Origin of the sequence: Pseudomonas sp. PB103, from assembly GCF_009764635.1 — a bacterium.
Taxonomy (GTDB): domain Bacteria; phylum Pseudomonadota; class Gammaproteobacteria; order Pseudomonadales; family Pseudomonadaceae; genus Aquipseudomonas.
The window spans coordinates 1-168,177 of record NZ_RWIL01000049.1 but is presented as its reverse complement, the minus strand read 5'-3'; the positions used below and the strand labels follow the sequence as shown (position 1 = coordinate 168,177).

General features: G+C 56.7%; 152 protein-coding genes and 2 pseudogenes. 55 read left to right on the top strand and 99 right to left on the bottom strand.

The genetic code is table 11. The features are described from left to right. Nucleotides 1–71: 71 nt before the first annotated feature. The gene (pdxY, locus tag EJA70_RS09570) at nt 72–944 is read right to left on the bottom strand and encodes a pyridoxal kinase PdxY (RefSeq protein ID WP_008078854.1); all 873 of its coding nucleotides are present in this window, start codon (nt 942–944) and stop codon (nt 72–74) included. Nucleotides 945–1,061: 117 nt separating this feature from the next. Between pdxY and EJA70_RS09565 the strand changes: the two genes are divergently transcribed. Beyond that, complete coding sequence (locus tag EJA70_RS09565) at nt 1,062–1,475, top strand: DUF3301 domain-containing protein (RefSeq protein ID WP_122593228.1); 414 nt, start codon at nt 1,062–1,064, stop codon at nt 1,473–1,475. A 78-nt stretch (nt 1,476–1,553) separates the two neighbouring features. Here EJA70_RS09565 and EJA70_RS09560 read toward each other — a convergent pair whose 3' ends face one another. Continuing rightward, nucleotides 1,554–2,519, bottom strand: coding sequence for a GTP-binding protein (locus EJA70_RS09560; protein WP_158830573.1), 966 nt, complete (start codon nt 2,517–2,519; stop codon nt 1,554–1,556). Between the two features lie 29 nt (nt 2,520–2,548). On the opposite strand from EJA70_RS09560, the gene EJA70_RS09555 reads away from it, so the two are divergent. Further along, nucleotides 2,549–2,905, top strand: a complete 357-nt coding sequence (locus tag EJA70_RS09555; protein WP_158830572.1) for an NADH:ubiquinone oxidoreductase — start codon at nt 2,549–2,551, stop codon at nt 2,903–2,905. On the opposite strand, the gene EJA70_RS09550 is transcribed toward EJA70_RS09555, so the two are convergent. Together EJA70_RS09550 and zigA are read right to left on the bottom strand one after the other, a co-directional pair. After that, on the bottom strand, nt 2,902–3,546 hold the full coding sequence (locus tag EJA70_RS09550; protein ID WP_158830571.1) for a DUF1826 domain-containing protein: 645 nt from the start codon (nt 3,544–3,546) through the stop codon (nt 2,902–2,904). The genes EJA70_RS09555 and EJA70_RS09550 overlap by 4 nt on opposite strands. Further along, entirely contained in the window at nt 3,546–4,751 is a 1,206-nt protein-coding gene (gene zigA, locus EJA70_RS09545; RefSeq protein ID WP_158830570.1) for a zinc metallochaperone GTPase ZigA, read from the bottom strand. Before zigA ends, EJA70_RS09550 begins: the two co-directional genes overlap by 1 nt. 221 nt (nt 4,752–4,972) lie before the next feature. Here zigA and EJA70_RS09540 point away from each other — a divergent pair, with 221 nt between their 5' ends. Next, on the top strand, nt 4,973–5,350 hold the full coding sequence (locus EJA70_RS09540) for a glutamine synthetase (protein ID WP_158830569.1): 378 nt from the start codon (nt 4,973–4,975) through the stop codon (nt 5,348–5,350). Here the strand turns inward: EJA70_RS09540 and EJA70_RS09535 are convergent. Next, nucleotides 5,347–6,549 carry an N-acetylmuramoyl-L-alanine amidase gene (locus EJA70_RS09535; RefSeq protein ID WP_158830568.1) on the bottom strand — a complete coding sequence of 401 codons (1,203 nt, stop codon included), beginning with the start codon at nt 6,547–6,549 and terminating at the stop codon, nt 5,347–5,349. The two genes, EJA70_RS09540 and EJA70_RS09535, sit on opposite strands and share 4 nt — an antisense overlap. Nucleotides 6,550–6,633: 84 nt before the next feature. On the opposite strand from EJA70_RS09535, the gene folE2 reads away from it, so the two are divergent. The 6 genes from folE2 to EJA70_RS09505 are packed head-to-tail and all read left to right on the top strand — an operon-like array spanning nt 6,634 to nt 11,840. Beyond that, the gene (folE2, locus tag EJA70_RS09530; RefSeq protein WP_045122973.1) at nt 6,634–7,530 is read left to right on the top strand and encodes a GTP cyclohydrolase FolE2; all 897 of its coding nucleotides are present in this window, start codon (nt 6,634–6,636) and stop codon (nt 7,528–7,530) included. Continuing rightward, nucleotides 7,527–8,195: a metal ABC transporter ATP-binding protein gene (locus EJA70_RS09525; protein WP_158830567.1), complete on the top strand. Its 669-nt coding sequence runs from the start codon at nt 7,527–7,529 to the stop codon at nt 8,193–8,195. The genes folE2 and EJA70_RS09525 overlap by 4 nt, the downstream gene beginning before the upstream one ends. After that, a complete protein-coding gene (locus EJA70_RS09520; RefSeq protein WP_158830566.1) occupies nt 8,195–9,061 on the top strand; it encodes a metal ABC transporter permease in 867 nt (288 codons plus the stop codon). Before EJA70_RS09525 ends, EJA70_RS09520 begins: the two co-directional genes overlap by 1 nt. Nucleotides 9,062–9,072: 11 nt before the next feature. Next, complete coding sequence (locus tag EJA70_RS09515) at nt 9,073–9,948, top strand: metal ABC transporter substrate-binding protein (protein WP_008078873.1); 876 nt, start codon at nt 9,073–9,075, stop codon at nt 9,946–9,948. After that, nucleotides 9,945–10,505, top strand: a complete 561-nt coding sequence (locus EJA70_RS09510; RefSeq protein ID WP_008078874.1) for a carbonate dehydratase — start codon at nt 9,945–9,947, stop codon at nt 10,503–10,505. The genes EJA70_RS09515 and EJA70_RS09510 overlap by 4 nt, the downstream gene beginning before the upstream one ends. A 3-nt stretch (nt 10,506–10,508) precedes the next feature. Next, complete coding sequence (locus tag EJA70_RS09505; protein WP_158830565.1) at nt 10,509–11,840, top strand: dihydroorotase; 1,332 nt, start codon at nt 10,509–10,511, stop codon at nt 11,838–11,840. Between the two features lie 113 nt (nt 11,841–11,953). Here EJA70_RS09505 and EJA70_RS09500 read toward each other — a convergent pair whose 3' ends face one another. Next, complete coding sequence (locus EJA70_RS09500; protein WP_008078876.1) at nt 11,954–12,472, bottom strand: DUF3617 domain-containing protein; 519 nt, start codon at nt 12,470–12,472, stop codon at nt 11,954–11,956. Between the two features lie 131 nt (nt 12,473–12,603). On the opposite strand from EJA70_RS09500, the gene cls reads away from it, so the two are divergent. Next, complete coding sequence (gene cls, locus EJA70_RS09495; RefSeq protein ID WP_008078877.1) at nt 12,604–14,043, top strand: cardiolipin synthase; 1,440 nt, start codon at nt 12,604–12,606, stop codon at nt 14,041–14,043. Nucleotides 14,044–14,072: 29 nt separating this feature from the next. Here cls and cfaB read toward each other — a convergent pair whose 3' ends face one another. From cfaB to hflK (EJA70_RS09455), 8 genes are all read right to left on the bottom strand, one after another. Beyond that, nucleotides 14,073–15,260: a C17 cyclopropane fatty acid synthase CfaB gene (gene cfaB / locus EJA70_RS09490; RefSeq protein ID WP_158830564.1), complete on the bottom strand. Its 1,188-nt coding sequence runs from the start codon at nt 15,258–15,260 to the stop codon at nt 14,073–14,075. Nucleotides 15,261–15,345: 85 nt separating this feature from the next. After that, nucleotides 15,346–16,131 (bottom strand): DNA-binding domain-containing protein, encoded by a 786-nt coding sequence (locus EJA70_RS09485; protein ID WP_158830563.1) that lies wholly within the window; start codon nt 16,129–16,131, stop codon nt 15,346–15,348. Then, complete coding sequence (locus tag EJA70_RS09480) at nt 16,122–16,967, bottom strand: DUF692 domain-containing protein (RefSeq protein ID WP_158830562.1); 846 nt, start codon at nt 16,965–16,967, stop codon at nt 16,122–16,124. Before EJA70_RS09480 ends, EJA70_RS09485 begins: the two co-directional genes overlap by 10 nt. A gap of 64 nt (nt 16,968–17,031) precedes the next feature. Continuing rightward, nucleotides 17,032–17,283 carry a hypothetical protein gene (locus EJA70_RS09475; protein WP_158830561.1) on the bottom strand — a complete coding sequence of 84 codons (252 nt, stop codon included), beginning with the start codon at nt 17,281–17,283 and terminating at the stop codon, nt 17,032–17,034. 110 nt (nt 17,284–17,393) lie between these two features. Continuing rightward, nucleotides 17,394–19,301, bottom strand: coding sequence for a heavy metal translocating P-type ATPase (locus EJA70_RS09470; protein ID WP_158830560.1), 1,908 nt, complete (start codon nt 19,299–19,301; stop codon nt 17,394–17,396). After that, complete coding sequence (hflK, locus tag EJA70_RS09465) at nt 19,298–20,347, bottom strand: protease modulator HflK (protein WP_158830559.1); 1,050 nt, start codon at nt 20,345–20,347, stop codon at nt 19,298–19,300. The genes EJA70_RS09470 and hflK (EJA70_RS09465) overlap by 4 nt, the downstream gene beginning before the upstream one ends. Next, the gene (gene hflC / locus EJA70_RS09460) at nt 20,344–21,384 is read right to left on the bottom strand and encodes a protease modulator HflC (RefSeq protein ID WP_158830558.1); all 1,041 of its coding nucleotides are present in this window, start codon (nt 21,382–21,384) and stop codon (nt 20,344–20,346) included. Before hflC ends, hflK (EJA70_RS09465) begins: the two co-directional genes overlap by 4 nt. Further along, complete coding sequence (hflK, locus tag EJA70_RS09455) at nt 21,381–23,342, bottom strand: protease modulator HflK (RefSeq protein WP_158830557.1); 1,962 nt, start codon at nt 23,340–23,342, stop codon at nt 21,381–21,383. The genes hflC and hflK (EJA70_RS09455) overlap by 4 nt, the downstream gene beginning before the upstream one ends. Nucleotides 23,343–23,553: 211 nt before the next feature. On the opposite strand from hflK (EJA70_RS09455), the gene lpdA reads away from it, so the two are divergent. After that, nucleotides 23,554–24,954: a dihydrolipoyl dehydrogenase gene (gene lpdA, locus EJA70_RS09450; protein ID WP_158830556.1), complete on the top strand. Its 1,401-nt coding sequence runs from the start codon at nt 23,554–23,556 to the stop codon at nt 24,952–24,954. 85 nt (nt 24,955–25,039) lie between these two features. Here the strand turns inward: lpdA and EJA70_RS09445 are convergent, their stop codons facing one another. After that, complete coding sequence (locus EJA70_RS09445) at nt 25,040–25,513, bottom strand: Lrp/AsnC family transcriptional regulator (protein ID WP_053125245.1); 474 nt, start codon at nt 25,511–25,513, stop codon at nt 25,040–25,042. A gap of 144 nt (nt 25,514–25,657) precedes the next feature. On the opposite strand from EJA70_RS09445, the gene EJA70_RS09440 reads away from it, so the two are divergent. Next, on the top strand, nt 25,658–26,287 hold the full coding sequence (locus EJA70_RS09440) for a LysE family translocator (protein ID WP_008078892.1): 630 nt from the start codon (nt 25,658–25,660) through the stop codon (nt 26,285–26,287). On the opposite strand, the gene EJA70_RS09435 is transcribed toward EJA70_RS09440, so the two are convergent. From EJA70_RS09435 to EJA70_RS09405, 7 genes are all read right to left on the bottom strand, one after another. Then, nucleotides 26,284–28,422 (bottom strand): hypothetical protein, encoded by a 2,139-nt coding sequence (locus tag EJA70_RS09435; RefSeq protein WP_158830555.1) that lies wholly within the window; start codon nt 28,420–28,422, stop codon nt 26,284–26,286. The two genes, EJA70_RS09440 and EJA70_RS09435, sit on opposite strands and share 4 nt — an antisense overlap. Beyond that, nucleotides 28,409–29,596, bottom strand: a complete 1,188-nt coding sequence (locus EJA70_RS09430; protein WP_158830554.1) for a DUF3142 domain-containing protein — start codon at nt 29,594–29,596, stop codon at nt 28,409–28,411. The genes EJA70_RS09435 and EJA70_RS09430 overlap by 14 nt, the downstream gene beginning before the upstream one ends. A 159-nt stretch (nt 29,597–29,755) precedes the next feature. Then, nucleotides 29,756–30,583: a class I SAM-dependent methyltransferase gene (locus EJA70_RS09425; protein WP_158830553.1), complete on the bottom strand. Its 828-nt coding sequence runs from the start codon at nt 30,581–30,583 to the stop codon at nt 29,756–29,758. Continuing rightward, a complete protein-coding gene (locus EJA70_RS09420; protein ID WP_158830552.1) occupies nt 30,577–31,731 on the bottom strand; it encodes an acyltransferase in 1,155 nt (384 codons plus the stop codon). Before EJA70_RS09420 ends, EJA70_RS09425 begins: the two co-directional genes overlap by 7 nt. After that, nucleotides 31,728–32,609, bottom strand: coding sequence for a bifunctional 2-polyprenyl-6-hydroxyphenol methylase/3-demethylubiquinol 3-O-methyltransferase UbiG (locus EJA70_RS09415; RefSeq protein ID WP_158830551.1), 882 nt, complete (start codon nt 32,607–32,609; stop codon nt 31,728–31,730). Before EJA70_RS09415 ends, EJA70_RS09420 begins: the two co-directional genes overlap by 4 nt. Next, a complete protein-coding gene (locus tag EJA70_RS09410; protein ID WP_158830550.1) occupies nt 32,606–33,910 on the bottom strand; it encodes a glycosyltransferase in 1,305 nt (434 codons plus the stop codon). The genes EJA70_RS09415 and EJA70_RS09410 overlap by 4 nt, the downstream gene beginning before the upstream one ends. Further along, entirely contained in the window at nt 33,904–35,526 is a 1,623-nt protein-coding gene (locus EJA70_RS09405; protein WP_158830549.1) for a glycosyltransferase, read from the bottom strand. Before EJA70_RS09405 ends, EJA70_RS09410 begins: the two co-directional genes overlap by 7 nt. Nucleotides 35,527–35,953: 427 nt before the next feature. On the opposite strand from EJA70_RS09405, the gene EJA70_RS09400 reads away from it, so the two are divergent. The 8 genes from EJA70_RS09400 to EJA70_RS09365 are packed head-to-tail and all read left to right on the top strand — an operon-like array spanning nt 35,954 to nt 44,963. Continuing rightward, entirely contained in the window at nt 35,954–36,868 is a 915-nt protein-coding gene (locus tag EJA70_RS09400) for a GDP-mannose 4,6-dehydratase (RefSeq protein ID WP_158830548.1), read from the top strand. Beyond that, nucleotides 36,865–37,836, top strand: coding sequence for a GDP-mannose 4,6-dehydratase (gene gmd, locus EJA70_RS09395; protein ID WP_008078910.1), 972 nt, complete (start codon nt 36,865–36,867; stop codon nt 37,834–37,836). Before EJA70_RS09400 ends, gmd begins: the two co-directional genes overlap by 4 nt. 3 nt (nt 37,837–37,839) lie before the next feature. Continuing rightward, on the top strand, nt 37,840–39,282 hold the full coding sequence (locus EJA70_RS09390; RefSeq protein ID WP_158830547.1) for a mannose-1-phosphate guanylyltransferase/mannose-6-phosphate isomerase: 1,443 nt from the start codon (nt 37,840–37,842) through the stop codon (nt 39,280–39,282). Next, nucleotides 39,283–40,080, top strand: a complete 798-nt coding sequence (locus tag EJA70_RS09385; protein WP_158830546.1) for an ABC transporter permease — start codon at nt 39,283–39,285, stop codon at nt 40,078–40,080. Then, on the top strand, nt 40,080–41,345 hold the full coding sequence (locus tag EJA70_RS09380) for an ABC transporter ATP-binding protein (RefSeq protein ID WP_158830545.1): 1,266 nt from the start codon (nt 40,080–40,082) through the stop codon (nt 41,343–41,345). The genes EJA70_RS09385 and EJA70_RS09380 overlap by 1 nt, the downstream gene beginning before the upstream one ends. Next, nucleotides 41,342–42,718 carry a glycosyltransferase family 1 protein gene (locus EJA70_RS09375; RefSeq protein WP_158830544.1) on the top strand — a complete coding sequence of 459 codons (1,377 nt, stop codon included), beginning with the start codon at nt 41,342–41,344 and terminating at the stop codon, nt 42,716–42,718. Before EJA70_RS09380 ends, EJA70_RS09375 begins: the two co-directional genes overlap by 4 nt. Continuing rightward, entirely contained in the window at nt 42,702–43,832 is a 1,131-nt protein-coding gene (locus tag EJA70_RS09370; RefSeq protein WP_158830543.1) for a glycosyltransferase family 1 protein, read from the top strand. The genes EJA70_RS09375 and EJA70_RS09370 overlap by 17 nt, the downstream gene beginning before the upstream one ends. Continuing rightward, on the top strand, nt 43,833–44,963 hold the full coding sequence (locus EJA70_RS09365; protein WP_158830542.1) for a glycosyltransferase family 4 protein: 1,131 nt from the start codon (nt 43,833–43,835) through the stop codon (nt 44,961–44,963). 114 nt (nt 44,964–45,077) lie between these two features. On the opposite strand, the gene EJA70_RS09360 is transcribed toward EJA70_RS09365, so the two are convergent. The 6 genes and pseudogenes from EJA70_RS09360 to EJA70_RS09335 form a co-directional block, all read right to left on the bottom strand. Continuing rightward, nucleotides 45,078–47,108 (bottom strand): pyridoxamine 5'-phosphate oxidase family protein, encoded by a 2,031-nt coding sequence (locus EJA70_RS09360; RefSeq protein WP_158830541.1) that lies wholly within the window; start codon nt 47,106–47,108, stop codon nt 45,078–45,080. 45 nt (nt 47,109–47,153) lie between these two features. Further along, nucleotides 47,154–47,780 carry a glutathione S-transferase family protein gene (locus EJA70_RS09355; protein WP_158830540.1) on the bottom strand — a complete coding sequence of 209 codons (627 nt, stop codon included), beginning with the start codon at nt 47,778–47,780 and terminating at the stop codon, nt 47,154–47,156. Between the two features lie 105 nt (nt 47,781–47,885). Next, nucleotides 47,886–48,812, bottom strand: a complete 927-nt coding sequence (locus EJA70_RS09350; protein WP_158830575.1) for a LysR family transcriptional regulator — start codon at nt 48,810–48,812, stop codon at nt 47,886–47,888. 303 nt (nt 48,813–49,115) lie between these two features. Further along, a complete protein-coding gene (locus tag EJA70_RS09345; protein WP_140396033.1) occupies nt 49,116–49,508 on the bottom strand; it encodes a hypothetical protein in 393 nt (130 codons plus the stop codon). Nucleotides 49,509–49,615: 107 nt separating this feature from the next. Next, nucleotides 49,616–50,175, bottom strand: a pseudogene (locus EJA70_RS09340) (arsinothricin resistance N-acetyltransferase ArsN1 family B). Nucleotides 50,176–50,316: 141 nt separating this feature from the next. Beyond that, on the bottom strand, nt 50,317–50,490 hold the full coding sequence (locus EJA70_RS09335) for a hypothetical protein (protein WP_230679402.1): 174 nt from the start codon (nt 50,488–50,490) through the stop codon (nt 50,317–50,319). A 327-nt stretch (nt 50,491–50,817) separates the two neighbouring features. Here EJA70_RS09335 and EJA70_RS09330 point away from each other — a divergent pair, with 327 nt between their 5' ends. After that, entirely contained in the window at nt 50,818–52,143 is a 1,326-nt protein-coding gene (locus EJA70_RS09330) for an OprD family porin (protein WP_042561899.1), read from the top strand. A gap of 373 nt (nt 52,144–52,516) precedes the next feature. Here EJA70_RS09330 and EJA70_RS09325 read toward each other — a convergent pair whose 3' ends face one another. The 5 genes from EJA70_RS09325 to EJA70_RS09305 form a co-directional block, all read right to left on the bottom strand. Next, complete coding sequence (locus EJA70_RS09325; RefSeq protein WP_042561900.1) at nt 52,517–52,849, bottom strand: DUF2790 domain-containing protein; 333 nt, start codon at nt 52,847–52,849, stop codon at nt 52,517–52,519. A 151-nt stretch (nt 52,850–53,000) separates the two neighbouring features. Next, complete coding sequence (locus EJA70_RS09320) at nt 53,001–53,198, bottom strand: co-regulatory protein PtrA N-terminal domain-containing protein (RefSeq protein WP_042561901.1); 198 nt, start codon at nt 53,196–53,198, stop codon at nt 53,001–53,003. 142 nt (nt 53,199–53,340) lie between these two features. Continuing rightward, nucleotides 53,341–56,508 (bottom strand): CusA/CzcA family heavy metal efflux RND transporter, encoded by a 3,168-nt coding sequence (locus EJA70_RS09315; RefSeq protein WP_158830539.1) that lies wholly within the window; start codon nt 56,506–56,508, stop codon nt 53,341–53,343. Between the two features lie 26 nt (nt 56,509–56,534). Then, nucleotides 56,535–57,758: an efflux RND transporter periplasmic adaptor subunit gene (locus EJA70_RS09310; RefSeq protein WP_042561903.1), complete on the bottom strand. Its 1,224-nt coding sequence runs from the start codon at nt 57,756–57,758 to the stop codon at nt 56,535–56,537. An 88-nt stretch (nt 57,759–57,846) separates the two neighbouring features. After that, a complete protein-coding gene (locus EJA70_RS09305) occupies nt 57,847–59,133 on the bottom strand; it encodes a TolC family protein (RefSeq protein ID WP_140396034.1) in 1,287 nt (428 codons plus the stop codon). 352 nt (nt 59,134–59,485) lie between these two features. Here EJA70_RS09305 and EJA70_RS09300 point away from each other — a divergent pair, with 352 nt between their 5' ends. Together EJA70_RS09300 and EJA70_RS09295 are read left to right on the top strand one after the other, a co-directional pair. Further along, nucleotides 59,486–60,160, top strand: a complete 675-nt coding sequence (locus EJA70_RS09300; protein ID WP_080896080.1) for a heavy metal response regulator transcription factor — start codon at nt 59,486–59,488, stop codon at nt 60,158–60,160. Further along, nucleotides 60,157–61,596 (top strand): heavy metal sensor histidine kinase, encoded by a 1,440-nt coding sequence (locus tag EJA70_RS09295; protein WP_042561904.1) that lies wholly within the window; start codon nt 60,157–60,159, stop codon nt 61,594–61,596. The genes EJA70_RS09300 and EJA70_RS09295 overlap by 4 nt, the downstream gene beginning before the upstream one ends. Nucleotides 61,597–62,192: 596 nt before the next feature. On the opposite strand, the gene EJA70_RS09290 is transcribed toward EJA70_RS09295, so the two are convergent. Next, complete coding sequence (locus tag EJA70_RS09290; protein ID WP_047297377.1) at nt 62,193–62,870, bottom strand: heavy metal response regulator transcription factor; 678 nt, start codon at nt 62,868–62,870, stop codon at nt 62,193–62,195. Between the two features lie 1,152 nt (nt 62,871–64,022). On the opposite strand from EJA70_RS09290, the gene EJA70_RS09285 reads away from it, so the two are divergent. Continuing rightward, on the top strand, nt 64,023–65,708 hold the full coding sequence (locus EJA70_RS09285; protein WP_158830538.1) for a phosphoethanolamine transferase: 1,686 nt from the start codon (nt 64,023–64,025) through the stop codon (nt 65,706–65,708). A gap of 239 nt (nt 65,709–65,947) precedes the next feature. Here the strand turns inward: EJA70_RS09285 and EJA70_RS09280 are convergent, their stop codons facing one another. From EJA70_RS09280 to EJA70_RS09265, 4 genes are all read right to left on the bottom strand, one after another. Continuing rightward, nucleotides 65,948–66,463, bottom strand: coding sequence for an ATP-dependent zinc protease (locus EJA70_RS09280; protein WP_158830537.1), 516 nt, complete (start codon nt 66,461–66,463; stop codon nt 65,948–65,950). 61 nt (nt 66,464–66,524) lie between these two features. Then, nucleotides 66,525–67,439 carry a cation diffusion facilitator family transporter gene (locus EJA70_RS09275; RefSeq protein WP_042561907.1) on the bottom strand — a complete coding sequence of 305 codons (915 nt, stop codon included), beginning with the start codon at nt 67,437–67,439 and terminating at the stop codon, nt 66,525–66,527. Nucleotides 67,440–67,575: 136 nt separating this feature from the next. After that, on the bottom strand, nt 67,576–67,953 hold the full coding sequence (locus EJA70_RS09270) for a zf-TFIIB domain-containing protein (protein ID WP_208101337.1): 378 nt from the start codon (nt 67,951–67,953) through the stop codon (nt 67,576–67,578). A 177-nt stretch (nt 67,954–68,130) separates the two neighbouring features. Beyond that, on the bottom strand, nt 68,131–70,224 hold the full coding sequence (locus EJA70_RS09265; protein ID WP_158830574.1) for a heavy metal translocating P-type ATPase: 2,094 nt from the start codon (nt 70,222–70,224) through the stop codon (nt 68,131–68,133). On the opposite strand from EJA70_RS09265, the gene EJA70_RS31075 reads away from it, so the two are divergent. After that, nucleotides 70,166–70,690 carry a hypothetical protein gene (locus EJA70_RS31075; RefSeq protein ID WP_162184570.1) on the top strand — a complete coding sequence of 175 codons (525 nt, stop codon included), beginning with the start codon at nt 70,166–70,168 and terminating at the stop codon, nt 70,688–70,690. The genes EJA70_RS09265 and EJA70_RS31075 overlap by 59 nt on opposite strands. Before the next feature lie 81 nt (nt 70,691–70,771). On the opposite strand, the gene EJA70_RS09260 is transcribed toward EJA70_RS31075, so the two are convergent. Both EJA70_RS09260 and EJA70_RS09255 read right to left on the bottom strand, forming a co-directional pair. Next, nucleotides 70,772–71,416: a thioredoxin domain-containing protein gene (locus tag EJA70_RS09260; protein ID WP_042561909.1), complete on the bottom strand. Its 645-nt coding sequence runs from the start codon at nt 71,414–71,416 to the stop codon at nt 70,772–70,774. Next, a complete protein-coding gene (locus EJA70_RS09255; protein ID WP_042561910.1) occupies nt 71,413–71,853 on the bottom strand; it encodes a disulfide bond formation protein B in 441 nt (146 codons plus the stop codon). The genes EJA70_RS09260 and EJA70_RS09255 overlap by 4 nt, the downstream gene beginning before the upstream one ends. A 95-nt stretch (nt 71,854–71,948) precedes the next feature. Here EJA70_RS09255 and EJA70_RS09250 point away from each other — a divergent pair, with 95 nt between their 5' ends. Continuing rightward, nucleotides 71,949–72,356 (top strand): helix-turn-helix domain-containing protein, encoded by a 408-nt coding sequence (locus EJA70_RS09250; protein ID WP_042562261.1) that lies wholly within the window; start codon nt 71,949–71,951, stop codon nt 72,354–72,356. A gap of 288 nt (nt 72,357–72,644) precedes the next feature. Here EJA70_RS09250 and EJA70_RS09245 read toward each other — a convergent pair whose 3' ends face one another. Then, the gene (locus EJA70_RS09245; protein ID WP_080963325.1) at nt 72,645–73,277 is read right to left on the bottom strand and encodes an antitoxin Xre/MbcA/ParS toxin-binding domain-containing protein; all 633 of its coding nucleotides are present in this window, start codon (nt 73,275–73,277) and stop codon (nt 72,645–72,647) included. Between the two features lie 227 nt (nt 73,278–73,504). Between EJA70_RS09245 and EJA70_RS09240 the strand changes: the two genes are divergently transcribed. Next, a complete protein-coding gene (locus EJA70_RS09240) occupies nt 73,505–74,053 on the top strand; it encodes a 3'-5' exonuclease (protein WP_158830536.1) in 549 nt (182 codons plus the stop codon). Between the two features lie 28 nt (nt 74,054–74,081). Here the strand turns inward: EJA70_RS09240 and EJA70_RS09235 are convergent, their stop codons facing one another. The 12 genes from EJA70_RS09235 to EJA70_RS09180 all read right to left on the bottom strand — a co-directional run bounded on the left by EJA70_RS09235 (nt 74,082) and on the right by EJA70_RS09180 (nt 89,252). Continuing rightward, a complete protein-coding gene (locus EJA70_RS09235; protein ID WP_034115605.1) occupies nt 74,082–74,564 on the bottom strand; it encodes a Mov34/MPN/PAD-1 family protein in 483 nt (160 codons plus the stop codon). Beyond that, complete coding sequence (locus EJA70_RS09230) at nt 74,561–76,345, bottom strand: ThiF family adenylyltransferase (protein WP_086794037.1); 1,785 nt, start codon at nt 76,343–76,345, stop codon at nt 74,561–74,563. Before EJA70_RS09230 ends, EJA70_RS09235 begins: the two co-directional genes overlap by 4 nt. Further along, nucleotides 76,329–77,579, bottom strand: a complete 1,251-nt coding sequence (locus EJA70_RS09225) for a nucleotidyltransferase (RefSeq protein WP_158830535.1) — start codon at nt 77,577–77,579, stop codon at nt 76,329–76,331. Before EJA70_RS09225 ends, EJA70_RS09230 begins: the two co-directional genes overlap by 17 nt. Further along, the gene (locus EJA70_RS09220; protein ID WP_060480363.1) at nt 77,580–78,746 is read right to left on the bottom strand and encodes an SAVED domain-containing protein; all 1,167 of its coding nucleotides are present in this window, start codon (nt 78,744–78,746) and stop codon (nt 77,580–77,582) included. 352 nt (nt 78,747–79,098) lie between these two features. Next, complete coding sequence (locus tag EJA70_RS09215) at nt 79,099–82,242, bottom strand: efflux RND transporter permease subunit (RefSeq protein WP_034115513.1); 3,144 nt, start codon at nt 82,240–82,242, stop codon at nt 79,099–79,101. Then, nucleotides 82,239–83,723 carry an efflux RND transporter periplasmic adaptor subunit gene (locus tag EJA70_RS09210; RefSeq protein ID WP_034115514.1) on the bottom strand — a complete coding sequence of 495 codons (1,485 nt, stop codon included), beginning with the start codon at nt 83,721–83,723 and terminating at the stop codon, nt 82,239–82,241. The genes EJA70_RS09215 and EJA70_RS09210 overlap by 4 nt, the downstream gene beginning before the upstream one ends. Next, complete coding sequence (locus tag EJA70_RS09205) at nt 83,720–84,976, bottom strand: TolC family protein (RefSeq protein ID WP_034115515.1); 1,257 nt, start codon at nt 84,974–84,976, stop codon at nt 83,720–83,722. Before EJA70_RS09205 ends, EJA70_RS09210 begins: the two co-directional genes overlap by 4 nt. A gap of 100 nt (nt 84,977–85,076) precedes the next feature. Next, a complete protein-coding gene (locus EJA70_RS31070; RefSeq protein ID WP_074759366.1) occupies nt 85,077–85,418 on the bottom strand; it encodes a hypothetical protein in 342 nt (113 codons plus the stop codon). A gap of 73 nt (nt 85,419–85,491) precedes the next feature. Then, nucleotides 85,492–86,430: a copper homeostasis membrane protein CopD gene (copD, locus tag EJA70_RS09195; protein WP_158830534.1), complete on the bottom strand. Its 939-nt coding sequence runs from the start codon at nt 86,428–86,430 to the stop codon at nt 85,492–85,494. 3 nt (nt 86,431–86,433) lie between these two features. After that, nucleotides 86,434–86,817, bottom strand: coding sequence for a copper homeostasis periplasmic binding protein CopC (gene copC, locus EJA70_RS09190; protein WP_074759363.1), 384 nt, complete (start codon nt 86,815–86,817; stop codon nt 86,434–86,436). A gap of 360 nt (nt 86,818–87,177) precedes the next feature. Next, nucleotides 87,178–88,566: a heavy metal sensor histidine kinase gene (locus tag EJA70_RS09185; protein ID WP_070411942.1), complete on the bottom strand. Its 1,389-nt coding sequence runs from the start codon at nt 88,564–88,566 to the stop codon at nt 87,178–87,180. After that, nucleotides 88,566–89,252: a heavy metal response regulator transcription factor gene (locus tag EJA70_RS09180; RefSeq protein ID WP_019816984.1), complete on the bottom strand. Its 687-nt coding sequence runs from the start codon at nt 89,250–89,252 to the stop codon at nt 88,566–88,568. The genes EJA70_RS09185 and EJA70_RS09180 overlap by 1 nt, the downstream gene beginning before the upstream one ends. A 204-nt stretch (nt 89,253–89,456) precedes the next feature. Here EJA70_RS09180 and EJA70_RS09175 point away from each other — a divergent pair, with 204 nt between their 5' ends. The 3 genes from EJA70_RS09175 (at nt 89,457) to EJA70_RS09165 (ending at nt 93,040) form a co-directional block, all read left to right on the top strand. Then, nucleotides 89,457–89,810: a co-regulatory protein PtrA N-terminal domain-containing protein gene (locus EJA70_RS09175; RefSeq protein WP_024616841.1), complete on the top strand. Its 354-nt coding sequence runs from the start codon at nt 89,457–89,459 to the stop codon at nt 89,808–89,810. Nucleotides 89,811–89,967: 157 nt separating this feature from the next. Then, the gene (locus EJA70_RS09170) at nt 89,968–90,501 is read left to right on the top strand and encodes a plastocyanin/azurin family copper-binding protein (RefSeq protein WP_019816982.1); all 534 of its coding nucleotides are present in this window, start codon (nt 89,968–89,970) and stop codon (nt 90,499–90,501) included. Between the two features lie 181 nt (nt 90,502–90,682). Beyond that, nucleotides 90,683–93,040, top strand: coding sequence for a heavy metal translocating P-type ATPase (locus EJA70_RS09165; protein ID WP_158830533.1), 2,358 nt, complete (start codon nt 90,683–90,685; stop codon nt 93,038–93,040). 20 nt (nt 93,041–93,060) lie between these two features. Here EJA70_RS09165 and EJA70_RS09160 read toward each other — a convergent pair whose 3' ends face one another. From EJA70_RS09160 to EJA70_RS09145, 4 genes are read right to left on the bottom strand one after another with little or no spacing between them, the layout of a single operon-like run. Beyond that, a complete protein-coding gene (locus EJA70_RS09160; RefSeq protein ID WP_019816980.1) occupies nt 93,061–93,261 on the bottom strand; it encodes a DUF1289 domain-containing protein in 201 nt (66 codons plus the stop codon). A gap of 2 nt (nt 93,262–93,263) precedes the next feature. Then, on the bottom strand, nt 93,264–93,635 hold the full coding sequence (locus EJA70_RS09155; protein ID WP_045061253.1) for a hypothetical protein: 372 nt from the start codon (nt 93,633–93,635) through the stop codon (nt 93,264–93,266). Nucleotides 93,636–93,674: 39 nt separating this feature from the next. Then, nucleotides 93,675–94,607, bottom strand: coding sequence for a CDF family Co(II)/Ni(II) efflux transporter DmeF (dmeF, locus tag EJA70_RS09150; RefSeq protein ID WP_158830532.1), 933 nt, complete (start codon nt 94,605–94,607; stop codon nt 93,675–93,677). Nucleotides 94,608–94,627: 20 nt separating this feature from the next. After that, nucleotides 94,628–94,903: a metal/formaldehyde-sensitive transcriptional repressor gene (locus tag EJA70_RS09145; RefSeq protein ID WP_019816892.1), complete on the bottom strand. Its 276-nt coding sequence runs from the start codon at nt 94,901–94,903 to the stop codon at nt 94,628–94,630. Between the two features lie 361 nt (nt 94,904–95,264). Between EJA70_RS09145 and EJA70_RS09140 the strand changes: the two genes are divergently transcribed. Further along, on the top strand, nt 95,265–95,465 hold the full coding sequence (locus EJA70_RS09140; RefSeq protein ID WP_019816893.1) for a heavy-metal-associated domain-containing protein: 201 nt from the start codon (nt 95,265–95,267) through the stop codon (nt 95,463–95,465). 110 nt (nt 95,466–95,575) lie between these two features. On the opposite strand, the gene flgB is transcribed toward EJA70_RS09140, so the two are convergent. Then, nucleotides 95,576–95,989 carry a flagellar basal body rod protein FlgB gene (gene flgB, locus EJA70_RS09135; RefSeq protein ID WP_019816894.1) on the bottom strand — a complete coding sequence of 138 codons (414 nt, stop codon included), beginning with the start codon at nt 95,987–95,989 and terminating at the stop codon, nt 95,576–95,578. Between the two features lie 383 nt (nt 95,990–96,372). Here flgB and EJA70_RS09130 point away from each other — a divergent pair, with 383 nt between their 5' ends. The 6 genes and pseudogenes from EJA70_RS09130 to EJA70_RS09105 all read left to right on the top strand — a co-directional run bounded on the left by EJA70_RS09130 (nt 96,373) and on the right by EJA70_RS09105 (nt 101,210). Then, entirely contained in the window at nt 96,373–96,579 is a 207-nt protein-coding gene (locus tag EJA70_RS09130) for a co-regulatory protein PtrA N-terminal domain-containing protein (RefSeq protein WP_019816895.1), read from the top strand. Between the two features lie 177 nt (nt 96,580–96,756). Further along, entirely contained in the window at nt 96,757–98,733 is a 1,977-nt protein-coding gene (locus tag EJA70_RS09125; RefSeq protein WP_158830531.1) for a copper resistance system multicopper oxidase, read from the top strand. Between the two features lie 12 nt (nt 98,734–98,745). Further along, entirely contained in the window at nt 98,746–98,994 is a 249-nt protein-coding gene (locus EJA70_RS09120) for a hypothetical protein (protein WP_131670796.1), read from the top strand. After that, nucleotides 98,966–99,940, top strand: a complete 975-nt coding sequence (locus EJA70_RS09115) for a copper resistance protein B (protein ID WP_019816897.1) — start codon at nt 98,966–98,968, stop codon at nt 99,938–99,940. Before EJA70_RS09120 ends, EJA70_RS09115 begins: the two co-directional genes overlap by 29 nt. Before the next feature lie 9 nt (nt 99,941–99,949). Next, nucleotides 99,950–100,753, top strand: a pseudogene (locus EJA70_RS09110) (cytochrome c). Next, entirely contained in the window at nt 100,743–101,210 is a 468-nt protein-coding gene (locus EJA70_RS09105; protein ID WP_032872163.1) for a DUF411 domain-containing protein, read from the top strand. Before EJA70_RS09110 ends, EJA70_RS09105 begins: the two are co-directional and overlap by 11 nt. A gap of 305 nt (nt 101,211–101,515) precedes the next feature. Here EJA70_RS09105 and EJA70_RS09100 read toward each other — a convergent pair whose 3' ends face one another. The 22 genes from EJA70_RS09100 to mnmG form a co-directional block, all read right to left on the bottom strand. Continuing rightward, a complete protein-coding gene (locus EJA70_RS09100; RefSeq protein ID WP_032872197.1) occupies nt 101,516–101,848 on the bottom strand; it encodes a DUF2790 domain-containing protein in 333 nt (110 codons plus the stop codon). 187 nt (nt 101,849–102,035) lie between these two features. After that, the gene (locus tag EJA70_RS09095; protein WP_243753519.1) at nt 102,036–103,667 is read right to left on the bottom strand and encodes a TniQ family protein; all 1,632 of its coding nucleotides are present in this window, start codon (nt 103,665–103,667) and stop codon (nt 102,036–102,038) included. Nucleotides 103,668–104,048: 381 nt separating this feature from the next. Then, the gene (locus tag EJA70_RS09090) at nt 104,049–105,716 is read right to left on the bottom strand and encodes a TnsD family Tn7-like transposition protein (protein WP_158830529.1); all 1,668 of its coding nucleotides are present in this window, start codon (nt 105,714–105,716) and stop codon (nt 104,049–104,051) included. A 17-nt stretch (nt 105,717–105,733) separates the two neighbouring features. After that, nucleotides 105,734–107,194 carry an ATP-binding protein gene (locus EJA70_RS09085; RefSeq protein WP_019816907.1) on the bottom strand — a complete coding sequence of 487 codons (1,461 nt, stop codon included), beginning with the start codon at nt 107,192–107,194 and terminating at the stop codon, nt 105,734–105,736. Then, a complete protein-coding gene (locus EJA70_RS09080) occupies nt 107,191–109,359 on the bottom strand; it encodes a Mu transposase C-terminal domain-containing protein (RefSeq protein WP_158830528.1) in 2,169 nt (722 codons plus the stop codon). Before EJA70_RS09080 ends, EJA70_RS09085 begins: the two co-directional genes overlap by 4 nt. Beyond that, nucleotides 109,356–110,210: a TnsA endonuclease N-terminal domain-containing protein gene (locus EJA70_RS09075; protein WP_024014928.1), complete on the bottom strand. Its 855-nt coding sequence runs from the start codon at nt 110,208–110,210 to the stop codon at nt 109,356–109,358. Before EJA70_RS09075 ends, EJA70_RS09080 begins: the two co-directional genes overlap by 4 nt. A 282-nt stretch (nt 110,211–110,492) precedes the next feature. Next, nucleotides 110,493–112,325: a glutamine--fructose-6-phosphate transaminase (isomerizing) gene (gene glmS, locus EJA70_RS09070; RefSeq protein ID WP_158830527.1), complete on the bottom strand. Its 1,833-nt coding sequence runs from the start codon at nt 112,323–112,325 to the stop codon at nt 110,493–110,495. 2 nt (nt 112,326–112,327) lie between these two features. Beyond that, complete coding sequence (locus tag EJA70_RS09065) at nt 112,328–113,104, bottom strand: DeoR/GlpR family DNA-binding transcription regulator (RefSeq protein WP_008084428.1); 777 nt, start codon at nt 113,102–113,104, stop codon at nt 112,328–112,330. A 160-nt stretch (nt 113,105–113,264) separates the two neighbouring features. Next, nucleotides 113,265–114,632, bottom strand: a complete 1,368-nt coding sequence (gene glmU / locus EJA70_RS09060; protein WP_158830526.1) for a bifunctional UDP-N-acetylglucosamine diphosphorylase/glucosamine-1-phosphate N-acetyltransferase GlmU — start codon at nt 114,630–114,632, stop codon at nt 113,265–113,267. Nucleotides 114,633–114,749: 117 nt separating this feature from the next. After that, nucleotides 114,750–115,175, bottom strand: coding sequence for a F0F1 ATP synthase subunit epsilon (locus tag EJA70_RS09055; protein WP_008084424.1), 426 nt, complete (start codon nt 115,173–115,175; stop codon nt 114,750–114,752). Between the two features lie 45 nt (nt 115,176–115,220). Continuing rightward, entirely contained in the window at nt 115,221–116,600 is a 1,380-nt protein-coding gene (gene atpD / locus EJA70_RS09050) for a F0F1 ATP synthase subunit beta (protein WP_008084423.1), read from the bottom strand. Between the two features lie 27 nt (nt 116,601–116,627). Continuing rightward, complete coding sequence (gene atpG, locus EJA70_RS09045) at nt 116,628–117,488, bottom strand: F0F1 ATP synthase subunit gamma (protein WP_008084419.1); 861 nt, start codon at nt 117,486–117,488, stop codon at nt 116,628–116,630. 50 nt (nt 117,489–117,538) lie between these two features. After that, the gene (gene atpA, locus EJA70_RS09040; protein ID WP_158830525.1) at nt 117,539–119,083 is read right to left on the bottom strand and encodes a F0F1 ATP synthase subunit alpha; all 1,545 of its coding nucleotides are present in this window, start codon (nt 119,081–119,083) and stop codon (nt 117,539–117,541) included. A 21-nt stretch (nt 119,084–119,104) separates the two neighbouring features. Further along, nucleotides 119,105–119,641, bottom strand: a complete 537-nt coding sequence (locus EJA70_RS09035; RefSeq protein ID WP_007911956.1) for a F0F1 ATP synthase subunit delta — start codon at nt 119,639–119,641, stop codon at nt 119,105–119,107. 12 nt (nt 119,642–119,653) lie between these two features. Beyond that, on the bottom strand, nt 119,654–120,124 hold the full coding sequence (locus EJA70_RS09030) for a F0F1 ATP synthase subunit B (RefSeq protein WP_008084415.1): 471 nt from the start codon (nt 120,122–120,124) through the stop codon (nt 119,654–119,656). Between the two features lie 59 nt (nt 120,125–120,183). After that, nucleotides 120,184–120,441: a F0F1 ATP synthase subunit C gene (gene atpE / locus EJA70_RS09025; RefSeq protein WP_003097235.1), complete on the bottom strand. Its 258-nt coding sequence runs from the start codon at nt 120,439–120,441 to the stop codon at nt 120,184–120,186. A gap of 133 nt (nt 120,442–120,574) precedes the next feature. Then, nucleotides 120,575–121,444, bottom strand: a complete 870-nt coding sequence (atpB, locus tag EJA70_RS09020) for a F0F1 ATP synthase subunit A (RefSeq protein WP_008084413.1) — start codon at nt 121,442–121,444, stop codon at nt 120,575–120,577. A 16-nt stretch (nt 121,445–121,460) separates the two neighbouring features. Continuing rightward, nucleotides 121,461–121,868, bottom strand: coding sequence for a F0F1 ATP synthase subunit I (locus EJA70_RS09015; RefSeq protein WP_008084411.1), 408 nt, complete (start codon nt 121,866–121,868; stop codon nt 121,461–121,463). 148 nt (nt 121,869–122,016) lie between these two features. Then, nucleotides 122,017–122,889 carry a ParB/RepB/Spo0J family partition protein gene (locus EJA70_RS09010; protein ID WP_158830524.1) on the bottom strand — a complete coding sequence of 291 codons (873 nt, stop codon included), beginning with the start codon at nt 122,887–122,889 and terminating at the stop codon, nt 122,017–122,019. Nucleotides 122,890–122,898: 9 nt separating this feature from the next. Then, nucleotides 122,899–123,696 (bottom strand): ParA family protein, encoded by a 798-nt coding sequence (locus EJA70_RS09005; RefSeq protein ID WP_008084406.1) that lies wholly within the window; start codon nt 123,694–123,696, stop codon nt 122,899–122,901. An 18-nt stretch (nt 123,697–123,714) separates the two neighbouring features. Beyond that, nucleotides 123,715–124,359, bottom strand: coding sequence for a 16S rRNA (guanine(527)-N(7))-methyltransferase RsmG (gene rsmG / locus EJA70_RS09000; RefSeq protein WP_158830523.1), 645 nt, complete (start codon nt 124,357–124,359; stop codon nt 123,715–123,717). Continuing rightward, nucleotides 124,356–126,254, bottom strand: coding sequence for a tRNA uridine-5-carboxymethylaminomethyl(34) synthesis enzyme MnmG (gene mnmG, locus EJA70_RS08995; RefSeq protein WP_008084400.1), 1,899 nt, complete (start codon nt 126,252–126,254; stop codon nt 124,356–124,358). The genes rsmG and mnmG overlap by 4 nt, the downstream gene beginning before the upstream one ends. Before the next feature lie 571 nt (nt 126,255–126,825). On the opposite strand from mnmG, the gene EJA70_RS08990 reads away from it, so the two are divergent. The 3 genes from EJA70_RS08990 (at nt 126,826) to EJA70_RS08980 (ending at nt 130,834) form a co-directional block, all read left to right on the top strand. After that, nucleotides 126,826–127,332, top strand: a complete 507-nt coding sequence (locus EJA70_RS08990) for a sigma-70 family RNA polymerase sigma factor (RefSeq protein WP_158830522.1) — start codon at nt 126,826–126,828, stop codon at nt 127,330–127,332. Further along, nucleotides 127,332–128,279, top strand: a complete 948-nt coding sequence (locus EJA70_RS08985; protein WP_158830521.1) for a FecR domain-containing protein — start codon at nt 127,332–127,334, stop codon at nt 128,277–128,279. The genes EJA70_RS08990 and EJA70_RS08985 overlap by 1 nt, the downstream gene beginning before the upstream one ends. Nucleotides 128,280–128,398: 119 nt before the next feature. Next, the gene (locus EJA70_RS08980) at nt 128,399–130,834 is read left to right on the top strand and encodes a TonB-dependent siderophore receptor (protein ID WP_158830520.1); all 2,436 of its coding nucleotides are present in this window, start codon (nt 128,399–128,401) and stop codon (nt 130,832–130,834) included. A 43-nt stretch (nt 130,835–130,877) separates the two neighbouring features. Here EJA70_RS08980 and mnmE read toward each other — a convergent pair whose 3' ends face one another. From mnmE to rpmH, 5 genes are all read right to left on the bottom strand, one after another. Continuing rightward, a complete protein-coding gene (gene mnmE / locus EJA70_RS08975) occupies nt 130,878–132,248 on the bottom strand; it encodes a tRNA uridine-5-carboxymethylaminomethyl(34) synthesis GTPase MnmE (RefSeq protein WP_008084392.1) in 1,371 nt (456 codons plus the stop codon). A gap of 79 nt (nt 132,249–132,327) precedes the next feature. Further along, entirely contained in the window at nt 132,328–134,007 is a 1,680-nt protein-coding gene (gene yidC / locus EJA70_RS08970) for a membrane protein insertase YidC (RefSeq protein ID WP_008084390.1), read from the bottom strand. A 2-nt stretch (nt 134,008–134,009) separates the two neighbouring features. Next, nucleotides 134,010–134,255: a membrane protein insertion efficiency factor YidD gene (gene yidD / locus EJA70_RS08965; RefSeq protein ID WP_010465488.1), complete on the bottom strand. Its 246-nt coding sequence runs from the start codon at nt 134,253–134,255 to the stop codon at nt 134,010–134,012. Next, nucleotides 134,248–134,649, bottom strand: a complete 402-nt coding sequence (rnpA, locus tag EJA70_RS08960) for a ribonuclease P protein component (RefSeq protein ID WP_016984072.1) — start codon at nt 134,647–134,649, stop codon at nt 134,248–134,250. The genes yidD and rnpA overlap by 8 nt, the downstream gene beginning before the upstream one ends. A gap of 16 nt (nt 134,650–134,665) precedes the next feature. Further along, entirely contained in the window at nt 134,666–134,800 is a 135-nt protein-coding gene (rpmH, locus tag EJA70_RS08955; RefSeq protein WP_003213577.1) for a 50S ribosomal protein L34, read from the bottom strand. Nucleotides 134,801–135,367: 567 nt separating this feature from the next. On the opposite strand from rpmH, the gene dnaA reads away from it, so the two are divergent. The 5 genes from dnaA (at nt 135,368) to dinD (ending at nt 142,619) form a co-directional block, all read left to right on the top strand. Continuing rightward, nucleotides 135,368–136,894, top strand: a complete 1,527-nt coding sequence (gene dnaA / locus EJA70_RS08950) for a chromosomal replication initiator protein DnaA (RefSeq protein WP_008084386.1) — start codon at nt 135,368–135,370, stop codon at nt 136,892–136,894. 39 nt (nt 136,895–136,933) lie between these two features. Next, on the top strand, nt 136,934–138,037 hold the full coding sequence (gene dnaN, locus EJA70_RS08945) for a DNA polymerase III subunit beta (RefSeq protein ID WP_008084384.1): 1,104 nt from the start codon (nt 136,934–136,936) through the stop codon (nt 138,035–138,037). A gap of 14 nt (nt 138,038–138,051) precedes the next feature. Continuing rightward, entirely contained in the window at nt 138,052–139,155 is a 1,104-nt protein-coding gene (gene recF / locus EJA70_RS08940; protein ID WP_007911886.1) for a DNA replication/repair protein RecF, read from the top strand. Nucleotides 139,156–139,160: 5 nt separating this feature from the next. Next, on the top strand, nt 139,161–141,578 hold the full coding sequence (gene gyrB, locus EJA70_RS08935; RefSeq protein WP_008084382.1) for a DNA topoisomerase (ATP-hydrolyzing) subunit B: 2,418 nt from the start codon (nt 139,161–139,163) through the stop codon (nt 141,576–141,578). 204 nt (nt 141,579–141,782) lie between these two features. Beyond that, the gene (gene dinD / locus EJA70_RS08930; RefSeq protein ID WP_158830519.1) at nt 141,783–142,619 is read left to right on the top strand and encodes a DNA damage-inducible protein D; all 837 of its coding nucleotides are present in this window, start codon (nt 141,783–141,785) and stop codon (nt 142,617–142,619) included. Between the two features lie 14 nt (nt 142,620–142,633). On the opposite strand, the gene EJA70_RS08925 is transcribed toward dinD, so the two are convergent. Beyond that, entirely contained in the window at nt 142,634–143,353 is a 720-nt protein-coding gene (locus tag EJA70_RS08925; RefSeq protein ID WP_158830518.1) for a response regulator transcription factor, read from the bottom strand. Between the two features lie 168 nt (nt 143,354–143,521). On the opposite strand from EJA70_RS08925, the gene EJA70_RS08920 reads away from it, so the two are divergent. After that, on the top strand, nt 143,522–145,054 hold the full coding sequence (locus EJA70_RS08920) for a HAMP domain-containing sensor histidine kinase (RefSeq protein WP_158830517.1): 1,533 nt from the start codon (nt 143,522–143,524) through the stop codon (nt 145,052–145,054). A gap of 168 nt (nt 145,055–145,222) precedes the next feature. On the opposite strand, the gene EJA70_RS08915 is transcribed toward EJA70_RS08920, so the two are convergent. The 4 genes from EJA70_RS08915 to glyQ form a co-directional block, all read right to left on the bottom strand. After that, nucleotides 145,223–146,002, bottom strand: a complete 780-nt coding sequence (locus EJA70_RS08915; RefSeq protein WP_008084363.1) for a 1-acyl-sn-glycerol-3-phosphate acyltransferase — start codon at nt 146,000–146,002, stop codon at nt 145,223–145,225. 83 nt (nt 146,003–146,085) lie between these two features. Beyond that, nucleotides 146,086–146,625 carry a D-glycero-beta-D-manno-heptose 1,7-bisphosphate 7-phosphatase gene (gene gmhB / locus EJA70_RS08910; RefSeq protein WP_174245032.1) on the bottom strand — a complete coding sequence of 180 codons (540 nt, stop codon included), beginning with the start codon at nt 146,623–146,625 and terminating at the stop codon, nt 146,086–146,088. 4 nt (nt 146,626–146,629) lie between these two features. After that, nucleotides 146,630–148,684 carry a glycine--tRNA ligase subunit beta gene (gene glyS / locus EJA70_RS08905; protein ID WP_158830516.1) on the bottom strand — a complete coding sequence of 685 codons (2,055 nt, stop codon included), beginning with the start codon at nt 148,682–148,684 and terminating at the stop codon, nt 146,630–146,632. After that, the gene (gene glyQ / locus EJA70_RS08900; RefSeq protein WP_025112261.1) at nt 148,681–149,634 is read right to left on the bottom strand and encodes a glycine--tRNA ligase subunit alpha; all 954 of its coding nucleotides are present in this window, start codon (nt 149,632–149,634) and stop codon (nt 148,681–148,683) included. Before glyQ ends, glyS begins: the two co-directional genes overlap by 4 nt. Before the next feature lie 81 nt (nt 149,635–149,715). Here glyQ and EJA70_RS08895 point away from each other — a divergent pair, with 81 nt between their 5' ends. The 3 genes from EJA70_RS08895 (at nt 149,716) to EJA70_RS08885 (ending at nt 151,563) form a co-directional block, all read left to right on the top strand. Next, on the top strand, nt 149,716–150,273 hold the full coding sequence (locus tag EJA70_RS08895; protein ID WP_158830515.1) for a DNA-3-methyladenine glycosylase I: 558 nt from the start codon (nt 149,716–149,718) through the stop codon (nt 150,271–150,273). A gap of 40 nt (nt 150,274–150,313) precedes the next feature. Continuing rightward, complete coding sequence (locus EJA70_RS08890) at nt 150,314–151,201, top strand: lysophospholipid acyltransferase (protein ID WP_150603666.1); 888 nt, start codon at nt 150,314–150,316, stop codon at nt 151,199–151,201. 122 nt (nt 151,202–151,323) lie between these two features. Next, entirely contained in the window at nt 151,324–151,563 is a 240-nt protein-coding gene (locus EJA70_RS08885) for a PilZ domain-containing protein (protein ID WP_158830514.1), read from the top strand. Nucleotides 151,564–151,567: 4 nt separating this feature from the next. Here the strand turns inward: EJA70_RS08885 and EJA70_RS08880 are convergent, their stop codons facing one another. The 5 genes from EJA70_RS08880 to def form a co-directional block, all read right to left on the bottom strand. Continuing rightward, entirely contained in the window at nt 151,568–151,882 is a 315-nt protein-coding gene (locus EJA70_RS08880) for a tetratricopeptide repeat protein (RefSeq protein ID WP_158830513.1), read from the bottom strand. Between the two features lie 168 nt (nt 151,883–152,050). Further along, complete coding sequence (gene trkA, locus EJA70_RS08875) at nt 152,051–153,427, bottom strand: Trk system potassium transporter TrkA (RefSeq protein WP_158830512.1); 1,377 nt, start codon at nt 153,425–153,427, stop codon at nt 152,051–152,053. A gap of 22 nt (nt 153,428–153,449) precedes the next feature. Beyond that, nucleotides 153,450–154,760 (bottom strand): 16S rRNA (cytosine(967)-C(5))-methyltransferase RsmB, encoded by a 1,311-nt coding sequence (rsmB, locus tag EJA70_RS08870; protein ID WP_158830511.1) that lies wholly within the window; start codon nt 154,758–154,760, stop codon nt 153,450–153,452. Continuing rightward, nucleotides 154,757–155,716 (bottom strand): methionyl-tRNA formyltransferase, encoded by a 960-nt coding sequence (gene fmt / locus EJA70_RS08865; RefSeq protein ID WP_158830510.1) that lies wholly within the window; start codon nt 155,714–155,716, stop codon nt 154,757–154,759. Before fmt ends, rsmB begins: the two co-directional genes overlap by 4 nt. Nucleotides 155,717–155,773: 57 nt before the next feature. Beyond that, nucleotides 155,774–156,280: a peptide deformylase gene (gene def, locus EJA70_RS08860; protein ID WP_008084349.1), complete on the bottom strand. Its 507-nt coding sequence runs from the start codon at nt 156,278–156,280 to the stop codon at nt 155,774–155,776. Nucleotides 156,281–156,438: 158 nt separating this feature from the next. On the opposite strand from def, the gene EJA70_RS08855 reads away from it, so the two are divergent. The 3 genes from EJA70_RS08855 (at nt 156,439) to EJA70_RS08845 (ending at nt 159,259) form a co-directional block, all read left to right on the top strand. After that, a complete protein-coding gene (locus EJA70_RS08855) occupies nt 156,439–157,464 on the top strand; it encodes a LysM peptidoglycan-binding domain-containing protein (RefSeq protein ID WP_158830509.1) in 1,026 nt (341 codons plus the stop codon). A gap of 84 nt (nt 157,465–157,548) precedes the next feature. Beyond that, the gene (gene dprA, locus EJA70_RS08850) at nt 157,549–158,646 is read left to right on the top strand and encodes a DNA-processing protein DprA (protein ID WP_158830508.1); all 1,098 of its coding nucleotides are present in this window, start codon (nt 157,549–157,551) and stop codon (nt 158,644–158,646) included. A 55-nt stretch (nt 158,647–158,701) separates the two neighbouring features. Beyond that, nucleotides 158,702–159,259 (top strand): L-threonylcarbamoyladenylate synthase, encoded by a 558-nt coding sequence (locus tag EJA70_RS08845; RefSeq protein WP_158830507.1) that lies wholly within the window; start codon nt 158,702–158,704, stop codon nt 159,257–159,259. Nucleotides 159,260–159,371: 112 nt separating this feature from the next. Here EJA70_RS08845 and EJA70_RS08840 read toward each other — a convergent pair whose 3' ends face one another. Then, nucleotides 159,372–160,349: an NADPH:quinone reductase gene (locus EJA70_RS08840; RefSeq protein WP_158830506.1), complete on the bottom strand. Its 978-nt coding sequence runs from the start codon at nt 160,347–160,349 to the stop codon at nt 159,372–159,374. Between the two features lie 149 nt (nt 160,350–160,498). On the opposite strand from EJA70_RS08840, the gene hemF reads away from it, so the two are divergent. After that, entirely contained in the window at nt 160,499–161,413 is a 915-nt protein-coding gene (gene hemF / locus EJA70_RS08835; RefSeq protein ID WP_158830505.1) for an oxygen-dependent coproporphyrinogen oxidase, read from the top strand. Between the two features lie 9 nt (nt 161,414–161,422). Next, nucleotides 161,423–162,244 (top strand): shikimate dehydrogenase, encoded by an 822-nt coding sequence (gene aroE / locus EJA70_RS08830; RefSeq protein ID WP_158830504.1) that lies wholly within the window; start codon nt 161,423–161,425, stop codon nt 162,242–162,244. 91 nt (nt 162,245–162,335) lie between these two features. On the opposite strand, the gene EJA70_RS08825 is transcribed toward aroE, so the two are convergent. From EJA70_RS08825 to betC, 3 genes are all read right to left on the bottom strand, one after another. Then, nucleotides 162,336–163,904 (bottom strand): SulP family inorganic anion transporter, encoded by a 1,569-nt coding sequence (locus EJA70_RS08825; RefSeq protein ID WP_158830503.1) that lies wholly within the window; start codon nt 163,902–163,904, stop codon nt 162,336–162,338. A 252-nt stretch (nt 163,905–164,156) separates the two neighbouring features. Further along, nucleotides 164,157–165,077, bottom strand: a complete 921-nt coding sequence (gene choX, locus EJA70_RS08820) for a choline ABC transporter substrate-binding protein (RefSeq protein WP_158830502.1) — start codon at nt 165,075–165,077, stop codon at nt 164,157–164,159. Nucleotides 165,078–165,093: 16 nt separating this feature from the next. After that, nucleotides 165,094–166,608, bottom strand: a complete 1,515-nt coding sequence (gene betC, locus EJA70_RS08815; RefSeq protein ID WP_158830501.1) for a choline-sulfatase — start codon at nt 166,606–166,608, stop codon at nt 165,094–165,096. A gap of 114 nt (nt 166,609–166,722) precedes the next feature. Between betC and EJA70_RS08810 the strand changes: the two genes are divergently transcribed. Continuing rightward, a complete protein-coding gene (locus EJA70_RS08810; protein WP_158830500.1) occupies nt 166,723–167,673 on the top strand; it encodes a LysR family transcriptional regulator in 951 nt (316 codons plus the stop codon). Nucleotides 167,674–168,177: the final 504 nt, after the last annotated feature.

Below are 168,177 nucleotides of genomic sequence, written 5' to 3'. Positions count from 1 at the left end.
AGCTCCTACAGGGGAATGCAAAACCCTGTAGGAGCTGCCGAAGGCTGCGATCTTTTTGAACGATTACACGATTACAGACTGATCGCCGTCGCCTCAAACTTCACCCGCGGATGCGCAATCCGATCCTGCGCCCGGATCAGTTGCAGCTCATAACTGGCACACGCCTGAGTTTCCAGCAGCACCTCATGCACTGCAGCCGCGGTGAATTCGAACGCCGCCACCAGGCTGTCACCCAGCAGCACCCGCGCCAGAAACAGGCCAGACGTCAGATCGCCCACGCCCACCGGCTGACGCGGAAACGCCAGCAGCGGACGGCGCAGATGCCAGCTGCCTTCAGCCGTCACCAACAACATCTCGAAGCCATCGGCCGGTTTGCCCGGATAATCCAGATGCTTGACCAGCACGGCTTTCGGCCCACGCGCCAGCAACGCGCGCGCCATCGCCAGGCAATCGAACAGCGACTGCGGTTTGCGCCCGGAGAAGCTGTCCAGCTCCAACTGGTTCGGGCACATGATGTCGGCCACGGCCGCCGCCTCTTCCAGCAGGAAGTCGCTGACCTCGGTCGGCACGCTGCAACCCTTCTCCGGATGGCCCATCACTGGATCACATAGATAGAGGGCTTTCGGATTGACCGCTTTGATGCGCTCGACGCCGCTGAGAATCGCCCGGCCCTGCGCCGCACTGCCAAGATAACCGGACAGCACTGCATCGCAGTTGCCCAGCTCGCCAATCGCCGCGATGCCTTCGACCAATTCAGGAATCTGCTGCGGCGCCAGCACTTCGCCGGCCCACTGGCCGTACTGGGTGTGGTTGGAAAACTGCACCGTGTTGAGCGGCCAGACATTCACCCCGACCCGCTGCATCGGAAAAACCGCAGCGCTGTTGCCGGCGTGGCCGAACACGACGTGGGACTGAATGGCGAGCAGATGAGGCGTACGTTTCATTCGGGTCATTCCGTAAAACGATTGAAATTCAAGCCGCGCAGTATGCGACGAAACACAGCCTGTACGACAGACCGGCGACGCAGTTAAGCTGACGCTATCTTTTGGAGTTTGATGTTGATGCTGACCCTCGAAAACATCTTTGTGCTGATGCTGTTCGCCGCTGCCGGCGCCTGGCTATGGCACAACCACGGCTTGCGCGAGCGGGCGCTGGAGCGGGTCAAGCAGCATTGCCTGAACGTGCGCGTCGAGTTGCTCGACGGCAACGTTGCCCTGAAGAAGATCGGTTTCATCAAGGACGCCAACGGTCGCCGACGACTGGCGCGGGTGTACAACTTCGAGTTCACCGTGACCGGTGAAACCCGGCATAACGGCACGATTACCCAGTTTGGTGCGCACAGTGCGCAGATCGAACTGGCGCCCTACCCGGCACCGTTCGACGATACGCCGCCGGTGGTTGAAGTGCAGAGGCCGCGTGCGGAAGTTATCGAGTTGAGTCAGTGGCGGCAGGAACATACCAAGTGGAAACCCTAAAAATCGCAGCCTTCGGCAGCTCCTACAGGGTGTACATAAATGCCATGTAGGAGCTGCCGAAGGCTGCGATCTTTTGATCTAACCCTCCCGACACCCCGACAAACCCCGCTGCAACGCATCAATATCCTCCGCCTCACCGAAGATCAGCTCCATCCGCGAATCCCTCCGCCACTCGCTGACCTGCCAATTCAACTCGGCATTATCCAAAGCATTCGCAGAAACCCAGCCCTCCGCGCTGTGGATAACCAGTTTCGCCCGCTGCCAATTGAGGCTGGCCAGCCAGTCAGCAATGCGCTGCTTGTCGAATATCTGCCGCGGATGCCAACGCCAACCAATGCTCCAGCCACCCTCCTGCGCCTGACTCAAGCAAATCGGCGAAGTCGGATCAGTCCAGACGGCCGGCATCTGCCCTAATCCCTTGGGTACGACCAAGTTATCCACGCCGCTCACCGCTTTTGCGGCAAGGCCCGGCAATTCGCTCAAGGGGAGTCGCGCCTGTTGCGTCCAGATCAACGGAACTGGCGGCAACAGGCTGGCGATTTTTGCCCGGGCCGTGTCGCCCAGGTTTTCAGCCTTGTTCAACAGTAACAGGCCTGCGCTTTCCAAGGCTTCCTGTTGCGCTGCCGGCAACGCTTTCCCCGCCTCAAGCGCCTGAGCATCCAGCACCAAAACACAAGGCTGCACCGCCAGCACACCCAGCCATGGCGCCTCATTTAACTGTTTGAGCAACTGCGCCGGGTGCCCCAGCCCGGACGGTTCGATAAACAATCGATCGGGCTTGGCCTTGCGCAACAAACGCCCAAGGCCGATCTGAAACGGCGCGCCATTGACGCAACACAGGCAGCCCCCGGCCACTTCGCCCAGTGCGATACCATCGGCGTCGCTGGTCAGCAGTGCGGCGTCGAGGCCGATCTGGCCGAACTCGTTGATCAACACCGCCCAGCGCTCGCCTGCTGGACGCTGCGTCATGAGCTGACGAATCAGGCTGGTTTTGCCGGCGCCCAAAGGGCCAGCAATGACATGAGTAGGAATGTTCTGCAACATGGCCGGGAGCTTTCTTGGGAGATGCAAAGATGCGTTGGATGGGATGGTCGTTGCTGTTGGCGCTGCTGTCGAGCGAAGCGTGGGCGCAGGCCTGCGTGGTGCACAGCCAAAGCGAGCGGCTGGACGTCAAAGTCTGCCAGCAGAATCGAAACATTCCGCAGAAACTGTTTAACGACGGCTTCTGCCAGCCAACGCTGGCCGGGCAGAAAGTCGAGGTGCAGTACGTCGATCAGTGCCCGACCGGTGCGTTTGGCGTGTGCAGCAACGCGCAAGTCGCCAATATGCCTTATCGCCAGGACATCCACTATTACGGCGTGGCCACGGATGCGGCGTATTTGCAGCCGTATTGCGAAGGCCAGAGCCAAGGATCGTGGCTCAAGCCTTAACCGAGCCAGTCTAGCGTCAGTATTAATCGGCGCTCGCCAGCAGCCGGTTGCGGCGAACGATGGATGAGACCGAAGCCTTCATTGCCGTGCCATTTCTCGCCTTTCAATAGCGCGACGTCTCCGCTGCTCAGTTGCTGAATGTTCGCGTGGGGTTCGGCGTTGGCCTGCCCCATTTGCTGACGATCCATCGCACCTTCCTTAAGCCATTGGCTACCGACGCCGGCATAAGTGGTGATCAACCGAACAGGCACGTGATCGACGTGGAAACGCGGGCACATGGCTTTATCGAGTACCCGCAAGCGCAGGCCGATGCGCTTGGCTCCCAGCAAGCAGGCGAAGGCGCTGACCAGCCATTTCAGATCGGCGACAAAGCCTTCGTAGCCTTCCATATCACGGAAGCCTGAGGCCAACCCGGTCAGGTCAGGCTCGGCGTCCTCGTTCGCCAGCTCCAGGCACAGTGATTCCGCCAACGGTTCGTTGAGCGACAACAGTAACTGTGCGAATTCGCTGATGTGCAACGGCAATTGCCGCTGCCACACGGCGAGGTTGCTGTCGTCCTGGAGGATCTTCGTCAACGTTTCAGGTGTCGGCCCTTGGTGCTGATGGCGCGTACGGTTTTGCATGAGTTTGAGGGCGAGCATCAGGCGGCCTCTTCATGCCAAGGGCCGAACGGATCCGCCAGCAATCGCCAGCCTTCTACACCAAGGGCCATTTCTTCATCGGTGAGCAGGCAGTCATCCAGTTCGTCGGAAAGTTGTAGGAAATCGATGTTCTGACCGATGAACACCAGTTCCTGACGGCAATCTCCAACGCTCGGTATCCAGTTTTCCATGATCGCGGCGGTGCTTTCCTGATCCTGTGGCCATTGGTTTTTCGGTACGAATCGCCACCAGCGCCCGGCGAAACCGTGACGCATCAAACCGCCGGCTTGCGACCAACTACCGGCGTCTGTGGGTTTGCTCGCCAGCCAGAAGAATCCTTTGGAGCGCAGCAATTTTCCGTTCAGCCACGGACGATCGATGAAGTTGAAGAAGCGCTCAGGGTGAAAGGGTCTGCGCGCGCGATAGGCTGTGGAAGCGATGCCGTATTCATCGGTTTCCGGCACGTGCTCACCGCGTAATTCCTGAAGCCAGCCCGGTGCTCGCGCGGCTCTGTCGAAATCGAAGCGACCGGTGTTGAGGATCTTCTCCAACGGCACTTCGCCCATGACCATCGGAATGATTTCGGCTTGGGCGTTGAGGCGTTTGAGGATGGCGATCAACTCTTCACGCTCGGGCTGGCTGATCAGGTCGATCTTGCTGATCAACAGCACGTCGGCGAACTCGATTTGTTCGATCAACAGGTCGGTGATCGAGCGCTCGTCCTCCTCGCCAAGCATCTCGCCACGGGAGGCGAGGCTTTCGGCCGCCTGGTAGTCCGGCAGGAAATTCACACCGTCGACTACAGTCACCATGGTGTCGAGACGGGCGATGTCGGAGAGGCTTTGCCCGTGTTCATCGCGGAAGGTGAAAGTTTCTGCGACCGGTAGTGGCTCGGAGATGCCGGTGGATTCGATCAGCAAATAATCGAAGCGATCTTCCCGGGCGAGTTTGCTGACTTCTTCGAGCAAGTCTTCGCGTAACGTACAGCAGATACAGCCGTTACTCATCTCGACTATTTTTTCTTCTGCACGGTTTAAGCTGACATCACGCTGGACTTCGCTGCCATCAATGTTGATCTCGCTCATATCATTGACGATGACTGCGACGCGAAGGCCCTTTCGATTACGTAGTACGTAATTCAAAAGTGTACTTTTTCCAGCGCCCAAAAATCCTGAAAGTACGGTGACGGGCAATTCGGCTGACATTGGATAATCCTCATAGGAAGGCAGCCGATTGACGCTTTTACTAGCGCTTGGCGTTTTGAGGCTTCATACGACGGTTTCGTTGAAGCTAAACGCTTGAAATCGGCCTGCTCAGGCTCAGTTATTATTTATGTTATAGTATAACAACGTGAATAAACCAGCCCTGCTCTTGTCCTGAGCGATAAACAGCAGGAAGCTGAGCCCATCCCAACTCGGAATTCGTGATGAAAACTGCGCTGAAATGCTCGTTGTTGAGCCTTGGATTGCTGATTGCTGGCAATGCGTCGGCGCAGTTGCCGACGCTGGCCAGCTGCACGCGTAGCGCTAACTTGCTGGCGTGCATCGATGCCGAGGGCAACGCGTACAGCGTCAACACTGTTGGCAATACGCTCTACCTGCGTGGATTTGAAAAGATTGGGCAGCGGTATTGGGCGCAAACCAACAGCCGCTTTGGCCAACTGACGTTCTTCACCGGCGTCGCCTCTGACGGTGAAGCCTGGGTTGGTTACACCCGCCGAGTCGGCTGGACGACCATCAATCGCTTCTCCAGCTCGGGCGGCAGCCGCGCGAAATTTACCTGCAGCCGAATCGTCGGCTGCTAGACCTGCGCTTTCTGCTGCTCCTGTCGCCAAGAGAGATAGCTGTCGATCGGTGGGTTTTTCTCAAAGTAACGCTGCAATCCCTCAAACAAACCATTCGCCACGGCCTGTTGATGCCGCGCCGTGACCAATCGCTGACTGTCGCGAACATTGGAAATGAAGCCGGTTTCTACCAGGATTGAAGGCACATCTGGTGACTTCAAAACGGCAAATCCGGCCTGTTCCACGCGCTTCTGATGCAGGGTGGTGATGCCGGCCAGACTGCCCAGCACGGTGTTTCCCAGCTGCAGACTGGCGGCGATAGTCGCATTCATCGACATGTCGAGAATCACCCCAGCGAGCATTGGATCTTTGTCTTTCAGATTGAGCAGACTGGTAGCGCCAAGTAGATCCGCTCCGTTCTCCCGCTGCGCCATAAAGCGCGCCGTCGCCGATGTCGCGCCACCTGCAGACAGGCAATACACCGACGCTCCAGACGCTGTCAGCCGTGGCGCCGCATCGGCATGCACCGAGATAAACATGTCGGCCTTGTGCTGACGGGCGATCTCCACGCGCTTACGCAAAGGCACGAAAAAGTCGTCATTGCGCACCAGTTTCACGTCGAAGCCTTTCTCTTTTTTCAGACGCTTGGCGAGTAGTTGAGCAATGGAAAGCACCACGTCTTTTTCCCGCTCACCCTTGGCACCGACCGCGCCGGGATCCTTTCCGCCATGCCCTGGATCGACGACTACGATGATGTCGCGCTTGGGGTGAGCACCGAGCTTGGGTGTTTCACGTGGAACCATTGCTGCTACTGGCGTGGTTTTCGCACTGAATAAATCCAGAACCAGGCGATGACTTTGGCCGTCTTGAGGCGCCAAAAGGAAGCTGTTCAGCAGCACTGGATGACTCAAATCAAGAACAATCCGCGTATCGCCCTGACCAAAGGGTCCGGATCGAATCGAGCGGATCACCGTGCCATTTAGTGCCAACTGACTGAGATCACCGCTCAGATCGGCTCCGGACACATCGATGATCAGCCGCTCAGGAGTACTGAGGGTGAAGGTTTTGTAGCGCACCGGCCCACTTAAATCGAAAACCAATCGCAGCTTTTCATCAGAACGCCACAGCCGCGCGTTGCGAATTTGCGCGGCCGAAACACTGAACGGAAGGGCGAAGGCAGCGCTCGCCAGAATCAAATTGAGCAGATGGCGTCTGTGCATATGAAAACCTGTTCATGAAAAAGGCATCGTGGATTGTATTGTTATAATGTAACATCCAATTCATTCATCACGATGGCTCCGAACATGAATTCGCTGACACTTCCGGATATCGCCGCGCAGTCCGCTCGCCAAGCTTTGCCCCTCGAATGGGTGGGCATGCACGGCATCGCGTTACCTGTTTTATTGGAAGGCCAACGCTTAAGTGCGAAGGCTGATGCTGGGGTAAGCCTGGATGATGGCGAAGCGCGGGGCATTCATATGTCGCGGCTTTATCTGGCCTTGGAATCGCTCGAACAACAGAGCCTTTCCCCCGCTCTGCTGCACCTGGTACTCAAACGTTTTCTGGCTAGCCACGAAGGTTTATCCAACAGTGCCTACCTGAATATCCACACCGATCTACTGTTGAAAAGACCTGCGTTGATCAGTCCCTTGGCCGGTTGGAAATCCTATCCAGCGACCATTTCAGCCAGTCTGAAAAACAAGATGTTCCACGTGGAACTCAAAATTGAAGTGCCCTACTCTTCGACTTGCCCGTGTTCAGCAGCCTTGGCTCGACAGTTAATCCAGCAACAATTCGTCGACGACTTCGCCAATAAAGCCCTTCAGCACGCAGGCGTTCTAGCCTGGCTCGGCTCAACCCAAGGCATCGTCGCCACGCCTCACAGCCAACGCAGCACCGCACAACTGCATCTACACCTCGACGAGTTCATCGATGAATTACCGCTGAGCGTGATCATCAACGACGCCGAAGCCGCCCTAGGCACCGCCGTACAAACCGCCGTAAAACGCGCCGACGAGCAAGCCTTCGCCCTCGCCAACGGGCAGAACCTGATGTTCTGCGAAGACGCCGCTCGCCGCTTGAATCTCGCGCTTCGCCGCACGCCGGGCGTCAACCAGTTCCACCTGCGAGTGATCCACGCCGAAAGCCTGCACGCCCATGACGCCGTCGCCGAAAGCCACTGGCAGCGTGAACAAGCATGATCCGCTGCCAATCCCTGAGCTGGGGCGCTCCCGGTCAACCGCTGACCACGCCCCTGAATCTAGAACTGGAAAGCGGCAGCCTCACGGCCATCATCGGCGCAAACGGCTGCGGCAAAAGCAGCCTCTTGAAAGTCATCGCCGGGCTGCAAAAACCCTTGGGAGGCAAAGTCAGCCTGAGTGTTCCACGTCAAAGCGGCGTGTCATTCCTCCCCCAGCAACAACACCTCGACCGCCAGTTCCCCATCAGCCTCGAAGAACTGATCGCCGCCGGATTCTGGGGACGTCGACTCTCAACCCAATTGCGCGCACAACGCCTGAAGGACGCACTGGAGAACTGGCACCTCAGCGGACTGGAAAACCGCCCGCTCATGGCCCTCTCCGGCGGCGAATTACAACGCGCCCTGCTCGCCAGATTGAGCCTGACCGACGCCCCGGTTCTGCTCCTCGACGAACCCCACGCCGCCCTCGACGAACTTGGCCAGCAGTTGCTCTGGCAGCACATCCACGCTTGGCACAACGAGGGCCGAACAGTGGTGGTCGTTTGCCACGACCTCGCCGCCGTGCGCCAACACATCCCGCAGACCTTGCTGATCAAAAACCGCGAATGCGTGTACGGCGCCAGCGTCGCACTGATCCAGCAAACCCCTCACACGCAGGTGGCCTGATGCTCGCCGTCGCCCACTTATGGCAACCGTTCAACGAGTTCGTGTTCATGCGCCGCGCCCTGCTCGGCGGCCTGGTCTTGGCGTGCAGTACGGCACCACTCGGTGTGTTTTTGATCCTGCGACGGATGAGCCTGATCGGTGACGCCGTCGCCCACGGCATCCTCCCCGGCGCCGCACTGGGATTCTGGTTCGCCGGTCTGAGCCTGCCCGCCCTCACACTTGGCGGCCTCGGCGCCGGTCTGAGCATGGCCGGTCTCGCCGCATGGATCACGCGCCGAACAGGTCTGCGCGAAGACGCCAGCCTTGCTGCGATCTACCCCATTTCTCTCGCCAGCGGCGTGCTGATTCTCGGCATCGCCGGCAAACGCCTCGACCTGCTTCATCTGCTGTTCGGCTCAGCATTGGCCGTCGACGGCCCAACCCTGACCGGCATGTTGTGGGTCTCGGGATTCAGCCTGATCGCCATGGCGCTGATCTACAAACCGCTGCTGCTCGACACCCTCGACCCACTGTTTCTGAGAACCGTCAGCCGCCTCGGCCCACTCGCGCACGGCGTGTTCCTGACGCTGGTGGTGCTCAATCTGGTGATCGGTTTCCAGGCCATCGGCGCGCTGATGGTGGTCGGGCTGATGATGCTCCCCGCCGCTGCTTCGCGATTCTGGAGCCGCCGCTTACCGATGCTGATTGGCATCTCTGCCGTCATCGGTTGCCTCTCGGTGTGGTTCGGTTTGCTCCTGTCGTTCTACTACTCGCTGCCGAGCGGCCCGGCCATTGTGCTGGTCGCAGGCGTCGGTTATCTGCTGTCCGTGGTGTTCGGGCCGGTTCACGGTCTCCTGCGCCGCCCGCCTTTGCTCACATCCCAATGAGGTGTTTCCCGATGCGCGTTCTACTCGTGTTGTTCAGCCTGATGCTGTCGATGTCATTGTCGGCGGCGGAAAAATTACCGGTGGTCACCAGCTTCAGCATCCTCGCCGACATGGTGCATCAGGTCGGCGGTGAGCATATCCAGATCACCAACATGGTCGGCCCGGACGCCGACGCGCACACCTACGAGCCGACACCGGACGATGCCAAAGCGTTGCTCGGCGCCAAACTGATCATCAAGAACGGGCTCGGTTTCGAGCCGTGGCTGGATCGACTGGTCACCAGCACCGAAACCAAAGCCACGCTCATCAGTGCCAGTCATGGCGTAATTCCGCGCTCGCTGGATGAGGACGGCGAAACCGTTCCCGACCCGCACGCCTGGCACAATCTGGCGAACGCCGAGTTGTACATCGCCAACATCACCAAGGCGCTGACCGCTGCCGACCCGGCGAACAAAGCCGACTACGAACGTAACAGCAAAGCCTATCTGAAGCAGATCTACGCCCTGCTCGCCGAAGCCAAAAGCAAACTCGGTTCACTGCCACCGGGCAATCGCAAGATCGTCACCAGCCACGATGCCTTCGGATATCTCGGGCAGGCCTATGGCATCGACTTTATGGCGCCACAGGGTTTGTCGACGGAGCGTGAACCCTCGGCCGCTGAAGTCGCCGCGCTGATCACCCAGATTCGTCAGGCCAAGGTCAAAGCGGTGTTCATGGAAAACATCAAGGATGCACGCCTGCTCAAGCAGATCGCTGACGAAAGCGGCGCGCACATCGGCGGCACCTTGTACTCCGACGCCCTCGCCGCGAGTGGTCCAGCCAGCACCTTCACCGGCCTGTTCGAATACAACCTCAACACCCTTTACGACGCGCTGAGCCGACCATGATCCGCAAGAATCCTTCAGGTGATTTGCCACAAATTGCCGAGTCGGCTTACGTCGATAAAACCGCGATCATCTGCGGCAAAGTGGTGATCGGTGAGAACGTCTTCGTCGGCCCCTACGCGGTGATCCGCGCCGACGAAGTGGACGCCTCAGGCGAGATGGAGCCGATCACCATCGGCGCCAATTCGAACATTCAGGACGGCGTAGTGATCCACTCGAAATCCGGCGCGGCGGTGACCATCGGCGAGTTCAGCTCCATCGCGCACCGCTCGATCGTGCACGGCCCGTGCGTGGTCGGCGACCGCGTGTTCATCGGTTTCAACAGCGTGTTGTTCAACTGCATGGTCGGCAACGGCTGCGTGGTGCGGCACAACTCGGTGGTCGATGGTCGCGATTTGCCTGATGCGTTTTACGTGCCCTCCACTACCCGCATCGGCCCGAACACCGACCTTTCGTTGTTCCCGCCGGTGAGCGTCAGCGCCTCGGAGTTTTCCGAAGACGTGGCGCGCACCAACGTCGATCTGGTGCGCGGCTACAAAGCCTTGCAGAACGAGTTCTGAACTATGAGCAGCGTGCTGATTCGCAACGCCAGACTGGTCAACGAAGGGCGCGAGTTTGACGGCGATCTGTTGGTCAGCAACGGGCGCATCGTCAAAATTGCGCGAAGCATTGAAGGCGAAAACGCCACGGTAGAAATCGACGCCAACGGCCAATCGTTACTGCCGGGGATGATCGATGATCAGGTGCATTTCCGTGAACCGGGTGCGCCGGCCAAGGGCAGCATTCACACCGAGTCGCGTGCGGCCGTGGCCGGTGGCATCACCAGTTTCATGGACATGCCCAACACCAACCCGGCCACCCTCACCCTCGAAGCACTGGCGGATAAAAAGCGCCGGGCGGCGATCAACTCGGTGGCCAACTACGGCTTTCACTTCGGCGTGAGTCGGGACAACCTCGATACAGTGGCCGCGCTCAATCCTTGTGAAGTGGCCGGCGTAAAAGTCTTTATGGGTGCGTCGACCGGCAACATGCTGGTGGATGATCCGCAGATTCTTGAGCGACTGTTTGCCGAGGTGCCGACCATTCTGTTGGCCCACTGCGAACACACGCCGAGCATTGATGCCAACGCAGCCAACCTGCGTGAGGTGTTCGGCGAACGAATCCCACCCGCTGCTCACCCGCTCATCCGCAACGCCGAGTCGTGTTATCGATCCTCTTCACTGGCGGTTGAGTTGGCCAAACGTCACGGTACAAGGCTGCACGTTCTGCACCTGACCACGGCGCGCGAACTGGCGTTGTTCGAGGACAAACCACTGGCGCAGAAACGCATCACAGCTGAAGTCTGTCTGCATCATTTGTTGTTCGATGATCGCGACTACCCAAGCCTCGGTAACCTGATCAAATGCAACCCGGCGATCAAGACTCAGAACGATCGCGATGCCTTGCTTGAGGCTTTGAACAGCAATCGACTGGACGTTATTGGCAGCGATCATGCGCCGCATACCTGGAAAGAAAAGCAGCGGCCTTACGCACAGGCGCCGGCCGGATTGCCGCTGGTGCAACACGCATTGCCCGCGCTGATGGAATTGGTGGCGGATGGGGTTTTGCCGATCACGACCTTGGTGGCGAAGACCAGCCATCGTGTTGCGGATCTGTTTGCGATTCCGGATCGTGGCTATTTGCGTGAGGGGTATTGGGCGGATCTGGTGCTGGTTGAAGCGCAGAGGCTGGAGGTGGATCGGCAACCGATTCTGTCGCAGTGCGGCTGGACGCCGTTCGCCGGGCGCAGCTTTCGGCATCAGGTGAGCACGACAATTGTCTCAGGGCAGATTGCCTGGCGGGAAGGTCGGGTGAATGAGGGATGTCGCGGGCTGGCGCTACGATTTATGCGCTGATTCAAAAACCCTGTAGGAGCTGACGAGTGCAACGAGGCTGCGATCTTTTGATCTTGTTTTTGACAATCAAGATCAAAAGATCGCAGCGTGCCGCAGCTCCTACAGGGATCGCATTAAGCTCTTGGTTTTACAGCGCCGCAATCCTGGCCGAGCCAGACTGCGCGCGTCTCAAGGCTGCCCTTCTGGTTGATCCCGATCGCATTGAACGTGCCGTTGGCCACCGTGGTGAACTCGCGGTCACTGAGGAACGTTGCCACGCCGGTACCCTGCGCTTTCGGGCAGCTGAAGCGGAATTTCCACTGGTTGCCGGTGCGATCAGTAATCTGTTGCTTGCAGCCCGATTGCGGGTCGGCCAATGGAATATCGTTGGTCGCCACTTGCTCTGGCGTCAGGCAGGCACGGATACCTTTGCCGCCGATATTGATGCCGTTTTTCTCCAGCGCCGCGCGCTGTTGCGGGGTCATCTGCCCTTGCAGTTGACCGAGGATCGATTGCACATCCATCGGCTGGTCATCGACCTTGACGTTGCTCGATGTCATTTCCCACAGCCCCGGCTGCAGCATCTGCGCCTGCGCAACCAGCGGCAATGCCAAACCCAGGCCCAGCGCCAAACCCAGCAGACGAACGTTCATCGAAAAACTCCTGATCAGTAGTGGCCGTTAGACGTCGGCCGGTTGCTTCGGTTCATGCGCCAATTAAATAGCGACATTCACGACAGAACATGGTCTGTTAAGCATTGAATCTTCCGGAGCAAGGCTGCCCCATGGATTATTTTGGACCGCACATTTTCGGTTATCTGATTGCCCTGATACACACCCTCGGCTTGATCGCCGCCGTTCATGCGGTGCTCACCGTGCGCACGGCTCAAGGCTCGATCGCCTGGGCATTGTCGCTGATCTTCATTCCCTACCTCACGCTAATTCCGTACCTGGTGTTCGGTCGCAGCACCTTCGATGGCTACATCAAGGCGCGGCGCCAGGCCAACGAACAAATGCGTCAGGCGATCTCCGAACTGAACTGGCGCCCATGGGTGGAGGAAGCCCTCACCGCGCGCGCCTCCAGTGCCTACGCCTCGTTACGCGCAATGCCCAAACTGGGGCGTATGCCGTGCCTGGCCAACAACGAAGTGCAGTTGTTGGTGAACGGCACCGCCACGTTCGATGCGATTTTTCAGGCGATCGATCAGGCGAAAGAAGCCGTGCTGATCCAGTTTTTCATCATCCACGACGATCGACTTGGCCAACGCCTGCGCGATTTGCTGCTGAAGAAAGCCGCCGCAGGCGTCTCGATTCACTTGCTCTACGACGGCATCGGCAGCCACGCCCTGCCCCACAGTTATGTACAGACACTGCGCGACGGCGGCGTCGAGGTGAAAGCCTTCGCCACCCGCAGCGGTTGGCTCAACCGCTTCCAGGTCAATTTCCGTAATCACCGCAAAATCGTCGTGGTCGATGGCGTGGTGGGATTTGTCGGCGGGCATAACGTCGGCGACGAATACTTGGGCGAGAAGCCACCGCTGGCACCGTGGCGCGATACTCACGTCAAAGTCCGTGGCCCGGTGGTGGCGTGCATGCAGGAGTCGTTCGCCGAAGACTGGTTCTGGGCCGCACGTACCCTGCCGCCGCTGATCCTGCCTGATGAATACCCTGACGACGGCGTGCTCTGCCAACTGCTTGCCAGCGGCCCGGCAGACGCCTACGAAACCTGCTCGCTGTTCTTCGTCGAGGCGATCCATGCGGCGACCGAACGGGTGTGGATCACCAGTCCGTATTTCATCCCCGATGAAGCGGTGTTCGCCGCGCTGAGACTGGCGGTACTGCGCGGCGTCGATGTGCGGTTGCTGCTGCCATCGCGCCCCGATCACCGCATCGTCTACGCCGCCTCCAGCCTTTATGCCTTTGAAGCGGTGCGCGCAGGCGTGCGCGTGTTCCGCTATGAGCCCGGGTTCCTGCATCAGAAAGTGGTGTTGATCGACAGCGAAATCAGCGCCATTGGCAGCGCCAATCTGGACAACCGCTCGTTCCGCCTGAACTTCGAAGTGATGCTGCTGACGGTCGACAGCGACTTCGCTGCCAGCGTGGAACAGATGCTCAATCAGGATTTCGAGCAGTCCTACGAAATCGCCAAAGAAGAAAGCCGGGAGATCCACCGCCTGCAACAACTCGGCATGCGGATCGCCCGGCTGATTTCACCGATTCTCTGAAAGCCCTCTCCCGCACGGAGAGGAACCCGCTATGGGTTATAGATGTCGTCCCGCGTCCATGGCAGTTCATGGCTGCCATCCGCGTGAGCCTTCACCGCGAGGATCTGGTGCAGATTGATCCAGCCGCGCGCAAACGCGTAGGCGCAACCAGCCAGATACAAACGCCAGATGCGCAGGGCCTGATCCGGCACCAGTTTGCCAGCAGCTTCGAGGTTGTCCTCCAGCCGTTCGCTCCAGTGATCCAGTGTGCGTGCGTAGTGCAGGCGCAGGCTTTCGACGTCGACAATCTCCAGCCCCGCTTCGCTGATCTCCGCCGAAATCATCGACAGGTGCGGTAACTCACCGTTGGGGAACACGTACTTCTCGATGAAATCCCCGGCACCGCGACCCACCGGACGGCCATCGGTGTGCTTGGCGGTGATGCCGTGGTTCATCACCAGACCGCCCTCCTTCACCGCGCCGAACAGGGTTTTGCAGTACTCGGCCAGATTGGCGTGGCCGACGTGCTCGAACATGCCGACGCTGACCACCTTATCGAAACGGCCATCTTGCGGCAGGTCGCGATAGTCGAGCAGTTGCAGTTCGATCTGGTCTTCCAGGCTCTCGGCTATTACTCGCTCGCGCGCCAGTTCCAGTTGTTCCTTGCTCAAGGTGATGCCGAAGACTTTCGCGCCGAATTCGCGTGCGGCAAAACGTGCCAGACCACCCCAACCGCAACCGACATCCAGCAGGTATTCGCCCGGCTGCAAACGCAGCTTGCGGCATAAATGACGGAATTTGGCTTGTTGCGCCTGCTCGAGGGTCTCGCTGCCCGTTTCGAAATACGCGCAGGAATACGCCATGTCGCTGTCCAGCCAGAGCTGGTAGAAGGCGTTGGACAGGTCGTAGTGGTAGGAAATGGCTTTGGCGTCGGTTTCCTTGTCGTGCAAGGCCCGCACCGGCTGATTGTCGTCATCGTCACCGAGCAACGCGTTACTCAATTCGTCGCAGACCCGGATGACTTCGCTGATCGAGCCCTCCAGTTCAAGCTTGCCTTCGACGAAGGCCGCTCCCAGCGCATCAAGGCTTGGGTGGGTGAACTGGCTGACCATCTGCGGGTCCTTGACCACGATGGTGACGCTGGGCGTCGGCCCCAGATTGAACTCATGGCCGTCCCAGAGTCGCAAGCGAAGCGGAAGCTGCAGATTCTGTAAGGCCGGTGGAAGTTGCGCGAGCATGGAAAATCCCCCTTGTTTCAGACCGTCAGATCTGAGGGTAGACCATCCTGAAAAAATAGCAGGCTATCGATTTAATTAGCCAAAACTATCGTTGCAGACGCTCCAGCAGGCCATCCTGCACCCACTGTTTCAACCACGTAACAGCTTGCAGCGAAGCGCCCACACCATAGATGACTGCCAACGCTTCGCACAGTTCGGAGAAATTCCAGCCCTGGTTGAACAATCCATTCAACGCATCCGCTTCAGCGCTGTCCAGACTGCGGTAGCTGCACACCAACTCGTGACGCCAGATCACGCACACTTGCGGTGCTTCGAGCGCAATACTGGACGGGAAATCCGCCTCATCCTTTACCGAGCGCCAGATCGCGACGCTGTTGAATTCGCACGGCAGCCATTGCAGCGAAGGCGTCGGTTTGAAGTGCAAGGTCGGCCACTCTTCCGGCGCCAGTGTCGCCATCGCATTGATCGTCAGAGGCGCGCCGGCCGGAGAATCGAACGCCAGGGTGAACGACCATTCCAGTGCGGCCAGTTCCGCCAGCGGCGCACTTTGCTCGGGCACCAGATGCTCGCGGATAAACGCTTCAAAACCTTTACCCAGCCAACGCAGACTGTAATGCGCCGACGGATATTGGCGGATGTACGCGGTGGCGAGCAGGTCGAACTCTTCATCGCCCATCCAATAATAAATGGCCGGAAAATCGTGGGTCAGGACTTCCAGCAAACGCGCTGCGTAAGCGTTGTGATAAATCGCCAGACCAGTACCGACGTCGAGCGTCGGTCCACCGATCAGGCTGTCGGCCAAGGCGTGATCCGCCGGCGCGGCACCCAGCAAATACGTTTCGAACGCCAATTGCCATTCCTTCAAGCGCATTGCCGTCTCCCGGCCAGAACCGTATCACCCAACTCGCGGGCCTTGTGCAACTCGGCGAGCAGCTCTTCAAACGGCGGAAAATGATCGTCGCGTTCCAGTAACGTCGCCACCGGCCCGATGTGTTCCAGCGTGCGTTGATACAGCGCCCAAACCGGATCGCTCACCGGTTGGTCATGGGTGTCGATGACGTAATCACCGTAATCGTTGTGTCCGGCCAGATGCAGTTGACGAACTTTTTCTGCCGGCAAACCTTGAATGAACGCCCAAGGATCAAAGCCGTGATTACGTGAGCTGACGTAGACATTATTAACGTCGAGCAATAACTCGCAGCCGCTCTCCCGGCTGAGGGCCGCGAGAAACTCCCATTCGGCAAACTCATCCGACGCGGCGCGCACGTAGCTGGAGACGTTTTCCAACACCAGTGGCCGCTGCAACACATCCTGAACCTGCGCCACACGGCCGGCGATGTATTCAAGGCTTTCTGCGGTATAGGGCAGCGGCAACAAGTCGTGCAACTGATGGGCGTTGCCACGGCTCCAGCACAGGTGATCGGAGATCCATGCAGGCTCGATCCGGTCGGCAAGTTGCTTGAGTTGTTTCAGATAGTCCGGATCGAGGGCATGCGGCCCGCCGATGGACAGGGACACACCATGCATCACCAGCGGATAGCGCTCGGCAATGGCGTCGAGGTAATACAGGGCCTTGCCGCCCTGCACCATAAAGTTTTCCGAGACCACTTCGAACCAGTCCACGGCTGGCGACTGTTCGAGGATCTGCTGGTAGTAAGCGCTACGCAAACCCAGGCCATAGCCCAGGAAAGGAACAGAGAGGGACATGGGCGGGCTCCTGATAAAAGCGGCCGCAGTGGCGTTAACCACTACGGCGGGACTTGCCGGTCAGTTATTCGCCGACCTTGCCACCGGCTTTTTCGCAAGCCGCTTGAGTCATGGCCTTGAAGCCCATGCCTTTGCAGGTGCCCAGACCTTTGCAGGCGTGATCTTTGGTCTTGCAGTCGTTCTGGCCTTTGCAGGCATTCACGCCATAACAGTGAACGTTGGCATCGGCAGCCATCGCGTTGGTGGCAACACCGGCGAACATCGTGGCGGCGGCCAAAGCAAGGGCGGCACCGGCAGCAGCAGTCTTGATAGTCATTTTTCTTATCCTCGGTCATCGTCAGGGGTGTCGGCTGGAAGGTTGTTCAGTCCCGACATAGCACTAGAGAGAGCAGCCCCGACGGCGTTACACCGGGTCGAAAAATATTTTCAGAGGTCTTCCTTGAGCTTGAGCAGCGGTTCCTGAAAGCGCAGCAATCGCCCGGCATTGCCCAGCACCAGGAGCGTGCTGAGATTGTGCAGCAACGCGGCAATCATCGCTCCGGCAGCACCGAGCCAGCCAAATGCCGCAAACACGACGATGGCCAGCGTCCAGCCCAGACCGATGATGACGTTGACCTGCAACGTCCTCCGGCACTGTCGACTGAGCCGAACGCAGGTTCCGAGCCGGCGCAGGTCACTGCCGATCAAGACGATATCCGCAGAGGCCAACGCGATATCAGCACCGCCGGCGCCCATCGCCACACCAACCACACCGGCCTTGAGTGCCAGCGAATCGTTGATGCCGTCACCGACCACCATCGGCCGGAAACCGTTGTCGATTTCCTTGAGCACGCGATTGAGTTTGTCCTCTGGCAACGCTTGAGCTTCGACCTCTTGCAACCCGACATCCTTGGCCAAAGACAAGGCGACACTCTGCCGATCACCGGTCAGCAACAGTTGCCGACCCAAGCCCAATTCGCGCAATTCGCTGAGGGCAAAACGCGCCTCCGGTTTGACGCTGTCAGCCAGCAACAACCACGCGAGGAATTCACCGTTCAAGGACAACCCGGCAATCGGGCCGTCGTGTTCGGGCACGGTCGTAGTGCTGATGCCTAGTTGCGCGAACAGTTCCGGTCGGCCCAGTGCCGCTTCACCCTGCGCAGTCATGGCAACCACACCAAGACCTTGGCGTTCGTGAATATCACACAGAGCCACCGACTGTTCCTGGCTGACCAACCCCGCCAACGCTCGACTCACCGGATGACTGCTCGCCGCTCCGAGACTGGCAGCCAGTGCGGTTACGGTGGATGTGTCTGCTTGAGAACTGTCGATCGATTGCAAACGCAACGTGCCGTAAGTCAGCGTGCCGGTCTTGTCGACGACCAGCGACGTGAGGTCAGCCAGCTCTTCAAGGAACGCCGAACTGCGGATCAGAATCCCGTGCCGCGCCGCCACGGCCACACCGGCAATCGCCGTCGCCGGTGCAGACAACACCAACGCACACGGACATGCCGCCACCAACACCGCGAGCATGGCTTGCGCATCGTTGGTGACAAACCAGGTCACCGCCGCCAGCAGCAACACCAACACCATGTAGCTGCCGGCGTAACGCTCGAGCAAACGAGTGATCGGTGGTTTCGAGCGCTCGGCGTTTTGCATCAGTGCGATGACTTTGCCCAGGGTCGACTCATCGCCGGTGCGGGTAACTTCAATACGCAGCAGTCCATCAAGGTTGATCGCACCGCCGAACACCGTCATGCCGACGCCCGCCTCCACTGGCACTGACTCACCGGTAATCGAAGCGGTGTCGAGGCTGGCCTGACCCGACAACACCCGGCCGTCCGCCGGTACTCGGTCACCCGCGCGCACCTCGACGCAATCGCCGGACTTCAGTGTGCCGTTGTCCACTTCGATGATCGAACCATCAGCCTGAACCTTGCGTGCGTGGCTGCGGGTCAGTTGGCCGAGCGCATGAATCGCTTCCTGCGAACCGATGACGCTGCGCTCCTCCAGCACGTGGCCGAAGATCATGATGATCGGCAGCAACGCCGCCGTGAGCAGATCGCCCGTCGCCCACGCGCCGAGCATGGCCAAGGCAATCAGTTGATCGGTGATGCCGTGCAGACTCGGATATCGCAGGCTGTACCACGCCGAGCGCATTACCGGCACGGCGACTAATAAAGAAGCAAAACCCAGCAGCAATTGGCTGACACCGGTTTGCTCCGGCACCAGCCAACGCCAGATCAAACCCAGTCCAAGCAGTCCCAACGCGAGCATGGCGAGGGTCAGTTGCCGGGCGGCGCGGCGTTGTTCGGCCGAGGACAACAGGCTCGGTGCGGTGGTCGTCGCAGTCATTTACTGGCTCCCTGAATGATCAGGCGGGAATCGTCTTTCGGATCGACCGTGGTCACCGATCCGGCCTGGCCGAGAATCTTCGGCATGCGTTCGCGGTACAGGCGCAAGAGCATTTGCGGGTCGGTGCTGCTGGCCAGACTCGACACCGTGGCGGTGTCGGCCGAGGCTTTGGCCAAGCGCTCTCCGGCTTGCGCGTGAGCCACCTGCAGTGTGCGGTCGGCTTGCTCGTTGGCGGTCTGGGTGAGTTTCTCGGCGTCGGTGCGCGCATTGGCTACGGCCTTATCGGCTTGCTGACTGGCGGTCAGCACGGCGTTGAACGCGCTGACTGCCGGATCGGGCAGACTCGATTGCACATCGACCCGCGCCACTTCGATGCCGATGCCCTGCCCGCTCGCCTTCAACTCGGCGAGGCGTTTATTGATGCCTTGCACCAGATCGCCGCGCAGCCGTTCACGGCGTTCGGCCGCTTGATTGTCGGCGCCGATCAATTCCGGGCGAGCGACCAGAATGGTGTCGAGATCCCTCGCGGCAGTCAGCGCCACGGCGCTGCGGGTGACCAATCGATCCAGTGCCGGCAGCACATGATCGGCCTGCAAGACGAAGTCGTAAGGGTCAGTGACTTTGTAAAACACCCGCACATCCAGTTGCACCACGCCAGCGTCACCGGTCAATAAATAACCAGACCCAGCCAGCGCATCGCTCAGCGGAGTGGCAAAGGACGCGACGCGATCAGCCTTCAACGCCTCATCGCTGCGCAACAGGTTTTCCACTCGGCGTTCGATGACTCGATCCGCTGCGGGCAACAAAATCACCTGTTCGAAGGGCTGTGGCCAAGCCAATAACAGACCGGCGTTTTGTACGCGATCCAGTGCACCAAAGTGCAAAACCACCGCGCGGTTCTGCGGATCGATCTGCCGCACATTGGAAAATACCCACGCCAATGCGGCCAACACGGTTACCGCGTACAGGGCGAAAAATGCCAAACGCCCGGCCTGAATCCACGGACTGTTCAGCGAATGTGTTCCACGTGGAACTTCTTCAATCATGGCTGCGATCCGGATTTGCTATCGAGTGTCGGCGGGCCATCGACCAGCACGCGGAATGGCGCGGCGTCGGTGCGCAGAATCAGTTTGGTATCCGGCGTGACAATGCTGCCGAGGGTATCCAGAGAACGCAGCAAGTTGTACAGCTGCGGCGAACTGGCGTAGGCACGGCCGTAAATCTGCGCGGCTTCGACGCGAGATTGTGCTTCGATTTCTGCGGCTTTCACCGTAGCGTCAGCCTGGACAATTCGCGCATCGCGTTCGGCAGCGGAACGGATTTGCGCCGCTTCGCGTTTGCCGATCGCCGTACGTTCGGTGGCAATGGTTTCACGCTCGGCGCGCATGCGATCGACCGTGGCAGTCAGCGTCACCGACGGCAAGGTCAAACGCTCGATGCCGACTTGCACGACACGCACGCCATAAGTCGCGAGTAATTGCTGATCGATCTGCTGACGCAACTGCGCTTCGAATTCAGCGATGTGCACTTGGCTGGCATCGGTGTTCACCAGATTCGCCAGGTCGAAACTGCTCGCGGTGGTTTCCAGCGCCGAGCCAACGAAGGTACGAATCTGCCGCGCCGCTTCTTCCGGCTGGTTCTGTACTGCGCGCATGAAGCGCTGCACATTGTCCGGGTCGCCCTGCACCTGCCACGCTACGTAGGCTTGCACAATGATGCGCAAACCGTCGCGGGTACCGACATCCTGCAAGCCGCTGGAGGTAGTACGCAGACGCAAATCCACCGGAATCGCCGCTTCGAATGGCGCCGGCCAGCGCCAACTCAACCCCGTATCAAGCAATACCCGCGACGGATTACCGAATCGCGTGATGACCGTGGCTTCACCGGAGCGTACTTGCACCAGGCTCGCCGCGGCAATGGCGAACGCTACCAGCAACGCCGCCCAGCCCATGCGCCGCCACGGGAAAGGCCCCGCCTCTTCCGGCGCACCGTGGTGGTGATGCCCATGATGATGGTGATGTCCGCCGTGGCCGTGATCGTGGCCGCTGTGATCATGCGGTTCGTGAGTGTGCGACTGGCTCAATGGGCGACTCCTGGTTGAGCGTTGGTACGCGCGGGCGTCGGGTCAGCCGGCAGCGTGAAGGTCCGCAGGTCGATGGTCGGCGCATTGCTGCTGCCGCCGAGGCGATGATCGAGTACCAGCAATTGGGCTTTGCTCAGACCTTGGCTGAGCTGCGCGAGATATTGCTCCAGCACAAAGGCCTGGCCGGCACTGGCGTAGGCTTTTTGTTCGGCGCTGAATTTCAGATCCGCCGCCTGCGCCGTGGCACTGGTTTCGCGGGCGTTGGCGCTGGCCTGATCGCGAGCGAGGCTGGCCTGCAATTGCGCCTGATTACTCGCTTCGGCCGCTGCGCCACGCTCGCGGGAGATCAACGCCTGCGCACCGATCTGCGCCGCTTGCACCGCGTGATAAGCATTGGCGGCACCGGCCGGCGGGTGAATGGCTTCGACCACCGTGGCGAGAATCTCGACACCACTGTTGAGTTGTTGCAGGTCGCTTTGCACCGCGCGACCAATCTCTTCGCCCAGCCCTACCCGATCTTCGCCGAGCAAACCGTCGAGCGTGCGCGAGGCAAAGTCGTGCACCAGAATCCGGCTGGCGGTGCTACGGATCAGTGTGGGTACATCAGCGCTGTTGTAAGTCGCGGCCAGCGCCGCCTGATCAGTAAGGCCGATGCGATAGACGAAACGTACGTCCATGTTGACGATTTGAAAGCTCTGCTGGTCGCCACGGCTGCTGGCGATGACTTGCGACTTGTCGTTGACGTGACTGGCGTCCCACAAACGGTTGGCCGTCATCGGTGCCGGGCCTTCAGCGGGATCGGCTTGCAGTGGCGCCGGGTTTTCGCCGACGCTGGTTGCCAACTCATGCACCACGCCGTTTTCGACGATCAACACGCGACCCAGCGGCCACGGCAAACCGGTGTGCAAACCGGGGCCGAACACCTGCACCGGTTTGCCGAAGCGTTCATAAATGCCCCGACCTTGCAGGGGGATTTCATGGATGCCGGTGAGCAACCAGCCCACCGCAGCGACCAGTGCCAGGACCGGCAAAAACGCTCGGCGCATGTAACTGAATGCCCAGATTTGACGCAAATCGATGCCAAAGCGGTTGTGCAATTCATGCTGCAACGCGAGCAACGGTTGCGGCGGCCAACGCAGCATGTCGGCGACGAAACTGCGCGCCAATAGCGTCGGTTCCAGCTGTTCGCGGCGTGGGCTGAAGACCGAGAGTACGGCGCGCAATAGCAGCTCGATCGCGACCAATCCCGGCAAGATGCCGATGAGTACCGCCACTCGAACTGGCCAAACCGCGTTCTCGCCAGCGAACAATAAGCACAGCGCGCCGAGCACCAGGCTGATGATCGCCACGCGCGCCAATTGCGCCAGTGCTCCTGCTTCTGGCCATTGCGCTGGATTTTCCTGAGCGAGTTGTCGCTCCAGCACCAGCAAGCCGAACGCCAGCAGCAACGCCAACGCCGCACCGACGGAGGCGGACACTTCAACGGCAGCGGCGGGCAACGTCAGGTTCCACACCTGTTCGATGCTCATCGCCACCAGCAACGCCCAACCGCCCAACCACAGCGTCGCTGCACCGATCTGGCCAAGCACATGCAAACCGCGCTGACTGAGGCGATCCAGCAGGCGCTCGTACCAACCTTCTGGCGCAATCGCTTCATCGTCGGCAGTCGGCGTCAGCACAACAGGATTGATCACCCGCGCGCGCCATTGCGTCACCCACCACGCCGATTGCAGCCCGGCGACCAGCACCAGTAATGCCGCGCTCTGATTGACCAGCAGCGGCAGCCACAATGATTGCGGTGCAAACAACCCTACGAAAAACGCCGACACCCAGCCCGCCCCGGCCAATCCGCCAAGGCCCAACGCCCAACGCCGCAGTCGTCTGCCCTGCGTGGCCGCCTGCTGAAAACGCGGCAGTCCGGTCACTTGCGTGCCATCCACCTCCAGATCAACTTGCATATCACCCCAAAATCATTGGCTCGCGGTTCATATCGTTACGATATAACGAAAAGCGTGAAATATTCGTACACAATTACCTTTATTCAAAGACGCCCAACCTGTCGCTTGCCTGAAGCCTTGACCGAAATGTCGGCAAACGCACATATTACGTTCGTAATTTTTACCGACAGCTACTTTTAGCGATCCGCATCCATTCATCAGGAGCAAGCGCATGAGCAACTATGACGTAGTGATTCTGGGCGGCGGCCCCGGCGGTTATAACGCGGCGATCCGCGCCGGGCAGTTGGGCCTCAAGGCTGCTTGCGTCGAAGGTCGGGCGACCCTCGGCGGTACGTGCCTGAACGTTGGTTGCATGCCGTCCAAAGCCCTGTTGCATGCCTCGGAGTTGTACGACGCGGCCATGGGTGCGGAATTCGCCAACCTCGGCATCGAAGTCAAACCGACGCTGAACCTCGCGCAAATGATGAAACAGAAAGACGAGAGCGTGACCGGCCTGACCAAAGGCATCGAGTTTCTCTTTCGCAAGAACAAGGTCGACTGGATCAAGGGCTGGGGCCACATCGATGGGCCGGGCAAGGTCACCGTGACTGACGATCAGGGCAACAAGGTCGAGCTGAGCGCCAAGGACATCATCATCGCCACCGGCTCCGAGCCCACTCCCCTGCCCGGCGTCGAGATCGACAACCAACGCATTCTGGATTCAACCGGCGCGCTGTCGCTGAGCGAAGTGCCCAAGCATCTGGTGGTCATCGGTGCCGGCGTGATCGGTCTGGAATTGGGTTCGGTGTGGCGGCGACTCGGCGCGCAGGTGACCGTGGTCGAATACCTCGACCGCATCTGTCCCGGTGTTGATGGCGAGGCCGGCAAAACCCTGCAACGCTCGCTGAGCAAACAGGGCATCGCCTTCAAGTTGAGTTCGAAAGTCACCAGCGCCACGTCTTCTGCCAGCGGTGTGCAACTGAGCGTCGAGCCTGCGGCGGGTGGCACGGCTGAACTGCTCGAAGCCGATTACGTGCTGGTGGCGATTGGGCGCCGTCCGTACACCCAAGGCCTCGGTCTGGAAAACGTCGGCCTGAGCACCGACAAGCGCGGCATGCTCGCCAATAAACAGCATCGCACCGAAGCTGCTGGCGTTTGGGTGATCGGCGACGTGACGTCCGGGCCGATGCTCGCGCACAAGGCTGAAGATGAAGCGATGGCCTGCGTCGAGCAGATCCACGGCAAGGCCGGCGAGGTCAATTACGCCTTGATCCCTAACGTCATCTACACCAGACCGGAGCTGGCCAGCGTCGGCAAGACCGAAGAGCAGCTCAAGGCCGAAGGCCGCGCCTACAAGGTCGGTAAGTTTCCGTTCACCGCCAACAGCCGGGCGAAGATCAACCACGAGACCGAGGGGTTCGCCAAAGTCCTCGCCGATGAGCGCACGGATGAAGTGCTCGGGGTGCATCTTGTGGGGCCGAGCGTGAGTGAGATGATTGGCGAGTTTTGTGTGGCGATGGAGTTCAGTGCCTCGGCTGAGGACATTGCATTGACGTGCCATCCGCACCCGACGCGGTCGGAGGCGTTGCGCCAGGCGGCGATGAATGTCGAGGGGATGGCGACGCAGATGTAGAAGATCAAAAGATCGCAGCCTTCGGCAGCTCCTACAGGGGTACGCATTTCATGTAGGAGCTGCCGAAGGCTGCGATCTTTGCTTGTCAGGCAGGCAGATGCCCAAGCGGCAACGCCCCCGGCGTTTTCACCGTGTGAATCGCGAAGTTGCTGCGAATGTCACTCACCCCCGGCAGTTTCAGCAGGCAACCACTGAGAAAGCGGTCGTACGCGCGCAAATCCGGCACCACCACCTGCAACAGAAAATCCGATTCCCCCGAGACCAGAAATGCCGAGATCACTTCCGGCAACGCCGTCACCGCCGCGTAAAACGCCTCGGCCTGTTCGTCGTTGTGGCGCTCGACCTTGACCCCGACAAACACCGTCAGCCCCAACCCCACTTCGTCGCGATCAAGATTGGCCTGATAGCCGCGGATCACCCCGGCCTCCTCCAGCATCCGCACCCGGCGCAGACACGGCGATGCCGACAGACCGATTTCATCGGCCAGCTCAACGTTGCTGAGGCGTCCGTCACGTTGCAGGGCCGCGAGAATCTTGCGGTCGAAAGCGTCGAGTTTCATGTTTGGCAGATCCACAGAGTTTCAGCGCTGAAAACCAGCAGGTTATGCCAAAACAAGGTGATTTTGAAGCTGACTACGCAAGCACCTGCCCCGCCCTCCAGCCCTAGACTGACGTCACCGAATCGACAACGAAAGGACGCTGACGTGGCAAATCTCTGGCTGTTTTTCCTCGCCTTGGCGGTGGTCTATCTGTTGCCCGGCCCGGACATGATCCTGCTTCTGCAAACCGGCGCACGGCAGGGTCGCGGCGCGGCGCTGGCCACGGCGATCGGTTTGGCAATCGCTCGGGGCTGCCATGTCGCATTGGCCGCGCTGGGGCTGGCGGCGCTGTTCAAGGCGGCACCGTGGACGTTTGATGTGGTGCGGCTGGCGGGCGCGGCGTATCTGCTGTGGATCGGCGTTCAATGCCTGCGCAGCTCGTTGGTGCCAGACCTGGCCACCGGCGCCCTCACCGCGACACCCGGACAATGGCGCGAGGCGATTCGCCGGGGGTTGCTGACCAACCTGCTCAACCCCAAGGCGCTGCTGTTCTGCTCGGTGCTGCTGCCGCAGTTCATCGTCAATGACGGCGCGCAGGTCCTCAACCAGTTCGCCGTGCTCGGCCTGCTGCTGGTTGGCGTTGGCCTGCTGTTCGACAGCGCCTACGCCCTGACCGGCGCTGCACTGGGCCGTTGGCTGCAACACAGTCCAACGGCGCAACGCGTTCAACAATGGCTGTTTGGCAGCCTGTTGATCGGCTTTGCGCTGCGGCTGACTTTCGTCCAGCAGGCTTAGCCCTTGCCGGCCTTGCGCCGGCGACGCATGAACAGCGCCAGCGCGACACCGATGAGCAACACAGCGGCGCCGATCTGCACCGGCCATTTGTACGGTCGCAGCGTCGCGCGCACGGCATCGGTCACTTGGGTGACGTAGCGTTTGTCGGCGTTAGCGAAGTCCGGGCTCGGGCACTGTCGGCCGAAATCCTCCGCCCACTGCACGTACGGGCCTTCCTTGACGTAACGCTGATACAGGGCTTTCTGCTCTTCCACGCTGCTGTTGAAGCTGACGGCTTTGCACAGCACCGCAGCAAACGCCTGGCTGGTGTGCGGCAGGTTATCGGCAGCACGATTGGCCAACTTGGTCGCAACGAAACGGTAGTGGAAACGATGCTGCGTCAGGGCTTCACTGGCTTTCTGCCGTTGCACTTCGTCTTCGCTGACCAGCGGCCCGGCGACCAGCTCCTTGTTGCCGAGCTGGTAGAAGCCGCCAAACGACACGTAGTCCGGCGCCATCTCATAACCGAGAATTTCGAAGCCTGACTCACGCGCAACCACAGCGGCATTGAACAGTGCGGTGGCACGTTTCGTCGGCCACCAGCTGCTTTCTGCCGCCAGACGCTGCTCACCGTAATACCTGGCTTCTTCCTGCATCGTGCTGTTGGCGAAATAGTCGACGGCTTCGGCGTAATGGCCTTCACGCAACAAGCGCCGGGCCAGCAGATAGCGCAAGTTTTCGGCTATGTGCAGTTGCTCGGCGTCGGCTCGCCCATCGTCAATCGGCGCTGCCGGGGCCGGGACGTTCTCATCGACGTACTGCTTGAGCTCTTCGACCGTTAGCACCCGCTCGGCGACGGCGGCGGCATCGAACCAATAGTTGTTGTTGCTGCGATACAACTGCACAAAGGCTTGCAGGTATTCGCCGCGTTGCAACGCCAGAATCGCGCTTTCGCCCTCGACCCGGCATTTCGGTTGCACGGTTTCAAACGCCCAGTCTGCCGTGAGCTGGTAACCCCACGATTCACTTTGCGGAAACGCCTGCGCAGCTTTGGCGTAAGCGGCGGCAGCGGCATTTTTATCGCCATCGCGCACCGCCAGTTTGGCCCGCAACCACCAGGCCAGCCCGCCATCGCCGGCATTCTCGAGGAAGGCCCTGGCGCTGGCGTAATCACCCTGTTGATAATTCATCGCCGCCAGCCGATCGGCGTTTTCCAGCGTGCCGCGCGTGCTCTGCTGCAGCAGCGTAATGAGTTTTTTCTCGTTCGGCGGCTGCTCGCCAAACGACCAGCCCATTCGGCTGACCAACGATGCGGTGACCAGTTGTTGCACCGGCTTACGCTCCAGCAGCTTCGCCAGCTCAGCCTCGGGCAACTCGGCCAGCTCATTCGTCAGTTGCTTCAACGACGTGTACCCCACGGCCGAACCGTGCAGGTTTTGCGCCTCATACAGTTCAATGGCGCCGCTCCAGTCGCCGGCAGTGCGCAATACCCGCGCCTCTTCGCCAAGGCTGGCCACGCCCAGCTCCAGCGGATCACTGAAACCATCGATGCTCATTTGCCGCGCCTGGCGAAACGCTGCGCGCGATTGCTCCAAGGCTGCGACGGCGTCGTCGGCTTCACTGCTCATGGCAAACCAGGTACGCCCCAGGGAATAGGCCGCCCAGGTGCTGCGCAACGGCCGCTGATCAGCCGGCAGCGCCAACAGCTTGTTGAAATACTCGACCGCCAGCGCATGTTCGCCCGTGGCAAACGCCACCGCGCCCGCCACGTACAGACGAATTTCAGGCGGCAGACTGGCGCCCTGCTCTGCAACCTGACGCGCATCGGTCAGGCCACGCAGTTGCGCGACCAGCGCGGCCTGCTCGTTGCTCAATCCGAGCTGTTCGGCGTTGTCGCGGGCCTGGGTTGGCGCACTGTCGTCACCGTACATATCGTCGGGATCGTGGGTCGCTGCGGTGACATTCTTAAGCCCGGTGATCGTTTGGCCGAGGCGGCTGATCTCGAACTTGAAGTTGCCCGCCGGCAGATTGGCCAGGGTCTGTCCGCGATCGTCGAGCAGACGATTGGGAAAATCCGGGCCACAGGCCAGCGCGGAACCCAGCGGCAGGCTGAGGCTCAGGCAGAGCAGATGGCGGGGCCAGTTACGGGTCAACATGCGAACCTCCTTGATCAATAGTCGCGCAACGCGCCCAACCGATGGCGCGCTGCCCGCCCGCCGGCAATCGGCCGTCGCGCAGGCGGGTGAAGGTAAGCAGATCGGCGCTCTGTTGCAATGCATATCCGGCGAGCGCATCGGCGCCTTCACAGCCTCGCGCCTTGAGCGTTATCCGCGCCGGCCAGGCGCTGTCGAGATTGCCGCGGTTGTCGAGGCTGATGTCGTAGAGGCCGTGGTGCTCGCTGAACGTCAGGCCGAGCTGACTGACCAGTTGATCACCACGCGCGACCGCGCGCAGGGTGGTCAGGCTCCAGGCGCGGCGATCGTTGGCCAGCGGCAAGCGAAACCAGATCAGCCCGGCCAGATGCGCCGGCGGGTCTTCACGCAAAACCTTGCCGAGTTGGCTCAATGCCAACGGATCGGCGAGCAGTTCGCGACGTTCACCGGCTCGCTCAAGCTGCACTTCGCTTTCCACCAGCGGCGCGCCGCCGTCATCCGGCAACAGCGCCACGCCATAGGCCGGCAGCGCCAGATAAAACGGCTTGTCGCTGACGCGCGCCCAGGCCTTGCTCCACTTCAGCGCCTGCTCAGGATCAAACAGACCGTGGCGTGGATCGCTGACGGCGTGCACTTGCAGCACGCTGCTGTCGACGGTGTGCAGAAGGGTTGGCAGTTGCGCGCTGGACAGCCACGCCGGCAACGCGGTGATGCTCAGTGGCAGCGAACTCGGCAATGCCGCCCGCAGATGCTGAAGAAACTCGCTGTAGGCCGGCAATCGCGCATTACCGGCGTCGTGGTCGATCTCGACGCCGCTCGGCGTCAGGCCTTGCGCCTGCCAATCGGCGAGCACCTGAAGAATCTGCGCAGTGACTTGATCCTGATCCAGCGCCTTGAGCTGCCCGTCGAGGCGGACCACCGCGATCACGGGGCGCCCATCGGCTTTCAACAACGACGAATCAACCCGCGCGCGGCGCCAGCCCGCATTGGGAAAGGCTTGCAGCGCCAGCACGCGCAGCGTCGAGAAGTCACTGTGACTGTCACGCAGCGCCGTTTCATGGGCGGGCGTCCACTGGCGTTGCCAGACATACAGTTGCTGATCCAGCACCGGTGCATCGTGCTGCTCGCAGCCTGCAAGCAACAACACCGTGATCAGCATCGAAAAACCGAACCGCATCAAATCGCCAATCCCTGCCGACAAAAGACCGCAGGTTACACAAAAATCCTCTGCGACTTGTAGGAGCTGTCGAGTGAAACGAGGCTGCGATCTTTTGATCTTCAAAATCAAAAGATCGCAGCCTCGTTTCACTCTACAACTCCTACAGGCACTCGGAACTCAGGGCTTGCGCGCGATGATCACCTGACTTTTCGCCACCACCGCGTCCAGCGCCTGCTTGATCTGCGCGCCACGCGGCGAATCGAGCACCGCTTGCCAGGTCTCGGCCCAGTGATTGAGCAGCGGATGATCCGGGTTGCTGAAATCGACCTTGGCTTCCCAGAACAACAGCATCCACAACGACCAGTAAAAACCGTACTGGCTGTGGCTGATGATCTCCAGCCCGGCCTCGCTGACCATCGCCTTGAACTGCTCTTCGCTGATGACGCGAATGTGGTTGGGCTTCTGGAAATACTCGGGCGCGGCGATGTCTTTCTGCAGGTCTTCGGAGCTTGGGTGCGGCACGCTCAACAGGTACAACGCGCCCGGTTTGCCGACACGCACCAGCTCCGCGAGAAACTGCGCGGGATCGTCGACGTGTTCGAGCACTTCCGTGGACACCACGCGCGTGGCCGTAGCGTCGGCAATCGGCAACGGATTGCAGTCGGTGACGTGGCATTCGATGTCACGCGCCGGGGTATCGCCCAGGCGCAGGCGGGTCGCCTCGACCTTGGCCCCGTCGATATCGGCAATGATGATCTTCGCCCCGCGCATGCCGCAGAAATGCACGTTACCGCCATCGCCGCAGCCGACGTCGAGCAAGGTGTCATCGGCCGACACCACAAAGCCTTTGAACAACTCGTTGGTCTCCTGGTTGAACCAGCCGCTGAGCTTGGCATCGTAGAGGCCGAGCATGTACGGATCGACCTTGCCGGCGACCGGGGCAACGGGTTCTGCCGGCGCCGGCACGGGCGTCGCCGCCGTGAGTTTCTTCAACAGTCTCAGCATGAGGTGGCTCCAGGGGATGGGACGGCGGTTGGGGTGGTGCCGAGGCGCTTGACCAACGCAGCACCGCGATTGCGCAGGGGCATTTCGATCAGGCGGTAATTAAGCTCGCTGAGCAGCACGATCAGGCCGCCGGCCATCACCAGCGTGAGGATCGGGTGCCCGGCCGGGCTCGGCAGGCCGGCGCTCTGCAAGCGGAAAATCACTTCACGCACGGTGAGATAAGCGGGAATGTGGATCAGATAAATGCCATAGGAACGACTGCCCACCCACGCCAACAAACGCTGGACCACGCCGGCCGGCATCAGGTAATCACGGTTGTAGGAAGCAATCCATACCAGCACGGCGCACAGCACGGCGATCGAGCCGATGCGGTAATTGGTGAAGGTAAAGCGGTCGGTGGCCATGAAGCTCAACAGCGCGCCGATTCCGATCAGCGCCGCGATGCCGGCCCACGGCCGACGCAGAAAGGTCGGCTGCCAGCGCTGATAACTCGGCTGCGCGCTCCACATCGCCAACAGCACACCGAGTGCCAGCGCATCGGTGCGCACGACCATCAGCAACGGCGTGCGCAAGGTGTAGATCTGCACCGCGACCAGCGCCAGCAACACCCACACCAAGTGCTTGCGGCACAGCACGATCAGCAGCGGGAACAACAGATAGAACTGCTCCTCCAGCGCCAGGCTCCAGTAGACAAAACTGCTGCCGTACTCGTAATGAAAGAAGCTGTCGGCAAAGCGGAAGTTGGCGTATTGCAGGACCCCGGCCAACGTCGCCTGCCAGTTCGCGGCCAATGTTCCGAACGCTCCGGAGCGATTGAAAAACACGCACGCCAGCAGAATCAGCGCCAGCCATAACCAGGCCGACGGCAATAAGCGAAACACCCGGCGCAGCCAGAAATTGCGCGTCTGCGCCCAGTATTCCTGGCGGCTGGTGCAACCTTGCAGCGCTGGAATCAGGCTGCGCGCGATGACGAAACCGGAGATCGCGAAAAACAGATCGACGCCCCACCACGGCTGCGCCCAGGCATGGATTTTTTCCAGCAGAGGCACCGGATCGGTGAACAGGCTGCCCTGCAGGTGATGAAACAACACACCGAGTACCGCGATGGCGCGCAGGACTTCGATGTCCATGATTCGTCTGCCGTTCATGGCGTGTCTCCGGTGGCCAGCGGTTTGCGGGCGATGATCACTTGGCTCTTGGGCATGAAGCGGTCGAGCGTCTGCTTGATGGCCAGGCCCTCGGGTTGCGTGAGCAAGTCTTGCCAGGTGCGCGCCCAACTCTCCATCAAGGGTGGATACGGCGCCTGAATGCGGTCGCGCACCGCGCCGCCCGGATCACGCCCGGCCGCACGCTCACTGGCCCAGAAAAAAATCATGCCCATCACCCAGAAAAACCCGCTGGCCTGACGGTGCTCGATCACCAGCCCGGCGTCTTCGACCAACGCGGCGAAGCGCTCGGGGGTGAAGATCTGCACATGGTTGGGGGCCTGGTAATAACTGTCGGGGGCGATGCCTTTCTGCAAATGCTCGCCCATGGGCGCCGGCACGCTGAGCAGGTACTGCGCACCGGGGCGGCCCATGCGCACCAGTTCAGCCATGAACGGTTCAGGCTCGGCGATGTGCTCGAGCACTTCCATGCACACCACTTTGCTGGCGCAACCGGCGGCCAGTGGCAACGGCAGACTGTTGCTGACCAGCCCGAGATTCGCCTGCTGGCTTTGCGCCTCGACTTGCCGGGCGAGCTCGCGCACCTTGTCGTATTCGCTGTCGGTGAAGATCACCGAGGCGCCCTGACGCACGGCGAACAACGTCGCCACACCCTCACCGCAACCGACGTCGAGCAGGGTGTCGTCAGCCGTAATGGCGAAGCCCTTGAGCAATTCACCGGTGGCATTCAAGAACCAGCCGTCGAGCACCGCATCGTGCAGGCCGACCATGCGCGGCGACCCCGTCGCGGGCGGCTCCGGGGCCGGCAGAGGCGTCGGCAGAGGGGGCGCAAACCACCGGGCGAGCAAACGACGAATCATGCGGTCGACGCTTGCACAGGTAGCGTCTTGGCTGGCTCAAGGTGCGCTTCGAAAAACGCCCGCAGACGCTGCTCGGTGCTGGCCTGGCTGCAAAACCGTTCGAGGTTATGCACGGCACGCGCGGACATGGCGGCATAGCGCTCGACATCGTTTTTCGCCACCGCATAACTGGCGCGATACGCCGCACACAAGGAATCCCAGTCGGTCATGTAACGCAGAGTGCGGTAGGCCGCTCGTGGGTCATGGGGCCAGGCCGTGAGTTCTTCGGTGAAGTCGACAATGAATGCACAGTCGCTGTCGATGTAGTCGGCCATCGCCGTGTTCAGTGGGGCAATCGCCGGTTTGCCGCACGACATGAATTCCATCAGCGGCAGGCACTGCCCTTCACCGTAGGAACTGTTGACCACGTAACTCGTGGCCTCCACCAGGCGTTCGTAATCGAGGTCGGCCAGATAGCCGTGGATGAGCACGATCCGGCACTGATACGCCTGGTTTTTGTAGAGGTGATGGAGCATGTCTTTCAGCGCATTGGCGATGTCATGGTGCGTCAGCTTCAGCACCAGCGTCGCGTCCGCCGTATCGCGGAACGTGGTGCAGAACGCGCTGATCATGTCCTGCCAGTTCTTGCGCCCGTCATAGGGATTGAACACCGAGGTGTAGACCACGCCGTCGAGTTGCAACGTGCAATCCTGCGGCGGACCACTGAACGAGAGTGGCACGCCCTCGCGCAATTCGGCTGGGCCGTAGGCGCGCAGGTCGGTCGTGCGACTGTCGATCAACAGGCCGCGCAGGTTCAGCTGCACGGCCTCGACCACCGGGGATTTGCTCAGGTGTTCACCGCGTGCGGCGAAGCGATCCCACACCGGGGCCGGGATGGCGCAGATCGGATAATCCTCGCCCATCACCGCACGCACAGCGTTGACGGTGAACGTCGAATGAGTGATCGCCCTGCCGCTGGCCGCCAGCACCACGCGCCAATCGTGGCGCGGTTCACCTTGCCAGCTTTCGGTCGGGATGGTGCTGAACTCCCAGGCGAACACCGGGATGGTCGGACAGGCGTAATGCGTCGATGTGCGATGAGGCGGCGAGAACGACAGGTAGACACACGCCTCGCCCCGGCTCTGACAGTCGAAATACAGACGATCAACCAACTCGTCCGGGTGACTGACTTCTATCACCTGACCGATGCGCTCCAGTACCGGGCGAAATTCCTTGAGCACAAAGTAATAGCTGTACTCGGGCCGCCCGAGGTTTTGCTGGATATTGCTCTTGTTGGTTTCCGAATGAATGATGATCAGCATGCGGCGGTCCCCGCTTCGGCTGCCTGTGGCGCTGCGGTACGCATCGGCGTCAACCCGAGAAATTGCGCCAGGCGCTGCTGCACCGGGGCAAAGCTGCAGTAATCGTGCATGCGTTGCTCAGCGGCGGCGGCCATGGCCAGATAGGCCTGCGGATGGTTCTTGGCCATCGCGTAGCTGTCCTGATAAGCGGCTTTCAACGATCCCCAGTCGGGGCGATGGCGCAGGGTGCGATAGAGAATACGCACGTCTTCCGGCCAGATCGTCGGCTCGCGGCTCGACTTGACGATGAAGCCGACGTGTTCGTCGATGTAATCGCCCATCGCCGTGTGATTCGGCGCAATCACCGGCCGTGCGCACGACATGAATTCCATCAACGGCAGGCACAAGCCTTCGCAGCGCGAGGCGTTGACGTAGAAACTCGCCGCGCCATACAACCGGGCGAATTCTTCGTCTTCCAGATAGCCGTGCATGACCACCACACGACAGGCAAACGGTGAGAGTTGCGAGAGCAGCGTGATCAGGTGAACGTAGTAGCTCGACAGGTCGTTCTGGGTGATTTTCAGCACCAGCGTTGCGTCTTCGACATCGCGCATGGCCCAGCAGAACGCGGTGATCAGGTGATGCCAGTTCTTGCGCCCGTCCTCGGGATTGAACACGCTGACGTAGACCACGCCACTGACGTCGATCTGCACCTGTTCCTGGGTATCGGGCAGCGCGGCTTGCGGGTGTTCGGCCTGTTCAAGGGCCTCCGTGACGCTGGTCGCCAGCGGCAAGGAGGCAGCAGAGGAGGCACGCCGTGCGGCGAATTTCTCGCGCAGCGCGGCGGGCAGCAGGTCGCTGACCGCTTCGCGGTACCACAACAGCGCATGGTGTTTTAGCAAAAACAGCGGCCCATGCTCGGACGGGCTCGTGAGGGCGCGATAGCCTTCACGCAGATAATGTTTGGTGATGAATGCCCGGCGTCGCAGGGTCAACGCCGGCGCTGTCGCGGGTTCGGCAACCGGTTCAGCCAGCCCGCGCACTTCCAGCTCCTGTTCACTGTGAATCGGCGCGATCAGGCCATCAGCAGACAACCCCAATGCCCGGCTGTCGATGATGCAGCCCTTGATCTGCAACGTCGCCCCCGCGCTCGAAGCGGCGGCCGGGTACTGCTGACGTACACCGGCAAAGCCCTCCCACAACGGTGTCGGCAGGACCAGCACAGGGAAGTCTTCACCCATCGTGCGGCGAATCGCTGCGGCCGTGTGGCTGGACAACGTGATGACCCGACCATGACGCGCCAGGGTCTGGCTCCAGTCTTGGCGCGGATCATCGTCGTGGCACTCGGACGGGATCGAATCGTACTCCCACGCAATCACGCACACCGTCGGGCATTGCAGGTCGGTCGGGGTCTTGTGCGGCGGTGAGAACGACAGAAAGAGACAGTCCTGACCGGCCTCCTGCAACTGCCGATACAGCGGATCGACTTCAGCCGCCGACGCCACCACGTGAACTCGCCCAAGGCTTTCCAGCACTGGGCGATAGGCCTTGAGTACGAAGTAGTAACTGTATTCGGGACGCCCGAGACTCTGGCTGATGGAGCGGTCGTTGACGTCCGAGTAAAGAATGAAATTCATGGCATCCCACGATGAAACCACCATCCCGGCAGTCTCATGCTATGACGGCCAAGCGTCGGATCGAGTCGGTATTACCGGCAATCGTCCTTCGTCATGGAGTACGTCTTCGTTCTTGTTTTAGTGGTCGGTTTCACTCCGGCTCGCAACCCTTCCGGCGAACTTTGAAGGATGGCGGCGAAGGGCATTCTAAACACATCCATCAAGGATCCGTGAACCGCCCGGCGAGAATAAATTTGGCTACGCTGACGAGAACTGACCAGTCACGGTTTGGCCTGTTGAAATTGCCGAGCAATTGGCACAGATTGTTAACAAACAACTACAACAACTGACTTCGCCCGTCTTTTAGCCGGTTTTTCTTTCGGTCTGTAAGACCTTCCCCCAAAGCCTGTGGGAAAGTGGCGCAAGTTCAAGACCAAGGGGTCGCTGTTTGAAAAAGCGTCTGTTCGTCACGGGTCTCAGTGGATTCGTGGGACAACATATTCAGTCGCGTCTGGCGTTGGCGGATTCGTCGTGGGAGCTGCTGCCTGCCGCGGCGCCCTACGACCTCACCGATCCGCACAGTCTCGCCGACCTGTGGCCGCAACTGCCGGATGCCGTCATTCATCTGGCCGGCCAGACCTTCGTCCCAGAAGCCTTTCGCGATCCGGCGCGCACCCTCGAAATCAACCTGCTCGGTACCCTCAACCTGTTGCAAGCCCTCAAGGCGCGCGGCTTTGCCGGCACATTCCTGTATGTGAGCTCCGGTGACGTCTATGGCCAGGTCGGCGAAAACCACCTGCCGATCACCGAGCAACAACCGCCCTGCCCGCGCAACCCCTACGCCGTGAGCAAACTCTCGGCGGAATTCCTCAGCCTGCAATGGGGCCTGAGCGAAGCCTGGCCGGTACTGGTTGCACGGCCGTTCAATCACATCGGCAGCGGCCAAAACCCAAGCTTTGTGATTGCCAGTGCCGCCCGCCAGATCAATCGCATCAAACAAGGCCTGCAGGCACCGCAGCTGGAAGTCGGCGATATCGACGTGACACGGGATTTTCTCGATGTCGGCGATGTGATCTCGGCCTACTTCGCGCTGCTGGAAAAAGGCACACCGGGGCAGGTCTACAACATCTGCTCGGGCCGTGAACAGAGCATCCGCAGCCTGATCGAGCAGCTCGGTGATCTGGCCGAGGTCGAGCTGCAACTGGTTCAGGACCCGGCGCGCATGCGGCGCGCCGATCAGCGTCGCGTTTGCGGCAGCCATGCCAGGCTGACCCAGACCACAGGATGGACGCCTGAAATCACTACACAACAATCCCTGCGGGCGATCCTGTCCGACTGGGAGACGCGAGTAAGCCAAGAATGACAAAAAGTGCACTGATCACAGGGATCACCGGCCAGGACGGCGCGTATCTGGCCAAGCTGTTGCTCGACAAGGGCTACAAGGTTCACGGCCTCGTCGCTCGGCGCAGCAGCGATTCGCGCTGGCGCCTGCGCGAGCTGGGCGTCGAAGCCGACATTGTCTATCTGGACGGTGACATGGCCGATGCCTGCTCGGTACAGCGTGCGGTCATTCAATCGGCGCCGGACGAAATTTATAACCTCGCCGCGCAGAGCTTTGTCGCCGCCTCGTGGAATCAGCCGGTGACCACCGGCATCGTCGATGGCCTGGGCGTCACGCACGTGCTCGAAGCGATCCGCCAGTTCAGCCCGCACACCCGCTTTTATCAGGCCTCGACCAGTGAAATGTTCGGCCTGATCCAGGCCGAGCAGCAGGACGAGAACACGCCGTTCTACCCGCGCAGCCCTTACGGCGTGGCCAAGCTGTACGGCCACTGGATCACCGTCAACTACCGTGAAAGTTTCAACCTGCACGCCAGCAGCGGCATCCTCTTCAACCATGAATCGCCACTGCGCGGCATCGAGTTCGTCACCCGCAAAGTCACCGACGCCGCCGCTCGCATCAAGCAAGGCAAACAGCAGGAGCTGGCGCTGGGCAACATCGACGCGAAACGCGACTGGGGTTTTGCCGGCGATTACGTCGAAGCCATGTGGCTGATGCTGCAACAGGACAAGCCTGACGATTTCGTGGTCGCCACCGGCGTCACCACCACGGTGCGCGAAATGTGCCGCATCGCCTTCGATCACGTCGGCCTCAACTACCGCGATTACGTGAAGATCGACCCGGCATTCTTCCGCCCGGCCGAAGTTGAAGTGCTGCTCGGCAATCCGGCCAAGGCTCAGCGCGTGCTGGGCTGGAAGCCGAAAACCGACCTGGATACCTTGATCCGCATGATGATGGATGCGGACATGAAACGCGTCGCCAAGGAGTAGGCCATGCTGATCCCCGTGATTCTGTCCGGCGGTGCCGGCACCCGTTTGTGGCCGGTGTCCCGTGAGGGCCATCCCAAGCCGTTCATGACCCTGCCCGACGGCCAGTCGCTGCTCGGCAAGACCTACCAGCGTGCCGCCGCATTGCTGGACGGCTGGGGCGACATTGTCACGGTGACCAACCGCGAGTACTACTTCCAGAGCAAGGATCACTATTGCGCCGCGCACGTGTCGCGCCATCGCGGGCATTTTCTGCTGGAGCCGACCGGGCGCAACACCGCCCCGGCGATTGCCGCAGCCGCCTTGGCACTACAAGCGTTGCATGGCGACGACGCGATCATGGTGGTGATGCCGGCCGACCATTTGATCGTCAATCAGGACGCGCTGAAAACCGCCGTCGAGCACGCGGTCAATCTGGCGAAGGACGGTTACCTGGTGACCTTCGGCGTCATACCAACAGCACCGGAAACCGGCTTCGGCTACATCGAGACCGGTGCACCGCTGGACGCCAGGGGCGCCGCCAAAGTGCAGCGTTTCGTCGAGAAACCCGACCTGCAAACCGCTACGCATTATCTGGAAAGCGGCAACTTCCTGTGGAACTCGGGGATGTTCTGCTTCACCACCGCGGCGGTCATTGCCGAATTGCAATTGCACGCGCCTGAGTTGCTGGAGCAGACCCGCGCCTGCATGGCCGCCAGCGCGCCGATCGAAACCGTTGGCTGCCTGCAACAGGAACTGTCGCCGGCACTGTTCGCTGAAATCACTGACATTTCCATCGACTACGCGCTGATGGAGCGCTCGGAAAAAGTCGTCGTGGTGCCGGCCGGTTTCGACTGGAGCGACATCGGTTCATGGGGCGCCGTCGCCGCCCTGGTGCCGGCCGATGCCGACAACAACCGCGCCAGTGGCGAAGCGATCTTCATCGACAGCCACAACAACTTCGTGCAGAGCGAAGGGCGGCTGGTGGCCGCCGTCGGTGTCGACAACCTGATCGTCATCGATACCGCCGACGCGGTGCTGGTGGCCCATGCCGACCGTGCGCAGGATGTACGGCGCGTGGCCAAGCAACTCAAGGACACATCCCACGAAGCCTATCGCCTGCACCGCACGGTCAGCCGTCCGTGGGGGACGTACACCGTGCTTGAGGAAGGCCCGCGCTTCAAGATCAAGCGCATCGTGGTCAAGCCTGGTGGCAAGCTCTCCCTACAGATGCACCATCACCGCAACGAACACTGGGTGGTGGTCGAAGGCATGGCCAAGGTCACCAACAACGGTTCCGGCACCCACCTGGTGGCGAAGAATGAATCGACGTTCATTGCCGCCGGTCATCGCCATCGCCTGGAAAACCCCGGCGTGATCGATCTGGTAATCATCGAAGTGCAAAGCGGCGAATACCTGGGAGAGGACGACATCGTTCGCTTCGAAGACCAATACGGCAGGACGGATTGAATGCTGCTTTCCCTGTACCGCTCGCTACGCAGCTACCGTGGATTCATCCTCGGCAGCGTCAAGCGAGAGTTTCAAGCACGCTATCGCAACTCGTTGTTCGGGGCCCTGTGGACGGTACTCAATCCACTGTCGATGATCATCGTGTACACGGTGATCTTTTCCCAGATCATGCGCGCCCGCCTGCCGGGTGTGGACGATGGCCTGGCCTACAGCGTCTATCTCTGCGCCGGCCTGCTGACCTGGGGCCTGTTCGCTGAAATCACCACGCGCAGCCAGAGCATGTTTCTGGAAAACGCCAACCTGCTGAAGAAAATCAGCTTCCCGCGCATCTGCCTGCCGGTCATTGCACTGCTCAATGCCGGCATCAACTTCGCGATCATCCTGGGCCTGTTCTTCGGGTTCCTGCTAATCAGCGGGCGCTTGCCCGGCATGGCCTTGCTGGCGCTGATACCGTTGCTGATCCTGCAGGTGATCTTTGCGGCCGGGCTGGGCATGTTGCTGGGTATTCTCAATGTGTTTTTTCGCGATGTCGGGCAGATGTTCGGCATCTGCCTGCAATTCTGGTTCTGGCTGACACCGATCGTTTACCCGCTGTCGATCCTGCCCCCGGGGATCCAGCACTTGATCGGGCTCAACCCGATGACGGCCCTGATGACCAGCTACCAGAATGTCTTCCTCTACAACCAATGGCCGGTCTGGTCCTCACTGACCCCGCTGCTGGTCATCGGCCTGCTGCTCTGCGCCATGGCGCTGCGGCTGTTTCGCCAGCGTGTCGGTGAAATGGTGGACGAACTCTGATGGGACATATTCGCGTCAGCGGCCTGGCCAAGGCCTACAAACAATACCCGAACCGCTGGAGCCGTCTGCTCGAATGGCTGGTGCCGTTTTCCCGCAGGCGCCATCACCTGCATTGGGTCCTGCAGGACATCGATTTCGAGATCAAACCTGGTGAGTCGGTCGGCATCGTTGGCGTCAACGGCGCGGGCAAAAGCACCCTGCTGAAGATGATCACCGGCACCACGCAACCGACCTGTGGACAGATTGAACTGGAAGGCCGCGTGGCGGCGCTGCTGGAACTGGGCATGGGTTTCCATCCGGATTTTACCGGTCGGCAGAACGCTTTCATGGCCGGCCAGTTGCTCGGCATGCAGGTTGAAGAAATCGAAGCGTTGATGCCGCAGATCGAGGGTTTTGCCGAAATCGGCGACGCCATCGATCATCCCGTACGCACCTACTCCAGCGGCATGCAGATGCGCCTGGCCTTCAGCGTCGCCACTGCGCGACGCCCGGATATTCTCATCGTCGACGAAGCCCTGTCGGTGGGCGACGCCTACTTTCAGCACAAAAGCTTCGAACGCATCCGCAGCTTCCGCAAGGCCGGCACCACGTTGCTGATCGTGTCCCATGACCGCTCCGCCATTCAGTCGATCTGCGATACCGCGATCCTCCTCGAAAACGGTCGCCTGGCCATGCGCGGCAAGCCTGAAGAAGTGATGGATTACTACAACGCCATGCTCGCCCAGCGCGAAGGCCAGATCGTCCGTCAGGAGATGCTCGCCAACGGCCAGGTACGGACCATTTCCGGTACCGGCGAAGCAGGGATAGTCAACGTGCGCCTGCTCGACGCGCAGGGCCGCAGCCTTGAAGTGGCCGAAGTCGGTCAACCGGTGGTGCTGGAAGTACAGACGGAAATTCGTCAGGACATCGAACGGTTGATTCTCGGTTTCATGATCAAGGATCGCCTCGGCCAGGCGATTTATGGCATCAACACCCATCGCCTCGACAAAGCCGTGACCGACCTGAGCGCCGGCGAGCGCGTGACCTTCCGCTTCGCCTTCGACATGCGCCTGGGCAAGGGCAGTTATTCAGTGGCATTGAGCCTGTCGCGCCTGGACTCGCACCTGGACCGCAATTTCGAATGGCGCGACTACGGCCTGGTGTTCCATGTGATCAACAATCGCCAGGAAGACTTCGTCGGCTGTTCGTGGCTGGAGGCACAAACCGAAATCACCCGCACCAGCGAAACACTTCTGCAAACGCCTGCCACGGAGACCTTGCGATGACGCGATTGTTGGTGGAGTGCACGTACGTTTTCGAACACCCCTCCGCCAACTCGGGCATTCAGCGCGTGGTGCGCAACGTCATCCAGCAACTGCCGGCAGCCGACGAAACCGTTGAATGCATCCCGGTGGTGATGATCGATGGCGGTTTGTATGAAGTTAAAAGCCTGGCGCCGCTGAAATCGTTGAAGCTCGACCTGATCGGCCTGCGGGTAAAACTGGAGCAATGGGCCAACGCCTTCTGGTTGCGCCACCGTGCCGTCGAGCGCCGTCGCCCGTTCAGCCAGTCGCACTTTGCCCGGCGGGTTTTGTACGTCGGCTGCCGGCTCACCGCGTTTGCCTGTTTCAGCTTACCGATGCGCCTGCTGGGACGCGCCCTCAAGGGCAAACACATCCCCGAACGTTGCGTGCCGCTGGCGCATCGCCCCGGCGATCAACTGGTGCTGCTCGACTCGTCGTGGCACGCCAACTTCTTCCCCCTCGCCGAGCAGCTCAAGCGCGAAGGGGTTGGCATCATTTCGGTGATTTACGACCTGATCCCGCTGACCCATCCGCAGTTTTGCGACGCCGGGCTGGTCAAGGTCTTCAATGACTGGTTCGACTGGATTGCGCGCACCGCCGATGGCTACGTGGCGATCTCGACCACGATCCGCGATCAGGTCCGCCAGGAGATGCAACGCCGGATCGGCTCACAGCAGGTGGCGCAGCGCTGGTTCGATTATTTCCATCTCGGCTCCGAGCTGGACTTGAGCGACGCCGATGCCGCTGTCGACCGCGGCTTGCTGCAACTGTTCGAAACGCCGGAGCCGGTGTTCCTCATGGTCAGCACCATCGAACCGCGGAAAAACCATGCCTACCTGCTGGATGCATTCGATCGCGCCTGGGCTGACGGCTCCCGCGCAAGGTTGTGCATCGTCGGCAAAATCGGCTGGAAGTGCGAGGCGCTGATCGAGCGCATCCGCCAACACCGCGAATTGAATCGACGCCTGTTCATGTTCAATTCACTCTCGGACAAAAGCCTCGAACACGCCTACGAGCACGCCACGGTGCTGGTGTTCCCGTCGCACGTCGAAGGGTTCGGCCTGCCGCTGGTGGAAGCCATGCAACGCGGATTGCCGGCGATGGGCAGCGACATTCCGGTGTTTCGTGAAATCGGCGGCGACTACATGGCTTATTTCGACCTTGCTGACCCACAGAGCCTGACGGATCTGGTGATCGGCATGGACCGCAACCCGACATTCCCGGCACTGCTGAGCCTGGAACACTGGCGCTGGCTGAGCTGGCGCGAAGCGAGCGCGCAATTGGTCGAGCGCATCGAGCGCAACCTGAACACGGCGCAGCCTGCCATCGAGAGTCAGCATGCGCATTGCTCTTAACGCCCGCATTCTCCAGGCGCCGCGCACCGGCATCGGCCATTACGTGGCCGAACTGGTCAGCGCCTTGCGCCATCAACCCGATATCGAGGTGACGTTGTTCCACGGCTGGGGCTGGAGTTCGGCACTGCCGGAAGCGGCCATGCCCGGTTACTCACGCCTGACGCCACTGCTGCGGCAAATTCCCGGGGCTTATCAGGCGCGCCGCTGGCTGGAGCAGAAACGCTTCGATCAGGGCCGCGCGCAGGGCATCGACCTCTACCACGAACCGAGCCTGTGGCCGCTGGCCTTCGACGGCCCGACCGTGATCACCCTGCACGACCTGACCCACCTGCATTTCCCCGAGACCCAGCCACCGGCACGGCTCAAGGAAATCGAGCGGCGGCTGGCCTTGGGGGTGCAACAGGCGCAAGTGATCCTGACCGACTCGCAGGCGATTGCCGACGAGGCGCAAGCCTATTTCGGCCTGCCCAGTGAACGTTTCGTGGTGGCGCCCCTGGGCGTCGCCGAGCGTTTTCACCCGCGTGAGCCGAGCGCCATCGACGCGGTCCTCAAGGCGCATGCGGTGGCGGCGCGGGAGTATTTTCTGTGCGTCGGCACGCTGGAGCCGCGCAAGAACCTTGGCCTCGCCCTGCGCGCCCATGCCCTGTTGCCGGAGCCCGTGCGTCAGCGTTATCCGTTGCTGATCGTCGGCATGGCCGGCTGGGAGCGTGATCAGTTCAGCGAACCTTTGCGCCAGGCACTGGCCAGCGGGCATGTGTGCCTGCTTGGTTATCTGCCCGATGAACAGGTGGCGCAGCTGCTGGCCGGGGCCCGTGCGCTGATTTTTCCATCGTTGTATGAGGGTTTTGGTCTGCCGGTACTGGAGGCCATGGCCAGCGGCACACCGGTGGTGCTCACACAGTCTTCGGCCATGCCGGAAGTCGCGGGCGCCGCGGGCAACTATATTGAAGCTGACGATGCAGAAGGCCTGCGTGATGCGCTGAGCCGACTGATCGATGATCAAGCGCATTGGCAGGCATGCCAAGAAGCCGGGTTGCAGCAGTCACGGCTTTTTTCCTGGGAGCGTTGTGCACGGGCCACGGCCGGTGCCTACCACCAGGCCATGGGAGGTTGAATGCGAGTTCTTCATTTTTTCAAAACGTACCTGCCGGATTCGGTCGGCGGCATCGAACAAGTGATCTTCCAACTCTGCGAAAGCGGCGCCCAGCACGGCATCGATGGCCAGGTGCTGACGCTCAGTGCCGACCCGACACCGCCGGTGGTGCAACTCGGCCAACACGAAGTGCACCGCGCCAGACTCGACATTCAATTCGCCTCCACCGGGTTTTCCTGGAGCGTGTTCAAACAGTTTCGCGAACTGGCGGCCGAGGCCGACGTGGTCAACTACCACTTCCCGTGGCCGTTCATGGACCTGGTGCATTTCGCCAGCGCCCTGAACAAACCGAGCGTGGTCACTTACCACTCGGACATCATCCGTCAGAAGCACCTGCTCAAACTCTACCGGCCGCTGATGAACCGCTTTCTCGCCAGCGCCGACCGTATCGTTGCCGCTTCGCCGAACTACCTGCACACCAGCGATGTGTTGCAGCAGTTCCAGGACAAGACCCGGGTGATCCCCTACGGCTTGAACAAGGCCGGTTATCCACAGCCAGACGCGCAGCGCATGAATCGCTGGCGCCAGCAGCTTGGGGATAAGTTTTTCCTGTTCGTCGGGGTGATGCGTTATTACAAAGGCCTGCACATCCTGCTCGATGCATTGAAAGAGGTCGATTACCCGGTGGTCATCGTCGGTGCCGGGCCGCTGGAGCTGGAACTGCATGCGCAGGCGCAGGCGTTGGGCCTGCGCAACATTCACTTCCTCGGGCGCCTGGGGGATGAAGACAAGGTCGCGCTGCTGCAACTGAGCTACGCCATCGTCTTCCCTTCGCACCTGCGTTCGGAAGCGTTCGGGATTTCCTTGCTCGAAGGGGCGATGTACGGCAAACCGATGATTTCCAGCGAGATCGGCACCGGCACCAGCTACATCAATATCCACAACGAGACCGGTTTGGTCGTGCCACCGAGTAATCCACAGGCGTTTCGCGAGGCGATGCGTACCTTGTGGGACGATCCGCTGCGCGCAGCGGCGATGGGCGTGAAAGCAGAAGCCCGTTATCGGCAGTTGTTCACAGCGGATGACATGGGCCGCAAATGGACGGAGCTGTATCAGGAACTGCTGGAAGAAAAATCCCTGTCCTACGCCTGATTCGAAACCGGATCGCCCTGTAGGAGCTGCCGCAGGCTGCGATCTTTTGATCTTGTTTTCAGGACATCAAGATCAAAAGATCGCAGCCTGCGGCAGCTCCTACAGGGGGGCGGTTTATAGGTCCAAGACCAGCGGGTGGGGGCTCTGTGCCGGGACGGCGCAGCAGATCAGCACGTGGCCGGCTTCAGGGATGTCCGCCGGGGGCTGTGGATAATTCACCGCGCCGCTGACCAGCCGGGTTTTGCAGGTGCCACATGACCCGCCACGGCAACTGAACTCCGGACGCAATCCGCGGCTTTCCGCCAACTCCAGCAGACTGCCGCCATCGGGCTGCCAGCGCGCCTCTTTTGCCGAGCGCTCGAACACCACCGGCACCGAAGTAGTCGCGGCGGGCGGTTGTTCGATGACGATCGCGTCCGGGTCGGCCTGACGTTTCAGTGTCGACGGGCCAAAGGTTTCCGCGTGAATTTGCGCATCGCGCACATCCAGTTCGCGCAGGATGTCGTACAGCCCCTGGGTGAAACCACCGGGGCCGCAGAGCACAAAGTCGAGCTGATCAAAATCCTCGGCCTCCAGCAGGTTCCTCAGCACCCTGCCGTCAATTCGGCCCGGCAGATCAAAATCCTCGCCCTCCTGCAGATCGGCTTCCGGTTGGCTGAGCAAACGCAGGACGCGGACTGAGTCGCCTGACGTTTCGAGCAAACGGTCCAGCTCCTTGCGAAACGGCTGATCCGCCAGGCTGCGCGAACTCTGCAGCAATAACGTCGGACGAATACCGCGCGTGCGTAAGCCTTGGTACACCACCTCGCGCAGCATCGACAGCAACGGCGTGATTCCTACACCGGCGGCCAGCAGCACCAGCGGTCGGTGCTCCAGCGGCGCCACGGTGAAATGCCCTTGCGGCGCCCGCGCTTCCAGCACATCGCCGACGCGGATCTGCTCATGCAGGTGTGATGAAATCAGGCCTTCACGCTTGACGCTGATCCGGTAGAAACCGTCCGATGGCGCGCTCGAAAGGCTGTAAGTGCGAATATGCACCTCGCCATCAATCGTGAAACGCAGCGGCAGATGCTGGCCAGCGAGAAACACCGGCAAACCGGCGCCATCGGCGGGCTCCAGGTAGATGGAGCGGATGCTGCGACTTTCTGCCTCGATCTTCGCCACGCGCAGCGGCCGCCATTGGTTGCCCAGTGCCTGCGCCTGCAAACGCGCCGCCGCCTCGGTCCAGTTGCCAGTCAACAGACTGGTCGGCGACATGCCGTCGAAGCGCCAGCGCAGCGCCAATGCTGCCGGGCGCCGCACCAGTGTTTCCACCTCGAACGTCCACAAGCGCTCAGCGCCCTGAAACGCTTCGATCTGCGGGTCGTCGAGCAGGATCTCGGTGCGCCCGCTGAGTTGCAGCAAATCGCCTGTGGAAAAGTCGATGAACAGCAAGCCAGCCTTGGGGTTGAGCAGCAGATTGCCGAGGGTGTTGAAGTGCAGGTTGCCGGCGAAGTCAGGGATGGTCAGACGATTGCCGTCCACGCGTACGAAACCGGCCTGGCCGCCCCGGTGGGAAACATCCACCGCACGCTGGCCATCGACATCGACATAACTGGCGACGAAAAACGTATCGGCTCCCGCGATCAGCGCGGTGGCCGCGTCATCCAGCGCGTTGAGATGTTCAGCCGGGCGAGTCTGCGGATCCGTCAGCGGCACGCGCTGGAACTGACGCAGCTGGATGTATTGCGGGCAATTGCCGAAAGCTTGATCCACGCTCACGGCGAAACCCTGAGCGTTCAGATTGCCGACATGGCCGTTGAGACGATTGCGCCGGCGGGTGTGCAATTCGATGCCGAGCAGACCGATCGGCTCACCGTTGCGCAGTTGCGCCGGATCATCAGCCGCGACCTGACTGGCGAAATACAGGTGCTCGGGATCCGGCGAATGCGCGAACCCCGGTGCACCTTCGAGCACACTGGCCCACGGCCGACCCTGCGCATCGACGGCGCCGAACAGCAGGAAGGGCAATTGCTGATAGAACTCGCGGTGCTGGTCCGGCATCCAGGTGCGAATCACCTTACGCCCGAAGGCTTCCATGCGTTCGGCAACGCCGACATGGGCTTGTAACTGTTGCTCGCCAGCGTGCCACGGTGAACGTTCCATCACGACCTCTCCCCTGCGCCGACGGCACAGTGTGGATAGCGAAAATCAGGGGGTGGTTTGCAGACCGGCGACGGTGCGCGGCATGCCGACAAAACCCGGCAAGGCTTCGATCCGTGCCAGCCAGGCGCGAACATTGGCGTACTCATCCAGCGACACATTGCCTTCCGGCGCATGGGCGATATAACTGTAGGCGGAAACGTCGGCAATGCTCGGTTCGTCGCCGGCCAGAAACGCAGTCTTGCCCAACTCGACGTCCATCACCTTGAGCAGGTTGTGCGCACGGCTGATCGCCTCTTCAGCATTCAGTTGTGCGCCAAACACCGTGACCAAGCGCGCAGCTGCGGGGCCGAACGCAATCGGCCCGGCGGCAGCGGATAACCAGCGCTGCACCCGCGCCGCGCCGACCGGGTCAGCAGGCAGCCAGCGACCGTGACCGTATTTTTGCGCCAGATACACCAGAATCGCGTTGGAATCGGCCAGCACCACGCCGCCGTCATCAATCGCCGGCACCTGGCCAAAGCTGTTGATCGCCAGATACGCCGGCTGTTTGTGCTCACCTTTCGCCAGGTCGACGAAGATCAGCTCGGTGGGCAATTGCAGCAGGGACAGCATCAACTCGACGCGATGAGCGTGGCCAGAGCGTGGGAAGTTGTAGAGTTTGATCGCTTGCATGGTCGACTCCGCTGAACAGGGGCGCCACTGCGAGGGTGAGAGCGCCGATGCAGGCCATCATCCCCTTACTGCGAAAAGAACAGAATCACCAGCAACCGCAATCGATTATTTCATCTCGTGCAACAACGCAGCATTTTGCAGCGCCGGGTGTTCACGCAATGCCTTGGCGGCGAAATCGACAAAACTGCGGATCCGCGCCGGCGCCTTGCGCCCGCCCTGATACACCACATGGATCGGCAGTGGCGGCAGTTCGAACTCAGCAAGGACGATTTCCAGTTCGCCGGCCGCCACCTTGCTCGCCACTTGATAGGACAACACGCGGGTCATGCCCAGACCCATGCTGGCGGCGGTAATCGCAGCCTGATTGGCGGTGACGATCAGGCGCGGCTCGGGACGCACGCTGAGCGCCTCTCCTGCATCGAGAAACGGCCAACTGCGTTGCTGACCAATCGCAGAAGTCGCGACCACTGGCACACCTGCCAGCGCATGAGGATGAACCGGTCGACCGTGCTGTGCGAAATAAGCCGGCGAACCGCAAATAACCCTTCGAACCTCGCCCACCCGAATCGCATGCTGACTGCTGTCCGGCAGGTCACCGATGCGCACCGCGACATCAATGCCCTCCTCAACCATGTTGACGATCCGATCAACCAGTACGGCGTTAATCGTGACATCCGGATACTGCGCGAGATAACTCGCCATCACCGGAGTGACAAACAAATCACCGAACAACACTGGCGCCGTCACCGTCAATTGCCCGCGCGGCTGAGCATGGCTACCCGCCGCAGAATCCTCGGCCTCCTGCACCTCGGCAAGAATCCGCCGGCAATCCTCCAGATAACGCTGCCCCGCTTCGCTCAAATGCACACTGCGCGTGGTCCGAATCAACAACTGCGTACCGATGCGCAACTCCAGCGCTGCCACCGCACGGGTGACGCTGGCCGCCGATAACCCCAACCGGCGCGCCGCTGCCGAGAAACCCTGCTCTTGGGCAACGGTGGTGAAAATGTGCATTTCCTGGAAGCGATCCATAGGGTCGACGCTCACCTCACAATCAAAAGATCGCAGCCTGCGGCAGCTCCTACAGGTGAAATACGATTCCCATGTAGGAGCTGCCGCAGGCTGCGATCTTTGGCGGTGGGTACCAACAACATAGTTTGACACAACCCATCGCGTAAATCGGGGTCTGTAGGATGATTCGCGATAAAGACAACAGCAACATAGATTGACACAGATGGGCTGCGCTTCAAATACAGGGCCGGGCTGCTCCCAACATAGTGTGACACCAACAACTGAAGTAAGCGGTCAGGAGGGGAGCAGCATAATCTGCGGTCTTCAGCACAAGCTCAGTGCGATGTCTAAATCTGTGCGCAACCTACGGCCGGCTCCCATAAGCACATAAACCGTATTTTTCGTCTCAAACAAGCAGTTGTGAGTGAAGGAAACCCCCAACGTTGATCTGACCCAATCACCAGGCGCAAAACGACCTTTTCTATCTTGGATAACCGTCAATGCGTAAACCAAGGCAGGGATAAGCCCTCTATCGGTGATGGCTATTCGTTGACGTGTTGTAACTTCGAGATCCAAGATTACCCAATCAGCAACAAGGCAATATGCACGGGAAGGAAAATGCAGACCTGCGAATGTCACTGCATCTAAATCGGGGAGTGGGCACCCGTTTATGTTTTCGCCTGCGGAAAGCAGCGAGGTAAACGCCGCCAAATTCATTCATCCCTCCAGCCGGTCGGTAAACTGACTCGAACGTGAATCATCCATAAGCATAGCTCTCAGCGAACAGCCTGGTACCGATGGCGACGAATAGTAGCCAGGTCGCCTCACACCTGGTTTCTCAACTCTCCCTTTATCTCACTGAACGGGATGATTTCTATTGGCGGCGTCACAGCACAAAGCGGTTTACGCCAATAATCCACGCTATGCCATTGGCCGTGCTTGAACCCAACCTCTGGGTAGGTGCCGATGTGGGTGAACCCGAGTGCTTCATGGATACCTATACTTCCTGCGTTGGGTAAGGCAATGCCGGCATAGGCTGCATGAATCCCCTGTTTCTCTAGAACTGGTAGAAGCTGCTGATAAAGCGCACGACCAACCCCTTTTCGGTGCACAGCCGGATCAACATACACGGTGACATCCGCCGACCATCGATAGGCTTCTCTCGCTCGATGCTCGCTTGCGTAAGCGTATCCAACGACGTTGCCCTCCACCTCGGCTACCAGATAGGGATGCGGCGGTAGTGTTGCGGTTATTCTTGATGCCATCTCATCAACAGTCGGTGGTATCAGCTCGAACGAGATGACTGAGTTCAAACCATTGGAGCATAGATAGTCTGGATGGCAGGGGCATCAGATGGTGTAGCAACCCTCACTTTGTAATTCATGTCTTTCCTTACTGCCCCTTTAAAAAATCGCGTTTGAAAGGCTGAACCACCTTAAGGCCTAGCCCTTCAGGATGTCGCGATAGGAACGTGAACTACGCCTTGAGCGGGCTTACCGCATCCACGAACCGTAGAGAGCACCGTTCAGTGAATTGTGAGCTTTTGCTCATGGGGACTAGGCTGCGGGATATCCACGACAACGTCTTTAGCACCGAGAACCTTCGCCAGGAACAGCGCCGTTAACCCACCGAAAAACTGCGCGATGATGAACAGCGCTACGTCTGACATCCGTATCCCCGAGAATGTATTGGTGAACACGCGAGCAATCGTCACCGCCGGATTCGCACTTAAAAACCAGTCGGACCCTACGCATGCGCTTCAAGTTTAAATCATGCCGCCCGTCAGGAGACACATGCGAAGATTCGTTGTAAATAGGAGCCACTCATCGGTGGGTATGTGCCGCAGAAATATTTTTTTGAAAAAAAAATACAGACATTACAGAATTGTAATTCTTCAATCATCTCCCTGTTATCTTCAAATTGCAACGATACAAGTCGGCGACGATACGAAAGCGCAACGCGCTTTCCGTAAACAATAATTCCAGCCGAAGAACTTACTAGTTCTGCCAAACCTAAGGAGTGATTAATGGATAACAATACAAAATTCTCAATGGCCGCTTTAGCGTTGGTTGTCAGTTCTGGGCCTTCCATGGCATTCGCAGAGGAAAAGACTGGGGGATTTATCGAAGATAGTAGTCTTTCCGTGCTAAATCGAAATTTCTACTTCAATCGTGACCATCGTAACGGGCAATCAAGCCCCACAGGCAATGGTTATTCAGAGACTTGGTCGCACGCGATCATCAGTAAATTTGAATCCGGTTTTACTCAAGGCACTGTCGGTGTGGGCGTCGATGCTTTCGCGATGATTGGGTTGAAGCTTGATACGGGTGACGGTCGAAATGGTGGTCGTAGTTCGTTCGATGTACTGCCTGTCAATGGCGATGGTGAGGCTCGAGATGAGTACACAAAAGTCGGTGGGGCAGCAAAGGTTCGCGCTTTTGACACAGTAGTGAAAGTTGGTGATGTTTTTCCAGCGAACCCCGTCGTGGCTTCTGGCGACTCAAGACTACTACCCGAAAGTTTCCGCGGTGTAACCGCGACCAATACCAGCATTGAAGGACTGACTGTTCAAGGTGGTCGCCTGCACGCCATGAGCCAACCAGTCTCCAGCAATATGCGCGACAACTTCGCGACATTCTATGCAGGGCCTGTTAATTCACCTTGGGTAGGCTATTTCGGCGGCGACTACAACGTTAACAAAAATATCATCGTTAGTCTCTATTCCAGTCGCCTCAAAGACGCTTGGAATCAATACTATGCGGGCACGGGATTGAATTACTCACTGTCTGATCAGCTTTCTGTATTCGGTGGCGTGAATTACTACAAGGCCGTTGATGAAGGAAAGAAACTGCTGGGAGAATTCGACAACAATATTTGGAGCGCTAAAGTTGGCGTGAAGTATGGTGCGCACTCACTTGCACTTTCTCACCAGCGAAATAATGGTAATGACGACTTCGACTATCTGCGTCAGTCGGACTCTATCTTTCTCGACAACTCGATCCAATACAGCGATTTTAACTCGCCAAAAGAACGTTCGTGGATGGTTCGCTACGACCTCGACATGAGCTCGTACGGCGTACCAGGCCTGTCGTTTATGACACGTTATGGTCGCGGCACCGACGCTGACTATTCCAACGCTAACGCAACATACATGAGGCGCGATGCAGACGGGAACCCGTTGACAGATCAGAAACGTTGGGAGCGCGACATTGAGGTGAAGTACGTCGTTCAGACAGGTTCCTTGAAAGATATGTCTTTCCGCTTGCGGCAAGCGAATACTCGCGCAACCGCTTTTGAATCGGATCTGGATGAGGTCCGTGTGATTGTTGAGTACCCACTCGCCATTCTGTAATACCTAAACGGGAAAATTCTCGGTTCTTCTAAATTGTCCCATTTTTGATTGAAAATTTCAAAATTGTAATTTTTCAATCATCTCCACGTTAACTAGGATTGCTTATAGTGAGTGGGAGTTATTAGGAATCTAGCTAGCGCATCTGGTTAGATCTCTACAGACAAGTAGCAAGCCTGTGAAAATCTGGAAACTCATTGTTGTTCAGTTAAAGCTACAATTTCACCTTTAGAAGCTCCTTCGGAAAAGGGTGAATTTTTAAGACGTCCCTCGGGACGTCTTTTTTATACCTGTTCGAAGCGAATCTAAAAAACGCCCGATTCCTATTTTTCATATCAGTCGAGCGTTATAGATTGTTCAGATAGTAGGATAGCTACTAGCCACCACGTTTGCGACACTCTCCAGCCACAGTGTACCTAATCGTATTTAGCTGCCCATTTGAATCTTCATAAGTCATGGCGGCTGGCACCACCGCGCAGACTTTTGCAGGCCGCACCACACTGATCACTTTCACAACATCCATCTTCATTCCGTACTCGTATTGTTTCGCTACAGGTGCGCTTTTCCCTTGGCTAATAGCATACTGCTCCATAGCTTTAGCATTAGCCGCCATCATTTTCTCAAAGGTTTTGTCTCCTCCCCCTTCAGCAGAGACAAGAGAGGATAACGCCAGAGTTCCAGCGAGAGTAATAATGCTCATGAATTTCATATTGAGTACCTCATATATTAACAGTTACCAGAATATCAACTAGAACATTGCGTAGGTGTGGCGCCAGGATTACCGATGTCCAATCTGCCATCCAAAAAAAACCGCAACCGGAAACCGGAAGCGGTTTTTTTTATTCAGCGTACTGCTACATTTACATTTCATCAGTCTCATCTTTAGCATCACTTGACACTACTGGCTCGATTTTTCCTTCTTTAGCCACGTACTTCTCCATTGCTAGATCATTTGCGACCATCATTTTCTCAAAGGTTCTGTCTCCGCCACCTTCGGCTAAAGCAACTGAAGAAAGGACTAAAGCACTCGCAAGAGCAAAAATTTGAGCAATTTTCATACTGACACCTCATCTAGTTGACACTCTTAGGGTATCAATTCGAACCTATCAACACGGTGGCGCCTAGATTACAGATTCGTTATGTTGCGCACATAAAAAAGCCCCCCATCGAATCTCGATAGGAGGCTTTGAGAAAACTAAATTATATGGATGCTATTTTGTCGTCTTTGGTTTCTTCCTCGTCTCGGCGGTGCACCCATTGATAAAGAGCAGGCAGTATCAGCAGAGTCAACACAGTTGAGGATAGGATTCCCCCGATTACTACGGTAGCTAGAGGTCTTTGAACCTCTGCCCCCGTTCCGGTTGCCAGTGCCATCGGAATAAACCCAAGAGAGGCCACGAGAGCTGTCATCAACACCGGACGTAAACGTGTGAGAGCCCCTTCATTAATTGCGGAACTTAAAGAATGTCCTTCCTCGCGTAGATTACGTATGAAAGCGATCATCACCAGACCGTTTAGCACCGCCACTCCCGACAACGCGATGAAACCAACACCTGCCGAGATCGATAGCGGGATGTCTCTCAGCCATAAAGCCATGACACCCCCTGTCAATGCGAACGGAATACCAGTAAACACCAGTAGGCCATCCTTGAGGTTGTTGAACATCATGAACAAGAGTGCGAACACCAGAAGCAGGGCAACCGGCACTACAATCTGTAGTCGCTTGGCAGCGGATTGGAGCTGCTCGAACTGCCCTCCCCAAGTGGTCCAGTAACCGGATGGGATTTGCACTTCCTTATCAATGGCGCTACTGGCCTCCTGTACAAAAGAGCCGATATCACGCCCACGCACGTTGGCGCTGACGATCACCAGACGCTTGCCGTTTTCTCGGCTGACCTGGTTAGGTCCCAACACTAGATCGAGGGTCGCCACCTCTGAAAGAGCTATGAATCCGATCTGGTCAGCATTGGTGTTGAGCAACGCCGGTACCGGGATTAGCAATGTGGACAATCCCTCGAGATCCTTACGCATCGCGTCGGATAAACGCACCACCATGTCAAATCGGCGGTCTCCCTCATACATCGTACCGGCTTGTCGACCGCCAACTGCCACCGCAATGGTGTCTTGCACGTCGCCTACGTTGAGTCCGTAACGGGCGGCTTTGTCGCGGTCGATGTTGATGGTCAGTACCGGCAGTCCCGACGTTTGCTCAACTTTGACCTCGGAGGCACCATTGATCTTCTGCATTGATGCGGCGATTTTTGCAGCGGTGCCGTTGAGCACCGCCATGTCATCACCGAATACCTTGACCGCCACATCACTACGTACGCCTGAAATCAACTCGTTGAAACGCAGTTGAATAGGCTGAGAAAGCTCATAGTTGCTTCCGGGCATCGCAGCTGCAGCTTTTTGAATATCGTCTATCAATGCCTCCCTTGATTTATTCGGATCAGGCCATTGACTCTTCGGCTTGAGCATCACATAGCTGTCAGAAATGTTTGGAGGCATTGGATCGGAGGCAATTTCGGCAGTACCTGTACGACCAAACATCCGTTTGACCTCCGGTACTTTTGCCAATACCAGGGTTTCCAGGCGTTGCTGCATCTCTACCGATTGCGTCAGGCTGGTACCTGGGACACGCAATGCTTGCAACGCGAAATCGCCTTCGCTGAGACTCGGCACAAACTCACTACCCATCCGACTTGCGACCACACCGCATATTGTGATCACGCCTAATGCCATGGCGAATGCCAACGATCGATGGCCCATGACCCAGTCCAAAGCTGGAGCATACATCCGGCGGGCGCCACGCATGATGACGTTTTCTTCTTCCTTGACCTTGCCGGTCACGAACATCGCAATCGCAGCAGGGACAAAAGTTACTGACAACAACATCGCCCCCAGTAAGGCGATCACTACGGTGAAGGCCATCGGGTGGAACATTTTTCCTTCGACGCCAGTAAGCGCAAAAATCGGTAGGTACACGACCATAATGATCAACTGACCGAAAATTAATGGTCGGCGTGCTTCCTTGGCAGCAGCGAATACTTCGTGAAAACGTTCAGAGCGAGTGAGGATGCGCCCGTGGTGTTGCTGCGCATGGGCCAAACGCCTGATGGCGTTTTCAACAATTACCACCGCACCGTCGACGATGATGCCAAAGTCCAAAGCCCCAAGGCTCATCAGGTTGGCGCTAACTTTATTGGTAAACATGCCGGTGAATGTGAACAACATAGCGAGCGGGATAACCATGGCAGTGATCAGCGCTGCACGTATATTTCCCAAGAACAGGAATAGAATCGCAATCACTAGGATTGCACCTTCGATCAGGTTCTTTTTTACCGTGGCAATCGCCTTGTCCACAAGATTGGTACGGTCATAGACAGTGACTGCTACAACCCCTTTTGGCAGTGAACGGTTGATTTGCTCAAGCTTGTTGGCAACGGCCTGCGCCACGGTGCGGCTGTTCTCGCCGATTAGCATGAACACTGTGCCGAGCACCACTTCACGACCGTTTTCGGTCGCTGCTCCCGTGCGCAATTCACGGCCGATATCCACGGTTGCAACATTCTTCACACGTATTGGCGTACCGTCGACATTGGCCATGACGATATTGGCGATATCGTCGGTGGTTGCTACTTGACCAGGTGCACGAATCAGTAACTGTTCGCCGCTGTGCTCGATGTAACCGGCACCGACGTTAGCGTTGTTGCGCTCCAGCGCTGTAACAAGGTCAGTCAGCGTGAGCTTGTAAGCGGCCAAGCGTTTTGGATCGGGCGCAATCTGATACTCCTTGGCAAACCCGCCAATGGTATTGATTTCGGCGACCCCAGGAACATTGCGCAGTTGAGGCTTGATGATCCAGTCTTGAATCACCCTCAGGTCGGTCGGCGTATAGGGACTGCCGTCCTCCTTGACAGCCCCCTCTTCAGCCTCGACCGTCCACAGGAAAATCTCACCAAGACCGGTTGAGATCGGTCCCATGACAGCTTCCACACCTTCTGGCAGTTGCTCTTTGGCCACCTGTAATCGTTCGTTGACCAATTGCCGAGCGAAGAAGAGGTCCGTGCCCTCTTTGAAAATAACAGTAACTTGCGACAAACCCGAGCGTGACAGCGAACGAGTTTGTTCTAGAGCCGGTAAACCAGCCATTGCTGTTTCGATGGGGAACGTGATGCGTTGTTCGGTTTCCAGTGGTGAAAAACCTGCTGCCCCCGTGTTGATTTGCACCTGGACGTTGGTGATATCGGGAACCGCGTCGATCGGCAGCTTCTGATAGCTTGCTATACCGAGGCCGGCCATGAGGAAAACCGCGAGCAGTACGATAATGCGCTGCTCGATGGCAAATTGGATCAGGCGTTCGAACATGAGAACCTTCTCGTGGAAATGGCGGATCAGTGGGCGTGTTCAGCCGAGGCTTTACCCAATTCTGATTTCAAAATGAAACTACCGGCGGCGGCGATTTGAGCTCCGGGCTCCAGGCCTTCCTTGATCTCGACCAGACCCGCCGAACGACCACCTGTCTCCACTGGCTGAGCTCTAAACCCGTCCTCCGTTCGAACGAAAACAGTTTGCTTGTCCTCGACCGTCTGAAGAGCCGCCTCAGGTACAGCGACCTTTGTCTGCCGAGTACCGGTGTCAACCTGCACGGTCACAAATAGCCCCGGACGCCATGCACCTTGTGGATTTTCCAATGTCACGCGGACCGTGGCTGTACGGGTTTGCTCGCCCAACAAACTGCCGACATAGGCCACGGTTCCAGTGACTTCAGCATTCAACTCCGGCGCACTGACCTTGACCGATTTGCCTACGAGTACCTTGTTCAAATCCTTTGGTGAGACTCCAAAGGTCACCCACACACGCGACAAGTCGGAGAGCGTAAAGGCATTGGTGGTTTCGCTGACAACTTCACCGAGGGCCAAATGTTTCTCGACTACAACCCCGTCAAACGGCGCACGCAATTCATATCGATTACCCCCGCTGGCGACCGAGCTACCACTCAGTACGCTAATTTTTTGCCGAGCATTGCTGAGAGCAATTTCAGCTTCTTGCAAAGCCTGGCGGGCTTGCAGGAAGTCCTGTTCTGCAGAGATTTTGTCCTGCCATAACTGTCGCTCTCGCTCGTAGGTAGTACGCGCCAACTCAAGACGACGTTGCGCAGCGGCTTGTTCACTGCGCTGATCAGAAATTTGTTGGCTAGCGATTACGGCCAGCAACTGACCTTTTTTCACTGGTTGACCAAGATTGGCATGAACCGACTCAACGACACCAGGTACGCGGGGCACCACGTGCGCAGTGCGGTCTTCATCAAAACGGATTTCTCCAGGAAAGGGCAATGAAAGGCTGATGCTCTGCGCTTTCGCTTCAACCAGTTGGATGCCGGCAGAGCTGATCTGCTCTTCGCTCAGAGTCAAATGACCCTCTTCAGCTTCGCCTTCTGCGTGTTCGCCCTCGGCCGGTTTTCCGTCAGCAGTTTCATCGCCGTGATCGTCATAGCCTTTGCCCTCCTGAGTCTGAGCTTCAGCTGAAGGCACCGATGGGCTTGTCATCCAAAACGAACCGATGCCTATACCTATTGCCAAGGTTAGTGCCGAGACGAGGATTAGTTTTTTATCCATGGAGACTCCCTGCGCAACCCAGTCGGCATTCACGGATTAACGTGGTATTGCGATACTGAGCAGCGGTAAAAAAAGCGTTATATGAAATTCACGGGGTACGAGTGAGAATGGCAACATCACCGAAAATTCGCTCGATACGCACCCAGGCGTCTGTCGCCTCGGCGATGGCTTGGATGTATTGCGTGCGAGCGCTAATCAATGTGCGCTGAGCATCGAGCACGTCGAGAAAGTTAAACTTACCCATTTCGAAACCTCGGGTAGCGGTATCGACGGCACTTTGCGCTGCAGGCAGGATGGTTTGATTGAACGACGCCACTTCAGTGTTAGCAGTCAGCCACTGATCTAAGGTGGTTTGGATCTCTGTGCGCAGTCGTAACTCACTGGCATTCCGAAGGTCGCGAGATTGATCGGCACGGCGGGCTGCGGCCAGTACGTTGCCTTGGTTACGGTTAAACAACGGGATGGGCATAGATAGCCCTACGACATTCACCCGCTCGCGCTCACGCTCGTCGTATTGACTCCCGATACTCACGGTCAGGTCCGGAATTCGACGAGCCTTCTCAAGACCAAGAGAGGCTTCCCGCTGATCTATTTGCAGTTTTGCTAATCGTAGCTCTGCAGTTTCACCAATTCGGCTAAACAGCAGCGACGAATCGGGCACGGTTGGCATCGACCGATTTGGATCACCCACGGACACAAATGCAGGCAAAGGCGCCCCCATGACCTGAGCGAGTCTCTGGTAGGCACTGGCCTCATCCCGCTCAGCCCGCCTCAACTCTAGGCGCACTTCTGATAGCTGAACCTCTGCGCGCGTACCTTCAACGGGTGAGGATTTGCCACTCTTGATGCGACCTTGCGCTGCACGCAAACCGCGCTCGGCGAGCTCAAGTGATTGACGTGACAGCAGCAGTCTTTGCTGAGCCGTTGAGGAACTATAAAAAGCCTGAATGACATCGGCACGCAGAACGTTACGCTTGCGCTCCAACTCAATCCCCGCTGCGTCCTGAGCTCTATTGGCCACTTCAATCCTAGCTCCACGCTTACCGCCAAGCTCTATCGGCTGGCTGATCATTACCGTCGTGGTGCGCGAGTTTCGCCGAGTATCTTCAGCCTCCCAGGAAACCTCAGGGTTTGGAATCAATCCAGCCTGCTGTCGCTCTCCCTGAGCAATACCTGTCTCCCATTGAGCGGCCGCTAGGTCTGGGTTGTTGGAAAATGCAGTTTCAAGCGCTTGATCCATTGTGAGCATTTGAGCGTTTGCGGCTAACAAAGGAGCATTCAAAAGAGCAAGGATCGAAATAAGACCTGCTTGTAGCATGGTTTTATGCGTGATTGGGTGAGCAATAAACTTTCTAAACCGAAGTAATTCCATCATTCCCCAAAACCTTTATACAAAAAGAATTTCCCATGAGGCAAATATAATTCCGCACACCTATCAACAAGGTGACTGAAGAATTACAAATACGTTATCTAACGAATAAGCCTCACTTAATGCATTAGGATTAGGGCAATAAGTGCTCGCACCAAGCGACATCCCTAGACAAAAACGGGAGGCGGCTCTTGTACTACAAGGTGACGAGGGTCGCACGAAACCTTGTTAGTTTTAAACTCTATGATCCCAGAAAATTAAAAATGCAACCAGAATCCAACATTTAAACAGATGGTTAACTTTAAACAGATTCAACGAAAAGAGCCATTACGAACCACTTTAAGAAGGGTTAATTCCTATGCGTATTCTTGTGATAGAGGACGAGCCAAAGACTGCTGAATACTTACATCAGGGTCTAACTGAAAGTGGCTATATTGTAGATTGCGCATCGACAGGAGCTGATGGACTCCATCTGGCACGGCAGCAAGCTTATGATCTGGTATTACTTGACGTAAATCTTCCTGAAATGCACGGATGGGACGTTCTTGAAAATATTCGGCGGTCTAGCAGTACTAGGGTAATGATGCTTACTGCAAGAGGACGCTTAGAAGATAAAATTAGAGGATTGGATCTGGGGGCTGATGACTATCTTGTCAAGCCATTTGAATTTCCAGAGTTGCTGGCAAGAGTACGCACTCTAATGCGTCGTAGCGAACACATACCAATTCAAGAAGTGTTAAAAGTTGCTGATCTTGAACTTGATCAAGGAAGGCATCGCGCATTTCGCGGAAAACAACGCATAGATTTGACGACGAAAGAATTCGCACTGCTCCATCTATTAATGCGTCAATCTGGAGAGGTGTTATCTCGTACTCAGATCATTTCATTGGTTTGGGACATGAATTTTGATTGCGACACCAATGTTGTCGAAGTTTCGATACGTAGGCTCAGAGCTAAAATAGATGACCCATTTGAAACTAAATTAATCCATACGCTCCGCGGCGTAGGTTATGTACTGGAGGAGAGAAAATGAAGCAAGTCAGCCTGTCAATGCGATTGGGTTTGACAGTAAGTATAATGGGAGCAGTACTAGTAGTTTCTTTAGCGATTCTGGCCTATTTAGCGCTTACCCACGAGCTTGATTTGCGTGCAAAAAACAGCTTAGAAAAGAAAATGAATCAAATTGAGCACAGTTTACTGATGGATATCAGTACTAGCAACATGAGCCTAAAGCCACACGCACTATTAGATCAAGTGCTAGGGCATGACAATCTTAATCTCACTATTTTTGATGATGAAAATCTGAGTGTCCCTGTCCTGAGTTTTGGAGCAGATATAACCGTAGTTTCTAGGAGCAAAATCGGAGCAACCGATAGCACTAAGATTTCTTACTACTCCTCGGCACAGGAAAGCGAAAATCACATCCTCACAGCAGCGAAACTCATGAGGCTAAAAGATGGTGAATTCGTATCAGTCTTGCTGACTATGGACCGCTCGAATGATGAATCACTGTTAAGCTCTTATTTGAGTTCAACCATCGTAGCGGTTCCGCTGTTGTTGATCCTTATTGGTATCAGTGCTTGGGCGATAGTGCAACGCGGATTGTCCCCACTCCGGGAATTCTGTGAAGTTGCGGGAATGGTATCAACCCAAGATCTCAGTCACCGACTCTCCGTTGTCAATATGCCCCAAGAGATCAGTGAGCTAGCTCATGGCATAAATTTCATGCTTCACCGACTTGATAGCGGAGTCCAACAACTCACTCAGTTTTCAGATGATTTGGCGCATGAGTTGCGGTCACCGATTACGAACCTTATGGGGAAAGCACAGGTAACTCTTTCTCGTGATCGCTCAGTAAAGGAGTATAAGTCTGTACTAGAGTCTTGCACCGAAGAGTTGGGGCGAGTCACTAGAATTATATCTGATATGCTTTTTTTAGCCCAAGTAAGTCACCCAGCCGCACTTGTACCATTCGAAAACATTTTGCTGGAAGACGAAGCTTTAAAAGTAATTGATCTTTTTTCTCTTTCGGCTGAAGAAAAGTGCGTCGGCATAACCGTCAGTGGTCAGGGCAAAGTTTCAGGCGATCGACTCATGATTCAGCGCGCCATTTCGAATCTTTTATCAAACGCCATTCGTCACTGCCCGATAGAAGAGTCGGTTGTTATTTCCATTGAAACGCGAACCGAAGAAGTCTCCCTTTCAATAAGCAATCCCGGAGTGGGAATTGAACGCCATCACTTGCTTAATATCTTCGATCGTTTCTATCGAGTGGATAATAGTCGCTCACGAGCTGAAGGTGGCACTGGATTAGGATTGGCTATTGTCCGATCTATCATGAGCCTCCATCATGGAACAGCAGATGTCTTTAGTATACCAGGGCATCCGACAACCTTCAGAATTACATTCCCGAAGAACATTTCAACTAGTAACTTAAACTCTCAAAGACCAGGGGAGGTTTTTAGTTAGGATTTAATTTAATCAAAAGCAATATAAAACAGCTTGGCTGCACGAGTCAGATCACTAGGTAATATATGAGTGGGGATCGATGCTTAAAAATCCAAAGACAACATTACTCTTTTTGCTCAGCCAGAGATGAAACCGATGACTCACCAATGGATAGTGAAGATTTAATAGCCCTGTGCAAAATATAACCTTCGTCAAGATACATTACTAGTGCCCAAGAGCAATCCAACGTGAACATCTATTGGTACCGATCTTTGTGACACCCACCTATTACGCAGGTTGATCATGCCTTCATGGATAATCACTCGAGAGTGTGTGGTCTTGCAGATATAGCGTCGCAACCCCCTACTTCGGAATTAAGCTAAATTCAGCATGTTTATTCTAAACTGCAAATCGTATAGACTTTCGTGCAATCTAGATTTTAACGTTATCTTAAGCGCTTGGTGCAAAATTAAATCCCTACTGCAGAACCATTCCGCCTCCTGAGACAATTTTAGAGATTACATAACTGCCTTTCTATAATCAATATTTTCAGCGCGTTTAATTTAGTGCAATCCAATTATTTCGCACAATATCAAAATAAGAATGGCTAAACGGGGTTAATGGGCACGCGACTCAAGGACATATCCAGCACCTCGCAATGTATGGATAAGCTTGTCGTCAAAAGGATCATCAATTTTAGCTCGAAGCCTCCTCATTGCTACTTGAACAACGTTCGTGTCGCAATCACTACTCAGACCCCAGACAGAAGACTTAATCTGCGTGCGCGATAGCGTCGTGCCTGATTGACACATCAAAAAGTGTAGCAAGGCGAACTCCTTGTTAGTCAGGTCAATTCGCTGGTTAGCGCGAAAGGTCCTGTGCCTACCCAGATCGAGCTCCAAATCGCCAACGCGAAGCACATTTAGCGATGCCGACGACCCAGTTCGACGCATTAAAGTACGGACTCTAGCTAACAACTCAGGAAACTCAATTGGTTTGACCATGTAATCGTCAGCGCCTAGATCAAAACCCAAGACTTTATCCTCAACACTACCTTTCTCGGTAAGCATCATGATCGGGGTAATAATTACCTCGCGAATACTTACAAGTAGATCCCAGTCGTCACTTTGCGGGGGGTTTACGTCTAGTACTACAAGGTCATAAGCCTGTTGGGAGACTAAGTTTATGCCATCGATTCCGTTTTGTATGCAATCAACGATAAAGCCGCTTTCAGTCAGACCCTGGCGCAAATAATGAGCGGTTTTCGGATCGTCTTCTATTATCAAGATACGCATTTATTATAAAGTCTCGATACTAATTGAAAATACCACCACACTCATTTAGGCAACTTTACTCACCGGTTCACTTTAGCATCTCAACTGGATGAGTTAAGCCATTACAGAATATCGCGCATTTTTTCAGTTTCTGTTAAATGAGTGAATTGAGACACACGACCATACGGCAAATAGATTTTAGACTACTTGATGACGATAGATGGTCTTATTACAAATTTGTAATTCTTCAGTCACCCTCGCGATAACTCTTATGCAGTACATTGAGCATGCAATATATCTAAACACTCTAGACGCTGCAGATGTCCCTACTGTTAAACGATGAAAACGGCGCGCCTTGGGGGCGAAAATTTTGTGATGCCATCTCGCATTAGAAAAATGTTGTGGTCGGCTGATTCCCTGCCTCGGGAATCATTGATGACGACCGCGCATGAGCCAGCCAATGTAAGACGAGGAACAGTCACCAACCCGTATTATCAAATGAGCCAAGACTCGCAGACGCCGAGCGGGAAATACAGAATAGCGCAGCCAGGCTTTAACAGAGTTTGAACCCCGATGCCGTACTAAAAACGGCTGCCAAAGCTTTCAACGAATATTTGAAATCAACTGCAAGGCGTCGCCTGACTCCGAGGAGTGTGCGTTATGCGAGTACGGCGATGTTTCGCGCAATGAGGATTATCGGCATTCGAAAGTGGTGAACTTGGTAAGCGCATCAAGACCGCTTTGGTCTCTCATCCGCAACTAGAATTCCTTTTTAGACAACTAGTCGCGCCTATCAGAATAGTGATCTAAACAACGTCATCACCTATGCCTTCGATACTAAGACAGATGCGCAACGTCAGCAAGAAAACCATACCCCCGCGACCCAACCACCATCATTTCGCTCCAAAAAAAATTGTTTTTTAAGTCAAGTCGAGCGGATCTATCAGTACAACACTTACTTGGGGGGCATCTCATGAAAAAAATCCTCATCGGTTTTGGCGTTTTGGCGGTTTGGCTAATCGTGGAGCTTCAACCAACCGAGGAAAGCGTTGAGGGTCACTGGTGCATCCATGAATTACATCGCTCTGTTGCTGATTTTTTCTTCCCTAAAACGTAGCGGCAGTCCAGTGACAGTTTGCGCGCACGATCATGTCGAGATATTCCGAGATACCCATGAATAAAAAAATACCAATTCTGAGTACGAAAATTATACTCAGTAGCAATCAATTAATTATTGCAGTTTCAACTTGGCTTCTGTTGTTCAGTAACTGGCCATTTTGGCGAGTTGTTTGGAAAAGCGTGGGAGGCCTACAAGACGGAAGCATCTTATTTGTGCTTAGCCTGCCTTGGTTCGTGTTGATGTGGCTGTACGTGTTACTCAGCGCGATGGCTTGGGGACGCTTCATAAAGCCTGTGCTAGCCATTGTTCTGTTGGTTGCGGCAGCAGCGAGTTACTTTATGAATAGCTACGGCATTGTAATTGACTACAGCATGCTAACGAATGTTATTCAAACAGACATCTCTGAGACCACGGACCTGCTGAACTGGGAGTTACTGCGATGGATGCTGGGTTTTGGTGTTCTACCGGTGCTGCTTATCACCCGAGTCCGTTTGATACAACGATCGCGCACCCGCGCGCTTGCTCATCGATTGATGGGGCTGGCGGTAGCACTTACCTGTTTGGCAATCATCGTATTTACGCTTTACCAATCTTATGCATCGCTCGTACGTAACCATCGCGAACTCAGATTGATGTTAGTTCCTTCGAATGTGGTTTCGGCAATCCATGGGTATATGCGTCGCCAGCTAGCACAGCCCACAGAACTAAAAATCATTGGTGCTGATGCCCGCCAAGGAGAAACTACTGCGAGTGTAAAAAAATCACGCCTGACGTTGTTAATTGTGGGTGAAACCGCTAGGTCCGCGAACTTCTCGCTTAATGGCTACACACGCGATACCAATCCGGAATTGACTCGGCGTGGTGTCTTAAGTTTTGCCAATGTCAGTTCATGTGGAACAGCTACGGCAATCTCCTTACCTTGCATGTTCTTGGATGCGGGTAAACAAGGCTATAAAGACGGTATGGCGTTACGGAGAGAAGGCTTATTAGACGTGTTGCAGCGGGCCGGAGTATCGGTACTTTGGAGAGATAACAATTCGGGTTGTAAAGGTATTTGTGACCGAGTAAAAAATGAGAAATTGAACAATCAGAAAACATCAGGATTATGCAGAGCAGGCGAGTGTTACGACGAAGTCTTATTGCAAGACCTGCAAGCTTACTTGGATCAACAACAGGGTGATTCAGTCGTGGTTCTCCACATGAAAGGTAGTCACGGCCCATCCTACTACAAGCGCTACCCACGCGAATTCGAGCGATTTGGTCCCGTTTGTGATAATAACCAACTAGAGCGATGTACGCGCGAGAGCATAGTCAGTGCCTATGATAACAGTATCGTCTATACAGACTATGTACTTGGACAAACGATTGACTTGCTAAAGCGCAACGCTGAGCGCTTTGATACGGCTATGCTTTACGTCTCTGATCACGGTGAGTCTCTCGGCGAGAACGGGATATACTTGCACGGACTGCCTTATGCTATGGCGCCCAAAGAGCAGACTAGCATTCCCATGGTTCTCTGGATCTCCAAAAACATGCAATCTCGTCAAAAACTAGACGTTCAATGCTTGAGGGAACAGCGAGGCGCATCACTATCCCATGACAACTTATTCCATTCGATATTAGGATTGATGAATATCCAAACTTCGGCATATCGACCTGAGCTTGATCTGTTTAGCGCATGTCAATCCAAAGCCTTGGCCTCATTAAAACTTACTTCAATGACTGGCCAGCAGCAGTAATAGCAGCCAACTAGTGGCAAGAATGAAGTCTAAAGATCATCATTAAAATTAACGCACACTCCACTCAGAGCCATTCATATTAGAATGGTAAGTTTTCAAGCATCTAAAAAAACTGCGACCGACTGTCCGTCTTTTTATTTGACGATTCAGTCGGCCTTTGCAACACTCAATACGAGTATGCCTTCCAGGTGCTTTGCAAATAAAGTAACTCTAAAACTATAATATAAATATATTTAAAATTAACTGCAGTGGGGTTCCTCGGTGAATTTGCGCGAAACATCGACCGCTCCCAAAGCTTCCAATGTTCGGCGTCCTATCAGTACGGGATAGTTCATCTCGCCTCGATCTTTCAGAGAAAATTCCTCTTTATAAATTTTATCTCCTATGCACATCGTCATCATGACGACTGGACGATGTTCAGCGCCGCCGGCACCTCTAACTTTTACATTTCGTTCAATCCGTCGTTCGAAGAGTGCGCTACTCACCTTCTTAGTTTTGGTGTCTTTGACTTTAACGTTAAACCGAATCCATTCTTCTCCATCTTTTTGGAATCTTTTTAAGTCCTTCGCATCCATGGATGACGTAAGAGCCCCAGTATCCAACTTTATTTTCACGGCGATATTTTCTGGTAAAAGTATCCCTTCTTCAATCCACCCGAATACCTTTTCTGGTCTAGCCGGGCTCGACAAAACCGGCTCTACTGTTAGAGACAAAAGCATTATCAGCAGAGCATAATTTAAAATAATTTTTTTCATTTTAACTAGCCCTCTGGGGTGGATCCCCGAAATAACAACTTGTCTTAAAAATGGAACTCAATTAGTGGACCTTGCCTTCATAATCGTCAACTAATTGGCTATGGAAATCTGCTTTTTCCATTTGTACAGTAGTATGACTGATCTGAAACTCTTCACTCATAAGCGACGTGACTTCAGTTAAAATATCTTGTTCACTGCGGGAGGTATAGTCAGCGACCAGGTGAACGCTCATTACACTCTTACCACTGGTTAAAGCCCATATATGCAAATCGTGCACATTTTTTACTCCTACGATTCCGTATATTTTCGCCTCCACCTTTTGAATATCGATGCCCTCTGGAACGCCCTGCAGTAATATATTCATGCTTTCCTTGAGCAGTGACCAAGTCCTAGGCAGCACCCAGAATCCGATACCTGCTGCAACAAGTGAATCAACCCAACTCCAACCGGTGAAGCGGATTACAAGCGCTGCAATGATGACGCCAATAGACCCCACCATATCGCTCCAAACCTCTAAATAAGCGCCCTTCACATTGAGACTTTCCCCACTAGCGGCACTCAACAGACGCATTGAAATGAGGTTAACTATCAGTCCCATCACTGCAATTACTAACATGCCCGTCGACTGAATTTCTGCGGGGGCGTTAAGTCGAAGATACGCTTCATAGACAATGTATATAGCGACTAAAAACAACAAGACAGCATTGAATGTGGCTGCAAGTATTTCGAATCGTGCATACCCGAACGTGCGCTTCCTGTCAGCAGAGCGTTTGGCAATATGAATAGCCAGCAAGGATATTGCCAAAGCCACAACGTCTGTCAGCATATGCGCAGCATCCGACAGTAAGGCTAGGCTGCCCGTGACAAAGGCTCCGATGACCTCAGCAATCATAAAACTTGTCGTCAGGGCGAGTGCGATCCATAACATCTTTTCATGACCCGCACGTACTTGACCGTGACTGTGCCCTGAACTCATGATTTTTCCCCAAATGTAGCCTAATGAAGATCCAACGAGTGGACTGTAGAATATAAAGACCTACTAGCACCCAAACCGTTCCATATCATCAAACCAATCATTCAAAGGTGGATACTGGTTTGATGTAGTATTCAGATCATAAGCGAGAAATCGCCATCTTAATCAAATAGTTCCTGCAAAAACGATTTTTTGCGACTCGGTTGTCCCTGATGCCCACTTTGACTTTGATGGCCACCTTCTTTCCATCCACCGCTGTGGCTCCCTCGATCTCCATGACCATGCTTATTCCCGTACTGGTTGTAACCAGGTTGTTCTGCTGGCGTCGAACTTTGGACAGGTGATGTGAGGTTCTGTGGAAGCAATCTAACGGTCTCTTGTCGCTGACTACGCTCAATAATCTTGTCGAGTTCACCTCGGTCAAGCCAGACACCGCGGCATTGCGGCAATAGTCAATTTCTATGCTCTGGCGCTCAGTCATTACTAAAGCTATATCTTTGCAGATAGGACATTGCATATTTAATTCCTTATGTGAGTAATCAATTTTGACAATGTAGCTTTCGAATCAATACCGCAATAGTTGTGGTCCATTGAATACCACAAGCGGGCTCGTCCCCATATCGGCGAAAAGAGCCATCCACAAAGTTGCTTGGCCGGGCGAAGACGCTTTTATCTTTCATCCTCACCTCGCGATCTACTTCTTTAGCAATCGAAGTCCATTGAGCACGACAAGTATGCTCACTCCAACGTCTGCAAAAACAGCCATCCACATGGTGGCCAAACCCATGAGGATGAACACAAGGAAAATGGCCTTAATACCTAAGGCGAACAAAATGTTTTGCTTAAGAATCACAGCTGTCTCGCGTGACAGGCGGACGAAGGCCGGAATCTTGCGCAGATCATCATCCATTAAAGCAACGTCAGCCGTTTCAATAGCGGTTCCCGTGCCAGCCGCGGCCATGGCGAATCCGATCTGAGACTTGGCCAATGCAGGTGCATCGTTTATCCCATCACCGACCATCCCCACCACGTGCTTACGGCCCTTCAATTGATCAATTACTGAAAGCTTGTCGCTGGGCAACAAGTTTCCCCGCGCCTCATCTATCCCAACTCGTTTGGCAATCGCATCAGCCGTGTACGAATTGTCGCCTGTAAGCATCATGGTCTTGATACCCAATGCATGCAGCTCCTTGATCGCTGTCTGGCTTGAGTCCTTTACGGTATCGGCTACAGCAAACAACGCAAAAACCTGACTGGCGCTGGTCAAGGCTACGACTGTTTTGCCTTGGCGCTCCAGGCTAGTCAGAGATTCGTCCAACTGCGAAGTACCGAGCCCCAACTCCTGGATCAGTCGGTGATTGCCCAGGTAGAAGAGCTGGCCTTCAATCATCCCCTTTACCCCGCGACCGGGAAGGGCCTCAAAACTCTCCACTTGCAGGAACGTTGATGCGTCCGAGCCTTCGTACTTGGCAATTGCCTGTGATACGGGGTGATCCGAGCGTGCACTGAGGCTGGCGGCAACAATCTGAGGATGTACCTCTGAGTCTTCGGCTACCGGAATGTAGTCTGTCTGAACCGGTTTCCCATGGGTAATGGTGCCGGTTTTATCGAGCGCGACGAAACTCAGCTTGGCGCCTATTTCCAGGTAGATGCCGCCTTTAACCAAAATGCCTTTGCGAGCCGCTGCCGCCAGACCACTGACGATGGACACCGGAGTGGAAATGACCAGCGCACAAGGGCAAGCAACCACCAGAAGCACCAGTGCACGATAGATCCAGTCAGTCCACAATCCGCCCATAAACAGTGGTGGGAATACCGCAATCGCGACGGCGAAAAAGAACACCCCTGGCGTATAAATTTTGGCAAACTTATCAACGAACCGCTGGGTTGGAGCTCGCGAACTTTGGGCTTCTTCAACCGCGTGAATGATTCGAGCAAGGGTCGTATTGTTGGCCTCAGCTGTCACTCGATACTCGAAGGAGCCGGATTCGTTAATGGAGCCGGCATAGACAGGATCATCGACATCTTTTTCGATGGGCAAGCTCTCGCCCGTGATGGGCGCTTGGTTAACAGTAGAGTTACCAGAAGAGACTTTACCATCCAGGCCAATTCGTTCGCCGGGGCGGACACGAACCAAGGCCCCAATCTCGACCGTTTTTACATCGACTTCCAGCCAACTACCGTTGGGTTGGCGCACGGTAGCTCGTTCAGGGGTCAAGTCCATCAGCCCCTTGATCGCATTGCGCGCACGATCCAGCGATTTCGCTTCGACCATTTCCGCAACGGTGAAGAGAAACATGACCATCGCGGCTTCTGGCCACTGTCCGATCAACACCGCTCCGGTAACCGCGATGCTCATCAGCGCGTTGATGTTCAGGTTGAGGTGTTTGATCGAGATCAAACCCTTCTTGTAGGTCGTAGGCCCGCAGAGCACGATGGCGAACAAGGCTATGACCGCTATCACCCATTCAGGCGCGGAGTTAGTGAAGTGCAGGACTTCAGCACCCACGGCAGCGACACCGGAAAGCGCTAATGGCCACCATGTGCTCTTAGGTGATTCCGCCTGGGGAAGGACTTCTGGCGTATCTGCGCTGGTTGCATTGCCATTAGCCGTCAAAGGTTCGGCGTGCATGCCCAGCGATAGCACTGCTGCCTCGATACCCAAGGTGTCGGGTAGCTCGTGCCAGACAGCCATCGTGCGGTTCATCATGTTGAACTCGAGCTTTTGAATGCCGCTCATCTTCGCGAGCTTGTCCTCGATCATGGTCTGCTCGGAAGGACAGCACATCTGCCCAATCCTGAAACTGCTGAAACGAGTCGCTTCGTCGGTATTGGTGGGAGACACGTTTTCGATGCCGACTTTGGGACTACCCGCAGCAGATGGTGGGCAGCAAGCATCGATAAAAAGGTCATTATCAACCGTAGCAGCAGGCTGGCTCGGCTCGGCAAGGCTGTACAGGGCAGATGGCGGTGCTACGACAGCGCAGTTCGATTTACTGATATCGGAGCCGGGGGAGCAGCAACCCGCGCCCTTTACTGAAGAAGGCGCTGAGCTGACGTCCAAAGTTTTCGCGGAGCAGCAACTACTGTTGGACTGTGCTGTAGTTGTATTACACATAGTCGCGGCAGGTGCACAGCAGCCGGTCGGTGCTGCCGGGTCAAATACCTCAACGGCGGCGTCACTTTTCGGTGTTTGTTCATCACCGCAACAGCTTTTCATAAAGGCACTCTCCACAATTTATTGTGAAGAGTGAACACCCTATAGCCACTATAAGGTCAAGCGGATTGTCGAGCCCGGTGAGCTTTTTTCATTCCGCATTCCGCACGCGCCCTTATTAACGAGCTTGGTTGATTTCGCTCCAAATCAGATCGTAGAGCTGTTGAGCGCCGAAGTTAGTCAGGGGTTTACCGTTAACGAAAAATGTCGGTGTTCCCTTCACACCTACAGTTTTGGCATCAGCGGCATCTCTTTCTATCGTGGCGGTGATCTCCGGCGACATCATGTCCTCACGAGCCTTAGCCACGTCCAAGCCCGCTTGGGCCGCTACGTCCCAAGCTGCTGATGCTTTCGCATCGTCATGCCACTGCGGTTGAGCAGCGAGGACAGCTTCAAGTACCGGCACAAAAACACCCTGCTTACGTGAAGCCTCGAGCAGACGTATGGCTTCTTCAGACCCTACGTGAAGCTTCACATAGCGCAGCACTAAGCGAACATCGCCTGGGTGTTGTGACATCATCTTTTTGACGATAGGGTAGAAGGCACGGCAGCTTTCACAAGATGGATCGAAGAATTCTACGATTGTCACCGGGGCGTCGGCAGGGCCGAAGCTTGGTGAGTTAAACCGCACTAGCGCGCTGGTTTGCGGTACAGGTGCTGTAGCCTGGGGCACAGTGGCAGCACGATTGTAGAAAAATGCTGCGACGGCAAAGCCTACGATGGCTAGCACGCTGATGGAGAGGACGACGGCGCGTCTGCTCATACGGTAAATCTCCGACGGATAAGAACGAGAAAAATGATCAGCAGGCTGAACACGCCCAGCGATAAAAGTGGCAGCGGAACACCACTGAGGATGGTCATGTCGGCACCGGAGCAGGAAGGGCCGGCCCCGCAAGGTTTGATGCTTTCAGGAATCAGTCCGAAATAAAGCAGGTTGTGATACAGAGCGATGAGCCAACCCATGACTGCTAATGGCAGTGCATAGCGCCAAACACCGGTGTCCGATAAACAGCAGGCGACGCCCAATACCAGGACGAGTGGAAACATGAAGGCTCGTTGAAACCAACAGAGCACACAGGGCAGTTGCCCCATGACTTCACCAACGAATAGCACGGCGATTGTTGATACCAGAGCAAGCAACCAGGCACAGAGCAACAGCGCCCAAGCTCCGGATTGATGTTGTTTTAAGGGGGCTTCCATAGGATTCAGTCCACTTTTCTATTGAGCGCACGCAGATTTGCTTATCGCCTAAGGCGCGTAGAATGAAGATTCTAGCAACTATAAGGTCAAGCGAAATGAGTTCGACCAAATACACAGTCGGTGATCTGGCGAAGGCGACTGATACCAAAGCGGTGACCATCCGCTATTACGAGCAGGTCGGCCTCCTGCCTTCTGCAGGGCGTTCAGCATCAGGCTATCGCTTCTACACCGACGAGGAGCGCGACCGTCTATTGTTCATCCGACGTAGCCGCACACTGGGCTTCAGCCTTGACGATGTTCGAGAGTTGCTGGGCTTTGCGGATAACCGCGACGCTTCCTGCGCCAGGGTGGACGCAAAAATCGAGGGGCAGTTAGAGCAGGTTCGAATGCGCATCCGAGACCTGCAAGGCTTGGAGGTGGAGTTGGAGCGTTTGATTGCTTGTTGCGAGGGCGGCGTGATCGAGCAGTGCCGTATTATCGAGTCGATGTCCAATCCCCGTTAAGGATGCTAACCGGCCACCCCACAATTTTGGCGGGAGTCCTGTTGAATGAACTGATCATTTATATCGACTATGTGGTGGTTTCGACTCCGTCTTGGCGGTATCAAGAGTCGCAGGTGCAATGACGTAACGCACGCCGTTGAGGGATGAACCAACGCTTGGGCTTTGATGCCTATACCGGCTAGAGCGTTTGCGTTGATCATAGTGATTGACTCTCAGATTCAGTGATAGTCATAGAAGTGGGCATGCTGCTGCCCGTTATTTCCGTCCACACTGTTAACTGTGGCAGGATTAAAATGACATGCCTTCAGACACCTGAATCAGCATTTCTTCAACTAGATGTGTGCCGTGAGACGTAGTGACCATTGCCAGTGGGCTTTTTCCCAAAAAACGGGCTTTGGGTTTGGAAAGCCATTGTTTGGCCTTCCCTTCGTCCCCGAACATGATCTCGGCCATGGCGGTAATGTGTGCGAACCGGAACAGGCGATCGCTCTCATCCGACGTTAAAAGCTGATCGCTTGCCAATTTTGTTTTGAGCGTTTTGGGGTGAATGATTATGTCGCGTTCTTGCGGATTTACGGTGCCATCAGCACAAAGCGATGAAATCAGGCCGGCCGAAAAGCCAGCTACTATCATGTCGTGAATGTCTTGATCCGAAGCGTTGGAAGGGATATGGAGATACGCAGCCAACCGCTTGCGGTAAGCATGATAGGCATCCTCACGCAGGACTCCAGCAAACATCGGCCGTACTGATATTGCACTGTTCATGGGCGTCAGCACTAATGTGCCATTCGCTATCGTTAGCTCTAAATGATCACCAACACCTAACCCCATTTGGTCAAGCAACTCTGGAGGTAGGTCAATGATGATGTCGCCAGTACCGTCCTCAGTATTCTGGCACTTGACTATCCAATGCTCGCTCATGATTGTCCGGCCCTCATCCGCGACTAGAGAATGACACACATCATTATGCTCGGGCGCAGAGCTGACCAAAGGAACGTGCACTCCTCCAGTAGACATGCACTGCCGCTGCTCGAACGCCGGATAGCGAGTGCAACAGCAAAAAATGGGGCAATGGCTTTGCCGCCTTTCCACCGTCACATGGTTACGAGCTTGAGCGTGATCTGGCAACTACACGAAAAGGATATGACATGAACCCTGATGAGCTTTATGTTTCCGTCGACGTCGAGACTTCTGGACCTATACCAGGCGAATACAGCCTGCTTTCCATTGGAGCTTGCCTTGTAGATCAACCTGCCACGTCCATCTATCTTGAACTACGACCTGACAGTCCAAAACACGACCCAGAAGCACTGGCAGTATCGGGGCTGAGTCTGGAGAAGCTGGAGCGCGAAGGACTCACTCCGCAACAGGCGATGCTGACATTTGGTGAATGGCTGAAATCGTCCTGCCAAACGGGGCAAAAGGTCATTTTCGTAGGACTCAATGCGCCGTTTGACTGGTCATTCGTCAATTACTACTTCCACAAATACCTGGAAACCAACCCCTTTGGTTTTACCGCCATCGACATGAAGGCCTACTTTATGGGCGCTTTAGGTTGCAGCTGGCAGGAAACAAAATCATCCAAGATGACCGCTGCGCTGAAGCCACTCAGCGAGCCGAACCATAACGCATTGGATGATGCCCGCTTTCAGGCAGAGCTCTTCGCCCTGATGCTAGCGGGTAAAGATAAACGCTGACCTGCCTTCCACCTCACGGACTTAAAGCTCATCTGACCCAGGCTGCCTCAACATATCGGCCGTCCCTGAACGACCACGCCTTGATACCTTCAGGTTTTTCGGACTTGCCGACAATAACGGCTATCGGGTGCGGCAAATCCTGCGTGTAACGTGCAGCAAATTTGGAGAAACTTCCGATATCTGCCGGAGAGATCACCGGAACGGATTGGGGGTGTGTATGCCAGTAGCCCACCAGACGTAACCCTTGTTCGTTGGCAGCCCTGATCTCCTGACGGCACCGCTCCGCATCCAACTCTAGCCAAGACCAACCTGACCGATCGGCGCGATGAGGCACCGTGGCCAAGGCCAACAGCAGACCTTTCGGATCAACCGGATTGACGAATAACTGTCCCCCTCGCTCCACGCCAAAAAGGCCCTGCCGATGACTATCGAAGATGTTCGCGACAGCTTGGGACACCAATAGCTCGGTATTCACCTCCGGCCATCGCCAGCGCCATGCGATATCCGTCATACCATTTCATCCTTATGTTCCGGCCATCCGCGCTCGAGTAGGAGTTGCTGCGCCCCCTCTGGAAGTTTGGGCCCATGGTATTGGCCTCCTAGGCTCGGCACATCTTCAGGCCTGTAGATACTGCTGACCCAAGATGCAGTGGTGATGTTGCAGGTCAATGCACGTAAAGCCGTGTGCGACACCATAGAGGCGATATTGGTCATCCCCAGCGATCCGCCTGGAATAAAGCTCTCCCCACAAGCGGGCAGTGGAACCACACCTCCTCCCGGCCACTCGGTAAACTTATGAAGAAAATCGCCGATGTCCGTGAATAAATGACGGCCATCAAAGGTACCGGCTGGTGCGAATAGCGCGTGGCCTACCTGGGTATACGGTTCGCTCCAGGCTTGTAAAAGTCCCCAAGAAACGCCGCTGGATTTGGCTCGCCATACAGTGACCTCCGACTGCCAGTCCGCTGTCGTAATCACCACAAGATCTGCGTTATCGAACACTTCTGGTTTGCTGCTCATAACTACTTCGGCGAAAGTCGAATAAGCGGTGCATTCTGTAGTCGGAAGATCTAACAGAATCTTGTCCCTCAACGCTGAGGCTTTCAGCCTCCCTAGGCTATCCGCTCCCAGAACGTGCCTACCCAGATTGGCTGACACCAGAGTGTCAGGGTCGATGAGGGTAAGGTGGCCGACACCGGAGCGTGCCAGTTGTATTGCCACCGCACTGCCTAACGAGCCAACGCCAACACAAACGACCCGAGCATTTTCAAGGTGCTTTGCAGTGCCGCTTATATCGCGGGACAGAATGGACGCACGATCAAGCACGTCTAGGGCAGTTGCGCGGACAAGTGCCGGAGGATGTGCATTTGCGATGGCTGGCCGGCGGCGCGCTGTGCGCAAGCCAAACTTTGCCCCCCGCTCTTGCTGTACGCCAAGCGAGCGCACATTGAGGCAATAAGTTGGAGCATCCGTCCCCCCAGGAAGCTCCAGGACAATCCATCGACTCGCCAACGTTCCATGCAGCTCAAACCATGCCAGCAATTGCTCGGCATCGTCTGGTTGAAGGTGTGGCGTGAGCCACAGCAATAAATCTTCTGGATCCGGGGTGCGGATATCCGGATAAGTCTGAAGCTTAACGTAAAAACCAGGAGTTTCGGCCGCGCGAATGACAGCGGAGCGCCCGACAACCCGTCGGTAATGCCCTTTGAGTGCAGCTATGTTCGATGCTAGCCAAACCGTTTCCTGACCGGATGGCACAGCCCGGCGCGGATCGCTGAGAGCAAACAACTGCGAGGCAGCCTGAGGTCGATCCAAAAGTAAAAGGTTCTGGTACGACTGTCCGTGCTGAAAAGACCAGTAGGTAGTGATCTCATTCTGAAATTCGATATCGCGCGCTGCCTGACTTGATCCCATCTTGGACAACGAAACGATCTGGGCCAAGCGAGCAAGGCTGTCCTCTACCACGACCTCCGGGGAGCCCATAATGGGGCGTTCCTGAAAGCCATGAAGGCAAAGCCCCGACTTAGTGGCATGCGGCCAAACCAGCCATGGAGAAGGTTCGACGTTCAGCCGCAAGAGCCCACGGGGAAAGTTGGAGGGGAAACCAATACGCAGTCGCCGCTCCTGCCCCGTGTAATCGATGGGCAAGGGGAAGTGAAAGCACGCCGCTTCGTCAGCCCGCATGGGTGCGGGCTGGAGCAATGCATCAGCTGCATCCTGACCTAGGGTATCTCGCAGTGCGGCGATTCCGCGCTGCAATGGCGTCTTAAGAGGATCAGCCAAGGCGTCCAACTGGCTTTACGCTCGACTGAGAGGTTCCGCCACCGCTGGCCCCTCCGAAGAGCGAACCCATCGAAGCAGAGTTTCGAGTAGTGCCATCCGGTCGGCCAGGCATCGTCCAATTCGCAGGGATTTCATTGTTTACTGTTGTGATGAACGCCGGCGCAATACCGAAGTTCTTTTTCACTGCCTCGGCAAAAGAATCATTGGATTCAAAACTTTCCAAACCTAATGACACAGAAGCACTGGCGTCCGCATGCCATTTGGAAAATGCTTGACGATAGCCTTGCCCCTCACCCGGTCGATTCCACTTCTCTGCAAAGTTTTCGCCGTTATCGGCAGGGTTGCAGACAAAGCAATCGCTACCTCTATACGCAATGTGCTGCGGTATTCTGCGAACGATTTCCAAAATTGCATCGAGCGGTGCCAATGGCTTTGACTGGGACTCTTTCACGACATCCAGGTATGCGTGAGTGGCCAGGGTCGTAATGACCGCAGAAATTGGGCGAGTATCAGCGCTTTTTGTCTTGATAGCCCATTCATCGCGATGCCGCTTCAGCAGCTTTATGGTCGCGCGCAGGGGATCTTGATCGATGTAATCCTGATAGTGCGGCAAAGGATCTTGTGTCGCGGCATCAAGCATTCTCTGGCTTTTGGCAATCACCAAGCTTTCCAGAAAGATTTCCTGGGCGGAAGCGACCTGCAACCAATTCGAGTAAGGAATAGGGCTGCTTGCTTTCCACCCTGTGACCCGATCCGGAACCTCCAGCTTACCCTCGCCGTTTGCTTCGCCATTTCCGTTGATCGCGCGTGCAGGTGTGACGTCGATGTGGAAGCCTGGATTTTCGTCGGCATAAACGATGCGGATGCCCCGACGTAATTGTTTAACTTCTTCCTGAACGCGGGAGCCTTCCCTAAAACGCTGCTCAATCGCCTCTAGAACTTCCTTCGCACTAGCGCCTTGAGCGTGAGGGAGCCAGATAATCGCGTCCGCATCAATGGTGTCCAGATCCGCAGGCGCGCCGGGGATTGGCTTGATGGTCGTTTTCAGCCGCATCGAGCCTTGAACGAAGATATGGGCCTCAGCGAGCAGCGGGTTGTCGGAAGCCGAGAGGATTTTTTCCAGTTGGGAGTAGCGGTCATTTATTTTTTCGTACTGCGCTTCCGACAGCGAGATTTCCCGCGCGGCGCGAAGCAGAAAATATTCCCAACTGCTGCGCTTGGTCTGTTCGTTGCTCAATAGCATTTACCTAGCCTCCTGGGCCACCGAGCCCAATTGCAGTGTTTGCGTAAACCGATCCTGGTTTTCTTTGTCCCGATCGAAGATCAGGTACGTATGTTGATGCTGCGTTGTGAGCAACGCGCCAAACTCGATGGCCAATGCCGCAGGAATAGCGGCGAAGACGTGGATAGGGTCAGGAGTCAGAGCTTCAAGCTGACTCAGTCGTATTTGAAGTGCGTCGCGAAAGGCATGAATCACTCGACGGTTCTGTACCATCGCATAGCTTGGTTCTGGGATCGACAGCTCTGCAATACGTGCACCCGGCAGAGCGTCGGTCACGTCGCGAACTGGGACTTGCGCAGAAATGGAGAGCACCAGCGCCAGTGGCCCGTCGCCTTCGGGGGGAGGTGTAAACAAAAAAACGGGCGGCTCAGCGGACTGATCGGGCCAGCGCAAACGATGTTCGCGGTGAAAGGAGAAGATCAAGCGCTTGGAACGGTCGCCGATACTCTGGCCCAGCATCATCAAAGCCGGGATGTCGGCCAAGCCGACTACTGCCAGCGCGGGCGAGTCGCCGTAGGTACCGCCGCGACGCTTGAGTTGCTGTTCCAGCTCATACTGGATGCTGTCTTTGACGTTCAGCCAATAGGTAGTGTCGCGGCCGCGTGGTCCTGGCGCAGGGAAAGTGATTTTGATGCCTTGATCGAAGGCGGTTAATCCCTCGGCGGACATCGCAGTCAACAGATCGCGAACGGGAATATCGTTGATTGTCTGAAAATGCTGACTTTGGACGATGAGAGGAATGGCTCTACCACCATCGGGGGTCGTTGCGGCGAGTCGGATGCGTTCCAGGTACGCTTGGTGTAAACCACTCAAATCATTTTCAGGATACCCATCTGCGTCACGATCAATTTTGTCATGACAACCTGGGCACAGGAGCATCAGATTAGCGGTATCGTTTGTGTGCGCCTCAGCATCATGATCCGCGCGTCCCCGAGGGCCTTTGGGACTGGCGGGCAGAATATGCGCCACTTCGCCCCATCTCATTGGCTTGCCGGCACGATAGTCGAACGTCAGATCCGTACCGCACAGTTCACAATGACCAGCGGTCTGTGTCCATACGATCCGCTTCGTCTCATCATTTGTGTTGAAGCGCCCGCTTGCGGGCTTAGCGTCTTCTTGTTCTGCCATTCCGACCTACCCCCGAGAAACATCCATGATTGAAAACGATGATGGCAAGATAAGATCATATTAAGGTCATTTGCCTCAATTTCAAGAGAGATATGAGGGTGACGAATGCTGAGTCGGCTTTGAGCCAGAATGCTCTTGGCCCATCGAAACGCAGTGGTGGCAGCGTTCGTTTTCTGGCAAGTGCTGGTGGGTTAATGGCACTGACCACAGCGTATGTATCGAAATTAGCGAGTTTATGCAAAAGACATAAACTCGCTAATTTCAATACACATCGCGCACAGGCCTGATGAAAACGAGCTGTGCAGCTCAAACGAGGCTGCAAGAGCAGCCCCTTTTGTGCATTTTCTCCGCGTCAGTCCCTGCCAAGCTCAGCGGATAGGTTTCGACGGCGCATGAGCTGATAGGCAGCCGGAATCACAAACAGCGACAGCAAAGGCGCCGTGACCATACCGCCAATCATCGGGGCGGCAATGCGGCTCATTACCTCGCTGCCGGTACCGCTTCCCAAAAGTATAGGTAACAAACCAGCGATAATCACCGCCACGGTCATGGCCTTGGGGCGAACGCGCTGCACAGCGCCTTCACGAATCGCGGCCATTAACCCGCGTTCTGTGTTGTCACCGAGGTCTTGACGCTCGGCCCAGGCATTTTTCAGGTAGAGCAGCATGATCACGCCAAATTCGGCAGAAACGCCGGCCAAGGCGATAAAGCCAACCCCGGTGGCAACCGACAGGTTGAATCCCAACAGATAAAGAAACCATGCACCGCCCGTGAGGGCAAATGGCAGCGTGGCCATAATCAGCAGGGCCTCGTCGAAGCGGGCAAATGTCAGGTAAAGCAGGACGAAGATGATCAGCAGCGTGGCAGGGACCACCAGTTTTAGTCGTGCGTTGGCCCTCTCAAGAAATTCGAACTGACCTGAGTAGCTCAGGCTCATGCCGGGCTGCAACTTGACCTGCTCGCTGACGAGCCGGCGCAAATCGGCGACTACGGAGGCAATATCCCGGCCGCGCACGTCGATGTACACCCAGCCTGAAGGCCGTGCGTTTTCACTTTTGAGCATCGGCGGCCCGTCGTTGACCTTGATCTTCGCCACTGTGCCAAGGGTGATCTGGCTGCCTAGCGGGGTGTAGATTGGCAACTGCTCCAAAGCGCCAAGCGAATCCCGCCATTCCCGAGGGTAACGGACGTTGATTGGGAAGCGTGCAAGCCCTTCAATGGTCTCGCCGACATTTTCACCGCCGATAGCGCCGGACACGATCGACTGCACATCGGCGATATTCAGTCCATATCGGGCGGCGGCTTTTCGGTCGATATCCACGTCGATGTAACGTCCACCGGTCAATCGCTCGGCCAGCGCCGAACTGACACCGGGTACGCTCTTGGCCACTCGCTCGACCGCCTGAGTCGCGGAATCAATCTCCGTCAGATTGGTGCCGGCAATCTTTACACCAATGGGGCTTTTGATCCCCGTAGCCAGCATATCGATTCGGTTGCGAATCGGTGGTATCCAGATATTGGTCAACCCAGGAACTCGCACGACTCGGTCCAGCTCTTCCACCAGTTTTTCCTGAGTCATGCCTGGGCGCCATTGCTCCTGTGGCTTGAACTGGATAGTGGTTTCGAACATCTCCAGCGGCGCCGGGTCGGTGGCAGTTTCGGCACGTCCCGCTTTACCGAAGACATGTTCGACCTCCGGCACGGTTTTGATGAGGCGGTCGGTCTGTTGCAGCAGTTGGGCCGCTTTCTGTGCGGACAATCCAGGCAGAGCCGAAGGCATATAGAGCAGGTCGCCTTCATTCAAAGGCGGAAGAAACTCGCCACCTAAGCGCGACATTGGCCAAAGCGCACTAAAAAACACCAACGCTGCCACCAGCAGCGTGATCCTCGGTCGCCGCAGCACTGCATCCAGAGCCGGCTGGTAGATCCGAATGAGCCAGCGGTTCAGCGGATTGTTTTTTTCACTAGGAATCCGTCCTCGAATCCAATAGCCCATCAATACCGGCACCAAGGTCACTGACAATCCTGCTGCGGCGGCCATGGCGTAGGTTTTTGTGAAAGCCAGCGGGCCGAACAACCGCCCCTCTTGCGCTTGCAGGGTGAACACCGGAATGAACGAAAGGGTGATGATCAACAAACAGAAGAATAGAGCTGGTCCAACTTCAGCCGCTGCTTCGGTCATTACATGCCAATGACGCTCACCCTTCAGTTCCTCACCAGGATTGGCGACGTGCCAGGCCTCAATCTTCTTGTGTGCGTTTTCGATCATTACCACAGCAGCATCGACCATGGCGCCGATGGCGATGGCTATCCCGCCCAAGGACATGATGTTCGCGTTAATCCCTTGGTAGCGCATGACAATAAAGGCCATCAGCACACCGACCGGCAGGGAAATGATCGCCACCAGGGACGAGCGCAGGTGCCAAAGAAAGATCCCGCAAACCAATGCGACAACGATGAACTCTTCGATGAGCTTGTGGCTGAGATTTTCCACAGCACGGTCGATCAGCTTGCTGCGATCGTAGGTGGTGACGATTTCCACCCCGGCCGGCAGGCTGCTTTTCAGTTCGTCGAGTTTGGTTTTGACCGCCGCAATGGTCTCGCGAGCATTCTTACCGCTGCGCAAAATCACCACGCCGCCAACCGTCTCGCCTTCGCCGTCGAGTTCGGTGATGCCACGGCGCATCTCCGGCCCCAACTGGATCGTGGCGACATCGCCCAAGTTCACCGGCACACCGCCCGATCCCAGCTTGAGTGGGATCGCCCGAAAATCATTGAGCGTTTTCAAGTAGCCGGAAGCCCGCACAATGAACTCGGTCTCTGCCATCTCCAGCACTGCACCACCAGTTTCCTGGTTAGCCTTGCCGATCGCTTCGCTCACCTCGGCCTGCGTAATACGAAGGCTGGCCAATTTGAGCGGATCTAGCTGTACCTGGTACTGCTTGACCATGCCGCCCACAGTGGCCACTTCCGCCACATTGGGCAGGGTCTTGAGTTCAAACTTGAGAAACCAGTCCTGAAGGGCGCGTAGCTGTGCCAGATCATGCCCGCCACTGCGATCCACCAGCGCGTACTGGAAGATCCATCCTACGCCTGTCGCATCTGGCCCCAACGCCGGCTTGGCGCTGGCCGGCAAGCGGCTTTGTACTTGGCTCAAATACTCCAACACCCGCGAGCGAGCCCAGTACAAGTCAGTGCCGTCTTCGAAAAGCACATAGACAAAGCTGTCACCGAAAAAGGAATAACCACGCACCGTCTTGGCACCTGGTACTGAGAGCATGGTGGTGGCCAACGGATAGGTGACCTGGTTCTCGACAATCTGGGGTGCTTGTCCCGGATAAGGGGTGCGGATGATCACCTGCACATCGGACAAGTCTGGTAGCGCATCAATGGGCGTGCTCTGCACCGACCAAAGGCCCCAGGCCGTGATAAACAGCGTCGCCAGTAGCACCAGGAATCGGTTGGTTACTGACCAACGAATAAGGGCAGCAATCATGGCTGGCCCCCTGATTTGTCCAGACGCTCAACACGCAATCCGTCGTCGGTCTGATTCACGCCTATCCGGACCTTGTCGCCCGTTTTAAGGCCCTGCATCAGAGCGGGATTGGCGAGCGGGAACGTCATCGTCATGCCAGGCATGCCCAGCGTCTTGAAAGGGCCGTGAGCGAGAGTGACTTCCTTATCGTTGATCTCAACGATTTGCCCATCCGCTTCATGCAAACCCGCGGCAGCTGCACTGGTGGGTGAAGGTTCCTCTGATTTGGCCACGATGCCCTTAAGACTGGCCTCCGAGTCGAGCAGGAACTGGCCAGAGCTAACCACTTTCTGGCCCTCTTCCAACCCTTTCAATATGGCCGTCTTGCCATCGCCTTCCTGCCCAAGTTGCACCTCCACGGGACGATAGCGACCGGCGCCTTCAGCGAGCATCACTAGGGCACGTCGACCGGTGCGAATGACCGCCTCGCTCGGCACCCACAGCACACTTTGCTCCGTTGAGCGATTGAGGCTCACTCGTGCAGTCATACCCGGCCTTAGACGGCCTTCTGGGTTAGGTAATTCGACGCGCACGCGAAGGGTGCGACTATCGGGATTGGTTTCTGGAAGAATCGCGCTTACCACGCCATTGAGCACGACGCCTGGGAACGCGGGCAAACGCGCCTCAGCCACTTGCCCCAGCTGAATCGACCCCGATTCAGTCTCCGGGACCGCCAGAGCCAGCCAGACGTTACTCAAACCATTCACGCGTGCCAGTGTTTCGCCGGCAGCAACTGTCATACCTTCGCGCACATCGAGTTCTTGCAACACCCCACTGATGGGGCTGGTGAGGGTCAGGTTTGGTTGGACTTTGCCACTGCGCTCTACTTGAGCAATCGATGCCGCCGGCATCCCGGTGAGCCGCAAACGCTGGCGAGCCGCTGCCAGCAAGCCCGCATCGCCACTACGCTTGAGTGCGAGAAACTCCTCCTGAGCCGCAGACCACTCCGGGACAAGAATATCCGCCAAAGCGGCGTTGGCTTTAATCACATCGCCAGGAGCGCGGGCATACACACGCTCGACGAAACCCGCCGTACGGGCCTGGATGACGGCAACGTCGCGCTCGTTGAAGGTCAATACACCCACAACATCCAGACTCGAATCAAACACACCTCGACTGACAGTAGCCAGTCGCACGCCAAGATTCTGGGTCAGGCTTGGATCAATGCGAACAGTGGCGCTGTCCCCCTTGCTATCCGCGTACTGAGGGACCATCTCCATGTCCATGAAGGGCGACTTACCCGGCTTATCGAATTTCTGTTGTGGGTACATGGGGTCGTACCAATACAGAACCTTGCGATCGACTGATGGCTTCGGCTTCTGCTCCGATGCTGCATCCGGTACTGCGCTCACCCTCGGTTGGGCCAACCAGTAACCACCGGCGACTCCCAAAGCAATTGAGATGCTGACAACAAAAACCCCTTTCCATGTTCGAGAGATCATTGAGCGGACTCCCCATAGGCGAAATACAGGCGAGCGCTGGTGAGAGCACGCTGCTCTTCAACATCAATCTGCTTGAGTCGGGCTTCGATAAGCTCGCGCCGAGCGGCCACGACGGAGTTCAAATCGCCCTTGCCGGCGCGATAGCTAGCCATAGTGAGCTCGACCTTTTCTTTAGCCAAAGGGAGCAGACTGCTCTGGGATCGATGGACGGCGCGATTCAGGCGCTCATAGTCGGCCACCTGATCTTCTAGTTGCTGGGTGTGCTCGCGTGAAAGGACTTCACGCTCAGCCTCAAGCTGGTTGAGTTCCGCGTGCTTGGCTGCAATTTTGGGGTTTTGTCGTGAGTCAGGAAACAGCGGTAGATCCCATGAAAATTGCACGCTGACCATGTCGCCGAACTCTCGGCCGCGATTCTGATAGTCGACTTCCCAGCTCCAATCCGACTGTTTTTCCGCTTCGGCTTCACGGACCTTGGCTTGCGCTTCGCGGGTCATTGGTTCAAACGCTGCCAATTCTGGGTGATGTTGCAGCTTATGAGAGTAACCAGATGCGTCGACAGGCCATTCAGGCAAGCTACCCACAGGTTTGTCGTTGGCGGCCGGTCCAATCCAGCGCTTCAGGGCCGCTCGGGCCTGCGCTCTCTGGCGAATCAGATCGTCCTGCTGCTCTTCCAGTTGTGCCGCTTCCTGTTTGGGCGTTACTGCATCAGCAGGTTGAGCGCCGCCGCCGGCAATTTGTGCCCGGACGGTATCGGCCAGCAGACGGTTTTCTTTGTAGAAGTCCTGAAACAGCGTGTCTTTGCGCTCAACCGAGTAGCTGTTGATCCAGGCCAACGCCGTGGCCTGACGAACCTTTAGACGTTCGACCCGGCGCTCAGCGGCTGCGCGGTCAATGGCCGCATCAGCGACCTCGACTCGGGCTTTGCGCTTGGCGCTGTTGGGCATCTCCTGACTGACTCCGACCATTCGCATAGTCATGAAGTCCTGGTCGATGCTCCAACGATCCGGGCCCCCAATGGGGTAGTTCTGTACGCCTAGCAGCAACTTGGGATCGGGTAGTTCACCAGCGGGGATGGCCGCACTACTGGCAGCCTGAATTTTCGCGTCTTGTGCAGTCAGCGACGGCGCATTGTTTTCAGCCAGCTGCAAAGCTTCATCGAGTGTCAATGCAGCAGCGAGACTCGGCAAGGCCAGTACGCTTGCCGCCAAGATGGTCACGAGGGGCCACCCTGTGCAATAGCACTTGGATTTCATGGTCACGATTCCTGTGATGATCCACCGCGCGCCTCATGAGACATGCGCGCAGATATGCCATCCCGCATGACGCGGAATGAGGCTCAGTGTGGTACAGGAATCAAATGCGGGGAGGTCGCCATACCCCTGATGGGGTTTGCACAGGATGGGAATCTATGGAGATGGACGCTTCGAGGGGGCTAGATAGGGTCACCGGAGGCTTGACGATGGAGACTTGCAGCATGCCGCCGGTCTTGCACTCCTGGCCCGGCTTACAGGGTTTTCCGTGCTCGGTGGGACTTTTCATGTCATGGCAGCAGTCTTGGCCCATGCCGTCCATCATTGCCATGCCCATGGTTTGCATGGGGCACGGCTCTGTCGGCGCCTGAACACCCGCCATCCCGCTGAGGGGAAGCGCAAGGCTAATCAGTAAAATCAGGCAAAGCCGTAGATAGCGTGTCATGTGCTGAAGTGTAGCCAGTAGAAATGGTGCTAACAATCACGTTCCAGGCTTCTTGGTTAGGTGCCAGACACCTCTATTCCGCGCTCATTTCCATTTCAGGACTTAGCGTGCCTAACCATGCGACAAGACAGATGATGAGGATTGCCATCAGGAATTCGAATTTCATGCTGCGGCGCAAGGCATTGACCGCTACAGAGTATTGACCATTGCGAACTGAGCGCTCCAATAGCGGGCTTAAGTGAAAGCGGTTCAGCGTGGCTAAAACGATCATTCCAGCAAAGAGCAGGATCTTCAAAAACAGCAACTGACCATAGGTACTCAGCATGACCTCATCAAGGTTGGGACCGACGATGAAAAGGTAATTTACTACTCCCGTTACGCTTATGATCGCAACGACCACACCGCCGGCCGACTCAAAGCCAGTCAGCACGCGGGCAAGAATTCGTGCTTCCTCTTCACCCTTCAGTGATTTCAACCGCAGCAGTAGGGCGAAGGCCGCTAGAGCACCCAACCAGCCACCCGCCGCTAATAAATGGAAAATATCGCTGAGAAAATGCCAGTAGCGGCGGCTGCCTTCGTCCATGGCACCATGCCCTGTCCAGGCTAGCGTGGCCAACGCGATTGCTCCACAGACGGTGACGATCCAGAGGCTGGGTGTCGGAAATCGTTTATTCAACGCGACGCCCAGAATTGCCCCCACCAAGGCGGCTATCCGAACCATCCAGGTCAACCCAACATCGGTGCCCATGATGACCATTTCAAAAATGTGATGATGTAGCTCCATAAGCTCCGATACACCGCTCATTGCTTTTGCAAGCAACAACATCGCAGCAAGGGACAGAGCTACACCTGCAACAGAGGTACCGTAAAGAAGCGACTCAAAGTTCAAGACCGTGCCCGATACCCTTTCCTTTCCCTTGAGGCTGTACAAGCCAAATATGGCCAGTCCAAATAACAACATCAGGTCAAAATAGAGAGTAAAGCGAACCACGATATTTAATGAGTCGCTCATGGATCATTTCACTTTGAATGAAAAGTTGCCGGTGATCGGGTGAGTATCCGAGGACACTGCACGCCATTCAACTTTGTAGGTGCCGGTGGTCAGCGGTGCAGCCGGCGTAATCACCATAGTTTTCGGATCACCACCAGCAGCGACGGCGGCCTTTACACCCATTGGTGAGTTAGGCATGCCAGGCATGTCGGTCATGATCAGCTTTGCACCGGAGAACTGAGTGGTGAGATTCTCAGAAAAATGCAGTTCGATTTTCGACGGAGCCGCCGCATCCGAGCCTTCTGCCGGAGTGGAAGCAAGAAGTTTTGGATGTGCCTGGGCCACTGCACTCAGAAGCAAACCAGCAGTGATTGCAACCGCCACGGACGTAGTTTTAAGGAATGACATGCAAGACTCCTCACAGCAAGCGCTGTTGATTCGAGGTTTTTTGGGAGGAACTAGTTTTTAATTTCGTTAAAAACCACTGTTGATTAACTCGGAGCCCCCGTCCTCTTCGCCAAGTTGAACAGGAGAAACTCGCTAGCCCTAACGTCACAGTGCGAGAACACGATGCCACACGATCACAAACTGTTCGATTACATTTCAGTCAGCTTGATACGATGTTTGGCATCTAATCGTTGAGCGTAGCAAGGCCTGGAGAAGAGACGGCGTACCGCAGGACCGGGGAGTTCAATCACTCCGCAAATTCGCAGAGGCGTAGCTAACCGCAGAACGCCAAGACGCCGTTGATCACAAATGTTTCCTCGCTCAGCTAACCGTGGAATCGACGGCCGGAAACTCAAGATGAAAAGCCGTTTTCCCGTCGCCTGACGTACACCAGATCTTGCCATTGTGCGCTTCGACAATTGATCGGGTAATCGACAGACCTAGCCCTGCGTTGCTCGGACTTCCTTCTCGCCGCGCTGGGTCCACGCGATAAAAACGATCAAACAGCTTTTCAAGATGTTCGGGGGCAATGGGCTCACCATGGTTTTCCACGACAACCGTTACCGACGCGTCCTTGTGCTGAATATCGACACTGATTGACGTCCCTTCATAGGTGTAGCGCAGCGCATTTGAGAGTAGATTGGAAATCGCTCGGTGGAGCATAAGGACATCACCTCGCACGCTCCCCCGTCCTGAAACCTTAAGCTCGATCCCTCGTTCATCAGCCAACAGGCGGTAGTACTCAAGCAATTTTTCCACGACAGCCACCAGGTCTATTGGCTTGTTCTCGTGCGTAATTAGACCATTGTCAGATTTCGCCAGAAAAAGCATGTCATCAATCATCCGGCTCATGCGCTTCAAGTCATCAAGATTGGAGTACAAATTGTCTTCGTAGTCCTCGATGTTTCTTTTTCTCGAAAGCACCACTTCAGTGTGGGTCATCAAGTTGCTCACGGGGGTCCGTAGTTCGTGGGCAATGTCTGCCGAAAAGTTGGATAACCGGACAAATGCATCGTCGAGCCTGGATAACATGGCGTTGAACGACAACACCATCTGTTGAAGCTCTTTCGGAACGGGTGCCAGGGGAATACGCTCCTTGAGTGATTTTGCTGACATGGAGGCAGCTACCCGTGTGACCTGGCGGATAGGCCGCATGCCACTGCTAGCTACCATCCAGCCGAGTGCAGCACTGACCAATGCGCTGATCACCAACCCTATCCAAAACCATCGTTCGAGCGTCTCGAAAAAGGACATATGCTGAGTAACGTCAAAAATCAACATGACAGTTAATGGCCTTTCTTGTCCCGTCACTACGGATTGGGCAGTCACACCACGGAACATCTGCTCTTGCTCCCGCCATTCCCAGACGGTTGTGTTTGTGGTTGTGCGAAACGCCTTCGGAACGTCGACCGGGCCGGGATCCGCAAACAGCACCTTGCCGTCGCCATCGATGATAAGCGCAGTCAAATCACGGTGTGCGCCCAGCAGCGCTTCTAACTCCGGTTTAGCCTCGCTGAATTGATCGATGTTGCTCAGCCCGGACAAGATCCGCTGAGTCGAGTGGAGTTTTTCGTACAATGCCTGCTGATCCAGCATCTTAAAATGATGCCGGCTGAGGTTATTGAAACTGAGTCCGGCGACCGTGAGCACAGCCGTTACCGCGAGCATAAACATCAGACTCATACGAGTCGTCAGGGACATCCGGTTCATCACGACTCCGAATCTGGTGCATCGAGCATGTAACCCATTCCCCTTGAGGTATGAATCAACTTGACCTCAAAATCGTCGTCTATCTTGGCCCTGAGCCGTCTCACTGCAACCTCGATAACGTTGGTATCGCTGTCGAAGTTCATATCCCAAACCTGGGAGGCGATAAGAGACTTTGGCAGCACCTCCCCTCGACGACGCAGCAGAAGCTCAAGCAACGCAAACTCTTTGGCCGTAAGGTCTATGCGTTTGCCTCCTCGGATGGCTCGACGCTTGAGCAGGTCCACTTCAAGGTCAGCCAGTTTCATAAAGGTTTGCGAAGGTGCGCTGCTACCGCGACGCAGCAACGTTCTGACTCGAGCAAGCAATTCAGAAAACGCGAAGGGTTTGATCAGATAGTCATCCGCACCGAGTTCAAGTCCCTTCACTCGGTCTTCAACGCGGTCTCTGGCGGTGAGAAAAAGCACCGGGACGTCTTTCCCGGAAGCGCGAACCTTCTGCAGGACTTCCCAGCCATCCAAACCCGGCATCATGACGTCGAGAATCAGCAGATCATAGGCTTCGCTCAAAGCGTGCTGAAGCGCCTCTTTTCCATTCGTGAAACGGTCGACATTGAACCCGGCCTCGTTGAGCCCTTGCTGCAAATAGATACCTATTTTTGGTTCGTCTTCAGCGACAAGAAGTCTCATGAGGTCGTTCTCAGATAATGGTTAAGCGGAGTCTGCAACGAAAACTGGCAGCCAACCAGCAACTGACAGAAAAGTAATCTTGGCTTCAGGTAGATGTCAGCGAGTGCTGGCTAGGGTTCAGACATGAGTACTTTATTGGTGCTCGACCGACCTCTGAGCGATGAATCGTATGGAAGTCGGATTCCCTCATGAGGAGCTACCCCTATGAACCGCCTGAAAATGCTGTTTTTTGTAAGCTCGATACTGGTCTCGGCTTCTGTGTGGGCTGAAAGCGGCGGAGATCGAGTCATTGAGCGTATGGAAGGTTTGCGCGACAAGGCCGAAGCCACGTTGATGAAAGCTGAACAAGCCCCTGAAGGAGAGCGTCACGTCCACATGGCAGAACACATGAAGATGCTTGGGGACATCATGAGCCAGCTCCACAACGATCACCCAGATGCCTCAATGTCACCCCAAGAGCATCTAGCCTGGATGGAGAAGCACGACAAAATCGTTGATGACGTTTTGCGCCAGATGCAGCGCGAGCACAAATTGATGCTTTCAGAAAACCATCAATAAACGCCCCCTGGATAAGTTCTTGTCAGCATCTTGTTGCGGCGTCAATTGGACGCCGTATCTATTTAGAAAACTGACAAAGAAGTAATGCCCAAGTCAGTTAGCTGGCAGCTGAGCATCATTAGCATAGCCAATGTTCCCACGTATTCCTGAGGTCACCATGAAAACTACGCTCGCTACTCCGTTCATCGCAGCAATGACCCTGTTTTTCGCTGCCACGGCTATGGCTAATGCAGGGCATGGACAAGACGACATAGGCCAGCCTGGTGTGGCCTCTGACGTTACCCGCACGGTTGAGGTCGAGATGGGCGACATTTTTTTCAAGCCTAAAAGCATCGACGTAAAACCTGGTGAAACAATCCGCTTTGTCCTTCGCAACGAGGGTTCGCTGCTGCATGAGTTCAACATCGGCAAAGCCGCTGCTCATGCAGCACACCAGAAAGAAATGGCAAGCATGTTCAAGAACGGAACACTAAGCCCTACCGGTACCGGGAAGATGAGCGGCATGAGCCACGGCATGGGCGGAATGAAGATGGTCGCAATGGAGCATGACGACCCTAACAGTGTCCTGATTGAGCCTGGCTCAACCCAAGAGCTGATCTGGACCTTCAACGACAGTGCAGGGCTTCAGTTTGCCTGCAACGTGCCGGGGCATTACCAATCGGGAATGGTCGGCGAGTTTGATCTGAAATAAACCGGAGTCGGCTATTTCTGCCGGCCCGACGCAAGAGTTGGCTACGCTAAGTCGCAAGTAACATAGCAACGCTTACTCAGCCGGGGTCCGTGCGGAAACATCACCGCACCACTGTGGAGCCGCAAATAATCGTTGTACTGAATATGCTCATTTCTAGTAGCACCTTACAAGGGGAATAGACATGCCTACCACCTCTGGCCATCACGACCATAATCACACCCATGCTGCTTCCCAGGATGATGCTGATCTACATGACCCGGTGTGTGGAATGGCAGTCACTTCGTCGAGTAAATTTGCTGAGACTTACCAGGGACAGACGTATCGGTTCTGTAGCCTGAAATGCCAGGAGAAGTTTCGAGCGGACCCTGAGCGCTACAGTGGCCACGTGGTGCGCGACGAGTCAGGCAGCACAACGCCGGAGTCTGCGGTACAAACGGGCGCTGAATTTACGTGCCCGATGCATCCTGAAATACGGCAGACCGGACCCGGTAACTGTCCTAAATGTGGCATGGCACTAGAGCCTGTCATGCCGGCGCTTGATGAAGAAGAAAATCCTGAACTCCGGGATTTCAATCGCCGCTTCTGGTGGTCGCTGCCCTTAACCGTGGTCGTAACCGTGCTCGCGATGGCGGGTCACTCGTTACAACTTCTTCATGGTTCAGCTCAAAACTGGATCGAGTTCGCTCTGGCGACACCCGTGACCTTATGGGCAGGATGGCCTTTTTTTGTAAGGGGACTGGCCTCGGTTAAAAATCGCAGTCCCAACATGTGGACTCTGATTGGGTTGGGCACCGCCGCAGCTTATCTGTACAGCGTCATAGCAACGCTCTTCCCCCAAAGTTTTCCCTCCAATTTCATGCAAGATGGACGTATCGGCGTTTACTTCGAAGCGGCAGCGGTCATCATCTCGCTCACGTTGCTTGGCCAGATCCTTGAGCTCAAAGCCCGATCACAAACTTCCGCCGCCATTAAGTCTCTTCTCGGCCTTTCGCCCAAAACTGCACGCCGGATCAATGCCGATGGCCAGGAGGAAGACATTCCTCTCACACATGTGCACCTGGGAGACCACTTACGGGTCAGACCGGGTGAAAAGGTGCCAGTTGATGGTTCGGTACTTGAGGGTGAAAGTGCGGTGGATGAGTCGATGCTCACTGGCGAGCCAGTCCCGGTAATGAAGAAAGCTGGAGATAGCCTGATCGGCGCCACGCTGAATACGCATGGGAGCCTGGTGATGGAGGCCCAGAAGGTCGGTGCCGAAACCATGCTGTCCCAGATCGTACAGATGGTCGCGAGAGCTCAGCGTTCCAAGGCGCCGATGCAACGAATGGCCGACTCGATTGCCGGCTACTTCGTGATGGGTGTTATCGCGATTGCGATAATGACATTTATCGGTTGGGGGCTTTTCGGCCCTGAGCCCAGTTGGGTGTTTGGTCTAATCAACGCTGTCGCCGTGCTGATCATCGCTTGTCCCTGTGCGTTGGGACTTGCTACGCCTATGTCGATCATGGTGTCGACAGGTAAAGCAGCCAGCATGGGTGTTTTGTTCAGAGATGCCAGTGCAATTGAAAGCCTTTGCAGAATCGACACGCTGATTGTCGACAAGACAGGCACCCTGACAGAGGGACGGCCCGTGTTTCACAGCGTGGAGGCCACTCCCACCTTCAATCCCGACGACGTCCTTCACCTGGCTGCCAGCCTTGATCAGGGCAGTGAGCATCCTTTAGCACATGCGATCGTCGATCACGCCCGAGCCGAGAACATAAAGCTCACCAAGCCCGAATCCTTTGAGTCGGATTCGGGTATCGGCGTCAGTGGCGTTGTCGATGGCAAGAAGCTCCAGCTGGGGAACACAGCGTTGATGGAAGCCGCAGGCGTGAGCACCAACTCCCTACAAGAGCGCGCTGAGGTGTTGCGACTTGACGGCATCAGTATTATCTACCTCGCCGTCGACGGCGCATTGGCAGGTTTGTTGGCCGTATCAGATCCGATCAAGCCAACCTCAAAAGAGGCCGTCACCAAGCTTAAGGCTCACAACGTGAAAATCATCATGGCTACTGGGGACGGGCTTACTACCGCTCGGGCTGTCGCCAGGGAGATGGGGATTGAAGAGGTCCACGGTGAAGTCAAACCCCAAGACAAGGAACGTCTGGTGGCAGACCTACAGCAACACGGGCGAAAAGTGGCCATGGCAGGTGACGGTATCAACGATGCTCCGGCCCTGGCGCGAGCAGATGTGGGGATAGCCATGGGAACGGGGACTGACGTGGCGATGAATAGCGCGCAACTCACGCTGGTCAAAGGTGACCTGATGGGGATCTTACGAGCACGAGCTCTTTCGGTCGCCACAGTTAAAAACATGCGCCAGAATTTGGGCTTTGCTTTTCTCTACAACTCAATGGGTATACCTCTTGCCGCTGGTTTGCTCTATCCATTGACGGGGCACCTCCTGTCGCCAATGATCGCTGCCATAGCCATGAGCGTCAGTTCCGCGTCGGTAGTTTTCAATGCATTGAGGCTGAGGAATACCCGAGTTGACTGACCTTCAAAATTGCAGCGGTTTTAACTCGGGGGGAATGGCGATCCATGTGCTTTCTTCAATCCCTTTAAGCGCGCATTCGCCCTTTGCACAGCGGCCATTTTTTCGGGCCGCTTCATGCGCTTCCACTTTCTGATGTCTTCCTTATTCCGCCCGCAGCTCACACACAGATCACCACTGAGTTGGCAAACCGAGATACAAGGATTCTCGATTTCTTTTGCCATGGTCAGTCCCCCTTAGCTTTATGTAGTTGAGCCACGCGACGTTTCCAGTCGCCTATGTGCGTGCGTTGGCACTCTTGCTCCGAGTCAAAGCGGACATTGCGGTCTGAAACAGGCAGGTCAAGATTGGCCTCTTTCAAGGCGATCGCCGTCAACTCAAAGATGCGGGCCTTCGCGTCAATCTCGGCCCGCTTCCTGTCAGCCAGGGTTTCGAACACCCAGATGACCTTCAGGGTTTCAGCCAACGCACTTAGGTCAGCGGTGTGAGTGAGCCAAATAAACCCCTTTATCTCGTCCTTTGCTGTTTCGCACGCGTCGGTGAGCGTGACGATCAACTGGCGCTCGATCCGAGCCAGTTCACGTTTACCGGGCGGCATCGGTGTGTCCTATAGAGGTTGTGCTGGACAGGCGCTGAGTCATGTCTGCCGGAACTCGACGGTCAGGTGGCTGACTTCGTGAACTGTTTTGAGACGCTCACGAATGCTCTCGGCGTTCACAGTGGCTTCACCTAGAACGCTGACGATCGCCGCGCACGCTTGAGGTCCCACCCTCCAAACGTGCAAGTCTGTAATGGTAGCGCCACCAGGTTTCTCAACGAGTTCGCGGATTTCCTCGGCAACGTGCGCGTCGGTCTGATCGAGCAACACGCCCGCAGTTACCCCCATCAAGGTCCAGGCCCAACGCGCGATAACGATAGCGCCGACGATACCCATGACCGGGTCGAGCCACACCCAACCCAGATATCGACCGGCAAGCAAGGCAGCGATGGCCAGAATCGACGTCAGCGCGTCTGCAACGACGTGGACATAGGCGGACCTCAAGTTGTTGTCGTTTCCGTTGTAGGCATGAGGGTGATCGTGGTCGTGCCCATGTCCATGTCCATGCCCATGCCCATGCCCATGACCCAGCAGCAGGGCACTGACAATGTTGACGAGCAAACCGACAACGGCGATGAGGGTCGCGGTGCCAAACTGAACCGGTGTTGGCTGCAACAAACGCATGAACGATTCAACGCCAATGCCCAACGAAATCATGCCAAGAATCAGCGCCGAGGCGAACCCGCCCAAGTCTCCAACCTTTCCTGTACCGAAACTGTAGCGCTGGCTGGTAGCGTGGCGTTTTGCGTATCCGTAAGCGGCCGCCGCGATGCCCAATGCGCCGGCATGGGTTGCCATGTGGAAGCCATCGGCCAGTAACGCCATCGAACCCGTGATATAGCCGGCGGTGATCTCCCCGATCATCATTACCACCGTGAGTGCTACAACCCAAAGCGTACGCTTGGCATTCTCATCGTGCGCTGAGCCTAGAAACACGTGGTCGTGTGTGTAATCGATGTCGGTCCTGCTCATACGTGTTTACCTGGATGCATTCACTTGGAGTACCGGCGGATAGCTTCAAGAAGCTCTTCGACGCCCTTGTTACGCTCTTCTTCGCTGAGCGCGGGGTTCGCGACATGTGCTCGTGCGTGATCCTCGATGATCTCCTCCATCAGCCCGTTGATGGCACCCCGAGTGGCCGCAACAAGATGTAGTGTCTTGGCGCAGTCGAAGTCCGATTCCAATGCTCGTTCAACAGCTTGAATTTGCCCGGCAATACGTTTTACACGTTTAAGAAGATCGTCTTTGTGTGATGCGATATGACCCACGCTATACCCCCCCTACCTATATAGGGTCGCATGATAGGCCTCCCCCCTATACCTATGCAAGGTTCGCGGGAGGACAGATCAAAGCCGTTGACGAAACGAGAGGCATACAAAATCGTTGGATCAAGCGAGAGAGCCGCAATGTTGCCGTTAGCCGACCTTTACCGACGAGAACAATAGGGCGCACTCCTGGAAACCGTTCAAATGGTAGCGAGCTAATTAGCAGCCGAGTGGTCAAGTCCCGTAAAACTTCTCGAAATCTGCGCTCACGGCTTTGATTAGATAATCGTTGACCTTGCCATGGTGTCAACGTCGATGCTGTCGCTGCGGGGAAAAGACACCGCTCAGCACGAGGGTAATTCACATGGTCGTCTTAGATGTATCAGGCATTGGTTGCGGCAGCTGCGTCGGCAAAATCACCAGAGCGATCCAGGCACTGGACGACAACGCTACGGTCTCCGTCGATCGATCAACCGGTAAGGTGAGTGTTGAAAGTAGCGAAAACGCTGAACAGCTCCGTAAAGCTGTGGAGGCTGTTGGTTTTCCTTCCAAGATCAGCCATTGAATGGAGACGCCTGCTCCTGAGTAGAGCGTCGTCTGATGGTGAATACCTTTGAATCCGAAAGTACCTGAGCCGCTGTATCGGCCAAAGTTGGCTCGCATGCGCCTATGCTGCTAGTCACCGCGCAGAGCTTTGAGCAAACCCTTGAATGCTCCATTTAGCCGAGTAAAAGCGGCATCGAAACGTATCGCGTTTTCCGTGTATTTCGCGACCTCGACCTGCTGATCGACAGTATTTTGGTCCAAGGCAGGCTGAGCCGGCGTGCTGTAAAGCAAGTCGCGCCCGTATATAGCCACCGCCGATTCTTTCTTAAGAAAATGCTTTGCGTTTGTTGTTTTCAAAGAAAACGCAGTGGTAGCAGGTTCTTTGGTTTGGCTGGCGAGCACAGTAGAAAAATCCAAGTCTTGGGCTTTGAAGTTCGGAGTGTCAGCGTTCGCGATATTGTTACTTAAGATCTCAGCTCTTTGGCCACGATAAACTAACGCTCTTTCTGCGGAGCCTAATGCTTTCTCAAAATTAATACTCACAATTAATCACCCTCGGTGGCATTACTATCTTCTTTGATCATTGAACACCCAGCTGTTGCAGCAGAGCATTCAAGTCTCCTATTAATTTTAATGCAGAGACCTAGAACATCGCCTCCGTGAGAATTAATGGAACCCAAAGCAATGATTACACTTCAATCTTATATTCAATAAAAGTCGCGCAATGCGAAAAGATGGAGACCATACGTATTAAATAGCGTGTACTTCAAGAAAAATATTCCAAACTGACACAACTGTAATATTGGCCTAAGCTTCCTGACAGGGGGTGTCTCTTATAGTCCAACTGAGTCTTTTGCTCACCCCCAAAGAGTCCAATCCATGATGTGATTCAGAGGGGATATTTTCACACATCTGAGGTAGCCCATATGAACACCATCAAAACCTTGTTCGTCGTCGCAGCGCTGACTGTTTCCACTCTGGCCATGGCTGAAGGCGGTGGTGACCGGACTTTCGCACGTATGGAAGTGGCCAGGACGAATTCGATGGAATCGTACCAGGTAGCTCAAACGCAGAGCGCTCAACCGCCTGTCGCTGAAAGCAAAGCCAAAGCGATGGACCATAAAAACTGCTGAACGATCAGGCACGCGGCCAAGCTGACAGAAATGTAATCACGAAGGTGGTTTAGATGTGGCAATTTCTGAGCTCGCTTGCAATGAAAAATTCGTCTTTTTTTCGGTACGCGAAGCTCATCTTGCCAACTCACGGGTTGATTTGAACGGCTCCCTTTTGACTGATTGGAAATAAACGGCATGCATTCCAAAACCTCTAGACGGACATTCGTTAAAGGCCTGGCCGCCGGCGGCATCCTTGGCGGCCTTGGTCTGTGGCGCACTCCTGTATGGGCAGTGACCAGTCCCGGCCTGCCGAGCGTCCTCACCGGCAACGAATTTGATCTGTTTATTGGTGAAACGCCGGTAAACATCACTGGCTCGCCGCGCACAGCCATGACCATCAATGGCTCGTTGCCGGGGCCTTTGCTGCGTTGGCGCGAAGGGGAGACGGTCACTCTGCGCGTGAAGAACCGTCTGGATCAAGACACCTCCATCCACTGGCACGGCATTATTTTGCCTGCCAACATGGATGGCGTACCGGGTTTGAGCTTCCACGGCATCGCGCCCGACGGCATGTACGAATACAAGTTCAAGGTGCATCAAAACGGCACGTACTGGTACCACAGCCATTCTGGGTTGCAAGAGCAGGCAGGTGTTTACGGGCCAATAGTCATCGATTCGAAAGAGCCTGAGCCGTTTCAATACAATCGCGACTATGTGGTGATGCTGACTGACTGGACCGATGAGGATCCTGGGCGCGTCATGGCCAAACTCAAGAAACAATCGGACTACTACAACCACCACAAACGTACCGTGGGCGACTTCATCGACGACGTCAGCAAGCAAGGTTGGTCTGCTGCCGTCGCCGACCGGAAAATGTGGGCCGAAATGAAAATGAACCCAACTGATCTGGCAGACGTCAGCGGGGATACCTACACCTACCTCATGAATGGCCAAGCGCCGAACGGCAACTGGACCGGTATTTTTAAGCCTGGCGAGAAGCTACGCCTGCGCTTTATCAATGGCTCAGCGATGAGCTATTTCGATGTTCGCATTCCTGGTTTGAAAATGACCGTGGTGGCGGCCGACGGCCAATATGTCCAACCAGTCAGTGTCGATGAATTCCGAATCGCCGTGGCAGAAACCTATGATGTGATTGTTGAGCCTGCCACCGAGGAGGCTTACACAATCTTTGCCCAGTCCATGGATAGAACCGGCTATGCGCGGGGGACCTTGGCAGTTCGTGAAGGACTGAAAACACCGGTACCGGCGATCGATCCGCGTCCGCTGTTGACCATGGATGACATGGGCATGGGCGGTATGGCTGGCATGGACCATGGCAGCATGGCTGGCATGGGCGGCGGCGATATGAAACAGGGTGACATGTCAGGTATGGCTGGCATGGATCACAGCAAGATGCAGGGAATGGACCAAGGTGACATGACCGGGATGACCGGCATGGGCAGCGGTGACATGACCAACATGGCCGGCATGGACCATAGCAAGATGGCAGGGATGGACAAAGGTGACATGTCCAACATGGCCGGCATGGACCACAGCAAGATGGCGGGGATGGACAAAGGCGACATGTCCGACATGGCCGGCATGGACCACAGCCAGATGGCAGGGATGGGCGGTATGGGAGGCGAGATGCAATCTCACCCAGCGTCCGAAACCAACAACCCGTTGGTTGACATGCAGGCCATGAACCCAACGCCAAAACTGAACGATCCAGGTATCGGTTTGCGGAACAACGGTCGACGGGTGCTCACTTACTCAGATCTGAAGAGCACTTTCCAGGACCCTGATGGCCGAGAGCCCAATCGCACCATTGAGCTGCATCTGACCGGTCACATGGAAAAGTTTTCCTGGTCCTTCAACGGCATCAAATTTTCTGATGCTGAGCCCCTTCGTCTCAAGTACGGGGAGCGTCTTCGCATCACCTTGGTAAACGACACCATGATGACGCACCCCATCCACCTTCATGGAATGTGGAGCGACCTTGAAGATGAAAACGGCAAGTTCATGGTACGTAAGCACACAATCGACATGCCACCGGGTACCAAGCGCAGCTATCGAGTAACCGCCGATGCTTTAGGTCGCTGGGCCTATCACTGCCACCTGCTTTTCCATATGGAAATGGGCATGTTCCGTGAAGTACGGGTTGATGAGTAAAGGAGACGATCTGTGAGCACACACCTAAATCGTAAATCGCTGATCGGTTGCCTCTTTGCTTTTGGCCTGATGGGTGGATTCTCCTGCGTAGCATTGGCAGTCGAAGAACGTGGTGATCCTTCACCTGCTACTTCTGCGGATGCGCCGAACAAGACTGCGACCACGTCAAACGAGGCAACGCCGAATCACGCGACGATACCTCATACCAAGATGCGCCATGAGTCGATGGATCATGACCATGAAAACAAGAAGGCGGATTGAGATCATGACCAAGAATTTTTTACGCCCAACGTTGATGGTATTGGCAGTTTCTACGAGTCCTGTCTTCTTTGCCGTGGCTCACGCCGCTGAAGAGATGGATCACTCGAAGATGAACCATGGCTCCATGGGAGCGATGGACCATAGCAACATGGGGGCTATGGACCACAGCAAGATGAAAATGGACGACGGTCAAATGACCGGCATGGAAAGTATGGATGAAGGGACGACGACAACCAGTCGAACCCCTGTCCCCGTACTTACCGATGCTGACCGTGCAGCCGCCTTTCCAGATGTCGCTGGTCATGGTGTCCACGACAAAACAATCAACTCTTTCATGCTGCTGGATAAGTTTGAATACCAGGATGCTGACAACGGTAGTGCGTTGGCTTGGGATGCGAAAGGATGGATCGGCGGTGACATTGATCGACTGTGGTTGCGCTCGGAAGGCGAACGTACCAATGGCGTGACGGAAAGTGCTGAATTATCCGCGCTCTGGGGGCACTCCATCGGACCGTGGTGGGACGTCGTCACCGGTGTACGACAGGATTTCAAACCAGGGTCTCCTCAAACCTGGGCCGCACTCGGCATTCAGGGCATGGCCCTCTACAACTTCGAGGCCGAAGCGACTGCCTACATCGGTGAGAACGGTCAATCGGCTGCTCGACTGGAAGGCGATTACGACATTCTGCTGACGAATCGATTGATCTTGCAGCCGACGGCCGAGGTCAATTTTTATGGGAAGAATGACCCTCAGCGCGGCATCGGGTCCGGATTAGCCAACACCGAAGTGGGGCTCCGATTGCGTTATGAGATTGTCCGCCAATTTGCCCCTTATATCGGGGTGAGTTGGAGCCGTTCCTATGGCAATACGGCAGACTTTGCACGTGAGGAAGGTGAAGATGCCAGCGAGGCACGCTTTGTCGCCGGTATCCGGATGTGGTTCTGAGAACCGGGCATGAAGATTACACTGAAGGCACTGATAGCTGCTGGTCTGGCCACCGTAGCAGCGGCTGCCGGCGTGGTATATTTCGGCGTGATCAATGTCGGGGCGGATGATCCCCACTCTGCCCCTGTCTACGCGCTACTTTCTATTGCTCGGGATCGCTCGATCGAAGTGCGCTCGCGCGACATTCAGGTCCCCGACCTGAGCCAAGAAGCCCTCATCCGTGAAGGTGCTGGCAACTACAACTCGATGTGTGTCGGTTGCCATTTGGCTCCGGGCCTTACAGGCACCGAACTGAGTAACAGCCTTTACCCCGCACCTCCGAACCTTTCAAAACTGGGCGTCGATGGGCACCCAGCCGCAGCTTTTTGGATCATCAAGCACGGCATCAAATCCACCGGCATGCCCGCGTGGGGCAAAAGCATGGCCGATCCGTACATATAGGGGATGGTCGCATTTCTCCAGCAGCTTCCGTCACTTGATACAGAGCAATACAAAGCCCTGATCACGAGTAGCGGTGGCCATCAACACGGTGGTGGCGAAAGCGTGATGCACAACCATGAGGGTCAACATGGAACGACCCAGGGGCAAAGTGGCGCAGGTGCTGCCAACCAAAGGGCGGAAGTCCGCGCTAATGATGACGAGAAAAACACGGCACATGCCCATGGCCCCTCCGCAGCGCCGTCTGCAAAGGAGCCTGCGGACCACGCCGATCATAAGGGTAGGGAAGCTTCAGATGACGCGGCCCCGACTCCAACCGTACAGCCCAAATCACATACACATACTGATGGGAAGGAACATACCCATGCGAAATAATTCTCTTCGTCGCAGACGGGCACTTCGTCTCGCTGCTCTCGTGGCTCTGTTCATCAGTTCAGCCAGTCACGCAGCAGAGCCATTGACGATCGATGTACATCGCGACGCTAATTGCGGATGCTGCAAGAAATGGGTCCAGCACCTTGAAGCCAGCGGCTTTACCGTCGTTGATCACGTGGAAACCAACATGAGCGCGATCAAGCGCGGTCTCGGGATTTCTCCTGAGCTCTCGTCCTGTCACACAGCAACCATCAACGGAAAGTTTGTTGAAGGTCACGTGCCCGCCGAGCAAATCATTGCGATGAGCAAACGTGATGACCTGCTCGGGATTGCCGTTCCAGGCATGCCGGCCGGCTCCCCAGGAATGGAAGTGGACGGGAAACATGACGCGTATAACGTAATCGGCTTGTCAAAGGCAGGCACAGACCACGTCGTTGCTGAATACCCCGAAAACTGATCTTCTAATCTCACTCCTGCATGGTGAAGGTCATGGCCGTGCAGAGGACATAGCTCATTTCGAACGTAAAAAAGGCGCCACTAGGGCGCCTAAACCACCTCCCAAACCAAAGGAAAAACAAGGAGGCGGGATGTATCAGGTGGTCGAGCAATTGTTTACTGTACGTTAGAAACACTTCAACTGACGGACATGATTTCATAAAATGGATAACTTCAGCCTTTCCTGAAAATTACTTCTACGTCAGCGAGCAGTAAGCTAGTTTCGGACAAAGGAGAATTATGCAGTTCTTAAATAATTTTCATTGTCTAGCTTCCATGGGGGCAGTTGTCGGCCATGACCTTATATTCCACGGTGTTAAGCTTGCCCGTAGAGTCTTCATAGGTCATGCGCGAAGGAGCAACCCCACAGGTTTTATTGGCTTGCGTGACACTGACGACCTTGTGGATATCGAGGTTCATACCATATTCATAATGAACAACTTCAGGAGGAGTCTTGCCGTTCCTTGAGGCATATTGCTCCATTGCTTGTTGGTTCTCTTGCATCATTCGACCATACACGCGGTCACCGCCACCTTCAGCCATGGCTAATGAAGATAAGGTCAAAATCGAAGCGGCGCAAAACGCTTTCACTGCTGTCATTGCTTTCATGATTTTCTCCTAAAGCTCAATTTACTGAGTTAAAGAGTAACAAGTGAAAGCTTTCAGAAAGCTGCCGCGAAGGTTACTAATGTGAAAGGTGGACGCTACCCCGCATTTACGCTTTCAAGCCAGATGGGATTTTTGTTAACACCAAAGGTTGGCAGACGCTGACGGAACAAAGATGCCCTCAAAAGCTTATTTGAACCGGTGGTCCCTCCCAATTCCTCGATACGCCGGTAGACCTGAGCAGGGCCTCCGCGTCGACCCCGGTTCTTGCCAGGCTTTCCAGATCCCACTCGAAGAAACTGCAAAAAACCAGGAAAACCTTGCTTGATACCGCTGAGGTCAATCTTACCGTCGAGTAATTCACGGGGAGCTTCATCCTGATGAGTTCAGAGACAGTCCACACCAAAGTTCTTAGACGAAAATGCCATACTGACTCCTGATGAATCTTGATCTGTTGATAAGTAAGAGGGAACCTCTGCTTGCGTAGATCCAGCTCATGAGGTAACGAACCTGGGAGCAGCGATTGCAAATTCCGAATGTTCACTCTCTTCGGATCTTTCGTAACTTTATACAGCTCATCTACGCCCGCTTCGATAAGGGCTGCATAGGCGTCGTCTCTTGAGTCGACGGACTTTTCGACCTTAACTGTAGCTTTTTTAGGGGCATGGAGTTTTGCCATTAACCATGCGTTATCATTTTCTAGAATCCATTGCGTAGGTTTGTACGCCTTCTTCCAGAGGTACTCGATATTGGCATCGGTACGTAGCGCTAAAAGCAACTCGATTTTTTGGCGATATCTAGTTTTTTGACTAAGACGCGATTCTTCGACTTTGGGCGCTCGCGGAGAAACAGCGGCACTCAGCAGAATAGACTCATTCTTCAGAGCCTCTTCAAAGCCATCTGCACTGGAAAACAAATGAAGAGCAATGATCAAATGCCGCGCGAGCGGCATATTTAGCTGACCTTTATCTGATTTGAGCCGGATCCATTGCTCATGCTTTCCGGTGTTGTAGGCTGGATCAATCTGCGCCAAAAGCTCATCGCCGTAAGCGCTTTGGATGCTGTCGAATAGTTTTGCGATACCCGCATTTTTTCCGAAAATGAATCCGCGTTTCTTGCATTGGCGGACGTAGCACGAACTTAATACCGTACTGCCTATCGGAGGGATATTGCGTTGCAGGATATCGTGTGCGAACAGAGCGACTTTCTGTTCCATCTTTGACCCCTTGTGTATTGCTGCGCTGTTTAACGGGCTCCAGCCGCATGCGCATGGCTCAGTCAGATTGGGAAGCAGCTTCAATTTACGGTAGAACGGGCGAGAGCACTCGGGGCAGGCATGGATCAATGCGTCGCCATGACGCCAACAGACGGCAACACCGGGTATCTGGTGAGATCGATGCCAGTAGGCAGAACCCCGCTCAATCAAATCTTCCTGAACGCAGGTAGGACAAAGCTTAGCCTTGCCATGGGTGGACTCTTCTCTGCGGGGCACCCGTACCACCCCGTCATAACCCAGCGGTCCTTCGTTGTTCTCCGGCCCCTGCTTAACCCCAAGAAACGGCCGGTAAGCAGGAAAAGTAGTATTGCTACTGATCAGCTCTGCGAGATTGCTCTCCGATTGCCCCGGCAGCCTGTGTGCGAGCCTCTCGATCTGCTTGGGTACGATGCCACCAATGCAAAAGGGTTTCGATGCGAACAAATCGCGGTAGGTTTCTGTCGCGGTTCTATTGCCTGACAGATAGTGATAGCGGGTGACACGAGAGTGCAGCATTTCATCCGGCATCGACACGGGAAAAAATAATAGATCAGACATCATTTACCAATTAAAGGTAGGGGTCGAAGAGAACGTGCATCCGGGGGCAGTATATATGCAACCCGTAAAATTCTGTATCCGGTCTGGATTTGGAAATGACACAGCCGCTCAACTTTGAATCGTAGTAAATTCATCTAAACCCCGCCGCGCCCGTACTCCTTGAAATACAGAACACGTATCGATAACCCGTGTAGGTCAGCCAATGGCGATTGCAAAACTATTTCGGGTGATCGCGGGTTAGTACGTTTTAGATGATGATTGTGATGATCCAGCGTATGCCGACGCTATTCTGGTGGGTGCAAATTTTCATTAACAGAAAAACAATGTGTTCACGGTGAATTGATTTAGAACTTTTTTAGATGGAGAGAATGCCCGGCTGGATTACAGCAGGGGCCGAATGCTCGCGACTCTGTAGAGCGAAGAACGTGATATAGGCATGCCCTCCGAGAACAATTGGCGTCTAGCCCATTGCAGACGCCTATCGTGAAAGCCTTCGATTGGTTCACATACTTTTTCGAGCATTGCTGCACAGAGAGGAAGCTTGCAGAGCTGCTTTTCGAAGCGAGAAAGAACATGAAGCTCCCGACCAATCCTGGTACGCGAAATGCGGACAGGCTTACCCGCAAGAGCATAAAGCGTGTCGGCACACTGACGGACTTCGCCGGACAGTCTCGCATCGAGGGCAGCGAACATTTCGGCGCTATTCAGACGGGGCGTACGATGGGGGCTTGGGTTTGCAGTTGACTCCGAAAGCCACTGTCTGTCGTGACGATACAGCCACGCATACCCCCTGCATGCATGTGCTTTGTACAATCGATAATCAGCCTCGAAAGCCGCGCGTCTTGCGCATAGCTCAATGTGAAATCGCGCCTCCCTCCAAGCATCTTGCCCGCCGGGTACATTTCGGATGTGACGATAGACATACGCTGATGAAACGCCTAGAACGACAGCGATCTTTTTGGCATCAGCTCCTTCAAGAGCATGTTCCCACACAGCGGCTGACGAACAGTCCAGGCCTTCACCTGGCATCACCTGAGAAAGGCGCGCGTGAAGCCGAATGTGAGCTTTCGGATCACATGCCACCGCCTGTTTCACAGGGCATTGACCATGCAGCAAGCTCACCATTTCAACGCCCAGAGCACCGGCCAATAAGATGTATTTGAGCGGATGGTGAGAGGTTATAGGCGTACGAAGCAGCTTCGTGACCCATGAGGCGGGTGTACCTGCACGAACATCTCCGAGTATAGAAAATTCCCATTCTCGCGGGAGTGTGGCAAAAAAATCGGCCATGTGCTGCGCCAGCATGTGCAGGTGCAAGCGATGGTTATCAGAAGCAAGGTTGAGCTGCGTTGCCCTTTGTAAAAGCGTGTAGCGCACCGCCTCCGCCGACAAAGCAGTGACTTCAGACTCGAGGACCTGAAGTGAGCGCAACGCTATTTCGTGAAGCGGTGGCATGCACCGCAACGGGGTGTCGAGATGTACCGTGTGTGCTTGCACATTCTCATCACTCGGCAGATTAAGTTGTCGAGAGCTGCGGCTTAACCAGCGAGGATCAAGGATCCTGAGTGACGTACCGTGATGCGGACATACCAGCACGCCTGGAAGCATGTGGACCCTGTGCCAGTAAGCAACTCCCCGTTGAGCCTGATCTTGGGCAATACATTCTGGGCATAACCGCACTCGGGAGGCGAATCCAATACGGCTCGCGTTGACGCCCAGCTTTAACATCAAGCCTTTCCCATCAGCGGTCATCAGTGTCCGAGCGTGTTCAACCTGGCTCATCCTCAAAAACGGCGCATAGTAGGGTAATAATGTGTGGCGCATGAGGACCTCGGCTACCGATAGCTCAGTACCGCTGGGTAGCGCATCGACAAAATCCCCTAAATGACTCGGGAATGCCACATTTTGCGAAAAAGCTGCCGCCGATTTCAGTCCGGCAAATGCTGCTTGGCAATTACGAACACCGCAAAGACGGGCATAACGAGAAATCACGCTGTGCAGCGTCTCGTCGGGAAACGCGGCGGGGAAGAAATGGAGTTTAAGTTGCACTTCACCCCCCCTCCGACTCACGCTTTGTGATACATCGGTGAGAACTCAAACAGGTCCTCGTTGAGCCAGCCCGCAGCGCGCAGAGCGTCGAGGGGAGCGTCATGTTCGCTAAGCGCTTTAGCCTCTGAGTTTTCCACAGCAGTAGCAATCGGCGATGGGTGATCTTTCGCAAAAATGGTCGGAGATGGGTCTACCGGCTTCTCACGGGATACAACGCTTCGAAGCAAGGTGAGGCGATCCTCTCGTGCCAATCCATCGAAAACCATCATTTCGCTCAGCTGATCCTCAATCGGCAGCAAATCGTCAAACTGTCGCATCCGCTTCGGATCACGGCTACGCAGAGCTGAAAGGGCTGGCTTTAGAATCTGCATTTTTGAGTTGCTTACCTTCACCAGGATCTCGGCAGTCAAACACTCCGAGCCACTCTGGACCGCATAACGCTGACTCAATACCAGCAGCTTGACCAGGAAATCCGTGACGCCTTGAGTGTGCTCATACAGCGTGTCAAAAATCTCGTCGGTCAGCTCAGCCGTCTGTTTGCACCACTGATAGCTCCAGAGATTTTCGACCAACAACCGCCACTCCTCATCATCCTTTTCGAATCGTTTGAATTCGAGCGTACCAGCACCACAAACTCGGCGGGCAGTCCGCATGGCTTCTGAGAACAGGCTAATCGTCGAGTTCGTGCCACTGAAAACCACCGGGATACCGATGTTGTTTACCAAGTGCAGGAAAAAATTCAGCATGCTCTCCTTACCACCGGTTTTCGCCAGGTGGAGGTTTTGCAGCTCGTCGATCAACAAGGCGCCGATGAAAAACGTGCTGGCCACCTGCTCCATCTGTTGCAGCGCATCATTGATGTTTCGATGCCGGTAGCGCTTGTGGTAGTCCTTGTCTCCTAGAGCGTCTCCAACCGCATAAAAAAACTGCTGGCAAAATCCAGCCAGCGATCCATCCCGAGGGCAGTCAAGCTTCAGCCATGTGATTTGGGTATGAACAAACTGCTTTCCCTCATAGCGCTCATGACGGATTGTCTGTGGATAAAGGCTCAAGATGGCGTGGAGTGCCGTTGACTTGCCAATGCCGCTCAGGCCGACGACCGTAAACGTTTCTGCAGTGGACTTGAACGCATCGTGGTAACGCTGAGCTCCCGATAAAGAATGCAAATGCCGGACGGTAGCGGGCGACATCGGGTTACGCCCGACATACCCTCGACGGATGAGCAGTGAGAACAGGGCCTCCAGTTCCAGATGTAGCAAGAACGGCTGTACGACGGTTCTCAGCCTGTCGATACAGTGAATTCGAGTGGCTCCTTCGAGCGTCAGCTCTTTCGGATCCACCGGCTGAGGAAAGTTCGAAATCAGTTCAACAGCCGCCGCCTCCGACAATATCGGAGGCAAAGCTTCGATAAGCGGGTTACCCGCATACTCACTAATGTCCTGTCTGACGTAATTGGCGAACGTCTGTGCACCTTTCATTTTGCCTGTCCTGGCCGAATTCTTTTGAGCAAATCGATAACCTGCGCAGTCCGCTCGCCGGCATATGAATCATGCGCTTTCGGTGTCAATTCAGATTGAAGTGAAGCTGGCTCCGCCCTAACGCCTTCAGGAACAACCGCATTTTCACGCTCACGGAGACGTTCTTCTGCGCGGTTCTCGCGGATGTTTCCAGTGGCCTCTGCCTTGGTGGGCGGAGCAGGTTCCAGTTTTCGTTCTGCGAGTGCATGACTGATGATCTGGTGGACCTGATCGCTAAGCTGCACACGGCTTTCCAGCTCGGCTCGCCGGCGAGTAGGCGGTTTTTGGCGATAGGCTTCGAGCAGATCAAAAATCTCGTCCGAGCGGTAATTCGCGTAACCGGCATCCGATCGTCGAAGATCACAACGGATAAACTGCTTGGCCTCTCCCTGAATCCAAATGTGTGCCGCCGAGTTCGGATCGAACCAACACTCTATTGACCAAACGCCCCCTTTGCGAGCCTTGGCAAACCAATCTTTCTCTATGGCCATATCACACACGTAGTGCATGCCGCGAAACATAACCCCACCCTTTTGAACGGTCGCGCGCTCGCGAGGCAAGAGATGGAGGTAAACCAGCTCGTCAGGACGTTTGTTGGATTCGATCAGGTCGTTGTCGCAGGCCCAATTCCATATCCCGTTGGGTGTAGGTTCAACGCCGTCATTCATCATCGCCTGCGTCAGTCGTTCAGGCTGTCGATGGTGCCCGTTATAGTGGAGTACGCACTTGATGAGGATTTGGGTGAACTCTTTGAGATTCAGCGTGGCATCGAGCCGGTAATCTCGCTCGCCTCGCTCTTTGTCTCGCGCTGCTACCCCGCCAGGTAGCCATCTGATACCCGTCAAATCATTCAAAATGCCAAACCGACTTTCCACCATAGGCTTCCAATCCGGCCGATAAGGCGGAGCAGTGCCCATCTCAATTCCCAATCCTGACGATAGCCCCTCTGCTGCGAGTGACAGCATCTCTCCTCGGTCGGCGTAAATCTGGTGGGGCAGGTGGTGACAATTCCAATCATCTGCATTGATTTCGACGCCGTTCTGAGCGCAGAACTCGACTTTGGAGGTAAACGCGTTGAACAGCGCTTGCCTGGCCCCATTCCAACTAGGGCCCTCCAATCCTACATAGAGACCAGCAATCATTCCGGAGAAGCTATCCACAACGATATAAACTACGGGCCGGCCAATGAGCATCCGCCTGGAGTAGCTGTTGACCAAATAAATATCGGCAATAGTCGCGTCGATCTCGAACTGATGACAGGGTCCACGCAGCCAATCGCGAACGGTACCTGAAAGCGGACGGCAGTCCTTTAACCATCTCCTCAATCCTTTACGGCCACGCTCGGTTGCAATCTCGTCGAAAAAAATCTGTCCCCAATATTGGAACTGCCTCAAGCTGGGGAGTTCTGAACCAGGCAACAAACGAAGCTCTTCTTCACTGTTTTTAGAGATGTCTCGAACAGAGTAGAATCGTCTCAACATTTCGTCATATGCGCTCGAAATAGATGATTTCTTATCTCTTACATAAAGAGCATATCCAACACGGATGCATCGTTTATCAACTGCACTGAGCATCTTGGAAGGCGAAGTAAGAACGCCTTGAAATTTAGGCTTTCGCCCTGGTGGCCTGCTCGGATCATATTTTCTATCGGCAACCCCTACTGCCGTATAATTGTTAAGCAATGAGTTGCGAACTTGACCATAAAACCAATAGCGGTAAAGAAGTCGATAGATCGTTTTCCGCTGGATTCCGAGCTCTGACGCCCGTTTGCTAACAAGTCGGCCTAACTCACCTCGTACAAATATTTGTCCTGGGTATTCAGGATCTAGCAGAGGGGCGATGACGGCCCACTTTTCGTCCCGGCCTTGCTTGGCTCTCTCATCCAACTGTTCCTCAAGCACAAGCATGAACTCGGGCGTGGCAATGGCTGCTGGTTTGGTGTGACCAGACGCTAACGATCGACGAAGCTCCTCCAGACCCACAGCGTATGGCTGCCGGGGTGGGTCAGATAGATCCATCACAACTGCTAAGTCATGCGTTTCATCTTGGTAAAGGAGCCTGGCTATCGTAGCGATGACCGACAGATCGGTTACAGGCTCGAAAACGTCATTAACGAGAACAGTCATGACATTTTCTCCTTCAACGATACTTGGACAGGGCTCGGTGAAACTTCGAAGCCAGGAACTAGACCAGTAAGGTGGAGAGGAGTGTTAACCAAATCGATTTTCAGTATCTTGTTCCAAACCAGATGAAAGAAAATTGCTTGAGCGTCTATATAGGAAATGGACAGAAGTGATGCTATTTTTCTTAGACAGGTGGCCAAGGTCCACGAATATTCCCGGCTGTTTACAAGGCACTCGATAAAATTCGAATGCAACGGCGCTTTCATTAAATCACGAGAGAGCTTCGAGTACCTCCTGATTAGTCCAAGATTTTTAATCAAATCTCGTGTAAAAAACTCGTCTGTTACGATTTTCCAATCAACACCTTGGCTTTCCCAAAAACGCTTTTCAATTTCAAGTTTTTCAAGCGTTCTTTTACTTCCGTTGCCAATTAAATCTGAACGATACTTCACCGTCCTAGCTACCGATTTGAAGTTTCCGCTCGGGTCCTTAACAGTTAACAGGAAGTCTGTTGTCATCACATAAGGCAGTGTTGTTCTAGGGTATCTTGGATAGCGTACATCGATCGCCGACGCTATCGCTTGCGCACGCTCTGTGGGTAGTAAAGGGTATTGCTCCCGGATATCCACGACGTCTTCAGAAAATTCACACACAAGGAAGTAGGAACGCTCGAGATCTGACAGGAGGTGATGAATCCTCTCGATCTTCACACCTTGAATCTTGTGCGAACGACCTATCGACGGGACATCTTGTACCCGCAGCCAAGGCACGTAGCTTGCCCCGGCGCCTTCGCCAAATCCATTTGCAATGTGCCGTTCAATGTCCTGCTGTGATGCAAATTTACGACCTCGCAACCCACGCCTCCTCAGTCGATGCGGACCGCTTCACCTCGCGTCGAGAAAAAGTCGTAGAAGGACACGACCGCCAAAGCGGCCGCATTCAAAACATTTTCCAGACTACACCCGCTGAAAGTTGAAGCGATGAATCCAGACCAAAGGGAAAGCCTGGAAAGGAAAACCCCCGTAGATACGGGGGTTTGAGCCTTGTGTCAATCTATGTTCATGCGTGTCAAACTTTATTGTTTTGTGTCAATCTTTATTGTTGAAAACCAGGCGGTTAACTCAGCTGTGGATAACTTACTCCACGGTCACCGACTTCGCCAAATTACGCGGCTGATCCACATCCGTGCCTTTCAGCACCGCAACGTAGTACGACAGCAACTGCAGCGGAATCGTGTAGAGGATCGGCGAAAGGATGTCGTGGATGTGCGGCATTTGCACCACGTGAGTACCTTCACCATTGGTCATCCCGGCTTTTTCGTCGGCGAACACGATCAGTTCGCCGCCACGGGCGCGGACTTCCTGCAGGTTGGATTTGAGCTTTTCCAGCAGTTCGTTGTTTGGCGCGACGGTGACCACTGGCATGTCGTTATCCACCAGCGCCAGCGGGCCGTGTTTCAGCTCGCCGGCCGGATAGGCTTCGGCGTGGATGTAGGAGATTTCCTTGAGCTTCAAGGCACCTTCCATCGCGACCGGGAATTGCGCACCACGGCCGAGGAACAGGGTGTGGTTTTTCTCGGCGAACAGTTCGGCGATTTTTTCCACGGTGCTGTCCATCGCCAGCGCTTCGCCGAGGCGGGTTGGCAGGCGACGCAATTCTTCGACCAGTGTGGCTTCAACGCCTTTGTCCAAGGTGCCGCGCACCTGGCCCAGCGACAGAGTCAGCAGCAGCAGGCCGACCAGTTGCGTGGTGAAGGCTTTGGTCGAAGCGACGCCGATTTCGCGACCGGCCTGGGTCAGCAGGGTCAGGTCGGATTCGCGCACCAGCGAACTGATGCCGACGTTGCAGATCGCCAGGCTGGCGAGGAAACCCAACTCCTTGGCGTTGCGTAGCGCGGCCAGGGTGTCGGCGGTTTCGCCGGATTGCGAGATGGTCACGAACAGGGTGTCCGGCTGCACCACGACTTTGCGGTAGCGGAATTCGCTGGCAACTTCGACCTGGCACGGAATGCCGGCCAGTTCTTCCAGCCAGTAACGGGCGACCATACCAGCGTGATAGCTGGTGCCACAGGCAACGATCTGCACGTTGCGCACTTTGGCGAACAGCTCGGCCGCTTGTGGGCCGAACGCCTGAACCAGCACCTGATCATTGCTCAGGCGACCTTCGAGGGTGCGCTGGACAACGGCCGGTTGCTCGTGGATTTCTTTGAGCATGTAGTGGCGGAATTCACCTTTGTCGGCGGCTTCGGCACCGTCGGTGTATTGCACGGTCTGGCGCTCGACCGCATTGCCGTCGACGTCCCAGATCTGCACGTTATCGCGGCGAATTTCGGCGATATCACCTTCTTCCAGGTACATGAAGCGGTCGGTAACCTGACGCAGCGCCAGTTGGTCGGAAGCGAGGAAGTTTTCGCCCAGACCCAGGCCGATCACCAGCGGGCTGCCACTGCGCGCAGCAACCAGACGATCCGGTTGCTTGGCGTTGATCACGGCCAGACCATAAGCACCGTGCAATTCCTTGACGGTCGCTTTGAGTGCGACGGTCAGGTCTGGCTGATCCTTGAGTTTGTGGTTGAGCAGATGGGCGATGACTTCGGTGTCAGTGTCCGAGGTGAACACGTAACCCAGCGCTTTCAGTTGTTCGCGCAGGGCTTCGTGGTTCTCGATGATGCCGTTGTGCACCACGGCGATGTCGCCGGAGAAATGCGGGTGGGCGTTGCGTTCGCACGGTGCGCCGTGGGTGGCCCAGCGGGTGTGGGCGATACCCAGACGACCCACCAGTGGATGCTCGGCCAGTGCCGCTTCGAGTTCACTGACCTTGCCCGGACGGCGCATGCGCTCGAGAGTTTCCTCGCTGGTGTAGACCGCTACACCCGCGCTGTCATAGCCGCGGTACTCGAGGCGCTTGAGGCCTTCGAGCAGGATGGCGGTGATGTTACGTTCAGCCACTGCGCCGACAATTCCACACATGCTTATTTCTCCTGACTGACAGCCGCGCAAATCAAGTTGATACCGCGGGCCTGTATCTGATCGCGTGCCTCTTGGGGCAGGCGATCATCGGTAATTAGGGTATGGACGCTGCTCCATGGCAGTTCCAGATTGGGAATCTTGCGGCCGATCTTGTCGGCCTCGACCATGACGATGACTTCCCGCGCCACGTCAGCCATGACCCGGCTCAAACCGAGCAGCTCATTGAAGGTCGTGGTGCCACGCACCAGATCGATGCCATCGGCACCGATGAACAACTGGTCGAAGTCGTAAGAGCGTAGTACTTGCTCGGCGACCTGACCCTGAAAGGACTCCGAATGCGGGTCCCAGGTGCCACCGGTCATCAACAGCACCGGCTCGTGTTCGAGTTCGCTCAGGGCGTTGGCAACATGCAGAGAATTGGTCATCACCACCAGACCCGGCTGTTGACCGAGTTCTGGGATCATCGCAGCGGTAGTGCTGCCGCTGTCGATGATGATGCGCGCGTGCTCGCGAATGCGTTTCACCGCTGCGCGGGCAATCGCCTGCTTATATTTGGAAATGCTTTGCGCGGTTTCCGCGACCAATTCCTGCGGCATGGTGATCGCCCCGCCGTAACGGCGCAGCAGCAGACCATGACTCTCCAAGGCAGCCAGATCCTTGCGGATCGTAACTTCAGAGGTTTCGAAGCGCTTGGCCAACTCATCCACACTGACTTCACCCTGCTCATTGAGCAAGGCAAGGATGTTATGGCGGCGCTGGGGCGTATTGCGTTTCGACATGACGACCTAAGTTTCGATTCGAAAGATAACGGAAGCAATCAAAACCTATCAGCCACAAATCGTCAACCCGCCAGACAAAAAAAAACGCAGCCATCGACAGGTCCCATGTAGGAGCTGCCGAAGGCTGCGATCTTTGGATCTTTAAAGCGCTGTGGATAACTCAGCCCTTCTTGATCTTCTCCGGCCGTTTCCAGCCATCAATGTTCTTCTGCCGCGCACGCCCTACCGCCAATTGCGCGTTATCCACATTCTGCGTAATCGTCGACCCAGCCGCCGTGGTAGCACCGTCAGAGATATCCACAGGTGCAACCAACGAGTTGTTGGAGCCAATGAACACGTCCGCGCCCAACACGGTTTTCCACTTGTTGGCGCCGTCGTAGTTGCAGGTGATGGTGCCGGCGCCAACGTTGGTGCGCGCACCGATTTCCGCGTCGCCCAGATAGGTCAGGTGACCGGCCTTGGCGCCCTCGCCCATGTGCGCGTTCTTCAATTCAACGAAGTTACCCACATGCGCACGCGCTTCCAGTACGGTGCCCGGGCGCAGACGCGCGAACGGACCGGCATCGCTGCCTTCGCCGAGGATGGCACCTTCGATATGACTGTTGGCCTTGATCACCACGCCTTTACGCAGGGTGCTGTCCTTGATCACACAGTTCGGACCGATCACCACGTCATCTTCGATGACAACATTGCCTTCGAGAATCACGTTGATATCGATCAGCACGTCGCGACCCACGGTCACTTCGCCACGCACATCAAAGCGCGCCGGATCACGCAGGGTCACGCCTTGCGCCATCAAACGGCGACCGGCGCGCAACTGATAATGACGCTCCAGCTCGGAGAGTTGCTTGCGATCATTGGCGCCCTGCACTTCCATCGCATCGTGCGGTTGCTCGGTGGCCACCAGCAGACCATCGTTGACCGCCATTTCGATCACGTCGGTCAGGTAGTACTCGCCCTGAGCGTTGTTGTTCGACAGGCGGCTCATCCAGTCGGCCAGACGATTGGCCGGGACGGCGAGAATGCCGGTGTTGCCCTCGGTGATCGCGCGTTGCGCTTCGCTGGCATCTTTGTGCTCAACGATTGCCGTGACTTTGCCATCGGCATCACGAACGATGCGGCCATAGCCGGTCGGGTCATCCAGCTCAACGGTGAGCAAGCCCATTTGCCCGGGCACGACTTGCTTGAGCAGACGTTGCAGGGTTTCGACTTCGATCAGCGGTACGTCACCGTAAAGGATCAGCACAGTGTCGGCAGTAATGAACGGCACAGCCTGGGCGGTGGCGTGGCCGGTGCCCAGTTGCTTGTCCTGCAGGACAAAATTCAGATCGTCGGCCGCCAGGCGTTCACGCACCACGTCGGCGCCATGGCCGATGACCACATGAATGCGCTGTGGATCAAGTTGACGGGCGCTGTGGATAACATGGCCCAACATGGAGTTGCCGGCAATCGGGTGCAACACCTTCGGCAGGGCCGAACGCATACGAGTGCCTTGACCGGCCGCGAGGATAACGATTTCAAGAGACATGACTGGCTACCAATCCTGGGTGGTCAGCAACTGCGACCGGGTTGTAAAAATCGGAAAAGAAAAAAGGGTAGCCGAGGCTACCCTTTTTTATCAATCGCACAACAAGCGGCTGACGGATTAACCGCCAAACTTCTTGCGGATCTGCTGGACGGTGCGCAGCTGAGCTGCAGCCTCGGCCAGACGTGCTGATGCAGCGCTATAGTCGAAATCCGCGCCTTTTTCGTGCAAGGCATTCTCGGCAGCCTTGAGAGCTGCTTGAGCCTGAGCTTCATCCAGATCGGCGGCACGTTGCACGGTATCGGCAAGCACCTTGACCATGTTCGGCTGAACCTCGAGGAAACCACCGGAGATGTAAAACACCTCGGGTTCCCCGCCTTGCTTGATCAGGCGGATAGGACCTGGCTTCAGATTAGTGATCAGCGGCGCGTGACCCAGAGCGATACCAAGATCACCCAGTGCACCGTGCGCAATCACCATCTCGACCAGGCCGGAAAAGATTTCCCCTTCCGCGCTGACGATATCGCAATGGACTGTCATAGCCATCTGATTGCCTCAACCTAAATTAGCGCCCGTTGCCGGGCGCCGGGATTACAGTTTCTTGGCTTTCTCGATCGCTTCTTCGATGCCGCCAACCATGTAGAACGCTTGTTCTGGCAGGTGGTCGTAGTCACCGTTGAGGATGCCTTTGAAGCCAGCAATGGTGTCTTTCAGGGAAACGTATTTACCCGAAGCACCGGTGAAGACTTCAGCCACGAAGAACGGCTGCGACAAGAAGCGCTGGATCTTACGAGCACGGTTTACCAACTGCTTGTCGGCTTCCGACAGCTCGTCCATACCCAGGATCGCGATGATGTCCTTCAGCTCTTTGTAACGTTGCAGAACGTACTGAACGCCGCGAGCGGTGTCGTAGTGGTCCTGGCCGATTACGTTCGGGTCCAGCTGGCGCGAAGTCGAATCCAGTGGATCTACTGCTGGGTAGATACCCAGGGAAGCGATGTCACGGGACAGAACGACGGTGGCGTCCAAGTGGGCGAAGGTGGTCGCTGGCGACGGGTCGGTCAAGTCATCCGCAGGTACGTATACCGCTTGGATCGAAGTGATCGAACCTTCCTTGGTCGAAGTGATACGTTCTTGCAGAACGCCCATCTCTTCAGCCAGGGTCGGCTGGTAACCTACTGCCGAAGGCATACGGCCCAGCAGTGCGGATACTTCAGTACCGGCCAGGGTGTAACGATAGATGTTGTCGACGAACAGCAGAACGTCGTTACCTTCGTCACGGAACTTCTCGGCCATGGTCAGGCCGGTCAGTGCTACGCGCAGACGGTTACCCGGCGGCTCGTTCATCTGACCGTAAACCAGTGCCACTTTGTCCAGAACGTTGGAGTCCTTCATCTCGTGGTAGAAGTCGTTACCCTCACGAGTACGCTCACCCACACCGGCGAACACGGAATAACCGCTGTGCTCGATGGCGATGTTACGGATCAGTTCCATCATGTTTACGGTTTTGCCTACACCGGCACCACCGAACAGACCGACTTTACCGCCTTTGGCAAACGGGCAAACCAGGTCGATAACCTTGATGCCGGTTTCCAGCAGGTCGTTGCCGCCTGCCTGTTCAGCGAACGAAGGCGCTGGACGGTGAATGCCCCAACGCTCTTCGGTGTCGATCGGGCCAGCTTCGTCGATCGGGTTACCGAGGACGTCCATGATCCGGCCCAGGGTCGCTTTACCGACCGGTACGGAGATGGCTGCGCCAGAATCGGTAACTTCCAGACCGCGCTTCAAGCCCTCGGTGGAACCCATCGCAATGGTACGAACCACGCCGTCGCCCAGCTGTTGCTGAACTTCCAGAGTGGTGCCGGCATCGCTTATTACTTTCAAAGCGTTGTAGATGCTCGGTACGCTGTCGCGTGGAAATTCCACGTCGATAACGGCGCCGATGATTTGAACGATACGTCCGCTACTCATAGCTGGATCCTCTGAATATTTGAACCGTTAAACCGCGGCAGCGCCGCCGACGATTTCCGAGATCTCTTGGGTGATCGCAGCCTGACGCGCCTTGTTGTAGATCAGCTGCAAATCGCTGATCAAATCACCGGCGTTGTCGGTAGCGTTCTTCATCGCGATCATCCGCGCAGCTTGTTCAGCCGCGTTGTTCTCGACCACCGCCTGGTAGACCTGCGACTCAACGTAGCGGACCATCAAGCCGTCAAGCAGCTCTTTGGCATCCGGTTCGTAGAGATAGTCCCAGTGGTGCTTGAGATCCTGATCCGGGGTGGCCACCAGTGGAATCAACTGCTCCACGGTAGGCTGTTGCGTCATGGTGTTGATGAACTTGTTGGACACCACGGACAGGCGATCAATACGGCCGTCCAGGTAGGCATCCAGCATCACCTTGACGCTGCCGATCAGATCATTGATCGACGGCTCTTCACCCAGGTGGCTGATAGCTGCAACGACGTTACCGCCGAAGTTACGGAAAAAGGCCGCACCCTTGCTACCAACGACACACAGATCAATCTCGACGCCGTTTTCGCGGTTTACCGCCATGTCCTTGACCAGGGCCTTGAACAGGTTGGTGTTCAAGCCGCCGCACAGACCACGGTCACTGCTCACGACGACATAACCGACACGCTTGATGGCGCGATCGATCATGAACGGGTGGCGGTATTCCGGGTTGGCGTTGGCCAGATGCCCAATAACCTGGCGGATACGCTCCGCATAAGGACGGCTAGCAGCCATGCGCATTTGTGCCTTGCGCATTTTGCTGACCGCCACTTTTTCCATGGCGCTGGTAATCTTTTGCGTGCTTTTGATGCTCGCAATCTTACTGCGAATCTCTTTTGCGCCTGCCATGTAACACCTATCAGGTTAGCAAGCGGGAGCCTCGCGGCTCCCGCTGCGGCTTACCAGGTTTGGGTGGCCTTGAACTTCTCGATACCGGCTTTCATGCCAGCGTCGATTTCGTCATTGAAGTCACCTTTAACGTTGATCTTGGCCATCAAATCGGCGTGATCGCGGTTGAAGAAAGCGATCAGCGCTTGTTCGAAGCTGCCGATCTTGGCGATTTCAACGTCAGTCAGGAACCCACGCTCAGCGGCATACAGCGACAGCGCCATGTCAGCGATCGACATTGGTGCGTATTGCTTCTGCTTCATCAGCTCGGTAACGCGCTGACCATGCTCAAGTTGCTTACGGGTCGCTTCGTCCAGGTCAGAAGCGAACTGGGCGAATGCCGCCAGTTCACGGTACTGAGCCAGAGCGGTACGGATACCACCGGAGAGCTTCTTGATGATCTTGGTCTGAGCGGCACCACCCACACGGGATACCGAAACACCGGCGTTCACTGCAGGGCGGATGCCCGAGTTGAACATGGCCGATTCCAGGAAGATCTGACCGTCGGTGATCGAAATCACGTTGGTCGGAACGAACGCGGAAACGTCGCCAGCCTGGGTTTCGATGATCGGCAGTGCGGTCAGCGAACCGGTTTTGCCGGTCACTGCGCCGTTGGTGAACTTCTCTACGTATTCTTCCGAAACGCGGGATGCGCGCTCCAGCAGACGGGAGTGGAGATAGAACACGTCGCCTGGGTAAGCTTCACGGCCTGGTGGACGGCGCAGCAGCAGGGAAATCTGGCGGTAAGCCACTGCTTGCTTGGACAGATCGTCATAAACGATCAGCGCGTCTTCACCGCGGTCGCGGAAGAATTCACCCATGGTGCAACCGGAGTACGGTGCCAGGAATTGCAGCGCAGGAGATTCCGAAGCACTGGCAGCCACGATGATCGTGTTGGCCAGGGCGCCGTTTTCTTCCAGCTTGCGAACCACGTTGGCGATGGTCGATTGTTTCTGACCGATTGCTACGTAGACGCAGAAAATGCCGCTGTCTTTCTGGTTGATGATCGCGTCGATCGCCAGAGCGGTTTTACCGATCTGACGGTCACCGATGATCAGCTCACGCTGGCCACGGCCGACAGGGATCATGGCATCGACAGCCTTGTAGCCAGTCTGTACAGGCTGGTCTACCGACTTACGCCAGATCACGCCCGGTGCAACTTTCTCGACCGCGTCGGTCTCGGTGTTGCCCAGTGGACCTTTGCCGTCAACAGGGTTACCCAGTGCGTCGACTACGCGACCCAGCAGTTCCTTACCAACAGGAACTTCGAGGATGCGGCCGGTGCACTTGGCGCTCATGCCTTCAGCCAGAGACTGGTAAGCGCCCAATACAACGGCACCTACGGAGTCTTGCTCCAGGTTGAGGGCCATACCGTAGACGCCGCCCGGAAACTCGATCATCTCGCCGTACATTACGTCGGCCAGACCGTGAATCCGCACGATGCCGTCAGATACGCTGACGACAGTGCCTTCGTTACGGGCTTGGGAGGTCACATCGAGCTTGTCGATGCGGCCCTTGATAATTTCACTTATTTCGGAAGGATTGAGTTGCTGCATTGCTCTGCTGCCCCTTCAAACTCAAGATTTCAATGCTTCGGCAAGTTTCGCGATTTTGCCGCGAATCGAGCCATCGATAACCAGGTCGCCGGCGCGGATAACGACACCACCTATTAGGGCAGCATCCTCCGCAACTTGCAGGCGCACTTCCCGGTTGAGTCGTGCACTGAGAACCTTGGCGAGTTTGTCTTGCTGTTCTTGGTTCAATGCGAAAGCACTGGTCACTTCAACGTCTACCGACTTCTCTTGTTCGGCCTTGTACAGGTCGAAAAGAGCGGCAATCTCCGGCAGAAGCGGGAGACGGTCGTTTTCGGCAACGACGTTGATGAAGTTCTGTGCCTTGGCATCAAACTTGTCGCCGCACACGTCAATAAACGTGGCGGCCTTTTCTGCGCTCGTCAGTCGCGGGGCCTTGAGCACGCGCTGCATGGTGTCATCTTGTGACACCGCTGCAGCCAGGCCGAGCATGGCTGACCAATTGGCCAGTTGCTGGTGGGCCTGAGCGTGCTCGAAGGCCGCCTTAGCGTAAGGTCGGGCCAACGTGGTCAGTTCTGCCATGATCGCCCTCGCTTAGATTTCAGCAGCCAGTTGGTTAACCAGCTCTGCGTGCGCGTTTTGATCGATTGTGGCACCCAGGATCTTCTCGGCGCCGCCGACAGCCAGCATACCCACTTGGGCGCGCAGCTTGTCTTTGACACTGTTCAGTTCCTGTTCGATCTCGGCTTGAGCCTGAACCTTCACACGGTCAGCGTCGACACGGGCCTTTTCAACGGCCTCTTCGACAATCTGGTTACCGCGTTTCTTGGCTTGCTCGATGATTTCAGCTGCCTGAGCTTTCGCTTCGCGCAGTTGCTGACCCGCTTTTTCTTGGGCCAACTCCAGGTCGCGAGCTGCTCGGCTGGCAGCGTCCAGACCATCAGCGATCTTCTTTTGACGTTCGTGCAGGGCAGTGATGACCGGAGGCCATACATACTTCATGCAGAACAGTACAAAAATCAGGAACGCAACGGACTGGCCAATCAGGGTCGCATTAATGTTCACGCCAACACCTCGCAGTTACGTTGTCCATCACATCAAATTACTCGGAAGAATCCGGGTAATTAGCCAGCGATCTGACCAACGAACGGGTTCGCAAAGGTGAAGAACAGAGCGATACCAACACCGATCATGGTTACGGCGTCGAGCAGACCGGCAACGATGAACATTTTAACTTGCAGCATTGGAACCATTTCTGGCTGACGCGCTGCGCCTTCCAGGAACTTGCCGCCCAGCAGGCCGAAACCAATTGCGGTACCCAGTGCGCCCAGGCCGATCAACAGTGCAACAGCGATAGCGGTTAGACCAACTACAGTTTCCATCTTTCCTCCCGACTTTTACGTCGTATGGTTTAGGTTTTTTAGATTAAAGCGGTAAAACAAATCGTTTCAGGTGCCCTGTGAAGAGCCCCTTCCCGTTTGACCGGGAAGGACATCAGACTAGTCGAGACTGGTCTTAATGGTTTTCTTCGTGCGCCATCGACAGGTAGACGATGGTCAGCATCATGAAGATGAACGCCTGCAGGGTGATGATCAGGATGTGGAACACAGCCCAAGCCCACTGCAGAACAACGCCCAGGCCGCTCAGCCAGAGCAGACCGCTGCCGAACATCACAGCGATCAGAATGAACACCAGCTCACCGGCATACATGTTGCCGAACAGACGCAGAGCCAGAGAGATCGGTTTAGCGATCAGGGTCACGAATTCCAGCAGGAAGTTCACCGGGATCAGCAGGGCCTGAACAAAGATGTTCTTGCTGCCGAACGGGTGCAGGGTCAGTTCGCCGATGAAGCCGCCGATGCCCTTGACCTTGATGCTGTAGAAAATGATCAGTGCGAAAACCGACAACGCCATGCCCAGGGTCGCGTTCGGGTCGGTAGTCGACACGGCGCGGAACGGGATGTGGTGATCACCGGTGATCAGGATGGCCAGTTGAGGAATCCAGTCGACCGGGATCAGGTCGACGGCGTTCATCAGGAACACCCAGACGAAGATGGTCAGTGCCAGCGGTGCAATCACCGGGCTACGGCCATGGAAGCTGTCTTTCACGCTGCCATCGACGAATTCGACCAATACTTCAACGAAGTTCTGCAAAGCACCCGGTTGACCCGAAGTCGCTTTCTTTGCCGCCATGCGGAAAAGAAAAACGAAGATCAGACCCAACGCAACCGACCAGCCGAGAGTATCGACGTGGAAAGCCCAGAAGCCCATTTCTTTGGCTTCTGCTGCGGTGTGGGCAAAGCCCCAGCCGCCGTTAGGTAGCTGACCGAAGGTCAGGTTCTGCAAGTGGTGCTGGATATAGCCCGAAGCGGTTGTTTCTGCCATGGTTGCCTCAAACGCCCTAAGGTCTCGAAAGTCTTGTTCTCATCAGCAGGGGAGCGAACCAGCTGACCGACTGAGTCAGCACGAACACGCCGAATACAGCTATCGGCGCCAGTGGCTTCACACCTGCAAACACCAGCGCAAAAAGCACTGCTGTCAAAATCAGTTTGCCTGCCTCGCCGGCATAAAAAGACCGGACGATGGACTGGGCTGCTCGGGCGCCGGAAAACCGAAATGCCTTGTGAGCAAAATAAACATTGGGCAGCAAGGCTATCAGGCCTCCGCAAAGTCCCGAGTATCCGGCAACGACTCCGTGCCATTGCCAGAGCGCCAAAGCGGCAATCAGCAAAATGACAAATTGAGCCATTAACACCGGAAAAACTGCCAGGCGATGGAACGGCAGGCGGTTTGGCTTGCGGGTTTCCATCACTATTGCTCTCCAATGGTCGGCTGCCAGAATTCAATAACTTGGCATAATTTGTGCCGACAAAATGCGCGCAGAGTATAGGGGCGGTTCTGCCCCTATTCAACTGTCAGGTAGTGATTTCCGACTGCGCGCTACATGAGGAAATGTTTCAGCGGATGTGTGCGAGCACACCTTGAAGCTCATCGAGCGAGTTATAACCGATCACCAACTGACCCTTTCCCTTCTTGCCGTGGCGAATCTGCACCGCAGAGCCTAGGCGCTCGGCCAGACGCTGTTCGAGACGGGCGATATCCGGGTCGGGTTTGCTGGCTTCCACAGGCTCCGGTTTGCCACTCAACCACTGGCGAACCAGTGCTTCAGTTTGGCGCACGGTAAGACCGCGTGCGACAACATGTCGCGCCCCTTCGACCTGCTGATTGTCCGGCAGACCGAGCAATGCACGGGCATGACCCATTTCCAGGTCGCCGTGGGACAGCATGGTCTTGATGACTTCCGGCAGCGCAATCAGACGCAACAGGTTGGCCACTGTGACGCGGGACTTGCCCACAGCCTCGGCGACCTGTTGCTGCGTGAGCTGGAATTCCTGCTGCAAACGCTGCAGGGCCACTGCTTCTTCGATCGGGTTGAGGTCTTCGCGCTGGATGTTCTCGATCAGCGCAATGGCGATCGCGGTTTCATCCGGTACATCACGGACCATCGCCGGGATGGTTTCCTGGCCGGCCTGCTGGCTCGCGCGCCAGCGGCGTTCACCGGCGATGATTTCAAAGCGGCCACCGCCAATCGGGCGAACCACGATCGGCTGCATCACGCCTTGTGCCTTGATCGACAGCGCCAGCTCTTCCAGCGCCTGCGGATCCATGTCGCGACGCGGCTGGTACTTGCCACGCTGCAGCAGATCCAGCGGCAGGTGCTGCAGCTCACGGGTATCAGCCTGCGCGGCTTGTTCTTCCAGCGCGCTGACGGTCGGACCACTCAGCAGTGCATCCAGTCCACGTCCGAGACCTCGTTTCTTGACGGCCATGGGGATTCCTTAAGTTGCCTGAGCGGCGGCGATGCGTGAATTTTTGCGCTGACGACGAACCATCTCGCCGGCCAGGGCCAGGTAAGCCAGGGCGCCGCGCGATTGCTTGTCATAGGCCAGCGCCGGCATGCCGTAGCTTGGCGCTTCGGCCAGACGGATGTTGCGCGGGATCACCGTATCGTAAAGCTGATCGCCGAAGTGTTCCTTGAGCTGCGCCGAAACGTCGTTCATCAGGCTCAGGCGCGGGTCGTACATGGTGCGCAGCAAACCTTCGACTTTCAGGTTCGGATTGAGCAATTCGGCGATGCGCTTGATGTTATCCACAAGGTCGCTCAGACCTTCTAGCGCAAAGTACTCGCACTGCATGGGGATAATTACCCCGTCAGCAGCGACCAGTGCGTTCAGCGTCAGCATCGACAGCGACGGTGGGCAGTCGATCAAAATGTAATCGTAGTTTTCACGGATCGGCGCCAGCGCACTGCGCAGACGGCTTTCCTTCATCTGCATTTCCAGCAGCACCACTTCAGCCGCGGTCAGATCGCGGTTGGCCGGCAGCAGTTGATAACCGCCATGCTCGGAATAGTGCATGGCCTGGGCCAGATCGCATTCGCCGATCAGCAGGTCGTAGACCGAGTTTTCCAGGCCGTGTTTATCCACACCGCTACCCATGGTGGCGTTGCCCTGTGGATCGAGATCGATCAACAGCACCCGGCGCTTGGTCGCGACCAGGGATGCTGCGAGGTTGATGCAGGTGGTGGTCTTGCCCACACCACCCTTTTGGTTCGCTATCGCGAATACCTTAGCCATTCTTGCTTGTGTTCCCAATCATGCCGTGCGGCGCAGTATCAGCAGATGGCGTTGGCCTTGGCAACCGGGTACGGCCAGGGCGTGTTCGCTATCGAGTTTGAAGTCTGCCGGCAATGCTACCAGCTCATCGGCCGGATGAACGCCCTTCATTGCCAGCCAGCGTGTATCGGCATCGCCGAGATGGCGAGTCCAGTTGGTGAAGTTCTCCATGCTGCTGAACGCCCGGGAAATGATCCCGTTGAACGGCTCTGCAGGCTGGAAAGCTTCGACACGACTGTGGATAACTTGCAGGTTATCCAGTTTGAGTTCGAGTTTGACCTGAGTCAGGAAGCGGGTTTTCTTGCCATTGCTGTCCAGACAGGTCACTTGCGAGTCCGGATACAGGATCGCCAACGGGATCCCCGGCATGCCGCCGCCGCTGCCGACGTCGAGCCAACGACCGTTTTCGATGAACGACATCACGCTCAGACTATCGAGCAAGTGGCGCGAAACCATTTCGTCCGGATCGCGCACCGCGGTCAGGTTGTAGGCCTGGTTCCATTTGATCAACAGGGCCAAATAACCCAGCAGCAACTCGTGCTGGGTTTCAGTGAGGTTGACACCGAGCTCGCGGGCTCCTGTGGATAACTCTTCGGCGTGTTGCGAAGTGACCTTAGAACTCAAGCGCTTTGCTCCAACTGACGGCCCGCGCCGCGTTTTTTCAAATGAATCATCAACAGCGAAATCGCTGCCGGGGTCACGCCCGGGATCCGCGAAGCCTGGCCCAGCGTCTCTGGTCGAGTCGCGCCGAGCTTGCTCTGGATCTCCTTGGAGAGACCGGAAATATTGGTGTAATCGATATCCACAGGCAATTTCGTGTCTTCACTGGCGCGCAGACGGGCGATTTCGTCCTGTTGACGGTCGATGTAACCGGCGTATTTGGTCTTGATTTCAACCTGCTCGGCGACCTGTGGATCTTCGGCGCCGTTGCCGGTCACTTCGACCAGACCAGCGTAGTCGATTTCCGGACGACTCAAGAGGTTGAGCAAGTTGTATTCGTGGGTCAGCGGCGTGCCGAATTTCTCGGCAATCGCATCGCCCTGCTGCGTGTTCGGGCGAACCCAGGTGCTTTTCAGGCGCTGCTCTTCGAGTTCGATGCTTTCGCGCTTCTTGCAGAAGGCCGCCCAACGCGCGTCATCGACCAAACCGAGCTCGCGACCTTTTTCGGTCAAACGCAGGTCGGCGTTGTCCTCGCGCAGGATCAGGCGGTATTCGGCACGGGAAGTGAACATGCGATACGGCTCTTGGGTACCGAGGGTAATCAGGTCGTCGACCAATACACCGATGTACGCTTCATCGCGACGCGGGCACCAGGCTTCTTTGCCCTTGGCGCGCAGTGCGGCGTTGGCGCCAGCGAGCAAACCTTGGGCGCCGGCTTCTTCGTAGCCGGTGGTGCCGTTGATTTGCCCGGCGAAGAACAGACCGCCGATGACTTTGGTTTCGAGGCTGTACTTCAGGTCGCGCGGATCGAAGTAGTCGTACTCGATCGCATAACCCGGACGCACGATGTGCGCGTTTTCCATGCCACGAATCGATTGCACGATCTGCAATTGCACGTCGAACGGCAGGCTTGTGGATATCCCGTTCGGATATAGCTCATGGGTGGTCAAACCTTCCGGTTCGATAAACACCTGATGGCTTTCCTTGTCGGCAAAGCGGTGGATCTTGTCTTCGATCGACGGGCAATAGCGCGGGCCGATGCCTTCGATTTCACCGGCAGCGGAATACATCGGCGAACGATCGAGGTTCGCGGCAATGATTTCGTGGGTGCGGGCGTTGGTGTGGGTAATCCAGCAGCTGACTTGGCGTGGATGCTGTTCTTTGTTGCCCATGAACGACATCACCGGGATCGGCGTATCGCCCGGTTGCTCGGTCATCACCGAGAAATCCACAGACTTGCCATCGATACGCGGCGGTGTGCCGGTTTTCAGGCGACCGACACGCAGTGGCATTTCACGCAGACGGTGAGCCAGGGCAATTGACGGCGGATCACCGGCGCGACCGCCGGAAAAATTCTGCAACCCGATGTGGATAAGTCCGCCAAGGAACGTACCGGTGGTCAACACCACGGAATCGGCGAAGAAACGCAGACCCATTTGCGTGACAACACCACGGACTTGTTCCTGCTCAACGATCAGGTCATCAGCGGCTTGTTGAAATATCCACAGGTTCGGCTGGTTTTCCAGAATTTCGCGGACAGCGGCTTTGTACAGAATGCGGTCGGCCTGAGCGCGAGTTGCACGTACGGCCGGGCCTTTACGGCTGTTCAACACGCGGAACTGGATGCCGCCCAGATCTGTTGCCGTGGCCATCGCGCCGCCGAGGGCATCGATTTCCTTGACCAGATGGCTTTTGCCAATGCCACCGATGGCCGGGTTGCAACTCATGGCACCGAGGGTTTCCACGTTATGCGTCAGCAACAGGGTTTTTGCCCCCATACGTGCTGAGGCCAGTGCTGCCTCGGTACCGGCATGACCGCCGCCGATGACGATCACTTCAAAACGGGAAGGGAAATCCACCACGCACCTCGTGCCTGCTTAAGTAGGTAATTCAGGAATAGTTTGAGATCAGGTTTTTGAACCTGGTCGACAAGTATAGGGACTTCGCCCTTCCTAAAGAACCCTCTGCACAAAATTTAACCAGCTGTGGAGAACTCAAGGTTAAAAGAATAAAAAAGAAAGAAATTTATAAAACCTTTGTTTTTATGTTTATTTCTACTGAGCCTACTTTCTGTGGATAGATCGCTACAGGCCTTTGTTTTCATTATGTACAGAGATTCAAAACCCTGTGTTCATGTGTCAATGAGGGCCTTGGATAACCGGTTTAAGCCTGTGGATGAAAGGGGTGGTTATCCACAGAGGGGTTTATATCCAGTTTTGAAGCCCTGTTATCAACTGCCCTTAGTGGCAGTTATTCACAGGGCTTAATCCACAGAAAATTGATAAAACGGCGTTTTCAAGGCGCAAAAAAAATCGCCAACGAGTGTTTGCTGGCGACAAAGAAGCCGATGGAGGGAAGTGCGAGGGCTATTGTGAGAGAACGTAACAGAGGCTAATAATAGGCATTATCATTAACTCGCCCACTCTTCCTATGTCCCTACCCGCCCACACTGCTGCGATCGAGCAAATCTACGAGCAACACCATTCGTGGCTACATGGCTGGCTCAAGGGCAAATTGCATGACGCCTGCGATGCGGCGGATGTGGCGCATGACACGTTCGTGCGGATTCTGGCGGCACGTAATGCCGCACAGATTCGCGAGCCACGTGATTATCTGGCGACCATTGCACGCGGTCTGGTGATTGACCGCTATAGAAGACAGGCTATCGAAGCCGCCTATTTGCAGACCCTCGCGGCTCGACCGGAAGCCACCGCCATCAGCGAGGAAGACAAGGCGCTGATCATCGAAACCCTGGTCGCTGTGGATAAAGCCTTGACCGAGCTTGGCGCCAGAAGCCAAAAAATCTTTATGCTCTCGCAGATCGATGGCCTGACTTATCAACAGATCGCTCTGCAATTGAAGGTTTCGCTGACCACGGTGAAGAAGCACATGATCCGCGCGCTGACGGAATGTGCCCTGATCATGGCGCAACGTTGATGGCCATCGCCCCCCATCGACAGATCTTCGAAGCAGCCGCCAGTTGGTACGTACAGTTTCAGGCAGATCCACCAACGCTCGCCGAACAGAAGGCCTGGCAGCTGTGGATAGATAGCGACCCGGCGCATCTGGCGGCGTGGAACCAGATGGAACAACTGCAGCGCCACCTCGGTACGTTGCCGCCGGATTTGAAACGTCGCGCGCTGAATACCGGACAGCAACGACGCCAGGTGCTGAAATTGTTGCTGCTGGCAGCGGGGACGGGGTTTGTAGGCTGGAATGTTCAGCAACACACTTCCTTGGGAAATGTCTGGGCCGACTATAAAACCGGCGTTGGCCAGCGTCGCAATATCACATTGGCGGATGGCAGCCACATTCAACTCAACACCGACACTGCGATTGATGTGTCTTTCGACCCGGCGCAGCGGCTGATTCGCCTGCGCTCCGGCGAGATCCTCATTCAAACCGGAAAGCTGGGTGATCAACGGCCCTTTTTTGTCGAAACCCGTGATGGCCGGATTCAAGCGCTGGGCACTCGTTTCTCCGTTCACCAGCTATCGAGTTCTACCCGAGTTGGAGTGTTGGTAGACCGGGTCAGTGTTCAGCCTGGTGATACTTCAACGACCGCAAAAATCTTGCAGGCAGGCGAAGGCGCTGATTTTGATCGTCAGCACATAGGACTCATTCATCCCTTCAAATCCTCCGAAGTGGCGTGGATCAACGGTCAATTGATCGTCCTCGATGCACGCTTGGGCGATGTGATTGAAGAATTGAGCCGTTATCGCAGCGGGGTTTTGCATTGCGACGCGCGTGCCCGGGAGCTGCGGGTTTCCGGGACATTCCGCCTCAATTCAACCGACGCTGTCCTGGCCAATCTTCAGGCGTCACTGCCGATCAACGTGCGCTATTTCACCCGTTACTGGGTATCGATCAGCCACAACGCTTGATCGAAATGTCACCTGGGCAAAATAAATCGACAACAGGGTTATCTTTTTTTGCCCTGACCCGGCCCTACAGGTAATCGCGATAAACGCGGCTTTTTGCCACCTTCAGGGCTTATCCACACATGCGTCTTCCCACGTTTCGTCAGCGTTTTTCCTACCACTGCATTGCTTACAGCCTACTGATGACCAGCGCCGCGTCCTGCCTGGTGATAAGCCATAACGCCGTCGCTGCGTCGGTAGCCCAGCGTTACGCCATCGCCGCCGGCCCGCTGGATAATGCGCTGAGCCAGTTCGCCTCCGTCGCCAATGTAATTCTGTCGTTCTCGCCGCAACAGACCAGCCGTTTGCGCAGTGTCGGGTTGAACGGCAACTTCACCGTCGACCAAGGTTTTGCCCAACTGCTGCAAGGCTCAGGTTTGCAAGCCGTACCGCAGGCGCCGGGCAGTTACATTCTGCAGGCGCTGCCGAACGGTGATTCGCTGGAGCTGGCTCCGACCAACATCAATGGTCAGTTGGCCAACCCGATGAATCTGGATTACGCCGCCGACGTCGGTTACAAGGCGCAGAACAGTCGAATCGGTACGAAAACCAGTACGCCTTTGTCGGAAACGCCGCGCTCGGTGTCAGTCGTCACCGCCCAACGCATGAAGGATCAGAAATCTCAGACGCTCACAGATGTACTCGGCTACGTGCCGGGGATCTTTGCCCCACCGTTCGCCGCCGGCGACAGCCTGGCCGGAGACCTGTTCTATATTCGCGGTTTCAACGCCACCGATTATGGCTACGGTCTGTTGCGCGATGGACTACGCGTCCAGGGCAATCGGTATGACACCAGCACCGAGCCGTACGGACTTGAGCGGGTAGAGATTTTCCGCGGCCCGTCTTCTCTGCTGTATGGGGAAAACGCTCCGGGCGGTCTGGTCAATCTGGTGAGCAAACGACCGACCGCCGCACCGCAAGGCGAAGTGCAATTGGGTTATGGCTCGAACAATCGCCGGCAGATCGGCGTCGATGTCTCCGGACCGCTCAATGACAGCGGCAATGTTCTCGGGCGCGTGGTGATGCTTGGGCGCAAGTCCGACACCCAGACCGATCACGTTCCGGATGACCGTATCTACATCGCGCCATCGCTGACCCTGAATTTCGACGATTACAACACGCTGACCCTGCTGGCCAACTACCAGAAGGATCACACCAACATGGAACTTGGCCTACCGGCCGCCGGGACTTTGCTGACCAACCCCAACGGCAAGTTATCCAAAGGCACCATGCTCGGCGACCCGGACTGGAACACCTTCGAACGGGAAACCTGGAGTACCGGCTACGAATTCAGCCACTCGTTCAACGACGACTGGCAGTTCCGCCAGAACTCGCGCTACATGCAGTCGCGCATTACCCGCCACGAAACCTGGCCGGGCAACCTCAACAACGCCGGGTTTGGCACACGCCTGAACATGACGGCGTACGATCGCTTCAACAAGTCGATGGTGTACTCGCTGGATAACCAACTGGAAGGCAAATTCCAGGTCGGCGGTCTGGAGAACACCGTCTTGTTCGGCGCCAGCTACGATCGCACCTCCTTTAATCAGGACTGGAACGCCGGCATCGTCGGGCCGATTGATGTGTATAACCCGGTGTACCTGCGCGATCCGACCACACCGATTGCGGTGCAAAACACCTTGCTGGAACAGCAGATGAAAGGGGTTTATGCACAGATCCAGAGCAAGTACGACCATTGGCTGTTCCTGCTCGGTGGCCGTCAGGATTGGGTCGACAGTGATTTTCGCGACAAGGTGGCCCAGTCGAGCGACATCAGCTCCGAGGATAAGAAATTCACCTATCAGGGCGGGGTGATGTACCAGTTCGACAACGGCATGACGCCGTATGTCAGCTATTCCACCTCATTCGTGCCGGTACAGCAGATCTCCAATGCCGGCGCGCCGCTCGATCCGATCACCAGCAGCCAATATGAAGTGGGCCTGAAGTACGAACCGATCGGCTGGGACACCGCGTTCACGGCGTCGGTGTACGACCTGCGCAAAAAGGACGACACCTACTTCGACGCCACCACGTCGAGTTATCGCCAAGTGGGCGAAAGCCGTTCCAAGGGTGTGGAACTGGAACTCAACAGCAACCTGACCCAGAACCTCAACGTCACTGCGGCTTATACCTACACCGACGCGCGAATCACCAAGGATGCCGCGACGTCATTGGTCAAAGGCCATCAAATGACCGGCGTGCCGCGTAATCAGGCCTCGGTATGGGCGAAATACCGTTTCCTCGATGGCGATCTGAAAGGTTTGTATGTGGGTGGCGGTGTGCGTTATTTCGACAGTGCCTTCGCTTACACCTCGCCTTCTCTGTACGGGAAGCTGGATGCCGGCGACGTCACCTTGGTGGATGCGGCCATCGGTTATCAGATCGATACGCACTGGAGCGTCGACCTGAATGCGAAGAACCTGTTCGACAAGGAGTATGTGTCGGGTTGCAACGATGCTGGCCGTTGCTACTGGGGTGAAGATCGCACCCTGCTCGGTACGGTTTCCTATAACTGGTAAAACGAAAAAGGGGCTGTGGATAAATTGTCCACAGCCCCTTTTTTCATTTGCCGATACAGAAACTGGAAAAGATTCGTCCCAACAGATCATCAGAGCTGAAAGCCCCGGTTATTTCGCCGAGAGAATGCTGAGCCTGGCGCAAATCCTCCGCCAGTAACTCTCCGGCGCCAGCCAAGGTCAGCTGGGCGCGGCCGTGTTCCAGTGCCGCACTGGCGTGGCGCAAAGCCTCCAGATGTCGGCGGCGTGCGCTGAAACTGCTTTCCGAGGTTTGCTCGTAACCCATGCACGCCTTGAGATGATCGCGCAACAGGTCCAGACCTTCACCGGCCGACTTGGCGCTGAGACTGATCGTCACGTGCCCGTCTTCACTGGTTTCCAGAACAATGGCCTCGCCAGTTAGATCGGCTTTGTTGCGGATCAAGGTGACTTTGGCCGGATCCGGCCGGGTTTCGAGGAATTCCGGCCAGAGGGCAAACGGATCCAGCGCTTCCGGCGCGGTCGCATCGACCACTAACAACACTCGGTCGGCTTCACCAATGGCTTTCAATGCCCGTTCAACCCCGATCTTTTCCACATGATCATCGGTATCACGCAGGCCAGCGGTATCGACAACGTGCAACGGCATGCCGTCGATGTGGATATGTTCACGGAGGATGTCGCGAGTGGTGCCGGCGATCTCTGTGACGATTGCCGCTTCGCGACCGGCCAACGCATTCAACAGGCTGGATTTGCCGGCATTCGGACGGCCGGCGATCACTACGGTCATGCCATCGCGCAGCAACGCGCCCTGCCCGGCTTCGCGCAGCACTGTGGATAATTCGTCACGGACTTTGTCGAGCATGCTCAGCACATGGCCATCGGCGAGGAAGTCGATTTCTTCTTCCGGGAAGTCGATGGCGGCTTCGACGTAGATGCGCAGGCCGATCAACTGTTCGGTCAAGTTATGCACACGTTGCGAGAACGCGCCCTGCAGAGAACGCAGCGCATTACGTGCAGCCTGTGCAGAACTGGCTTCGATCAAATCGGCAATCGCCTCGGCCTGGGCCAGGTCGAGTTTGTCATTGAGGAAGGCGCGTTCGCTGAATTCGCCCGGGCGCGCCAAGCGGCAGCCGAGTTCCAGGCAGCGCTTGAGCAACATGTCCAGAACGATCGGGCCGCCGTGGCCCTGCAGTTCCAGCACGTCTTCGCCGGTGAACGAGTTCGGCCCCGGGAAATACAGCGCCAGACCTTCGTCGAGCACCTGTTTGTCGTCAGTGAAAAACGGGCCGTAATGGGCGTAGCGCGGTTTCAGTTCGCGGCCGCTGATGGCTTTTGCCGCCACGCTGGCCAACGGCCCGGAAATACGGACGATGCCCACACCACCACGACCTTGAGCGGTGGCGACAGCGGCGATGGTTTCACGAGGTACGCTCATTAACCGGAATCCAGACAGAAATGACAGATAGCAAAACGCCCCACTAGGGGGCGTTTTGAGTGGTTATCCACAGTGTAAATCAAGCGGCTGCTTTGGTAGCCCGTTCGATCTTACGTGTGATGTACCACTGTTGGGTGATGGACAGGCAGTTGTTCACAACCCAGTACAGCACCAGACCCGCCGGGAACCACAGGAAGAAGAAGGTGAAGATGATTGGCATCATTTTCATGACCTTCGCCTGCATCGGATCCGGAGGAGTCGGGTTCAGCTGCTGCTGGATAAACATGGTTGCGCCCATGATGATCGGCAGAATGAAGAACGGATCCTTGATCGACAGGTCAGTGATCCACAGCATGAACGGCGCCTGGCGCATTTCCACGCTTTCCAGCAGAACCCAGTACAGCGAAAGGAAAACCGGCATCTGCACGAGGATTGGCAAGCAACCACCCAGCGGATTGATCTTCTCTTTCTTGTAAAGCTCCATCATGGCTTGCGACATTTTCTGCCGATCATCGCCATGTTGCTCTTTCAGCGCAGCCAGTTTCGGTGCAACAGCACGCATGCGCGCCATCGATTTGTAGCTGGCAGCCGACAGAGGGAAGAAAAGACCCTTGATCAGCATGGTCAGGAAAATGATCGACCAGCCCCAGTTACCAACGATCGCGTGGATGTGTTGCAGCAACCAGAAGATTGGCTGGGCAATGAACCACAAGATGCCGTAGTCGACGGTCAGTTCCAGACCTGGGGACAACTCTTTCAGCACAGCCTGGCTTTTCGGACCGGCATACAGCACAGCGCTGGTTTCAACTTTGGCACCTGGTGCAGCGGTCAGTGTAGGACCGGTGTAACCGATGATGTAGTTGCCTTTGCTGTCTTTACGGGTCTGAACGACGTTGTTTTCGCCCTTCGCCGGAATCCACGCGGTCACGAAGTAGTGTTGCAGCCAGGCTACCCAACCACCGGTGACGGTTTCTTTCAGCTGCGCCTTGTCCATGTCCTTCATGGACACTTTTTTGTACGGCTCCGAACTTGTCCACAGGGCAGCGCCCAGGTAAGTCGCGGTGCCAGTAGCAGTGGTGGACGAAGGATCAGCGCTGTTATCACGCTTCAACTGAGCAAACATTGCGCCGTTCCAGGGCTGTGCGCTCTGGTTATCCACAATGTAGGAAACGGCTACGTCATACAGGCCGCGTTTCAGGGTGAAACGCTTGATGTAATTGACGCCGTCCTTGCTGAACTTCAGGTCTACGACCAGTTGGTCCTGACCGTCAGCCAGTTGATAAGTCTTCTTCTCCGAGGAGTAGATCGGACGACCGGCCGGATTTGCGTCCGGGCCGTTGGTGCCGATCAGACCGCTTTGGGCCAGATAAACACGTTCGCCGCCGTTATCGAACAGCTGGAACGGAACATCAGGACGATCCTGACGACGTGGATACAGAGGCAAGGTCAGTTGAGCAACATCACCACCTTGTGGATCGATCGCGAGATCGAGCACGTCGGTTTTGATCTGGATCAGATCCTTGCTGGCGGCTACCGGCGTTTCGGCAGGTGCGCTGGTATCGCTAGCGGCGCGCGGAATATCGTCACTGGCGGCAGCATTATTGCCAGTGGCGGTGTCCGGCAAACCGGATGTAGTCGTACTGGAAGCAACATTCTGAGTCGGCAGGGCAGCCTGACCGTAGTCCTGGTTCCATTTAAGGACCATAACGTAGGCCACGATTGCCAGGGCGACGATCAGGATCGTGCGTTTGATATCCATGATTACTCGGCCATCGAAGAAGAACGGGAGGTAGGGATAGGTGGAACCGGGTCATAACCACCGGGATTCCACGGATGACAGCGACCTAAACGACGAAAGGTCAGCCAGCCACCGCGCAGAAGGCCATGATTTTCAATGGCTTCATACGCGTAGCAGGAACAACTGGGGTAGAAACGACAGTGGCTGGCCATCAAAGGACTAATGGCATAGCGATAAAACTGGATCGGAACGAGGGCCAGTTTACGCATCGGTACTGTCTACCCCTACAGTTTCGGTTTTGACTTCTGGAACTGGCTTGCTGCGTGCCAGACGCTTCCAGAGCTTGCCGAAATGCTGAATCAATTCGGGGTTTTCTACATCCCCCAGACCTTTGCGCGCGACGATAACGATGTCCCAGCCGACCAGTGAATCCTGGTGCAGACGGAACGATTCGCGCATCAAACGTTTGAGGCGATTGCGCTCAACGGAGAGCTTTACGCTCTTTTTCCCGATAACCAGCCCGAGACGGGGGTGATCAAGATCGTTGTTGCGTGCAAGGAGCAGGAGATTTTTCCCCGGAACCTTGCCGGTAGGGGAGTCAAAGACTGCCTTGAAATGCCGGGGGGTAAGCAAACGCTTTTCCCGACTGAAGTCCTGACTCACCTCCAGTACCGGATTATCAAACTGCCAGACGCGCACGACCTTTGGCGCGGCGACGCGACAGGACAGCACGGCCGTTCTTGGTAGCCATGCGAGCACGGAAGCCGTGGGTACGGGCGCGTTTGATAGTGCTTGGTTGGAAAGTACGTTTCATTGTCGTGTTACCTGGTTCGTCCACAACGGGCCGGAATGGCCCCCGTTTTAAGAGACCGGGGATTCTAGAGAAAGCAAGCCCTCAGGTCAATTTCCAACCAGCGTTTCCTTATAAATAGATCTCGAGGTGTTCTTTGCCTGATCACCCGCTCGCCATACATAAAAATAAAGAAGGGAATTATTTAAAGCTTTTCTGTAAAGCTTATAAAAGCTAGGCACGCCCTCCTCTGTGGATAACTGCCATCAGGCCTTGTTTCACCTGATGTACAGCGAATGACAACTACAGTGGAAAACCGTGTTCAGCCTGTGCTGCGCTGTCGGATAACCTGTGTGTGGAATGGCCTGTTATCCACAGGCAGGTTATCCACCGAGTTCAACCCCCAGTTGTCCAGTGCCCTTAGAGGCGGTTATCCACAGAGCTTATGCACACACCGTTGGTCGCTTTCTCATCGGTTAACGCATTGATAAATCATGGTCACCGCGCAACCTGCATGTGGATAAGTGGGCGGCTCGCCGCTACAATGGCCGCTTGTTTTTGCCTCACCGGCTTTCAACTTAGGGGATATCCGTGTCAGTGGAACTTTGGCAGCAGTGCGTGGAGCTTTTGCGCGAGGAGCTGCCTGCCCAACAATTCAACACCTGGATCCGTCCACTACAGGTCGAAGCCGAAGGCGACGAGTTGCGCGTCTACGCACCGAACCGTTTTGTGCTGGACTGGGTCAACGAAAAGTATCTGGGCCGCGTCATTGAACTGCTGGATGAGCATGGCAACGGCATGGCGCCCGCGCTTTCCTTATTAATAGGCAGCAAACGCAGTTCCGCTCCGCGTGCCGCACCGAACGCGCCGCTGGCGGCCGCGCAGGTTTCCCAGGCCCAGGCAAATGCCGCACCTGTGAGCGCGCCGGCACCTACGCAAGCGCCAGCACCGGCGGCCAAGCGCTCGACGCAGAAAAGCCCCGAAGTCAGCGACGAACCGTCTCGCGACAGTTTCGACCCAATGTCCGGCGCGGCTTCGCAACAGGCGCCGGTTCGCGCCGAACAGCGCACCGTGCAGGTCGAAGGTGCGCTCAAGCACACCAGCTACCTGAACCGCACCTTCACTTTCGAGAACTTTGTCGAAGGTAAGTCCAACCAGCTCGCCCGTGCGGCGGCCTGGCAAGTGGCGGATAACCCAAAGCACGGCTACAACCCACTGTTCCTTTATGGTGGCGTTGGCCTGGGTAAAACTCACTTGATGCACGCTGTGGGTAACCACCTATTAAAGAAGAACCCGAATGCCAAGGTCGTGTACCTGCATTCCGAGCGTTTCGTGGCCGACATGGTCAAGGCGCTGCAACTGAACGCGATCAACGAGTTCAAGCGTTTCTACCGTTCGGTGGATGCTCTGTTGATCGATGACATTCAGTTCTTCGCCCGCAAAGAGCGCTCGCAAGAAGAGTTTTTCCACACCTTCAACGCCCTGCTTGAAGGTGGCCAGCAGGTCATTCTCACCAGTGACCGCTACCCGAAAGAAATTGAGGGCCTTGAAGAACGTCTCAAATCCCGCTTCGGCTGGGGCCTGACCGTCGCCGTCGAGCCGCCGGAACTGGAAACCCGCGTCGCGATCTTGATGAAGAAGGCCGACCAGGCCAAAGTCGACTTGCCGCACGACGCCGCGTTCTTCATTGCCCAACGCATTCGCTCCAACGTCCGAGAGCTGGAAGGCGCGCTGAAACGCGTGATCGCCCACTCGCACTTCATGGGCCGCGACATCACCATCGAGTTGATTCGCGAATCCCTGAAAGACCTGTTGGCGTTGCAGGACAAATTGGTCTCTGTGGATAACATTCAGCGTACCGTCGCCGAGTACTACAAGATCAAGATCTCGGACTTGCTGTCCAAGCGCCGTTCGCGCTCGGTAGCGCGTCCGCGTCAGGTGGCCATGGCATTGTCCAAGGAACTGACCAACCACAGTCTGCCGGAAATCGGCGACGTGTTTGGCGGCCGTGACCACACCACCGTGTTGCACGCCTGCCGCAAGATCAACGAACTTAAGGAATCCGACGCGGACATCCGCGAGGACTACAAGAACCTGCTGCGTACACTGACCACTTGATGAACACCAGCGCAGCTTATTAAGGCAAGGGACTAGACCATGCATTTCACCATTCAACGCGAAGCCCTGTTGAAACCCCTGCAACTGGTCGCAGGCGTCGTCGAGCGTCGACAGACCTTGCCGGTACTGTCCAACGTGCTGTTGGTAGTCGAAGGCCAGCAACTGTCGCTGACCGGTACCGATCTCGAAGTCGAACTGGTCGGTCGTGTGCAACTTGAAGAGCCTGCGGAAACAGGTTCCATCACCGTGCCTGCGCGCAAGCTGATGGACATCTGCAAAAGCCTGCCCAACGATGCCCTGATCGACATCAAGGTCGACGAGCAGAAGCTGGTGGTGAAGGCTGGCCGTAGCCGTTTCACCCTGTCGACGTTGCCCGCCAACGATTTCCCGACCGTTGAAGAAGGTCCGGGCTCGCTGACTTGCAGCCTTGAGCAAAGCAAACTGCGTCGCCTGATCGAGCGCACCAGCTTCGCCATGGCCCAGCAGGATGTTCGTTACTACCTCAACGGCATGTTGCTGGAAGTGTCGAGTGGGCTGATGCGTGCCGTTGCCACCGATGGTCACCGCTTGGCCATGTGCAGCATGAAAGCCGCGATCGACCACCCTGATCGTCATCAGGTCATTGTTCCGCGTAAAGGTATTCTGGAATTGGCGCGCCTGCTGACTGAGCCGGAGGGCACGGTTGCCATCGTTCTCGGCCAGCACCATATCCGCGCCACTACCGGCGAATTCACCTTCACCTCGAAACTGGTCGACGGCAAGTTCCCGGATTACGAGCGCGTTCTGCCGAAGGGCGGCGACAAGCTGGTATTGGGCGATCGTCAGGCGCTGCGTGAAGCGTTCAGCCGTACCGCGATTCTGTCCAACGAGAAGTACCGTGGTATCCGTCTGCAACTGGCCAACGGTCAGTTGAAAATCCAGGCCAACAACCCGGAGCAGGAAGAAGCGGAAGAAGAAGTGGGCGTTGAATACAACGGCGGCTCGCTGGAAATCGGTTTCAACGTGAGCTATCTGCTCGACGTGCTGGGCGTGATGACCACCGAGCAGGTTCGTCTGATCCTGTCCGACTCCAACAGCAGTGCGCTGGTGCAAGAGTCTGACAACGACGATTCGGCTTACGTTGTCATGCCGATGCGTCTGTAATCAGCTGACCCTGGATGTCCTTAAGTCGTGTTTCGGTCACCGCGGTGCGTAATCTGCACCCGGTGACCTTCTCCCCCTCCCCCCGCATCAACATTCTTTACGGCGCCAACGGCAGCGGCAAAACCAGTGTTCTGGAAGCCATTCATCTGCTGGGGCTTGCCCGTTCGTTTCGTAGCACGCGTCTGTTGCCGGTCATCCAGTACGAACAGCTCGCCTGTACCGTGTTCGGTCAGGTCGAATTGGCCGAGGGTGGTCACAGCGCTTTGGGCATCTCGCGCGATCGTCAAGGCGAGTTCCAGATCCGCATCGACGGTCAGAACGCCCGCAGCGCAGCACAGCTTGCGGAGATCCTGCCACTGCAGTTGATCAACCCCGACAGCTTCCGCCTGCTTGAAGGTGCGCCGAAGATTCGCCGGCAGTTTCTCGACTGGGGCGTGTTCCACGTTGAGCCACGGTTCATGGCTACCTGGCAGCGTTTGCAGAAGGCCTTGCGCCAGAGAAACTCCTGGCTGCGGCATGGTACACTTGACGCCGTTTCGCAAGCGGTTTGGGACAGGGAACTGTGCCAGGCCAGCGCTGAAATCGATGAATACCGCCGCGCTTACATCAAAGCCTTGAAACCAGTCTTTGAACAAACCTTGAGCGAACTGGTTGAGCTCGAAGGTTTGACGCTCAGCTATTACCGAGGCTGGGACAAAGACCGGGAATTGAGCGCCGTACTGGCCGGATCCCTGCAACGGGATCAGCAAATGGGTCATACCCAGGCCGGACCGCAACGCGCTGATTTGCGTCTTAGATTGGGCGCACACAACGCCGCGGACATTTTGTCCCGGGGTCAGCAGAAGTTGGTGGTCTGTGCACTGCGGATTGCCCAAGGCCACCTGGTCAGCCAGGCCCGCCGCGGTCAGTGTATTTATCTGGTGGATGACTTGCCGTCCGAGCTGGACGAGAGCCACCGTCGCGCGCTGTGCCGCTTGCTGGAAGACTTACGCTGCCAGGTGTTTATCACCTGTGTAGATCACGAATTATTGAGGGAAGGCTGGCAGACGGAAACGCCAGTCGCTTTGTTCCACGTGGAACAGGGCCGTATCACCCAGACCCACGACCATCGGGAGTGAAGGCATTGAGCGAAGAAAATACGTACGACTCAACGAGCATTAAAGTGCTGAAAGGCCTGGATGCCGTACGCAAACGTCCCGGTATGTACATTGGTGACACCGACGATGGCAGCGGTCTGCACCACATGGTGTTCGAAGTGGTCGACAACTCGATCGACGAAGCCCTCGCCGGCCACTGCGACGACATCAGCATCATCATCCACCCGGATGAGTCCATCACCGTTAAAGACAACGGCCGTGGCATCCCGGTAGACGTGCACAAAGAGGAAGGCGTTTCCGCCGCCGAGGTCATCATGACCGTCCTCCACGCTGGCGGTAAGTTCGACGACAACTCCTACAAAGTCTCCGGCGGTCTGCACGGTGTAGGTGTTTCGGTAGTGAACGCGCTGTCCGAAGAACTGGTACTGACCGTTCGCCGCAGCGGCAAGATCTGGGAACAGACCTACGTCCACGGCGTGCCTCAGGCACCGATGGCCATCGTTGGCGACAGCGAAACCACCGGCACCCAGATTCACTTCAAGCCATCGGCTGACACCTTTAAGAATATTCACTTCAGCTGGGACATCCTGGCCAAGCGTATTCGTGAACTGTCCTTCCTCAACTCCGGTGTCGGCATCGTCCTCAAGGATGAGCGCAGCGGCAAGGAAGAACTGTTCAAGTACGAAGGCGGCCTGCGTGCGTTTGTTGAGTACCTGAACACCAACAAGACTGCGGTCAACCAGGTGTTCCATTTCAACATCCAGCGTGAAGACGGCATTGGCGTGGAAATCGCCCTGCAGTGGAACGACAGCTTCAACGAGAACCTGTTGTGCTTCACCAACAACATTCCACAGCGCGACGGCGGCACCCACCTGGTGGGCTTCCGTTCGGCACTGACGCGTAACCTGAATACCTACATCGAAGCCGAAGGTCTGGCGAAGAAACACAAAGTCGCCACCACCGGTGACGATGCCCGTGAAGGCCTGACCGCGATCATCTCGGTGAAAGTGCCGGATCCAAAGTTCAGCTCGCAGACCAAAGACAAGCTGGTCTCTTCCGAAGTGAAGACCGCGGTCGAACAGGAAATGGGCAAGTACTTCTCCGACTTCCTCCTGGAAAACCCGAACGAAGCCAAGCTGGTCGTCGGCAAGATGATCGACGCTGCCCGTGCCCGTGAAGCTGCGCGTAAAGCCCGTGAGATGACCCGCCGCAAAGGCGCGCTGGACATCGCCGGCCTGCCGGGCAAGCTCGCTGACTGCCAGGAAAAAGACCCGGCGCTGTCCGAACTGTACCTCGTGGAAGGTGACTCCGCGGGCGGCTCTGCCAAGCAGGGACGTAACCGCAAGACCCAGGCGATCCTGCCGTTGAAGGGCAAGATCCTCAACGTCGAGAAAGCCCGTTTCGACAAGATGATCTCCTCCCAGGAAGTGGGCACCTTGATTACCGCACTGGGCTGCGGTATCGGTCGCGACGAGTACAACATCGACAAGCTGCGCTATCACAACATCATCATCATGACCGATGCTGACGTCGACGGTTCGCACATCCGTACCCTGCTGCTGACCTTCTTCTTCCGTCAGTTGCCGGAGCTGATCGAGCGTGGCTACATCTACATCGCTCAGCCACCGCTGTACAAGGTCAAGAAAGGCAAGCAAGAGCAATACATCAAAGACGACGACGCCATGGAAGAGTACATGACGCAGTCGGCCCTGGAAGATGCGAGCCTGCACCTGAACGAAGAAGCCCCGGGCATTTCCGGTGAAGCGCTTGAGCGTCTGGTGAACGACTTCCGCATGGTGATGAAGACGCTCAAGCGTCTGTCGCGCCTGTACCCGCAGGAACTGACCGAGCACTTCATCTACCTGCCGGCCGTGAGCCTGGAAAAGCTCGGCGACCACGCAGCGATGCAAGAGTGGCTGGCCCAGTACGAAGCGCGTCTGCGTACCGTGGAAAAATCCGGTCTGGTCTACAAGGCCAGTCTGCGTGAAGACCGCGAACGTGGCGTGTGGCTGCCAGAGGTCGAACTGATCTCCCACGGCCTGTCGAACTACGTCACCTTCAACCGCGACTTCTTCGGCAGCAACGACTACAAAACCGTCGTCACCCTCGGCGCTCAGTTGAGCACCCTGCTCGACGAAGGCGCGTACATCCAGCGTGGCGAACGCAAGAAAGCAGTTACCGAGTTCAAGGAAGCACTGGACTGGTTGATGGCTGAAAGCACCAAGCGCCACACCATTCAGCGATACAAAGGTCTGGGCGAAATGAACCCGGATCAGCTGTGGGAAACCACCATGGACCCAAGCGTGCGCCGCATGCTGAAAGTCACCATCGAAGACGCCATTGGCGCAGACCAGATCTTCAACACCCTGATGGGTGATGCGGTCGAACCTCGTCGTGACTTCATCGAGAGCAATGCGTTGGCGGTTTCGAACCTGGATTTCTAACGAATTCTGTTCGGGCTTGAAGTAAAAAATAAACCCCGGTGAGTTTTGGCTCATCGGGGTTTTTACGTTTTCAAGCATCCCTCCATACATACAAGTCTGCGTCATGATTTGTATGTACATGTTTTCCGGATTGATAACTCCTCGCGTCAGTGCAACGCTCTGTCTGGCTACTTTCGACTTATTCATCCAGTAGAGGATTTACCGTTGAGTGAACAGCATCAGACGTTTGAAGGCCTCAAGTACCGAACCGACGGTGGAGTGGAGTACTGGTCTGCCCGAGACCTTGCTCCGCTGCTGGAATACAGAACGTGGCGTAACTTCGAGAACGTTATCGCCAAGGCTATACAAGCTTGTGAACACGGTGATCATTCGGTATCCGACCATTTTGTTGAAGCCAGCAAAATGGTCTCCTTGGGGTCTGGTTCTCTGCGAGAACTGAAGGATTTTCACCTCTCCCGCTATGCCTGCTATTTAGTTGTCCAGAACGGAGATCCATCCAAGCCCGTCATCGCCGCAGGGCAAACCTACTTTGCGATTCAGACCCGACGTCAGGAGCTGACAGACGATGCCGAATTTCAAAGTCTAAGGGACGATCAGAAGCGTTTGCTGCTGCGCAATGAGTTGCGCGAGCACAACAAGCTTCTGGTTGAAACGGCACAGCAGGCAGGCGTTGAGACAGAATTGGATTTCGCCGTTTTCCAGAATCATGGATATCAAGGGCTCTACGGAGGACTTGATCAGAAAGCGATCCACCAGCGCAAAGGCCTCAAAAACAGCCAAAAAATTCTTGATCACATGGGCTCGACTGAACTGGCCGCTAATTTATTTCGAGCGACTCAGGCTGATGATAAATTGCGTCGCGACAATGTTCAGGGCGAGCAACAAGCTAACGAAGTTCACTTGCAGGTTGGTCGAAAAGTCAGAGAAACCATTTCCGAACTTGGCGGCACCATGCCAGAGGAGCTTCCAATGCCGGCTACCAGCATCAAGCAGTTGGAATCTGCGATCAAAAAATTGAAGGGTCGCGCCGAAGAAGAGTGAAACGGCCAGAACCATTACTGCGAGTTCGACGCCACACTCTCCAACCGATACCCATACCCATAAATCGTCAACAGTTGCCAACCCCGATCCGCCGTCAGCCCGAGCTTGTTCCGCAGCCGATAGATATGAGTATCCAATGGCCGCGACGAAGCCATCTCCTCATGCGGCCAGAACCGCTCGTACAGATAATCCCGCGACAATGGCCGGCCGAGATTGCTGAACAGACACCGCGCCAGCCGATACTCGCGCTCGGTCATGACAATCGGCTTTCCCTCTCGAGTGACGGTGAGTTCAGCGTCATCAAACGTCAAATCATTGAAGCTCAGCACTTCCGTCGCCGACGCCCGTTGCTGGCTATGCCGTCGGAGCACCGCAGCCACCCGCGCTTTCAACTCATTCGGCCGAAACGGCTTGCTCACATAATCATCCGCCCCCGCATTCAACGCCTGAACGATATCGCTCTCGCCATCACGGCTGGTGAGCATGATTGCCGCCGGTGGCGCTTCCATGTGATCGCGGGTCCAGCGCAGCAGGGCCAGGCCGGTGAGGTCGGGCAGTTGCCAGTCGAGGATCAGCAGGTCGAAAGTTTCCCGGCGCAGTTGGCGCAGCAGGTCTTCGCCACGCTCGAAGCTGTGCAGTGACCACGGCTGATCCCCAGCATCGGCCATCTGCTGCAGGGTTTGCTCGACCCGGCGCAGTTCGGCGGGTTCGTCATCCAGTATCGCAACGCGCATTCGCGGTGGTTCCTTGTTGCTGGGGCGGTTAGGCGTCAACCATAGTCGCTTGGTCATCACCGTGAAAACAAGCAGCCCGCCGTTGGTCGACGTCCGCTATGATTCTTCGGTCTACGTCTCAGACCTGTGGCCTATGAAACCATTCACACTGCCCTGCCCTTTTTCCACATGAACCACGATCGTCGGCGTGAAAGCCGAGAGCCGAGCCAGGTGCAACGCCTGTTTCGCCAGTTGGTGCGCGAATGGATGTGGATAAGTCTAGTGCTGTTGCCGCTGACTGCGCTGCTGTCTTATCGCGCGCAGATCAACTTGCACGATGCGACTCCCGCCATCGGCGCCCTGTTGTCGGTTGCCTTGGTCGCCGGCAGTCTTGGCCTGCTGTTATGGCGTCCGCGTTGGGCGCTCTGGATCACGTTGATCGGCATGGCGTGCGCGCTGCTGGCCAGTGCGGGGTTAGCGGAAATGCGCCGTTGGTGGTCGCCGACACCTGCGGTGCTGGGCATGTTGTTCGGTTATCTGATCTGGAATTGGCGGCGCTTAAGCGTGGTGCTGACCTACTTTGGTTGGGAACTGGCACGGCTGGATCGCGAACCTAAAGTGTTTCCTGAGCGCCGTCGCTCGCAATTCACCGGCGCTGATCGCCTGCAGGGCCAGATCATGGCGCTTGAGCAGGCCATGAGCCGTACCCGCGATACGCGGCGGTTCATTGCCGATGGCCTGGAGTACTTGCCCGTCGCCACGCTGATCACTGATCCCAAGGGGCAGATCCTGTTGGGTAACCGCAAGTCCCGCGCGCTGTTTGATCATGCGCTGGTGGGGGATGACGTGCTTGATCAGCTGGCGCGCCTGGGTTATCCGGAATTATCCACAGCGGCGCGACCGACGCTGTCCGCCCTGCCGCTACTGGAATTCCGCGACAACAAGGAGCGCAGCCTGCGCTTGGAGCGTGCCGCGTTGCTGCCGGTGGACGGCGACACCCCGATAGGCTGGCTGCTCAGCCTGACCGACCTCAGCGCCGAACGGGCCGCCGAGGAGCAACGCGGAGTTCTGCTGCGCTTCCTCTCGCACGATCTGCGTGCTCCGCACTCGGCGATCCTTGCCTTGCTCGATGTCCACCGGCATCAGGCTGGCGCCGATACACCGCTGTTCGAACAGATCGAACGTCAGGTGCGTCGCGCGTTGGACCTCACCGACGGTTTCGTTTTACTGGCGAGGGCCGAATCCGAGGCGTACCAGTTCCAGCCAAGTCTGTTCGCGATGTTGGTGCTGGACGTGCTGGACCAGGCACTGCCGATCGCCCAGCAGAAACGCATTGAGCTGCTCCACAACATGGATGAGGAATCCCAGGAGCGGCTGATCTCGGCTGACCAAGGCTTGCTGACCCGTGCACTGTTCAACTTGCTGGAAAACGCCATCAAGTACAGTCCGCCAGACACCACTGTCCGGTTGAATGTGAGCTGTCAGGAAGAATGGTTGCGTTGCGAACTGTCGGATCAAGGCAAGGGCATCGCCGCCGATGAATTGCCCGATCTGTTCAGTCAGTACCGCCGTTTTTCCTCGGCTCAGGGCATCGATGGCGTGGGCTTGGGACTGTCGATGGTCAAAGCAGTGATCGATCACCATGGCGGGAAAATCGAATGCCTGAGTGTGGTCGATCAAGGCACCACGTTCCTGCTGGAACTGCCGCTGATCGCCGAGTGATCAGGCACAAAAAAACCGGCTATATCAGCCGGTTTTTTTACATCCGAAAAAAACTTATGCACGTTTTACGGCGTTTTATGAGCTTGAGAAATATATAAGTAAATCAATCACTTAATTTCAATATTCAAGCCTTTTCAACAAAACCGTACACAGGTTATCCACAAAATCTCAGACAGCGATCTGATCATTGGCGGCCGGTGCCTGCGGAGCCGGTGGCAGTGAGCCCATTTCGCGCTGAGTCTTCTCGTTCCAGGCTTGCACCCGGTCGTTCAGCTCGGCGATGGCGCGAGGCCCAGTACCTTCGGCGTACATCGGTTCACCGATGACTACGGTGATCACGCCGGACTTCTTGCCCCAGCCGATTTTCGGCCAGAACTTGCCGGCATTGTGTGCAATCGGCAGCACCGGAAGCGCCGCATTCACCGCCAAAGCGCTACCACTGCGCGAGAACTTGCCGACAGTGCCAAACGGCACCCGAGTGCCTTCCGGAAAGATCAGCACCCAAACGTTGTCCTTCAGCAGCTCATCACCCTTGGCCGCGACTTGTTTCAGCGCCGCTTTCGGGTTGTCGCGATCAATCGCGATCGGCCGCAGCATGGCCATCGCCCAGCCGAAGAACGGCACGTATAGCAGTTCGCGTTTGAGCACTTGGCTCAATGGCGAGAAATAAGCGGAGAGAAAGAACGTCTCCCAAGTGCTCTGGTGGTTCGATTGAATCACGCAGGGCCGGTCAGGCACGTTTTCCGCGCCTTTGATTTCGTAACGGATACCGAGAAATACCTTGGTCAACCACAAGGCGCAACGGCACCAGTACACGTTGATAAAACGATAACGCGCCTTGAACGGCAGAAACGGCGCGATAAAAAAACTCAAGCTGCACCACAGCAGGGAGGTGGTGCCCAGCAGCAGGTAAAAGAGAAAAATTCTGATGGCCCGCAGTATCGACATAGTGACGTTTACCGTGACGGGGCAATGCCCGAGTGTTCAAGCGCACTCCCGATCAATCCCTGGTCAGGAACTTCAGAAGTACTCTAGTTGTGGATAAGTTCTGCGGCAATTGCCGCCAGATCGTCAAAAATCAGAGTGCCAACCGGCAGGGTTTTGCCCTGAGTCTTTGCGCCTTTTCCGGTCTTTACCAAAACTGGCTGTGAATCGACGGCTTTGGCCGCCTCCAGGTCACCAAGGCTGTCGCCGACGAACCAGACATTCGTCAACTCCACGTCGTAATGCGCCGCGATGGTTTTCAACATCCCCGGTTTCGGCTTGCGGCAATCGCAGCCTTCGTCCGGCCCATGCGGGCAGTACACGATCAGCCCGACTTCACCGCCCTGCTCCGCGACCAGCTCACGCAAGCGTGCGTGCATGGCATCGAGGGTGGCGAGATCGTAATAGCCGCGAGCAATGCCCGACTGGTTGGTGGCGACCGCCACCGTCCAGCCGGCCTTGCTCAACTGCGCAATCGCTTCGATCGAGCCGGGCAACGGAATCCACTCCGCCACCGACTTGATGTAAGCGTCGGAGTCGTAATTGATCACTCCGTCCCGATCGAGAATCAGCAGTTTCAACAGCAATCCCTCAACCCAGCAGCGAAATGTCGGCAACGCCGAGGAACAGGCCACGCAGACGCGCCAGCAGCGCGTAGCGGTTGGCCCGCACATTGGCGTCGTCGGCATTGACCATTACCGCGTCAAAGAACGCATCCACCGGCTCACGCAATGCCGCCAGGCGTGCCAGCGATTCGTTGTACTGACGCGCCGCGGCCATCGGTTGTACCGCCTGATCCGCTTGCTGGATCGCCGAGTACAGCGAGAACTCGTTGGCGTTGTCGAAGTACTTGGCTTGGACTTCGGTCGGTACCGCGCCTTCGAGTTTGCTCAACAGGTTCGACACACGCTTGTTCACCGCCGCCAGCGCTGCCGCTTCCGGCAGTTTGCGGAAGGCTTGCACCGCTTGCACACGCTGATCGAAGTCCAGCGCCGAACCCGGCTTCAGGGCACGTACCGACAGGTAAGTGGCGACTTCAACACCTTCGTCTTCGTAACGCGCACGCAGACGGTCGAAGATGAATTCCAGCACGGACTCGTTGAGGCCGGCAGCCTTGACCTTGGCACCGAACGCATTCACGGCGAAAGCCACAGCGTCGTTGAGGTCGAGGTCGAGTTTCTTCTCGATGAGGATACGCAGCACGCCGAGTGCCGCACGGCGCAGGGCATACGGGTCTTTGCTGCCGGTTGGCAGCATGCCGATACCGAAGATACCGACCAGGGTGTCGAGCTTGTCAGCGATCGCAACGGCGGCACCGGTCAGGGTCGCCGGCAGTTCTGCACCGGCACCGCGTGGCATGTACTGCTCGTTCAGCGCCAGCGCGACGTCTTCCGGCTCGCCGTCATTGAGGGCGTAGTAGTAACCGGCGACACCTTGCATCTCCGGGAACTCGCCAACCATTTCGGTGGCCAGGTCGCACTTCGACAGCAGGCCAGCACGGGCAGCCCACGAAGCGTTGCCACCGATGCGCGCGGCGATGTAAGCGGCCAGCTTGGAAACACGCTCGGCCTTGTCGTAGACGCTGCCGAGTTTTTCCTGGAACACCACGTTCTTCAGGCGATCGTTGAAAGCTTCGAGTTTTTGCTTCTTGTCTTGCTTGAAGAAGAACTCGGCGTCGGTCAGGCGTGGGCGAACCACTTTCTCGTTACCGGCGATGATCTGCTGTGGATCTTTGCTTTCGATGTTGGCCACGGTGATGAAACGTGGCAGCAACTTGCCGTCGGCATCCAGCAGGCAGAAGTACTTCTGGTTGTCCTGCATGGTGGTGATCAGCGCTTCTTGCGGCACGTCGAGGAAACGTTCCTCGAACGAGCACACCAGCGGCACCGGCCATTCAACCAGCGCGGTCACTTCGTCGAGCAGTGCCGGCGGAACGATTGCCGTGCCTTCCTGACGGGTGGCCAGCTCTTCGGTGCGCTTGCTGATGATCTCGCGACGCTCGTTGGCGTCGGCCAGCACGTAAGCGGCACGCAGGTCAGCGAGGTAGCTCGACGGCGAACCGATGCGTACGCTTTCCGGGTGATGGAAGCGGTGACCACGGGAATCACGGCCAGCCTTCTGCGCGAGGATGGTGCAGTCGATGACCTGGTCACCGAGCAGCATCACCAGCCACTGGGTCGGACGCACGAACTCTTCCTTGCGCGCACCCCAACGCATGCGTTTCGGGATCGGCAGGTCGTTCAGCGAGTCTTCGACGATGGTCGGCAGCAGGCTCGCGGTCGGCTTGCCGGCGATGCTCTGGCTGTAACGCAGTTTCGGGCCGCTCTGATCGATTTCGCTCAGATCAACGCCGCATTTCTTGGCGAAGCCCAGAGCTGCTTGCGTTGGATTACCGTCAGCGTCGAACGCCGCCTGACGTGGCGGGCCGTCGAGGTTGATGCTGCGATCCGGTTGCTGGGTGGCCAGCGCGGTGATCAGCACAGCCAGACGACGCGGCGCGGCGTAGACGGTTTTGGTTTCGTAGCTCAGGCCAGCGGCTTGCAGGCCCTTGTCGATACCGGCGAGGAACGCGTCAGCCAGGGTGTTCAGGGCTTTCGGTGGCAGTTCTTCGGTGCCCAGTTCAACCAGAAAATCTTGCGCACTCATTGTGCTGCCTCCAGCTTGGCCAGTACTTCGTCACGCAGATCCGGGGTCGCCATCGGGAAGCCCAGCTTGGCGCGCGCCAGCAGGTAGGCTTGCGCAACGGAACGCGCCAGGGTGCGTACGCGCAGAATGTATTGCTGACGCGCGGTCACCGAGATCGCCCGGCGCGCATCCAGCAGGTTGAAGGTGTGCGACGCCTTCAGGACCATTTCGTAGCTCGGCAACGGCAGCGGCTGGTCGAGTTCGATCAGACGCTTGGCTTCGCTTTCATAGAAGTCGAACAGTTCGAACAGTTTGTCGACGTTGGCGTGTTCGAAGTTGTAAGTGGACTGCTCCACTTCGTTCTGGTGGAACACGTCGCCGTAGGTGACTTTGCCCATCGGGCCGTCAGCCCAGACCAGGTCGTAGACCGAATCCACGCCTTGCAGGTACATGGCCAGACGCTCGAGACCGTAAGTGATCTCGCCGGTCACCGGGTAGCACTCGATGCCGCCCGCCTGCTGGAAGTAAGTGAACTGAGTCACTTCCATGCCGTTCAGCCAGACTTCCCAGCCCAGACCCCAGGCGCCGAGGGTCGGCGATTCCCAGTTGTCTTCGACGAAGCGAATGTCGTGGACCAGTGGGTCCAGGCCGACATGCTTGAGGGAGCCCAGGTACAGTTCCTGGAAGTTGTCCGGGTTCGGCTTGAGCACGACCTGGAACTGATAGTAGTGCTGCAGACGGTTCGGGTTTTCGCCGTAACGGCCGTCAGTCGGACGGCGGCTTGGCTGCACGTAAGCGGCGTTCCAGGTTTCCGGGCCGATGGCACGGAGGAAGGTCGCGGTGTGGAAAGTGCCGGCGCCTACTTCCATATCGTAGGGCTGAAGTACCACGCAACCTTGCTCGGCCCAGTATTGCTGGAGCGCGAGGATCAAGTCTTGGAAGGTACGCACGGCTGGCGTAGGCTGGCTCACGAAATTCACCTGTTTCTTGGGCTGCGATTTAAAGAGCGGGAGTATACCCGATTCATTGCTGCGCACGCCCCCTGGAGCCTTATGCCACGCTGCTTTTGGTGTACCGAAGATCCGCTGTACATGGCTTATCACGACCAGGAGTGGGGCACGCCGCTACGCGATGCGCAGGGTTTGTTCGAGTTGCTTTTGCTCGAAGGGTTCCAGGCTGGCCTGTCCTGGATCACCGTGCTGCGCAAACGCGAGCGTTATCGCGAGGTGTTGTTCGGCTTTGACGTACAGCGCGTGGCGCAAATGAGCGACGCCGAAATCGACGAATTGATGCTCGATCCGGGGATCATCCGCAACCGCCTCAAACTCAATGCCGCCCGGCGTAATGCCCAGGCCTGGCTGGCGCTGGAGGATCCGGTGGCCTTCCTCTGGTCGTTCGTCAACGACCAACCGATCATCAATCATTTCAAGGATCGCAGCGAAGTCCCGGCGATCACCGCCGAAGCGCTGGCGATGAGCAAAGCCCTGAAAAAGGCCGGGTTCACGTTCGTCGGCCCGACCATTTGCTACGCGCTGATGCAGGCCTCGGGGATGGTCATGGACCACACCCAGGATTGCGAGCGCTACGCGCAGCTCGTCAACGGCGGTTAGAATGGCCGCCTCGCGCACCGCACAAGATCAGGAGTGACCTGTGGAAAAGTTTAAAGGCGCCTTGCTGGTAGGCGCTCTGCGGCTGTTTGCCCTGCTGCCATGGCGGGCCGTGCAGGCCGTGGGTTCGGCGATCGGCTGGATCATGTGGAAAACCCCCAACCGCTCCCGCGACGTGGTGCGGATCAACCTCGCCAAATGTTTTCCACAGATGGATCCGGCCGAGCGTGAACGATTGGTCGGGCAGAGCCTGAAAGACATCGGCAAGTCGCTGACCGAAAGCGCCTGCGCGTGGATCTGGCCGGCGCAGCGCTCAATCGATCTGGTGCGCGAAGTCGAAGGCCTCGACGTGCTGAAAGACGCCTTGGCCTCGGGCAAAGGCGTGGTCGGCATCACCAGTCACCTCGGCAACTGGGAAGTGCTCAACCACTTCTATTGCAGCCAGTGCAAACCGATCATTTTCTACCGCCCGCCGAAGCTCAAGGCTGTGGATGATTTGCTGCGCAAACAGCGCGTGCAACTGGGCAACAAAGTCGCCGCCTCCACCAAGGAAGGCATCCTCAGCGTCATCAAGGAAGTGCGCAAAGGTGGTGCAGTGGGCATTCCCGCTGACCCGGAACCGGCCGAATCCGCCGGGATCTTCGTGCCGTTCTTCGCCACTCAAGCGCTGACCAGCAAGTTCGTGCCAAACATGTTGGCCGGTGGCAAAGCCGTCGGCGTGTTCCTGCATGCGCTGCGCCTGCCCGACGGTTCCGGCTACAAAGTGATCCTCGAAGCCGCGCCGGAAGCCATGTACAGCACCGATACCGCCGAGTCTTGCGCAGCGATGAGCAAAGTCGTCGAACGCTACGTCGCTGCCTATCCGAGCCAGTACATGTGGAGCATGAAACGCTTCAAAAAGCGTCCACCCGGCGAAGAACGCTGGTACTGAACTGATTGGCATGATCTGTGGATAACCTGTAGGAGCTGCCGAAGGTTCGGGCCGCGATCGGACGATCTTTTGATCTTGCTCCTCCAGTTATCCACAACTCGTTCAAAAAAGGGCGCACCAAGATGTCCGAACACCGCAAATCCTTCCGCATCAAAATCACCCACGACAGCCTCGGCGAATGCCTCGGGCAAACCCGCAATCTGTCGCCAACCGGGGTCTATGTGCAGCATCCGAGCCTGGCGTCGTTGCCCAAAGGCGCGGTCGTCTATGGCCAGGTGCAGGATTTACCCACAGGCGCGCCACGGGTGCGAATGGAAGTGGTAACGGTCGACGCCGAAGGAATCGGCCTGCGCTACTTGTAGAACGTTACTGCGCCTGACGATCGAGTTTCTTCAGAAACACCGTCATTTCCTTCTCGGCCTGCTTGTCGCCATGGGCGCGGGCGGCTTCCAGACCTTGTTCCCACGCCTGACGTGCGGCGGCAGTGTCGCCCAGCGCCAGTTGCGCCTTGCCCAACAGTTTCCACGCGGCTGAATACTTCGGATCAAAGCCGACACAACGCTGGAAATGCTCGGCAGCCTTAACGTTTTCGCCCAGATCCAGATAGCCCTTGCCCAGGCCGAAGCGCAGCAGGGAGTTATCCACACCCTTGGCGAGCATTTTTTCCAGGGATTCGAGCATTGGTGGATTCCTTTTCGGGTGTGTCAGGGGAGATTTGTGGCGCCGCCATCGCTGGCAAGCCAGCTCCCACAGAGTTTTGGGTTGTTCACAAATGTGATGTACACCGAAGATCCCTGTGGGAGCTGGCTTGCCAGCGATGAGGCCATAACAGACACAGAAAATTCCGGATCAGAAGAAGCTCAACCCCACATGAAACAGCTTCTCCACATCACGAATATGCTTTTTATCCACAAGGAACAGAATCACATGGTCGCCCGCTTCGATCACCGTGTGGTCGTGGGCGATGATCACTTGTTCGTTGCGGATTACCGCGCCAATCGTGGTGCCCGGCGGCAGGCCGATTTTCTCGATCGGTTTACCAATCACCTTGCTCGATTTCGCATCACCGTGAGCAATCGCCTCGATGGCTTCCGCCGCACCGCGCCGCAGTGAGTGCACGCTGACGATATCGCCACGGCGCACGTGGGCCAGCAGGGTGCCGATGGTCGCCAGTTGCGGGCTGATGGCGATGTCGATGTCGCCGCCCTGAATCAGGTCGACGTAGGCCGGGTTGTTGATGATCGTCATGACCTTCTTCGCCCCCAGCCGTTTCGCCAGCAGCGACGACATGATGTTGGCTTCGTCATCGTTGGTCAGGGCGAGGAAGATATCGGCGTCGGCGATGTTCTCTTCCAGCAGCAAATCGCGGTCGGACGCGCTGCCCTGCAACACCACGGTGCTGTCCAGGGTGTCGGAGAGGTAGCGGCAGCGCGCCGGGTTCATCTCGATGATCTTCACCTGATAACGGCTTTCGATGGCCTCGGCCAGACGCTCACCGATCTGCCCGCCGCCGGCAATGACAATGCGCTTGTAGGTTTCGTCGAGGCGGCGCATTTCGCTCATCACCGCGCGAATATTCTCACGGGCGGCGATGAAGAAGACTTCGTCGTCGGCCTCGATCACCGTGTCGCCCTGCGGCAGGATCGGTCGGTCGCGGCGGAAGATCGCCGCCACGCGGGTTTCGACGTTGGGCATGTGTTCGCGCAACTGCCGCAGTTGCTGACCGACCAGTGGCCCGCCGTAATACGCGCGCACCGCCACCAGTTGCGCCTGACCTCCGGCGAAGTCTATGACCTGCAACGCACCCGGATACTCGATCAGGCGCTTGATGTAGTTGGTCACCACTTGCTCGGGGCTGATCAGCACGTCGACCGGAATCGCTTCGTTCTGGAACAGTTGCTCTTCGCGGTTCAGGTAGGACGCTTCGCGCACCCGGGCGATTTTCGTCGGGGTGTGGAACAGCGTGTGAGCGACCTGGCAGGCGACCATGTTGGTTTCGTCGCTGTTGGTCACGGCCACCAGCATGTCGGCATCATCCGCGCCGGCCTGGCGCAATACCGACGGCAGCGAGCCACGGCCCTGGATGGTGCGGATGTCGAGGCGGTCGCCGAGGTCGCGCAGACGTTCGCCGTCGGTGTCGACGACGGTAATGTCGTTGGCCTCGCTGGCCAAATGCTCGGCCAGCGAACCGCCGACCTGTCCCGCACCGAGGATGATGATTTTCATCCAGTCACTCCATTGAATCCGTTTAGCCGCGCGCGGCAGCGATCTTGATCAGCTTGGCGTAGTAGAACCCGTCATGCCCGCCCTGCTGGGCCAGCAATTGGCGACCATGGGGCTGTTTGATCCCGGCCGTGGTGGCCAGATCCAGTTCCCGGGCGCCTGGCGTACGCTCAAGGAACGCGGCGATCACTTCGGTGTTCTCGGTCGGCAGCGTCGAGCAGGTGGCGTACAGCAGAATGCCGCCGACTTCGAGGGTCTTCCACATGGCGTCGAGCAGTTCGCCTTGTAGTTGCGCGAGGGCGACGATGTCGTCGGGCTGACGGGTCAGCTTGATGTCCGGATGGCGGCGGATCACGCCGGTGGCCGAGCATGGCGCGTCGAGCAGAATGCGCTGGAACGGTTTGCCGTCCCACCATTTCTCGGTGTCGCGACCGTCGGCGGCGATCAGTTCGGCGTTGAGGCCGAGGCGCTCAAGGTTTTCCTTCACGCGCACCAGACGCTTGGCTTCCAGATCCACCGCGACCACGCCGGCCAGCGCCGGTTCGGCTTCGAGGATGTGACAGGTCTTGCCACCCGGCGCGCAGCAGGCGTCGAGCACGCGTTGGCCTGGCGCCAGATCGAGCAGGTCGGCAGCCAGTTGCGCCGCTTCGTCCTGCACGCTGATCCAGCCTTCGGCGAAACCCGGCAGGCTGCGCACGTCGGCGGCGGCTTCGAGAATGATGCCGTCGCGGCTGTAAACGCAGGGCGTTGCGGCAATCCCGGTCTCGGTCAGCAGACCAAGGTAAGCGTCGCGGCTGTGATGGCGGCGATTGACCCGCAGGATCATCGGCGGATGCGCATTGTTTGCTTCGCAGATCGCTTCCCACTGTTCCGGCCAGAACGCCTTGAGGGATTTTTGCAGCCAGCGCGGATGGGCAGTGCGCACCACCGGATCACGCTCCAGCTCGGCAAAAATCGTCTCGCTTTCGCGCTGAGCGTTACGCAACACCGCGTTGAGCAGGCCTTTGGCCCAAGGTTTTTTCAGTTTGTCGGCGCAACCGACGGTTTCGCCGATGGCGGCGTGGGCCGGCACGCGGGTGTAAAGCAATTGGTAGAGACCGACCAGCAGCAACGCCTCGACATCGGCGTCGGCAGCCTTGAACGGTTTCTGCAGGAGTTTTTCCGCCAGCGCCGACAGGCGTGGCTGCCAGCGCGCGGTGCCGAACGCCAGATCCTGGGTAAAACCGCGATCGCGATCCTCGACCTTGTCCAATTGTGTCGGCAAAGAGCTGTTCAGCGAGGCTTTGCCGCTGAGCACGGCGGCGAGTGCCTTGGCGGCGGCCAGACGCGGGTTCATTGCGCGTCCACCGCTGCGCCGAGCACCGTGCCGACAGCGAACTTCTCACGACGGCTGTTGAACAGGTCGCTGAAATTCAGTGCTTTGCCGCCGGGCAATTGCAGACGGGTCAGGCACAGCGCTTGTTCGCCGCACGCGACGACCAGGCCGTCCTTGCTGGCGCTGAGGATTTCACCCGGCGCGCCTTTACCGTCGGCGAGTGTCGCCGCCAGCACTTTCAGTGCTTCACCGTTAAGAGTGCTGTGGGTGATCGGCCATGGATTGAAGGCGCGAACCAGTCGCTCCAGCTCAATTGCCGGACGGCTCCAGTCGATGCGTGCTTCATCTTTGTTCAATTTGTGCGCGTAGGTGGCGAGCTCATCGTTCTGCACTTCGCCTTCCAGCGTGCCTGCGGCCAGACCGGCAATCGCTTGCACCACGGCCGGTGGGCCCATCTCGGCGAGACGGTCGTGCAGCGTGCCGCCAGTGTCTTCGCCAGTGATCGGCGTGACGACCTTGAGCAGCATCGGCCCGGTGTCGAGGCCGGCTTCCATGCGCATCACGGTCACGCCGGTCTCGGCATCACCGTGTTCGACGGCGCGCTGGATCGGCGCCGCACCGCGCCAGCGTGGCAGCAACGAGGCGTGACTGTTGATGCAACCCAGGCGCGGAATATCCAGCACCACTTGCGGCAGGATCAGGCCGTAGGCGACCACCACCAACAAGTCCGGCTTCAACGCGGCCAGCTCGGCTTGAGCGTCAGCGTTGCGCAACGTCGGCGGCTGCAATACCTGGATATTATTTTCCAGCGCGAGCTGTTTGACCGGGCTCGGCATCAGTTTTTGCCCGCGACCGGCCGGACGATCCGGTTGGGTGTAGACCGCAACGATCTCGTAAGGGCTGTTCAGCAGGGCCTTGAGGTGTTCGGCGGCGAATTCCGGGGTACCGGCAAAAACGATGCGCAGTGGCTCAGTCATGAAGGGAGTCTCATAAAAAGAAAAAGGCTTGCCGCAGCAAGCCTTTGAAGAGGGGCATCAAGCGTTCTGGCGGTGCTGCTTTTCCAGTTTCTTCTTGATCCGGTCGCGTTTGAGCGTGGACAGGTAATCGACGAACAATTTGCCGTTGAGGTGGTCGCATTCGTGCTGGATGCACACCGCGAGCAGGCCTTCGGCGATCAGTTCATAGGGCTTGCCGTCGCGGTCCAGCGCCTTGATCTTGACCTTCTGCGGGCGGTCGACGTTTTCGTAGAAACCCGGTACCGACAGGCAGCCTTCCTGGTATTGCTCCATTTCTTCGGTCAGCGATTCGAACTCGGGGTTGATGAACACCCGTGGCTCGGTGCGGTCTTCGGAAAGGTCCATCACGACGATACGTTTGTGCACGTTGACCTGGGTCGCGGCTAGGCCGATGCCCGGCGCTTCATACATTGTTTCAAACATGTCATCGACCAACTGACGCACTTCGTCGTCCACTACAGCCACAGGCTTGGCGATAGTGCGCAGACGCGGGTCCGGGAATTCGAGGATGTCTAAAATGGCCATAGGCTGATTGCTGCACGTGTTGAGTAAAGTCGGGCGATGGCCTGGCAGGTCCGAAGATGCAGGCTACCGTTGTGAAGCGTAGCTTGTGCATTTTGCACAAGCGAGCCACGGGGGCTCTGACGGTTCACGCGAACGCACATGATAAAGGGATTCACTGCATGAGGAAAACACTACTCGCCCTGCTGTTGCTGGCTTCGGCCGGCGTAGCGCAAGGGCAAGTGCAGCTCAGGGATGGTTTTCCACAGCAATACACAGTGGTTACGGGTGACACACTCTGGGACATTTCCGGCAAATACCTGCGCGAGCCCTGGCAATGGCCACAGTTGTGGCGGGCCAATCCGCAGATTGAAAACCCCAACCTGATCTATCCCGGCGACACGCTGACGCTCAGCTACGTCAATGGCCAGCCGCGTCTGACGCTCAATCGCGGCGAGTCGCGCGGCACCATCAAACTGTCGCCACGGATTCGCACCAGCCCGGTGGCCGAGGCGATTCCGAGCATTCCACTGAAATCGATCAACAGTTTTCTGCTGAGCAACCGCATCGTCGACAAGGCCGAAGATTTCGACAAGGCGCCGTACATCGTCGCCGGCGATGCCGAACGAGTGCTCAGCGGCACCGGCGACCGTATTTACGCGCGCGGCCATTTCGACCCGAATCAACCGGTCTACGGCATCTTCCGCCAGGGCAAGGTCTACACCGATCCGCAGACCAAGGAGTTTCTCGGCATCAATGCCGACGACATCGGCGGCGGTGAAATCGTCGCGACCGAAGGCGACGTTGCCACCCTCGCCCTGCAACGCACCACGCAGGAAGTGCGCCTCGGCGACCGCTTGTTCAGCGGTGAAGAGCGCTCAATCAACTCGACCTTCATGCCCAGCGCGCCGACCACCAGCATCAACGGCGTGATCATTGACGTACCACGCGGCGTCACCCAGATCGGCGTGATGGACGTGGTCACCCTGAACAAAGGCAAACGCGACGGGCTGGTCGAAGGCAATGTGCTGGAGGTGATGAAAACCGGCGAAACCGTGCGCGACCGCATCACCGGCCAACCGCTGAAAATTCCCGACGAACGCGCCGGTTTGCTGATGGTGTTCCGTACCTACGACAAACTCAGTTACGGCCTCGTCCTTAACGCATCGCGCTCGCTGGCGGTGCTCGACAAGGTGCGAAATCCGTAAGCTTGCTTCACAAGTTACCAACAGAGTTATCCACAGCTTGTTCCGAATGGTTCGGGGCTTATAACGATCAAGGATGATCCAATCATGCTGTCTGTCTGCACGTCGGTTTCGCCGGCGGAACTGGAAGCGCGTCTGCGCCTGCACCGCTTGCCGGACATCGGCCCCAAGCGTTTTACAAAATTGCTCGAAGCCTTTGGCTCGGCGTCGAAAGCCATCAGTGCGCCGGCCAGTGCCTGGCGCTCGTTGGGCTTGCCAACGTCGAGTGCCGAAGCGCGCCGTAGTCCCGAGGTGCGCGATGGCGCCAGCCACGCAATGCGCTGGCTAGAGCGGCCGGAGCATCATTTGCTGATGTGGGATCAGGCAGATTACCCGGCGCTGCTGGCGCAAATTCCGGATCCGCCACCGTTGCTGTTTGTCGCCGGTGATCCGCTGATTCTCGAAAAACCGCAACTGGCGATGGTCGGCAGCCGCCGCGCTTCGCGTCCGGGAATGGACACCGCAGCGGCGTTTTCCCGCAGCCTCGCCGGGGCCGGTTTTGTCATCACCAGCGGTCTGGCGCTGGGCATAGATGCCGCTGCGCATCAGGCCGCGCTGGATGTCGGTGGGCTGACTGTCGGGGTGCTCGGCACCGGGCTGGAAAACTTTTATCCACAGCGCAATCGACGCTTGGCCGACGCGATGATTGCGTCCGGCAGCGCGGTGCTTTCGGAGTTTCCGCTGGACGCCGGGCCGACCGCGAGCAACTTCCCCCGGCGCAATCGGATCATCAGCGGTTTGTCCCTCGGTGTGCTGGTGGTCGAGGCCAGCGTCGCCAGCGGTTCTTTGATCACGGCAAGGCTGGCGGCAGAACAGGGGCGCGAGGTTTACGCGATTCCCGGCTCGATCCATCACCCGGGTGCACGGGGCTGTCACCAGTTGATTCGGGATGGCGCGGTGCTGGTGGAAACCATTGAGCACATCCTCGAAGCACTGCGCGGCTGGCAGCGTTTGCCGCTGTCCACAGACACGCCGCAAGTCGACCATCCACTGCTCATTCTGCTGCACGCCGCGCCGCACACCAGCGAAGGTCTGGCCGACAGCAGCGGCTGGGCTTTACCGAAAGTGCTGGCAGCGCTGACCGAACTGGAAATGGATGGCCGCGCGGTGAGTGAAAACGGCCGCTGGTTTGCGCGGGTGAGCTAGGTTTTACAAGGAAGATCGGTAAACTGCGCGAAACCTGTTTGTGGAGAGTTTTTTCATGGTCAACAGTTGGCGTGTGCAACAAGCCGCACGAGAGATTCGCGCCGGGGCGGTGATTGCCTATCCAACCGAAGCCGTCTGGGGGCTGGGTTGCGACCCGTGGAATGAAGAGGCGGTGGATCGGCTGCTGGCGATCAAGAATCGCTCGGTCGACAAGGGCCTGATTCTGGTCGCCGACAACATTCGCCAGTTCGACTTCCTGTTCGAAGACTTCCCGCAAGAATGGCTCGATCGCATGGCCAGCACCTGGCCGGGGCCGAACACCTGGCTGGTGCCGCACCAATGCCTGCTGCCGGAATGGGTGACGGGTGTGCACGACACGGTGGCGCTGCGGGTCAGCGATCATCCGCAGGTGCGTGATCTGTGCTCGATGGTCGGGCCGCTGATTTCGACCTCGGCCAACCCGCAAGGACGCCCGGCAGCGCGCACGCGGTTGCGCGTCGAGCAGTATTTCCGGGGGCAGATTGATCTGGTGCTGGGCGGGGAATTGGGTGGGCGCAAGAACCCGAGCCTGATTCGCGATCTGGCCACGGGCAACATCGTGCGCCCGGCTTAGAACCGAGTTGCTCCCATCGCTGGCAAGCCAGCTCCCACAGGTTCGGCGTTGTACATAAAATCTATGTCCACCGAAGATTCTTGTGGGAGCTGGCTTGCCAGCGATGGCGTCCTCAAGGCAACAGAATGGTCGAACCTGTAGTGCGTCGAGCCGACAACTCAGTTTGCGCCTTGGCCGCCTCAGCCAACGAATAGCGCTGACTGATATCCACCTTGATCTTGCCGCTGATGATCATCTCAAACAGCTCATCGGCCATCCGCTGCAAGTTCTCGGCGTTATTGGCGTAAGTCGCCAGTGTCGGCCGGGTCACGTACAGCGAGCCTTTCGCCGAAAGAATCCCCAGGTTCACCCCGTCCACCGCACCTGACGCATTACCAAAACTCACCAACAAACCGCGCGGTGCAACGCTGTCCAGCGACGTCAGCCACGTGTCCTTGCCCACACCGTCGTAAACCACCGGGACTTTCTTGCCATCGGTCAGCGCCAGCACACGCTCGGCGACGTTCTCGTGGCTGTAATCGATGGTCGCCCAAGCGCCATTGGCCTTGGCCAGTTCAGCTTTCTCTTTCGAGCTGACGGTACCGATCAGCTTCACGCCCAGGGCCTTGGCCCATTGGCAGGCCAGCGAACCGACACCACCGGCTGCGGCGTGGAACAAAATGGTTTCGCCACCCTTCAGCTCATAGGTCTGGCGCAACAGGTACTGCACGGTCAGGCCCTTGAGCATCACCCCCGCCGCCGTTTCGAAACTGATTTCATCCGGCAGCTTCACCAGATTGTCCTGAGGCAACACGTGAAACTCGCTGTAAGCGCCCAACGGCCCACTGCCGTACGCCACGCGATCACCGACCTTGAAGCGGGTAACGCCGCTGCCGACGGCATCAACCACGCCTGCACCTTCGGCCCCGAGACCTGACGGCAAGGCTGGTGGCGCATACAGACCGCTGCGGAAATAGGTGTCGATGAAATTCAGGCCGATCGCCTTGTTGGCCACGCGCACTTGGTTGGGGCCGGGCGCGGCGGGTTCGTAGTCAACAAATTCGAGCACTTCGGGGCCGCCGTGGGCGCGGAACTGGATACGCTTTGCCATCTGCCTGCTCTCCTTGGGTCTTTCGTGAGCCCCCTATCCAACTCCCATGCTTGATCTTCGTCAACTGCGGCGCGCTGTTCTGCGGTGGTATGCTACGCGCCCATTTGCGTCGCCCGCCTGCGGGGCGCCGCCCGATTCAAGGTGAAGCCATGACGACCCGCACCGACGCCGTAAAGGCCTATCTGCTCGACCTGCAAGACCGCATCTGCGCCGCACTCGAACTCGAAGACGGCGGCACGCGCTTCGTCGAAGACGCCTGGACCCGGCCGGCTGGCGGTGGCGGTCGCACCCGCGTGATCGAGAACGGCACGCTGATCGAAAAGGGCGGCGTCAACTTCTCACACGTCTTCGGCAGCGGTCTGCCGCCGTCCGCCAGCGCTCATCGTCCGGAATTGGCCGGTCGCGGTTTTGAAGCCCTCGGCGTATCGCTGGTGATCCACCCGCACAACCCGCATGTGCCGACGTCTCACGCTAACGTGCGCTTTTTCATCGCTGAGAAAGAAGGTGAAGAACCCGTCTGGTGGTTCGGCGGCGGCTTCGACCTGACCCCGTATTACGGCAACGAAGAAGACTGCATCCACTGGCACCGCGTCGCCGAGCAGGCCTGCGCGCCCTTCGGACCGGACGTCTACCCGCGCTACAAAGCCTGGTGCGACACCTACTTTCACATCAAGCATCGTCACGAACCGCGCGGCATCGGCGGGCTGTTCTTCGATGACCTGAACGAGTGGGACTTCGACACCAGCTTCGCTTTCATGCGCGCGATCGGCGACGCCTACATCGATGCGTATTTGCCAATCGTGCAGCGCCGTAAAAACGCTGCGTTCACCGCGCAGCAGCGTGAATTCCAGGAATTCCGCCGTGGCCGTTACGTTGAATTCAACCTGGTGTACGACCGTGGCACGTTGTTCGGCCTGCAATCGGGCGGGCGTACCGAATCGATCCTGATGTCGCTGCCGCCACAAGTGCGCTGGGGCTACGACTGGAAAGCCGAGCCGGGCAGCGAAGAAGCGCGCCTGACCGAGTACTTCCTGCAAGACCGCGACTGGTTGGCCGAGGCCTGAGGATTTCTGATGGATCGTTACGTCGTTTTCGGTAACCCGATCGGCCACAGCAAATCGCCGATGATTCACAAGTTGTTCGCTGAGCAGACCGGTCAGAGCCTCGACTACGGCACCCTGCTGGCGCCGCTCGACGATTTTTCCGGCTGCGCTAAAGCCTTTTTCGTAGAAGGTCGCGGCGCCAATGTGACCGTGCCGTTCAAGGAAGACGCCTATCGTCTGGCCAACAGCCTCACTGCGCGAGCACAGCGTGCTGGCGCGGTGAATACCTTGAGCAAACTGGCCGATGGCTCGCTGCTCGGCGACAACACTGACGGCGCCGGACTGGTGCGGGATCTGACGGTAAACGCCGGGTTCAGCCTGACCGGCAAACGCATTTTGCTGCTCGGTGCGGGCGGCGCAGTACGTGGCGCGCTGGAGCCGTTGCTGGCGGAGCAACCGGCGTCGGTGATCATCGCCAATCGCACGGTGGACAAGGCTGAGTTGCTGGCCGAGTTGTTCTGCGATCTGGGGCCTGTGTCGGCGAGCGGGTTTGACTGGCTGCGCGAGCCGGTGGACGTGATCATCAACGCCACGTCGGCGAGCCTGACCGGCGATGTACCGCCGATTGCGCCGAGCCTGATCGAGCCGGGTAAAACCCTGTGCTACGACATGATGTACGGCAAGGAACCGACGGCGTTCTGCCGCTGGGCCAGCGAGCATGGCGCGGCGGTGTCGATGGATGGTTTGGGGATGCTCGCCGAGCAAGCCGCCGAGGCGTTCTTCCTGTGGCGCGGTGTCCGCCCCGATACGGCGCCAGTACTGACCGAATTACGCCGCCAGTTGGCCCTTTAAAAGCATCGCTGGCAAGCCAGCTCCCACAAGGATCACCTAATTCCCTGTGGGAGCTGGCTTGCCAGCGATTGAAGTCGACACCGATATCAGATCAATCCTCAAACCGGATCGGACATTTCTCCGGCCCCTCAAGCTTTCTCAATTCCTCCACCACCTGCGGCCGCGCCCGGCGCAAGGTCAAACTGCGACTCTGGCTGAGCAAGCGTCGCGCCTCCTGATGCAGCATCTCCACCCCCGAATAATCGATGAAGTTGATCTGCTGCGCCTCGATCACCACGCGCGCGCCGTGCATCCGCTGCAAGCGCACTTGCAAGTAATGGCTGGCGCCGAAAAAGATCGAGCCGCCAACCCGCAACACATCGTCCTCACCGTCGCGCCAATGCTGCACGCGCGGCTGCGAGGTGCGCTTGAGATAGAAGAACAGCGACGCCAGCACCCCGGCATAAATCGCCGTCTGCAACTCCAGCAGCAACGTCGCCAGGCATGTGAGCGCCATGACCACGAACTCGGCACGGCTGACCCGCAGCAACGCGCGAATGCCGCGATGATCGACCAAGCCCCAAGCGATCAGCAGAATGCTGCCGGCCATCGCCGGAATCGGAATGTGCGAAATCAGCCCGGCACCAAAAATCGCAAACAACGCCACCCAGATCGCTGAAAAGATCCCGGCCAATGGCGAACAGGCGCCCGCCTCGTAGCTCAACCCTGAACGGGTAAACGATCCGGCTGACAGCGACCCGGAAAAGAACGCCCCGAGGATATTGGATAAGCCCTGCGCGCGGACTTCCTGATTGGCATCGAGCAACTGCTGCGAGCGTGCCGAAATCGAGCGCGCGATCGACAGGCTGGTGACCAAACCGAGCATGCCTACCGCCACAGCGCTGGGCAGCAAGCGCAGGATCAAGTCCAGATCCAGCGGCAAGCCACTGAACGGCGGCAGGCGCCCGACAAACGCGCTGACCAGGTGCACATGGCCGAACATCGCTGGCCAAAACCACACCAGCAAACTGGCCAGCACCAACGTGATCAGCAGCGTTGGCCAGCGCGGCAGCAGTTGTTTCAGCACCACGCCGACCACCACCGTGGCTACGCCCAGAACTAACGACGATTTATCCACAGCCCTGAGGTGTTGCAACAGATCCATCAAACTCGCCAGCGCCGTGGCTTTGGCCGGCAACTCCAGCCCCAGCAGGTTCGGCAATTGCCCGATGGCGATCACCACCGCCGCGCCGAGGGTGAAGCCGAGCACCACTGAATGCGAGACGAAATTCACCAGCGCACCGAAGCGCAGCAGGCCGAGCAGCCACTGGAAAATCCCCGCGAGCAAGGTCAGCAGCAGGATCAGCGTGATGTAGTCCTGCGAGGCCGGCACGGCCAACGGACTGACGCTGGCGTACAGCACGATGGAAATGGCCGCTGTTGGACCGCAGATCAAGTGCCAGGATGAGCCCCACAGGCAGGCGATCAACACCGGGATGATCGCAGCGTAGAGCCCGTATTCGGGTGGGAGGCCGGCGATCAGTGCGTAGGCAATCGACTGGGGTAACGCGAGAATTGCGCCGCTGAGGCCGACGATCAGATCCCGCCCTACGCTGGCGCGGGTTTGCCGCGGGAGCCAGGTCAGGAAGGGGAAGAGAGAGTGGCGGCTGGGGAAGGCCATGGGTCCTCGCGGTTGGGGTTTTGTTCAAGGTTATCAGGGTGTCAGGGAAAGGGCCCTCACCCTAGCCCTCTCCCGGAGGGAGAGGGAACTGACCGAGGTGTTTGATGGAGATGCACCGACCTGCAATTTCGGAGTTGAGCGCAAGTTTAGAATCCAACAACGATCGGCTCCCTTTCCCCTCGCCCCCTGGGGAGAGGGCTGGGGTGAGGGGGCAAAAATCTCAAGCCGATCACTCATCCAGCCACCCCACAATCAAAGCTTCGCCTTAACCGCCGCCAACGCATCCTTCCCGTCAACCGTCTTCACCCCGTCCAGCCACTTGTCCAATACCGCCGGATTCGCCTTGATCCACGCCTTCGCCGCCGCGGCATTAGTGACCTTCTTGTTCACCACCTCAGCCATGATGCTGTTCTCCATTTCCTGCGTGAACGACAGATTGGTCAGCAATTTACCCACATTCGGACACGCCTCGGCATAGCCCTTACGCGTCAACGTGAACACGCTGCCAGTGTCTCCGAAGTATTTCTCGCCACCCTTCAGGTAATGCATCTTCAACTGCACGTTCATCGGGTGCGGCGTCCAGCCAAGGAAGGTGACGAATTTCTGTTTCTTCACCGCCCGCGACACTTCGGCCAACATCGCCTGTTCGCTGGACTCGATCAGCTTCCACTGGCCCAGGTCGAAGTCGTTCTTCTTGATGATTTCCTGCAACGAGATATTCGCCGGCGCGCCCGAGCCGATGCCGTAGATCTTCTTGTCGAACTTGTCGGCGTATTTGTTCAGGTCGGCAAAGTTATGCACACCCGCATCCCACACGTAGTCCGGCACAGCGAGGGTGAATTCGGTGCCGTCGAGGTTCTTCGCCAATTGCGTGACGTCGCCGGTGGCGACGAACTTGTCGTAGAAGCCCTGCTGCGCCGGCATCCAGTTGCCGAGGAAGACATCCACCTGGCCGTCCTTCAACCCACCAAAGGTGATCGGCACCGCGAGGGTGTCGACTTTGGCCTTGTAGCCCATGCCATCCAGCAGAAACCCGGTGATCGCATTGGTCGCGGCGATGTCGCTCCAGCCCGGGTCGGCCATTTTCACCGTGTCGCAACTCTGCTCGGCGAAGGCCGCAGCGCTGCTCAGCGCGAGCAGGCCAACCGTCACTACTGTGGATAACTTACGCATGGACTTCCCCTTAACATTATTGGTTTTGGCAGGGTTGTGGATAACGTGCTTTGCGTTCCAGATCATCGAGGTCGATGTGGTTGCGCATGTACTGCTGACTGGCATCCACCAGCGGCTGGTGATCCCAGCTCTTCAGCTTGCCGATGGTCAGCGCGTCGGCAACAAAACGCCGGCGGCGCTGGCTGGCGAGCACCTCTTGGTGAATCGCCGGAATGTCCCATTTGGCCCGCGCTTCGGCAAGAAAATCGTCGAACAGCCGGCGATGTTGCGGCGATTGACTGAGTTCTTCCAGTTCGCGCGGATCGTTGCTTACGTCGAAGAGTAGGCAAGGGTCGCTTTCACTGTAGATAAATTTGTAGGCGCCGCGACGGATCATCATCAACGGGCTGACAGTGCCTTCGGCCATGTATTCGCCGAACACTTCGTCGTGACCGCCCTGCCCTTGCAGATGCGAGACCAGCGAGCGGCCATCCAGTGGCAAGCCCGGCTCCAGGGTGCCGCCGGCCAGTTCCACGAAAGTCGGCAACAGGTCAGCGGTAGACACCGCCGCGCTGACCCGACCGGCACCAAATTGGCCCGGCGCACTGATCAACAGCGGCACGCGGGCGGCCATTTCGTACCAGTGCATTTTGTACCAGAGGCCTTTCTCGCCGAGCATGTCGCCGTGGTCACCGGAGAACACAATGATGGTGTCATCGATCAGCCCGGTTTCCTCGAGGGTTAGCAGAAGTTTGCCGACGTTGGCGTCGATATAACTGCACGCCCCGAAATACGCCCGACGCGCATCGCGGATCTTATCCACAGGCAGCGGTTTATCCCACAGGTCATAAACCTTGAGCAGGCGCTGCGAGTGCGGATCGAGTTCGTGTTGATCCGGGGTTGTAGGCAAAGGGATATCGGCATCGTCGTACAAATCCCAGAACGCTTTGGGAATCGTGTACGGGTCGTGTGGGTGAGTCATCGATACGGTCAGGCAAAACGGCTGATCGCCATCTTCGCGGATGTGATCGAACAGGTACTGCTGCGCCTTGAACACCACCTCTTCATCGAAATCGAGTTGGTTGGTGCGCACGCATGGCCCAGCCTGCAATACCGAGGACATGTTGTGATACCAGGTCGGCCGCACGTCCGGCTCATCCCAGTTCACTGACCAACCGTAATCGGCCGGATAGATGTCGCTGGTCAGACGCTCTTCATAGCCGTGCAGCTGATCCGGGCCGCAGAAATGCATCTTGCCCGACAGCGCCGTGCGATAGCCGAGACGGCGCAAGTAGTGGGCGTAGGTCGGCACATCGACAGGGAAATCGGCAGCGTTGTCGTAGGCGCCGATCTTGCTCGGCAACTGGCCGCTGACCAAAGTGAAACGCGACGGCGCGCACAACGGGCTGTTGCAGTAAGCGGCATCGAACACCACGCCTTGTTCGGCGAGGCGGGAAAGATTCGGCAGTTTGATTGGCGAAGGGCCGTAGAACGGCAACATTGGCGCGGCCATCTGATCGGCCATGATGAAAAGAATATTCTTGCGCTTCATGTGATCGCGGCATTCCATAGTGAATATTTATGCGACATTGCTGCGATCGAGCATGGAGTCCATGCTCTGTCGGGTAAAGCCCGCGCCGGGCAATGACTAGGATAAGCACAGCTTATGTATGAAGCCTTGGGCGATCTGTCGCTCGACCTGCTACGCGCCTTCGAAGCCGCCGCTCGTCATCGCAGTTTTACTGCAGCAGCGGTCGAATTGGGCACCACGCAACCGGCGATCAGCCAGCAGATCAAACGACTGGAGGAACAGCTCGGCACGCGGCTGTTTGATCGCATCTACCGAGGCATCGAGTTAACCGAAGTCGGTGTAATCCTTTTCGAGCAAGTTAGCCTCGGTTTACAGAATATCGACGCAGGGTTGAGCGCGATCAGCGCACAGCAGCAACATGAGGTACTGCAAGTTGCCACCGATTTCGCCTTCGCCGCGTACTGGCTGATGCCGCGTCTGCACCGCTTCCATGAGGCCAATCCCCACGTCGACGTCAGCCTGGTCACCAGCGAACGCAACCACAACATGCTGCGCACCGACATCGACGTGGCGATCCTGTTTGGCGACGGGCGCTTCAAGCAGGGCGAAAGCCATTGGTTGTTCAGCGAAGAAGTGTTCCCGGTGTGCAGCCCGCAATTGCTCAAGGAGCGCGCCCTGCCCTTGCCCGCTCAGGCGTTGCTGGAGTTGCCGCTGCTGCACCTGCGTGGCGAAAACAGCAGCAACTGGTTCGACTGGAGCGGACTGTTTCGCGAGTTAGGCATCAGCACGCCGCCAGCGCCGGGGCAGTTGCGGTTCGACAATTACACGCTGTTGATTCAAGCGGCGATTGGCGGGCAAGGCGTGGCGATCGGTTGGCGCCACCTTGTGGATAACTTGCTGATCCAGGGTTTGTTGTGTCGGCCAATTGCTGAAACGACGCTGTCGCGGTTGGGGTATTACGTGGTGTTGCCGCAGCGAAAACGGCGTGGGGTGTTGATTCAACAGTTTGTCGATTGGTTGATGGAGGAGCAGGCGAGTAGCGCCGAATCGCTAAGCGGGTTATCTCTACCGTCTATTGCGGTCTAGTGATTTCATTGAACATGAACCTTCTTCTTTAGCGAGTGGGATAAGTCGTTTGTTCAATCAATAAAAAATCACATCTATCGTTGAAGGTCGTAGCGAAGGGAGAAGGACTACAGAGTGCTCTGATCTTCATCGGTGACGGATACTAGTATTTGTAAACGTGTTGTTTGTATGTGATGGTTTTTGCCCATCGTGACGGATACTCAGCAATAGTAGTGGCCGAATCATTGGATAAAGCAACAAAAGTACGTTTATCGATACATCGCCATCCATAAAGGCACTCTAAACAACTCGCTGTCTTAATAACGGCAAATCCAATGATCCGAACCCTCCCTCGAGTAGTACAACTTCAGCTGCTAGCGACTTTGCTCAATAGTGCCGTGGACTTGCCCCTACAAAACCGGACACCAACTCCCCGTTAAATTGATGCAGCTGCCAAGCGCCTGAACTCCCTCGGTGAGCGATAGTTCAAAGCGCTGTGCGGATGCTGCTCGTTGTAATGCTCAA

Coding starts and splice junctions, on each gene's coding strand:
- EJA70_RS09115 (WP_019816897.1), top strand. CDS start 98,966: ATGACCATGAAAACAAGAAGGCGGATTGAGATCATGACCAAGAATTTT.
- EJA70_RS09535 (WP_158830568.1), bottom strand. CDS start 6,549: ATGCACAGACGCCATCTGCTCAATTTGATTCTGGCGAGCGCTGCCTTC.
- atpB (WP_008084413.1), bottom strand. CDS start 121,444: ATGGCAGAAACAACCGCTTCGGGCTATATCCAGCACCACTTGCAGAAC.
- EJA70_RS09165 (WP_158830533.1), top strand. CDS start 90,683: ATGCCTACCACCTCTGGCCATCACGACCATAATCACACCCATGCTGCT.
- EJA70_RS09390 (WP_158830547.1), top strand. CDS start 37,840: ATGCTGATCCCCGTGATTCTGTCCGGCGGTGCCGGCACCCGTTTGTGG.
- EJA70_RS08990 (WP_158830522.1), top strand. CDS start 126,826: ATGTCCCTACCCGCCCACACTGCTGCGATCGAGCAAATCTACGAGCAA.
- EJA70_RS09470 (WP_158830560.1), bottom strand. CDS start 19,301: ATGACTGCGACGACCACCGCACCGAGCCTGTTGTCCTCGGCCGAACAA.
- EJA70_RS09370 (WP_158830543.1), top strand. CDS start 42,702: ATGCGCATTGCTCTTAACGCCCGCATTCTCCAGGCGCCGCGCACCGGC.
- EJA70_RS09505 (WP_158830565.1), top strand. CDS start 10,509: ATGAGCAGCGTGCTGATTCGCAACGCCAGACTGGTCAACGAAGGGCGC.
- atpD (WP_008084423.1), bottom strand. CDS start 116,600: ATGAGTAGCGGACGTATCGTTCAAATCATCGGCGCCGTTATCGACGTG.
- atpA (WP_158830525.1), bottom strand. CDS start 119,083: ATGCAGCAACTCAATCCTTCCGAAATAAGTGAAATTATCAAGGGCCGC.
- EJA70_RS08915 (WP_008084363.1), bottom strand. CDS start 146,002: ATGTCGATACTGCGGGCCATCAGAATTTTTCTCTTTTACCTGCTGCTG.
- cls (WP_008078877.1), top strand. CDS start 12,604: ATGGATTATTTTGGACCGCACATTTTCGGTTATCTGATTGCCCTGATA.
- EJA70_RS09510 (WP_008078874.1), top strand. CDS start 9,945: ATGATCCGCAAGAATCCTTCAGGTGATTTGCCACAAATTGCCGAGTCG.
- EJA70_RS08880 (WP_158830513.1), bottom strand. CDS start 151,882: ATGCTCGAATCCCTGGAAAAAATGCTCGCCAAGGGTGTGGATAACTCC.
- EJA70_RS09220 (WP_060480363.1), bottom strand. CDS start 78,746: ATGGCAGAACAAGAAGACGCTAAGCCCGCAAGCGGGCGCTTCAACACA.
- EJA70_RS09215 (WP_034115513.1), bottom strand. CDS start 82,242: ATGATTGCTGCCCTTATTCGTTGGTCAGTAACCAACCGATTCCTGGTG.
- EJA70_RS09265 (WP_158830574.1), bottom strand. CDS start 70,224: ATGTGCTGTCCTTCCGAGCAGACCATGATCGAGGACAAGCTCGCGAAG.
- atpE (WP_003097235.1), bottom strand. CDS start 120,441: ATGGAAACTGTAGTTGGTCTAACCGCTATCGCTGTTGCACTGTTGATC.
- EJA70_RS08845 (WP_158830507.1), top strand. CDS start 158,702: ATGGTCAACAGTTGGCGTGTGCAACAAGCCGCACGAGAGATTCGCGCC.
- EJA70_RS09245 (WP_080963325.1), bottom strand. CDS start 73,277: ATGAGCGAGCATTGGATAGTCAAGTGCCAGAATACTGAGGACGGTACT.
- EJA70_RS09250 (WP_042562261.1), top strand. CDS start 71,949: ATGAGTTCGACCAAATACACAGTCGGTGATCTGGCGAAGGCGACTGAT.
- dmeF (WP_158830532.1), bottom strand. CDS start 94,607: ATGAGCAGGACCGACATCGATTACACACACGACCACGTGTTTCTAGGC.
- EJA70_RS09095 (WP_243753519.1), bottom strand. CDS start 103,667: ATGTCTGATCTATTATTTTTTCCCGTGTCGATGCCGGATGAAATGCTG.
- EJA70_RS08840 (WP_158830506.1), bottom strand. CDS start 160,349: ATGGCAAAGCGTATCCAGTTCCGCGCCCACGGCGGCCCCGAAGTGCTC.
- EJA70_RS09260 (WP_042561909.1), bottom strand. CDS start 71,416: ATGAGCAGACGCGCCGTCGTCCTCTCCATCAGCGTGCTAGCCATCGTA.
- EJA70_RS09415 (WP_158830551.1), bottom strand. CDS start 32,609: ATGATTCGTCGTTTGCTCGCCCGGTGGTTTGCGCCCCCTCTGCCGACG.
- rpmH (WP_003213577.1), bottom strand. CDS start 134,800: ATGAAACGTACTTTCCAACCAAGCACTATCAAACGCGCCCGTACCCAC.
- EJA70_RS09290 (WP_047297377.1), bottom strand. CDS start 62,870: ATGCGTATCTTGATAATAGAAGACGATCCGAAAACCGCTCATTATTTG.
- EJA70_RS09225 (WP_158830535.1), bottom strand. CDS start 77,579: ATGCTATTGAGCAACGAACAGACCAAGCGCAGCAGTTGGGAATATTTT.
- EJA70_RS09085 (WP_019816907.1), bottom strand. CDS start 107,194: ATGAAAGGTGCACAGACGTTCGCCAATTACGTCAGACAGGACATTAGT.
- EJA70_RS09240 (WP_158830536.1), top strand. CDS start 73,505: ATGAACCCTGATGAGCTTTATGTTTCCGTCGACGTCGAGACTTCTGGA.
- yidC (WP_008084390.1), bottom strand. CDS start 134,007: ATGGATATCAAACGCACGATCCTGATCGTCGCCCTGGCAATCGTGGCC.
- pdxY (WP_008078854.1), bottom strand. CDS start 944: ATGAAACGTACGCCTCATCTGCTCGCCATTCAGTCCCACGTCGTGTTC.
- glyS (WP_158830516.1), bottom strand. CDS start 148,684: ATGAGTGCGCAAGATTTTCTGGTTGAACTGGGCACCGAAGAACTGCCA.
- EJA70_RS09350 (WP_158830575.1), bottom strand. CDS start 48,812: ATGGATCGCTTCCAGGAAATGCACATTTTCACCACCGTTGCCCAAGAG.
- EJA70_RS09205 (WP_034115515.1), bottom strand. CDS start 84,976: ATGAAATCCAAGTGCTATTGCACAGGGTGGCCCCTCGTGACCATCTTG.
- EJA70_RS09185 (WP_070411942.1), bottom strand. CDS start 88,566: ATGAACCGGATGTCCCTGACGACTCGTATGAGTCTGATGTTTATGCTC.
- EJA70_RS09430 (WP_158830554.1), bottom strand. CDS start 29,596: ATGCGGTTCGGTTTTTCGATGCTGATCACGGTGTTGTTGCTTGCAGGC.
- EJA70_RS09125 (WP_158830531.1), top strand. CDS start 96,757: ATGCATTCCAAAACCTCTAGACGGACATTCGTTAAAGGCCTGGCCGCC.
- EJA70_RS08885 (WP_158830514.1), top strand. CDS start 151,324: ATGTCCGAACACCGCAAATCCTTCCGCATCAAAATCACCCACGACAGC.
- EJA70_RS09380 (WP_158830545.1), top strand. CDS start 40,080: ATGGGACATATTCGCGTCAGCGGCCTGGCCAAGGCCTACAAACAATAC.
- mnmE (WP_008084392.1), bottom strand. CDS start 132,248: ATGAGCGTACCTCGTGAAACCATCGCCGCTGTCGCCACCGCTCAAGGT.
- EJA70_RS09315 (WP_158830539.1), bottom strand. CDS start 56,508: ATGTTCGAACGCCTGATCCAATTTGCCATCGAGCAGCGCATTATCGTA.
- hflK (WP_158830557.1), bottom strand. CDS start 23,342: ATGCAAGTTGATCTGGAGGTGGATGGCACGCAAGTGACCGGACTGCCG.
- EJA70_RS09285 (WP_158830538.1), top strand. CDS start 64,023: ATGAATAAAAAAATACCAATTCTGAGTACGAAAATTATACTCAGTAGC.
- EJA70_RS09365 (WP_158830542.1), top strand. CDS start 43,833: ATGCGAGTTCTTCATTTTTTCAAAACGTACCTGCCGGATTCGGTCGGC.
- EJA70_RS09420 (WP_158830552.1), bottom strand. CDS start 31,731: ATGAACGGCAGACGAATCATGGACATCGAAGTCCTGCGCGCCATCGCG.
- hflK (WP_158830559.1), bottom strand. CDS start 20,347: ATGATTGAAGAAGTTCCACGTGGAACACATTCGCTGAACAGTCCGTGG.
- EJA70_RS09305 (WP_140396034.1), bottom strand. CDS start 59,133: ATGATGGAATTACTTCGGTTTAGAAAGTTTATTGCTCACCCAATCACG.
- zigA (WP_158830570.1), bottom strand. CDS start 4,751: ATGTCAGCCGAATTGCCCGTCACCGTACTTTCAGGATTTTTGGGCGCT.
- EJA70_RS09525 (WP_158830567.1), top strand. CDS start 7,527: ATGATCCGCTGCCAATCCCTGAGCTGGGGCGCTCCCGGTCAACCGCTG.
- EJA70_RS09520 (WP_158830566.1), top strand. CDS start 8,195: ATGCTCGCCGTCGCCCACTTATGGCAACCGTTCAACGAGTTCGTGTTC.
- EJA70_RS09325 (WP_042561900.1), bottom strand. CDS start 52,849: ATGAAATTCATGAGCATTATTACTCTCGCTGGAACTCTGGCGTTATCC.
- EJA70_RS09105 (WP_032872163.1), top strand. CDS start 100,743: ATGCGAAATAATTCTCTTCGTCGCAGACGGGCACTTCGTCTCGCTGCT.
- hemF (WP_158830505.1), top strand. CDS start 160,499: ATGACGACCCGCACCGACGCCGTAAAGGCCTATCTGCTCGACCTGCAA.
- rsmB (WP_158830511.1), bottom strand. CDS start 154,760: ATGAACCCGCGTCTGGCCGCCGCCAAGGCACTCGCCGCCGTGCTCAGC.
- EJA70_RS09410 (WP_158830550.1), bottom strand. CDS start 33,910: ATGCTGATCATCATTCATTCGGAAACCAACAAGAGCAATATCCAGCAA.
- EJA70_RS09485 (WP_158830563.1), bottom strand. CDS start 16,131: ATGCGCTTGAAGGAATGGCAATTGGCGTTCGAAACGTATTTGCTGGGT.
- EJA70_RS09445 (WP_053125245.1), bottom strand. CDS start 25,513: ATGAAACTCGACGCTTTCGACCGCAAGATTCTCGCGGCCCTGCAACGT.
- EJA70_RS09295 (WP_042561904.1), top strand. CDS start 60,157: ATGAAGCAAGTCAGCCTGTCAATGCGATTGGGTTTGACAGTAAGTATA.
- choX (WP_158830502.1), bottom strand. CDS start 165,077: ATGCGTAAGTTATCCACAGTAGTGACGGTTGGCCTGCTCGCGCTGAGC.
- dnaN (WP_008084384.1), top strand. CDS start 136,934: ATGCATTTCACCATTCAACGCGAAGCCCTGTTGAAACCCCTGCAACTG.
- EJA70_RS09500 (WP_008078876.1), bottom strand. CDS start 12,472: ATGAACGTTCGTCTGCTGGGTTTGGCGCTGGGCCTGGGTTTGGCATTG.
- EJA70_RS09405 (WP_158830549.1), bottom strand. CDS start 35,526: ATGAATTTCATTCTTTACTCGGACGTCAACGACCGCTCCATCAGCCAG.
- EJA70_RS09035 (WP_007911956.1), bottom strand. CDS start 119,641: ATGGCAGAACTGACCACGTTGGCCCGACCTTACGCTAAGGCGGCCTTC.
- EJA70_RS08920 (WP_158830517.1), top strand. CDS start 143,522: ATGAACCACGATCGTCGGCGTGAAAGCCGAGAGCCGAGCCAGGTGCAA.
- copC (WP_074759363.1), bottom strand. CDS start 86,817: ATGTCATTCCTTAAAACTACGTCCGTGGCGGTTGCAATCACTGCTGGT.
- EJA70_RS09235 (WP_034115605.1), bottom strand. CDS start 74,564: ATGACGGATATCGCATGGCGCTGGCGATGGCCGGAGGTGAATACCGAG.
- EJA70_RS09015 (WP_008084411.1), bottom strand. CDS start 121,868: ATGGAAACCCGCAAGCCAAACCGCCTGCCGTTCCATCGCCTGGCAGTT.
- EJA70_RS09055 (WP_008084424.1), bottom strand. CDS start 115,175: ATGGCTATGACAGTCCATTGCGATATCGTCAGCGCGGAAGGGGAAATC.
- lpdA (WP_158830556.1), top strand. CDS start 23,554: ATGAGCAACTATGACGTAGTGATTCTGGGCGGCGGCCCCGGCGGTTAT.
- EJA70_RS08895 (WP_158830515.1), top strand. CDS start 149,716: ATGCCACGCTGCTTTTGGTGTACCGAAGATCCGCTGTACATGGCTTAT.
- EJA70_RS09475 (WP_158830561.1), bottom strand. CDS start 17,283: ATGACTATCAAGACTGCTGCTGCCGGTGCCGCCCTTGCTTTGGCCGCC.
- EJA70_RS08925 (WP_158830518.1), bottom strand. CDS start 143,353: ATGCGCGTTGCGATACTGGATGACGAACCCGCCGAACTGCGCCGGGTC.
- cfaB (WP_158830564.1), bottom strand. CDS start 15,260: ATGCTCGCGCAACTTCCACCGGCCTTACAGAATCTGCAGCTTCCGCTT.
- EJA70_RS08985 (WP_158830521.1), top strand. CDS start 127,332: ATGGCCATCGCCCCCCATCGACAGATCTTCGAAGCAGCCGCCAGTTGG.
- EJA70_RS08855 (WP_158830509.1), top strand. CDS start 156,439: ATGAGGAAAACACTACTCGCCCTGCTGTTGCTGGCTTCGGCCGGCGTA.
- EJA70_RS09320 (WP_042561901.1), bottom strand. CDS start 53,198: ATGAAAATTGCTCAAATTTTTGCTCTTGCGAGTGCTTTAGTCCTTTCT.
- EJA70_RS09515 (WP_008078873.1), top strand. CDS start 9,073: ATGCGCGTTCTACTCGTGTTGTTCAGCCTGATGCTGTCGATGTCATTG.
- EJA70_RS09345 (WP_140396033.1), bottom strand. CDS start 49,508: ATGAATTTGGCGGCGTTTACCTCGCTGCTTTCCGCAGGCGAAAACATA.
- betC (WP_158830501.1), bottom strand. CDS start 166,608: ATGAAGCGCAAGAATATTCTTTTCATCATGGCCGATCAGATGGCCGCG.
- EJA70_RS09005 (WP_008084406.1), bottom strand. CDS start 123,696: ATGGCTAAGGTATTCGCGATAGCGAACCAAAAGGGTGGTGTGGGCAAG.
- EJA70_RS31070 (WP_074759366.1), bottom strand. CDS start 85,418: ATGACACGCTATCTACGGCTTTGCCTGATTTTACTGATTAGCCTTGCG.
- atpG (WP_008084419.1), bottom strand. CDS start 117,488: ATGGCAGGCGCAAAAGAGATTCGCAGTAAGATTGCGAGCATCAAAAGC.
- EJA70_RS09435 (WP_158830555.1), bottom strand. CDS start 28,422: ATGTTGACCCGTAACTGGCCCCGCCATCTGCTCTGCCTGAGCCTCAGC.
- def (WP_008084349.1), bottom strand. CDS start 156,280: ATGGCCATTTTAGACATCCTCGAATTCCCGGACCCGCGTCTGCGCACT.
- EJA70_RS09275 (WP_042561907.1), bottom strand. CDS start 67,439: ATGAGTTCAGGGCACAGTCACGGTCAAGTACGTGCGGGTCATGAAAAG.
- EJA70_RS31075 (WP_162184570.1), top strand. CDS start 70,166: ATGCCGCTCATCTTCGCGAGCTTGTCCTCGATCATGGTCTGCTCGGAA.
- EJA70_RS09080 (WP_158830528.1), bottom strand. CDS start 109,359: ATGACTGTTCTCGTTAATGACGTTTTCGAGCCTGTAACCGATCTGTCG.
- EJA70_RS09480 (WP_158830562.1), bottom strand. CDS start 16,967: ATGTCCCTCTCTGTTCCTTTCCTGGGCTATGGCCTGGGTTTGCGTAGC.
- EJA70_RS09010 (WP_158830524.1), bottom strand. CDS start 122,889: ATGGCCGTCAAGAAACGAGGTCTCGGACGTGGACTGGATGCACTGCTG.
- EJA70_RS09555 (WP_158830572.1), top strand. CDS start 2,549: ATGCGTTGGATGGGATGGTCGTTGCTGTTGGCGCTGCTGTCGAGCGAA.
- folE2 (WP_045122973.1), top strand. CDS start 6,634: ATGAATTCGCTGACACTTCCGGATATCGCCGCGCAGTCCGCTCGCCAA.
- EJA70_RS09425 (WP_158830553.1), bottom strand. CDS start 30,583: ATGCTGAGACTGTTGAAGAAACTCACGGCGGCGACGCCCGTGCCGGCG.
- EJA70_RS09270 (WP_208101337.1), bottom strand. CDS start 67,953: ATGCAATGTCCTATCTGCAAAGATATAGCTTTAGTAATGACTGAGCGC.
- glmS (WP_158830527.1), bottom strand. CDS start 112,325: ATGTGTGGAATTGTCGGCGCAGTGGCTGAACGTAACATCACCGCCATC.
- EJA70_RS09065 (WP_008084428.1), bottom strand. CDS start 113,104: ATGTCGAAACGCAATACGCCCCAGCGCCGCCATAACATCCTTGCCTTG.
- EJA70_RS09310 (WP_042561903.1), bottom strand. CDS start 57,758: ATGGATAAAAAACTAATCCTCGTCTCGGCACTAACCTTGGCAATAGGT.
- EJA70_RS09330 (WP_042561899.1), top strand. CDS start 50,818: ATGGATAACAATACAAAATTCTCAATGGCCGCTTTAGCGTTGGTTGTC.
- trkA (WP_158830512.1), bottom strand. CDS start 153,427: ATGAAAATCATCATCCTCGGTGCGGGACAGGTCGGCGGTTCGCTGGCC.
- copD (WP_158830534.1), bottom strand. CDS start 86,430: ATGAGCGACTCATTAAATATCGTGGTTCGCTTTACTCTCTATTTTGAC.
- EJA70_RS09160 (WP_019816980.1), bottom strand. CDS start 93,261: ATGGCAAAAGAAATCGAGAATCCTTGTATCTCGGTTTGCCAACTCAGT.
- EJA70_RS09565 (WP_122593228.1), top strand. CDS start 1,062: ATGCTGACCCTCGAAAACATCTTTGTGCTGATGCTGTTCGCCGCTGCC.
- EJA70_RS09540 (WP_158830569.1), top strand. CDS start 4,973: ATGAAAACTGCGCTGAAATGCTCGTTGTTGAGCCTTGGATTGCTGATT.
- dprA (WP_158830508.1), top strand. CDS start 157,549: ATGCTGTCTGTCTGCACGTCGGTTTCGCCGGCGGAACTGGAAGCGCGT.
- EJA70_RS09360 (WP_158830541.1), bottom strand. CDS start 47,108: ATGGAACGTTCACCGTGGCACGCTGGCGAGCAACAGTTACAAGCCCAT.
- glmU (WP_158830526.1), bottom strand. CDS start 114,632: ATGTCTCTTGAAATCGTTATCCTCGCGGCCGGTCAAGGCACTCGTATG.
- EJA70_RS09210 (WP_034115514.1), bottom strand. CDS start 83,723: ATGATCTCTCGAACATGGAAAGGGGTTTTTGTTGTCAGCATCTCAATT.
- gmd (WP_008078910.1), top strand. CDS start 36,865: ATGACAAAAAGTGCACTGATCACAGGGATCACCGGCCAGGACGGCGCG.
- EJA70_RS09180 (WP_019816984.1), bottom strand. CDS start 89,252: ATGAGACTTCTTGTCGCTGAAGACGAACCAAAAATAGGTATCTATTTG.
- EJA70_RS09100 (WP_032872197.1), bottom strand. CDS start 101,848: ATGACAGCAGTGAAAGCGTTTTGCGCCGCTTCGATTTTGACCTTATCT.
- EJA70_RS09130 (WP_019816895.1), top strand. CDS start 96,373: ATGAACACCATCAAAACCTTGTTCGTCGTCGCAGCGCTGACTGTTTCC.
- EJA70_RS09170 (WP_019816982.1), top strand. CDS start 89,968: ATGAAAACTACGCTCGCTACTCCGTTCATCGCAGCAATGACCCTGTTT.
- EJA70_RS09385 (WP_158830546.1), top strand. CDS start 39,283: ATGCTGCTTTCCCTGTACCGCTCGCTACGCAGCTACCGTGGATTCATC.
- EJA70_RS08980 (WP_158830520.1), top strand. CDS start 128,399: ATGCGTCTTCCCACGTTTCGTCAGCGTTTTTCCTACCACTGCATTGCT.
- EJA70_RS09140 (WP_019816893.1), top strand. CDS start 95,265: ATGGTCGTCTTAGATGTATCAGGCATTGGTTGCGGCAGCTGCGTCGGC.
- fmt (WP_158830510.1), bottom strand. CDS start 155,716: ATGACTGAGCCACTGCGCATCGTTTTTGCCGGTACCCCGGAATTCGCC.
- EJA70_RS09560 (WP_158830573.1), bottom strand. CDS start 2,519: ATGTTGCAGAACATTCCTACTCATGTCATTGCTGGCCCTTTGGGCGCC.
- recF (WP_007911886.1), top strand. CDS start 138,052: ATGTCCTTAAGTCGTGTTTCGGTCACCGCGGTGCGTAATCTGCACCCG.
- EJA70_RS09355 (WP_158830540.1), bottom strand. CDS start 47,780: ATGCAAGCGATCAAACTCTACAACTTCCCACGCTCTGGCCACGCTCAT.
- EJA70_RS09255 (WP_042561910.1), bottom strand. CDS start 71,853: ATGGAAGCCCCCTTAAAACAACATCAATCCGGAGCTTGGGCGCTGTTG.
- EJA70_RS09300 (WP_080896080.1), top strand. CDS start 59,486: ATGCGTATTCTTGTGATAGAGGACGAGCCAAAGACTGCTGAATACTTA.
- EJA70_RS09280 (WP_158830537.1), bottom strand. CDS start 66,463: ATGAAAAAAATTATTTTAAATTATGCTCTGCTGATAATGCTTTTGTCT.
- aroE (WP_158830504.1), top strand. CDS start 161,423: ATGGATCGTTACGTCGTTTTCGGTAACCCGATCGGCCACAGCAAATCG.
- EJA70_RS09375 (WP_158830544.1), top strand. CDS start 41,342: ATGACGCGATTGTTGGTGGAGTGCACGTACGTTTTCGAACACCCCTCC.
- EJA70_RS09550 (WP_158830571.1), bottom strand. CDS start 3,546: ATGCTCGCCCTCAAACTCATGCAAAACCGTACGCGCCATCAGCACCAA.
- yidD (WP_010465488.1), bottom strand. CDS start 134,255: ATGCGTAAACTGGCCCTCGTTCCGATCCAGTTTTATCGCTATGCCATT.
- EJA70_RS08825 (WP_158830503.1), bottom strand. CDS start 163,904: ATGGCCTTCCCCAGCCGCCACTCTCTCTTCCCCTTCCTGACCTGGCTC.
- EJA70_RS08810 (WP_158830500.1), top strand. CDS start 166,723: ATGTATGAAGCCTTGGGCGATCTGTCGCTCGACCTGCTACGCGCCTTC.
- EJA70_RS09175 (WP_024616841.1), top strand. CDS start 89,457: ATGAACCGCCTGAAAATGCTGTTTTTTGTAAGCTCGATACTGGTCTCG.
- EJA70_RS09155 (WP_045061253.1), bottom strand. CDS start 93,635: ATGCCGCCCGGTAAACGTGAACTGGCTCGGATCGAGCGCCAGTTGATC.